General features: G+C 43.4%; 192 protein-coding genes, 2 pseudogenes, 1 riboswitch and 1 other annotated feature (2 of these 196 cut by a window edge). Of the genes and pseudogenes, 148 read left to right on the top strand and 46 right to left on the bottom strand.

The window, feature by feature from the left end:
• From IGI86_RS11425 to IGI86_RS11395, 7 genes are all read left to right on the top strand, one after another.
• A protein-coding gene (locus IGI86_RS11425) for a carbohydrate ABC transporter permease (RefSeq protein ID WP_430617303.1) crosses the window boundary here: on the top strand, window positions 1-185 show its final stretch. Its footprint begins 676 nt before the window's first position; only the last 185 of its 861 coding nucleotides appear in the window; the start codon falls outside the window, past its left edge; its stop codon occupies window positions 183-185.
• Window positions 182-784: a hypothetical protein gene (locus IGI86_RS11420; RefSeq protein ID WP_429967279.1), complete on the top strand. Its 603-nt coding sequence runs from the start codon at window positions 182-184 to the stop codon at window positions 782-784. The genes IGI86_RS11425 and IGI86_RS11420 overlap by 4 nt, the downstream gene beginning before the upstream one ends.
• 141 nt (window positions 785-925) lie before the next feature.
• Window positions 926-1,960 (top strand): LacI family DNA-binding transcriptional regulator, encoded by a 1,035-nt coding sequence (locus IGI86_RS11415; RefSeq protein WP_429967278.1) that lies wholly within the window; start codon window positions 926-928, stop codon window positions 1,958-1,960.
• A gap of 99 nt (window positions 1,961-2,059) precedes the next feature.
• On the top strand, window positions 2,060-3,394 hold the full coding sequence (locus tag IGI86_RS11410) for a PTS sugar transporter subunit IIC (protein WP_015509292.1): 1,335 nt from the start codon (window positions 2,060-2,062) through the stop codon (window positions 3,392-3,394).
• Window positions 3,395-3,447: 53 nt separating this feature from the next.
• Window positions 3,448-3,915 carry a hypothetical protein gene (locus IGI86_RS11405; RefSeq protein WP_086373180.1) on the top strand — a complete coding sequence of 156 codons (468 nt, stop codon included), beginning with the start codon at window positions 3,448-3,450 and terminating at the stop codon, window positions 3,913-3,915.
• A gap of 8 nt (window positions 3,916-3,923) precedes the next feature.
• Entirely contained in the window at window positions 3,924-6,161 is a 2,238-nt protein-coding gene (locus IGI86_RS11400; RefSeq protein WP_430617302.1) for an alpha-galactosidase, read from the top strand.
• Window positions 6,158-8,212 carry a beta-galactosidase gene (locus tag IGI86_RS11395; protein WP_430617301.1) on the top strand — a complete coding sequence of 685 codons (2,055 nt, stop codon included), beginning with the start codon at window positions 6,158-6,160 and terminating at the stop codon, window positions 8,210-8,212. The genes IGI86_RS11400 and IGI86_RS11395 overlap by 4 nt, the downstream gene beginning before the upstream one ends.
• Before the next feature lie 74 nt (window positions 8,213-8,286).
• Here IGI86_RS11395 and IGI86_RS11390 read toward each other — a convergent pair whose 3' ends face one another.
• A complete protein-coding gene (locus IGI86_RS11390; protein WP_008378992.1) occupies window positions 8,287-9,123 on the bottom strand; it encodes an NAD(P)H-hydrate dehydratase in 837 nt (278 codons plus the stop codon).
• 159 nt (window positions 9,124-9,282) lie between these two features.
• On the opposite strand from IGI86_RS11390, the gene pepV reads away from it, so the two are divergent.
• Together pepV and IGI86_RS11380 are read left to right on the top strand one after the other, a co-directional pair.
• Complete coding sequence (pepV, locus tag IGI86_RS11385; protein WP_008378990.1) at window positions 9,283-10,707, top strand: dipeptidase PepV; 1,425 nt, start codon at window positions 9,283-9,285, stop codon at window positions 10,705-10,707.
• Between the two features lie 221 nt (window positions 10,708-10,928).
• Entirely contained in the window at window positions 10,929-11,222 is a 294-nt protein-coding gene (locus IGI86_RS11380) for a hypothetical protein (RefSeq protein ID WP_008378988.1), read from the top strand.
• 143 nt (window positions 11,223-11,365) lie between these two features.
• Here IGI86_RS11380 and IGI86_RS11375 read toward each other — a convergent pair whose 3' ends face one another.
• Window positions 11,366-11,572, bottom strand: a complete 207-nt coding sequence (locus tag IGI86_RS11375; RefSeq protein WP_008378986.1) for a hypothetical protein — start codon at window positions 11,570-11,572, stop codon at window positions 11,366-11,368.
• Window positions 11,573-11,699: 127 nt separating this feature from the next.
• Window positions 11,700-12,008, bottom strand: coding sequence for a DUF5960 family protein (locus IGI86_RS11370; protein WP_008378984.1), 309 nt, complete (start codon window positions 12,006-12,008; stop codon window positions 11,700-11,702).
• A gap of 162 nt (window positions 12,009-12,170) precedes the next feature.
• Here IGI86_RS11370 and IGI86_RS11365 point away from each other — a divergent pair, with 162 nt between their 5' ends.
• Window positions 12,171-12,521: a hypothetical protein gene (locus IGI86_RS11365; RefSeq protein ID WP_086316395.1), complete on the top strand. Its 351-nt coding sequence runs from the start codon at window positions 12,171-12,173 to the stop codon at window positions 12,519-12,521.
• Between the two features lie 120 nt (window positions 12,522-12,641).
• Here IGI86_RS11365 and IGI86_RS11360 read toward each other — a convergent pair whose 3' ends face one another.
• Window positions 12,642-13,385 carry an NADPH-dependent oxidoreductase gene (locus tag IGI86_RS11360; RefSeq protein WP_008378980.1) on the bottom strand — a complete coding sequence of 248 codons (744 nt, stop codon included), beginning with the start codon at window positions 13,383-13,385 and terminating at the stop codon, window positions 12,642-12,644.
• A 349-nt stretch (window positions 13,386-13,734) separates the two neighbouring features.
• Here IGI86_RS11360 and IGI86_RS11355 point away from each other — a divergent pair, with 349 nt between their 5' ends.
• Entirely contained in the window at window positions 13,735-16,386 is a 2,652-nt protein-coding gene (locus IGI86_RS11355) for a cation-translocating P-type ATPase (protein ID WP_430617950.1), read from the top strand.
• A gap of 58 nt (window positions 16,387-16,444) precedes the next feature.
• On the opposite strand, the gene IGI86_RS11350 is transcribed toward IGI86_RS11355, so the two are convergent.
• From IGI86_RS11350 to IGI86_RS11330, 5 genes are all read right to left on the bottom strand, one after another.
• The gene (locus IGI86_RS11350) at window positions 16,445-18,583 is read right to left on the bottom strand and encodes a transglutaminase domain-containing protein (protein ID WP_430617300.1); all 2,139 of its coding nucleotides are present in this window, start codon (window positions 18,581-18,583) and stop codon (window positions 16,445-16,447) included.
• Window positions 18,580-19,623: a DUF58 domain-containing protein gene (locus IGI86_RS11345; protein WP_005234735.1), complete on the bottom strand. Its 1,044-nt coding sequence runs from the start codon at window positions 19,621-19,623 to the stop codon at window positions 18,580-18,582. The genes IGI86_RS11350 and IGI86_RS11345 overlap by 4 nt, the downstream gene beginning before the upstream one ends.
• A gap of 2 nt (window positions 19,624-19,625) precedes the next feature.
• Window positions 19,626-20,564 carry an AAA family ATPase gene (locus tag IGI86_RS11340; RefSeq protein WP_005234736.1) on the bottom strand — a complete coding sequence of 313 codons (939 nt, stop codon included), beginning with the start codon at window positions 20,562-20,564 and terminating at the stop codon, window positions 19,626-19,628.
• Window positions 20,565-20,756: 192 nt separating this feature from the next.
• Window positions 20,757-22,598: an FAD/NAD(P)-binding protein gene (locus tag IGI86_RS11335; protein ID WP_430617299.1), complete on the bottom strand. Its 1,842-nt coding sequence runs from the start codon at window positions 22,596-22,598 to the stop codon at window positions 20,757-20,759.
• Between the two features lie 37 nt (window positions 22,599-22,635).
• Window positions 22,636-23,631: an ROK family protein gene (locus tag IGI86_RS11330; protein WP_016621584.1), complete on the bottom strand. Its 996-nt coding sequence runs from the start codon at window positions 23,629-23,631 to the stop codon at window positions 22,636-22,638.
• 172 nt (window positions 23,632-23,803) lie between these two features.
• On the opposite strand from IGI86_RS11330, the gene IGI86_RS11325 reads away from it, so the two are divergent.
• The gene (locus IGI86_RS11325; RefSeq protein ID WP_042890481.1) at window positions 23,804-24,610 is read left to right on the top strand and encodes a Cof-type HAD-IIB family hydrolase; all 807 of its coding nucleotides are present in this window, start codon (window positions 23,804-23,806) and stop codon (window positions 24,608-24,610) included.
• Window positions 24,611-24,695: 85 nt separating this feature from the next.
• Here IGI86_RS11325 and IGI86_RS11320 read toward each other — a convergent pair whose 3' ends face one another.
• Window positions 24,696-26,846 (bottom strand): GH92 family glycosyl hydrolase, encoded by a 2,151-nt coding sequence (locus tag IGI86_RS11320; protein WP_221692827.1) that lies wholly within the window; start codon window positions 26,844-26,846, stop codon window positions 24,696-24,698.
• 5 nt (window positions 26,847-26,851) lie between these two features.
• On the bottom strand, window positions 26,852-27,904 hold the full coding sequence (locus IGI86_RS11315) for a GntR family transcriptional regulator (protein ID WP_016613583.1): 1,053 nt from the start codon (window positions 27,902-27,904) through the stop codon (window positions 26,852-26,854).
• Window positions 27,905-28,059: 155 nt separating this feature from the next.
• On the opposite strand from IGI86_RS11315, the gene IGI86_RS11310 reads away from it, so the two are divergent.
• The 17 genes from IGI86_RS11310 to IGI86_RS11230 all read left to right on the top strand — a co-directional run bounded on the left by IGI86_RS11310 (window position 28,060) and on the right by IGI86_RS11230 (window position 49,053).
• Window positions 28,060-29,349, top strand: coding sequence for a glycoside hydrolase family 125 protein (locus tag IGI86_RS11310; protein ID WP_016613582.1), 1,290 nt, complete (start codon window positions 28,060-28,062; stop codon window positions 29,347-29,349).
• Window positions 29,350-29,422: 73 nt separating this feature from the next.
• Window positions 29,423-32,101, top strand: a complete 2,679-nt coding sequence (locus IGI86_RS11305) for an alpha-mannosidase (RefSeq protein ID WP_430617298.1) — start codon at window positions 29,423-29,425, stop codon at window positions 32,099-32,101.
• 3 nt (window positions 32,102-32,104) lie between these two features.
• Window positions 32,105-32,980, top strand: coding sequence for an ROK family protein (locus tag IGI86_RS11300; RefSeq protein WP_430617296.1), 876 nt, complete (start codon window positions 32,105-32,107; stop codon window positions 32,978-32,980).
• On the top strand, window positions 32,973-34,364 hold the full coding sequence (locus IGI86_RS11295; protein ID WP_430617295.1) for a glycoside hydrolase family 1 protein: 1,392 nt from the start codon (window positions 32,973-32,975) through the stop codon (window positions 34,362-34,364). The genes IGI86_RS11300 and IGI86_RS11295 overlap by 8 nt, the downstream gene beginning before the upstream one ends.
• Before the next feature lie 240 nt (window positions 34,365-34,604).
• Window positions 34,605-35,486 (top strand): ABC transporter permease, encoded by an 882-nt coding sequence (locus IGI86_RS11290; RefSeq protein WP_139960178.1) that lies wholly within the window; start codon window positions 34,605-34,607, stop codon window positions 35,484-35,486.
• 13 nt (window positions 35,487-35,499) lie between these two features.
• Window positions 35,500-36,420: a carbohydrate ABC transporter permease gene (locus tag IGI86_RS11285; RefSeq protein WP_005225516.1), complete on the top strand. Its 921-nt coding sequence runs from the start codon at window positions 35,500-35,502 to the stop codon at window positions 36,418-36,420.
• 27 nt (window positions 36,421-36,447) lie between these two features.
• Window positions 36,448-37,917, top strand: coding sequence for an ABC transporter substrate-binding protein (locus tag IGI86_RS11280; protein ID WP_016613578.1), 1,470 nt, complete (start codon window positions 36,448-36,450; stop codon window positions 37,915-37,917).
• A 274-nt stretch (window positions 37,918-38,191) separates the two neighbouring features.
• The gene (locus IGI86_RS11275) at window positions 38,192-38,812 is read left to right on the top strand and encodes a DUF624 domain-containing protein (protein ID WP_430617294.1); all 621 of its coding nucleotides are present in this window, start codon (window positions 38,192-38,194) and stop codon (window positions 38,810-38,812) included.
• Window positions 38,805-40,553: a sensor histidine kinase gene (locus IGI86_RS11270; protein WP_430617293.1), complete on the top strand. Its 1,749-nt coding sequence runs from the start codon at window positions 38,805-38,807 to the stop codon at window positions 40,551-40,553. The genes IGI86_RS11275 and IGI86_RS11270 overlap by 8 nt, the downstream gene beginning before the upstream one ends.
• Entirely contained in the window at window positions 40,546-42,030 is a 1,485-nt protein-coding gene (locus tag IGI86_RS11265) for a response regulator transcription factor (RefSeq protein WP_194188399.1), read from the top strand. Before IGI86_RS11270 ends, IGI86_RS11265 begins: the two co-directional genes overlap by 8 nt.
• Before the next feature lie 107 nt (window positions 42,031-42,137).
• Entirely contained in the window at window positions 42,138-42,737 is a 600-nt protein-coding gene (locus tag IGI86_RS11260) for a YczE/YyaS/YitT family protein (RefSeq protein ID WP_430617292.1), read from the top strand.
• A 187-nt stretch (window positions 42,738-42,924) separates the two neighbouring features.
• Entirely contained in the window at window positions 42,925-44,145 is a 1,221-nt protein-coding gene (locus IGI86_RS11255) for an MFS transporter (protein WP_430617291.1), read from the top strand.
• Between the two features lie 123 nt (window positions 44,146-44,268).
• Window positions 44,269-45,600, top strand: a complete 1,332-nt coding sequence (locus tag IGI86_RS11250) for an APC family permease (protein WP_244732180.1) — start codon at window positions 44,269-44,271, stop codon at window positions 45,598-45,600.
• On the top strand, window positions 45,597-46,556 hold the full coding sequence (locus tag IGI86_RS11245) for a D-2-hydroxyacid dehydrogenase (protein WP_061054400.1): 960 nt from the start codon (window positions 45,597-45,599) through the stop codon (window positions 46,554-46,556). The genes IGI86_RS11250 and IGI86_RS11245 overlap by 4 nt, the downstream gene beginning before the upstream one ends.
• 168 nt (window positions 46,557-46,724) lie before the next feature.
• Window positions 46,725-47,756, top strand: coding sequence for a YibE/F family protein (locus IGI86_RS11240; protein ID WP_430617290.1), 1,032 nt, complete (start codon window positions 46,725-46,727; stop codon window positions 47,754-47,756).
• The gene (locus IGI86_RS11235; protein ID WP_218193207.1) at window positions 47,753-48,514 is read left to right on the top strand and encodes a YibE/F family protein; all 762 of its coding nucleotides are present in this window, start codon (window positions 47,753-47,755) and stop codon (window positions 48,512-48,514) included. Before IGI86_RS11240 ends, IGI86_RS11235 begins: the two co-directional genes overlap by 4 nt.
• A gap of 17 nt (window positions 48,515-48,531) precedes the next feature.
• Entirely contained in the window at window positions 48,532-49,053 is a 522-nt protein-coding gene (locus IGI86_RS11230; protein ID WP_074535022.1) for a GNAT family N-acetyltransferase, read from the top strand.
• A gap of 82 nt (window positions 49,054-49,135) precedes the next feature.
• Here IGI86_RS11230 and IGI86_RS11225 read toward each other — a convergent pair whose 3' ends face one another.
• Window positions 49,136-50,134 (bottom strand): LacI family DNA-binding transcriptional regulator, encoded by a 999-nt coding sequence (locus IGI86_RS11225; RefSeq protein WP_218193206.1) that lies wholly within the window; start codon window positions 50,132-50,134, stop codon window positions 49,136-49,138.
• A 255-nt stretch (window positions 50,135-50,389) separates the two neighbouring features.
• Between IGI86_RS11225 and IGI86_RS11220 the strand changes: the two genes are divergently transcribed.
• The 4 genes from IGI86_RS11220 (at window position 50,390) to IGI86_RS11205 (ending at window position 55,959) form a co-directional block, all read left to right on the top strand.
• Entirely contained in the window at window positions 50,390-51,661 is a 1,272-nt protein-coding gene (locus IGI86_RS11220) for an extracellular solute-binding protein (protein ID WP_430617289.1), read from the top strand.
• Between the two features lie 139 nt (window positions 51,662-51,800).
• Window positions 51,801-53,036: a carbohydrate ABC transporter permease gene (locus tag IGI86_RS11215; protein ID WP_218193215.1), complete on the top strand. Its 1,236-nt coding sequence runs from the start codon at window positions 51,801-51,803 to the stop codon at window positions 53,034-53,036.
• Window position 53,037: 1 nt separating this feature from the next.
• The gene (locus tag IGI86_RS11210) at window positions 53,038-53,892 is read left to right on the top strand and encodes a sugar ABC transporter permease (protein WP_008378938.1); all 855 of its coding nucleotides are present in this window, start codon (window positions 53,038-53,040) and stop codon (window positions 53,890-53,892) included.
• Window positions 53,893-53,901: 9 nt separating this feature from the next.
• Window positions 53,902-55,959 carry a beta-galactosidase gene (locus IGI86_RS11205; RefSeq protein ID WP_430617288.1) on the top strand — a complete coding sequence of 686 codons (2,058 nt, stop codon included), beginning with the start codon at window positions 53,902-53,904 and terminating at the stop codon, window positions 55,957-55,959.
• A 91-nt stretch (window positions 55,960-56,050) separates the two neighbouring features.
• Here IGI86_RS11205 and IGI86_RS11200 read toward each other — a convergent pair whose 3' ends face one another.
• Window positions 56,051-57,565 carry a flavocytochrome c gene (locus IGI86_RS11200; protein ID WP_008378933.1) on the bottom strand — a complete coding sequence of 505 codons (1,515 nt, stop codon included), beginning with the start codon at window positions 57,563-57,565 and terminating at the stop codon, window positions 56,051-56,053.
• 572 nt (window positions 57,566-58,137) lie between these two features.
• Here IGI86_RS11200 and IGI86_RS11195 point away from each other — a divergent pair.
• The 3 genes and pseudogenes from IGI86_RS11195 to IGI86_RS11185 all read left to right on the top strand — a co-directional run bounded on the left by IGI86_RS11195 (window position 58,138) and on the right by IGI86_RS11185 (window position 60,619).
• Complete coding sequence (locus tag IGI86_RS11195; RefSeq protein WP_430617287.1) at window positions 58,138-58,860, top strand: metal ABC transporter ATP-binding protein; 723 nt, start codon at window positions 58,138-58,140, stop codon at window positions 58,858-58,860.
• A gap of 1 nt (window position 58,861) precedes the next feature.
• Window positions 58,862-59,614, top strand: a pseudogene (locus tag IGI86_RS11190) (iron chelate uptake ABC transporter family permease subunit); the annotation flags it as partial.
• 129 nt (window positions 59,615-59,743) lie between these two features.
• Window positions 59,744-60,619 (top strand): metal ABC transporter solute-binding protein, Zn/Mn family, encoded by an 876-nt coding sequence (locus IGI86_RS11185; protein WP_050790983.1) that lies wholly within the window; start codon window positions 59,744-59,746, stop codon window positions 60,617-60,619.
• A gap of 29 nt (window positions 60,620-60,648) precedes the next feature.
• On the opposite strand, the gene IGI86_RS11180 is transcribed toward IGI86_RS11185, so the two are convergent.
• The 3 genes from IGI86_RS11180 to IGI86_RS11170 form a co-directional block, all read right to left on the bottom strand.
• A complete protein-coding gene (locus IGI86_RS11180; protein WP_005234804.1) occupies window positions 60,649-60,822 on the bottom strand; it encodes a hypothetical protein in 174 nt (57 codons plus the stop codon).
• A 144-nt stretch (window positions 60,823-60,966) separates the two neighbouring features.
• Complete coding sequence (locus tag IGI86_RS11175; protein ID WP_005234806.1) at window positions 60,967-61,827, bottom strand: metallophosphoesterase; 861 nt, start codon at window positions 61,825-61,827, stop codon at window positions 60,967-60,969.
• 173 nt (window positions 61,828-62,000) lie between these two features.
• Complete coding sequence (locus IGI86_RS11170; RefSeq protein ID WP_086332562.1) at window positions 62,001-62,717, bottom strand: hypothetical protein; 717 nt, start codon at window positions 62,715-62,717, stop codon at window positions 62,001-62,003.
• 185 nt (window positions 62,718-62,902) lie between these two features.
• On the opposite strand from IGI86_RS11170, the gene IGI86_RS11165 reads away from it, so the two are divergent.
• The 15 genes from IGI86_RS11165 to IGI86_RS11095 all read left to right on the top strand — a co-directional run bounded on the left by IGI86_RS11165 (window position 62,903) and on the right by IGI86_RS11095 (window position 77,143).
• Window positions 62,903-63,673 carry a TatD family hydrolase gene (locus IGI86_RS11165; RefSeq protein WP_016613564.1) on the top strand — a complete coding sequence of 257 codons (771 nt, stop codon included), beginning with the start codon at window positions 62,903-62,905 and terminating at the stop codon, window positions 63,671-63,673.
• Window positions 63,666-64,238, top strand: a complete 573-nt coding sequence (gene rnmV, locus IGI86_RS11160) for a ribonuclease M5 (protein ID WP_005234813.1) — start codon at window positions 63,666-63,668, stop codon at window positions 64,236-64,238. Before IGI86_RS11165 ends, rnmV begins: the two co-directional genes overlap by 8 nt.
• Window positions 64,235-65,122, top strand: a complete 888-nt coding sequence (gene rsmA, locus IGI86_RS11155; protein ID WP_008378923.1) for a 16S rRNA (adenine(1518)-N(6)/adenine(1519)-N(6))-dimethyltransferase RsmA — start codon at window positions 64,235-64,237, stop codon at window positions 65,120-65,122. The genes rnmV and rsmA overlap by 4 nt, the downstream gene beginning before the upstream one ends.
• A 118-nt stretch (window positions 65,123-65,240) precedes the next feature.
• The gene (locus IGI86_RS11150; RefSeq protein WP_005225537.1) at window positions 65,241-65,852 is read left to right on the top strand and encodes a hypothetical protein; all 612 of its coding nucleotides are present in this window, start codon (window positions 65,241-65,243) and stop codon (window positions 65,850-65,852) included.
• A 138-nt stretch (window positions 65,853-65,990) separates the two neighbouring features.
• Window positions 65,991-66,761 (top strand): C39 family peptidase, encoded by a 771-nt coding sequence (locus tag IGI86_RS11145; protein WP_016613561.1) that lies wholly within the window; start codon window positions 65,991-65,993, stop codon window positions 66,759-66,761.
• 399 nt (window positions 66,762-67,160) lie between these two features.
• Window positions 67,161-68,129: a homoserine O-succinyltransferase gene (locus IGI86_RS11140; protein WP_016613560.1), complete on the top strand. Its 969-nt coding sequence runs from the start codon at window positions 67,161-67,163 to the stop codon at window positions 68,127-68,129.
• The gene (locus IGI86_RS11135; RefSeq protein WP_430617286.1) at window positions 68,119-69,318 is read left to right on the top strand and encodes a MalY/PatB family protein; all 1,200 of its coding nucleotides are present in this window, start codon (window positions 68,119-68,121) and stop codon (window positions 69,316-69,318) included. Before IGI86_RS11140 ends, IGI86_RS11135 begins: the two co-directional genes overlap by 11 nt.
• Complete coding sequence (locus tag IGI86_RS11130; RefSeq protein WP_016613558.1) at window positions 69,308-70,402, top strand: aminotransferase class I/II-fold pyridoxal phosphate-dependent enzyme; 1,095 nt, start codon at window positions 69,308-69,310, stop codon at window positions 70,400-70,402. The genes IGI86_RS11135 and IGI86_RS11130 overlap by 11 nt, the downstream gene beginning before the upstream one ends.
• Before the next feature lie 255 nt (window positions 70,403-70,657).
• Window positions 70,658-71,488, top strand: coding sequence for a MetQ/NlpA family ABC transporter substrate-binding protein (locus IGI86_RS11125; RefSeq protein ID WP_430617285.1), 831 nt, complete (start codon window positions 70,658-70,660; stop codon window positions 71,486-71,488).
• 51 nt (window positions 71,489-71,539) lie between these two features.
• On the top strand, window positions 71,540-73,120 hold the full coding sequence (locus tag IGI86_RS11120) for an ABC transporter substrate-binding protein (protein ID WP_016613557.1): 1,581 nt from the start codon (window positions 71,540-71,542) through the stop codon (window positions 73,118-73,120).
• 72 nt (window positions 73,121-73,192) lie between these two features.
• The gene (locus tag IGI86_RS11115; RefSeq protein WP_005234830.1) at window positions 73,193-74,152 is read left to right on the top strand and encodes an ABC transporter permease; all 960 of its coding nucleotides are present in this window, start codon (window positions 73,193-73,195) and stop codon (window positions 74,150-74,152) included.
• On the top strand, window positions 74,152-74,982 hold the full coding sequence (locus IGI86_RS11110; protein WP_016613556.1) for an ABC transporter permease: 831 nt from the start codon (window positions 74,152-74,154) through the stop codon (window positions 74,980-74,982). The genes IGI86_RS11115 and IGI86_RS11110 overlap by 1 nt, the downstream gene beginning before the upstream one ends.
• Before the next feature lie 3 nt (window positions 74,983-74,985).
• A complete protein-coding gene (locus tag IGI86_RS11105) occupies window positions 74,986-75,864 on the top strand; it encodes an ABC transporter ATP-binding protein (RefSeq protein ID WP_016613554.1) in 879 nt (292 codons plus the stop codon).
• Window positions 75,864-76,754: an ATP-binding cassette domain-containing protein gene (locus IGI86_RS11100; RefSeq protein ID WP_016613553.1), complete on the top strand. Its 891-nt coding sequence runs from the start codon at window positions 75,864-75,866 to the stop codon at window positions 76,752-76,754. Before IGI86_RS11105 ends, IGI86_RS11100 begins: the two co-directional genes overlap by 1 nt.
• Window positions 76,751-77,143, top strand: a complete 393-nt coding sequence (locus tag IGI86_RS11095) for an OsmC family protein (RefSeq protein WP_016613552.1) — start codon at window positions 76,751-76,753, stop codon at window positions 77,141-77,143. The genes IGI86_RS11100 and IGI86_RS11095 overlap by 4 nt, the downstream gene beginning before the upstream one ends.
• A 54-nt stretch (window positions 77,144-77,197) precedes the next feature.
• On the opposite strand, the gene IGI86_RS11090 is transcribed toward IGI86_RS11095, so the two are convergent.
• Window positions 77,198-77,854 carry a Crp/Fnr family transcriptional regulator gene (locus IGI86_RS11090; protein WP_034872302.1) on the bottom strand — a complete coding sequence of 219 codons (657 nt, stop codon included), beginning with the start codon at window positions 77,852-77,854 and terminating at the stop codon, window positions 77,198-77,200.
• A 222-nt stretch (window positions 77,855-78,076) separates the two neighbouring features.
• On the opposite strand from IGI86_RS11090, the gene IGI86_RS11085 reads away from it, so the two are divergent.
• The 4 genes from IGI86_RS11085 (at window position 78,077) to IGI86_RS11070 (ending at window position 81,802) form a co-directional block, all read left to right on the top strand.
• Window positions 78,077-79,342 carry an MFS transporter gene (locus IGI86_RS11085; protein WP_016613551.1) on the top strand — a complete coding sequence of 422 codons (1,266 nt, stop codon included), beginning with the start codon at window positions 78,077-78,079 and terminating at the stop codon, window positions 79,340-79,342.
• A 31-nt stretch (window positions 79,343-79,373) separates the two neighbouring features.
• On the top strand, window positions 79,374-79,556 hold the full coding sequence (locus IGI86_RS11080) for a hypothetical protein (protein WP_005225550.1): 183 nt from the start codon (window positions 79,374-79,376) through the stop codon (window positions 79,554-79,556).
• A 230-nt stretch (window positions 79,557-79,786) separates the two neighbouring features.
• Window positions 79,787-79,888: riboswitch (THF riboswitch) on the top strand.
• 26 nt (window positions 79,889-79,914) lie between these two features.
• Complete coding sequence (locus IGI86_RS11075) at window positions 79,915-80,445, top strand: folate family ECF transporter S component (protein ID WP_005234846.1); 531 nt, start codon at window positions 79,915-79,917, stop codon at window positions 80,443-80,445.
• A 130-nt stretch (window positions 80,446-80,575) separates the two neighbouring features.
• Window positions 80,576-81,802 (top strand): glycoside hydrolase family 3 protein, encoded by a 1,227-nt coding sequence (locus IGI86_RS11070; RefSeq protein ID WP_430617284.1) that lies wholly within the window; start codon window positions 80,576-80,578, stop codon window positions 81,800-81,802.
• 72 nt (window positions 81,803-81,874) lie between these two features.
• Here IGI86_RS11070 and IGI86_RS11065 read toward each other — a convergent pair whose 3' ends face one another.
• From IGI86_RS11065 to IGI86_RS11030, 8 genes are all read right to left on the bottom strand, one after another.
• Complete coding sequence (locus tag IGI86_RS11065) at window positions 81,875-82,726, bottom strand: Rgg/GadR/MutR family transcriptional regulator (protein WP_008378897.1); 852 nt, start codon at window positions 82,724-82,726, stop codon at window positions 81,875-81,877.
• Window positions 82,727-83,130: 404 nt separating this feature from the next.
• A complete protein-coding gene (locus IGI86_RS11060; RefSeq protein ID WP_005234854.1) occupies window positions 83,131-83,319 on the bottom strand; it encodes a hypothetical protein in 189 nt (62 codons plus the stop codon).
• Window positions 83,320-83,548: 229 nt separating this feature from the next.
• The gene (locus tag IGI86_RS11055; RefSeq protein ID WP_016613548.1) at window positions 83,549-83,971 is read right to left on the bottom strand and encodes a VOC family protein; all 423 of its coding nucleotides are present in this window, start codon (window positions 83,969-83,971) and stop codon (window positions 83,549-83,551) included.
• A 103-nt stretch (window positions 83,972-84,074) separates the two neighbouring features.
• The gene (locus IGI86_RS11050) at window positions 84,075-84,659 is read right to left on the bottom strand and encodes an AAA family ATPase (protein ID WP_016613547.1); all 585 of its coding nucleotides are present in this window, start codon (window positions 84,657-84,659) and stop codon (window positions 84,075-84,077) included.
• A gap of 116 nt (window positions 84,660-84,775) precedes the next feature.
• A complete protein-coding gene (locus IGI86_RS11045) occupies window positions 84,776-85,147 on the bottom strand; it encodes a hypothetical protein (protein ID WP_008378891.1) in 372 nt (123 codons plus the stop codon).
• Between the two features lie 257 nt (window positions 85,148-85,404).
• The gene (locus IGI86_RS11040; RefSeq protein WP_008378889.1) at window positions 85,405-85,890 is read right to left on the bottom strand and encodes a tetratricopeptide repeat protein; all 486 of its coding nucleotides are present in this window, start codon (window positions 85,888-85,890) and stop codon (window positions 85,405-85,407) included.
• A 57-nt stretch (window positions 85,891-85,947) separates the two neighbouring features.
• Window positions 85,948-86,475 (bottom strand): GNAT family N-acetyltransferase, encoded by a 528-nt coding sequence (locus IGI86_RS11035; RefSeq protein WP_016613544.1) that lies wholly within the window; start codon window positions 86,473-86,475, stop codon window positions 85,948-85,950.
• Between the two features lie 24 nt (window positions 86,476-86,499).
• On the bottom strand, window positions 86,500-86,712 hold the full coding sequence (locus IGI86_RS11030; protein ID WP_008378885.1) for a hypothetical protein: 213 nt from the start codon (window positions 86,710-86,712) through the stop codon (window positions 86,500-86,502).
• 720 nt (window positions 86,713-87,432) lie between these two features.
• Window positions 87,433-87,486, top strand: a sequence feature (sodium ion sensor (DUF1646 type); this cis-regulatory element may regulate processes involved in with the transportation of sodium ions).
• Window positions 87,487-87,599: 113 nt separating this feature from the next.
• On the opposite strand from IGI86_RS11030, the gene IGI86_RS11025 reads away from it, so the two are divergent.
• The 10 genes from IGI86_RS11025 to IGI86_RS10980 all read left to right on the top strand — a co-directional run bounded on the left by IGI86_RS11025 (window position 87,600) and on the right by IGI86_RS10980 (window position 97,472).
• On the top strand, window positions 87,600-87,932 hold the full coding sequence (locus IGI86_RS11025; protein WP_008378883.1) for a hypothetical protein: 333 nt from the start codon (window positions 87,600-87,602) through the stop codon (window positions 87,930-87,932).
• Window positions 87,910-89,871, top strand: a complete 1,962-nt coding sequence (locus IGI86_RS11020; RefSeq protein WP_008378881.1) for a V-type ATP synthase subunit I — start codon at window positions 87,910-87,912, stop codon at window positions 89,869-89,871. The genes IGI86_RS11025 and IGI86_RS11020 overlap by 23 nt, the downstream gene beginning before the upstream one ends.
• Entirely contained in the window at window positions 89,868-90,338 is a 471-nt protein-coding gene (locus IGI86_RS11015; RefSeq protein WP_005225567.1) for a V-type ATP synthase subunit K, read from the top strand. Before IGI86_RS11020 ends, IGI86_RS11015 begins: the two co-directional genes overlap by 4 nt.
• A 13-nt stretch (window positions 90,339-90,351) precedes the next feature.
• On the top strand, window positions 90,352-90,936 hold the full coding sequence (locus tag IGI86_RS11010; protein WP_430617283.1) for a hypothetical protein: 585 nt from the start codon (window positions 90,352-90,354) through the stop codon (window positions 90,934-90,936).
• A 3-nt stretch (window positions 90,937-90,939) separates the two neighbouring features.
• Window positions 90,940-91,926: a V-type ATPase subunit gene (locus IGI86_RS11005; RefSeq protein WP_008378876.1), complete on the top strand. Its 987-nt coding sequence runs from the start codon at window positions 90,940-90,942 to the stop codon at window positions 91,924-91,926.
• A complete protein-coding gene (locus IGI86_RS11000) occupies window positions 91,916-92,224 on the top strand; it encodes a V-type ATP synthase subunit F (RefSeq protein WP_005225570.1) in 309 nt (102 codons plus the stop codon). Before IGI86_RS11005 ends, IGI86_RS11000 begins: the two co-directional genes overlap by 11 nt.
• 15 nt (window positions 92,225-92,239) lie before the next feature.
• Window positions 92,240-94,027: a V-type ATP synthase subunit A gene (locus tag IGI86_RS10995; protein ID WP_008378873.1), complete on the top strand. Its 1,788-nt coding sequence runs from the start codon at window positions 92,240-92,242 to the stop codon at window positions 94,025-94,027.
• Complete coding sequence (locus IGI86_RS10990) at window positions 94,011-95,408, top strand: V-type ATP synthase subunit B (RefSeq protein ID WP_008378870.1); 1,398 nt, start codon at window positions 94,011-94,013, stop codon at window positions 95,406-95,408. Before IGI86_RS10995 ends, IGI86_RS10990 begins: the two co-directional genes overlap by 17 nt.
• Window positions 95,389-96,018, top strand: a complete 630-nt coding sequence (locus IGI86_RS10985) for a V-type ATP synthase subunit D (protein WP_008378868.1) — start codon at window positions 95,389-95,391, stop codon at window positions 96,016-96,018. The genes IGI86_RS10990 and IGI86_RS10985 overlap by 20 nt, the downstream gene beginning before the upstream one ends.
• A gap of 77 nt (window positions 96,019-96,095) precedes the next feature.
• On the top strand, window positions 96,096-97,472 hold the full coding sequence (locus IGI86_RS10980; RefSeq protein ID WP_429960638.1) for a TrkH family potassium uptake protein: 1,377 nt from the start codon (window positions 96,096-96,098) through the stop codon (window positions 97,470-97,472).
• Between the two features lie 43 nt (window positions 97,473-97,515).
• Here the strand turns inward: IGI86_RS10980 and IGI86_RS10975 are convergent, their stop codons facing one another.
• On the bottom strand, window positions 97,516-98,175 hold the full coding sequence (locus IGI86_RS10975; protein ID WP_086316370.1) for a hypothetical protein: 660 nt from the start codon (window positions 98,173-98,175) through the stop codon (window positions 97,516-97,518).
• Window positions 98,176-98,496: 321 nt separating this feature from the next.
• Between IGI86_RS10975 and IGI86_RS10970 the strand changes: the two genes are divergently transcribed.
• The 6 genes from IGI86_RS10970 to IGI86_RS10945 all read left to right on the top strand — a co-directional run bounded on the left by IGI86_RS10970 (window position 98,497) and on the right by IGI86_RS10945 (window position 106,041).
• Window positions 98,497-98,868 carry a MarR family winged helix-turn-helix transcriptional regulator gene (locus IGI86_RS10970; protein ID WP_016613534.1) on the top strand — a complete coding sequence of 124 codons (372 nt, stop codon included), beginning with the start codon at window positions 98,497-98,499 and terminating at the stop codon, window positions 98,866-98,868.
• Window positions 98,869-99,039: 171 nt separating this feature from the next.
• The gene (locus IGI86_RS10965) at window positions 99,040-100,149 is read left to right on the top strand and encodes an NADH-dependent flavin oxidoreductase (protein WP_086296968.1); all 1,110 of its coding nucleotides are present in this window, start codon (window positions 99,040-99,042) and stop codon (window positions 100,147-100,149) included.
• Between the two features lie 349 nt (window positions 100,150-100,498).
• Window positions 100,499-101,545, top strand: coding sequence for a hypothetical protein (locus IGI86_RS10960; RefSeq protein ID WP_430617282.1), 1,047 nt, complete (start codon window positions 100,499-100,501; stop codon window positions 101,543-101,545).
• Between the two features lie 227 nt (window positions 101,546-101,772).
• The gene (licT, locus tag IGI86_RS10955) at window positions 101,773-102,609 is read left to right on the top strand and encodes a BglG family transcription antiterminator LicT (RefSeq protein ID WP_010747835.1); all 837 of its coding nucleotides are present in this window, start codon (window positions 101,773-101,775) and stop codon (window positions 102,607-102,609) included.
• Window positions 102,610-102,725: 116 nt separating this feature from the next.
• Window positions 102,726-104,597, top strand: a complete 1,872-nt coding sequence (locus IGI86_RS10950; RefSeq protein WP_034872284.1) for a beta-glucoside-specific PTS transporter subunit IIABC — start codon at window positions 102,726-102,728, stop codon at window positions 104,595-104,597.
• 16 nt (window positions 104,598-104,613) lie between these two features.
• A complete protein-coding gene (locus IGI86_RS10945; protein WP_430617281.1) occupies window positions 104,614-106,041 on the top strand; it encodes a 6-phospho-beta-glucosidase in 1,428 nt (475 codons plus the stop codon).
• A gap of 106 nt (window positions 106,042-106,147) precedes the next feature.
• On the opposite strand, the gene IGI86_RS10940 is transcribed toward IGI86_RS10945, so the two are convergent.
• On the bottom strand, window positions 106,148-107,851 hold the full coding sequence (locus IGI86_RS10940; RefSeq protein WP_430617280.1) for a sensor histidine kinase: 1,704 nt from the start codon (window positions 107,849-107,851) through the stop codon (window positions 106,148-106,150).
• Window positions 107,848-109,371 carry a response regulator transcription factor gene (locus tag IGI86_RS10935; protein WP_430617279.1) on the bottom strand — a complete coding sequence of 508 codons (1,524 nt, stop codon included), beginning with the start codon at window positions 109,369-109,371 and terminating at the stop codon, window positions 107,848-107,850. The genes IGI86_RS10940 and IGI86_RS10935 overlap by 4 nt, the downstream gene beginning before the upstream one ends.
• 168 nt (window positions 109,372-109,539) lie before the next feature.
• Here IGI86_RS10935 and IGI86_RS10930 point away from each other — a divergent pair, with 168 nt between their 5' ends.
• From IGI86_RS10930 to IGI86_RS10905, 6 genes and pseudogenes are all read left to right on the top strand, one after another.
• Window positions 109,540-110,829, top strand: coding sequence for an ABC transporter substrate-binding protein (locus IGI86_RS10930; RefSeq protein ID WP_087664915.1), 1,290 nt, complete (start codon window positions 109,540-109,542; stop codon window positions 110,827-110,829).
• Window positions 110,830-110,890: 61 nt separating this feature from the next.
• Window positions 110,891-111,766, top strand: a complete 876-nt coding sequence (locus tag IGI86_RS10925; RefSeq protein WP_005225588.1) for a carbohydrate ABC transporter permease — start codon at window positions 110,891-110,893, stop codon at window positions 111,764-111,766.
• A 2-nt stretch (window positions 111,767-111,768) separates the two neighbouring features.
• A pseudogene (locus IGI86_RS10920) lies at window positions 111,769-112,584 on the top strand (carbohydrate ABC transporter permease); the annotation flags it as partial.
• Between the two features lie 40 nt (window positions 112,585-112,624).
• On the top strand, window positions 112,625-114,817 hold the full coding sequence (locus IGI86_RS10915; RefSeq protein WP_430617277.1) for an alpha-galactosidase: 2,193 nt from the start codon (window positions 112,625-112,627) through the stop codon (window positions 114,815-114,817).
• A 190-nt stretch (window positions 114,818-115,007) separates the two neighbouring features.
• Window positions 115,008-115,286 (top strand): (4Fe-4S)-binding protein, encoded by a 279-nt coding sequence (locus IGI86_RS10910; RefSeq protein ID WP_430617276.1) that lies wholly within the window; start codon window positions 115,008-115,010, stop codon window positions 115,284-115,286.
• A complete protein-coding gene (locus IGI86_RS10905) occupies window positions 115,274-115,546 on the top strand; it encodes a GNAT family N-acetyltransferase (RefSeq protein WP_005234932.1) in 273 nt (90 codons plus the stop codon). The genes IGI86_RS10910 and IGI86_RS10905 overlap by 13 nt, the downstream gene beginning before the upstream one ends.
• Before the next feature lie 68 nt (window positions 115,547-115,614).
• Here the strand turns inward: IGI86_RS10905 and IGI86_RS10900 are convergent, their stop codons facing one another.
• The 5 genes from IGI86_RS10900 to IGI86_RS10880 all read right to left on the bottom strand — a co-directional run bounded on the left by IGI86_RS10900 (window position 115,615) and on the right by IGI86_RS10880 (window position 121,206).
• The gene (locus tag IGI86_RS10900) at window positions 115,615-117,369 is read right to left on the bottom strand and encodes an ABC transporter ATP-binding protein (protein ID WP_061054371.1); all 1,755 of its coding nucleotides are present in this window, start codon (window positions 117,367-117,369) and stop codon (window positions 115,615-115,617) included.
• Window positions 117,366-119,096: an ABC transporter ATP-binding protein gene (locus tag IGI86_RS10895; protein WP_061054370.1), complete on the bottom strand. Its 1,731-nt coding sequence runs from the start codon at window positions 119,094-119,096 to the stop codon at window positions 117,366-117,368. The genes IGI86_RS10900 and IGI86_RS10895 overlap by 4 nt, the downstream gene beginning before the upstream one ends.
• Window positions 119,097-119,148: 52 nt before the next feature.
• Window positions 119,149-119,691, bottom strand: a complete 543-nt coding sequence (locus IGI86_RS10890; RefSeq protein WP_034878476.1) for a GNAT family N-acetyltransferase — start codon at window positions 119,689-119,691, stop codon at window positions 119,149-119,151.
• A 149-nt stretch (window positions 119,692-119,840) separates the two neighbouring features.
• A complete protein-coding gene (locus IGI86_RS10885) occupies window positions 119,841-120,200 on the bottom strand; it encodes a hypothetical protein (protein ID WP_430617275.1) in 360 nt (119 codons plus the stop codon).
• Window positions 120,201-120,273: 73 nt separating this feature from the next.
• Window positions 120,274-121,206: a WYL domain-containing protein gene (locus tag IGI86_RS10880; RefSeq protein WP_218193188.1), complete on the bottom strand. Its 933-nt coding sequence runs from the start codon at window positions 121,204-121,206 to the stop codon at window positions 120,274-120,276.
• A 77-nt stretch (window positions 121,207-121,283) separates the two neighbouring features.
• Here IGI86_RS10880 and IGI86_RS10875 point away from each other — a divergent pair, with 77 nt between their 5' ends.
• The 8 genes from IGI86_RS10875 (at window position 121,284) to IGI86_RS10840 (ending at window position 129,533) form a co-directional block, all read left to right on the top strand.
• A complete protein-coding gene (locus tag IGI86_RS10875; RefSeq protein ID WP_086373142.1) occupies window positions 121,284-121,748 on the top strand; it encodes a VOC family protein in 465 nt (154 codons plus the stop codon).
• Between the two features lie 193 nt (window positions 121,749-121,941).
• Window positions 121,942-123,069, top strand: a complete 1,128-nt coding sequence (locus tag IGI86_RS10870; RefSeq protein WP_008378814.1) for an LCP family protein — start codon at window positions 121,942-121,944, stop codon at window positions 123,067-123,069.
• A 176-nt stretch (window positions 123,070-123,245) separates the two neighbouring features.
• The gene (locus IGI86_RS10865) at window positions 123,246-124,163 is read left to right on the top strand and encodes a cation diffusion facilitator family transporter (RefSeq protein WP_144330518.1); all 918 of its coding nucleotides are present in this window, start codon (window positions 123,246-123,248) and stop codon (window positions 124,161-124,163) included.
• A gap of 771 nt (window positions 124,164-124,934) precedes the next feature.
• Complete coding sequence (locus tag IGI86_RS10860; protein ID WP_430617274.1) at window positions 124,935-127,601, top strand: cation-translocating P-type ATPase; 2,667 nt, start codon at window positions 124,935-124,937, stop codon at window positions 127,599-127,601.
• A 210-nt stretch (window positions 127,602-127,811) separates the two neighbouring features.
• Window positions 127,812-128,219 (top strand): MarR family winged helix-turn-helix transcriptional regulator, encoded by a 408-nt coding sequence (locus tag IGI86_RS10855; protein ID WP_008378808.1) that lies wholly within the window; start codon window positions 127,812-127,814, stop codon window positions 128,217-128,219.
• A 14-nt stretch (window positions 128,220-128,233) separates the two neighbouring features.
• Window positions 128,234-128,869: a nitroreductase family protein gene (locus tag IGI86_RS10850; RefSeq protein WP_008378805.1), complete on the top strand. Its 636-nt coding sequence runs from the start codon at window positions 128,234-128,236 to the stop codon at window positions 128,867-128,869.
• 14 nt (window positions 128,870-128,883) lie between these two features.
• A complete protein-coding gene (locus IGI86_RS10845) occupies window positions 128,884-129,171 on the top strand; it encodes a putative quinol monooxygenase (RefSeq protein ID WP_301389262.1) in 288 nt (95 codons plus the stop codon).
• Between the two features lie 2 nt (window positions 129,172-129,173).
• Window positions 129,174-129,533: a DUF1304 domain-containing protein gene (locus IGI86_RS10840; RefSeq protein WP_016613516.1), complete on the top strand. Its 360-nt coding sequence runs from the start codon at window positions 129,174-129,176 to the stop codon at window positions 129,531-129,533.
• Between the two features lie 132 nt (window positions 129,534-129,665).
• Here IGI86_RS10840 and IGI86_RS10835 read toward each other — a convergent pair whose 3' ends face one another.
• A complete protein-coding gene (locus tag IGI86_RS10835) occupies window positions 129,666-130,268 on the bottom strand; it encodes an ECF transporter S component (RefSeq protein WP_016613515.1) in 603 nt (200 codons plus the stop codon).
• Window positions 130,269-130,377: 109 nt separating this feature from the next.
• Here IGI86_RS10835 and IGI86_RS10830 point away from each other — a divergent pair, with 109 nt between their 5' ends.
• The 3 genes from IGI86_RS10830 to IGI86_RS10820 all read left to right on the top strand — a co-directional run bounded on the left by IGI86_RS10830 (window position 130,378) and on the right by IGI86_RS10820 (window position 134,756).
• On the top strand, window positions 130,378-130,998 hold the full coding sequence (locus IGI86_RS10830; protein WP_005225615.1) for a TetR/AcrR family transcriptional regulator: 621 nt from the start codon (window positions 130,378-130,380) through the stop codon (window positions 130,996-130,998).
• A 368-nt stretch (window positions 130,999-131,366) separates the two neighbouring features.
• Window positions 131,367-132,857 carry an NlpC/P60 family protein gene (locus tag IGI86_RS10825; protein ID WP_086373135.1) on the top strand — a complete coding sequence of 497 codons (1,491 nt, stop codon included), beginning with the start codon at window positions 131,367-131,369 and terminating at the stop codon, window positions 132,855-132,857.
• 33 nt (window positions 132,858-132,890) lie between these two features.
• The gene (locus IGI86_RS10820; protein WP_430617273.1) at window positions 132,891-134,756 is read left to right on the top strand and encodes a glucosaminidase domain-containing protein; all 1,866 of its coding nucleotides are present in this window, start codon (window positions 132,891-132,893) and stop codon (window positions 134,754-134,756) included.
• 62 nt (window positions 134,757-134,818) lie between these two features.
• Here the strand turns inward: IGI86_RS10820 and IGI86_RS10815 are convergent, their stop codons facing one another.
• Complete coding sequence (locus IGI86_RS10815) at window positions 134,819-135,442, bottom strand: hypothetical protein (RefSeq protein ID WP_005234960.1); 624 nt, start codon at window positions 135,440-135,442, stop codon at window positions 134,819-134,821.
• Between the two features lie 489 nt (window positions 135,443-135,931).
• Here IGI86_RS10815 and IGI86_RS10810 point away from each other — a divergent pair, with 489 nt between their 5' ends.
• The 3 genes from IGI86_RS10810 (at window position 135,932) to IGI86_RS10800 (ending at window position 138,623) form a co-directional block, all read left to right on the top strand.
• On the top strand, window positions 135,932-136,309 hold the full coding sequence (locus tag IGI86_RS10810; protein WP_005234961.1) for a DUF7006 family protein: 378 nt from the start codon (window positions 135,932-135,934) through the stop codon (window positions 136,307-136,309).
• A 138-nt stretch (window positions 136,310-136,447) separates the two neighbouring features.
• Complete coding sequence (locus tag IGI86_RS10805) at window positions 136,448-137,215, top strand: putative ABC transporter permease (RefSeq protein WP_005234965.1); 768 nt, start codon at window positions 136,448-136,450, stop codon at window positions 137,213-137,215.
• A 205-nt stretch (window positions 137,216-137,420) separates the two neighbouring features.
• Complete coding sequence (locus IGI86_RS10800) at window positions 137,421-138,623, top strand: 3D domain-containing protein (RefSeq protein WP_430617272.1); 1,203 nt, start codon at window positions 137,421-137,423, stop codon at window positions 138,621-138,623.
• Between the two features lie 300 nt (window positions 138,624-138,923).
• Here IGI86_RS10800 and IGI86_RS10795 read toward each other — a convergent pair whose 3' ends face one another.
• Window positions 138,924-140,393 (bottom strand): helix-turn-helix domain-containing protein, encoded by a 1,470-nt coding sequence (locus IGI86_RS10795; protein ID WP_430617271.1) that lies wholly within the window; start codon window positions 140,391-140,393, stop codon window positions 138,924-138,926.
• A gap of 859 nt (window positions 140,394-141,252) precedes the next feature.
• Between IGI86_RS10795 and IGI86_RS10790 the strand changes: the two genes are divergently transcribed.
• The 19 genes from IGI86_RS10790 to IGI86_RS10700 are packed head-to-tail and all read left to right on the top strand — an operon-like array spanning window position 141,253 to window position 158,949.
• Window positions 141,253-142,122: a hypothetical protein gene (locus IGI86_RS10790; protein WP_016613512.1), complete on the top strand. Its 870-nt coding sequence runs from the start codon at window positions 141,253-141,255 to the stop codon at window positions 142,120-142,122.
• A gap of 45 nt (window positions 142,123-142,167) precedes the next feature.
• Window positions 142,168-143,100 (top strand): LCP family protein, encoded by a 933-nt coding sequence (locus IGI86_RS10785; protein WP_005234969.1) that lies wholly within the window; start codon window positions 142,168-142,170, stop codon window positions 143,098-143,100.
• Between the two features lie 15 nt (window positions 143,101-143,115).
• The gene (locus IGI86_RS10780) at window positions 143,116-143,895 is read left to right on the top strand and encodes a YveK family protein (protein ID WP_008378786.1); all 780 of its coding nucleotides are present in this window, start codon (window positions 143,116-143,118) and stop codon (window positions 143,893-143,895) included.
• 9 nt (window positions 143,896-143,904) lie between these two features.
• Window positions 143,905-144,612, top strand: a complete 708-nt coding sequence (locus IGI86_RS10775; protein ID WP_005234973.1) for a CpsD/CapB family tyrosine-protein kinase — start codon at window positions 143,905-143,907, stop codon at window positions 144,610-144,612.
• A 23-nt stretch (window positions 144,613-144,635) separates the two neighbouring features.
• On the top strand, window positions 144,636-145,400 hold the full coding sequence (locus IGI86_RS10770; RefSeq protein WP_086292090.1) for a tyrosine-protein phosphatase: 765 nt from the start codon (window positions 144,636-144,638) through the stop codon (window positions 145,398-145,400).
• Between the two features lie 12 nt (window positions 145,401-145,412).
• Window positions 145,413-147,230 carry a polysaccharide biosynthesis protein gene (locus IGI86_RS10765; RefSeq protein WP_430617270.1) on the top strand — a complete coding sequence of 606 codons (1,818 nt, stop codon included), beginning with the start codon at window positions 145,413-145,415 and terminating at the stop codon, window positions 147,228-147,230.
• A gap of 12 nt (window positions 147,231-147,242) precedes the next feature.
• Window positions 147,243-147,857, top strand: coding sequence for a sugar transferase (locus tag IGI86_RS10760; RefSeq protein WP_429969763.1), 615 nt, complete (start codon window positions 147,243-147,245; stop codon window positions 147,855-147,857).
• Complete coding sequence (locus IGI86_RS10755) at window positions 147,854-148,687, top strand: NAD-dependent epimerase/dehydratase family protein (RefSeq protein ID WP_430617269.1); 834 nt, start codon at window positions 147,854-147,856, stop codon at window positions 148,685-148,687. Before IGI86_RS10760 ends, IGI86_RS10755 begins: the two co-directional genes overlap by 4 nt.
• A 1-nt stretch (window position 148,688) precedes the next feature.
• Window positions 148,689-149,435 carry a glycosyltransferase family 2 protein gene (locus tag IGI86_RS10750; RefSeq protein ID WP_429969765.1) on the top strand — a complete coding sequence of 249 codons (747 nt, stop codon included), beginning with the start codon at window positions 148,689-148,691 and terminating at the stop codon, window positions 149,433-149,435.
• Window positions 149,436-150,209, top strand: a complete 774-nt coding sequence (locus IGI86_RS10745) for a glycosyltransferase family A protein (protein ID WP_429969766.1) — start codon at window positions 149,436-149,438, stop codon at window positions 150,207-150,209.
• Window positions 150,210-150,224: 15 nt separating this feature from the next.
• Window positions 150,225-151,373, top strand: coding sequence for an O-antigen ligase family protein (locus tag IGI86_RS10740; RefSeq protein ID WP_429969767.1), 1,149 nt, complete (start codon window positions 150,225-150,227; stop codon window positions 151,371-151,373).
• Window positions 151,342-152,217, top strand: coding sequence for a glycosyltransferase (locus tag IGI86_RS10735; protein ID WP_429969768.1), 876 nt, complete (start codon window positions 151,342-151,344; stop codon window positions 152,215-152,217). Before IGI86_RS10740 ends, IGI86_RS10735 begins: the two co-directional genes overlap by 32 nt.
• 25 nt (window positions 152,218-152,242) lie before the next feature.
• Window positions 152,243-153,097, top strand: a complete 855-nt coding sequence (locus tag IGI86_RS10730) for a glycosyltransferase (protein WP_429969769.1) — start codon at window positions 152,243-152,245, stop codon at window positions 153,095-153,097.
• Window positions 153,087-154,358 carry a flippase gene (locus IGI86_RS10725; protein WP_429969770.1) on the top strand — a complete coding sequence of 424 codons (1,272 nt, stop codon included), beginning with the start codon at window positions 153,087-153,089 and terminating at the stop codon, window positions 154,356-154,358. Before IGI86_RS10730 ends, IGI86_RS10725 begins: the two co-directional genes overlap by 11 nt.
• A complete protein-coding gene (gene rfbA, locus IGI86_RS10720; RefSeq protein WP_016613197.1) occupies window positions 154,355-155,224 on the top strand; it encodes a glucose-1-phosphate thymidylyltransferase RfbA in 870 nt (289 codons plus the stop codon). Before IGI86_RS10725 ends, rfbA begins: the two co-directional genes overlap by 4 nt.
• Before the next feature lie 2 nt (window positions 155,225-155,226).
• Complete coding sequence (rfbC, locus tag IGI86_RS10715; protein WP_081116774.1) at window positions 155,227-155,808, top strand: dTDP-4-dehydrorhamnose 3,5-epimerase; 582 nt, start codon at window positions 155,227-155,229, stop codon at window positions 155,806-155,808.
• A gap of 13 nt (window positions 155,809-155,821) precedes the next feature.
• A complete protein-coding gene (gene rfbB / locus IGI86_RS10710) occupies window positions 155,822-156,850 on the top strand; it encodes a dTDP-glucose 4,6-dehydratase (RefSeq protein WP_034872201.1) in 1,029 nt (342 codons plus the stop codon).
• 50 nt (window positions 156,851-156,900) lie between these two features.
• On the top strand, window positions 156,901-157,740 hold the full coding sequence (gene rfbD, locus IGI86_RS10705) for a dTDP-4-dehydrorhamnose reductase (protein ID WP_430617268.1): 840 nt from the start codon (window positions 156,901-156,903) through the stop codon (window positions 157,738-157,740).
• A gap of 42 nt (window positions 157,741-157,782) precedes the next feature.
• Window positions 157,783-158,949 carry a nucleotide sugar dehydrogenase gene (locus tag IGI86_RS10700; RefSeq protein WP_429969774.1) on the top strand — a complete coding sequence of 389 codons (1,167 nt, stop codon included), beginning with the start codon at window positions 157,783-157,785 and terminating at the stop codon, window positions 158,947-158,949.
• A gap of 112 nt (window positions 158,950-159,061) precedes the next feature.
• Here the strand turns inward: IGI86_RS10700 and IGI86_RS10695 are convergent, their stop codons facing one another.
• Window positions 159,062-159,676: a helix-turn-helix domain-containing protein gene (locus tag IGI86_RS10695; RefSeq protein ID WP_429969775.1), complete on the bottom strand. Its 615-nt coding sequence runs from the start codon at window positions 159,674-159,676 to the stop codon at window positions 159,062-159,064.
• Between the two features lie 636 nt (window positions 159,677-160,312).
• Between IGI86_RS10695 and IGI86_RS10690 the strand changes: the two genes are divergently transcribed.
• Window positions 160,313-162,988: a MucBP domain-containing protein gene (locus tag IGI86_RS10690; RefSeq protein WP_429969776.1), complete on the top strand. Its 2,676-nt coding sequence runs from the start codon at window positions 160,313-160,315 to the stop codon at window positions 162,986-162,988.
• Between the two features lie 82 nt (window positions 162,989-163,070).
• Here the strand turns inward: IGI86_RS10690 and IGI86_RS10685 are convergent, their stop codons facing one another.
• Complete coding sequence (locus IGI86_RS10685) at window positions 163,071-163,742, bottom strand: CPBP family intramembrane glutamic endopeptidase (RefSeq protein WP_061054343.1); 672 nt, start codon at window positions 163,740-163,742, stop codon at window positions 163,071-163,073.
• A 234-nt stretch (window positions 163,743-163,976) separates the two neighbouring features.
• Here IGI86_RS10685 and IGI86_RS10680 point away from each other — a divergent pair, with 234 nt between their 5' ends.
• Window positions 163,977-165,539 (top strand): polysaccharide deacetylase family protein, encoded by a 1,563-nt coding sequence (locus tag IGI86_RS10680; protein WP_430617267.1) that lies wholly within the window; start codon window positions 163,977-163,979, stop codon window positions 165,537-165,539.
• Window positions 165,540-165,610: 71 nt separating this feature from the next.
• On the opposite strand, the gene IGI86_RS10675 is transcribed toward IGI86_RS10680, so the two are convergent.
• Window positions 165,611-166,495, bottom strand: coding sequence for a helix-turn-helix domain-containing protein (locus IGI86_RS10675; protein WP_144330535.1), 885 nt, complete (start codon window positions 166,493-166,495; stop codon window positions 165,611-165,613).
• 1,153 nt (window positions 166,496-167,648) lie between these two features.
• Here IGI86_RS10675 and IGI86_RS10670 point away from each other — a divergent pair.
• The 12 genes from IGI86_RS10670 (at window position 167,649) to IGI86_RS10615 (ending at window position 195,992) form a co-directional block, all read left to right on the top strand.
• Entirely contained in the window at window positions 167,649-177,059 is a 9,411-nt protein-coding gene (locus tag IGI86_RS10670) for an Ig-like domain-containing protein (RefSeq protein WP_430617266.1), read from the top strand.
• A gap of 102 nt (window positions 177,060-177,161) precedes the next feature.
• On the top strand, window positions 177,162-178,631 hold the full coding sequence (locus IGI86_RS10665; RefSeq protein ID WP_016620540.1) for an adhesive domain-containing protein: 1,470 nt from the start codon (window positions 177,162-177,164) through the stop codon (window positions 178,629-178,631).
• 14 nt (window positions 178,632-178,645) lie between these two features.
• The gene (locus IGI86_RS10660; protein ID WP_016620539.1) at window positions 178,646-178,954 is read left to right on the top strand and encodes a hypothetical protein; all 309 of its coding nucleotides are present in this window, start codon (window positions 178,646-178,648) and stop codon (window positions 178,952-178,954) included.
• Entirely contained in the window at window positions 178,951-179,598 is a 648-nt protein-coding gene (locus tag IGI86_RS10655; RefSeq protein ID WP_005235021.1) for a WxL domain-containing protein, read from the top strand. Before IGI86_RS10660 ends, IGI86_RS10655 begins: the two co-directional genes overlap by 4 nt.
• 111 nt (window positions 179,599-179,709) lie before the next feature.
• The gene (locus IGI86_RS10650) at window positions 179,710-180,753 is read left to right on the top strand and encodes a DUF916 and DUF3324 domain-containing protein (RefSeq protein WP_005235023.1); all 1,044 of its coding nucleotides are present in this window, start codon (window positions 179,710-179,712) and stop codon (window positions 180,751-180,753) included.
• 659 nt (window positions 180,754-181,412) lie between these two features.
• A complete protein-coding gene (locus IGI86_RS10645) occupies window positions 181,413-182,141 on the top strand; it encodes a LytTR family DNA-binding domain-containing protein (RefSeq protein ID WP_005235024.1) in 729 nt (242 codons plus the stop codon).
• A 28-nt stretch (window positions 182,142-182,169) separates the two neighbouring features.
• The gene (locus tag IGI86_RS10640) at window positions 182,170-188,100 is read left to right on the top strand and encodes a bacterial Ig-like domain-containing protein (RefSeq protein ID WP_430617265.1); all 5,931 of its coding nucleotides are present in this window, start codon (window positions 182,170-182,172) and stop codon (window positions 188,098-188,100) included.
• A 268-nt stretch (window positions 188,101-188,368) separates the two neighbouring features.
• On the top strand, window positions 188,369-190,045 hold the full coding sequence (gene kdpA / locus IGI86_RS10635) for a potassium-transporting ATPase subunit KdpA (protein WP_086332521.1): 1,677 nt from the start codon (window positions 188,369-188,371) through the stop codon (window positions 190,043-190,045).
• Between the two features lie 12 nt (window positions 190,046-190,057).
• Window positions 190,058-192,088 (top strand): potassium-transporting ATPase subunit KdpB, encoded by a 2,031-nt coding sequence (kdpB, locus tag IGI86_RS10630; RefSeq protein ID WP_430617264.1) that lies wholly within the window; start codon window positions 190,058-190,060, stop codon window positions 192,086-192,088.
• 41 nt (window positions 192,089-192,129) lie between these two features.
• A complete protein-coding gene (locus tag IGI86_RS10625) occupies window positions 192,130-192,666 on the top strand; it encodes a potassium-transporting ATPase subunit C (RefSeq protein ID WP_430617263.1) in 537 nt (178 codons plus the stop codon).
• A 12-nt stretch (window positions 192,667-192,678) separates the two neighbouring features.
• Window positions 192,679-195,279: a DUF4118 domain-containing protein gene (locus tag IGI86_RS10620; RefSeq protein WP_430617262.1), complete on the top strand. Its 2,601-nt coding sequence runs from the start codon at window positions 192,679-192,681 to the stop codon at window positions 195,277-195,279.
• 11 nt (window positions 195,280-195,290) lie between these two features.
• Window positions 195,291-195,992, top strand: coding sequence for a response regulator transcription factor (locus tag IGI86_RS10615; RefSeq protein ID WP_016613477.1), 702 nt, complete (start codon window positions 195,291-195,293; stop codon window positions 195,990-195,992).
• Window positions 195,993-196,288: 296 nt separating this feature from the next.
• Here the strand turns inward: IGI86_RS10615 and IGI86_RS10610 are convergent, their stop codons facing one another.
• Window positions 196,289-196,720: a GNAT family N-acetyltransferase gene (locus tag IGI86_RS10610; RefSeq protein ID WP_016613476.1), complete on the bottom strand. Its 432-nt coding sequence runs from the start codon at window positions 196,718-196,720 to the stop codon at window positions 196,289-196,291.
• A 282-nt stretch (window positions 196,721-197,002) separates the two neighbouring features.
• Here IGI86_RS10610 and IGI86_RS10605 point away from each other — a divergent pair, with 282 nt between their 5' ends.
• Window positions 197,003-198,343 carry a peptidoglycan DD-metalloendopeptidase family protein gene (locus IGI86_RS10605; protein WP_086332518.1) on the top strand — a complete coding sequence of 447 codons (1,341 nt, stop codon included), beginning with the start codon at window positions 197,003-197,005 and terminating at the stop codon, window positions 198,341-198,343.
• Window positions 198,344-198,420: 77 nt separating this feature from the next.
• Here the strand turns inward: IGI86_RS10605 and IGI86_RS10600 are convergent, their stop codons facing one another.
• Window positions 198,421-198,789: an iron chaperone gene (locus tag IGI86_RS10600; protein ID WP_086373108.1), complete on the bottom strand. Its 369-nt coding sequence runs from the start codon at window positions 198,787-198,789 to the stop codon at window positions 198,421-198,423.
• A 418-nt stretch (window positions 198,790-199,207) separates the two neighbouring features.
• On the opposite strand from IGI86_RS10600, the gene IGI86_RS10595 reads away from it, so the two are divergent.
• The 23 genes from IGI86_RS10595 to IGI86_RS10485 all read left to right on the top strand — a co-directional run bounded on the left by IGI86_RS10595 (window position 199,208) and on the right by IGI86_RS10485 (window position 226,269).
• A complete protein-coding gene (locus IGI86_RS10595; RefSeq protein ID WP_034878497.1) occupies window positions 199,208-199,720 on the top strand; it encodes a hypothetical protein in 513 nt (170 codons plus the stop codon).
• Window positions 199,704-201,059 (top strand): PTS cellobiose transporter subunit IIC, encoded by a 1,356-nt coding sequence (celB, locus tag IGI86_RS10590; RefSeq protein ID WP_016613472.1) that lies wholly within the window; start codon window positions 199,704-199,706, stop codon window positions 201,057-201,059. The genes IGI86_RS10595 and celB overlap by 17 nt, the downstream gene beginning before the upstream one ends.
• Window positions 201,060-201,160: 101 nt before the next feature.
• A complete protein-coding gene (locus IGI86_RS10585) occupies window positions 201,161-201,889 on the top strand; it encodes a GntR family transcriptional regulator (RefSeq protein ID WP_008378710.1) in 729 nt (242 codons plus the stop codon).
• A 790-nt stretch (window positions 201,890-202,679) separates the two neighbouring features.
• Entirely contained in the window at window positions 202,680-203,765 is a 1,086-nt protein-coding gene (locus IGI86_RS10580; RefSeq protein ID WP_430617261.1) for a DivIVA domain-containing protein, read from the top strand.
• 137 nt (window positions 203,766-203,902) lie between these two features.
• Window positions 203,903-205,210: a hypothetical protein gene (locus tag IGI86_RS10575; RefSeq protein WP_422705855.1), complete on the top strand. Its 1,308-nt coding sequence runs from the start codon at window positions 203,903-203,905 to the stop codon at window positions 205,208-205,210.
• Complete coding sequence (locus IGI86_RS10570; RefSeq protein WP_005235091.1) at window positions 205,207-205,581, top strand: hypothetical protein; 375 nt, start codon at window positions 205,207-205,209, stop codon at window positions 205,579-205,581. Before IGI86_RS10575 ends, IGI86_RS10570 begins: the two co-directional genes overlap by 4 nt.
• Entirely contained in the window at window positions 205,514-206,893 is a 1,380-nt protein-coding gene (locus IGI86_RS10565; RefSeq protein ID WP_034872257.1) for a glucosaminidase domain-containing protein, read from the top strand. Before IGI86_RS10570 ends, IGI86_RS10565 begins: the two co-directional genes overlap by 68 nt.
• A complete protein-coding gene (locus IGI86_RS10560) occupies window positions 206,886-207,929 on the top strand; it encodes a hypothetical protein (RefSeq protein WP_430617260.1) in 1,044 nt (347 codons plus the stop codon). The genes IGI86_RS10565 and IGI86_RS10560 overlap by 8 nt, the downstream gene beginning before the upstream one ends.
• 13 nt (window positions 207,930-207,942) lie before the next feature.
• Window positions 207,943-209,397 carry a hypothetical protein gene (locus IGI86_RS10555; RefSeq protein WP_430617259.1) on the top strand — a complete coding sequence of 485 codons (1,455 nt, stop codon included), beginning with the start codon at window positions 207,943-207,945 and terminating at the stop codon, window positions 209,395-209,397.
• 38 nt (window positions 209,398-209,435) lie between these two features.
• Window positions 209,436-209,759 (top strand): hypothetical protein, encoded by a 324-nt coding sequence (locus IGI86_RS10550; protein WP_430617949.1) that lies wholly within the window; start codon window positions 209,436-209,438, stop codon window positions 209,757-209,759.
• 21 nt (window positions 209,760-209,780) lie between these two features.
• Complete coding sequence (locus IGI86_RS10545) at window positions 209,781-210,479, top strand: type IV pilus modification PilV family protein (protein WP_244732034.1); 699 nt, start codon at window positions 209,781-209,783, stop codon at window positions 210,477-210,479.
• A 43-nt stretch (window positions 210,480-210,522) separates the two neighbouring features.
• Window positions 210,523-211,209: a type II secretion system protein gene (locus IGI86_RS10540; RefSeq protein WP_430617258.1), complete on the top strand. Its 687-nt coding sequence runs from the start codon at window positions 210,523-210,525 to the stop codon at window positions 211,207-211,209.
• Entirely contained in the window at window positions 211,196-213,244 is a 2,049-nt protein-coding gene (locus tag IGI86_RS10535; RefSeq protein WP_430617256.1) for a type II secretion system protein, read from the top strand. The genes IGI86_RS10540 and IGI86_RS10535 overlap by 14 nt, the downstream gene beginning before the upstream one ends.
• A 14-nt stretch (window positions 213,245-213,258) precedes the next feature.
• Window positions 213,259-214,833 carry a GspE/PulE family protein gene (locus IGI86_RS10530; protein WP_244732023.1) on the top strand — a complete coding sequence of 525 codons (1,575 nt, stop codon included), beginning with the start codon at window positions 213,259-213,261 and terminating at the stop codon, window positions 214,831-214,833.
• 284 nt (window positions 214,834-215,117) lie between these two features.
• Window positions 215,118-216,236, top strand: a complete 1,119-nt coding sequence (locus IGI86_RS10525) for a type IV pilus twitching motility protein PilT (RefSeq protein WP_430617255.1) — start codon at window positions 215,118-215,120, stop codon at window positions 216,234-216,236.
• A 3-nt stretch (window positions 216,237-216,239) separates the two neighbouring features.
• On the top strand, window positions 216,240-217,451 hold the full coding sequence (locus IGI86_RS10520; RefSeq protein WP_016613457.1) for a type II secretion system F family protein: 1,212 nt from the start codon (window positions 216,240-216,242) through the stop codon (window positions 217,449-217,451).
• A gap of 78 nt (window positions 217,452-217,529) precedes the next feature.
• A complete protein-coding gene (locus IGI86_RS10515; protein WP_430617254.1) occupies window positions 217,530-218,021 on the top strand; it encodes a pilus assembly FimT family protein in 492 nt (163 codons plus the stop codon).
• Between the two features lie 67 nt (window positions 218,022-218,088).
• A complete protein-coding gene (locus IGI86_RS10510; protein ID WP_008378680.1) occupies window positions 218,089-218,841 on the top strand; it encodes a prepilin peptidase in 753 nt (250 codons plus the stop codon).
• 108 nt (window positions 218,842-218,949) lie between these two features.
• On the top strand, window positions 218,950-219,996 hold the full coding sequence (gene pilM / locus IGI86_RS10505; RefSeq protein WP_430617253.1) for a type IV pilus biogenesis protein PilM: 1,047 nt from the start codon (window positions 218,950-218,952) through the stop codon (window positions 219,994-219,996).
• A gap of 2 nt (window positions 219,997-219,998) precedes the next feature.
• On the top strand, window positions 219,999-220,622 hold the full coding sequence (locus tag IGI86_RS10500; RefSeq protein ID WP_086316319.1) for a hypothetical protein: 624 nt from the start codon (window positions 219,999-220,001) through the stop codon (window positions 220,620-220,622).
• Window positions 220,615-221,241 carry a hypothetical protein gene (locus tag IGI86_RS10495; RefSeq protein ID WP_086316318.1) on the top strand — a complete coding sequence of 209 codons (627 nt, stop codon included), beginning with the start codon at window positions 220,615-220,617 and terminating at the stop codon, window positions 221,239-221,241. Before IGI86_RS10500 ends, IGI86_RS10495 begins: the two co-directional genes overlap by 8 nt.
• Window positions 221,242-221,262: 21 nt before the next feature.
• Window positions 221,263-225,306 (top strand): pectate lyase-like adhesive domain-containing protein, encoded by a 4,044-nt coding sequence (locus IGI86_RS10490; RefSeq protein ID WP_430617252.1) that lies wholly within the window; start codon window positions 221,263-221,265, stop codon window positions 225,304-225,306.
• Between the two features lie 249 nt (window positions 225,307-225,555).
• Window positions 225,556-226,269 carry a demethylmenaquinone methyltransferase gene (locus IGI86_RS10485; RefSeq protein WP_086299323.1) on the top strand — a complete coding sequence of 238 codons (714 nt, stop codon included), beginning with the start codon at window positions 225,556-225,558 and terminating at the stop codon, window positions 226,267-226,269.
• Between the two features lie 97 nt (window positions 226,270-226,366).
• Here the strand turns inward: IGI86_RS10485 and IGI86_RS10480 are convergent, their stop codons facing one another.
• The 5 genes from IGI86_RS10480 to IGI86_RS10460 all read right to left on the bottom strand — a co-directional run.
• Window positions 226,367-228,172, bottom strand: coding sequence for an ABC transporter permease (locus tag IGI86_RS10480; RefSeq protein ID WP_086299324.1), 1,806 nt, complete (start codon window positions 228,170-228,172; stop codon window positions 226,367-226,369).
• A 13-nt stretch (window positions 228,173-228,185) separates the two neighbouring features.
• Complete coding sequence (locus tag IGI86_RS10475) at window positions 228,186-228,938, bottom strand: ABC transporter ATP-binding protein (protein WP_005235131.1); 753 nt, start codon at window positions 228,936-228,938, stop codon at window positions 228,186-228,188.
• A gap of 7 nt (window positions 228,939-228,945) precedes the next feature.
• On the bottom strand, window positions 228,946-229,308 hold the full coding sequence (locus IGI86_RS10470; RefSeq protein WP_005235132.1) for a YxeA family protein: 363 nt from the start codon (window positions 229,306-229,308) through the stop codon (window positions 228,946-228,948).
• Window positions 229,309-229,476: 168 nt separating this feature from the next.
• A complete protein-coding gene (locus IGI86_RS10465; RefSeq protein WP_008378669.1) occupies window positions 229,477-229,827 on the bottom strand; it encodes a hypothetical protein in 351 nt (116 codons plus the stop codon).
• Window positions 229,824-230,686 carry the 3' portion of a DUF1576 domain-containing protein gene (locus IGI86_RS10460; protein WP_218192944.1) on the bottom strand. It continues 439 nt past the right edge of the window, so only the last 863 of its 1,302 coding nucleotides appear in the window; its start codon lies off the right edge, out of view; its stop codon occupies window positions 229,824-229,826. Before IGI86_RS10460 ends, IGI86_RS10465 begins: the two co-directional genes overlap by 4 nt.

The raw sequence follows: 230,686 nt of genomic DNA, 5'->3' as shown, positions 1-230,686 counted from the left end.
TTCAAAATCAAGAAAAGTACACGCTGCAGATTGGCCTGCAAGTCTTCCAAAACCAATCAACGACCCAATGGAACTACTTGATGGCAGGAGCAACGCTTGTGCTATTGCCGACGATCTTGCTATTCTTCCTCGCACAACGCTCCTTTATTGAGGGAATGGATCTGACGGGAGGTTCCAAAGGATGAGAACAAAAGTTACCCCGCAACGCTTGAACCAAGCGCTGTTGACTGGCATCAACTGGCTTCCGCATTTACTGGTTTTACAAGGCATGTGGCTGTTGTATTCCTTGCCTTTGATCACCAGTACCACCGCTAGTCGAGCATTGATCGAGACGTTGACGGAACTGCGGAACGATGGCTTGGAGGCAAGCAGCAAAGCTCGTTTTCAGCAGGCATTTCATCAACAGTGGACAACAAGAAAAGGGCAAGACCGTTTGCTCAGTCTATTCTTCCTGCTGCTTTTGGCGGACAGCTTTATCTTTAGCCGTTTGCAGCACCCGCTGTTTCAGATCGCTAGTTACGCGTTAGCGTTCACCTTTGGCTTGTTTTGCTTGGTCTTACTTTATCAAACGAGTCTGCTTCACACCTATCCGCAGCAGCCCAGCTCATTGTTTTATAGTTTTTATCAGTTTGCTCGTTCACCCAAACGAGTACTGGCGCATCTTTTAGCAACAGTGACGCTTGTCTTGACCTTTTTGCTGTTTGGTCCAGTCTACTTATTGGTCTTAGGAATCAGCACCTTGTATTTAGTCAATGTCGTGCTCTGTGACCAAGCGCTCAAATAGAAAACAAATGGGTATCCCGAAACTTCCTTAGTGAAAAGCTAAGGAGTTTCGGTTTTTTTGTGAAAAGAAGGTTGACAGGGCCAAAAATTATGCCTATGCTGAATGTAAATTTAGTAAACAGTAAACAGATGAGGTGCAGCTATGGCAAGTATGAGAGATATCGCGAAATTAGCCGGGGTGTCGGTAGCAAGTGTTTCTAGAATCCTTAACAATGATGAAACCTTCAGTATCAATGAACACACGCGGCAACGAGTCATTGAGATCGCTAACCAAATGAACTATTCAAAAGAAAAAAATCAGCCCCATTCCCGTGAAGTCGGCGACCAAAACACGATTGCCATCATTACCCGCCACGATCGAGAGTCGGAAAGAAACGATCCGTACTTTATGATGATCCGCAATGGGATCGAAAAGGAAGCGGCGAAGTGGCGCTTAAAAACGATTCGGGCCTTTTCCATGCGGGAGCCTCAAAAAGATTTGGCACAATTGGCGAAGTATGGCGCAGTCATTATTATTGGAGAGATGACCAGCGATGCTTTGGCAGAGATCAGTCAGCAAAATGCCAATATTATCCTCGTGGATAATTATAGTGAAGCACCCAGCTACGATTGCATCCAAACCGATTTTGCCCAAAAGACCCACCAGATCCTCACGATGTTAAAAGAGAAGGGCCATGAGCATATCGCCTTTGTTGGCGGTGTTGCCAGCCGAGTGACGATTTCTGGCGAAGTCGTTTACGATGAACAAGAGATTCGAGCAGAAAACTACCGCCAATGGATGCTGCTCAACAAATTGGAAAAGTTCACAACCGTGCTGCAGGGGAAATGGTCACCGGAGACTGGGTTGCATTTTGGTCAGCAGATCGCGCAAATGAATCCTCGCCCCACAGCGATCGTCGTTGCCAGCGATCCTATGGCAGTCGGGGTTTACAAGGCACTCGCTGAAGCGGGGCTATTGATTCCTAAAGATGTGTCAGTCGTTAGTTTTGATGATATCGAAATGGCGCAATTTATGACGCCCGCACTGTCCTCCGTCAAGATGAAAGCCGAAGAGATGGGACAGATGAGTGTCGAATTAGCGAAAAATAAAATCCTTGGGGTGCGGACGATGCCGGTTCGCGTCGTTTGTGGCAGTGAATTGATCATTAGAGAATCGATTGCCGAAAAAGATCAGTGACGTCTGATCTTTTTTATTTTAGGGGTTGTGTAAACATTAACTAAACAACTATACTGATTGTAGTAAACGTTTACAGTTAAAAATAAAGGAGAAAACGAAATGAAGTTTATTGATAAATTAGCCGAAAAGATGGTGCCTTTTGCTCAGATCATTGCCAACAACAAATACTTGTTAAGTCTGCGTGATGGGTTTATGGTCGCTTTTCCTGCGACAATGTTTGCGTCAATTATGATTATTATTCAAAATCTGCCTGCTACTTTCGGACTCTCGGAAAAACTTCCAGAGGGATTCATCACGTTTCTAAACGACTTTTTTGGTCCTATCGGAAATGCGACCATGAGTATCACCGCTATTTTCGTTGTTTTTGGGATCGGCTATCAGTTGGCTGGCAAATATGGACAAGCCAAATTATTTGCGGGTGCCATCTCACTGTCTTCGTTTTTGATGCTGCTGCCTTTTGGCTCATCCGAAGAGTTAGGTACAGTGATCCCCTTGTCGAAATTAGGGGCTGAGGGAATGTTTGTCGGAATCATCACGGCCATTATCGCTACGCAGATCTATTGCAAAATCAGTGCGGCTGGGCTGACGATCAAAATGCCAGATTCGGTTCCGCCAATGATCGCAGAATCATTTGTCGCCATCATTCCTGGGGCGGCACCGTTGTTCCTTTTCAATTTGATCCGCTACTTGTTCACCTTTACTTCATGGGGCAATGCCGTTGATTTCGTTTATGAGATTCTGCAAAAACCATTAATGGGCTTGGGCGGTACGTTGCCAGCAGTACTGATTGCCGTCTTGTTCACCCAATTCTTCTGGTGGTTTGGGATTCACGGTACCTTGGTGGTCAATGCGGTGATCGATCCAATCATGAATGCGTTAGCGATCGAAAACTATGAAGCCTACAAAGCGGGAGCTGAACAACTGCCCCATATCATTAACACTACGTTTATGGGCGTGTTCGTCAATCAAGGAATGCAGTTGGGGATCTCGATTACGATGGCCTTCTTTATCGCTCGTTCGATTCGGATGAAAAAATTAATGAAGACCGTGATCGCGCCATCTGTTTTCAACGTATCTGAACCGATGACCTTTGGTTTGCCTATCGTCCTGAACCCGATCGCTTTTGTCCCATGGATCTTAGCGCCATTAGCTAGTACGACGATCTCTTACTTTGCGATTGCCGCAGGCTTGGTGCCACGACCAATCGGAGCAACGGTGGTTTGGACGACCCCGGTCTTCTTATCTGGTTGGTTAGGCACGGGTTCTGTTGCCGGCGCAATCTTACAGTTAGTGACGGTTGCCGTAATGACCTTGATCTGGGTGCCATTCTTGATCGTAATGGATCGCGGCTACTTGAAAGAAGAAAAAGCGGAAGCGGCATTAAATGAACAAGCGACATCTGAGACGATCAATCAAAGGGTAGAAGAAAGATAAGCCCAGAAACGGAAAGGAATGCAATACGCGCACCCTTTAGAAAGGAATTTGTGATGAGAACCGATACATTGTCTTGTAGTTATCAAATGAATACCACATCTACGGATTTTTCCAGTGTGTTATTGGCGGAACAAGAGAAATTCTTTCGAGCCAAACAAGCCCAAGAACCGTTCGGGGAAGGTTGCCGTATTGAAACGATGATTCAAACCAAAACCGCTCCGCGGATGGTACCAGCCGTTATGACGGTCAAAAAAATTGCCGCGGATGCGCTGTGGCTTTGTACGACCCATGAAGAAGGAGTGATCGATCAACGGTATAGTTTTGCTCCAGGACGAAAAGGGAAGCTGCAAGTCACGTATTCGGAACAAAGCCGTTTTGAGCAGCAGAAAACAACCTACAGCTTTATGTTGGCGGCGCTGTTTTACAAATTCTTTTTCAATCGTGGTGTCAAAAAACGCTTGCGTTATCTTGAAGCAGCTTGTCAACGAGCAGGGACAAATGAAAAAAATGGGGAAAATTGAGGATAGCAATGATAGAAATAAAGAACGAACAACTCTTTCACTTATACAATGAAAAAATCAGTTATATCATAAATGTGTTACCAAATCAGCAACTGGGTCATATCTATTTTGGGCCATCTCTAGGCACACTGGCGCCGTTTGATCAAGCGTACCTTGAGAAAAAAGAGAATAAATCGGCAGGAACCGTCAAATTTTTTGAAGCAGACAATCTTTTTACCTTGGCAGACCGTTTTCAAGAATTGCCAACGTATGGGACTTCTGATTTTCGAGAAGGGGTAGTGTCGGTTTTTGAGGAAGAAACCCCACTTTATGTTGATTTTAAACTTGTGGCTTTTCACTGTTTTGAGGGCAAAGAACGAAAGCTGGCGCAACCAGCCAGCTTCGCGGCTGCCGATGAAAGCCAAAGCATCGTCTTTGAATTAGTAGATCAAGAGCGACAGCTGGAAATGGCGATCACCTATACGATCTTCAAAGGATCAGGAACCATCACGAGGCAGCAGACACTGACCAATACGGGAAGCAAGCCTAGAACCATCCAGCGCTTTTTGAGTGGTGTCTTGGAGCTGAAAAATCGCGATTTTGAACTGCTGCATCTTTCAGGCGCATGGCTGAAAGAACGGCATATCAAGACGGTCCCTTTGACCCAAGGGACGATCAGTGTTGGCTCGTTAAAAGGAGCGTCTGGTCATCAGCACAATCCTTTTGTCGCCTTAAAAGAACAGCAAGCCACCAATGACACTGGTCACGTCTACGGTGCCAACCTGATTTATTCTGGTAACTTTTTGGCGCAAGCAGAAATGGATGAATGGGACAACGTTCGATTGATGTTGGGGATACATCCTGAACATTTCAGCTGGCAGCTTTCACAAGGAGAAACCTTTGAAGCGCCGGAATGTCTCTTCACCTTCACCGCTGCTGGCCTGAATGGTTTGAGTCAAGAATCCGCCCAATTTATCGAAAAGCATGTGATTGCCCCTTATTGGCAAAAGCGGCAGCGGCCGATCGTCTTTAATAACTGGGAAGCGACTTATTTTGATTTTAATGAAGAGAAGCTGTTGACCTTAGCCCAAGAAAGCAAGGCGTTAGGGATGGAGTGCTTTGTGCTGGATGATGGTTGGTTTGGAAAACGTAACAACGACCGCAGTTCATTAGGCGATTGGGTGGCGGACCCTGCCAAATTTCCAAAAGGAATCGGCTCTTTTGCTGAGAAAATTCATGCCATGCAGCTGCAGCTGGGGATTTGGTTTGAACCGGAAATGGTTTCGCCAGATAGTCAGTTGTACCAAGAGCATCCTGAGTGGGTAGTCAAGCATCCTTATGAGCGGATCTCTGTGGGGCGCGGGCAATACGTGTTGGATTTTGCCAATCCAGCAGTGGTCGAGGCAATTTTCGAAGCGATGCAAAAAGTGATCCTTGAAACCAAGCTGGATTACATCAAATGGGATATGAACCGCAATATCACGGAAGCTTACTCTCCTTACTTAGCGGAACAGGGAATTTCTCAGACGGAGTTTTATCATCGTTATATTTTAGGCCTTTATCGCTTATATGAAAAAATCTTAGCGGCGTTTCCGACCCTTTTGATTGAAGGCTGTGCTGGCGGCGGGGGCAGATACGATTTGGGGATCTTGTTTTACAGTCCGCAGATTTGGCCTAGTGATGATAGTGATGCAGTGGAACGTTTAGCCATCCAAAGCGGAACGTTGCTAGGGTATCCGTTGTCCTCCTTCAGCAATCACGTGTCGGCGGTACCAAACCACCAAGTCGGCCGGGCAACTTCTTTAGCCTTTCGGCAAACCGTCGCAATGTTTGGGCCATTGGGGTATGAACTCGATCTCTTTCACTTGTCTGAAGCTGAAAAGCAGGCGATCAAATCCCAAATCGTTTTTTATAAAAAGCAGCGGCAATTGCTGACCTTTGGTACTTTTTATCAGCTGCAGCAGTTGGAACATGCCAATGAAAAAACTTGGGCGGTGTATGATCCGCAAAATGAAGAAGCATTGGTTGCTTTCTTTCGCGTGTTGGCACAAGCCAATCCGACGGCGGAAGACTTTTTGCCCGCAGCCTTTCTCGATGGCCAACAGGTGTATCAGGTCAATGGCGAACCCGTCTCTGGTCAGCTGTTAAGGCAATTAGGGTTGCGTAAACCCTATCAGTTTAATGCCGTCAACCATGGAACGGCGCAAGTCACTGGCGATTTTCAATCATTTGTATACCATTTACATGCCAAAAAAGGAGCAGAATGATGAGCAATCAATTGTTTGATCAGCAGTTTATGCATGGCGGGGATTACAACCCCGATCAATGGCTGGCTTATCCAGAAATCTTGCAAAAGGATCTTGCTTATATGCAGCAAGCCCATGTCAACACCGTCACATTAGGGGTGTTTGCTTGGAGTGCCTTAGAGCCGCAAGAAGGCGTTTATCAGTTTGACTGGTTGGATCGTGTGTTTGATAAGATCCATGGCATCGGCGGCAAAGTCATTTTAGCCACTCCTAGCGGTGGGCGTCCGCAATGGTTGAGCCAAAAGTATCCCGAAGTCAATCGGACCAACGCCCAAGGGCAAAAACATACCCATGGGTTTCGCCACAATCATTGTTACTCTTCACCGATCTATCGGGAAAAGGTAACGCAAATCAATCAGCAGTTGGCAAAACGTTACGGCAAGCATCCGGCATTAGCCATGTGGCATATCTCCAATGAGTACTCTGGGGAATGCTTTTGCTCCTATTGTCAAGAAAACTGGCGCAGTTGGCTGCAAAAGAAATATGGTGATTTAGCCACGTTGAATCATGCCTGGTGGACTTCTTTTTGGAGTGGTACGTACTCCGATTGGTCGCAGGTTTTACCGCCTTCGCCTCTAGGAGAACACAAAGTGCATGGCATGGATCTTGATTGGAAACGATTTGTTACAGATAGGACGATCGATTTTTATTTGCATGAATGTACGCCGATTCGCCAACTGACACCGGACATTCCTGTGACGACGAATTTTATGGCGGAAGGACATGCTACCCAAGACTTTATTCCTTTGGAAGGCATTGACTACAGCAAGTTTGCTCGTCATGTGGACATCGTTAGCTGGGATAGTTACCCTGATTGGAACAACAACTTTGAATCTTTGACAGCGACAGCAATGAAATCTGCCTATGTGCATGACCAGTACTGGTCTTTGAAGAAACAGCCCTTTTTAGTGATGGAATGCACGCCGAGTTTTGTTAACTGGCATTCCTTCAATAAAGCGAAAAAGCCTGGTGTCCATCAGTTGAGTGCCATGCAGCAGATCGCTCACGGCTCAGATAGTACCTTGTATTTTCAATGGCGCCAATCCCGCGGCAATTCAGAAAAATTCCATGGGGCAGTCGTGGGACATGATGATTCCACGGAGAATAGGGTCTTCAAAGAAGTTGCGGCTTACGGCAAGCGCTTGGAAAAAATCAAAGAGATTCAAGGAACCACAAGAAAAAAAGCAGTGGCGATCCTTTTTGACTGGGAAAGCAACTGGGCATTGAAGCGAGGCGGCGGGTTTGGTCGACCAACCAGACGGTATCCGCAAACGTTGCAGGAGCATTATCGTTATTTCTGGGAACAAGACATCGCTGTCGATATTTTGACGCCAGAGCAAGATTTTTCTGACTATCGGTTGGTGATCGCTCCGATGCTTTACTTGATGACCTCGGAGACGATGGCAAAACTTTGCCAGTACACGGAAGCTGGTGGTACCTTGATTTCCAGTTACTTTAGCGGCATGGTCAATGAAACCGACCTGTTGTATCTGGGGGGCTTGCCACAGCCGTTGCGAGGGTTATTAGGCATCAACGTGCTGGAGCTGGAAACTCTTTTTGACACTGAACACAATCAAGTGGTTTTTCAAGGACAGCCCTTTGAAACACGGGACTATTCTGCAATCATCGAAGCCGAAACAGCGGAGGTACTAGGGGTGTATCAAGCGGATTTTTACCAAGGAACACCTGCGATCACCAAACATACCTTTGGTGCAGGCACCGCCTACTATCTGGCGGCTCGCACCAACTATGACTTTTTCGAACAGTTTTATGCCTCTTTGGTCCGTGAGCTGTCCTTGGCAGAGGAAAGGATCGCGCATGCCAATCCTGCAGTCTCGATCCAAGGCAGGATCAGTCCAGAACGAACGTACTTTTTCATCATGAATTTTTCTGAGAAAGAGCAGACACTACACTTGATCAAAGAAGTCGTTGATTTAGAGACCAATCAAGCAGTTCCTCCAACAGCAACCTTGGCGCCGTATGAAGTGCGAGTGGTTTATTTTAACAATTAACTGACCATTGGAAAAAACGTCCCTTTCGACAAATACAGAAAGGGACGTTTTTTTGGTGAATGGTTTATAAGAAATCATTCGGGATCAGATGCTTGGTGCTTTTTCATCCATTGAGGCAATGCGGCACTGATTTGTGTCGGCAACACGACATAGTGCTCTTTTGCCAAGTCTTCGCCAATCAGGCTATGGAGATAGACAGCCGCTTGGATCGTTTCCTCTGTTTTTTCAAACTGTGCCAAAAAGCTGGTGATCATGCCTGCCAGCGTATCCCCCATGCCGCCGGTCGCCATTGCGGGTGTTCCTAGGGGATTTTGGGCGATGCTGCTACCGTAAATTTGCGTGCGATGGCTTTTTAAGACCACCAGACTTCCGAGTTTTTGTTGGGCTTGCTGATTGTTTTCTTCGGTCTGGTCGGCAATTGCCAGTCCGCTGAGCCGTTGCCATTCCATCTGATGCGGCGTGAAGACGACTTGTTCAGGAAAGGGGATGATCAGCGGATATTTGGCAGCCAAATTGATCGCCGAACCATCGATCACCAACCATTGGTGTTCTTTTTGGGCAGAAACGATCCGCTGCAGCAGATCAAAATTGCTTTTTCCTTCTCCTAATCCGGGACCAATCAGTAGGACGTCCGCCGATTCGGTGACCGTATCGATCAGTTCTGTTTGCTGCCAATCGACAAACATCGCTTCAGGCAAGCGGGCGTGCAGGGCGGTTCGGTTGACGCCATCGGAGATCACAGTGGTCAAACCAGTTCCCCCATATACACAGGCTTGCGCCGCCATTAAGATCGCCCCACCGAATTGGCGGTTGCCCCCTACTAAAACGGCCCGGCCAAAGGTACCTTTGTGGCTTTTTGTCGGGCGCTGTTGGATCACTTTGGATAAAATCGCAGAATCAAGTTGCTCCATGCAATGACTCCTTTCGTTAATCAAAATCGAGTTATATTTATTATACCTGTTTCCTAGAAATTTCATAGAAAAGACCCATGGAAAAAGGCGCAATTTTTTTTCCTTTTTTGGTTTAAGAGTGTTATCATAAATAGCGAGAACAGAAATGGAGGGAACACTATGACAATCGATTGGAAAAAAGAGGTCGAAGCCCGCAAAGACGATTTGCTGAACGACTTGATTGATCTATTGAAAGTGAAAAGTGAAAGAGAAGATGATAAAGTGACTGCGGACGCGCCATTTGGTCCTGGACCTCGTGATGCGTTGCTACACATGCTAGCTTATGGCGAACGTGATGGCTTCACAGTCAAAAACGTCGATAATTACGCTGGTCACATCGAATTTGGTGAAGGAGACGAAACATTAGGGATCTTCGGTCACATGGATGTTGTTCCTGCAGGTGACGGCTGGTCAACCGATCCTTATGATCCAGTCATCAATGACAACAAAATCTATGCTCGTGGTTCTTCTGATGATAAAGGTCCTTCAATGGCCGCCTATTATGGGATGAAAATCATTAAAGAATTGGGCTTGCCATTATCGAAAAAAATCCGTTTTGTCGTTGGTTCTGATGAAGAAAGCGGCTGGGCAGATATGGATTACTACTTTGAGCATGAAGAAAAGCCTGATTTTGGCTTCTCGCCAGATGCCAATTTCCCAATCATCAATGGAGAAAAAGGAAATGTGACATTAGGGATCCATTTCCAAGGCAACAATGAAGGAGACTTCACGCTACAAAGTTTCACTGCTGGCTTGCGAGAAAATATGGTACCAGGAACGGCAACGGCAAGCTTCATTGCTCCATCAACAGAAGAAGCATTAGCGATCGAAAAAGCCTTTTTCGATTACGTTGAAGCCAATCCAGTGACGGGCACAATTGAAACAGAAAATGAACAAGTGACGATCGAATTAGTCGGTAAAGGTGCCCATGGTGCCAGCCCACAATCAGGAATCAATGCGGGAACCTTCTTAGCTGTCTTCTTAGATAACTATGCCTTTGGCGGCGGCGCAAAACAATTCATCCATGCAGCAGCAGCCTATGTCCATGAAGATTTCTACGGTGAAAAATTAGGTGTGGCGTACGAAGACGAAAAAATGGGTAAATTAACTATGAATGCTGGCTTGTTTGCTTTTAAAGCGAACCAAGCAGGAACGCAAGCAGACAACTTTATCGCCTTGAACTTCCGTTATCCTAAAGGTGTAACTGCGGAAGGACTTGAAATCGGTGTGGAACGCACCGTCGGTATGGAAGGGGCCACCGTTACTCGCAATGACCGCAACATGGAACCTCACTACGTGCCAGCAGATGATCCATTGGTAGAAACTTTATTGGCGGTTTATGAAGAACATACCGGCGAAAAAGGCTTTGAACAAATCATCGGCGGCGGCACATACGGCCGTCTATTGAAACGCGGCGTTGCCTATGGCGCAATGTTCCCAGGCTATGTTGACACCATGCACCAAGCCAATGAATTCATGAGCTTGGATGACCTATTCAACGCAGCGGTGATCTATGCAGATGCTATCTACCGTTTGGCGAAATAAAGAGACATTGATACCGTCTATTCTTTTTTTAGCTGAGTCGATTTATTAATACTTAGATGAATAGAGGTAATAAAGGAATAGCAGTACGACTGATTGTTTCAATCATTGTCATACTGCTATTTTATTACTTTGGGAAATAAATATTTTATTTTCGTTGGGTTATTTTATTATTGACATCAAATCATCCGAATGATTTACTTTTTGTAAGGAGTTGAAAAGTGATGCCTGATTTGGTGAAATTTATTTTGGTCATTCTGGCGATTTGGGTGGTTTATCAAGTATTTACGACGGTTTTATTTACCCTTTCTCAAAAAGCAGTTGCCAAACAAATCAAAAGCGGGAAGATGTCTGATCAGCAGTTGGCGAATTTGTACCACGCTGTAGCACGAGCAAATCAAGGAAGCAATTTCCAAGCGATTTTCTCTTATGGGCTCTTTTACCGCAGTCATGCAAAGCAAAGTGATGCGGTTTATGAACTGTATCGCGCGGAAATGGCGAAAAGAAATCTGCTGTAACCAACTGTGAAGCAACTGTTTTCGAGAAAATTGCTCGAAGTAGCAAAAAAGCCCAGGTCCTGTACAACAAGTGCAGAACCTAGGCTTTTTTTGTATTTACTGGGCAGCAAGCTGTGACAGATAAACACAGCTCTTTGCTTCAGCTATTTCTTGTCTTTGTTGCTTTTTTGATCCATACCGGCACCGATCGCTACACCTAGTGCGATGCCTAAACCCATGCCTAATGCCAGGTTGTCAAAAAACAGCATCCCAAATGCAGCACCTAAGGCCATTCCGACACCGATCCCCAATCCCATATTGTTAGAAGCGGCTTCTTTTTCTTCAGACGTTTGCGGCGGTTTTTTCGTCATTGTGAAAAACCCCTTTCTTTTTAGTATAGAGGGGTTTTGTTTTGATGACAAACATTCGAACTGCTACCCATGATTTTCATCAGGAGAGAGCATCCGCTTATCTAAGCAAACGTATCGAACCATTTGTCTATCTTCCACCGGGTAAATAGTTACGCTCGGGGTTGTAGCGGCGAATGATCTTATTTTCAGCAAGTACGTGCTCATAATAATAAACAGGCGCATCCTTAGTCTCTAGTCGAAAAACAAAGACGAGCGGAACCTTTAAGACGGAATAGCGCGCGGGGATCGCAATATATGATTTTTGATTGCGCTCCATCGTCAATGCGAATTCATCAAACAAAAGCGCCACTGGTGTGGGAAAGTTTACCAATTCATAATAGTGTTTTTCAAATGCATAGGTTTCTTGTTTTGCATAAGCGATTTTTGCAGCTGGCATACGCATTCACCTCACTTGAATTATACGAACGTTTGTTCTGTTTGTAAAGTGGAAAATCGCCAGACGAGGAAAAAGGGGGTGCGTTCTCTATGAAAAAGATGTTTTGCTAACAAGAAATTTGCTACACTAGAGGAAAGAAGGAATCAAAAAGGAGCAGATACCATGGATTATGAACGCTTTGCACGATTACAGGCACGCTTTACCGATGAAAAACTGCTGACCAATGAAGGGTTCTATCGGTTGCGCTTGTCAGGGAAGGCGCAGTTCGAACTAGCCTTTATCAAAACTGGACCTTGTGGCGAGTCTGTCTACCAGCCGCTGATCAAGGGCACTTTTTCTGAAAAAGAAGCAATCCCTACCTATTTGCTGGATCTTGCGGCGCAACCTATGACGCAAATCAGTCAGCGAACCTCCGAAAATGCAGTCGTGTTAGATAAAGCATTCGTAGAATTAATGGAAAAATGTGAGCAGGCAGTTGCCGTCAACGAAACCGCACAAGAAGCCGCACGTTAATTAGCGCGACAAAGATACAAGAGCCGCCTGAACCTGATTTTTTACACCAAGCAAAAAAACGATCCTGACAAGATTCCTTGCCAAAGATCGTTTTTTATTTTCCCGTGGTGATTAGTGTCCTCATTCGCCGAAGTGGTCTGAGAAGCCTTGTTGCTTCATAAAGGCAGCGACATCTGGACGTCGCGGTTCACGGAAAAATTCCGTCATTTTCGTTTGCCAATTGGTTTGCTGTTGATTGCTGCTGCGCTGTGCATAATAGGCTTCCGTCGTTTGGTTGTACTGGGCTGTTTGCTCCTGCGTCAGCGGTTGATACTGATCGACACTTACGATCGCTTCTTGAGGCAAGCGGACTTTCGGCTCATTTCTATGTTGCGGATAACCGATCGTCAAGCCGAATAACGGAAACGTCAATTTTGGTAAGCCGACAAGTTCTGCGATACGAGGCAAATCATTGCGGATGCCGCCGATGTAGCAAATTCCTAAGTCTTGTGCTTCAGCATATGCTACCATATTTTGGGCAGCGATCGTCGTATCAACGACAGACACAATAAACGGTTCCATCGTGGTTAAGTGGGTATCCGGCAACCCTGCTTGGGTCAGCAGCTGCTGATGCTTATGTAAGTCGGCGACAAAAAGATAGAAGACCCCCGTTCGAGTGATGTAATTTGGGGCACCGGCAATTTTTTCGATGGCAGCCAGTTTTTCAGGATCACTGACCTCAATGATAGAATAAGCTTGAACAAAGTTCGAACTGGAACCACTTTGGGCAACCGTCACTAATTTTTGCTTGAGTTCCTTTGATAGTGGCCGGGGTTGAAAATCTCTGACAGAGCTGTGGCGGGTAAAAGTATCAAAAAGATCCATCGTTTTTCCTCCTGTAACGTACAAATTTCTTTCTTCTTTAGTGTAACAGAAAAAAAGGAATGGGAACAAAAAGAATGTTTTCAAAAAATTTTCAAATTGATGTTTTATAGTTGCCAAGAACAACAGTTTCCGTTATGATAATGATACATTCTTATTATTATTCCTTAGGGGAGTAACCGGTGGCGCAAGCTGCGATAATATCAACAGTAAGTAAGCTGGCGACAGCTTTCTGGTATTATTTGAAATGGTGAGACCTAAGACAAGCGTATACTTGTCTTAGGTCTCTTTTTTTCTAGCAGAGTGCCTAAGGAAAATAAAATTAAAAGGGGCAAAAAAATTGGCGAAAGAAATGTATCAAAAAGAAATCTCGGAAATTATGGCAGAGGTCCAGAGCAGTCCAGAGGGGTTGACGCAGCAAGAGGCAGCCAAGCGGTTAGAAAATGGCCTGAACCAGCTGAAGGAAGCACCTAAGAAATCAAGCTTTGCCTTATTCTTAGATACCTTCAAAGATGCGATGGTGATCGTCTTGCTGATCGTGGCAATCATCCAAATGGTTATGGGTGCCCACGTTGAGTCGATCGTTATCTTTGCAGTACTCTTGTTGAATTCCGTCGTCAGTGTGATTCAAACGAAAAAAGCCGAAGGGTCGTTAGACGCTTTGAAAAGCTTGTCGGCACCGGATGCTAACGTCATTCGGGATGGCAAAGAACAAAGTGTGCTGGCGAAAGAATTGGTTGTCGGCGATATCGTTATTTTAGAAGCTGGGGACTATGTACCAGCAGATGGTCGATTGATTGAAGAGGGTTCTTTGAAGGTCGATGAAGGAATGCTGACTGGGGAATCAACGCCAGCGGAAAAAGAATTAGGTGTGATCGATCGTACCGCACCGATCGGCGACCGTGACAACATGGTCTTCAGTGGAACGATCGTCACTTATGGGCGTGGTCGGTTTATCGTAACCGCGACTGGTAATGTGACGGAAATCGGTCAAGTGGCTGGCTTATTGGAAAGTACGGTTGAACACAAAACGCCATTGCAACGAGGATTGGACAGCTTCAGTAAAAAACTGAGCTTGGCGATCTTGGTCCTTTCATTGATTATTTTAGGGGTTCAAGTAGCACGGTTGTTCTTAGGTGACGGAACAGGTGATATGACGGAAGACTTAGTCAACGCCTTTATGTTTGCGGTAGCCGTAGCCGTAGCAGCGATTCCAGAAGCATTGCAATCGATCGTGACGATCGTCCTTTCGATCGGAACAAAACAAATGGCGAAGCGTCATGCCATCATTCGAAAACTACCGGCGGTTGAAACATTGGGTTCAACGAGTATCGTTTGTACAGATAAGACAGGGACCTTGACCCAAAACAAAATGACCGTTGTTGACTACTATTTACCAAATGGACAAACGGGCACGTTCCCCGATGAGCCAACTACCTGGACATTGCCTGAAAAACGCTTGGTAGAAATCAGTGTCTTGGCAAATGATGCTGCCATCAGTGAAGATGGGGCGAAGCTAGGAGACCCTACTGAAATTGCTTTTCTGGATTACAGTGAGAAACTAAATCAGCCATATCGGGCGATTCGTCAACAGTTTCCTCGTTTACAAGAATTGCCTTTCGATTCTGATCGTAAATTGATGTCCACCTTACATGAGATCGATGGCGAACATTTGTTGTTGACCAAAGGTGGTCCAGACATCGTCTTTGGCCGCAGTAACAAAGTCTTGATCGATGATCAAGTCGTGCCTTTAACAGATGAAATCAGAAATAAATTGCAGCATCAAAACGAAGAATTCTCAAAACGGGCATTACGGGTCTTGGCGTTTGCTTACCGTCCATTGACCGATGCCCAATCACGAGAATTGACACTTGAGGATGAAAACGAGCTGATTTTGGTTGGTTTGATGGCAATGATCGATCCTCCTCGTAAAGAAGTCAAACAAGCCGTAGCAGATGCCAAATCTGCCGGTATCAAAACAGTGATGATCACAGGGGACCACAAAACGACAGCCGTGGCGATCGCACAAGAGATCGGTATTTCAGCTGAGGGCGACTTAGCCTTGACTGGTACGGAATTGGATTCTCTTTCTGAAACCGAACTAGCGGATCAATTAGACAAAATCACGGTTTATGCTCGTGTTTCGCCGGAAAACAAAATCCGTATCGTGCGGGCTTGGCAAGACAAAGGCAAGATCTCTGCCATGACCGGAGATGGAGTCAATGATGCACCCGCCTTGAAACAAGCGGATATCGGGATCGCAATGGGAACCGGAACGGACGTTGCCAAAGATGCAGCGGCGATGGTCTTGACGGATGATAACTTTGCCTCGATCATTCGTGCCGTAGAAGTTGGCCGAAACGTCTTTGACAACATCAAAAAAGCCATTTCGTATTTGTTTGCTGGAAACTTAGGTGCGATCATTGCGATCGTCTTTGCCTTAGTGATGGGTTGGGACAATCCATTTACTGCCTTGCAGCTACTCTTTATCAACTTAGTCAACGACTCATTACCAGCAATTGCTCTGGGAATGGAAAAAGCCGAACCAACCATCATGCAACGTCAGCCTAGAGATCCAAATGCAGGTATCTTCACTGGAAAAACTTTGATCTCAGTAACGTATCGCGGTATTTTGATTGCCGCTGTCGTGATTTTGGCACAATGGTTAGGGATGAGCCAATCACCTGAGTTAGGTGTAGCGATGGCCTTCTCAACACTTATCTGGAGCCGGACATTGCAAACATTGCCAGCACGCTCAAATACCGAGACTGCTTGGCAAGCTGGCCTTTTTGCCAATAAAATGGTGTGGTTGGCGATCGTCGTTTGTGGTGGACTATACAGCATTACCTTGATTCCTGGCATCCGTGAAGTCTTTGCGATTCCAGCAACCTTCACTTTAGGACATGTCGGTCTATGTATCGCAATGGCTGCTGTGGCAGTTGTTTTGATGGAAATCACAAAACTGATTATTATTGCCGTTCAAAAACGTCAAGGAAACGCCTAAAGCAAAAAACGTATCGATCCTTTGATCGATACGTTTTTTTGTCGTTTCTCCTCACTGCTTAGTTGATTTTTTTCAGCTGACTGATTTGGGCAGCGACTTGCTTCAAGAAGGCTTCTTGACCAGCCGGCTGTTCTTGGCTGTAAAGGTAGGCTTCGTATTGCTGCGTCAAGCGGATAAAATCACCATGAAACAGTGGATAGAAGGCTTCGAGTCGTTGGGCATAATCAATCAACGGCTCCGCCTCGTTACGGTACAAAACTTTCGTCGTTTGCCTTAAAAACAAAGGATAGGCAGCAACTAGTGGCTGTTTGTTAAAGCGGCAGATCAACCATAAATGAATACGGAAAAACGAATGGCGGAAATAGAAAAGCAGGCCAAGTCCTAGGAGAGCTAAGCCTCCAAAGAAGCCATTACGCAGCGTTTGTTTCAGCTCCTCAGTCAACCAAACATCATCGGTAACCGCGGCTGTTGCAGAACTGCTGGTCGTGGTTTCACTACTTTCTGTTTCCGTGCTGCTCGTTGGTGTTGTCTCGCTGCTAGCGGTCGGCGTTTCTTCGGAGCTAGTAGATTCTTGCGTCAACACGGGACGATCTGGATTTTGGAAACTAGGTGTCGGTTCAAAAGGCACCCAGCCGTATCCGTCAAAGTAGACTTCCACCCATGAGTGGGCATTCAAGTTACGGACAGTATAAGTAGTGATGCCGTTTTCTGTCACGGGGGATCCAGGAGAAAAGCCTTTAGCCCAGCGAGCAGGGATCTCTAAACTCCGTAGTAGAACGACCATTGCCGTGGAAAAATTGTCGCAGTAGCCGACTTGTGATTCAAATAAAAATTGATCAACGTAATCTTGCTCTTCTGCAGGCACGACGGCATCGGTCTTGGAATAGCGAAATACTAGCGGATCTTTCAAATAGCTTTCAATTGCGGTGACTCGGTCAAACAGACTGTTGCTGTCAGTGGTGATCTCAGCGGCGAGATCTCGTACCCGCTGCGGCAAAGAATCGGGTAATTGGATATAATCGATCGGAGAATCCGGATAGATCAAAGGCAGATTTTGAAGATTTTCTGCGGAAAAATCTGGATGGTCCCAATCGAGGGTCAAGGCCGTGTCTGGTAGCGAATCAATCAAATCGACCCGTTGAATAGCGTCGCTGATTTGAAAGCCACGTGCGCCGCTTTCAAGGGATAACCTACTGCGGCCATAGGGCAATGGCACATAGTCTCCATGGTTTTGGAATTGGATCCGCACTTGTTCATTCTCAGGATAGGTTTGTTGATAGCTCTGGTCAGCGATGGTGACATCGTCTGCTTCCAAGCGAACGTCTTCGCGGCTCGTACTGATCCAGCCTTTACCAGAATAAAAGTCTTTGCTTTCCACCCGCCAGTAATGCGGGGTTTCTTGTTGCGCTTCAAATAAAATCGTCGCATCATCAAGTAGTGGTCCGCCTAATTGACGATCATTTTCACTGAAACCCGTGCGAGAACCAGTGGGGGTGCCATGTTCTTCAATAAATTGATAAAAACCCAGCTGATTCAGATTTGTCCGTATAGGCGTGGAACGGGCTGCCAACTGATCCCGCACGCTCGTTTGCGGCAAGTAGACAGCAGTGACGGCTAAGCCACCAATCAATAGCATCACACCAAACCAAGGGGCGATCGTTTGACTGGATCGAAAGGTGCTGCGCTGGATCAGTGAAGAAGCCAGTGCGCAAAGAAAAATACCAATCAAATGCCACGTCAAGTCAAATTGATTAAAAATCACGACTGTCAGCAAGTAGCCGATCATGGTGGCGTAAATCAAGAAAAAGCGCTGATAAGCAATCGGCAAGATCGCTAAAAACAAGACCCAACTAACGATCAATGTCACCGCCGCCAGTTCGGTGATATAGCCGACTTCACCACTGAGGATCTCTTGAAAGGCACGGTGCAGGTCTAGCCAAAAACGCAGTAGCCAATCAAAAGAAAAGGCAGTCCCATAAGGAAAGATCCGATACAAGACGATCAGCCAAGCGGCTGCCAGCAAAGGCAAACTGTAACGGACTTTCGGCACGATGGTCAAAATCAAACAGACACTAAAGGCATAAGTTAAAAGGGTGAACTGATTGCCAAGGTCATAAACTGCGATAAACGGCAAGATCACCAGTGATAGACTGAGAAAGGTCAAAAGACCAATCAGTGCTTTCTTAATAAATCTCATCCTACCACCTCCTCAAGTTCATTCAACTGCCTCATTAAATCAGCGTAGGTAAACACTTGGCAGCTGTTTTTTGCTTCCAACTGACTGAGGTAGTTTTCCAGTTGTGGGGTGAAAACCGGGGTAATGAAGATAAGATGGCTGCCAGTCAAGAGCGGTACTCCTTCAGGAACTTTCTCGAAGGGAAGGATCTGGGCATAGGCAGCGGCATCCGTTTGGTAAGGGGAAGTCAATCCGTCACCAATCAAGAGCGGCTGAAAAAGTCGTTGATTTTGTGAGAAATGGTGGATCGAATAAAACAGTGTCAAGGTCTCTTCAAAAGCAGGATGATCTTCTCCCCAAAAGAGCAGAAAGATGTCTTGTTCTTCTTCGTATTCTCGTTCGCGATAGATCAATTCCTGTTGTTTGCTGGATAATTTCCAATCGATATTTTTTAATGAATCCCCTAACTGGTATTGACGGAACTGTCGAATAGAAAAATTGGGTTCCCCGTGGGTTTGGCTGCGGACTTGCTGTTTAAAAAATGGCAATAGGGCAACGGCTTCTAGCTTCAATTTCGGTAGGATCAAAATCGATTGTTTCGCACCTGCAGCGTAGCTTTTTTCAAAAAAGCCAAAGAGATCATGGCTGTACAATTGAACGGGCAATTCTTCATAGCTGCCGCGCTCCTTTGGGGTCCAAGGCAGATGGAGCCGAATCAGATTGCCTCGATAAAAGGCGCTGTGATGACTATTCTTGAAACGATCGTCAAACTGCAAGGTGAAATCGACCAGCGGCAGCAGCGTCGGGCGATACTTGAAGACTTGCAGCGGTAAGGTGATCGCTGTCTGTGTTTCAGCTTGGATCGATTCTTCTAAAACGATTTGGACCTTCTTGAGGGAGGGCAGCAAGAATACTGCGTCAAGCAACAATAACAGAGTCAGTAAAAACCAGAGGCTCCAACCGGCATTATTATTAAAGATCACACAGTAAGCCAGCAGCAAAAAATAGGCAGCGCTAAACAACAGGAGGCGCAGCACGCGTTCAAGCTTTTTTTTCTTCATCGCTATTTCCTCGTAGGGACAGGCACCCGTTGGATCATCTGTTTCATCAAATCTGAAAGGGTCTCCGCGCTAGCATGAACGCCGCCTTTCAGTAATAAACGATGACCGAAGACTGCTGGTAAAATTCGCTGTAAGTCTTGCGGCGTGACAAAGGTCCGTCCTTCCGTCAACGCTAACGCTTTTGCCCCTTTTAAGAAGGCGATCCCACCACGAGGACTGATACCAAGGTCAATGGCATTATGCTGGCGGCTCGCTTGAACCAGCTGCAATGCGTAACGGGCGACCCGCTCATCGACATACACGTCGTCCACCATCGCTTTCAAAGCGGTCACTTCATCAGCATGTAAAATGGTTTGGATCTGATCCAAGCTTTGCTGTCGTTTTCCAGTCAAGAGGGCGAGCTCATCTTGAAAATCTGGGTAACCGATATGCAGGCGGAACAAAAAACGATCCAATTGGGCTTCAGGCAAAGGATACGTTCCTTCATATTCGATTGGGTTTTGGGTAGCTAACACAAAAAAGTGGGGACTCAATGGGTACGTTTGATTGTCGATGGTGACATGATTTTCTGACATGGCTTCTAAGAGCGAGGCTTGCGTCCTTGGTGTGGTTCGGTTGATCTCATCTGCCAAGAGGACGGAGGTGAAGATCGGGCCGGGACGAAACTCGAACTGGTGGCTTTGGGAATTAAAAATCGACACACCTAACACATCGTTAGGCAAAAGGTCTGGGGTAAACTGTACCCGTTTGTAGTCACTTTGAATGGCTTTGGCTAATGATTTGACCAACATCGTTTTCCCAACACCGGGGATATCTTCGAATAAAACGTGTCCACCAGCAAGCAGCGCAGCCACGGTAAATTGGATCACATCTCGTTTGCCTAAAATCACTTTTTCCACTTCTGCGATCAAGGCATCAATTTTTTGTAATTCAGCGGTCATGAAACAACCTCCTTGCGTTCTTTTCTTCTATTGTAACGGTTTTCTAGGACTGTCGCAATTTTCGTGTAACAATTAAAGAAAATTTCAAGAATATTCAAAAAAAGGAAAATCCTGCCTGCGGGTTTGCGGAAGAAAAGCAAAAAACTTCCGAAGCGGTTCGTCGGAAGTTTGCGTTTGATAGAAAAGAAGCGACTAGAAGATGTGGTGTAAGAGGTCAGCGGCGATCTGGTCCGCCTGCCGTAAATTCCAAGCATCGGTTCCTGGCTGAGCAGTGGCAGCCGTCAGCCAGTGGATGCCTTCTGTGGGAATCCCGAAACAATAGAGGGCAGTGTAGGGGCGTTCATCTGGTCCAAGGACCTGATTGGTCTCAGGATCGATGGCGATAGCACCCGTCTCAAAAGGCACCTCATTGGGTATCGTCAACCGGTGCGGGTGAATGATCCGATCGTTTAGCAGTTGCCGCAACAAGGAATTGTTGGTTCGACGAATCGCTGTCGATGGAATGCGAGCCTCAATTAGTTGCGTCGCGTGATAGCGTGTGTCGGGAAATCGCTTTGAATACGTACAATAAGCCTCCTCGATCTCAACAGTCATGTCAGGACCTAGTAAGGTCACCACTCCGGCTTCCAACAAGGCGACCAGTTCCTGCAGTCGTTGAACCGGCGGACCGATCGATAAAAAGCTGTTAAAGGGAACGAAAGACTGCCAAAAGAGTGTTTTCAGGTCTTTTGCTGGCATTAGCTGATGATCGAGAACAAACCGAATCGGGTCACGCAGATCTTTGAAGACTTCCAAGGCACTGCTGATAGGTCCCGCTAGATTGCCTTTTTCGGCATCTTGGATTTGGGTACGTAATAGCGCAATGAAAAAGTCTTGCAAGGACTGCTGCTCTTTCTGAGCAAAGGGATCGGCTAGTTGGTGCCATGACCACCATTCCCTCTTAGGAAGCTGCCATTTTTTTAGCAAGTCTTCAGATCCTTCCGTGGCAACAAAGGCGGTGGTAAAAGCGTCAAGCTGATCTTTGTCAAGCCGCTGTTTTTCTAAAAGCAGCGTCTGATAATAGACGAGTTCTGCCTCTTTCTTTAAATAGAAGAGCAGTGTCTTGCCAGCAACCGTTTTGGCTGCTTGCCAAGCAGCTAGGCGTTCAGGGGTCAAAAAAACGGGCTTTCGCTGCTGCGTTGGTGTTTTTTGATTGCGGCCACGAGGATGATACGGGACACCCCGACGAGAACCGGCGATGATTTGCGGTTCTTCACCAGAAGGTTGATAGACGAGGGATTCATTGACTTTGATGAAGGTTCCGCCCCGACCACTGGTCAAGCGGGTGACGTAATCGTAAAAGGCAAGTCCTAGTCCCCGTAAAATCACAGGTTCGCCAGCTTTCACAGCCGTTAGATCCGTATCTGCCGCATTGGCTGGCGGTGCATAAAACCAGCCATTATTTTCTGCGGCAGCCGCCAATTGTTGTTCCCCTGATGACAGTTGGGCTTGTGAATGTCCTGTAGCTAAGACGACGGCATCAACAAGGAATGTTTGGTGAGCCGTCGTCAACTGGTAGCGATTTTTGGAAAGAGGGGTCAAAGAGCTGACACTATCTGACAGATGGTTGACGGTAATGGATTCAGGTAGCTCTATTAACAACTGCTGATAAAACCACTGTTGATAGAGTCCATATAACGCCCGCGAGCAATGCCCGTTAGGATCAAGTGAATCAAGTGCTGTGCATTCCGCAACGAGCTCAGGGGCATGGATGGCTGCGAAATGTTTCCCTTCTGTCACTGCCCATTCGTACAAGGTAGGTCCTTTGACCACGGGGCCGCCGGTGCTTAATGTGTCATCCGTGAAAAGGGTGACTTGGCTGGTCACAGAATTCAATAGCAAATCTGCCGATTGGTCCGTGCGCCAAACTGCCCCAGGAAGAAAAGGATCAAACAGCAGCAAGTCGATGGCTTGTTTGTTTTGTTTGCTATGAGCAATCAGCCGTTCTGAAAGTGAAAGTCCACGAGGACCAGCACCAATGATCGCTATTTTCATATCACACCACCTCAATTATTCTATGGTCTTTGTGTCATCAACGGGCTAAGTCAAAAGGTGTCTTGCGGAAAATCAGCCAGTGCATGCCTAGCACCATGGCTTCCTCGATAGCATCGATATAATGGAAAGCGGGCTGATTGGGTTGTTGCTGCAGCAATGGATTTTTTTGGATCGCGTCTAGGAGATCGGTTTTTACTGCATCACTGCTGGCTAAAATGATACAGTGGGGGGCAAAAGCTGCATTGTAAAATGGCAGTATGCTTGTCAGGCGCTGGACCAAAGCCGTGCGGTCTTGCGGTGCACCTTGATCCAAGTAGCCGGGTAAAAATTTTGCCTCTCCCGCTAGGGCATCTTTTCCTTCTAAAAGCGCACCATTGACTAGGAGCGTGATACCGGGCATGCTTTTTTCAGGATTGTACATGCCAACGATGGTTTGCTGCAAGGAGATCTGTTGGGCGATGCAATAGCCGATCGTTAAAATATGGGCATCGTTTTGACAGTAGAAGGGCAGTGCAGTGACCTCTGCCACGAGGGCTGCCAGCTGCCAGCCGTTAAATTTTTCATACCAGCTGGAAGTCACGGTTCCTCCACTGATTTTTCCTGGTAAAAAGAGGGCGATCTGTTCCACAGAAGGAAATAATGCCAGCTCGTTCGTTACACATTCTTGAAAGCGATGAGGGGCAACATCAGGAAAGGGCTGGTCGTGTTTTGCCAAAACCTTCCCCTTGCGGTCGATCAGCATGGACCAAAGAGCCAAGGAGCCATCGTGATCGATAAAGCTAAGCAAAAGAGAATGACCTCGGTCTTGATTTAGCTGATAGGTCACTGCTGGTCGTCCTAGCTCTTTTTGCTCCAGCGGACCTTTCGTGATTTCCCCCTCTGTTAACAATTCTTTTAATAATGAGTTAGTGGTGACCATGCTGATGCCGGTTTTCTTCACTAAATCGGAGGCGAATAATGCCCCGTTTTGAAACAAAGTTTTTAAAACCAGCTGTTTGTTTTGCTGGCGAATGGTATGGGTGGTAGAAGCCATAAATGTTCTCCTTAATGAAGTGATTTAATTAAGTATACCGACGGGATGAAACGATGTAAAGTTTTTAAAAGACTGACTTGACGGAAAACTTGAAAATAAGTATACTTAATTAATAACGTTAATTAAGTGATTTGGAATGAAGAGGACACGAGGTAGAGGGGAAGAGAAACGTATGATCAAATTAGTCATCACAGATTTAGACGGTACATTTTTGAACAGCCAAGGCAGTTTTGATCGGCCTTATTATGAACAAGTCAGCCAACAAATGAAAGAAGCGGGTGTTGCTTTTGCTGCGTGTACCGGCAAACAGTGTGAACGAGTGGAAGAACTGTTTGGTGAAGCAGCAGCGGATGTTTGGATTCTTGGGGATAGCGCGACCCGCATCAAACATCAAGGAGAGTACATCTTTGAATCGCTGCTGCCAAACGAATTAGGGCGGCGGATCATTGCGAAGCTCGCTGCGATTGCGCAAGATCATGTGATCATCGCTTGTACACCGACTGCGGCGTACATTGCTGACACAACCAATGAAGCGGATGCGCAGAAAGTGCGTGGCTCTTATCGGGTGGTCAAAACGGTGGCGGATTATCAAACTATCACAGAAGATTTTGTGAAGCTTACTATTTTTGATCCCAAACTACGTTGTTTTGAGCATGTCCAACAGTTAAGCGAATTTACCAATGAAGCGTACATCGTGGCTTCGGAAGCCGCTTGGATCGATATCACCAATCAAGGCGTCCACAAAGGAACGACTGTGGCACACTTGCAAGAATTGCTGCACGTCACACCCGAGGAGACAATGGTTTTCGGCGATGGCTTGAACGATTTGGAGTTGATGGCAGCTGGCACGTTTAGTTTCGCCATGAGCAATGCCTTTGAGGAAGTCAAGGCAGCGGCAGCGTTTGTGACCAAATCAAACGATGAAAATGGCGTGCTGAAAACTATCGAACGTCTGTTACCGCTACAAATGAAACAATAAAAAAATCGCTCCCTGGCAGGGACAGCGTGCACTTTCAATTGACTGAAAGTAGACTGCTGCCTGTTGCTAAGGAGCGGTTTTTTCGTTATGCATGTGGTTGACTGACGCTATAAGGATAGGCATCGGCTGACCACTCTTTGCTGCGAGGGACGATAGCTAGCTGGAAGTTCAATGTACCACCGGCAGTCAATTCTTGGTGGGTGAAAAATAATCGCTCGAAGGGTTCTTCGTTCAATGTAATTTTATCCACGAAGAGCTGTTGCGGCGCATTGGGCGTGCTCTTGATCACTAAGTCTTTGCCTGAAGCAAGATGCAGTGTTGCTTGATCAAATAAGGGCATGCCAATGACATATTCGCCTGTCCCCGGTGTGACTGGATAAAAGCCCAAGGCATTGAAGATGTACCAACCAGCCATGCTGCCGTTGTCTTCATCGCCAGGAAAGCCTTTTGGTGAGTCATTGAAGCACTGTGTCAGTAGCTGCTTGATCAAGGGCTGTGCCATTTCTGGTTTGCCCAAATAGCTGAATAGATACGGATAGTGGAAGCTTGGCTGATTGGAGATCGCCAGCTGACCAAAATCGAGTGCGGCCATCTCACTCATTTCATGGATCTCGAACCCGTAGCCTTCTGTCGTATAGCGAGGTTCTTGATTGCACAAGTCAATCAGTTTTGCTTCAAAGGCCGCTTTGCCGCCGTGTGCAGTGATCAAGCCAGCGAAATCATGGTAAACAGCAAAACTACTTTGCCACGCACTGCCTTCTGCATAATCCAAGCCCCAGCGTGTGTCACTAAACTCTGGACGAAAAGCGCCATCTGGGTCTTTTGCCCGCATAAAGCCGGTCTCCTGATCGAAAATGTTGCGGTAATTTTGCGATTGCTGCTGATAATAGTCTGCTTGCTCGTCACCCAGCTGTTGCGCGACTTGTGAGATACAAAAATCACTGTAACAATAATCAAGGGTGTGATTGACCGATTCATGATGCGTCAATGGCACATACCCGTAAGTCAAATAGTCCGTCGTGCCGCGCCGACCATAATTGGGATTTTCACTTTGGACGGTGGCACCTTTTTTCATCGCTGCTAAAAATTCGGGCATCAAATCGGGACGGATACCTTTTACTGCGGCATCAGCGATCACGGCATCGATCAGCGTCCCGGGCATCAACCCCCGCTCATCAGGTGATAGCCATTTTGGTAAAAAGCCGCTTTCGCGATAACTGTTCAAAAAGCCTTCCAGCATGTCTTCCAATTGTTCGACAGCCAAGAGTGAAAAGAGCGGGTAGACAGTTTTATACGTATCCCAAAAGCCGTTGTTTGTGTAAAGTGGTCCTGGTTTGATCGCTTTTGCCAAGGTATCCCAGTGCACTTTGCGACCCTCTTGATCGATTTCGAAGAAGGTTTGAGGAAACAAGAATAAGCGATAAAAATTATGATAAAAAGTAGAAACTTGTGCTTGATCGTGATGCTCGATCTCGATTTTTTGCAAAAAATGATTCCATTGCTGTTGGACAGAAGCCAGATAATCGGCAGGAGCCCATTGCTGTTCCCGCTGCAAGTTCAAACAAGCTTGTTCGCGACTGAGAAACGAGGTTGCAAAACGGATCGTCTGTGTTTGGCAATCATCAAAGCGGAGAACGACGAAGGCTTCTTTGCCTGTCAAGGCACCTTCGATCGCCGTGATGGGTGTTTCAAAACGATAGACGAAATGGAAGGTGAAGCTTTCGTCTTCGCATCCTGAAAATACGATCAGTTGACCAGCCACTGTCTGTTCATCCAACTGTTCTAAGACATAGTCACCCGGCAGTGACAAGCCAAGACCCGGCTGATCCCCGCAGTTTTCAATAGACAGCACACCGCCATACATACTGGGAATCAAAGTCGTTGTTGTTAAATACCGCTGCGTCTTGATTTTAAGAAAGGCTGGATTAAAGGTGCTTTCTTCCGGACGATACGAGCTTTGCGCATGGAAAAGGGTATTTTCAGAAAGCGTGCCGTTTATCGGCAGCATCGTCAGATGGCTGAAATCACCCATCCAAGGGCTAGGCTGATGGGTGATGCGAAAGCCCTGAAAGGTTCGATCTTCTGGATGAAACCACCAACTGCCTCGTTGATTGCTGGTTTGCGGGGCAAAGTAGTTCATGCCAAAAGGAACCCCTGTATAAGGCAGGCAGTTGCCATGGGAAAAACTATATTGGTTGTCTGTTCCGTGTCGTGTGTCGATCATTGATACGTTCACTTGGTTCACTCCTTTAATTGGGTTGATTCTCTTTTGATCAAAGAAACAGCCACTAAATGGGTGGTCGTCTCCGTTGGTACTGGGGGTGCTGCCTTCGCAGCGTTGATTTTCTCAATCACTTGGTTTCCTGCCAAGCGCCCCATCTCCGCAAAATTCTGCCCGATGGTCGTTAGTGCTGGATCAACGAGGGCAGCGGCTTGGATATTATCGAAACCAACCAGGGAAATGTTGGCAGGGACGTGCAAATCTGCTTGACGCAGTGCACGCATCAATTCGATGGCGATCAAGTCATTTTCACAGACGGCTGCCGTGACCTGATGTTCTTCCAGGTAGGCAAGCGCATTTGCGATACTGGCAGTAGCGTCGTCTAGCTTGGTGCGAAAGGTTCTTTGGTTTTTTTTCAGCGCATCGATGTAACCTAGATAACGCTGACGGACGGATTGTGGATGGTGGGTATCACCAAAAATATAAGCGATCCGTTGATGCCCCAACGCAAGTAAATGCTCCGTAGCTAGTTGTCCACCTTGAAAGTTATCTGGCATGACCGCTGGAAAATCAAACTCATGCAGCTTTTTATCTAAGGTCACGATAGGAAAGTGTTTTTCAGCACATTCGAACAGCAAGTCATAGTAAGAAAACGTATTGCTGGCGTAATAGATCAGGCCGTCGAATTCTTGCATCAGCTCAGCTGCCGTCGTTTTTTCCAAATAATCCACTGGTGTCATCAAAAGTTCAAAGCCGTGTTCTTGCATCACGGGGTAAATGCCTTCGGTAAAGTTTCCTAAAGAGAGATCATTGGCAAAGGGCAAGACAAACAAAATTCGTCCAGTCGCTTTTTTTTCCTTCAATTCTCGGACAAAGCTGCCGCTGCCTTGCACGCGATAGATCAGCTGATTTTGTTCCAGTTCCGTCAAGGCTCTTTTAGAGGTGATCCGACTGACTTGGTATTGTTCAGATAGTTCTTTTTCAGTAGGGACACGACTGCCCGGAGCTAATCGCCCTTCAACGATGGCTTCGTGAAGCTCCGAGTAAATTTTTTTATATAATGGTTGTTTCATAAGAAAACCCCTTTTGATATATCATATTTGTTAGCATACCATAAACCGATAAAAATGAAAACCCTTTAATTATTTTGAAAAAGCGCTAGACATTCACATGATTCATGATATACTAGGTTCGTAAATTGATATATCAAATCAGGGAAGGTGATGGAATGGTTTATAAAGAAATACCAACTTCAGTAGCAACATTTATGGAAACGATTACGGATCTATGCGGAGAAACGCATGCCGATTGGGCGAAAAATTTTAATGCAGCTTTTGCCAATACACTATTAACGACGGTCAAGCGTCATGAGGATGGCACGACCTTTTTACTGACGGGGGATATTCCAGCCATGTGGCTGCGAGATTCCACTGCACAAGTTCGTCCGTATTTGGTGATCGCCAAAGAAGATGAAGACTTAGCAAGTATGATCAGCGGGTTGGTCAAGAAGCAATTCTACTATATTACGATCGATCCTTACGCAAATGCCTTTAACGAATCAGCCAATGGCGCTGGCCACCAAACAGACGATACAGAAATGAACGATTGGATCTGGGAACGCAAATATGAGATCGATTCTTTGTGTTATCCGATCCAACTGGCCTATCTGCTATATAAAAACACAGGCAGAACAGATCAGTTCAATGATGATTTTGTAACAGGCATCAAAAAAGCCTTGGAGGTGTTTGTAACAGAACAAAACCATGAGGAATCCCCGTATCGCTTTGAACGGGATACCTGGCGAAAAGAAGATACCTTGACTCATGACGGCAAAGGCGCGCCGGTGAAACCCGTTGGCTTGACTTGGTCAGGTTTTCGACCAAGTGATGATGCCTGCAAATACGGCTATTTGATTCCCTCCAATATGTTTGCGGTGGTGGTCTTAGGCTATATCCAAGAAATCTTTACGACGGTTTTAGAAGACACAGCGATCGTGGCACAAGCGAAAAAATTGCAAGCAGAGATCGAAGCAGGGATTAAAGCATACGGGTTGACCAAAAATCAAGCTGGCGAAGAAGTCTACGCGTATGAAGTGGATGGATTCGGCAATGGCACACTGATGGATGACAGCAACGTGCCGAATTTGATCGCCGCCCCTTACTTGGGGTATGGCAGTATGGAAGATCCCCTTTATCTTCAGACCCGTAAAACGTTGTTGAGCAGTGAAAATCCGTATTTCTATGAAGGCAAATACGCTAAAGGCATTGGCAGCTCTCATACGCCAGAAAATTATGTGTGGCCGATCGCCATGGCAATGGAAGGCATGACCACCACTGACAAAGAAGAAAAGAAACGAATTTTGGATCAGTTAGTGGCGACAGATGCGGGTACAAATTTGATGCATGAAGGGTTCGATGTCGATGATCCTTCGCAATACACGAGAGAATGGTTCTCTTGGGCGAACATGATGTTTTGTGAATTGGTCATGGATTATTTCGATATCCGAGTGGAAAAATAAGCAGCACGACCCACGACCGTTCGAGTGACACAAAAAGCAGTCCAACGACGCAAACAGCGAGGAGTAAAAATCAATGAAGAAACAAGTTTATATCATCTCTCACAGCCACTGGGATCGGGAATGGTACATGCCTTACGAACAGCATCACATGCGGCTAGTTGAATTGATGGATGATCTTTTAGAGTTAATTGAAAATGACCCTGAGTTCCACAGCTTCCATCTAGATGGGCAGACGATCATCTTGGATGACTATTTAGAAGTGCGACCTGAAAAACGCGAAGCGGTCAAAGCGGCCATCAAACAAGGAAAATTACAGATCGGTCCGTTTTATATTTTGCAAGATGACTTTTTGATCAGTGCTGAATCAAACACCCGTAATATGCTGATTGGAATGGCAGAAAGCAAAAAGTGGGGCACCCCTGTTATGTTGGGGTATTTCCCAGATACTTTCGGCAATATGGGGCAAACCCCGCAAATGATGCTGCTAGCCAATCTTGAAAGTGCTGCATTTGGACGTGGCGTCAAACCAATCGGCTTTGACAACGAAGTTTTACCCGATGATCAATTTACTTCCCAATATTCTGAAATGCATTGGGAAGGTCCAGATGGCAGTCAAATCTTTGGTCTACTTTTTGCCAACTGGTACTCCAATGGCAATGAGATTCCAGTGGATAAAGCAGAAGCCAAAGCTTTTTGGACACAAAAACTGCAAGATGTAGAGAAATTTGGTGCCACCAATCATTACTTAATGATGAATGGGGTCGATCATCAACCTGTCCAAAAAGACATTTCGGCAGCGATTCGTACAGCTAACGAGCTTTTCCCAGAGTATGAATTCAAACACGCCAGCTTTACCGAATACCTTGAAGCGGTGCAAGCAGATCTGCCAGATGACCTAGGAACTGTCACAGGTGAATTGACCAGTCAAGAAACCGATGGTTGGTATACTCTAGCCAATACCGCCTCTTCCCGAGTCTATCTGAAACAATGGAATACAAAGGTTTCCCGCCAATTAGAAAATGTTGCGGAGCCATTAGCAACTATGGCTTATGAAGCAAGCGGCAGCTATCCACACGATATGTTGGATCATGCGTGGAAAACACTGATGCAAAATCATCCTCACGACAGTATCTGCGGCTGTTCAGTGGACGAAGTACACCGAGAAATGATGCCGCGGTTTGAAAAAGCCAATGAAATTGGTAAGTTCGTGGCAGATGAAGCGTTACGCAATTTAGTAGCCGCCATCGACACGAGCAGGTTTCCTGAGGAGAGTCGTCCCTTTGTGGTCTTCAACACCACTGGCAGCACCCGTTCTGGTTTAGTGGAAGTCGTGATCGAACTTGAGCGTAAAACATTCCGTGAAGGATTGCCAAGCAAGCTTTACCACGAATTATTGGCGAAGCCAAAAGGTTCTTATTCGGTGATCGATGAACAGGGGAAACCTGTTGCTGCGATCATAAGTGAAGAAGAGGTCCTTTTTGACTATGAATTGCCTAAAGATGCCTTTCGGATTCCTTTCATGAAACGCTTTGTCACGGTTCAAGTAGAAGCAAACCAGTTGCCGGAATTTTCATGGCAGACCTTTGCTCTAGTGGAAAAAGCCGCTACGCCAGTAGAGAGCGCACCGATCGTTTCAGAAGGAGGGCGTAAACTTGCCAACGCACATTTGGAAGCCGTCATTACTGAAAACGGCAGCTTGACGATTACAGACAAAGCAACCCAAAAAACGTATCGCAATTTACTGGTTTTCGAGGATGTGGGGGATATCGCCAATGAGTACATCTTCAAACAACCAGAAGGGGATCAAGCAATCTTATCGACGCAATTTCCGCATCAGGTGACGATCGAACAAAACGATCCGCTGGTGGGAATTGTGCGACTGACACAAGAATTACAGATTCCTGTTTCAGCAGATGACCGTTTGTTAGAAGAACAAAAAGCTGTCGTCGATTTCCGTTTCCGTAAAGCACAGCGGAGTCAAGAATTGGTTGCTTTCAAGATCGAGACGGAGATTCGCTTAGAACGAACCAGCAACCGCCTGGCATTTAAAACCACCGTCAACAACCAAAGCAAAGATCACCGACTGCGGGTTTTATTCCCAACAGGGATCATCACGGATTTCCATGAAGCTGACAGCATTTATGAAGTCGTAAAACGGCCGAATCAGGTTTCCAGTCATTGGGAAAACCCAACGAATCCGCAGCATCAACACGCCTTTGTCAACTTGCATGATGAAACAGGCGGCATGACGGTTTCTAATTTTGGTTTGAACGAATATGAAATCGTGAAGGATCAGATCTGCTTGACCTTGTTGCGCTGTACGGGAGAGCTAGGCGATTGGGGATACTTCCCAACACCAGAAGCGCAATGCTTAGGCAGCCACACCTTTGAATATGGCGTAGCCTGTCATGGGGCTCCTGAAGAACGTTATGAAACGTATCGCCAAGCACAAGCTGCCCAAGTTCCTTGGACGGCAAGCCAGACCGACAAGCATCAAGGCAAGCTAGCCAGCAGCAACCAATACATGGAAGCTCATGGAACGACGGTAGCTATCACCGCCTTAAAACGCAATCGCCAAGACCAGCAGATCGTTTTGCGGGGCTATAATTTGGCGGATCAAGCCACTGCCTTTCATGTGCAAAAAGAGCAGGCGACACTCTGTCTGTTGAACCTATTAGAGGAAGAACAAGCATCGTCCGTCAATGAGCAATTACACCCATATGAAATTCGAACCATTGGAGTAAAGGAGTGAGAAATGATGGTTTACGGAGGAATTGAAGCCGGCGGCACAAAAATGATTTGTGCCGTTGCCGATGAACAGCTGACGATCATCGCCCAAGAGTCGATCCCAACGACAACGCCAGAGGAAACGTTAGCGGCGATCTTTGCCTTTTTCGATCCCTACGATCTCGTGTCATTAGGGGTCGGTTCCTTTGGTCCGATCGGGATCGATCCAACCCAAGCGACCTATGGCCACATACTAGCCACGCCGAAACAGGGCTGGCAGCAGTTCGATTTTCTCGGTGCGTTGAAGAAGCGCTACCCAGAGACAGCATTTGCTTGGAGAACAGATGTCAATGCTGCCGCTTATGGAGAATTACGCCAAGGAGCGGCACAAGGCAAAGACAGCTGTGTCTATTTGACGGTCGGGACCGGCATTGGCGCCGGGGTCGTTCGTGAAGGAAAGATTTTCGAAGGGATCGGTCATCCAGAAATCGGTCATACCTATGTCAAACGCCACAGTGAAGATATGTATGCTGGTACATGCCCGTATCACGGCGACTGTTTGGAAGGATTAGCCGCAGGGCCTTCTTTGGAAGGACGTACGGGGATCAAAGGACAAGACTTGCCGCAAGCGCACGAGATTTGGGGGTTGCAGGCCTTTTATCTTGGGCAAGCGCTGGTCAATATCACGTTAACTTTAGCACCTGAGATAATCATTTTAGGCGGTGGGGTCATGAATCAGCCGCATTTACTCGCTCAAATCCAACAAGCCTTCCTGAAACAAATGGCAGGCTATATGGAGACACCACCAGTGGAAGACTACATCGTCACTTGGGGCTTGCCGAACAAAAGTGGCATTATCGGCTGTCTCTTGTTAGGCAAAGAGCAGGTGACTGCCCATGACTAACCTGCATTTTCCTAAAGATTTTTGGTGGGGGGCCGCCGCCAGCGGTCCACAAACTGAAGGACGAATGGCCGATGATGGCAAAGGCGATTCGATTTGGGACTATTGGTACGCAACGGAGCCAGAACGTTTTTATCAAAAACGGGGACCCAAAGATACCGTCCAACTGCTGCAGCGTTACCCAGAAGATGTGGCGTTGATGAAAGAGATCGGCTTTAATTCTTTTCGAACCTCGATCCAGTGGAGTCGCTTGCTGCCAGAAGGAAGAGGGGCGGTCAATCAACAAGCGGTGGCATTTTATCGCGAGTACTTCGCCACTTTGATCGATCATGGCATCGAGCCCTTCATCAACTTGTATCATTTTGATATGCCGATGGCACTGCAAAAAGAAGGCGGCTGGCTCAATCGCGAGACTGTCACAGCATTTGCAGATTATGCCGCTTTGTGTTTTGAATTGTTCGGTGATCAAGTCCGCCATTGGTTCACGCAAAATGAACCGATCGTGCCAGTGGAGATGGGGTATTTGTATCAGCAGCATTACCCAGCAGAAATCAATTTGGCTCACGCGGTGCAAGTTGGCTACCATGAAGCACTCGCCAGCGCCTTAGCGATCCAACGCTTCCGTCAGTCTCAGCAACCAGGCGAAATCGGCATCATCTTGAATTTGACACCGACTTATCCGAAAGATCCGAACGACGAAAAAGATGGCCAAGCGGCGCAACTGGCAGATGCCTTTTTCAACCGTTCCTTCTTAGATCCTGCCGTCAAGGGCACCTTTCCGGAAGAATTGATCGCTGTCTTAAACGAGTTGGCGATCATGCCAGAAACCAGAGCCGAAGATTTACAGATCATTAAAGAAAACACGGTCGATCTCTTGGGGGTCAACTATTATCAGCCAAGGCGGGTGCAGCAAAAGCGTTCTGCCAAAACAGCGGACACACCAATGCCAGAAGATTACTTCGATGTTTATGATTGGCCAGAAAAGAAAATCAATCCCCATCGAGGCTGGGAGATATATGAACGAGGCATCTATGATACCTTGATCAACCTACGAGACAACTATGGCAATATCCCATGTTATATTTCAGAAAACGGTATGGGGGTCGAAGATGAAACACGCTTTATCGATGCCAGCGGTCAGATCCAAGATGAGTACCGCATCACCTTTATCAAAGATCATTTGCGGTATGTTCACCAAGCGATCCAAGAAGGCAGCCAGTGCCGCGGGTATCACATGTGGACCTGTATGGACAATTGGTCTTGGCTGAATGAATTCAAAAATCGTTACGGGTTTATTGCCGTCGATTTGGCTACCCAAAAACGGACCATCAAAAAGTCCGGTGAGTGGTTCCACGAAGTGATTCTACAAAACGGCTTTGTCGACTGAACATTCATAAAAAACAAATCAATGAAGCGTCCTATCTTGCAAAAGGTAGGACGTTTTTCTGGTTTTTAGAGAATAAAAACAAAATATAAACAAAGACCTTTAATTTGTTTCATTTTATCTTTAGTTTGTTCCTTATTTTTTAGGGATGAAAGCGTTATTCTAGTAGCATGAAGGAGATGATGAGATGTGAAGAAAAAGGGGTTTTGGAGGAATGTCTGGCAATACAAAGCGTTGATATTGATGGCTTTGCCAGGTGTTGTCTGGTTTATCTTTTTTTTCTATATACCTGTATTCGCAAATGTGGTGGCGTTCAAAGATTTCCACATTTCACCAGACGGCTTTTTTGCCAGTTTGAAACAAAGCCCATGGGTCGGCTTTGATAACTTTAAATTTTTATTTGCATCCAATGATGCTTGGCTGATCACTAGAAATACGCTACTCTACAATATCGTATTTTTAGCATTCAACCTATTCTTTGCGATTGCCTTTGCCATTATAATGAGTGAGCTACGCAGTAAGCGTTTGGTAAAAGTTTATCACACGATGTCACTGCTGCCGTACTTCCTTTCTTGGGTGGTTATTTCGTACTTTGTCTATGCCTTTTTGAGTCCAGACAAAGGGATCATCAACCAATGGATCACGGGTATGGGCGGTGAAGGAATCAACTGGTATGCTGATCCGAAATGGTGGCCGTTTATTTTCGTCTTTATGAATGTCTGGAAGAGCTTAGGCTACAACAGCATCATCTATTATGCGTCAGTGGTCGGGATCGATCAGACGTATTACGAAGCCGCGATGGTCGATGGCGCCAGCAAATGGCAGCAGATCAAAAATGTGACGTTGCCACAACTGATTCCAATGATTTCCGTCTTGTTGATTTTGAACATCGGTGGGATCTTCCGTGCCGACTTCGGACTTTTCTATCAAGTCCCACGAAACTCTGGGGCATTGTACCAAGTCACCTCCGTTTTAGATACGTACATTTATAATGGACTGACTGCCACAGGCGACTTCGGGATGACCGCAGCTGCCGGCCTTTATCAATCAGTGGTTGGGGCATTATTATTACTAACAGCGAATTTGGTTGTTCGTAAACTAGAACCAGATTCAGCATTATTCTAAGGAGGATGGATAAATGAAGAAAAAAGTAACGAAAGTCGAGATCCGCTCCTTTAACCCAACGGTCAACCTGATTTTTAATATCGTGATTGGTTTGTTCGCGATTTCCTGTGTCTTGCCGTTTCTCTTTGTGATTGCGATCTCATTGACCAGTGAAACCTCTTTGGCAGAAAACGGCTATCGTTTTTGGCCACAAGAATTTTCGTTCGCAGCATATACCTACCTGTTTAGCGGACAAATGAGCAGCAAAATTTTCCAAGCATTTGGCGTATCTATTTTTATCACTGTTTTTGGTACCTTCGTCAATGCAACGATGACTTCGCTATATGCCTATGTCATCTCTCGCTCAAATTTTCCATTCCGTCGGTTCTTTACGATCTTCGCTTTGATCACCATGTTATTTGCGCCAGGGATGGTTGCCAATTACTTAGTGATGGTCAACTTGATCCAATTGAAAGACACGATTTGGGCATTGATCTTACCCCTTGCCTTAGGGCCTTTTAATATCCTTGTTATGCGGACCTTCTTTAAAAAGACGGTACCAGATAGTATTATAGAATCTGCGCGGATCGACGGTGCCAGCGAAATGAAGATTTTTCTATCCATCGTGTTGCCGTTAGCGGTTCCAGGGATCGCGACGATCAGTCTATTTGCCGCTCTTGGCTATTGGAACGACTGGTTCAATGCATTGTTGTATATTCAAAAAGACTCTTTAGTGCCGTTACAAGCACTTTTGATGCGGATTCAAAGCAATTTGGACTATCTAGCCAAAAGCTCCGGCATGGCTGCCCAGATCCAAGGCGGTTTGGCCGCTTTGCCAAGCGAAACTGCTCGCATGGCAATCGTTGTTGTTGCAACCTTACCGATTGCGATCACCTATCCATTCTTCCAACGGTATTTTGTCGGTGGTCTGACAATTGGTGGCGTCAAAGAATAATCAAATAAGTATAGGGAGGAAACAAAAATGAATTTGTGGAAAAAAACAGCTTTTGCTGGGATGGCCGCAGCGGCAACTTTGGGAATGGCTGCCTGTGGGTCGAACGGCGCAACATCCGATTCAGAAAACAATGCAGACGGCGTAACGACTTTATTGATGTATCAAGTCGGGGACAAGCCAGAAAACTTTGATCAATTGATGGAGATCGCCAATAAACGCATTGAAGAAAAAACCAACGCTCGCATCGATCTGCAGTATATCGGCTGGGGTGATTGGGATCAAAAAATGAGTACCATCATTTCATCGGGTGAAAACTACGATATTTCCTTTGCCTCAAATTACGTTGCGAATGCGCAAAAAGGCGCGTATGCAGATTTGACGGAGTTAGCACCAAAATATGCCAAAGAAGCGTATGATCAATTAGACGAATCTTATATCAAAGGCAATACGATCGACGGAAAATTATATGCCTTTCCAGTCAACGGCAATATTTATGCCCAACAAGTCTTGACCTTCAATAAACAATATTTAGACAAATATGATTTGGATATTAGCGGGATCGAATCTTATGCAGATGCCGAAGACGTGTTGAAGAAGTTCAAAGAAGAAGAACCAAACATCGCACCGTTTGCGATCGGACAAACCTTTAATGTTTCTGGAAACTATGATTATGTGATTGGGAAAGATTACCCATTTGCTGTCAAATTGGATGGCGATACAACGAAGATCATCAATCAATACGAAGATGATGAACAAATGGAAAACTTGAAATTGATGCACAAATGGTACAACGAAGGCTTGATCCCAACCGATGCAGCCACCAATACAACTGGTTACCCATTAGAAGGCAACACATGGTTCATGCGTGAAGAAACCCAAGGACCAATGGATTACGGCGATACGATCTTAAGCAATGCCGCAGGTCATGAATTGGTTTCACGTCCAATCACGAAACAATTAAAATCAACCGGACAAGCGCAAATGGCAAACTTTGTCGTAGCGAATGTTTCGAAAAACAAAGAAAAAGCAGTGGAAGTGTTGGGCTTGTTGAACAGCGATCCTGAATTGTTGAATGGATTGGTTTGGGGTGTCGAAGGCGAAGCATGGGAAAAAATCGAAGGCCAAGACAACAAAATCCGTCTCCTTGATGGCTACTTGCCAAATACCCGGATGGCTGCTTGGAACACTGGAAACAACATGATCCTTTACACACAAGAATCCATCACAGACGATATGATCAAAGAGCGTGATGAAAACATCGCTAACGCGGAAGCATCACCAATCTTAGGGTTCAACTTCAAGACTGATAACGTGAAAACAGAAATCACGAATATCGCCAATGTCATGAACCGTTACAAAGCAAGTTTAGCAACCGGAACGATCGATCCAGAAGAAAATGTTCCGAAACTAAACGAAGAATTAAAAACCGCTGGCTGGGAGAAGGTCCGCGATGAAATGCAAAAACAATTTGATGAGTACCGCGCAAGCCAAGAATAAGCAACAGGTGGTTCTCATAAATCAATAGATCAAGCAAGCCGGAGGCTAAACGCATCAGGACCAATGGTTCCCACGTCTAGCTTTTGGCTGCTTTTTCTTTTAAAGTAAATAGCAAAATCTTTGATAAAAAACGTTACTTTTGTTTTTAACGTTCAAACAGCAAGCATGTTGCATCTAAAACGTACATAGCATTAAAAGATTCTCAGGTAGCTTGAGTAGGAAGCTGAAATCATGCTACATTTTCGGTAGGGAACAAATAAGGGAGGAATTTTAAATGGAAGAAACAGCAAATAGCGGGTTGGTCAAGGGCTTTCGCTTGATTTGGGCGATCGTGAAGTTGAATTTGTTTTTTGTCGTATTGACGCTTGCCGGTGGTGGAATCTTAGGAATCGGTCCAGCGTTTCATACCATCAGTGCTTTGATCCACGAAGATGGACTGAACTATGAGAATCAAAGCTTTCGTAGTGCATGGCGCATTTGGCGCAACGTCTTTGTCAAGGCCAACAAGCAGTTTTATCTGTTTTTCCTACTGACAGGGTTCTTAGTGTATAACTTGTATTTAGCTACCCAGATCCAAGGCTTGATTTGGTTGATGATCTCTTTTGTTTTAGTTGTTGTCAGTGGATTGAGTGTTTTACTGTACCTGTTAAGTGTGGTTTTTGACACGTCTTATGAGATTTCCTTTTGGAATAACCTGAAATTGTCCTTTGTGTGTCTGTTTCTTCATATGGCGACCTTTCTAAAATTACTGGTTGGGATCGCTAGTATTCTAGTTTTTACTTGGATGATGAAAGGGCTCTTGCTCTTTGGAACATTCAGCTTACTGATTTTATGGTGCCATGTGGCGATCAGCCAGGAAAAAAACGTCATTGATCGGGATTTGGCACATGACTAAGTGGCGTTTTCGTTTGTTCAAACATGATTTTTTGATCAATCAGTTGATGCAGCTGTACAGTGTACTCTTGGTGATCATCTCCATCATTATTATGTTGGTCCTGACCGCTTATACCGGAGCGGATCGTTTTACTACGAGTGAACGTTTAGTGGAGAGCACAAGCTTGCAGCTGGATGCTTACGTGCAAGATCAAAATACCGTTGTTTCAACGGTACTTGGCGAATTTACTAGTTCAGATACCGCCTTTGAATCATTACGCAACTATTTGCAGCTTTCATTGCCAGATTATTTTTCCTATAGTAATGATATTTTTCGCCAGACGGGACAGAGTGTATACTTGCCCAATATTCTCTATCGTTTGATTCGTAATCATCCTAGTATCGAAGAGATCATCATTCAATTGGATGAAAGCAATGAGACATTAGTGGCAACGCCGGATACACCTTATGGAGAAAAACACAGCGGCAAACAGATTGATTTAAAAAATCGTCTGTTTTTTGTTCGTTCGATCGCCCAACCAAGTAATTATGCCCAGCCCTTAGGACAAGTCTACGTGATCTTTCGTTCAGACGATGTTTTAGCCAATCGACAAGAAGACAACCAAGTTCATGGAATCAACAGTTTTTTGTTTACCTCAAATGGTCAGCGCCTTTACAAGGATGCCACGAACCTCAGCAAGGAAACTTTAGCTAAAATAGATCAGGCGGTTGCTCACGGAACCATTCACGACACTCTTTCGGAAGACTTTTATATCAAAAAACAAACCACTGTCAGCGGAGAAGTGTCCCTGGTTTTGTTGTCAAAAAGGGTGATCTGGCGTGATATTTTTTCTAGTGCCATCTGGATCTTTAGTTTCGGGATCGGGATTCTCTTATTAGTCCTATGGGTGCTTCATCGCACCTTTAAGCGCTATACATCGCAAGTACAGCAGATCGTCTATGCGACGAAAGAAGTCAGCCAAGGGAATTTTGACAAACGGATCGATACCGCCAATGTCCAACAAGAGCTGAAAGAAATCGCAGAAGCCATCAATCAAATGACCTACAGTATCAACGAGTACATCAAAGATATTTACACGCTAGAGATCAAACAACGGGATGCCGACATGCGGGCGCTGCAAGCACAGATCAATCCGCATTTTCTCTATAACACATTAGAATACATTCGAATGTATGCCTTGAGCCGCAACCAAGAAGAGCTGGCGGATGTCGTCTATGCTTTTTCGGCACTATTGCGGAACAACACGACGCAAGAAAAGACGAAGACCTTAAAAGAAGAAATCGATTTTTGTGAAAAATATGTCTACTTGTTTCAGATGCGCTACCCAGATAAGATCGCCTATCATGTAACCATCGATCCGGCATTAGAACAGTTGGAATTGCCGAAGTTCACACTGCAGCCACTTGTCGAAAACTATTTTGTTCACGGTATCGATTATCAGCGCAATGATAACGCCATCAGTATCAAAGCTTATAAAGAAGCCGGTCAAATCGTGATTGAAGTCAAAGACAACGGCAAAGGCGCAGATCCGCAGCAGTTAGGGATGATTCATGAAGAATTGCAAAATCAGGAGATCGGAGCCCAAACCTCAATCGGGATCAAAAATGTTCACGAACGGTTGCGGGGCATGTTCAATGGCGCTTATCAAATGGACGTTACGTCTCAAGCAGCCGCTGGGTTTACGGTCAAGATCCGTCTAGATGAAAACAATTTGCAAAGGGGGCATGAGGCAGATGTATAAAGCAATGTTCGTTGATGATGAATATATGATCTTGCAAGGGCTGCAAATGATCTTGCCTTGGCAAGAGCTGGGCTTTGAGGTGGTGCATACAGCGAAAAGTGCTAGTGAGGCCCTCGAGTATCTACAAGAACATTCCGTTGATTTGCTGATCACGGATATTCGGATGCCAGAAATGAACGGCATCGATATGATCCGCCAAGCGCAAGCGTTTGGGAATCGATTTTTTTCGATCATTCTATCTGGTTATCAAGAGTTTGCCTTTGTCAAACAAGGCATGGCGTTAGGTGTGCGTAATTATCTAGTCAAACCTGTTAACAAAGAAGAACTGCGTAGCAGTGTTCAAGCGATTGCAGCTGAGTTAGAGGAGCAGCAAAAACTGTTGGCAGAAAAAGAACTTTATCAAGAATCAAGCCTGTTGCTTTGGTTGAATGATGAATTGAACGAAAGCGAGTACCTCCATTTGCTGGCGCAACAGCGGGTGCCGCTAGCAGCACCCTTTACCGTTTTGCAGTTCAATGGGACTGCCGAGATCTTACAAAAAATCACGACGTTTTTTCAGCAAAACGATCAGCCATTGATCTTACCAGGGCGATTAGATGAAAACCAAGTGATCATTACCGCAGCCGGACCAAGACAGCAAATCAACGCTGACTTAAAAGCACTAGCCCAGCAGCTTAATAGTAAAGACTGGCAGTTGATCATGAGCGAAACCATCAACGAGTGGGAGAATTTGTATAAAGCCTATGAGAAAATCAAGCAGGTTCAATCGTTGCAAGCCTTCTATCCAGATCTGTTTTTACAAGAACAGACGATCCACGTGGATATATTAGAGCGAAACGAAGAACTACCGTTTCTATCTTTTAACAAAGCGCTGACCATAGGGGATGTTAAAACAATCCAACATGAGCTAGATAAAATGTTCGCTATTTTGGAACAAACCCAAGCAGACCCTGAACATGTTCGCTATGTTTCTTTTTTGTTGTTCAATGATATTTATCGGCAACTGCCGGTGCTTTCCCAAGAAAACCATGAGCAGATTTTGGCACGGATTCGCGAGTCCAATACATTGGCAGATTTGCGGCAACTTTTTGATGATGTGTTGGAGCTGGCCAAATCGCAGCCGCCGCAAAAACGTTATTCAGAGATCGTTCAAAAGACGATCCAGCTGATTGAAGAAGGCTACACCCATGATTTGACGGTCAAATCAGCGGCAGAAGAACTGCACGTTAGCGTTGTTTATTTGGGGCAACTCTTTAAGAAAGAAACGGAAATGAGTTTTAATCAGTATGTCAATCTGGTGCGCATCAAGCAAGCCCAACAGCTGCTGCTTCATTCGAAAGCCACGATCAGTGAGATCGGGGATCGCATTGGTTACAACAATACCAACTATTTTTCCAAAATGTTTAAGAAATTGAATGGTTTGACCCCCAAAGAGTTTCGCGATACCTATGAACAGCATTATGAATCCCTTGATTGAATTTAGATTTCTTCAAAAAAAATCCGGTTTTTGTGATTAAATGATAGTAATTGTGACGCTTTCACGGTAAACTAAGAGAGGAAAAATAAAGAAGAGAGCGTGATGTTGTGAAAGAAACCAAAAAATTTGCACAAGTTTTGATAGGTACCGGGCTGATTGCGTTAGCCATATCCTTATTGATCACTGCCCATCAAGGATATGATACGATCAGTACGTTTTTGTTAGGAATTTTGAATTTTATCGATGTCCCTTTTTGGATAGCCAGTTTGTGTTTTAACATTGTTGTTTTGTTGATCGTTGCAGTCTTTGATCGTGCCGAATTAGGCATTGGCAGTTTTATCAACGGGATCGGCTTAGGCTTGTTGATTGGGATCTTTGAACCAGTGATGGACAAAGTATCAATTCATTTGCCTTTCTACCCATGGATCGCTATTTTCGCTGCACCGATCTTATTTGGCATCGGCGCCGGCATTTACGTTTCTTCCAACAAAGGTTCAGCGGCGTTAGAAGCCTTGACGGCCTTGATCTATAAACGAAGCAAATTGACCCAAAAAACGATCCGTATCGGCTTGGATGCAGCCATGGTCTTGATCGGTTTTGCGCTAGGCGCCAGTGTTGGGTTAGGTACTCTCTTGTGTATCGTCTTTATTGGCCCAATCTTTGAAGCCACCATGAAAACCATCGCTGCTCGGAAGAAAAACGCCTAGCCTTGAAAATAAGTCGGAAAAGCTGTCTGTAAGGACAGCTTTTTTGCTGCTTCCATTTAAGGAAATCATCTGAAGAAAGAGGAATCCTGATTTCCTTAAGATTCTCTGGGTAAAAAAAGTGTTTTCTCCATGGTTCCCGGCTGATTGGACTTGGTATACTGATAAGACGAGTAAAGGAGAAGTGAAAATGAAAAGTTATCGTTCGACGATTGCGGCTTGCTTTGTAGGGTACATCGTTCAAGCCGTGATCAATAATTTTGCCCCCTTATTATTTTTGACCTTTCAAAGTCAATACCAGCTACCAATCAGCCAGATAACTTTGTTGGTCAGTTTTAACTTTTTGACTCAGTTAGCCGTCGATTTTGCAGCAATCTTTTTTGTAGACCGTATCGGCTATCGTATTTCGATCGTAGCGGCGCATTTTTTTGCAGCGATCGGCTTGATTGGTTTAGCCATTTTTCCCTTATGGTTTCCGACCCCGTTTAGCGGATTATTAGCAGCGGTTTTGCTGTATGCCATTGGCGGTGGCTTGCTGGAAGTTTTAGTCAGTCCCATCGTTGAAGCCTGTCCAACGGAACATAAGGAAAAAAAGATGAGCATGCTGCACTCGTTTTATTGCTGGGGGTACGTGGGGGTCGTTTTGTTCTCAACGGCGTTCTTCATGGTGTTCGGTATTCAACAGTGGCCGATTTTAGCGATCGTCTGGGCGCTGATCCCGTTGGTCAATTTGTTTTTCTTTACCAAAGTCCCGTTGGCGCCAATCGTTGCCGAAGGAGAACGAGGGTTGACCACTCGGCAGCTCTTTTCCTTGAAAAGCTTTTGGCTGTTTCTGGTGATGATGGTCTGTGCTGGAGCCAGCGAACAAGCAGTCAGCCAATGGGCATCGACCTTTGCTGAACAGGGCTTAGGTGTTAGTAAGACACTAGGCGATTTAGCAGGACCGATGGTTTTTGCCTTGATGATGGGGATCTCCCGCTTGCTTTACGGCAAATTTGGAGAACGAATCGATTTGAAACGCTTTATGTTTTTGAGTGTTTTGCTTTGCCTACTGGCGTATATGATGATCGGCTTTGCTTCATTGCCATTGATCGGGTTCCTTGGCTGCGGCTTAAGCGGTTTTGCCGTAGGGATCATGTGGCCGGGGGTCTTTAGTCTTTCTGCGCAATACATTCGCAACGGCGGGACGGCGCTATTTGCTTATTTGGCATTAGCGGGAGATCTAGGATGTTCAATCGGACCCGCTGTCGTCGGTAGCATCGTCGAATGGACGGGACAACAGCTGCAGGTTGGGATTTTAGGTGCGATCATTTTCCCGATCATCTTGCTGGCAGGAATTTATTTGGTTCAACAAATGCACAAAAAACGACAGCTTCCGTTGCTGGTTTTTCAAGAATCCACAAAAGAATAAAAAAATTTTGGAGCAAATGCCGTCTTTTCATGGTATTTGCTTTTTGTTTTCTGAAATTCCTCTAGTCAAGATAGTTTCTATCCGCTATACTTTGACTTATTCATTTAAAAAGGAAGTGATGTTGTGAAAAGTCAATTGAAAAAAGAAATCAGTTTTTTTGGGGCATTATCGACAGTAATGGGAACGGTGATTGGCGCCGGCGTGTTTTTCAAAGCAGCGGCTGTGGTCCAGCAGACCCAATCGACTGGATTGACCTTGTTGGTTTGGCTGCTTGCCGGCTTTCTAACGATTTGCGGCGGTTTGACCGTGGCAGAGTTAGCGACGGCGATTCCTGAGACCGGCGGACCTATTCGATATATCGAAAGAATTTATGGGAAATTACCCTCCTTTTTATTAGGCTGGGCACAAAGTATCATTTACTTTCCAGCGAACGTGGCGGCTTTAAGTATTATTTTCGCAACACAATGTTTGAACTTATTTCATCTACCTAGCAATTATTTGCTTCCTTTATCGATTTTGACCGGAACGAGTGTGACCTTGATTAATCTTTTGGGAACAAAAGCTGCAGCTCAAGTCCAGTCCGTCACCTTAGCAGTCAAGCTTATTCCGATTGCGGTGATTATCGTGGCTGGCCTGATGACACCAGGTCAAGTATCGGTCTCATTGGTGGATTTTTCTTCCAATACTCAAGGCTCCCTTGCAGCTGGTATCAGTAGTGCCCTCTTAGCAACCCTTTTTGCTTATGATGGCTGGATGGGGGTCGGCAATGTCGCTGGAGAAATGAAGCGACCCGAAAAAGATTTGCCTAAAGCCATCATCTTTGGGTTGAGTTTTGTTACCTTGGTGTACGTGTTGATCAATGTTGCGTTTTTAAAAACATTGCCGATCAATCAAATCGCTGGTAATTTGAACAGTGCCTCAGAAACTGCGATGGCCTTGTTCGGCAGTTTTGGCGGAAAACTGGTCACGATCGGTATCTTGATCTCTGTTTATGGCGCATTGAACGGCTATACAATGACTGGCTTGCGGGTCCCATATGCGATGGCGTTGGAAGATGAGATTCCTTTCAGTAAGACCTTTGCGACCCTAAGCAAAACCACTAATGCACCCTATGCGGCGGCCTTTTTACAATTAGGGATCGCTTGTATCATGATGCTTTTAGGCACCTTTGATCTTTTGACCGATATGCTGGTTTTTGTTATGTGGTTCTTTAGTGTATTATTGTTTGTAGGAGTTTTTCGTTTGCGAAAAACAGAACCGCAGATGAAGCGTCCGTATAAAGTTCCCTTCTATCCAATCATTCCCTTGGTTGCGATTTTAGGCGGCTGTTTTATCTTGATCATGACCTTGATCACTGACACGTGGTTAGCAGTCGTGGGAATCGGCGTGACGTTACTAGGAATTCCCGTTTTTTATGGAAAAGCAAAAGGAAAAGCGAGAGGGGCGAAAGAATGAAGATCGTTGTACTTGATGGCTATGCGTTGAATCCAGGGGATTTGGCTTGGCAAGGGTTTGAAGAATTAGGAGAGGTGACGGTGTATGATCGTACCTCATATACAGATAAACAAGAAATAATTGATCGAATCGGTGATGCCGAAGCGATTTTGACAAATAAAACACCGATCACCGCTGATGTGCTCAAAGCATGTCCGCAATTGACCTACATTGGGGTACTAGCAACTGGATACAATGTCGTTGATTTGGCAGCAGCGAGGGAACAAGGAATCACCGTGACCAATATTCCTAGCTACAGTACCAATGCAGTGGCACAAGCGACCTTTGCTTTGCTGCTGGAAGTGACGAACCAAGTGGGACACCATAATCGTTCCGTGCATCAGGGTGACTGGCAAACCAGCAAAGATTTTTCTTATTGGCAGACGCCATTGATGGAATTGGCAGGCAAAACGATTGGGCTGATTGGATATGGTGCGATCGCTCAAGCAGTTGCCACGATCGCACATGCGTTTCAATTGAAAGTAATCTACTTTAATCATCGACCAAAACCAGCACAAGCTGCTTGGGCAAAACAAGTGTCGTTGGCGGAACTGTATCAAGAAGCAGATATCATTAGCCTTCATGTTCCACAGTTTCCTGAGACAGAAAAAATGATCGATCGCACAGCTTTGGCACAAATGAAACCTTCTGCGATCCTGATCAATACCTCGCGTGGCGGCTTGATTGATGAAGCAGCAGTTGCTGAAGCGCTGAAAACCGGGCAGATTGCAGCCTTGGCGGCAGATGTCGTCTCGAAAGAACCGATTGCAGCGGACAATCCCTTGTTGCAAGCACCAAATTGCTATTTGACGCCGCATATCGCTTGGGCGCCCGTCGAAACCCGACGTCGTTTGATGGGGATCGCTGTGGCGAACCTAAGCGGCTTTAAAGCAGGTACAGCGCAAAATGTCGTGTAAGCAAAACGAGCAATTAAAAGGACTTTGACAAAGCAGGCGACTAGTAAAGCAGTTAGTCTCGCCAACACAGTAACCATTTCGACCAGTCATCTAGCCTCATAAGGTGGTCGGTCGTAGGACTGGTGGTTTGTCTAAGTCTTTTTTTGCTGAAAAAGAAAGGAGACGGTCTTGAAAAAGTATTATTATCTAGCGGTCTTTATCAGCTTGGTTGTCTTTAGCTGGCTGATCCAAACCCAAAGTAGCCGCTTTTATGCACAGCCGATTATAGAAGTACAGACGGTTCAAGTCACAGCCGATCAGCAGCAGATTCAAGGGATCCTTCGCAACGGAGAAGAAGCTGGGGTACTGCGGACAGTCACTACGCAATACACCCCCAACGGTGCGATTCATCCGTTGTATCAGAACGGACAACAGCTGCTTTTGCAAAAAGAAGGGGATGGCTGGCAGGTACAAGCACAAAAACGGGATGGGTATCTCTTTTTCTTCCTTGCCTTATTCCTGATGGCAGTAGTCGCAATTGGTGGCAAAAAGGGCTTACGGGCTTTGCTTAGTATCTTTGTGAATACTGGCTTGCTGCTCCTTTTTCTTTGGTTTCACAAAGGCAACAGCTCCTTTTCATTGGTCTTTTTGATGATCGTTTTTACGATCGTCTCGTTGGTTTTGACGATGGGGATTTCCTATGGCTTTCGTACGATCGACAGCCGCAAAATCATTGCCTCGTTAGCCAGCGTCCTCTTGGCGTTTTTTCTCTGTCGGTTCGCCATGGATCTTTTGCAAGATCATGGGTTGCGCTATGAAGAAATGTCGTTTCTGACCCGTCCGTATCGCAGTGTCTATCTAGGGAGTCTGCTGATTGGCGCGATTGGTGCCAGCATGGACAATATCGTCATGCTGATTGCCAGTTTAGATGAGATCCAACGCATCAATCCCCAGACGAGCCGCAAGGAACGATTAGCGATCGGTCGGTCCATCGCGCAAGATACGACTTCTTCGATGATCAATGTCTTGTTGTTTGCCTATTTAAGTGGGAGTATGCCAGCGCTATTGTTTTACCTAGCAAATGGCTGGCTGCTGTCGCAAGCATTGCCGATGCATCTTTCTTTAGAAATAGTGCGTACATTATGCGGCGGCTTTGCGCTGGTTTTATCGGTACCGTTGACGCTTCTTTGCTTTGAACTACAAAGGAGGAAAGCAAAATGACTGTTTTGTTTGTGTTGATCTTGCTTTTTCTCTTGCTGACTTTCGCTGTTTTTCGGATCGAAGGGCTGTTTCAAGTCACAGGTCTGTTTATGAATGTGGCCGTCTTTCTAGCGCTACTGGTCCTGATTGACCGAGGGGCACCGATTTTACCAGCGGCTTGTGTTGCCTTTTTAGCCGTGGCGGCGATCACCTTGTTTTTCGTGAACGGCGTCAATCAGAAAACCAAAATTGCCTTTGTCTGTGTGTTGGTCTTTCTAGGGCTTTTTCTACTATTATTTCCTCTTGTGCTCTCTGCAATGAATCTTCATGGGTTTTCGGCAGAGGAACTCGATGAGTTGGCGATGTATTCCTTTGATGTAGCTATCGATTTTAAGACATTGATGACTGCGATCATTTTGATGAGTTTTTCGGGGGCGGTGGCAGATGGGAGTATGGCGATCAGCACTGCGACCTATGAACTTTTTCAAGCAAACCCGCAAGTCTCAATCAAGGCATTAAGTAAAAGTAGTATGACAGTGGTATCAGACGTATTGTCTTCGACGATCAATACCTTATTGTTTGCCTTTATGGGAAGTAATCTGGCGTTGATTGCGTGGTTTCAAGATTTGTCGATCTCCTTTGGTGAAATGATCAATTCAAAGGCGTTCGTCTCAGAATTGATCGTTTGTTTGATCACGGGGCTGGCAGCGGTGATTATTTTACCCATCACCGCATGGTCAGCGAGTTGGTATTTTTTGAAAAGAAACCGAATGGAATAGGAAGGAGCGCAACCACCATGGAACCACTAATTGAAACTAAGCGATTAGTGCTGCGAGAAATGAGTCATGACGATCGACCAGCGATTGAAAAGATTTTGCAAGATCCAGAAGTTATGATTGCCTATGAAGGACCCTTCAGTGAGCAAGAAGTCACTGGTTGGATCGACAAACAGCTGCAACACTATCAAAACGATCACATTGGCTTGTGGCTAGTGATTGAGAAAGCATCCGGGCAAGCGATCGGTCAATGCGGGTTGACATGGCAAGACGTCAAGGGAGAAGCCGTTTTAGAAATTGGGTACTTGTTTCAAAAGAACTTCTGGCATCATGGGTTTGCCACAGAAGCCGCCCAGGCCTGTAAAGACTATGCGTTTGCAACGCTGAATGCCGCCATTGTTTATTCGATCATTCGTGAGACCAATCAAGCCTCCATAAATGTGGCATTGCGCAATGGAATGAAGCTGGTGGATCGCTTTGTTAAACACTATCGACAAGTGGACATGCCGCATCTTGTGTATGCTGTGGCGAAAGAGATGTGAAAAACGAAAGAATGCTTTTTTCGATTTAGACAATGAAATGCCCCTAGGAAGTTAGCTTTTTCTAACTTTCTAGGGGCGTTTTTTATGCTTGCGTAAAGCTTTTTCGTTCGATGAGTTCAGCCCCTAAAAGGACTGTTTTGGTGATTGTTCGAGGATGAACGATCTGATCCACCAATAAATCGATCGCGGTTTTGGCGATTTCCTCCACATCGATGTTAAACGTTGTTAGTGGGGGAGCCACAAATTTTGCGATCTCATTGTCATTGATACTGATTAATTCCAAGCGATCAGGAATGATGATAGATCGTTCATTTAACGCTTGGAGCACACCAACTGCGACGGTGTCAGAAGCCACAAAGAGCGCCTCTGGCAAATTGTCACCAAGGGATTCCACCATTTTTTTCGCCAAACGATAGCCGGTTTCAACGGAAAAATTGCCACCAGTAAACAGGAACGCCTCATCGAACGCATCTCGACGAGCCAGCGTTTGACGGAAGATGATCTCGCGACTATCCATTTCTGCACGTTGAGTATCAGGGTTTAGATAAGCGCCACCAATAAAGCCGATCTTACGGTATCCTTTTGTTAAAAACAGATCGATCGCCAGTTGCGTCATTCGATCAGTATCGGGTTTGACCGTATCGAACAGCTCTGGACAGGGGTTGATTTCCAAAAGGACACCATAGGGGCAAACGGATTTGAACTGCTGCGTTTCTTTCTCAGTGAAAGAGCCAATCCCAATAAACCCGGCGACCTCTTGCAATGTTTCTAAAACATCATCTTCATGGGTGATCAGTTGAATTTCCAAATTGTTGATTTTCGCATATTTTTCTAAAGAGATTCGCAATTGTCGAAAATAGACATCTTGAAGCTCTTCTTGTTCTGTCAGCCAGAAAAGGACGGCGATTTTTTCTAGTGTTGTTTTTATTTTTGAGCGATCATAACCTAGTGATAAAGCGGTATGAATAATTTTTTGACGCGTATCGGCTGCGATCGACAACGATTCGTCGCCTTTCAATAATCGGGAAACAGTCGCTTGTGAAAAGCCTGATTGCTCGGCAATTTTTTTTATTGTAACCAATCTTCTTCACCTCTTTCTTCTAGTATACGCTAACAACTTTACCAAGTAAATGAATTTACTAAATATATTTACTGAATAGTGGAAGTTAATAACATAGAGGTATTTCGAAAAAAATATTTGTGTGATAAACCTTGATTTTATCCGTTTATTTACTCCTTTGAAGAAATTAATTTAGTAAAACTATTTACATATTAAGTAAAATAATTTATTATAAACAAGAAGATAGCGTTTGCAAAATAAAGAAAAGGTGGAGAAATGATGATGAAAAAAATGTCTCGAGTTCTTTTTTTAAGTGTAGCAGCTTTAGGATTAGGTGCTTGCGGTCCACAAAGTGAAGGGACAGATAGTACTGCAGCAAATAGTGGCAGCGATAAGGACTATGATCTATTGGTCTGGGAAGACCAAGCAAAATCAGCTGGGATTGAAGAGGCAGTCAAACAATTTGAAGAAGAACACGATGTGACGATCAAAGTGGTCGAAAAAGCCTATGGTGGACAGATTGAAGATTTACGATTGGATGGACCCGCTGGTACAGGTGCGGATGTCATCACAATTCCTGGTGATCAAATCGGTACAGCAGTTACCGAAGGGTTGTTGAAAGAATTAACAGTCGATCAAACGCTACAAGATCTGTATACGGAATCAGCAATGCAATCGCAAATCTTTGATGGCAAAGTTTACGGCTTACCAAAAGCGGTTGAAACACAAATTTTGTATTATAACAAAGAGCTAATTTCCGAAGAAGACTTGCCACAGACAACGGATGAGTGGCTAGAGTATTCTAAATCTGTTTTAGGTGCTGACAGTTATGGGTTACTGGCATTATGGGATCAAATTTATTACGCACAAGGTGTATTGAGCGGTTATGGCGGTTATGTTTTTGGCGAGAATGCCGATGGATCCTATGACCCTGAAGATATTGGATTAGCTAATGAAGGTGCGATCGAAGGAGCGGACTATATCCAACAGTTTTATGATGCAGGTGTTTTTCCATCCGGATTGGTCGGTGAACAAGGAATCAATGTGTTGGACTCTTTATTTACGGAAGGAAAAGCTGCAGCTGTCGTCTCGGGACCATGGAACTTGTCTCCTTATAAAGAAGCGGGCATCGACTATGGTGTGAAAGAATTGCCATTATTAGGGAATGGTGAACATATGGGCTCCTTTATCGGTGTCAAAAGCTACAACGTAAGTAGCTATTCCCAAAACCCTGAATTAGCTGAAGCGTTCGTGAAATTTATCAGCAATGAGGAGAATTCAAAAGTCCGTTATGAAAAAACACAAGAAGTACCAGCGGTTGCTTCTTTGGCAGATGATCCATCAGTTCAAGAAAGTGAAAGTGCTGCAGCCATCGCCGCTCAGTCCCAACACGCAGAACTAACACCAGGGATCACTGAAATGAATTCAGTATGGGAACCAATGGATGCCGCATTGCAAACCATTGCTACTGGAAAGGCTGAACCGAAAACAGCTCTACCACAGGCAGTCGATCAGATCAAATCAGCCATTGCAGCAATTCAAAACTAAAAAGTCGTTACGAGGACAAACGTTTCGGATGGTGATTCAGCACTAGGAATCAAGTAATGCCGAACGAAACGTTTGTCAGCGGCTTTTTCTTACAGGGGGCGAAAATGTGAAAAACACGCAGTCGTATGCAAAACGAGCAATGCTATTCTCGATAATACCAGGATTCGGTCAATTTTATAATCGGCAAAAAAGCAAAGGCGCTTTATTTTTCTTCTTTTTTGCTATGTATCTTGTCGTCTTTAAAGATTTATTTAATATGGGACTTTGGGGCATCGTGACATTAGGCGTGGAAGTGCCGAGAGACAATTCCATCTTTTTATTAGCAGAAGGATTAGTTGCCTTGATCGTCATCGGTTTTGGTCTGTTGTTCTATTATTTAAACATCCGTGATGCCTATAAAAACGGCGAATTAAGAGACAATGAGCTACCAGTCAACTCTATCCGTGAAAGCTACCAGGCACTATTAAGAGAAGGCTATCCTTATTTAATGAGTAGCCCAGCATTTTTCTTACTCGTGTTTTCTGTTATTTTTCCGATTCTCTTTAGTATCGCGTTAGCTTTTACGAACTATGATCTCTATCATTCTGCACCTGCCAATTTAGCAGATTGGGTGGGATTAGAGACCTTTAAGAAGATTTTTACTGTCGATATTTGGCGTAGTACCTTCTTCAATGTTCTAGGCTGGACAGTTATCTGGACCTTGATCGCCTCAACGTTACAAGTTTCTATCGGAATATTTTTAGCGGTGCTGGTGCATCAAAAAGAACTACGATTCAAAAAGTTCTTTCGAACGATTTTGATCCTCCCATGGGCAGTTCCGGGATTTGTTACGATCTTGGTATTTTCAGGAATGTTCAATGATTCCTTTGGTGCGATCAATAATACGATTTTGAATTTCTTCCAGATTTCACCGATTCCTTGGCTAACGAGTGCGAATTGGACCCGTTTAGCTTTGTTACTGATTCAAGGCTGGCTAGGCTTTCCGTATATTTTTATCGTGACTACAGGGACGCTGCAATCCATTCCTGATGATTTGTATGAGGCGGCGACCATCGATGGTGCTTCAGCTATGCAAAAATTCCGACGAATCACATTGCCATTACTGCTTTATGCAATGGCACCAATTTTGATTACGCAATATACGTTTAACTTCAACAATTTCAATATCATTTATCTGTTTAATTCTGGCGGACCGGCAGTTCCTGGTTCGACCGCTGGTGGTACCGATATTTTGGTTTCATGGATCTATAAGCTCACGATGCAAAATAGTCAATATGCACTAGCAGCAGCATTGACGATTCTCTTATCGATCGTCGTGATCGCGATTGCTTTATGGCAATTCCGCCGAACAAATTCATTCAAGGAGGTTGGATAACATGAAGGCAGCAAGTATGAAAAAACAAAAATTTGTCCGCCTATCCTTGACATATCTTGTACTGATTTTTACGGTAGTGGTGATCGTCTACCCTTTACTATGGACGATCGGTGCTAGTTTTAATCCTGGGAACAGTTTAATAAGTACGAGTCTGATTCCGACGAGTCCGACATTAAGTCACTACACGAAATTGTTTGCTGGTGACAACTCGCTATATTATAGTCAATGGTATTTGAATTCATTGAAAATCAGTGTATGCACTATGTTCCTGTCACTGATCTTTGTCTCCATGACGGCTTATTCCTTTTCACGGTTTCGTTTTACAGGCCGTAAAAATGGATTGATGCTGTTCTTACTACTACAAATGATCCCGCAGTTCTCTGCCTTGATCGCAATTTTTGTACTGGCGCAAATGCTCGGCTTGATCAATAGTCATTGGTTGCTGATCTTGATTTACGTTGGGGGTCAGATTCCCATGAACACGTACTTATTGAAAGGATATTTTGACTCGATTCCGTTAGATTTAGACGAGAGTGCCAAGATAGATGGTGCAAGCAATACGCGAATATTCTGGCAAATTTTGATTCCATTATCTCGACCAATGCTCGCAGTGGTTGCCATGAATGGTTTCACCGGACCACTGGGAGACTTTGCCCTGTCTTCAGTGATTTTACGTAATCCTGAGTACTATACATTACCCATCGGGTTATACAAATTAGTCACGGATAAAATGGGTGCCAGCTATACGACTTTTGCGGCAGGGGCCATTTTGATCAGTATTCCGATCGCGCTCGTCTTTATTGCATTACAAAAACATTTTGTCACCGGTTTGACCGCTGGCGGCACAAAAGGATAGGAAGAGAAGATGACAAGATATAACTTAGAAGAACGCTTTTTACATGGTGGGGATTATAATCCTGACCAGTGGCTAAATTATCCCGAGATCTTAGCCAAAGATTTAGAACTAATGGAAAAAGCTCATGCTAATACATTTTCCCTTGGTATTTTTGCTTGGAGTGCCTTAGAGCCAGCAGAAGGGGTGTTTCAATTTGAATGGTTAGACAAAATCATGGATCAGCTCGCCGAACGAAACAGTAACGTCATTTTAGCGACGCCAAGCGGTGCGCGTCCTGCCTGGTTGTCTAAAGCATACCCTGAAGTTCTCCGGACCAATGAAAAACGGGAAAAAATGTTACACGGTGGGCGACACAATCACTGTTTTTCTTCGCCAATCTATCGTGAGAAAGTGGCGATCATCAATCGGAAATTAGCTGAACGCTACCACGATCACCCAGCACTATTGATGTGGCATATTTCCAATGAGTATTCTGGAGATTGTCATTGTCCTATTTGCCAAGAAAACTTTCGTCAGTGGGTCAAGCAGAAGTATCAAACGCTAGCAGCCTTGAATGAGGCCTGGTGGGGACCGTTCTGGAGCCATACGATCACCGATTGGTCGCAAATCGAATCTCCTTCACCGATCGGCGAAATGCAAGTTCATGGACTAAATCTAGACTGGCATCGTTTTGTAACCGATCAGACTATTGATTTCTATGAACATGAGATCAAAGACATTCGTCGTTTGTCTCCAGATGTGCCGATCACAACGAATTTCATGGCAGATACCCGTGATTTGATTCCCTTTTATAGTCTTGATTATGGAAAATTTGCCCAGCATGTGGATGTCATTAGTTGGGACTGTTATCCTGCTTGGCATAATGATTGGGGAACGACAGCCGATTTGGCAAGTAAGGTTGGGTTTATCAATGATCAATATCGTAGCTTGAAAAAGCAACCATTTTTGATCATGGAATCAACCCCTAGTGGTGTGAATTGGCATCCAGTCAACCGCACGAAACGCCCCGGGATGCATCTGTTGTCTTCTATGCAATTTATTGCTCACGGTTCAGATAGTAATCTTTATTTTCAATGGCGAAAATCTCGAGGCTCATCTGAGAAGTTCCATGGGGCCGTCGTGGACCATGACAACGACGAGCAAAATCGTGTTTTTCAAGATGTAGCAGAAGTGGGGAAAGCCTTAGAAGAAATCAAAGAAATCAAAGGATTGCACAAAAAAGCCAAAGTGGCGATCATCTATGATTGGGATAACAATTGGGCGCTCAATGATGCGCAAGGTTTTGGTTTAGAGAGCAAACGCTACCCACAAACGTTGCAAGAGCATTACCGCTATTTTTGGGATCATGACATCGCGGTTGATGTCATCACGAAAGATCATGACTTTGATGCTTATCAATTGATCATCGCTCCGATGCTTTACCTCTTACCAAAAGAAACTATGAAAAAATTTCAACAGTATACGAAAAATGGCGGGACACTGGTTTCCACTTATTTGACGGGGATCGTGAATGAAACGGACTTGACCTATTTAGGAGGATGGCCCCAAGAGTTAGAAGAACTGTTTGGTGTGTCTGTGAAAGAAATCGATACGTTATATCCGAAGCAAAAAAATCTGCTTTTAATGAAGGAACAGCAGTACCAAATTCATGATTATTGTAGTATTGTCCAAACAAACACCGCCCAAACGTTAGGGGTGTACAGTGCAGATTTTTATCAAGGTCAAGCTGCAGTGACCGTAAATGATTATGGTGAAGGAAGTGCCTACTATCTTGGAGGACGGACGGATCAAGCCTTTTTGGAAGACTTCTATCAAGAAGTAACACAACAGCTTCGCTTACAAAATGAGTGGGTCCGCCAAGGTTCAACGAACGTGTCGATTCAAAGTAGAGAAAGTCAGCAAGAGCAGCTCGCTCCGACTACCTATTATTTTGTGATGAATTTTTCCGAAGAAAATCAAGAAGTAGAGGTAGCAACTTCAGGAATCGACTTGCTTACAGGAAAAACGACAAACCAACTTCTTCAGTTGGCGCCTTATGAGGTGCAGATCATCAAAGTGACAGCATAAGATCAATAAAACTATTGTGTCAATTATATGAGAAAAAAGAAGTACTAACGCTGATGAAAAGCGTTAGTACTTCTTTTTTATAGAGAATGGTTTAATTTTCTTGCGCAAATTCGGCAGCTTTTGTTCCTGCTTGGCGTCCGAAGATGATGATATCGGCAACTGCATTTCCGCCAATTCGGTTTTCACCATGCAACCCACCAGTTACTTCTCCGGCTGCAAAGAGACCTGGAATGATCTCGTTATCCGTAGCGATCACTTCTGTGTTCGTGTTGATCTTCACGCCGCCCATCGTGTGGTGGATACCAGGAGCAATGGCGATGGCATAGTAAGGTCCTGTTGACAAATCGTTGTCCATTGCCGTGCTGCGTCCAAAGGCTTCGTCTTCACCAGCAGCCACACTGCTGTTCCAGGTAGCGATCGTTTCAGCAAGCGCTGCTTCTGGCATGTCCAATTCTTTTGCCAATTCTTCGATCGTGTCAGCGGATTTGACTAACCCTTGTTGCTCGTAAAAATCAATGGCTGTTACGCGTTCTTTGACACCTGCATCAAAAACTAACGTTGCCGATTTTTCAGGTAGGGCAATAATCGCTTCAGAGACTTTGTCTCGTGTTTCCATTTCATTGAAGAACCGTTCGCCTTCTTGATTGACCAAGATCGCGCCTTCTCCACGGACAGCTTCAGTGATCAACAGTGATTTAGACTGATCCACTGTTGGGTGGATTTGGATTTGCTCTAAATCAACCGTTTGTCCGCCTAACGCTTCGATCATTTTGATTCCATCACCAGTCGAACCCTCTTGGTTCGTTGTCACGTAGTCTGCCAATTCTGGTTTGTACTCGGTGATCATGTCGAAATTGGCACCGAAACCGCCTGTTGTAACGACAACTGCTTTGGCATCAATGGTTTGTTCGTTTCCTTCTACTTCAACGGTCACCCCGTTGACTTGACCATCTTCTTCATTGATTTCTTTGACATCGGCATTTACAAAAATTGGGATTTCCAATTCATGGATGTTGCGCATCAAGCCATCAACTAAGTATTCCCCAACCGCGGAACCATCAGATGGACGGTGCGTTCTTTTTTCACTCATCCCGCCAGTCGTTGTTAAGTTGTCTAAAGTGATACCCATGGAATCTAACCAATCGATCGCTTCTGCTGAATGATCCACAAAGTAGCGCAACAATTCTTCATCATTGGTGTTGTGACCGCCAGCTAATGTTTCTTCATAGAATAGATCGTTTGAATCTTCAATGCCTTCTGCTTCTTGGAATTTGGTTTCTGAAGCGTTCATTCCTGCAGAAGATTTCAATGTATTCCCACCAGAAATTGGCATTTTTTCTAAAATAACTGGGTTTGCGCCAGCTTCCTTTGCTTGGATCGCAGCGGCCATTCCAGCGCCACCCGCACCGACAATCACGACATCGTAGCTGTCTGCAAGTTCGCTAGGGTCTGTGTATTCTTGACCAGATGCAGCTGAAGTTGCATCTGTTTCTTCATTAGCAGATGAACCAGTACTTGTGCTGCTGCTTGTTTGTGAATCAGCTCCACAAGCACTCAAAGTTGCTAACGAGGTTAGGACTAATAGTGTTTGGAAAATTTTCTTCATTGTTTTTATTCCTCCTAAAACTTTTTCCAAATCAAAGACTAACATAGTTGTCATGTTATTTTTAGGTTTTGTTCGAAAAATCACATAATAATTAGAAAAGTTTAATTTATAAAGCGTTTTAGTCGAGATGAAAGGGTTTCTTGGTCATCATAAAAAAGAGTAGATTCGTGAATTTGTGGAAATAGAAGAATTACTGATTCTTTGATTTGTTTGGTATTAATCATGAAGGGAGTATGAAATGAGATTTGATTTTTCTCTTTTCTGTTATTGAAAAAAAGTACGTCACTGAGGTGCCGAGGAACGATCTCTTTTATTGAAAATAAATTAAACGCTTTGCGATCAAAAGATAGAAAGAAATTAGTGGAATCAGTATTTGTGGTCGCCAATTTTTATTCAATAAATAGAGATAGAATCTTGGGTTTCAAGAACCATTGCCAAAAAATTGCGGTGTTTCTTAAAAAAATCAAGAGAACTGTCTTGCAAAACCAATCCTTTCTTGTATAATAAAAATAAGTTAGGTCTACCTAAAAAATAAATAAACTATCCTTAACTATGGAAATGGAGTGAAAATAATGATTACTTTTTCAGAAATATCCGCAGCCTATGATGGCAATCATCAAGTGATCTCGGATTTGTCGTTTCAAGTAGAGAAACCAGCGATCGTAGGGATCATCGGACCAAATGGGGCAGGGAAGTCGACGCTGATCAAAGCGGCGTTGAAGTTGATCCCTTCCAGTGGGAACATGAGTGTCAACAAAAAAGCGTTAAAAGACTTTCAAAAGGAAATTGCCTATGTCGAACAAAAGACTGCGGTTGATTACACGTTTCCGATCACAGTCAAAGAAGTCGTATCTTTAGGCTTGTATCCTAAGATGCGCATGTTCCAAAGAATGTCAGCCAACGATTGGCAGAAAGTGACAGCCGCTCTGGCAGCGGTAGAAATGGAATCCTTTGCGGAGCGTCAGATTGGGGAATTGTCCGGTGGGCAGTTTCAGCGGGTCTTGATTGCTCGAACGTTGGTGCAAGATGCTAACTATATCTTCCTCGATGAGCCCTTTGTAGGGATCGATGCCACCAGTGAAGCGATCATCGTCGGCCTGTTGCGTAAATTGCGAGATGCCGGAAAGACGATTTTTATCGTTCATCATGATCTGGGGAAAATCACCGAATACTTTGATTACTTGGTTTTTCTCAATCAAACCCTGATCGCTGCGGGCCCAGTGAGTGAAGTCTTTACCGAAAGCAATTTGAAGCAAACATTTGGCGATGCGATCATCGTGAAAGGAGGCGTTTAACATGTTGACAAGCTTTTTTACCAGTTTAAGTAACTATCATTTCTTGCAAAATGCCTTGATCACGGCAGTCGCGATCGGAATCGTCGCAGGGGTGATCGGTTGTTTTATTATCTTACGAGGGATGTCCTTGATGGGGGATGCAATCTCTCATGCGGTCTTACCAGGGGTAGCCTTGTCTTATATCTTCGGCGTTCATTTTTTTGTCGGGGCAATCTTCTTTGGGATCTTGGCTTCCATGATTATTACCTATATCGCCAATAACAGCCTGATCAAAAGTGATACGGCGATCGGTATCACCTTTAGTTCGTTTCTAGCTTTAGGGGTTATCTTGATTGGGGTAGCAAACAGTTCGACTGATTTGTTTCACATTTTGTTTGGGAATGTGCTAGCGGTACAAGATAGCGACAAATGGCTGACGATCGCTATCGCTATCCTTGTGCTGGCAGTGATCATCCTTTTCTTCCGTCCACTGTTGATCACGTCTTTTGATCCGATGATGGCAAAGTCTTTTGGGATGAAAGTGCAAGCCTATCACTACTTATTGATGTTCTTATTAACTTTGGTTTCAGTGACAGCGATGCAAAGCGTCGGAACGATCTTGATCGTGGCTTTATTAGTCACTCCAGCAGCAACGGCTTATTTATATACAAAACAATTGAAGCATATGATGATCATCGCAGGGGGTTTAGGTGGTCTCGCCTCATTTATCGGCTTGTTTATCGGGTACAGCTTTAATATTGCCGCAGGATCAAGTATCGTTTTGACCGCAGGAGCCTTTTTCGTGATCGGTTTCTTGTTCTCACCCAAACAAAAGACCAGTCCAGTCAAGCGCTGGTCAGCGACAGCGGTTTTAGCAACGGCAGCTGTAGCCGGTGGCTTCTTTTTGGCACAGCAAAACGGACAGATGGACCAAACAGAAGGGAAACTTTCAGTAGTAGCGACCAATTCGATCATTGCTGATATTACGGAAAACATTGCCGGTGATCGAATCGATCTTCACAGTATCGTACCAGTGGGGCGTGATCCCCATGAATATGAACCTTTAGTGGAAGATGTTCGAAAAGCGACCGATGCTGATCTTATCCTTTACAACGGCTTGAATCTAGAAACTGGCGGCAATGGCTGGTTTACCAAATTGATGAACAATGCCAATAAGGTAGAAAATGAAGATTACTTTGCCGTCAGTGATGGCGTGGATGTGCTTTATTTATCTGATGATGAAGACCACAGCAAAGCCGATCCTCATGCCTGGTTAAATCTAGAAAACGGCATGATCTATGCCCGTAACATCGCTCAACGCCTGAGCGAAAAGGACCCTGACAATCGCTCTTTCTATGAAGAAAACCTTGAACGCTACTTGGCTTCATTAGAAGAACTGGATCAGCAAGCGAAGGAAAACTTCCAATCGATTCCTGAAGAGAAGAAATTGATCGTCACCAGTGAGGGAGCCTTCAAATACTTCTCCAAAGCCTATGGTGTACCGTCTGCCTATATTTGGGAAATCAATACCGAAGAAGAAGGTACCCCTGCGCAAATCAAAAACTTAGTGGATCAGCTGCAAAACTCAGCCGTCGCTTCCTTGTTTGTTGAAAGCAGCGTCAATACTCGTCCAATGCAAAGTGTTTCTCGTGATGCGGGCATTCCGATTTTCGGAACCGTCTTTACCGATTCGATTGCAGAACCGGGAGAAGAAGGCGACAGCTACTATAACATGATGAAGTGGAATCTCGAGACGATTTATCAAGGCTTGAATCAATAAAGCAAAAAAACATCCTTAGCTCGTTCTGGCTAAGGATGTTTTTTCGTCGTATTTTTGTGCTGGAGAAAAGCAAAGAGATAAAATCCGCAGCCCATCAAGGCAGCAAGAAATGCGATGACAGGAAAGTACAACCCCTGACCGTAAACATAGGCTGTATAAGCAAAGAAGGCGATTAAAAACCAGAGTGTTCCTGAGATGACCATTTTTTGGTTCCTCCTAATTGTTTAAAAGTATTTATTTGGTATATTTTAACACGATAGGGGCAAAAAGAAAATCAGCGAATCGAACGTTTGCTGAAACGATTTGCTGATTTTTTCCCAATTACAACGATGAACAGTGATGAACAGTTAAGAAACGTTCAATTGCTGTTGCGGTTCTAAATGGTAATAAAGGATCTCTGGCGGGACGCCGAGTCGGGCGGGAATCTTGGTCATACCGACCCCGCTGGAAACACTCAATAAGGTCTCATTTCCTAAAAGGTAGAGCCCATCGGTATATTTCAACGCGCCCTTTGTTTTCGCATAATAAAAAGGCAAGCGAATCTGCCCGCCATGGCTATGGCCAGAAAGAATCAAGTCGTAGTTTGGCAGATTGGTGATCCGAGAAACATAATCGGGTTCATGGAGCAAAAGCAGCTGCCATTCTGCTAAGGTTGCTTCATAGGTAAAACTGACTTTCGGACTTTCTATATCGATACCGACAATATTCATCGACGTCTTGTCATCAGAACCAAAAACCGACTCATTATCAAGTAAGGTAAACCCTGCATGCTGGTATATTTCCTTAACAAAGTAATGACCGTCATTCAAATGGTCATGGTTCCCCATAACTGCGATCTTACCCAGAGGTGCTTGCAATTTTTTCAGCTTTTCGATCAGTCGCTTGGTTGAACGATGCGGCCATTTTTTATAATTATCGATCAGATCCCCCGTGATGATGATCAGATCCGGCTTGTTTTGGATCGTTGATCGAATGATGCGATTCATTCGTCTTGGTTTAAACCAACGAGAAAAATGGAGATCACTGATATGGGCAATCACGATATTGCTTTCTGCTTGGTAAAGGTCATAAGCTTTTGAAATATCTAAGACGGTGCGCTTGTCTTTTTTTATGAGATAATGCCGTTGTTTGAGAAGATGCGGTTCAATAATAAAGGAGTAAACTAGCAAGCCCGTAAGGAGGAATGCAATAAGAATGAGGGTGTACATGGCGTGGCTCCTTTTTTGATTTGCTAGTTTCTAGCATAGTAGATTCTTACAAAAAAAGCAATCATACGGAAGCAAAAATAACAAAAAATATCCATCGTATTTCGCTTGATTTTTCCATTAAAAAAGATACAAAAGAAGCTGCAACAGCCTATCTTTTGTATCCTAGATCGCAATTATTTGATTTTCACCAATCGTTTGAAGCGTGCCTTGTGCTTGACAGGGATCAAAGCCATGACACAATCATAAGGGACAGAGATGATCGCCCATGCGAGACTTTTACTTGAAGCAAAGGGATAGTTTTGCTGTAAGACAAAATGGCCACTGATCAAGGCAAAACCGATACTACCGACCCACAGCCATTGCGGGTCCCAATTCGTGAAGTGCTGGAGGGCTGTGATGACAAACGGATAGCCGTAAAAGTACAATGCAGTCAAAACGAAAGTGACATTTTTGGTTAATTGACGCAAGGTCAGTAAGAAAAACAAGCCAGAAAGAACGATACCCAATGGAGGAAACAGACTAACTAAGAAGGAATAAACGATACCCCATACGATCATGCCTGGGCCTTTGACGAGAGCAGCTATGACAAAGACAAAAAGTAGGAATAAGAGCTGTTGCGAAAAACTTGCTGCCGTCAAAAGTCCGAAGAAACCAACCAATAACCAGTGAGAAAAAGTCGCTGTTTGATTCTTTTGTGGCGTCTGCTGCTGCAGTTTTAGCCATGTAGCAAAATTGGGGAAATCTTGCTGGAAATTTCGCTGAAAATCGCTATTGAATGCTTGATGGGCATTTTGCTGCCGATAGTAGTGATATTGATTTTTTAACGTGCCTTTAGCTGCTGCTTTTTGGCCAGAAAAAAAGCGGCCGGGATCAATTTTTGATCGTTCCATATTTCCACCTCCATACGATTTCGTTACACTCAGTATAGAGAAAATCAGCTTCGGCGTCCTCCAACTTTGGGCGGATTTTTTTTGCTTGCTGAAAGTTTTCTTAAACTGCTGAAAAAAGCGAAGAGGATTCGTTTCTTAAACCGTCAAAATATGCTAGAGTATAGAAGGACTAAGGAGGAGATTTCATGATTTTTGATTCTCATACACATTTGAATGCAGAACAGTTTAACGAAGACATTCCCGAAACCGTCGCCCGTGCGCATGAACTAGGAGTAACGGAGATGGCGGTCGTCGGTTTCGATCAGCCAACGATTGAAAAATCGTTAGCATTAAGCAAAGAATATCCTGGCATTTACAGCATTATCGGTTGGCATCCCACCGAAGCTGGTTCTTATACCCCACACGTAGAAACCTATTTGCAAGAGCGCTTGGAACGACCAAAAGTCGTTGCCCTAGGTGAAATCGGTTTAGACTACCATTGGATGGAAGATCCGAAAGAAGTTCAAGAAAAGGTCTTTCGTCGGCAAATGGCAATCGCTCGTGAACATCAGCTGCCCATAAGTATTCATACCCGTGAAGCCTTAGAAGATACCTATGCGATCTTAAAGGATGAAAAAGTCCAAACAATCGGTGGTATTATGCACAGCTTTAGTGGAGACGGAGAATGGGCGAAAAAGTTCTTGGATCTAGGAATGTACATTTCCTTTAGTGGTGTCGTGACCTTCAAAAAGGCCACGGAGGTACAAGAAGCTGCACTAGTCGTACCACAAGATCGGCTACTCGTTGAGACTGACGCGCCGTATTTAGCCCCTGTTCCTTATCGCGGCAAACGCAATGAACCCGGCTATACCCATTATGTGGTGGATAAAATCGCGGAGCTGCGGCAAGAAGCGGTCGCTGATGTTGCGGCCTACACGACAAAAAATGCCCACCGCTTGTTTAGGATCAATGACTGATAAACCGAAAATCGAAGAAATCATTGTCGTCGAAGGCAAAGACGACACCCGTCGATTGCAAGAAGTGTTCGAAGTAGATACGATCGAAACGATCGGTTCAGCGATCGATGATACGATCCTTGATCAAATCGAGCATGCCCAAGAGACACGAGGGGTCATCGTGTTTACCGATCCCGATTTTTCGGGAGAAAAGATCCGCAAAATCATTATGGAAGTGGTTCCGGATGCCAAGCATGCCTTTTTACCGCGCAGTCAGGCAGCACCGAAAAGCAAAGGCAGTTTGGGCGTGGAACACGCCAGCCATGAAGCATTGAAAGAAGCCTTGCGAAAAGTCGTAACCCCGATTGCTTCAAATGAAGTCAGTGAAGGAACCATTGATCGCCAACAGTTATTAGCGTATGGCTTGATCGCAGGCGCTGGAGCAAAAGAGAAACGAGAGCGGCTAGGAGATCTTTTACGCATCGGCTATACGAACGGCAAACAATTAGAGAAGCGGCTGGCAATGTTTCGTATCACCGATGCAGAGTTGGCAGAAGCTATGAAAACAGTGGAGGAAGAATTGTGAAGGAAGAACGGGATATAGCAACCCCCTCAAGAACCAAAGAGATTTTAGCGAAACATGGCTTTACCTTTAAAAAAAGTTTAGGACAAAACTTCTTAACAGAACCGAATATTTTACGGAAAATCGTAGAAACAGCAGGCATCGACGAAACGACAAACGTCATTGAGGTTGGACCTGGAATCGGTGCGCTGACCGAACAGTTGGCAAAACATGCCAAGCAAGTGTTGGCGTTTGAAATTGATGATCGGTTGATCCCTGTATTAGCTGATACGATGCAGCCTTACGCAAACGTAAAGATCATTCATCAAGATGTCTTGCAAGCAGACCTATCAACGACCATTCGGTCAGAATTCAGCGATACGGCTGCTTCATTAAAAGTTGTCGCAAATCTGCCTTATTATATTACTACGCCTATCATGATGCACTTTTTAGAGTCTCAGGTACCAGTAGATGAAATGGTCGTGATGATGCAAAAAGAAGTGGCTGATCGAATCTCAGCAGTTCCCGGGACCAAAGCCTATGGCTCGTTGTCGATCGCTGTGCAATACTACATGGAAGCAAAACTGGCATTCATCGTCCCGAAAACCGTTTTTGTACCCCAACCGAATGTTGATTCGGCTATTTTGAAATTGACGCGCCGTCCACAACCAGCGGTCGCAGTCACCGATGAAAAAGAGTTCTTTAAATTAACGAAAGCAGCCTTTCAGTTGCGTCGTAAAACCCTTTGGAACAATTTGCAAAATAGCTATGGAAAAGATGAAGAAACCAAACAGTGGTTGGCAGACAGTTTAGAAGCAAGTGGGATCGATCCGAAACGTCGTGGAGAAACGCTGTCGTTAGCGGAATTTGCCAAATTAAGCAATGAAATGCAAGCGCGCAAAGGATAACTTCTATAAAAACGGATGTTGAATAAACATTCGTTTTTTTGTGTCTTGACACCTTGTGGAAATACCAGTAGAATAAGCAAGACAGAACTGTCATGACACATTGAAGGAGAGAGTATAAATGAAAAATCATTCCATCCGCCATTTAACGATCGCTGCATTGTTAATCGGCATGGGGATCGTCATTCCCATGGTAATGCCCAAAATCGTCATCGGACCTGCATCTTTTACCTTAGCTAGCCATGTTCCCGTATTTGTGGCGATGTTCTTTTCACCAGCGATGGCGATCGCTGTAGCTTTAGGAACGACCTTTGGCTTTTTCTTAACACTACCACCAATCATTGCATTACGGGCATTGTCCCATGTTGTTTTTGCAGTCATCGGTGCCTTTTATTTACAGAAGCACCCAGATATTTTACTGAAAAATGGCAAACCCTCTTTATTGAATATCAAATTTCAGAGCTTTAACTTGATTATCGGACTGATTCATTCTGCCGTTGAAATGGCAGTCGTTGCCGCCTTTTACTTCACAGGAAATGTACCAGGGACAGCATTCGATGGCAATTTCTACTATTTCTTGTTCGTTTTGATGGGGATCGGTGGCTTGATCCATAGCTTGATCGATTTCAATTTGGCTTATTTTGTTGCAGGTGCCTTAAGCAAACAATTTGATATTCGTTCGTTTTCAAAAGCAAAAGGACGCTTTATTCAGAAACAGAAGAAAGCGGCATAAGCGCCAGTTTGAATAGACCCGCTGCGTAAACGGGTCTATTTTTTTGTGTTTAGATTAAGAAAATACTCCCTCTTAAAACGTTTATTATAGTGAAATAATAAACAGAAATAAGTTATAATATAAAAGAGGAGGAAGTAGATGAAGAAGAAAAAGTTAAAACGGTTACTTTTAGGTATGTTCGTCTTGATGCTCTTCTTTCTGCTGATTTTTTATGACAGTAAGAATGGGCAGTCCCCCTTTGAAAAGATAGAGGATGAATTGACACTAGCACTTTCGGATGAAGAACAAACACCAGAGCCTGAATACAGTGACGTTATTCAATTGGACGTTCCGTTAGAAAATCAATTCGATGAAGTTACGTTAGGAAATGGTTGTGAAGTAACGGCTTTATCGATGCTCTTGAATTTTTACGGATTTGATACCAATAAAAATCAATTGGCAGAAGAATTAGTGTATGTCCCACTTTATGAGGATTATAATCACCATGGAGATCCGCGAGAAGGCTTTGTTGGAAACATCTATGGCGGCGATAGCGCGATGGGTGTTGACGTAGAACCGATCACTGATGTCGCCGAAAGTATTGTAAAAGAGCAATATGAAGTCGTTAGTGGACGAGACAAAAGTTTTGATGAGATCGTCAAAGTCCTGCAATCTGGGAAACCAGTTTGGATGATCGCGACGTTAGAATTACAAGTACCTACCGATGCTGATTTCTTTCAATGGAATACCCAAAATGGCGAAATCCTTGTGACTGCATTGATCCATTCGGTAGTGATCACTGGCATCGATGGTGATACGATGTATGTCAACGACCCTTATGGGCATAAGGATCGCGAAGTCAGCAAAGAAGACTTAGCAGCGATCTATGAAAAAATGGGTCAGCAATACTTATATTTAGAAGAAATCTAAGAAAAAGTCTCAACTTGCCGTTGACAGTAAATGAAAAAACAATTATAATTTTTTAAAATTAAACAAAGATTTCGATAACGTTGAAGAGAAGAGTAGCAGATCAACAAAGGTACAGAGACTCCGGTTGGTGAAAAAGGAGACATGCGGTGATCAGTGAAGATGAGCTCTGAGTTTTTTTGTTGGTTCACGCCAGCAAAACGGCATGCGCCCGTTACAGCGCCAAGTATCATAGTGTACTGTTGAGGTGTTATTTGTGAGAATAGCACGAATTAGGGTGGTAACGCGCATCAAGTCGTCCCTTTTATCCATAAGGATAAAAGGGCGGCTTTTTTTGTTTTTCACAGCCGAAACTGTTCGCTTTCTCTTCAACAAGAAATTTATCTGTAAGGGGTTGAAGCAATGCCAATCATTATTCCCAAAGAATTACCCGCTGCAGCGGTCCTGCAAAAAGAAAATGTCTTTGCCTTACTGCAGCATAAAGCGGCGAAGCAAGAGATCCGTCCCTTGAAAATCGCGATCGTCAATTTGATGCCGAAAAAGATCGCTACAGAAAATCAGTTGTTGCGTTTACTTTCCCAAAGTCCACTGCAAATTGAGGTGACTTTACTAAAAATGAAATACCACGAAAGCAAAAACACCTCTGTCGATCACATGGAAAAGTTTTATCAAGAATTTTCAGTGATCCAGCCGCAACGATTCGATGGCTTGATCATCACCGGAGCCCCAGTTGAAAAAATGGCATTCGAAGCCATTGACTATTGGCAAGAACTACAAGAAATCATGGATTGGAGTCAGACGAATTGCACTTCAGTCCTACATATTTGCTGGGGGGCACAAGCGGGGCTTTATTACCATTACGGTATCGACAAAGTATTGTACCAAAGCAAATTGTTCGGTGTCTTCGAACAAACAGTCACGCATTTTCATCCACTGGTTCGGGGCTTTGACGACGTCTTTTATACACCGCATTCACGCTATACCGGCATCGATGAAGTCCAGCTCGTCCAAGCACCTTTAGAAATATTGGCAGCAGGTGTTGAAACAGGGCCTTCCATCTTCGTATCAGAAGATCATAAAAATGTTTTCTTGCTAGGACATTTTGAATACCATTCAGCGACCTTGAATGAAGAGTACTTGCGAGACATGGAACGGGGCTTAGATACCGCGTTGCCCAAAAATTACTTTGCTTATGACCGCTTAGGGGGAAAAATCACCAACCGTTGGCGGGGACATGCCTCTTTGTTTTTCAGCAATTGGATAAATGAAACCTATTTGCGAACGCCGTATGACCTGTCCGTCATGCCGACGAAAGAAGGTTACCGAATTGGCAGTGAGCCAGAAGGTCGGGTGAGTATCAATGACGATTGAGCATTTTCTCTCCCACTATGCCAGGCAGCGAAAAGGCACCAATTCTTTAAAATGGGATCTTGTGGATCAACGGTTCCAAGGAGAAAAGCTTTTGCCTTTATGGGTAGCTGATATGGATTTTGCGGCGCCAAAGGCAGTGGAAGAAGCCTTGCAGCAACTGGTTGCTCAAGGAACCTTTGGCTATGCGATTCCCCCCTCAGGCTATTTTTTAGCCTATCAAGCTTGGCAAGATCGCCACTGGGGGACGAAATTCGAAGAAAAATGGCTCTCGTTTTCCACAGGGGTCGTCCAATCTTTGGTTGATTTGCTTCATTGTTTCACAGAACGAGACGATGGCATCTTGATCCAGCCGCCCGTCTATTATCCCTTTTTTGACAGCATCAAAGAGACGAAAAGGCGCTTGATAGAAGCACCCTTGCAAAAGGTGAAGAATTCCTATCAAATCGATTTTGCTGCTTTTGAAGGCAAAATCATTGAAGAAAAAGTGAAACTATTTATTCTTTGCTCCCCCCACAATCCAGTAGGGCGGGTCTGGCAAGAGAAAGAACTGCATCAGTTATTGGCCATTTGCCAAAAACATGAGGTTGTCGTGATCGCCGACGAGATCCATCGTGAACTGATACTCGGTGAGCAGCAATTTGTTTCAGCCGTGACAGTGGCACAGGGGTTCGGCTTTGAGAAGCTGATCGTTCTGGATTCGCCCTCAAAAACCTTCAACTTAGCAGGATTGTTACTCTCTCATGTTTGGATTCCTGATTTAGAGATGCGCAGAGCCTATCAGGCTTGGTGCCGACGATACAAGCAGATGGAAGTCAATCGTTTGGGATTGGTGGCTGCGAAAGCCGCGTATGAATCGGGGGATCAATGGCTAGATGACCTGCTTTTGGTGATTGCTGCCAATGAACAAATGGTCCGCCAGCAACTGCAAGAAGCATTTCCCAAAATTGAGCTCCTGCCATTAGAAGGAACCTATCTTCTCTGGGTCGATCTGCGGCAAGTCATCGCCAAAGAACGAACCAAGCACGTGATCCAAGATACTGCCGGTCTGGCAGTCGACTATGGGGAATGGTTTTCACAAGACGGTCAGGGCATGATTCGTCTGAATCTTGCGACAACACCAACGATCATTCAAAAAGCCCTTGATCGTTTGATTGAGGCAATCAAAAAGGAGGAACGACATGACCATTGATACAGCAACTTTTCTCGCCCAATTAGGCAATCATTCGGATCAGCAAACCGGGGCGATCAGCCCGCCAATTTATCTTTCCACGACCTTTGCACATCCTGAATTGGGGCAAAGTACCGGCTATGATTATACTAGGACCAAAAATCCGACCCGGGATATTTTAGAAGCTGGCCTTGCCGAATTAGAAAAAGGGGCTCGGGCAGTAGTGACCAGCTCTGGCATGAGTGCGATCGCTTTGATTTTTGATTTATTTGCCAGCGGCAGCCGCTTTTTGGTTTCTCGTGACTTGTACGGCGGTAGCTTTCGCTATTTTGCGGAACTGGAAAATAGCCAGCGGGCCTTTTTCGATACCTTCAGTACTTTAGCCGAATTAAGTGAAAAATTAACTGACGAGGTAACGGCTGTCTTCTTAGAGACCCCAACGAATCCTTTGATGACCGTGACGGATATTGCTGAAACCGCCAAGCTTGCTCACGATCATGGGGCACTATTGATCGTGGATAATACCTTTTTGACGCCGTTACGGCAGTTGCCATTAGAAGAAGGCGCGGATCTAGTGATCCATTCAGGCACCAAATTCTTATCTGGCCACAATGATATTTTGGCTGGTGTCGTGATCGCCAAAGATGCGCAAGTAGGGGAGCGTTTGAATTATTTAGCCAATACTTCAGGCCCGACTTTGAGCAGCTTTGATACGTGGTTATTTATCCGAAGTTTAAAGACGCTGCCGTTGCGCTTTGAACGACAGGAAGCCAACGCCAAGGAAGTCGGCCGTTTTTTACGAGCCCATCCGGCGATCAAAGAGGTGCTGTACCCGAATGCCGGCGCGATGATCAGTATTCGGGTGCTTGATGAAACCAAAATCAGCGGCTTCTTAGCGGCATTAAAGGTTTTTACCTTTGCAGAAAGCCTAGGTGGTGTGGAAAGTCTTATCACGTATCCAACGACACAGACTCACGCCGATATTCCTCAAGAGGTACGAGAATCTTATGGATTGACGCCGGATCTTTTACGGATCTCCATTGGGATCGAAAGTAGTAAAGATTTGATCGATGACTTAGAAAATGCACTGAAGATATTCAAATAACCCGACCACAGATCAGCTAGTTAAAAACTTACTTTTGTAGAGTAATTTTATTGACAGTTTTAGTTGTATAGGATAAAGTTACACTACATATGAATAGTGAGTCCGATGTTTTCGGTTGACGGCAACAGGCATTTGCCATTTCTCCTTTGAAAAAACAATTTGTTTTGAGAAACAGAGGTGAAATTGGTCTAGTTGAGCAATACGTCAAGAAAACGGGACGATTGATCTGAGGAGGGAACAAAAGGGGAAAAAGGGATGAAAAGAAACGTAGTAAATGGATTGGCAACAGGGGCTCTTGGATTGCTGGCATTGTTCAGCTTCGCCGCTTGCGGCAGCAGTCAAGCAGATGAGGAAGCCACCGTTGTCAAATTGGGTGTCGTGGGTGAGCAAAACGAAGCCTGGGAACATGTGCAGGAAGAATTGAAGGAAAACGAAAATATCGACTTGCAATTGGTGAAATTCACCGATTATCGTCAGCCAATCGTGGCGCTTGAGGATGGCTCAATTGACCTTCACGCAGCATTGACGGAGATTTTTATGGACAATGTCAACGAAGAAAGTGGTTATTCCAACACGACGATTGCCTATACGACATTAAACCCACTTGGTATTTATTCCGATAAAATCACCGATGTCAACGAATTGGCAGATGGTGCTACGGTGGCTTTACCCAATGATGTCTCAAATGAGAGCCGTGCACTATTACTCTTACAGACCGCCGGTTTGATTACTTTGGATGAATCAAAAGGTTTACTGCCAACAACCAGTGATGTCATTGACAATCCCGAAGCCCTGAAATTTGAGCTACTTGACTCCAATCAAACTGCTCGGGCAATGACCGATGTCGACATTTCTTTGATCAATAATGGCATGGCCGTCGATGCTGGTTTGGTTCCTACAGAAGATGCGATTTTCTTAGAACCTGTGGCTGATTCCTCCAAGCCTTATTATAATGTGATCGCTGCGCGAGCAGACGAAGCAGACAATGACGTTTACCAAACGGTCGTTCGATATTATCAGACCGATGAAGTAAAAGCAATCATCGAGGAAGTAACAAAGAAATCTAGTATACCTGTATGGGAATAAAAATCAAAAAACGACTATTAACTATATAGGAACAGGAAGTAGGATGGAAAAATGATAAATTGGAAAAAAGGTTTAGCAAGTGTTGCCGTCGTTGGACTAGGATTTGTTCTAGCAGCCTGCGGTGGATCAAATACAGAAGAAACGTCAACCAGTAGTGCAGCTGGAGCTGGGGATGATTCAACATTCACTTATGCGATCAGCGGGGACCCATCGTCCACTAACCCGATCAACACCAGTGATCGTTGGGGATTGACAGTGACAAACATGATCTATTCTCCACTAGTTACAGTGGAAGCAGACGGAACAACACAAAATGCGTTGGCAGAATCAGTGGAACCAGCTGAAGACGGCCTTTCATTGACAGTACATTTGAAACAAGATGTGAAATGGTCAGATGGCGAAGACTTTACCGCCGATGACGTTGTTTTCACATATGAACAAAAAGTCAAAAAAGAAAATGGCAATGCCGATTCCCTTTGGGTCGACGACCAACCAATCGCGATCGAAAAAGTGGATGAATACACCGTCAAATTCGTGTTGCCGACACCGAGTGCGGCAGCGATCAGCAATATTGCAACCGAAACATACATCATTCCCGAGCATATCTTTAAAGATGTTACCGACTTCTCTGTCAGTGAACTGCCTGAAAAACCAGTCGGCACTGGTCCGTATCAACTGAAAGAATACAAACGTGGTGAGTACTTTACTTTTGAAGCCAATGAAAACTATTATGGCGGCAAGCCTTCGATTCAAAATGTGACGTTGCGCATCATCGAAAGTACCGATACTGCGAAAGTCGCTTTGCAAAAAGGGGAAGTGGATGCAGCCGTTGTCTTGCCTTCAGATATTGAAGATTTAGATGATGAGCAGATCTCTGTTTATCCTTATACTGAAAACCGTGTCGGTTATCTAGGCTTGAACACTCACTCAGATGCTTTGCAAGATGTGAAAGTTCGACAAGCAGTTCTCTATGCGTTGAACAAAGATGAATTAAATCAAGCGGCGTATTTAGATGAAGAGTATTACGCAACACCATATTCATTCTTGCCACCAAACAATCCATACGTTACTGATGATGTTGAAAAATATGAGACGAATGCTGAAAAAGCAAAAGAACTTTTACAAGAAGCTGGGGTGACTGATTTGTCATTGAATTTGGCTTTCAACTCAACCGATCCAGCCCAAACGATCCAAGCTACGTTGATCCAACAACAATTGCAACAAGCAGGCATAACGGTTACACTTGAAGGTGGCGATGGTACAGCGATCTTTACCGAGTTGAAGAAACCTGATTCAACGAAGTACAACTTATTCCTTGGTGGGTATATCATGGGAAATGACCCTGACTTATACGGCAGTCTATTTGAAACTGGCGGTAGTGCCAACTACTTCCAAAGCAATAGCGAAACCATTGACAATTTGTTTGCCCAAGCAGCAGTTGAATTAGACACGGACAAACGTGAAGCATTGTATGATGATTTGCAAAAGGCCATTGCTGACGAAGCGATCATTTACCCAATCGTTGACAACAAGAAAATCCTAGCGGTCAATAACCGAATTGGTAATGTAGAAGATGCAGGTTTGATCCCAATCTATACATTCGAAGATATGTCTAAATTGACAATCAAGTAAATCCATTGGCTGTGATAAAGAGGAATCTTTTTTATCACAGCTTTTTTCTATGAAAAAGAAAGTAGGTCAGTTATGTTTCGATACATTGCAAAACGAGTATTGCAAGCAATCCCTTTGCTGTTTGTGATCTCTTTTATCGTTTTTTCACTTATACATATCGCACCGTATGATGTGATCGACTCCATCACGACACCCAATATGTCGCAAGAGCAAATCGATCTTTTGCGGCAGCGCTATGGCTTGGATCAACCCTTTCTGGTTCAATATTTTCTTTGGATCAGAAATATTCTTACCGGTAATCTTGGCTTTTCTTTGGTGTCTCAAAGTAGTATTTCGCAAGAACTTGCGACTCGGATTCCCAATACCATGCGCTTAGTCATCCCCGCTTATTTGACTGCCTTGTTGTTGGCCATCATTTTGGGCCTGTTGGCTGCTGCCAACAAAGGAAAAATTTGGGATCGAATCATTGACGCTGTGGCATCTCTAGGGATCGCTGTGCCGACCTTCTGGTTTGCGATGATCTTGATTTATGTATTTGGTTACTTATTAAATATGTTTCCAATCATTGGCATGTATACGGTCGGTAAAGAAGGGGATTTTGGCGATTTTCTGCAGCATTTTATTTTGCCTTATACCACATTGACAGTCGCCTTCTTTCCAGATTTGACGCGGTATATCCGCGCATCAGCGACACAACAAGTTTCAGAAGACTACGTGATGGTGCAACGGGCATTTCATGCCAGCAAATGGCAGATTTTCAGCCGTCATATTAGTCGAAATATTTTGATTCCTGTTGTCACCCAAATCGGCTTGGCGTTGCCGATGTTAGTTACCGGTGCGATCATTACAGAAACGATCTACGGCTGGCCGGGCGTCGGCCCTTACTTGATGAGTGCGACGAAAAGCCTCGATTATCCTGTGATCATGGCCATCATGCTGTTGTCAGCAACACTGGTCATCTTAGGGAATTTGTTAGCGGATGTATTATACTCCGTGGTTGATCCACGTATCCGTAAAGGAGGGAGTAAGTAATGAAACGTTTCAAAAAAATCAGTGAAGTCATGCTTGCTTCGCCCATCTATACCTTTTCTGTCGTTTTCCTGACGTTATTGATTATTTTGTCGCTTGTTGCACCTTTGATCCCCATCGATCCTAATACAACGGATGTCAGCAACATGTCACAGCCGCCGAGTTGGTCTCATTTATTTGGAACCGATGAAGTGGGGCGAGATTACTTTATTCGGGTCGTCTACGGCGGTCGGGTATCATTGTTTGTAGGTGTTTTGGCAATGATCACAGCGACGTTTATTGGGACTCTTGTCGGTCTTGTTTCTGGCTACTTTGGCGGTTGGATCGACAACCTGCTGATGCGGCTCGTCGATGTATTGTCATCGATTCCTTGGTTGGTGTTAGTGATCGTTTTGAGCGTCTTTTTACGTCCCGGACTAACCACGATTATTATTGTGATCGGCGGCTTCTCCTGGATGAACATCGCTCGTTTGATTCGTGGTGAAACGTTAGCGGCGAAAGAACGGGAATATGTCGCTTACGGGAAATTTATCGGACGTTCTTCATTTAGTATTATCGTGAAGCATGTTTTCCCAGCAGTGCTTCCTACCTTGATCGTTGCGGCATCTGCAAGTATTTCAGGAGCGATCATGACCGAATCGGCTTTGAGTTTTCTAGGCTTAGGAATACAGCAACCGATGGCTTCGTGGGGCAGTCTGTTGCAAAACGCGCAAAACAGCTTGCAGCGGGCACCATACATGGCGATTCTTCCAGGGCTCTTTGTTATTTTCACCATCTATTCCTTTAACAATATCGGCGACATGATCAAACATGTCTTGCAGAGAGAGGTGTGACCGATGAAGACAGAGTTATTAGCGATCGAAGCGTTGAATGTGACATTTCAAAGCAAAACCGGTCCGAAACCGTTAGTAAAAAATCTTGATCTGGTAATTCCTAAGGGCAAAGTCGTTGGGATCGTTGGCGAATCTGGCAGCGGCAAAAGTATGACCATGAAAAGCGTCATGGATCTTTTGCCTGATAAAGTGACCGATCACTATACCAGTTATACATTTGAAGGAGCAGCAGTGACCGATCGTCGAACATTACCGATCGCCATGATTTTTCAAGACCCGATGACTTCGTTAAATCCTTTGCGCACGATTGGCTATCATTTGATCGAAGTGATTCGCCGCTCACAAAAAGTATCGAAAAAAGCAGCACAAGAAATCGCCGTCAAAGAGTTAGAAAAAGTCGGCATACCTTTTCCAGTACAACGCATGAAACAATATCCTCATGAGCTATCTGGGGGGATGCGTCAGCGGGTGATGATTGCCATGGCTTTGTTGGCGCAACCGAAATTGCTGATCGCAGATGAACCGACAACGGCTTTAGATGTGACGATCCAAGCACAGATTTTGGCATTGATCAAAAACCTGCAAAGAGAGAACCAGCTTTCCGTCGTCCTTGTGACCCATGACTTTGGGGTCGTTGCAGGAATGTGCGACTTTATTAAAGTGATGTATCAAGGCCGAGTCGTGGAAGAAGGAACCACGGAAGAAATTTTTTATCAGCCGGAACATCCTTATACGAAACAATTATTGCAGGCGGCCCATTTAGGCGACAAGCATGCCGAATTAAAAGTCTTTGACTATCATGAGACATTGGCAGATGAACTGCAAGAAACGCAACTATCTAAGACACATCGCGTCTGGCGCAATCAGGAGGTGACAGAATAATGGAAGAACTGATTCGCGTAGAACATGCGACGAAAATCTTTCGCAGTAAAAACTGGCGCGGCACTGTCAGTGAAGTCCGAGCGGTCGAAGATGTCAGCCTAACGATCCATCGGGGCGAGACATTGGGGCTAGTGGGGGAATCTGGGAGTGGGAAAACCACTTTAGGACGCAGTATTTTAAATTTAGAGACCTTAACAAGCGGGGAGATTTTCTTTGAAGGCAAAGAGATAACAGCATTGACGGCAGAAGATCGCAAAGCAGCGTATCAGCAAATGCAGATCATTTTCCAAGATCCGTATTCATCATTGAATCCCCGTATGACAGCACTTGAACTGGTGATGGAGCCGTTGTATCATGAAACGAAAGATGCTGCTCGAGCGAAAGCCAAAGAAATCTTAGCGATCGTCGGGATCATCGGTGATGACGTCCATAAACTGCCTCGCAGTTTCAGCGGCGGACAACGGCAACGGATCGGTATCGCTCGTGCGGTGGTCAATCGCCCGGCGTTCGTCTTGTGTGACGAACCGACTTCGGCATTAGATGTCTCCATTCAGGCTCAGATTATCCAATTGCTACTGCGTCTACAAAAAGAGTTTTCATTGTCTTATTTATTCATTTCCCATGACTTGTCCGTGATTCGTCATATCAGTGATCGAACAGCCGTCATGTATCAAGGGAAATTAGTTGAATTGGCACCTACCGACCGTTTGTTTGAAAATCCGCTGCATCCTTACACGAAGAAATTATTAGCAGCAGCGCCGATCGCTGATCCTGTGTTAGCAAGAGGTGCGATGGAACAAACGGAAATTCAAAGCACGATTACTTTGACACCATTGTATGAATGGGTCGAAGTTGAACCAGATCATTTTGTGAGGAGAGAAAAACGATGACAGTAGAAACATTGACGATCCATCAAGGAAGCGACAAATTTGAAATGACGACCCCAACTGGCAATTGGGTGTTAGCACGGGAAAAAGGCTATTCGCCAGTCCAAATGCTTGTGAGTGCGGTAGCTGCTTGCGGCGGCTATGTATACGCATCTGTCTTAGAGAATTCAAAGGTTGAAGCAGAAATCGAAAAGATCGAAGTCAGCTATGACCGGGACGACAACAAAAAAGCCCAACCAGTCAGTGCTATCCACATTCAGTTTTATGCGAAAATCGCTGAAGCCGACCATGACAAAGCGACGCGTTGCCTAAAACTCGTTTCACCAAATTGCCCCGTGATCCAATCATTAGATCCAGCGATCGAAGTGACGGAAACAGTGACGTTTATTTAATCGAAAAAAGACTTTGTGTGCCTGAAACCAAAAGGCGTACAAAGTCTTTTTTGATCAATAAATAATATTCTCCCGAATAAAATCGATATCTGTCACTAATAGTTTGCGATCGACACTCTTTAGGGCGCCAGATTCTCGTAATTTTTGCATCATTCGATTGACACTGCTGGCAGAGGTAATGCCGCAAAAGCGAGCGATCTCTTCATTGGTGACTTCAAAGTCGATCAAGACGCCCTCTGTTGTTTGAACCCCAAAAGTTTCATAGAGCTCATTGATTTGGGTACAGACAGCACCGAATTTGCCGTTCATCAGCATTTGCTGCATCTTTTTCATCGTATCCATCAAGTTTCTCCGATAATACTCTTTGACATAATCCTGTAGCAGACGGTCACGATTGACATCAGCCCAAAATTGATCCCGCACGATTTTGTATAATTCGGCTTCTTCTGATTCAACCCGCACATTAAAAGGGGCTTCGACTTCTTGAGAGGATTCGTCTTTAAACAAAGAGACGATCTCGAAATCCGTCAAATAGCGCAAGTTGAATTCGCGCCCTTCATGGGTCACTACGCTAGTTTTGATGATGCCTTTTTTTAAAATATAGACGTACCGATCCGGGATCCCCTCATACGTCAAGTAACTCTTTTTCTTACGGATAACGATCGGTATTGCTTGTTTTTCTAAATAATCACGTAATATCTGTTTTTCCACCCGCGTTACTCCTTCACTTGATGCCAACCCAACATTTTCTGAAAAAAAGATGAAATATCCTCTATTCAAGCTTCATTAAAAGACATTTCTAGTGAAAAAGCAATAACAAATGTTAATGTTTCTTGTTAATGCTCTTTTTTAACAGCAAAAGCGCATTTCGAGTAGAGGAAGTTTCGGTATAGTAAAACGCATCACAGCACAAACAGGAGGAATGGAAGAAACATGTCAGACAGGGAAACCAATCAAGAAGGAATCGTCAGCTCGACGCCGTCAACCAAAAATGAAAAACTATGGAACAAAGGGTTTATCACGATTACCTTGATCAATTTTATCGTCTTTCTCGTGTATTATTGTTTTGTCGTCATCACTGCGAAATTTGCCACTCAGGAGTTAGGGGCATCCACCGCACAAGCTGGCTTGGCAGCGGGGATCTACATCATCGGGACCTTGATCGCTCGCTTGTATGTCGGAAAAATTTTAGAATTAGTCGGTCGCAAAGCCGTTTTGCGCTGGGGGATTTTGTTTTATGTTATTACCACCGCTGCCTATTTAATCTCGGTCAACATCTACATTTTAGATACCGTGCGCTTTTTCAATGGCTTTGCTTATGGTGCTGTCTCAACTGCGGCTAATGCGATCGTCACAGCATATATCCCAGCTTCCAAACATGGCGAAGGGATCAATTACTATGGATTAAGTACCAGTTTAGCAGCGGCAGTCGGGCCTTTTATTGGCATGCTATTATTACCGACCGTCGGCTTTGATTTCATTATTTGGTTAGCAACCATCTTATCAATCGCAACAGCCATCGCGTGTTTCTGGTTCCCAGTCAAAAACATCCCATTAACAGAAGAACACAGAGCACAACTAAAAAAATGGTCCATCAAAAGTTTTGTCGAACCAAAAGTCTTTTTCATTTCCGGGATTGCCTTTTTGATCGGGTTGGCTTATTCCAGTGTTCTCGGCTTCTTGTCAATCTACGCCAGTGACCTTGGGTTAGAAACGGCCGGTGCTTTTTTCTTCATCGTCTATGCACTTTCCGTGACCTTCACACGACCAATGACTGGCAAACTATTTGACCGCCATGGCGCAGATGCGGTCATGTATCCTAGCTTTCTTTTCTTGACCCTTGGTCTTTTCCTATTGAGTATTACCGGCAACAGCTGGATGTTGTTGCTTGCGGGTTGCTTTGTCGGCTTGGGCTATGGCACCTTCATGTCGAATGGCCAAGCCGTTTGTCTAAAAGAGGTCGATCCTCACCGTGTCGGCGTAGCGCTCTCCACCTATTTCATCGGGCTGGACCTCGGCTTAGGCGTAGGTCCCTATGCATTAGGAAGCTTGCACGGTCTGTTTGATTACTCGCAGATCTACATCTTATGCGGACTGATCCCAGTCGTCGTTCTTGTTTTATACAAATTGTTTTATAAAACGAAACGCGCAGTTGCCGCCGTTGGTACTTTGAAGCAGCCAATCAACGAAGAAGAATGACCTCAACCATTACAAAAAGGAGTGTTTCACCATGGATAACAATCAATTGATTATTGAAGCATTGAACAAATTAGTGACGAACATCAACGAATTAAATGAAGAAATGCACGCTATGAAAGAGGTCACCGCAACGATGACCCATGAACAACTTGCTATCGATCATCAATTACGCGACATCAAATCGGTATTGATCAATGACAATTTAATTGGATAAATTGTCATAAGGCATAAAATGAAACAAGAAACAGGAATGAACGCTTTTTTTGAGAATGTTTGTTGCTCACTTACTAGTGGCAGAAAAATTCACATAAGAAAAGCGTTTTTTTGATGCGCAAAAAAGAAAAGCGAACATTGGCAGAGTTTGTACAAGAAAATAAGCAAGAAAAATTGTGGCAGTCCGCGCTTGTATGCTATAGTGTGTCTGGGTAGTAATACCTAATAAAAATCAGAGTAGGAAATAAAGCGTTAAGTGCTGAAAGGATGGGATGTTGCCTTTCGGACGAAGAACGGTCATTCGTTCGCGGTTTTATTTTCGCATTCGCTGCATGAATTTGTAGCAACTCTAAAAGGAGATGCTCGCTATGAAAAGAAAAGTCGATGCACACATGATTGCGGTCATGGGACTTTTGATTGCCTTAATGGTGGTCTTGTCGCAAATCTTGGGGTTTGAAACCTCCTATATCAAAATCACATTTTCCTTTGTACCACAGCTGATCATGGGTATGCTGTTTGGTCCGTTTTGGACCGCAGTTGGATCGTCATTAGCCGATATCGCAGGAATGGTGATTTTTCCAAAATCAGCCTACTTTTTCGGATTTACCATCAATGCCTTTGTTGGTGGACTGATTTATGGCTACTTCTTCTATCGGAAAGAAGTCACATTAAAACGAGCGGCAACGGTCGTCTTGTTAAATACTATTTTGATAACCTTGATCTTAACTCCGATCTGGTTAGCTATGATGCTGAATATTCCTTTGACAAGCTGGGCCATCTGGTCGGTCCGCTTGCTAAAAGCAGTCATCATGTTCCCGATACAAACTGCGTTGATTTACATCGTAGGGCGTGCGGTACCATACAAACGGCTGATCCGACGGTTCGTTTAACGAGTAAAAAAGAACGATAACATCCATTGAAGTGAATCATCTGCGAATATTTCGTCAGTGGTTCACTTTTTTCTTTCTAAGGATGGGCTTAGTCATTCTCAATAACTTGTTTAGAGGGGAAGGTGAACCTATGAATAAAAAAGGACTCGCTATGGGACTGTTTCTTTTCTTGGTCTTAGCAGCAATGGGAGGGATGAAGTGGGTGATAGAACAGCAAAAACAGCAAACGGAGGAGTCATCCGTGATCCAGCAAAGCAGCTCGAGAGACGAAACAAAGGAAGAAAGCAGTGCAAGCCAAGAAACCACCTCAATTTCCACGTCACCTTCTGTTTCAACTTCCACGCAAGAACAGTCAGAAGAGGCAATAGAAGAAAAAATCGCCACGATGAGTTTGGAGGAGAAGGTCGGGCAATTGTTTTTTGTCCGTGTACCTGAAAGCAATCAAATCGAAGAACTTCAAAACTATCACTTTGGCGGCTATCTGTTATTCGGCCGTGATACCGAAAATGAGACGGCGGAGAGCTTGAAACAGAAAATTTCAGATTACCAAGCAGCCAGCGCCATTCCGCTGTTGATCGGTATGGATGAAGAAGGGGGCACGGTGACTCGCATCAGCCGCAATCCGAACCTTACGGATCAGCGTTTTCTCTCACCACAACAGCTATATGCCCAAGGTGGATGGTCGGCGATCGAAGAAGATACAGCAAAGAAAGCGGAAATTTTAAAAGCGTATGGCATCAATGCCGGGCTGTTTCCCGTTACCGATGTTTCCACTGATCCGCAGTCCTTTATCTACGACCGAACCATTGGCATGGATGCGCAGGGCACGAGTGCGTTTGTAGAACGTGTGGTTCATGTTTTGCAGAAACACCAAGTGGGGTCAACCTTGAAGCATTTTCCCGGCTATGGCAACAATCGTGACTCGCATGTCGCCATCGTCACCGATGACCGCCCGCTATCTGCACTGCGGGAAACGGATTTTCTGCCTTTTGCCGCAGGGATCAAGGCTGGTGCCGATAGTATTTTGGTGGCCCATACGATTGTCAATAGTATCGATAACACTGTACCCGCCTCTATTTCAAAACCCGTGCATGAGTTGCTCCGAAATGAATTGCATTTTGAAGGGGTCATCATGACGGATGACTTGGATATGGCAGGACTTTCTGAGTTCATTCCGCAAAATGAAGCCGCATTACAGGCGTTGCAGGCGGGAAATGATCTAGTGATCTCATCTACCTACCAAGAACAGATCCCCTTTGTCGTACAAGCGGTTGAAGATGGCCGCTATTTGGAAGCTGATTTGAATGCTTCCGTCAAACGAGTTTTGCTCTGGAAAGAAGCATTGCATTTACTTTAAGAAAAAATAAACCTGCTGTTTCCTCCGTGTAAGAGAGTCGTTCTCTTACTGAGAGGAAGCAGCAGGTTTTTTTTAGATACTATGAGCCAGTACCTCTAATTCTTTGGCAAAGGCTTCTTGTCCAATAAATCGCAGATAGTCCAAGGCTTTTTCAATCGTGGCCATTCCCAGCGTACGATCTCCTTGGAACAAGGCGTAAATGCCTTCGAAATAACGAATCATCAGGCGGATACGATCATTGTCCGGCGGCAGGTGATCGGCTAGATACGTCAGCACATGCGCCAACTCGGCAGGTTTTTTGCGATCGATAAACAAGAAAGCCGCATTCGTCAGCAATTTTGTGTAGATTTGATAATTGATACTTAGCGTATTGCTGTAAAAAATTTTTTTATTCAGGTGTTTCATTTGATACAAGATGTACTCGTCAGAAAAAAGGAAAAGCAGATTGGTAAATAAGGAGATTTCAAACTTTCCCCACGTGTCGATTCGTTCCAAGTATTTCTTGATGGTCGCTTCGATGATGCAACGTTCTTCCTCGTCGGTAACTACGCCTTTTTTCTCTAAAATCAAAAAGAATTGACTATACAATACATAATAGAAAAAATCCTTCGTGGTTTTATACAGTGCTTGGGCTTTGTTGATCAAAGAGAGTACTTCAGAATAATTGCTTTCATAGTAAGCGGTGGTCAACTGTTTGGATAGCTGTTTTTTCTCGCTGACTTGATTGTCATCCAAGCGATACTCAAATTCCTCTAAGGTGACATTTAAGCGGTCCAAATATTGGTGCAAAATATCAAAGGCGATGCGATGCCCTTTTTGTTCAAAGGTTGCCAGTGTACTGCGTTCTGAAATGTTCTCAACCAATTTTCGCTGTGAGATATTTCGTTCCGTTCGTAACTCTTTTAACAAGTCATTGGCCTTCAAAAAATCCCTCCTAAAAAAAGTGGACGGAAAAATAGTCCAAATATGTTACAGCTTTATTTTGCGGGTAAACTTGAAGAAAGTCAATTAAAGGAGGAGAAATGGATGTTTGATTTTTTTAGTTTTCCCTGGGAAGTTGTAGAACTAATGGCTAACGTTTTTTCTTTCTTCAAATAATCGATCCTTTGTGATTGGTTAGCAATTGATTTTTTAACAGGAAAAAAGTATAAGTGGTTTCACGTAATAAGTTACTGTTCATTCGCGCATTCAAACGCCCTCTCCCCAAACAGCTTACCCTGTCAAGGTGCGTAGGTTTGCCGAATCCCTTTTAAAAAAGGAGCAAACACAACAGCGAGTGATTGCTCTTTTTTTGTTGGTCAAAAAACCTGCATACGGCATCGCAACAGTCAGTTTTGCTTTTTCTTAAACATTGGTTCATTCGGATCAGAATAGTAATCAGGATTGAATTCATCATCGATCGATACCCCGAAAAGAGAAACGAGACTGGGAAGAAACCCAATCACGCCGAGGACGACGGCAACTGGAAGGTAGAATTTTTTACGCTTGTACCACGGAAGCTGCGATTTCTTTTCCATAGGAAATCCCCCTTTTCGCTTAGTGTAACATGTTCTGAGTTGGGTGTGTTAATAATTACCTTCAATACTTAAAAATATACTAAAGCGGTGTATTGGTACATCTGATGGGGCAAAAAGTTTCGCTAGGTAAATCTAGGAAAGGGTCGTTTTTTTTGTCATTGCTGCCAGAATCAAGTTTTAAATAAAAAAGGAACCGAGTAAGAAAGCAATTCTTCTTACTCGGTTCCTTTTATTGAAAATAATCCTTGGCTTGGTCCATCAAGGTTTGAAAGTCTGATTCGTTTTTTCTTATTGCCTCTGTTAGGGTAAACAAATAACCGTTGGGGTCTTTGATGGTCATTTCAAGGGCATTCCAAGGCTTTTCCATCAAAGGTTCCACGATCCACTTTGCGGGAATTTTCTGAGCGATATTCTGAAGATCATTCATCGCTACATTCAAAATTGCCCCATCGCCAACAGTGAACGCTTCTGCTGCAATCAGCATCAAATCTTGGTAGTCAGCAAGACGCAGGTGGTCCATCATCACTTGATTTTCTTGATTGCGAAACTGATACAATGACTGGAAACCCAAGATTTCTGTGAACCATTTCGATGATTGCACAATATCTTTTGTCTTCATTTGGTAAAACATTGTCATAACATAAACTTTCATTTTGACACCTCCTCTTGATTAGAGGATACCGCTTGACGCAGCGTCAAAGTCAATAGACATTTTCGTATTGAAGCAAAGCTTGATAATGGCGTTTCTTTGGCACTTAAGTCAAGGAAAAATGGGCAATAATTTTTTGACTCACTTCATTAGGTGACAAGTGGGTATTGTTGATTTTCAGCGAAGGAATCGTTGGGAAAAGGGTAGTTAATTCCTGTGGCAGGCTTTCTAAGCGATAGTTTTCAAACGAAGACAAAAGCTCATTTCTAGAAAAAGCCAGCGCTCTTTTTGACGGCTTTGCGGCTAAACGGTCCTCATGGCAATTGCGCTTTAAACGTTCCTCAATATCAGCCACTAATTCGATAAAATAGACCTCTTGTCGGGCATCGGTAAATAGCTGGGCGATCTCTTGTAAAAAAGCTAAATCTCCCGCTTGATCGAAATCAATCAAGACCGTAAAGATGATTGATTTTGTCGTATTATTGGCTTCATTATGAACAAAGGCTTTGAAGAGTTCGATCCGCGTTTGATTAGACAAAGCAAATGCTGCTGGGCTATAGCCAAGAAAATTCGCAAAAAGATCAATGGTCTGGTGATTGAATAATAGTTTTGCATCCAATCGTTTTTCCAGTTCTTTCCCCACAGTCATTTTTCCTACCGCTTGCGCGCCAATCAAGACGATCAATGACATCACAACACATCCTTTTTATCAATCGTAACAAAGGTGGGCTATCGTGTAAATCCGTTCTTAGAAAGAAACGATTGAGAAGCTGGATTTTTTTATGTGGAAACCAAGGATGCTCTTTTTTAGGTAAAAAGGAATGAGCGAAATTTCTCTGAGACAGGAAAAAAGATCATACAGCATAGTAGCACGGTTTGGAACAACAAAATGACTAGTAGATTGATCGTTTCAAATCGTGAATAAAGATAGAAGTGGATCAGCCATTCGAAGACATTGACAAAAACTAAATAAAGGTAGTGCGCTTTTTTGACCTTGCAGTTTTTCAACCAATAATAGCTTAAGTAATAATCCAGCAAGATCATCAATAATAGAAAAAGTTTGCTAAAAGCCGTCAGATTGTCATGCTGCGAGGCAAGTTTTTGAAAAAATAGCAAAAGTGTGGGTGTCGGAATATAAATAATCAATAAGGATAGAAAAAAATAGACAATAAAGGGCATAGTCATTCCTCCAAAATATTGATAAAAAAAGCATAGATAAATTAGCAAATTTGACAGTACTCGTCAATTGGTTTTGTTATCGAAATTTTCGATAATGGATGTTTGGTATTGATTGAAGGAAAAAGGACCATAGGAAAGTCGATGGCTATTGATTCAGCAAAGCGCTGATAGCGAAGGAGTAATTAAGGGACAGGAAAAAAGAAATACTCCCTTTCTTTAATCGAGAAGGGAGTGCTTGATTGATCCGACGGAAACATCTAACCCCATGTCTCATTGAGTTTATCCGCATAAAACAAAAGTGCCTGTCGGTAAGACTGGATGTCTGGATCGCTAGAGGTTTCGGCAAGCAGGGTCAATAATCGTTCAGCGGCTTGCTCATACTCGGCTAGATTAAACAGTGTCATGGCATAGAAGGTTTGCAAAGCATGATTTTTTGGAAACAGCTGTATCGCGTGTAAAAACACTTCTTCGGCTTTTTGATACTTGCCGAGGGCACGATAGGTGCTGCCTAGACCTAGGTAGGCATCTGGCAAGTCGTTTTCTGATAAACCTAACGCGATTGCTTGTTCATAATAAGGAATTGCCTGTTGTTCTTCCCCTAAAAGATCATAACTCCAAGCCGTTTGGTAGTGGACAAAGGCATCTTGGGGATTTTCGGCAGCTAATTGAATCAATTGTTCATTTGATTGTTGCAGCTTTTTTTCAGCCCGCAGTTGGATCGCAGCAGCTAGTCGTTCATTCATTGGTTCGAAGCTCCTTTTCAAATAGTAGAAAATGACACGGATAACTTGCGAGCCTAGCTAAGGGGAAAGATCAGCCCAGCTTTCACCTGCAAAGGAAAAACCGCATGCTTCATACAGCTTGTAGGCTGGCTGATTTTCAACCGTCACTACCAGATAAAGGTGAGTGAGTCCCATGGCTTTTGCTCGTTGGATCACTTCATTCATCATTAGCTTGGATAAGCCTTTGCCTTTAAAGGCTGCGCTCATAACAACAAATAATAGCAGGGGAAGCTCTTGAAACGTGCTGGTTACTACGGCACCGATAGGATAATTATCCATTTGCAACCGAAAAGAAAGCTCTGGACTCAAGGGACCGTATTTTCCGTCAGCAGTCTCTCTCAGCTCTCTTTGCCAGTCAGCAATCGATTCCCCTTCGTCATCCGTCGTTTCATGATAGGCCGAATAAAAAAGTTCTGCGACACTTCGAGAATCCGGGATAAAGGGGTCAAAAGAAAGGGCGGATTCTTGTAAAGCTTTGGGGGTATGTTGTAAGTCACAAGCCATAATGATTCGTTTCATAGAAGCACTCCTCTCTGCTCGTTTCATTTATTATAGCAGAGCAAAGCTTTCTCAAGATCGTTTTTTTCTAATGAAAGCCCAGATACAACGAATTCCTTCGTAGATTGCAGTAAAGACAGCAACCAGAAACAAAAACGACATGTAATGGATCAAAAAAGCCAGTTGAAACCACAAGCCATAGACCATCGGCAGGACGACGAGCAAACAAATTCCTAATTCGATGTTTCGCTTTCTTCTTATTTGAAACCAACGTTCATCTGACATCCTTTTTTCCTCCTGTTCATTCTTTACACACGCTCTCGGATAAATATCCATCTTTTTATAAAATATTCAATATAGTTGCGATATTTTGATTAAAAACTAGAAAATTAGTTTATTTTTTGGTAATCTTGAAGATAAGATTAGAAATAGCTGTTGTTTTTTATTTTGACTTATTATCCCACGAAAGACAAGGTGAGCTCAATGGAAAGAAAACCGATGTATTTAAAAAATGGGCTTCCCCTAACAATGGAGCCCGGTAAGATTTATACATGCCTTTACCGAGGCGGTTATTTCATTTGTGAAGAAAAGGGCCAACCGCTGCCATCGATAAAAAGAGAAGCGAAATAAGCGAACTTCTCACTTAAGATTTGTCAGGGATCGAACGGGTTGTTGGAATTGTTATCTCCTTTTTGGTACCAATCAAATGATGTCTAGCATTTTCAAAAAATCTCAACGTTCTTCATTCAGACCATTCTAAGGCTTAAATTGATTTTGACCGATTTCAATTTAGTAAGAACAATCCGATCACTGACAAATGTTAGGTGAAAAGTCCCCAAGAGACTGAACGAATAGTAATGGTTATTCGGACAGCCAAGAGCAGTGGAATTACGAGCGAACATACAATAGTAGAAATCGTCTTTTTCTCATAAAAAACGATTCTACTTGAAGGAAACATTTTTTTTTGCTATAATAGTTCAGGAATTGAAAAATAAAATAGACAAAGGTTGAGCATTTTTTATGCTTCAAGGATCAGGTTTGCCAAGGGGTGAGGCAAACATTCTTGGAGGAATGCTGGCCTTTTTTTTTGTTATCAGCATACTTCTTCGTGAGGTATGCTTTTTTTGTTTATTTTTCAGTTGAGAATATAAATCACTATGGGAGGGAAATCGATGAGAGAAGCTTTGACTCGTTTACGAGAAGCAGAAGAAGCCAATGAACAGCAATTGCTCGCTTTGAAAAAAGAACTGCAGTCGGAAGAAGCGCAGCAGCAACAAGCATTGCAAGAGCGGGCTTCCGCTTTGGAAGAAGCCCTTGCTCAGGAACAAGCAACAGTCGAAGACCAGTTGCAACAGTCACTAGAAGCACAAAAGCAGCAGCTGGCAAAAGAGACCCAGCAAGTGTTAGATCGTTACCAAAAAAATATGCAAAGCTTCCAAGAGCAAGCGGTTCAACAGATCGTTGAAGGAGTGATCGGAACTTATGGCAGTAACCAAACTAAATAAACTAACGTTGATCACCCCGAAGCACTACCAAGAAAGGGTATTGACGAAGCTGCAAACGATGCAGTTTGTTGAAATCGAGAACGTATTTGAGCAGGAAGCGAACGAAACTTGGCTACGGGAATTTTTTGCAGGAGCCACCCCAGAAGGTGCTTCTCACCAACCAATGATTCGTCGACTGCAAGAAGCAATCCGCTTTATTCGCCAAAATGGTGATGCGAAAAAAGGCATAGAATGGCAACGAGATGCCTTGCGGCTGTCGGACTTTGAAACAAGCTTCGATGAAGCAGCAGCATTGACGGAGCTGGTTGAAGTCGAGAATTTGCAAGAGCGCTGGGTAGAGACGATCGAAGCGATCGAAGCAGCGACGCAGACGGAAGAATGGGCGACACAGTGGCAAAATCTTGACGTGCCGTTGGAGATCGAAGCACCTGCTCATACAAGTTTTTTTGCTGGGCGTGTCGAAGGCCCACGCTGGGAAGATCTAGCTGAAGCCTTGCGACAATTGGAAGAGGTTCATATCGAAGTGATCTATTCTGAGCCAAAAAAAGTCAATTTCAGCTGCCTATTTTTAGCAGCGATCGAAGAGCAAGTGTTCCAATTGTTTCACCGATATGGGGTGAAGAAAGAAACCGGTCTAACATCCGAATCACCAAAAGTGGTTTTGCAAAACGCGAAACAAGCGTTGACTTCCTTGACCCAGCAGCGCAAAGAACTGATTACAGAAATCAGTCAGCACAAACAACGGCTGATCCTGTTACAGCAAGCGGAAGAACTGTTTTTGACTCGTGAGAATCGGGCAATGATGCAACAGCGCTTAGCAGCTGGTCAGACCTTTGCCCTCTTGCGCGGCTGGATCGCAGAAAAGGATCAACCGTTAGTGGCGGAAATGGTCCAAGAATCCTTTGCCAACGAGATTTACTATTCGTTTGAAGAACCCACTGCAGAGGAGATTGCTGCCAATCAAGTGCCAACGAAGCTAAAAAACGCCTCGTTTATTCAACCCTTTGAAATGTTGACGGAGATGTATAGCCTGCCAAAATACGATGAGATCGATCCAACCCCATGGATGACGCCCTTTTACTATGTTTTCTTTGGTATGATGGTGGCTGACTTAGGTTATGGTGCATTAATGGCTGTAGCGACCACGATCGGGCTGCACGCCATGCGTTTGCCCAAAGGGACCAAACGGTTTCTGAAATTGTTCCAGATTTTGTCCGTGCCAACTATGATTTGGGGCGCAGTCTACGGCTCTTTCTTTGGCGCTACATTGCCCTTCCAACTTTTATCACCTTCCGAAGATTTTATGGCGATCTTTGGTCTATCCATGATTTTTGGTGGGATCCAACTGTTTACAGGCCTTTATTTAGCAGCCAAAGAACATATCCGCAAAAAGGATCTTTTAGGTGCAGTCAACGATGGCTTTGCGTGGCTAGGACTTTTGAGTGGTCTTTTAGTGGCAGCCGCAGGCAATCTTTTGATCGATGTCCCAGCACTAACAACCGTCGGCTTGATTTTAGCAGGCTTTAGTGCCTTATTGATCATCGTGGTACCGATTCTGAAAGGGAAAACCAAAGTGGGCGGCTTCTTTTTTGGGTTGTATGACTTGTACGGTGTGACCAGTTACATCGGCGACTTTGTCAGCTACAGCCGCTTGATGGCATTAGGGATCTCCGGTGGGAGTATCGCAGCAGCTTTCAACTTATTGGTGGGCTACTTGACGCCAGCCGCTCGTTTTTCTGTAGGCATTCTCTTATTGGTTGTTCTACAAGCTTTAAACATCTTTTTATCGTTACTGAGTGCATATGTGCATGCCGCACGTTTACAATATGTAGAGTTTTTCGGAAAATTTTTCACTGGTGGGGGGCGCCAATTTGAAACCTTCAAGCCAAGTGAGAAATACGTTGATTTTGATAAAGAAAATGGAGGAGACAATAAATGATTGATTACTTAATTAATAATAATGGTGGTATGGTGTTTGCAATTATCGGAATGGGGATCGCTACGATCTTTTCTGGGATCGGTTCAGCCAAAGGGGTGGGCCAAACTGGTGAAGCAGCGGCAGCCTTAACGACGAATCAGCCGGAGAAGTTTGGACAAGCCTTGATTTTACAATTACTTCCCGGAACGCAAGGGCTATACGGATTCGTTATTGCGTTTATGATCTATGGTAGCTTAAGTGGTGAAATGTCGACAGTGACTGGTATGGCGTATTTGATGGCCTCGCTGCCAGTTGCCTTTACTGGCTTATTCTCAGGAATGGCCCAAGGGAAGGTCGCTGCAGCTGGGATTCAAATTTTAGCGAAGAAACCAGAGCATTTCTTTAAAGGGGTCATGTTCTCAGTAATGGTTGAGATGTATGCCATCTTAGGCTTTGTTATTTCTTTCTTACTTTTAGGAACGATTTAAAGGGGGCGAAGGTATGGACGCAATCGACAAAATGATTGCTGAACTAGACCAAGAAGCGCAGACAAAACGGGAACGTTTGGCTGCCGCTGAACGTGCTAGGATCAGTGAAACGATGGCACGTCACTGGGCGAAAAAAGAGTCGGACTTGCAGCTTCGTGCCCAGCAAGCAAAAAAGCAAGCCGAAAAACATTATCAGCAAGCCCTGAATCGCCAAGCAAGTGCCGCTAAGCAGCAGCAAATGGTGAAACAAAACGAATACCTGACACAACTTTTTGAGCAAGCGTATCAAAAAATGGTTGCCTGGACGCCAGAAGAGCTGCAGTCATTTGCTGAAAATGTGCTGCAGCAGTTGCCGATCAGTGGGACGGTGACCTTCCACGCTGGTCCTGAGCAAGCAGCCCATCTAGATGCCGCTTGGCTTACGTCTTGTCAATCAAAACTACCGTATCAAATCAAAGCAGGCGCACCATTGACAGAAGCGGGCTTTTTGGTAGATGACAACGGCATTCAATACAATTTTACCTATCAGGTACTGCTTGATGAATACAAGAAAGAAACCCGAGAACGGTGGTTGCAGATCATACAACAAGGAGGTTGATCCATGAGGAACTATCATCAATTGAATCCAATCATTCGGCTTAAAGAGATGACGTTGTTAAAGTCGCAAGAAGTCGAGCAAATGATTGCGGCAAAAGGGTTTGCTGAAGTCGAAGCTGTCTTGCAGCAGACCCATTATCAACGCTATTTGAAGCCGGATTTTCATGAACGATTCGAAACCTATCTCGATGAAGAATTGTTAAAGACGATCAAAGAATTGGCCGAGCTGGTTCCTGATCAAGAGATCCTCCGACTGTATATGATGCCTTTTACTTTCCATAATCTAAAAGTCTTGACCAAAGAGTCAGTCACTAAAAAAGATTATAATCATCTACTGATCGAAGATGGTTTTTACACGATCGATGAGTGTCGGACCGCCATCAAAACGGGAACCTCAGAGGTATTGCCTGAGAAAATCGTGACTACGATCCAAGAGGTGCGGGAGTACTTAGAAGGCGGCGCCGTGCTGCAAGGCATCGATATCATTTACGATCGCCGGTATTTACATGAACAACGGCGACTGGCAGATGAAATCAAGATCCCTGAGCTACAAGAAGCTGTAATCAAGATGATCGATCTGACCAATCTAACGATCGCCGCTCGTTGTGTACTTCAAAAACGATCGCGCAGTTTTATGGAGGCAGTCCTAGTGAGTGTCGGCAGTATCCCGAAAGAAGAATTTTTAGCGTTTGCGGATGCGTCCTATAGCGACTTTTTAGCCTTCTTATTAGAAAGTGATTATCAGGAAGTGTTGCGACCTTTGATTCATGAACAGGTGATCGACTTTGCTGGCTTGGCACTTTTACAAGACAATTTGATCACAGAAAGCTATGGTCAAGCTCAAACGGATGCTTTAGGACCACTGCCTTTACTCGCATTTTTGAATGCTAAGGTTTTGGAACTGCAAAATCTGCGTATCTTGCTGGTAGGCAAACGCAGCGGCTTTACGGAAGAACAAATCAGAGAAAGGATGCGGCACTATGACTCATAAAATCGGCGTGATCGGCGAGAAAGAATCCGTCATTCCTTTTCAACTATTTGGCTTTCAGGTCTGCTATGCCTCGGAAGAAAAAGAAGTGAAGCAGGCGCTGGCAAAATTAATGAAGAACAGTACGATCATCTACCTGACTGAAAAATGTGCAGAGCTGATTCCCGATGAATTAGCAAAAGTCCAACAAAAAATGACACCTGCAGTCATCTTGATCCCTGATTACGATGGTTCCCGAGGAATCGGCAAACGAATGATTCAAGAAAATGTCGAAAAAGCAGTTGGGCAAAACATACTATAGAGAGGAGCCGATGTTGTGGAAAAAGGAACAATTATTAAAGTATCCGGTCCATTGGTGTTAGCCAAAAATATGGGCCATGCAAGTTTAGAAGATATCTGTTATGTAGGAGATTTAGGCGTGGTCGGTGAGATCATCGAAATGCGCGGCGACGTCGCTTCGATCCAAGTCTATGAAGAAACGTCCGGGATCGGACCTGGTGAACCAGTCGAAACCACCGGTGAACCGCTATCCGTAGAATTGGCGCCTGGGATCATGTCACAAATGTTTGATGGCATCCAACGTCCCTTAGAAACCTTCATGTCTGTCACCCAAAGCAACTTCTTGACGCGTGGGGTGCAATTGCCTGCGTTGGATCATGAGAAAAAGTGGCCTTTTGTACCGACTGTGGAAGTCGGCGCGGCAGTCAGTACCGGGATGGTCATCGGCACCGTGCAAGAAACACCATTGATCAATCACAAGATCATGGTTCCTCATGGCGTTTCAGGAACAGTCAAGGCTGTTTATGCGGGGGAATTTACGATCGATGAAACGATTTATGTTTTAGATACACCCAAAGGAGAACGGTCTTTCACGATGCTGCAAAAATGGCCCGTTCGTCATAGTCGTCCTGTAAAGCAAAAACTGAATCCAGTCGAACCAATGATTACTGGCCAGCGAGTGATCGACACCTTCTTTCCAATCGCTAAAGGCGGGGCGTCAGCCGTTCCAGGACCTTTTGGTGCAGGGAAGACTGTCGTTCAGCACCAAATCGCCAAATGGGCGGATGTCGACCTAGTCGTCTATGTCGGCTGCGGCGAACGCGGCAATGAAATGACCGATGTAATGAACGAGTTCCCAGAGTTGATCGACCCTCGCAGTGGTGAATCTTTAATGGCGAGAACCGTGTTGATCGCTAACACCTCCAATATGCCGGTAGCCGCTCGGGAAGCGTCGATTTATACTGGGATCACGATTGCGGAATACTTCCGAGACATGGGGTATTCCGTGGCGATCATGGCGGATTCCACCTCACGTTGGGCAGAAGCACTGCGGGAAATGTCTGGTCGTCTGGAAGAAATGCCCGGGGATGAAGGGTATCCGGCTTACTTAGGCAGCCGCTTGGCAGAGTATTATGAGCGTTCTGGAAAAGCGATTTGCTTAGGTTCTGATCAAGAAGGCAGCATCACTGCCATCAGCGCTGTTTCACCATCAGGCGGTGATATTTCAGAACCAGTTACCCAAAATACGTTGCGGGTCGTTAAAGTCTTTTGGGGCTTAGATGCCACCTTAGCGCAAAAGCGTCATTTTCCATCGATCAATTGGTTGAAGAGCTATTCTTTATACGAAAACGAATTGGGTGCCTTTTTGGACCAACAAATGCAAGTAGATTGGTCCAAACAAGTAACAGAAGCCATGCGGATGCTGCAAAAAGAATCTGAGTTGTCAGAGATCGTTCGACTTGTCGGCATCGACGCTTTATCCGAAAAAGATCAGTTATTGCTAGAAACCACCAAGTCTTTGCGAGAAGATTTCTTGCAGCAAAACGCTTTTGACGACGTTGATACGTTTACCTCTCGTGAAAAGCAGTTCAAAATGCTGGAAACGATCTTGCTGCTCCACAAAGAAGCGGAAGATGCGTTGACACTAGGTGCGTATCTTTCAGAAATCTATGCAGGGACCGAAGAATTGCGAGACAAAGTGGCACGTATGAAGTACCTGCCTGAAGCAGAATTAGCAAAAATTCCTGCTTTGCATCAAGAGATCAAAGCAACGATGAAAGAAATTTTACAGAAAGGAGACCGCACTGATGATCAAGGAATATAAAACGATTGGAGAAGTCGTCGGACCATTGATGGCCGTCGATCGCGTCTCCGGTGTCAAATACGAAGAGTTGATCGAAGTCCGCATGCAAAACGGAGAAACGCGGCAAGGACAAGTACTTGAGATCCAAGAAGACAAAGCGTTGGTCCAAATTTTTGAAGGAACCGGCGGGATCAATTTGCGGGAATCTGCGGTCCGCTTTTTAGGACATCCTTTGGAATTAGGCGTTTCCGAGCAAATGATCGGGCGAGTCTTTGACGGCTTAGGTCGGGGCAAAGATGGCGGAGTAGAGATCGTCCCAGAAAAATTTATGGACATCAACGGCGAAGTGATCAATCCAGCAGCGCGGGATTATCCTGATGAGTTTATTCAAACGGGGATCTCATCGATCGACCACTTGAATACGCTCGTTCGGGGACAAAAGCTACCGATTTTTTCTGGATCTGGTCTGCCTCATAAAGAATTGGCTTCGCAAATTGCGCGTCAAGCACAAGTGTTGAATTCAGAAGATGATTTCGCTGTTGTGTTTGCTGGCATCGGGATCACCTTTGAAGAAGCTGAATATTTCATGGAAGATTTTCGTCAAACGGGTGCCATCGACCATTCTGTCGTCTTTATGAATCTAGCCAATGACCCAGCGATCGAGCGGATCGCTACTCCCCGAATGGCACTGACGGCGGCCGAATACTTGGCTTATGAAAAGGGCATGCATGTCTTGGTGATCATGACGGATATGACCAACTACTGTGAAGCTTTGCGGGAGATCTCCTCTGCTCGTCGTGAAGTGCCAGGACGTCGCGGCTATCCTGGGTATCTATATACCAATCTATCCACGTTATATGAACGTGCTGGACGGATTCGCGGCTTGAAAGGTTCAGTGACCCAGCTGCCGATTTTGACCATGCCAGAAGATGACAAAACCCATCCGATTCCCGATTTGACCGGCTATATCACCGAAGGACAAATCATCTTGTCTCGTGATTTGTATAAAAACGGCATCCAGCCGCCCATCGATGTCTTGCCGTCATTGTCACGGTTAAAAGATAAAGGGACCGGTGAAGGCAAGACACGTAAAGACCATGCCGCAACGATGAACCAGTTGTTTTCTGCGTATGCTCAAGGAAAGCAAGCCAAGGAATTGGCAGTCGTTTTAGGAGAATCGGCATTGTCGGAAGTAGATAAAACCTATGCCAAATTTGCGGAACGCTTCGAAAATGAATACTTGAACCAAGGGTACCGCACTAACCGTTCGATTATCGAAACCTTGGAATTAGGGTGGGACTTGTTGGCGATGCTGCCAAAAGTCGAACTGAAGCGGATCAGCGATGCCTTACTGGCGGAATACTTACCGGGAGAGGAGAACAATGGCGCAAAAAACCGTTAATCCAACCCGCATGGAGCTGTCGCGCCTCAGCAAACAATTGGCGACAGCCAAACGCGGACATAAATTATTAAAAGACAAACAAGACGAACTCATGCGTCAATTTATTGAATTGATCAAAAAGAATGACCACTTGCGTAAAGAAGTAGAAGAACAATTGCAGCGTGCCATGAAGGCATTTCGCTTAGCCAATGCCACGATCAATGAAAAATACATTGAAGAAATGTTTATTTTACCAGCAACTGAGGTCTCCCTTGAGTTATCCACGAAAAATATCATGAGTGTGGAAGTGCCAGTGATGCATTTTGATTATGACGATACGGTGATGCAAGCGCCGATCGAATATGGCTTTTTGAATTCCAATGTTCCGTTAGATAATGCGGTCGCCCGTTTTACCGACGCCATGCCGAAGCTGTTGGAGCTAACGGAAATCGAAAAGACCTGTCAATTGATGGCAGGGGAAATCGAACGTACTCGCCGACGCGTCAATGCCCTAGAATATTTGACGATTCCCGAGCTGGAAGAAGCCATTTATGGAATCAAAATGCGGCTGGAAGAAAATGAACGAGCAAACGTAACAAGAATGATCAAAGTGAAGAATAAATCAAAATAAAATGGTATGATAAGTGAAAAACAACTGCAATAAACTAGGATTACCAAGCCATTGGTTTTTGCAAAAGGTCAAAGGAAATGAAAATGAAAAAAAGAAATCGTTTGAAAAAAAAGCTGGCATCGCAACGCTTTTTGATTCCGCAGATCGTCACACTGGTCTTCGTTTTGCTGATATTGGCAGGAACTGGCTTACTGATGCTGCCGGCTGTCACCAAAAGTGGTGAAGGTACCAACTTTTTAGATGCACTGTTTACTGCCACATCGGCTGTTTGCGTGACGGGTCTTTCGACCTTGACAGTAGCCGACCATTACAATCTCTGGGGCCAAGGGATTTTGCTGATGTTGATTGAGATCGGTGGGATCGGCTTCATGTCGATTCCCGTCTTCTTTTACATCTTGGCGAGAAAAAGAGTCCATCTTAGTACCCGGATGATTTTGCGGGAATCATTGAACCTGGATCGGATGTCTGGAGAGATCCATTTGGCATGGTACCTGATTCGGATCGCCTTTTTGATCCAAGTCAGCGGGATTATCTTGCTGGCTTTTGCATTCGTGCCCCGTTTTGGTTGGGAGCAAGGCCTTTGGTACAGCGTTTTTCATGCGATCTCGGCCTTTTGTAATGCTGGGTTTGATTTGTTCGGCAACAGCATGGTAGGGTTTCAAAATGACCCATTTGTGCTGGGGATTATCAGTTTCTTGATCATTGCCGGCGGTCTTGGGTTTCTCGTTTGGTTCGATCTCCTGCATACGGCGTCCAAAAAACGGTCCCTGCATAGTCGCTTGGCATGGATCGCTATGATCGTTTTGGTGGTTTTTGGAACGGCAGGGTTCTTTTTGACCGAAGCCAATTCACAGTTGATCACGGGTGACTCGGTCATCGAACGTTTTTTCCAATACCTCTTCTTAGCGGTCACCCCAAGAACCGCGGGATTTTTCAGTATTGATTACGGACAAATGAGTCAAGCAGGCTTGATGCTGACGATGATTTTAATGTATATCGGCGGGACCTCTGGATCAACGGCTGGGGGATTGAAGACAACGACGTTTGCAGTCTTGATCATCAAGATCCGCAGTTTATTGAAAGGGCGCAGTCGAGCGGAAGTGTTCGGTCGCACGATCAAAGAATCTGCTGTATCGCGTGCCTTTACGTTGTTCTTTCTTACCTTGACGTTATGCTTCGTAGCGATTTTCTTATTGTCGATCACTGAGCGTATGCCGCAAACCCCAAACTTTGGGTTGCCAACCATTGCTTTTGAAGTTTTTTCCGCTTTTGGAACCGTGGGGTTGACCATGGGGTTGACGCCTTACTTGTCGGTTTTTGGCAAACTACTGATCATTTTTTTGATGTTCATTGGTCGAGTCGGCATCATGACCGTTGCTTTTTCATTGATGAAAAACGCCAACAAACAAGAAGCTGGCTACAAATATCCTGATGAAACCGTGATGATCGGGTAACGAAACAGGGAAACGAAGCACGCTTCGTTTCCCTGTTTTTCGTTTATTGAAGTACTTCTAACATCACATCTCGTTGGTCATCGCTGACATTCCCCGCATAATTTGGTGTGATTAAAGATAGACCACCCTCTTTATTTGTAAATAGGTACAGGTTTTGGTTAAAATCAGGATTTCCATTGGAAGTGATCCCTTTCGAAAAGGTCAACTGAGTGTTCACTTTTACTGTGCGAATCTCATTGTTTTTCGCAGAAAACACGCGAATCTCTTTTGTTGCGATCGTATCGACTTGTGCTTCATAGCTTGCGCTGTCGCCGATCGAAATGATCAATGGGCTCGTATTTTGAATCGTGACAGCATCTGGTACATTGACGCCATGGAAATAAAAAGTCAGTGAAGGGCCATATTGGGAAAGATCAACGGCATATGGAAACTCATTGGTGGATACTGAGCTTGCTGTTGTTTGCGTTGCGTCAGAGTGATCCGTCGATTGCTGGCTTGTGGTTGAAGTTTTTGAAGTGGAGCTTGACGCTAAGGAGCTGCTTTCAGTCGTTTGCGCCGTCGTGCTTTGTTTGCTTTCAGTAGACACACGACTCTGACTTAGCTCGCTTGTTGATTGCGCGGTATCTTTTTCGTTGTTACAGCCTGTCAAAAGCCCCAAACTGACGAGCGTCAGTGTGCCAATCAAAGAAAATGTTTTTTTCATTGTTTACTTCATCCTTTCCTTAGAATACTAAAGCATCTAAAACAAACAAACTATTGTGTCGGAATGCACAATTTTGCTGACATAGCGTTTAAATATTCTTTAATGTTAAAGATATTGTAATCCAGAACACTGAAAAAGAATAGGAAGTTTTTGCTGAATTTTTCGTCAATTCTATCATAAAATATTCATTAACGTCCGCAGCAGCTGGCTAGTTTTGTATAATAAAGTTTCAGCCATAGTGGCGAATCTTTCTGGCGGCTTGCGTAACGCAGGGATCTAGATTAAAATACCTTGGTATAGGAGAATGGGGTGGTGAAGAGGATGGAAAAAGAACGGATGGGCCAATGGTTAGCCTTCACGAATCAGCATCAAGCGATCGAAGCTCGCTTGGAACAAGCCCTCAAAGCAGAAAGCAATCTGTCTTTGAATGAGTATTACGTGCTTTATTACTTAGAAAAGACCCCCAATCATAGCATGCGCCTCAACGATTTGATCGCCCATTTTGATTTGAGTCAAAGTGCGATGTCACGCATGATCATGCGCATGGAAGACAATTTGTGTGGTGTGATCGAACGGCATTCTTGTCAAGAGGATAAGCGGGGGATCTATATTGATTTGACCCAATCAGGGGAAAAGAAACTGCAGCGTTCTAAAGTCGTTTTTGAAAAAGTCTTGGAGGAAATGCTAGACTAAAGAAGGTTTCACTTGTTTTCTCCTTGATTCTTTTGTAATATAGATGCATGTGCATGTATATTTTGGCAAAAGAGAAAAAAATGCACCGATTTGCTTTAAGGATCTCCTTAGGTAACCAAGCCAGTCAGATTTACAAAGCGAAATGAATCCAATGGAAAAGGTGGGAAACCCATGCGAAATGTAACAGACAAAGCAACATTTAAGCGCGGATTACAGTTGAAAAATCGAATCATTATGGCACCAATGACGACCAAGATGTCCTTCTTTGATGGGGTGATTACGAAAGATGAGTTGGCTTACTATGGCTTACGCTCTGGGGAAGTCGGAGCAGTCATCACAGCGGCAGCCAATGTCCAAGAAGATGGCAAGGGCTGGGAAGGGGAATTAGGCGCTTATGACGATGCCTTTTTACCTGGATTAAGCAAATTAGCCAGCACCATCAAAACAAATGGGACCAAAGCCATTTTACAGATTTTTCATGCCGGTCGGATGACGGATGACTCAGTTCTACGAGGCACACAACCCATATCCGCCAGCGCGGTTGCAGCTGAACGACCAAATGCCCAAGTTCCCCGAGAAGTTACGGTGGATGAGATATTAGCGATTATTGAAAACTTTAAAAAAGCTACCGAACGGGCGATCAAGGCGGGGTTTGATGGCGTAGAACTCCACGGAGCCAATACGTATTTGATTCAACAATTCTTTTCTCCTCACTCAAATCGTCGATCCGATGAATGGGGTGGCTCACTAGAGAACCGTTATCGTTTTATTGAGAAGCTCGTCGATGAAGTATTGGAAACAGTAGACCAATCAGGTGTGAAGGAGTTTATCGTCGGTTATCGGTTTTCACCGGAAGAATTCGAAGAACCAGGGATTCGCTTTGAAGATACGTTGTTCTTAGTGGACCAACTGGCAGAAAAAGGATTAGACTATCTGCACATTTCTCTTGCGGATTATACCCGTAAATCGATTTCAAAAGCGTATCAAGAAAAATCGATGTTGGCGTATGTCTATGAAAAAATCGCTCAGCGGGTTCCTTTGATTGGTGTAGGGGATGTCCGAACGTCGAAAGATGCCGCGGGCTTGCTAGAACATGCAGATTTTGTTGCAGTGGGGCGGGCATTGTTGATCGATCCTCATTGGGGACAAAAAGTCTTAGACGGTCAAGATGAGTTGATCCGCACCACGGTTTCTACTTACGAACGTGAGGAACTCGTATTACAAAATGGCGTTTGGGGTTTTATGGAAAACATGATGCCAGATCGACTAAATGAAGAATAATAAGCAGACAACCACCTTTGCCTCGGGCGAAGGTGGTTTTTTGTGATCGCTACTCATTTGTGACACATTGAGAAGAGCTGTTTTTTCTCTAGTGAAACCCTGCTAGCTTCAAAATGACGAATCAGCAGAAGACTGTGAGAAACAAGCCTGTGATCGGAAGAAAGAGCGTGGAAAGATTTTTTTAGTTAAAATACATGAATGAATTTTTGTTTTATTTTAATAAATAGTCAAACAATTCAGAATCATTCATTTTTCTTACAAAAAGATAGCGCAAGTCGAGTTGATTGATAAAAAAACAATCAGTTGTTAGACTGAATACAGGTTAAAAAAACAAAAAGGGGATGTAATGATGAAAAAAGGATTCAGAAATTATTTAGGTTCAGATGAGCGGGAGGCAGGCTATAATTTGTCTTGGGGTTCTATCTTTGCAGGGGTCGTAACATTTATCGCATTGTTCATGACACTGTCAATGATCGGCTCAGCAATCGGTTTTGGTTTGGTGGAACCAACATCAAATAATCCATTAGATGGTGTGGGTACAGGATTATTGATTTGGACAGTCATTACCTTTGTCTTGGCATTATTCGGTGCAGGTTTTGTTTCAGGTGTGGCGGCTCGACGTGTTGGATTGGTTCATGGTTTCTTAACATGGGCAACTAGTATGATCGTGATGATGGTTATGCTCTCTTACTTAACGATCGGTGCATTTTCTGTAGTCGGTTCACTTTTAGGAAACGTTGCTTCTGCTGTTGGCAGTGGCGTTGAAACAGTTGCCTCAGGTGCTGGCGATGTCGCTTCAAAAGCCTTCGATGAAATAACAGGAAACATGGAAGACGTCAATACAGATGAATTACAAGCGAATGTCAATGATGTTTTACAAGATACCGATGTTCCTGAATTGCAACCAGACTACTTGCAAAATCAATTGTCTGATGCGACGAATGACATCAAATATGCCGGCAAAGACATTGCAACCAATCCAAATGATGCTGATAAAATCATTGATGATTTAGCAAGCAAATTACAAGATCGTGCTACAACGATCGGTGATTCAGTCGATAAAGAAGCAATCTCAAATGCAGTGGCTCAAAACACAGATCTAAGCCAACAAGAAGCGGAAGAAGCAACGAACAATATCGTGAACGGCTTACAAGATGCTTCTGATGAAGCGCAAAAACAAATCGAAAATGCACAACAAAATCTTGAACAAGCCAAACAAGACATTGACCAAGCAGTGGAAGACGCTCGTCAAAAAGCGGAAGAAGCAAGTGATGCAACAGCCAAAGCATCCATTTGGGGCTTTGTGGCAATGGTCTTAGGACTCGTTCTTACGTCAATCGGTGGTATGGTGGGTGCAAACTTAGTCAAAACTGCTGACCACGAAAATCGTATCTAATTCATCTCTCACAAAGAGAGTTAGTGATCCATAAACCATTGAACAGCGTTCTGCCAAAGACTCAAATGGCAGCAGCGCTGTTTTCTGCTTTTAAACAAGCGGTTAAAAATCCCCATTGACGAGTGATTTTTCTCATGCTACACTGGCTCTGAGGATTGTTACCGCTTTAGGCGGGCTATACCTATTTTTTTGTGTGAAGAAATCTAAAGAAGAATAGGGTCGTTAAAATGAACGTAACAAAAGTGATCAATAACAACATTGTGATTTCTGAGAATGAGGAAAAACAAGAATTGGTCGTCATGGGCAAAGGCTTAGGCTTTAAGAAAAAGCCAGGCGATGTGATCGACGATACCAAGATTGAAAAAGTCTATCTCAGTACACAAGAGTGGAATGTCACAAAACTAACCCAATTACTTTCTTCTATCCCTATCGAACATATTCAAGCAGCGAATGAGATCATCAGTTTTGCAAAAGTTTCCCTTGGGAAAAAGTTGAGCGAAAAATTGTTTCTGACGCTGACCGATCATATCAATTATGCTATCGAGCGCTATCAAAACGGCATGGAAATCAAAAATGCCTTGCTATGGGAAATTAAGCGTTTTTATAACCATGAATACCTCATTGGCAAAGAAGCGTTATCGATCATCAAAAATCGCTTGGCGATCGAGCTGCCAGAAGATGAAGCCGGCTTCATTGCATTGCACATCGTCAATGCTGAGTTGGATATGGCGCAGGTCAGTCAAGTATCGGAAATGGCGAAGATCATTCAGCATATCCTAAACATCGTTAAATATCATTTTTCAATGGAGCTTGATGAGTATTCATTGAACTACGAACGCTTTGTGACCCATTTGAAATTTTTTGTCCAGCGCTTATTCAGCGGTACAAAGCTCGATGATGCAGGAACCGGCAGTTTTATTTTTATGTTGAAAGACCGCTACATGAAGGAATATGCGTGTGCGTTGAAAATCAGTGACTACATCAACAAAGAATTCGGTAGACCGTTAGAAGAAGACGAATTGATCTATTTAACTATACACATCAAACGAATAACAAGTGCTTAGGATTGTTACTGGATTGGCAGGCTATACCTAAATGAACTCCCAAGGGGTTTGTTTAGGTATTTTTTTATGGTTTGACACACAAAAAACAAGCGAAAGACCAAAATAGGAGGAACGACATGAATTACAAAGAGTTAGCAAAAACGATCATCACCAATGTTGGTGGGGAAGAAAATATCCAAAGCTTGACCCATTGTGCGACACGCTTGCGCTTCAACTTGAAAGATGATAGCAAACCCCAAGAAAGTACTTTAAAACATACACCAGGGATCATGGGTGTGGTCAATAAAGGTGGGCAATACCAAGTAATCATCGGCAGTGATGTTGGCAATGTCTACAACGAAATCACTGCCCAAACCAATTTGACTAGTGACCAAGAAACAGTAGAAGACGATCGCGGACGTGTTGCGAAAGTCATCGATACGATCACCGGGATCTTCACTCCAATATTACCAGCCATCACGGCAGCTGGGATGCTAAAAGCGGTTCTTTCATTGCTAGTGGTCTTCAATGTCTTGACGGCAGAGAGTCAAAGTTACCAAATATTAAACTTTATGGCGGATGCGGCGTTCTACTTCTTGCCAATTTTACTGGCTGCTTCTTCTGCACAAAAATTCAAAGCCAATATGTACTTAGCTATGATGGTGGGGGGCATTTTACTCCATCCGAACTTTATCGCGATGGTGACAGCAGTCAATGAGGCAGGCGGCGGCATCCATTTATTCGGCTTGCCGATTTCACCAGTGAGTTATTCATCATCGGTTATCCCAATCATCTTGAGTGTTTGGTTCATGTCTTACGTTGAACCGATCGCCGATAAAGTCTCGCCAAAAGCAATCAAATTCTTCAGCAAACCGTTGCTAACGATCTTCGTCGTAGGGACAGTCGCATTAGTTGCTTTAGGCCCTCTAGGCTACATGATCAGTGAAGCGATCTCTACAGGGATCCAAGCCTTAGAAACGGTTAGCCCATGGATCGTTCCATTACTGATTGGTGCCTTCACACCATTGTTCGTGGCAACTGGTACCCACTATGGATTGGTTCCTATCGGTATCAACAACCGGATGACCACAGGTTATGACACAGTGATCTACCCTGGCATGCTGGCTTCAAACGTCAGTCAGGGAGCTGCAGCTATCGGCGTTGGTTTTAAATCAAAAGATTCTACGATCAAACAACTGGCATTTTCTGCTGGTCTGACTGGGCTATTCGGCATTACTGAACCGGCGTTGTATGGGGTCAATTTGCGGTTTAAAACACCCTTGTATGCAGCAATGATCGGTGGCGGATTTGGTGGTCTATTTATGGGGATCATGCGTGTCCGCAATTTCTCAGGCGGATCACCAGGCCTGTTGACTTTGCCAAGTTATATCGGCGATGACACCTTACGTCATTTGACCAATGCTTGTATCGGTGCGGCAATCAGTATCGTGATCACATTTATTGCGACATTATTCTTATACAAAGACCCTGTCACAGAAGAAGCACCTGAAGCAACACCGGCAGACAAAGCGCAAGAACCCGCACATCAAATCAGCGGCGCAGAGATCAAAGCACCTTTAAAAGGGGAACTAAAAAGCTTGCAAGCAGTCAATGACGGCATGTTTTCGGAAGAGATTCTTGGCCAAGGGGTAGCGATTGAGCCAACCGTCGGAGAAGTGCTAGCTCCAGTAAACGGGACTGTCACAGCAGTCTTTGATTCCAAACATGCCATTGGCTTGACTAGTGAGGAAGGCATTGAGCTGTTGATCCACGTGGGGATCGATACGGTGCAATTGAATGGCGAAGGCTATGCCTATCAAGCAGAAAAAGGGCAAAAAGTATCAGTCGGGGATCCATTGATTACGTTTGATATTGAATTTATCAAAGAAAAAGGCTACCCAGTAATCACGCCGATCGTTATCACCAACAGTACTGAAGTGGGGGACATTTTGACGGCTAACAGTGGCCCGATTACGTTTGGCGATCAAATCATCAAAGTGATCGGCTAAAAAAGGAGAATAAGACATGGGATTTCCAAAAAACTTTTTATGGGGCGGTGCAACAGCCGCCAATCAATGTGAAGGCGGGTTTGATCAAGGCGGGCGTGGGCTTGCCAATGTCGATGTAATTCCGACTGGCAAGGACCGCCGAGCAGTTATTACCGGAAAGCGTGAGATGCTTGCCTTTGAAGAAGGGTATTTCTATCCAGCCAAAGAAGCGATCGATATGTACCATCATTTCAGAGAAGATATCGCCTTGTTTGCGGAGATGGGCTTTAAAACCTATCGTTTATCGATTGCTTGGTCAAGAATTTTTCCGAAGGGGGATGAAGAAACCCCTAATGAAGAAGGCTTGCGCTTTTATGAAGAACTTTTTTTAGAGTGCCGTAAATACCAAATCGAGCCCTTGGTGACGATCACGCATTTTGACTGTCCGATCCATTTGATCAAAGAATATGGCGGTTGGCGCAACCGTAAGATGATCACCTTTTATGAAAACCTTTGTCGAGCGATCTTCACTCGATACAAAGGATTGGTGAAGTACTGGCTGACCTTTAACGAAATCAATATGATCTTGCATGCCCCGTTTCTCGGTGCAGGGCTGACCTTTGCTGAAGGCGAAAATGAAGAACAAGTCAAATACCAAGCTGCTCATCATGAGTTAGTCGCAAGTGCGTTGGCAACAAAAATCGCCCACGAGATCGATCCAGAAAATAAAGTTGGCTGTATGCTGGCTGCGGCTAGTTATTATCCTTACAGCTGCAATCCGAAAGATGTCTGGGAAAGCAAAAAAAGCGATCGCGGCAACTATTTCTTTATCGATGTGCAATCGCGAGGAGAATATCCAAATTATGGTTTGAAGATGCTAGCTGATAAAGGAATCACTTTGGAACGAACCGCCGAAGATGCGGCTTTATTAAAAGCCCATACCGTCGATTTTATTTCCTTTTCATACTATGCCTCTCGGGTTGCTGCTTCAGAAGATTCCGGTGTTGAGAAAACGGAAGGCAACTTGTTCCCGACCATTAAAAATCCGTATTTAGAAGCGTCAGAATGGGGCTGGCAGATTGATCCGCTTGGTTTGCGAATCACGATGAATGATCTCTATGATCGTTACCAAAAGCCGCTTTTCATCGTCGAAAACGGTCTAGGAGCGGTGGATACGCCAAACGAAGATGGAAAAATCAATGATGTGTATCGCATCGACTATCTACGTGCGCATATCGCTGCGATGAAAGAAGCGATTGACCAAGACGGTGTGGAACTGTTGGGCTATACTTCATGGGGCTGTATCGATTTGGTCTCTGCAGGAACCGGAGAAATGAAGAAACGCTATGGCTATATCTATGTCGATCGCGACAATGAAGGCAATGGTACATTAGTCCGCAGCAAGAAGCAATCTTTTTATTGGTACAAAAAAGTGATTGCCACAAATGGGGAAGATTTGGCTTAAGCCAGTTAATTAACGATTATCATTAAGGAAAGAAACGCCAGCGGAACAGAACTGCTCATGGAAGCAGCCTGGTTCAGTTGGCGTTTTTCTTATTTAATGAAAGAAATTATTCTGCTTCCTCCCGCTGGATCGGCAGCAGCAAGCGAACGGTGGTTCCTTCGTTGATGCGTGATTCTACAGTCAATCCGTATTTTTCCCCATAGAGCAGCTTGATACGCTGATCAATATTGTCCAAGCCAATACCCGAATAGTGTTCAAAATGGTTGGCGGAGCTGGTTGGGTGGTCTTCATTGAACCCGATGCCCGTATCGATGATCTCAATTTTCAGGCCTTCCTTACTGACACGAGAAAAAATCTGGATCAATCCTGAATCCTCTTCGGGAAAGGCATGCAAGTAGGCATTTTCAATAATCGGTTGCAAAATCATTTTCGGTACGAGAATATTTTCACAGCCATCTTCTGAAAAAATCGTCGATTGGATGCGATTGCCATAACGCACGTTCATTAAAACGAGGTATTCTTCCACGATCGCTAGTTCATCTTTTAAAGGGACGATCTCTTTGCGGTTAAAGGTATGCCGCAACAATTGGACAAAACTTTCAATCGCTTGGGTGGCGGCCTCTTGCTCGTTTTGCCAGATCAAAAACTTGATAGCAGTCAAGGTGTTGTAGACAAAATGCGGTTGGATCTGCATTTGCAGTGAACGAATCTCGAACTTGCGTTTTTCAGCTTCTGTAACCATTAAATGATCGACATAAGATTCCAAGTCCTCCAGCATCAAGTTATAGGCACGCCCCAATTCTCGCGTTTCATACGTCCCGTTGATGGTGACTTTATCGCTGAAATCGCCTTGCGTGACCGCCGGCAGCTTGGCGATCAGCTGATAAATCGGTTGGGTGATGTTGCGGATGATCCAAAATGCCAGCAGACTAAAGAGTAAAATACTAACGACAGAAATCAAAAGGGCCGGTTTAATCAGATTCATATTGCGTACCAGATGCGATTCATCCAAGACATCGTAAAAAGTAAAGTGATACGAATAAAGGGGCAGCTGATTGATGCTGGTATCTTTTTTGACCGTGATGAGACGATCCTCAAATGGCTTGCCTAAAAGGCTCGGATCAGAAGTGGAGAGAATTTGATTTTGTTCATTGACGATATAGATCGAGTGAAGACTGGTATCTAAGAGTTGACGATAAATTGAAGAAAAATCGGATTCCTTTAAGAAAATCAGGGCATAGCCGAAAATCGTTTCTTCTTTCATCAATTTGCGCACGTACATCAAGCCAGGGGAGTCGCTGGTGGAGGTACTTAAGCCTTGGTCCAAGAAATAATACTGACTGATGGCGACATTGTCATTGATTTGCTGGATAAAGGTACTGGCGAGAAAATCATCCACCGATTGATTGCGAACCGCATCGTTTTGAAAAAAAGTACCCCCGTTGACCCCAATCAACACTAAATTTGAGGGGATGTCTTGAAACAAAGAGCGGGTGTCTTTTAATTGCTCGTTTAATTCTAAAATCGTACGGCCTTGATTCATGTCGCCTTCTAAGTATGTTTCAACGGCTTTGCTTTCATCGACGATGTCAAAAATCCGATGGATATTCTCGTTCAGACGCTCATAATCTTCTTGGATTTTTTCCAGAAGTAGCTGATTGGAGCTTTGGTACGAAGCAACATAGGCATCTTTCGAGCGACCATAGATCACGACGACGGTTAGCAGACAAACACTAATGACCCCGACGACAACAAAGAGGAAGATCCGACTGAATAATTCATTTTTCTGAATCCATTGGTTGATTTTCATAATTGATTCAACCGCCGATACTTCGATGGGGTGACCTGACATTCTTTCTTAAAGATGCGAGAAAAATAGCTGATATCCGAATACCCGACCGCTTCACTGATTTCAGATAGATTCAGATCAGATTGTGTCAGTAGTTCTTTGGCTTTATCCAAGCGGGTTTTCTTTACGTACTCAGAAAAGCTCATTTTCAGTTTTGCAGAAAGAAAAGCCGAAAGATAGGTGTAACTAAAATGAAAGGTTTCAGCCAGTTCAGACAAAGACAGACTTTTGGTGTAGTTGTCTTGAATAAAGCGCTGGATCGCAACGAGTAGATCATCTTCATCCAGCGGTGATAAGGTCGTCAGCTGTTGACGAATATCATCGATGGTCGCTAACAATAAATCAGAAAAATCTTCCAAATACTGTACGTGACCGATAGCGTGCAAAAATTCAGCTTTTAAGCGGCTAAAGCGTGGAGCAGTGGGAAATTCTTCTTCCAAGCGGGAGAGTAACGTGTAAAAAATACTGCTGGCCTGCTGTTTTAAAAATGTCGGATCGACATTGGATAAAATCATGTCATTAAAATATTCCTCGATTCTGGTGATTCCTAGCAAAAAGTTGTTGTCTAACAAAGCCCGTAAGAATTTCTTAGTATCAAAGCGATCACTTTCGATGTACAAAAAGAGTTCGTGTTCTTGCACCAACCGTTGGCGTTTATAAAAAAACGATTGTCCTTGGCTTTTGGCTTTAAGGGTCACAAAATGATCCCGTAACTGTTCAATCTTTCGAAAGGGCACACTGAGAGTAAAGAAGGCATCCGGCTCGGTAAAACGCAATTGTTCCAACGTTTCTTTCAAAGCGGAATAAACATCCGTTCCTTCTGGATAACTGATCACTAAGCCGGCATCTTTATTACTGGTTTGAAAAAAGAGCGTCTTTACCTGCGGTTGTGATTGAGTAAATTCTGTCAACGCATGTAGCAGCTGATTATTGGCACGAAAGCCGCTAAAATTGGTGGTCAAAATTTGGGCTTGCTGTTGCGGCTGACCCAATGCAAGGTAGTCCGCCAAAGGAGCCAACGGTTCTTCATACCCTGCTAAATAGCGATTCAACGATTCTTGCAGCTGCGTCTCCTCAGTCACGGAGCCTTTTGTATGTGACAGCTTTTGTGTGATGTTGTGTAGCGTCTTCAACAAGAGTGTCGGTGTCAGTGTCGGTTTTAAAAGATAATCTACGGCACCATTTCTAAAAGATTGACTGACATATTGGAAATCATCGTAGCTGCTCAAGACCAAAAAATGGACTTCTGGATATTGTTGTTGAATGATCGTTGTGAGTTGAAGGCCGTCCATTTGTGGCATTTTCAAATCCGTAATCACGATGTCGGGATTTAGCTCATGGATCAGCGCCAATGCTTCTTGCCCGTTCGCTGCATCGCCTAAGAGACGGAACCCTTCTTGCTCCCAACGTATCATATGTTTCAATCCATCTCGGATCGTTGCCTCATCATCAACGACTAAGACCGTGCGTAAAATAGTCATGGTATCCCCCCTATATCTCTTCTTTATTATAAACGCTTTCAAAAAAGAAAGGTATTGTAACTTTTTTCTATTTTTGGACAAATTTAGTAAGCTCTTTCATAATCATTGAATACGGTTACAAAATCAGTGTATAGTTAGCCTTGTAAATAAAAGGAAAGAGGGATAAAAATGAAAAAACTACTTGCATCGATGGTAACGGCGGCTGCAGTGCTGACTTTGGCGGCTTGCGGAAACAGCAACACAAGCTCTGGGGATTCCGGCGAGTCCTCAAACAAAGTCACGGTCTGGGCATGGGATGAGACCTTCAACATCAAGGCAGTCAATGAAGCCAAAAAAGTGTATGAAAATCAAGATGTCGATGTGGAAGTTGTGACGATGTCGCAAGATGATATCGTCCAAAAATTAAATACTAGTCTGGCATCAGGAAATACGGACGGACTGCCAAATATCGTCTTGATCGAAGACTACCGCATCCAAGGGTACCTTTCTTCTTATCCAGATGCGTTTAGTGATCTAACGGATATCGTGAATGAGGAGGATTTCTCCAGCTATAAATTTGCGGTCAATAAAGTCGACGATGTCATTTATGGGGTGCCATTTGACAGTGGCGTCGCAGGACTATTTTACCGCACAGATTATTTGACCGATGCAGGCTATGAGCAAGCGAATCTCCAAGATATTACCTGGGATGATTTTATCAGCATTGCCAAAGATGTCAAAGAAAAAACGGGTCACGCTATGATGTCGTTAGACCCAAGCGATCTTGGCTTGGCACGAATCATTATGCAATCGGCAGGCGAATGGTATACCGGTGAAGATGGCTCCACCGTGACCATCAAAGACAATGAATCCTTCAAAGCCGGTCTAACTGTCTTGGCAACATTGTTGAATGAAGGCTTAGTTGAACAAGTTTCCGATTGGGATGGCGGGGTCAATGCTGTTCAATCGGGGAATGTTGCGTCTGCGCCAACCGGTGCGTGGTATTCTAGCACAATTCAAGGCGCTGAAGATCAAAGCGGCAAATGGGCGATCGCTCCGATCCCATCCATCGCTGGCGATAGCAATTCAGTCAATGCTTCCAGCATCGGCGGAGCAGGCTGGTACGTGATCAAAGGGGTTGACGGCGAAGAAAATGCCAAAGACTTTTTAGCCAATACCTTTGCTTCAAACAAAGAATTGATGGGTACATTAGCTACCGAGATCGGTTTGGTTTCAACCATGAATGCTGCAGAAGAAACGGAAGAATATACGTCGGGTCTTGATTTCTATGGCGGTCAAAAAGTCTTCCAAGATTTCTCACAATGGTCACAAGAAATTCCAGCCGTGAACTACGGCAATCACACCTATGCCATTGAATCCGTCTTGACTGAAAGCTTGCAACGAGTGATCAACGGTGAAGACATCGATAAAGTATTAGAAGAAGCACAATCACAAGTGGAAGCACAAATTGCAAACTAATCGAACAACTTTGCAGAAACTCGTGAGCGATCGCGAGTTTCTGTGTTAAGGGGGAATTACAATGAAAAACAAAACAAAAAATTGGTTTGCAAACGGCAACGCCTTTATTACCTTACCCGTCATTTTGATCACGATGCTGGTCTTTATCCCGATGGTCTCGGCATTGTTCACGTCATTCCAATCAGGACCACCGACAGCGATGACCTTTAACGGTCTTGGCAACTATCAGCGGATGTTGAGCGACTCAACCTTTAAAAAAGCCTTTGGCAATACGTTTTTATACTTATTAGTCCAAGTTCCGATCATGCTCTTTTTGGCGTTGATCGTATCGAACATATTGAATGACAAAAAATTGAAATTTAAAGGGCTGTTCCGCACCGCCTTGTTTTTACCATGTATCACATCCTTGGTTTCTTATTCCTTGATCATGAAAAGTCTCTTTTCGGCAAACGGGTTAGTCAATAACTTTTTGACGCAGCTACATCTGATCGATGCGCCGATCCAATGGTTGACAGATCCTTTTTGGGCAAAAGTACTGATTATTTTTGCCATCACGTGGCGTTGGACCGGCTACAATATGATCTTTTTCATCTCAGGCATGCAGAATATCGATCCAAGTATTTATGAAGCGGCAGAGATCGATGGCGCTTCAAAATGGGATCAATTCTTCAAAATCACGATTCCCAACTTGCGTCCAATCATCCTATTTACCACGATCACTTCAACGATCGGTACGCTGCAATTATTCGATGAAGTTCAAAATATCACTGGCGGTGGACCAGCCAATGCCACGACGACCTTGTCACAATATATCTACAATTTGAGTTACAAATTCACGCCAAACTTTGGGTATGCCGCTGCGGTCTCCTTTGTCATTGTGATCGCGATCGTGATTTTATCGATCATCCAAACGAAAATAGGAGGAAAAGAAAATTGAAAACAATCTCACTCACTTTAAAATACGTCTTTCTGGCGATTTTGGCTTTCATCTCTATTTTTCCATTTGTTTGGATGATTCTAGGGATGACCAATCAAACCTTTGATATCGTTGCCGGGAAAATCATGATTGGGGATCAATTGGTGATCAACTTCCAAAATCTTTTTTCTTCCGATTTGAATTTTACTCGGGCATTAGGCAATTCCGCAGTGATTGCCGTGATTACGACCGTCTTTGCGCTGTTGTTCTCCTCCATGGCAGGGTATGGCTTTGAGATTTATCGAACGAAAACCAAAGACCGCATCTTTAATATTCTACTGCTGTCGATGATGGTGCCTTTTGCCGCGCTAATGATCCCGCTCTATCGGATGTTCAGCAAGCTTAGCGGCACACCGATCGGGATCAATACCTTCGCTGTCGTGATTTTGCCCTCGGTCTGTACCGCCTTTTTGATTTTCTTTTTCCGCCAAAACATCAAGGCATTCCCTAGAGAATTAGTCGAAGCTGCTCGGATCGATGGCTTGAATGAACTGAGTATTTTCTTTAGAGTCTACATGCCTACGGCTAAAAATACTTACGCAGCTGCCGCGATCATTACGTTTATGGGCAGCTGGAACAATTATTTGTGGCCATTAGTTGCCTTGCAATCACCAGACAAACGGACCGTTCCACTGGTTCTTTCGGCTATGGGTGCTTCTTATACACCTGATTATGGCATGATGATGTGCGGCATTGTGATCGCCACACTGCCAACGGCCATCATTTTCTTCGTTTTACAAAAACAATTTGTCCAAGGTATGCTGGGATCCGTGAAATAAGCGGGGCATCAGCGAACAATTATAAAGTAGAGGGTACGATATGATTCTTTTTGACAAACAATTAAACGTCTTTCATTTAAGCAACGACCAGATCAGCTATCTCATACAAATAGAAGAAGGGGGCAATGTGGCACACCTTTATTTTGGAAAAAAAATCGCTCATTATTCTGGCGGCTATCGTTATCCACGTCTTGATCGGTCCTTTTCGCCCAATCCCCCAGACAGCAGCGACCGACTTTTCTCATTAGACACCTTGATGATGGAATTTCCTGGCAACGGCTTCGGAGATTTTCGAGAAGCAGCTTATAGGATTCGCCAGTCTAACGGTAGCCGAGTCAGCCATTTTGTCTTTAGTGATTACCAGATTCAACAAGGCAAACCCGCCCTAGCAGGATTGCCTCAGACCCATGGTGCCGTCGACGGGATCGAAACACTGATTCTGTCCTTAAAAGATGATGTGACGGGACTCGAACTGCAGCTGTTTTACACGATTTTCGAGGATGCGGCAGTGATCGTCCGCTCAAGTAAAGTAATCAACCACGGAAACCAGCCTGTTACGATCGAGCAGCTGGCGAGTCAAGCGCTCGATTTTCCTAACCGTCCCTTTGATTTGATCCACTTGCCGGGGGCATGGGCGAAAGAACGCCAAGTCACCCGAGAACCAATCAATCGCGGCATCAAGCGTTTGGACAGCAAGCGTGGTTCCAGTAGCCATCAGCAAAATCCCTTTGCCGTCATACTGGAACCTAATGCTACGGAGTTTGCTGGGGAGTGTTTTGGTTTTAGTTTGCTGTATAGTGGCAACCATGAAATTATCATCGAAAAAGATCCTTACCATCAGACTCGTGTGATAATGGGGATCAACAGCCATCAATTTGCCTGGCAATTGCCGCCAACTGAAAGCTTTCAAGCCCCAGAAGCCGTGATTGCTTATAGTGAGGCTGGCTTGAACCAGCTGTCAGCCACCTATCATGACTTTTATGATGAGCATTTGATTCGGGGCAAATACAAAAAGCAAGAACGGCCGATCCTGATCAATAACTGGGAAGCAACGTACTTTGATTTCAATGAAGAAAAACTGGATGCCCTCGTTGATGAAGCGAAGGAGCTGGGAATCGAACTGTTTGTTTTGGATGACGGCTGGTTTGGTCAGCGAGAAGATGACCAAACCTCATTAGGCGATTGGTTTGAAAACGAAGGCAAGCTAGCTTCTGGCTTGGCAGGATTTGCCCAAAAAGTCCATGACAAAGGGCTGCAATTCGGGCTTTGGCTGGAACCAGAAATGATTTCTGGTGACAGTGAACTAAACCGACAGCACCCTGATTGGCTGTTACAAGTACCCAATCGCAAGCCAGCGCTTAGCCGCAGTCAGTATGTGTTGGACTTTTCTCGACAAGATGTCAGAGACCATCTCTATCAGCAATTATCCCAACTGTTTGATACGGTTGCCATCGACTATATCAAATGGGACATGAACCGCAGTCTGTCGGATGTCTATTCCTTGCTCCTCGATCCTGCCCAGCAAGGGGAGGTCGCGCATCGCTATCTGCTGGGCTTGTACGAGTTCCTCGAGAAACTGACCACTGCCTATCCGACGATCCTGTTTGAAGGCTGTTCTGGCGGTGGCGGGCGCTTTGATGCCGGTTTCTTGTATTATATGCCGCAGATTTGGACCAGCGACAACACCGACGCCATCGCCCGCTTGAAGATCCAGTACGGAACCAGTCTGGCCTATCCGCCATCCACCATGGGGGCACATGTCTCAGCGATCCCGAACCATCAGACCCAACGGGCAACGGATCTAGCGATTCGCGGCAATGCTGCGATGTCTGGCTTGCTGGGCTATGAGCTTGACTTAACACAGCTGACAGAAGAAGAAAAAGCGCAAATCAAAGAACAAATCACTTTTTATAAAAAACATCGGCGCCTGCTGCAGTTGGGCCGCTTTGTTCGACTGCTCAGCCCTTATGAAGGCAATGACGCCGCCTGGCTGTATGTTTCTCAGGATAAAAAAGAAGCGATCGTCTTTTACTTCCGAGTTTTAGCTGAAGCCTCTGCACCATTGGTTACTTTAAAGCTGGCTGGTCTTGATCCTGACCTCACCTATCAAAGTGGGGGAGAGAACTTCGGTGGCGATGAATTGATGCAACTCGGGTTATATATCGATCCTCATTTAGCCGGGGATTACGCCACGCAGCGGTTTCATTTTGTTGCAAAAGTGCCCCACGAATGAAAAAAGCGTCCCGTCAAAGCAGCATGTTTTGACGGGACGCTTTATTGTGCTGCCGTAAGCTTTTGGCTAATGATCGGCAACTGAGAGGCTATTTTAGAACAAATGATTTATTTTTTTCTCGAGAAGTCGTATGATGAAGGAGGAGGCAGGCAGTTTGCTTCTGACAATCAGTAAGAGGAGGGTGTTCAACATGGACGAACAGCCACTAGCGAATGAAACAGAAGAAGGGTTGATTGCTGCAGGATATCGGAAGTATCGTGGTGAAGCGATCGATATTTATTACAGCAAAGAGATCTGCACCCACAGCGGTAATTGTGTGCGGGGCAATCCCGCCATTTTTGAAGTTGGACGGCGTCCCTGGGTGATTCCTGATAATGGGGAAGCAGCCCAAGCGGCACAAGTGATCCATACCTGTCCAAGCGGTGCATTAAAGTATGTGTTAAAGGAGGAACAATCATGGAAATCTTAGAAGAAAATGCTCGATTTGTGTTAAAAGACGGTGATAAAGAAATTGGTGAAATGACGTGGTCAAAAGCCGGTGAAACGCGTATGATCATTGATCATACCTTTGTCGATCCTGCTTATCGGGGACAAGGACTCGCCGAAAAATTAGTGGCAAAAGGGGTGGAAAAAGCCCGCAAAGAACAAAAGAAAATCATTCCTTTGTGTCCCTTTGCCAAAAAAGAATTTGAACGCAAACCAGAATATGCCGATGTTTGGAACCAATAAATCAACCAAAACAACCCCACCAACTCAAGAGTCTCTCTTTGAGGTGGTGGGGGTTGTTGTATGACTGATCAATGTTGGAATTGAGCATGGTACAGGCGATAGTAATAGCCTTGTTCTGCCAGTAATTCTTCATGGGTTCCTTGCTCCACGATTTGACCGGCATCCATTACAAGGATCTTGTCTGCTGCTCGAATCGTTGATAACCGATGGGCGATCACAAAGCTGGTTTTGCCTTCCATCATTTTCAAAAAGGCATCTTGAATTTTTTTCTCAGTCAGAGTATCAACCGAACTGGTTGCTTCATCCAAAATCAGCATGGGTGGGTTACTGATCATCGTGCGGGCAATCGTCAATAGCTGTCGTTGTCCGTCAGAGATCTTGATGCCTTGATGACCGATCGGTGTATCTAGTGTTTCTGGTAAGCGCATCACATATTCATACATATAGGCATGCTTTAGGGCATCATAGATTTCTTCATCTGTGGCAGTGTCATTTCCGTATTGCAAGTTTTCTCGTAAAGAGGCATCAAAGAGCCATGTATCTTGCAAGACCATTCCGAAGCTTTGCCGTAATTCTTCTCGTTTCAACTGACGAATATCGGTGCCATCGATCTTGATCGCGCCTTTATCAACATCATAGAAACGCATCAACAAATTGACCAACGTCGATTTACCGGCACCGGTTTTTCCGACGATCGCGACGGTTTCTCCAGGTTTTGCAGTAAAAGTGAAATCTTCGATCAATTTTTGACCAGGATCATAAGCAAAAGACACCTCCTCAAAGGCAATCTCGCCTTTGATCTCACCCAGTGATTGAGATTCTTGGTCATCGGCTGTTTCTGGTTCTTGATCCAACAGCTCAAAGGTTCTTGAAAGTCCAGCCAATGCCGTTTGGATCTGGGTCGTAATTCCTGACAATTCAATGAATGGTTTCGAAAACTGACTGGAGTAGATCGTAAAGCTGGAAATCATCCCAACCGTGACAGCACCTGAACCAGAAAAGTAAAGCAGACCGCCGACAAAGCCGACTGACAGATACGCCAAATGATCGACGAATCGTGAAAGGGGATTGGTCAAAGAAGAAGAAAACTGTGCCTTTTGCCCCCGGACATTCAATTCTTGGTTGATCGTTTCAAAACGGTTTTGGTTGATGGTTTCTCGATCAAAGGCTTTGACGATTTTTTGATTGCCGATCATTTCCGTAACAAAGCCAGAAATTTCGCCGACGATTTCTTGTTGCCGAGCAAAATGCGATTGTGACGTTCGTGCCACGATCCAGTTGACCAAAAAGATGATCGGGGTCGAAACCAATACGACCAACGTTAAGGGCACACTCATTTGCAGCATGACGACTAAGGCGATCAAGACGACCGAAATACCAGAAAACAGCTGGTTGAAGACTGCAGCGACGGCAATGGAAATATTATCCATGTCATTGGTAAAACGACTGACGATGTTGCCGTGGGAGTTTTGGTCATAATAGCGCAAAGGCAATGTATTGAGATGCGCAAAACCTTTTTTGCGCAAATCGGCGACAGATAAATACGCCACGCGGTTACCCAGTCGCTGGATCAACCATTGACTGACCACAGTCACTAAAACCACTCCGGCAAACAGAAGCAAAATACGATAGAGAGTGCTAAATTGCACTTGATCAGCACCTATCAGCTGATCGACGGCTTGACCAATCTGATACGTCATATAAACCGAGGAGACGCCAGCAGCAATCCCGAGGACAACTGCTGCCCAAGTTTCCTTCGCATAGGCAGTCAAATAAGGGAGGTAGCGACGAAAGGCCGACCAATCGAATGATTTCTTTTTCATGCTTCTTCCTCCTCTGCCTGTGATGCGACGATTTCTTGGTATTCTTTTGAAGATGCCAACAGCTCTTCATGGGTCCCTTTGCCTACCAAATTCCCTTGGTCTAAGACTAAGATCTGCTGCGCATCTTGAATGGAGCGAACCCGTTGAGAGATAATGATGACCGTGCCACGAATGCTTTCTTTTAAAGCCATCCGCAAATCAAGATCGGTTTGATAGTCAAGGGCACTTAGAGAATCATCCAAAATCAAGATATCTGGTTTAGCGATCAATGCTCTGGCAATCGTTAACCGTTGTTTTTGTCCCCCAGAAAAGTTCTTGCCCCCTTCAAAAATCGGGGTATCCAGTTGCTGCGGCAAGGCTTCAACGAAGTCGCGGCTTTGAGCGATTTCGAGTGCTCGCCAACACTCTTCATCGGTGGCCTCTTTTTTGCCCCATTGCAAGTTTTCTCGAATCGTTCCCGTAAACAGCACGGCGGTTTGAGGCACCATGGCGATTTTTTGGCGTAATTGCTGTAAAGGCCATTTCCGCACATCGTGTCCGTCAACGATCACTTTGCCATCTGCCACATCGTAGAAGCGGGGGATCAATTGGGTCAAGGCAGATTTCCCACTCCCGGTTGGTCCAGTGATACCTAAAATAGACCCCGGCGCGACTTGGAAATCAATGTTTTTCAAGGCTAATCCGTATTCTTTTGAAAAGCGGAAATCAACGTGCTCAAAGCGAATCGCTCCGACGTTGTTTTTCGGCTGATCCATAAAGACTTCTGAAAGCTCGTCGCCGATCGACGGCTCAGTGGCTAACACTTCGTTAATCCGTGAACCAGATGCTGCCGCACGGGTAAAGATGATCACTAAGTTGGAAACCACGATCAACGCTAAGAGCATTTGATTCATGTAATTGACAAGTGCCAATACTTGTCCTTGCTGCAAATTGCCAATATTGACCTTGAATCCACCGATATAAAACAACGCGATAATGCCGACATTCATGATCAAGGTGGTGGCAGGCGTCAATAAGGCAGAGAGATTTGTGACCCGTAAATAGACCTCACTTAAATCATCAGTTGCCTTATCAAAGCGTTTCGTTTCCGTTTTTGTGCGGGCAAAGGCACGAATCACCCGAATCCCGCTTAAATTTTGACTAACTAGCTCATTCAACTCATCTAAATGGACTTGAACTTTCTTATACAATGGCACGGTTTTGGCGATGATCCAGAATAAGACGATACAAAAGAGCGGTAAAACGAGTAGGAAAATCAAGCCAGCTTGCCAATCAATGACAAAGGCCATAATCACAGAACCGATACTTAAGAAGGGCGCCCGGACAACCAGCCGAATCAGCATCGCCAAAGCAATCTGCATCTGATTGATGTCGTTGGTCATTCGAGTAATCAACGTATCAGTACCGAATAAGTTCAGTTCGCTATGGGAAAGGGTGTTGATTTTTTTCATCAAGCGATTGCGTAATTCTGTCCCGAATCCTTGAGAAGCGACGGAAGCATAATACTGACAGATGACGGCACAGATCATGCCTACCACGGACATCACGATCATCCAGATCGTCATTTCAACGACTTTCGACCAATTGTTTTGCCGTAGCCCCTCATCGACTAAAGCGGCCATCTGTAAAGGCAGGACCAATTCAAACACCGCTTCTAAAAATTTGAAAAACGGACCAAGAATAATCTGTTTGCGATAATCCTTGGCGTAGCGTAACAAGCTTATCATAAAAAACCTCCTAAATTATTGCGGATGAGCGGACTTGTTCATCCTCATGAGCTTATGAGTGAACTTCAGCAAGATGTTCACTGACTAAACAGGCAAAAACCAAACTATCGGTCCATTCCCCCTTGTTCCACCAGTCTTGGATAAAATGTGCTTCTTGGCGCAATCCAATCCGTTGGCAAAGCTTGGCTGAGGCCTGATTGCGGGCATCTAGCGTCGCTTGGACCCGATGGATCTTCTGACTGGCAAACAACCAGTCCAACAACTCTTTCAAGGCTTCTTGAGCAAACCCTTGTCCGCCAAATGACGGATGGAAGGCATAGCCGATTTCAACGGAAGACGGCTGACCAGTAGACCACACCGACAAATCGCCGATGACCGTTTGATCGTGTAGTACCGCCAAAGAAAGACCTGCTTGGTCCGTCAAGGTGTGCTGTTGACATTTTTTGGCAAAAGACGCCGCTGCCGTTTCTGTCTGCCAAGGCTCATGAAGTAAGAAACGGCAAACTTCCGCTTGCTGATAAATAGCAAAGGTATCGGCAAAATCACTTTCTTGAAACGGACGGATCGTTAACCGTTCACTTTCCATACATACCATAGACAGCCTCCATTTCTTTAGGGACATCTTACCATAGAACGAAATAGCCGAAAACATTATCAGAAAAATACAACAACTTTCTTGTAAAAGAGTGTAAATTTCATGAAAATTCTTTCTTTTACAATCAGAACTTGCCAGTTGCTGCCTACTTACCACGCCTGCCAGCGGGCAAGAAAGGTTTTTTGCCAATCGCCCAAGGGCAAAATCACTCGCTGCATTTGAAAACGGTAGGTTTCCCCTTTATAAGTAAAGCGAATCGGGACGAGCATCCCTACAACAGGATCTTTGTGCTGTTTTTTTAGCTCAGCAAGCGGCAAGATTTTGTGCTGCAGGACTTTTGTCGAGAAAAGATTCAATGCCAAAATCGTCAATTGCTGATCATCTAAGACGAGCAGGGTACGGCTGGTGATGGCATTGAAGGACTGCCATTTTGCATAGCCGATCACAGCTTCTTCCGTCAAATAGGGGGCTGCCAACGCTTGGAAGGTTTTTTTATTTAAAAGAAACATGGGTAGAAAACTCCTTATAAGTAAGAATCGTTTTAGGCAGAGTGTCAACCATCATCGAACAGCGTGAAGACGCTTAGTCAGTTGTAAATGGCTGCAGCATCCGCCGAACTTTTTCAGTATACGCCTGTTTGAGGGCTAACGGTTCGATTTCTTTGATGGTTGGCCCAAATTGCAAGAGAAAGTCAGCTAGAAAATCAAGCTCATTTTCGCTGATATAGCCATCCAAACAAAGCTCACTAGAGCGTTCGGTCACTCTCATGTCAGGATATCGTTCTTGCATAACTCGTTCTTTCACTTGCGGTATCAAGCGGATCTGATAGGCCAATGTTTGAGTTATTACTCGCTGTTGCGTCTGTTTTCTGGCTAACTGATCTAAGGGATAGCCCTTTGTTGTCGTTACAACAAGTCCCTGCATTGTATCACAGCGATAGCGGCGAAAGGCCTGCTTTTGACAATCAAAGGCCAAACAATACCAGTAACCAGCACGAAAATCCAGCTGAAAGGGTTGTACGGTCTTGTTCGTTTTTTGATAACGCTGATAGGTAAATTGGATGACCTGTTCTTGTACGATCGCTGAAAAAAGCGCTGAGAGGATCGGTGCACTCGTCAATTGAGGCACCCCTTGAAATGAAACCGCCGTCTCCATTTTTTCTAACCAGTCGGTATCTCCTTGATAAAAAGACTGCAAAAGTTTTCGCCGCAGCCCTTGATAGCTCCGATCAAAAGGAGAATCGGATAATTTTTGTAAGAGCTGTAAAGCAAAGAAAAGGGTATAACGTTCATTTTTGTCAAAGTACAAGGGGGTCAGTTGATTTTTTAAGATCTGATAGCCGCCATAACGACCGGTTTCTACCACGAGAGGCAATCCCAGCTCTTCCAACGATTGGACATCGCGGACGGCTGTGCGTTTTGAAATCGCAAAGGTTTTCATCAAATCAGCTAGATGAAAAGTGGTTTTTCCTTGTAAATACAATAGCTCCTGAGTTAAACGTTCTGATTTTTTCATTTCTTTCTCCAATGGTGCCAAGTTTTGGCAATATTCACAGTTACACTTATGGTAACAAGAAAAGGAGGAACCAACAAATGATCGAACCAAAAATCGCTTTATTTTTAACCTTAGACGGCAAAGCCCAAGAAGCCATCCACTTTTATCAGGAAACATTAGACGCGACCCTCTTATTCGCCATCACCAACCAAGAATATCAAGAAAAACTTGATCCAACACTGGAGATTCTTGCAGGTCAAGAACAGTATCTTTCTCATTCCATCCTACAAATCGGAGATTTCCAGTTGCAGCTGGCTGACAATCCATTGATCGAAGGGGAGCCCATTCAAGCAGGGAATCACTTATCCTTGAGTTTGACGATAGACGACACCAAAACAGCTCAAAAGCTTTATCAACGACTAGTGGAAAAGGGCAGTCAGGTGATCCAGGCACCTAGTGAAAATCCGTTTGCGTTTTTTTATGCAAGTGTTCGCGATCCATTTGGTGTAATTATTCAGCTTACTGTCGAAAAAGAAGTTGATCCATCAAAAAAGGGTGAATGAAAAAAATCGTTTTTTAATAAAATATCCATAGAAGTTGACTAATTATCCAGCTTTCTTTCATCATCAGAATTATTTTTAAGGAATGTTTAAAGGACTTCACAGAAAAAGAATAAAACTTCTTAAAAAAATAGGCGGATCGCAAAAATTCTGGTACAATCGGGGAGAGCAATTCAGGAGAAATGAAGGAGGCACTATGGATAGAAAGACGAGATATAAACAGCAAAGAGCCCACAAAGCGCGCAACAAACGCGTGATTATTGGAGGAATCTTTCTTTTCGCCATTGCAGGCATCGTTTTATTTGCCGGCTATACGTATTATGCAGCAAAAAATTCAGTGGATAAAATGTTTAAAGAATCCGCTGTAATCAGTTCCAATAAAAGTAAAGAAGACAACTCATTGAAAGCTTCTGATGTTAATTCAAAGTTTGGGATCTTGCTGATGGGTGTCGATAATGACGCGGAACGTGAAAAGACAGAACATTTGGACAGTGCCCGTACCGACAGTTTGATTTACATGGTATATGATGGCGAAAACAAGAAAATCGATATGGTTAGTCTCCCTAGAGATATTTGGACCAATATTTATGATGGAACAGGAACTGGGACAATTGCTACTACAGCCAAGATCAATAGTGCATTCACGATTGGTGAGGAAGACGCAACGATTGAAACAGTCCAAAACTACCTGCAATTGCCAATTGACTATTACGTAAACATCAATTTTACAAGTTTTGAAAAAATAATCGATGCGATTGGCGGAATCACTGTTGATGTGCCTTACGACATCAACAAGAAATATACTTCAGACAACACGGGAGAAACGTTGATTCCAGAAGGACGTCAATTGTTGAACGGTGAACAAGCCTTGATTTTTGCCCGTATCCGGAAAATGGATACTGATGTGGATCGAGGAAACCGTCAGCAAGAAGTTATTGAAGCAGCGATCCACCAAGCTTTGAAAATCAATAATGTCACCAAGTACCAAGAAATTTTAGATTCTGTCAGCGAAGATGTGAATACAAACTTTAAGTTTGAAGACTTAGTATCTTTAGCGGGCAATATGTTGTCTGGGTTCGATATTCAAAAACATACCTTTGAATGGTACGATGGGGAATCTTATGATGGACAATCGATCGTATATATTCAAGACTATTCTTACAATGAAATCCGTAATGATATGCTGAAAGCCTTAGGTCAAGCACCAGCAGATTCGCAAGCAGATGCCAATACAGAAACACAAACCGGTGTTGGAAACGAGACAGGTGCAGGAACTGGTGACGGATACGGCTCGGATGTCGTTGATGACGGAACCGGCTACTAATCAAGAGAAAAAAGTCAGGAACATTCCTGACTTTTTTTATACCCTCAGACCTTTAAAAATCGATTGAAAACAAGTTCAGTCTCTCAAGCCGCTTTCGTTTGCATCTCAGAAGTGCAGTGCTATTCTTAAGAAAAGAGACAACTTGTTGCAGCAAGTCATACACTGGGGGAGGAACCATGATGGAAAAACAGCAAGAACAAAAAGCCCGTAGAATCGTTTTGCTGACCCACGTCTTAGGGTTGATCATGAAAGCCATCGGCTACTTCTTTAGCGGCAGTGCTGTCTTGATGAACGAAAGTATCCATAGTCTGATCGATTGCATCAATCAAGGACTTCTAGCCATCGGTGAAAACCGAGCACAGCGAGGACGCAGTGAACTGCATCAGTTTGGTGAAGGACGAGCGACCTATTTTTTTAGTACCGTAGTTGCCATGACAGTTTTTTTAGGCGGTGGGATTTTAGCGGTTGTTGAAGCCAGCCGCGATTTGCTGGACCCAACCCACGAAGTGGAACAGCTCCAGCTGGTGGCAGCGATCTTATTTGTCAGTTTGTTCATTGAAGTGACGGCTGTACAAGAGGGATGGCAAGAAGTCAAAGAACAAAACAAGCAAAACCAGCCCCTCGTCCGTTTCTTAAAAGAAAGCCGCGATTCCGATCTGCTTTTAGGCTTCACGGAAAATTTGTTTGCCTTAGGCAGTGTGACGATCGCCATCGCAGGAATCTCATTGACTGCTTTGACAGGCAATCCGGTATTTGATTCCCTCGGGGGCATTTTAGGTGGATTGTTGTTGATAGCTGCTGCTGTCTTTTTAGCCAAAGAATTTTATAGCCTTTTGATTGGCGAAGGGGCATCTGCATCAGATTTAATGGCGATCAAACAAATTTTAGCCAACCCTGCCATCATTCAAATCAAAGATTTACGAACCCTCCATCTAAGCCCAGAGGAACTTTTGATCGTCGCCGACCTTAGCTTGAAACTAGCGCCGGATGAAGAACCAAGCACGTTTATTGATACCATTGAGCAGCAAATAAAGCAGGCTTTGCCTGAACTGAGGGTCTATTGCTATATCGAGAGTGAGGAAATTACCTCTTAAAGTAGAATAAATACGAAGCATTCTTCGGTTGGTGATTCACAATTCAACCCAGGAATGCTTGTTTTGGGTAGTGGTGAGCTCGTGTTGAATGAACACAAAGGATCAGTGGCTTGTTTTAACTTTAGGCTTTTCTGACGATCAGGAATTAGATTGTAAGCGGAAAGATCCAGTGATTTATCTATTTTTTTAGCAGTAAACAGTTTTTTTGTTCAAAAGTTTGTGTTTTTTTGTTAAAATAAAGTAAGGACAGCGAGTGTTCTCTTTTTAAAGTTATTTTTTTGCTAGAGTTGTAACATTGTAAATCACAACATAGCGAAAGCTCAGGTTATTAAGAAAACGCCGAAACGAGTGCCTGTTTGCCATTACTGGCATGCTGTCAAATCGTCACCAAAAGCGGTGGTGCTAATTTTGTTACGACTGTTTTTTTACACCACTTGTGAAGCAAAATCCTTTGCGAACATCTTCATCCATGATAGGTTAGAAATAGGCCGAATGGTTTTTTCACAAAGTACGTACATAGAAAGATCACTTGCGACTACCAAAAAAAGTTACTTCACTGCTCGCAAAATGATCGATGCTCATCACACATACCTTTTCCCTCAGCCAGTCAATCTGCGCTTGCTTTTCTTATTGGTTATATTCCCTTCAATCAGCAATTGCCTGAACCGATTCAAAATCAAAAAATGACTGTGCAAGGTATCTGTACCGCTTTATCCCTTCAGAAACGTGGAAACCCTCGGCAAGAAGTTTACAATTAAAAGGAGGAATTTGATGGAAAAATTTTACCAGCAAAAGACTGAAGAGACCTTGAAACATTTTGAAAGTGACCGCAAGCAAGGCCTAAGCGGGAAAGAAGCCGACAAACGCTTAGATAAATACGGAGAAAACACGATCCAGCAACAAGAATCCCTTTCTGTATGGGAATTGCTGTGGCATAACTTGAACAACTTGATTGTTTATCTCTTGCTAGCAGCTGCGTTACTCTCTTTTGCGATGGGGGAAACGATTGAAGGAATTGCAGTATTGATTGCCGTGGTGATTGCTGTAATGACCGGTTTCATTACAGAATTACGAGCACAAAAATCAATTGATTCACTTCAAAGCATGATTTACACTACCGCAAAAGTGATTCGTGATGGAGAAGTAATGGAGATCGAGTCGGCAAAGATCGTTCCAGGCGATATTCTCGTTTTGGAAGAAGGGGATGCTATTGCGGCAGATGCCCGCTTACTTGAAACGAGCAACTTTGCCTGCATCGAATCAGCGCTGACCGGTGAGTCAGAAGCTGTTGAAAAAGATGCACGAGAAACTTATGAAGAAGATGTTCCATTAGGCGATCGCCGCAATGTCGTTTTCGCAGGAACTGCGGCAACTCGGGGAAATGCCTATGCAGTAGTGACAGAAACCGGCATGAAGACCGAGGTTGGAAAAATCAGTGATATGCTGACGGGGGACAAAAAGCGTCAAACGCCGTTAGATATCGAATTGGACAAGCTAGGAAAAGCAATCATTATTGCAGCACTCTTTGCTGCGGTGGCAGTTTTGATCGCTGGGGTCTTGACGAATCAACCATTTGTCGAAATGATCCATATCTCGATTATTTTAGCGGTCGCAGCGATACCTGAAGCAATGCCAGCCGTTTCGACAATCACATTGTCTCGAGGCATGCGGACGATGGCCGAGCACAAAGCACTCGTCAAATCGTTATCAGCCGTAGAGACTCTTGGCGCCACCAGTATCATTGCCAGTGATAAAACGGGGACGCTGACAGAAAACCAAATGACGGTTGCCGAGATCATTTTAGGTTCAGGAGAAATGTTCAAAGTGACAGGAAATGGGTATGAACCCAACGGAAAATTCTATAAGGCAGACTCGGATGATAATTCCGAGATCGACGCAACCAATCATGATGCACTGCAAGGGATGGTTGCGAATGGCGCTTTATGTACCACCGCCACTTTACGTGAAAACGAAGGGCAATACGAGATCCTCGGTGATCCAACGGATGGGGCGTTTGTTGTTTTAGGTCAAAAGATCGGCATCGATCGGCAAAAAGAGCAGGACAGCGGGCTGAAGAAAATCGCAGAAATGCCCTTTGATTCCGACAACAAATACATGGTGACCGTGTATGAAGGAGAGCAACGGACATTGATCATCAAAGGGGCACCAGATGTCTTAATTGATTTAGCTGATGCTGATGCCACTGAAAAAGAACAACTTCATGAATACAATGACACGTTAGCCAGTCATGGGCAGCGGGTGATCGCTGTCGGTTGCATCAAGGATTATCAAGGTGGGACGGACGAAGCAGAACTGAAAGCAGCATTACAGGAAATCAAGATCCAAGGCTTTGCGGGCATCGTCGATCCGCCACGAACAGATGTCAAAGAGGCAGTGAAGGTCGCCCAAGAAGCGGGGATCCGAGTGAAGATGATCACGGGGGACCATCCGAAGACCGCATCAATGATCGCCAAAGAAATTGGCTTAAAAGATCATGAAAAAACCATGACAGGTCGCGAGATCGATGAATTGGCAGGGCAGGAAGGCTTTAACGAAAAAATAGAAGAAGTCGCTGTCTTTGCTCGAGTCTCTCCAAAAAATAAATTACAACTTGTGGAAGCCTTGCGTGAAGAAGGCGATATCGTTTCTATGACTGGCGATGGCGTTAACGATGCGCCGGCACTCAACGGCGCCGATATCGGGATCGCCATGGGGATTCGTGGGACAGAAGTAGCCAAAGAATCTTCCGATATGATTTTAACTGATGACCGTTTTGGAACAATCGTCGATGCCATCAAAGAAGGACGCATCATTTTTGACAACATAAAAAAATATGTTTCCTTCCTGTTCTCTTGTAATATGGTTGAGATCGTGACGATCTTTTTAAGTGTCATCTTCTTGATGCCAATGCCGATCCAACCGCTGCATATCCTTTTCTTAAATCTAGTCATCGATATTGCGCCAGCAATGGCGTTAGCCTTTGAACCAGCAGAAGACGATATCATGAAACGTCAGCCACGGTCGAAAGCTGATGGCCTCGTCAACAAACGCTTCTTAGGACGCATCATTTTAAGTGGTGTTGTGATTGGTTTGGTGGCGTTTGGCTTCTTCAATTTCTTGATGTTGACGGATCACGAGTTGCTTTATGCACAAACAGCGACCTTTACCTTTATGGCAGTAGCACAATTGATGCATATTTTCAACGTTCGTAAGAGCAGCGGTTTTGGCTTAGACAAAACTCTCTTGAAAAACAAACCGTTGATGGGGGCATTGCTCCTTTCCGTAGGTTTGCAGCTTTCAGCAGTCTATGTACCGTTTATGAATGAGCTATTAGACACGATGCCAATTCAAGCCGGCACGTGGGGGATCATCTTCGCTGCTGCAGCGATCTCCACATTGATCGTCATGGGCTTGAAGAAACTCTTCCAATTAAAATAAAATAAATTCTCCAGTATTTTCTCAATACCGGAGTAACGAAGACCCGCAGCCTAATGGCGCAACTTCGCCAAAGGATTCTTGACTCGATCCTTGATGAAGTTCGCCTAGCTGCGGGTCTTTTTTTGCTTACTCTTTACAAGCAAAAGAAAATAATTTATACTTGACTAGTCAACAGTTGACAAGTCAATGATGAAAGGAGCGGTTTATGCAATGAATTTACGTGAGCTAAGCGGATTGCTCTATCGGATGAAAATCGTGAATCAAGAATTAACAGCGATCTTTGAAAAAGAGACTGGCTTTAGTCTGACCCGTTATCAGTTGCTGCAGTTTCTGAATGAGCAAGGACGCTGTACCCAAAATCAAGTACAGAATGAATTGAAGATCGATAGTGCAGCGGTCACTCGGCATTTGAAGATTCTCGAAGAAAAACAATTTGTGACACGGGAACGAAACAAAGACAATAACCGCGAGATTTTTGTTTCTTTGACACCGAAAGCACAAGCCGATTTGGCTAGTTGTGCTTCAAAGCATGCCAGCTCTGAGGAGTCGTTAGGCATCAATTTGACCGAAGAAGAAGAAGCACAGCTTCTAACATTACTTATGAAATTAGTTCCATGAAAGAAGGCAAACCCATGACAGAATACAGCAATAACAATTTTTCAGAGATTACCTTTGGCCGAAAATCGGTCCGTGTCTATGATGAAACCTACAAAATCCCCCATGAAGAAATGTTGACCATGATCCAAGAGTCAACGACAGCACCTTCCTCAGTCAATATGCAGCCTTGGCGCTTTGTCGTTGTGGAAAGCGATGAGCAAAAAGCAAAATTGAAACCGTTGATTCGTTTCAACGTCCGACAAAATGATACATCTTCTGCAATGGTCTTGATTTTTGGCGATATGCTTTGTCATGAACTAGGAGAAGAAATTTATAACAAAGCAGTAGCAGAAGGCAAAATGCCAGCGGAAGTACGTGACCAACAATTAGCAGCGATCATTCCTCATTACGAAAATCTTACAAAAGAACAAATGAATGATGTGGTGAAGATCGACGCTAGTTTAGCAGCGATGCAATTTATGTTAGTTGCGCGGGCGCATGGCTATGAAACCAACCCAATCGGCGGCTTTGAAGCAGATCAATTAGCAGAAGCTTTTGGCTTAGACAAAGAACGTTATGTTCCTGTCATGATCCTTTCAGTCGGAAAAGCCAAAGAATTAGGCTATGAATCCGTTCGGTTAGACGCAGAACAAATTACGACATTTCTATAAGAGGAGGGAAAACGATGGAAATCATTAATGCAACGTTTTACATCAAAGAAGAAAAGCGGGCAGATTTTTTAGCCGCTGTTACGCCATTATTAGCATCGGCGAGAGCTGAGGAAGGCTGCCACGGCTATCATCTCTATGAATCATTGGAAGAGAACAATCGGTTTGTCATGGTCGAAAAATGGGCGAATCAAGAATCGATCACCGCTCACAATCAAAACCCGCTGCTGCAACAATTATTCCAACAAATGCCTGACTTTGCAGCCAAACCGAGCGAGATCGTTGTCGCTCATCAAGGAGAATAAAGATGACGATTTTATCGACGATTTTGATTGTACTGGTTGCCTTAGAGTTTTTCTATATTCTCTATTTAGAAACATTTGCCACTACGTCCAAAGCAACGGCGCGGGTCTTCAACGTGACGAAAGCAGAACTTGAACGACCGATCGTTGTGACCTTGTTCAAAAACCAAGGGGTTTACAATGGACTCATTGGTTTGGGGTTACTGTATAGTATTACCTTTGCTTCAGCACCATTGGAAATCAGTCGCTTGTTGCTGATCTACATTATCTTAGTAGCTGCATATGGCAGTGTGACTAGCGACAAGAAAATTATTTTGACCCAAGGCGGTCTAGCGATCCTTGCCTTGCTGTCCACCTTTTTTTAACCAATAAAAGAAGAAGCCCCCTAATCTAAGAAAGCCTTTCTATACAATAGAAGCTTTCTTAAATCGGGGGCTTTTAATGTTTGGGCAAAGAGTACTCAGAACGTGAAAAAAATGATAGGATAAGAGAAGGGACTAACGATTTTCTGGACGTAAACTGGTTGCCGCAAATAAGGCTTTTACTAGAATGGGTGTTAAGATCGCAGCTGTGATCACCTCAGAGATTCCATTCGTTATAGCAATTCCACCGAGGGTCACGAATAAAGCCGAAGCATCGACACCATAGGTATTGGCAACTAAGCCAGTATATAAGGTTCCCATTAGGGTTAAGACCAAAACTGTATTGGTGATGGTCCCAAAGATTGCTGCAACAATCGAAGCAGCGACAACTTTTTTGGTCTTTTTGTAAATGATCGTAAACAAGAGACCAGCCACTAAGCCAACCAACACACGGGGAACCACCGAGATGATTGGGTTGGTGAAAACGGCAATGTCCAAGGGCGTTGTCGGAGAAGTAAACGCACGGATCATGGTAAAAACACCCCAGACTAAGCCGATGAACATCCCGTCTTTTGTCCCTAAAACGATGGCAGCGACGATCACCGTGATATGGATGATCGTTAAACTAGTGATACCGATCGGAATAAATCCAAGGAAAGGTACCATCGTCTGTAAAATAATAATAGCAGTCAAAATGGCACGAATGACAAGGCGATAGGTTTTGCTTTTTGTATTCATTGTAAAAACTCCTTTTTTATAATGACACTCGTGTCATTTTTAAGTTAGGTTGATTATACAACAAAATGACACGAGTGTCATTAATAATGTGATGAAAGGAGCCAAAAAAATGGCGAAGAAGCAGCAGAGCGAATTGACTACAGCTGAAAAGAAAAAACAACAAAAGCGTGATTTGATTCTTGAAAGTGCCAAAGTCGTCTTTAGTAAGAAAGGCTTGATTGATGCGACAATGAAGGACATTATCGAAGAGTGCGGCATTAGTCGCGGCGGCATTTATTTGTACTTTCGTTCGGTGGATGAGATTTTTTTGGCAGTGTTAGAGCAGCGTTCCAAACGAAAATTTGATGATGTACGAGAGATGATCATGGAGCAAGTACCCTTTGAAACGATTTTAAACAAATATTTTTCCGACCATCGCAAGCGTCTACTCCACAGCATTTCTGACGGTATGCTGCGAGCCGTCTATGAGTATTACTATACGCATAAAACCGAAGCCTCCAGTTCACTGCAGCAAGCTCAACTCGCTGAGACGAAACGGACGATCCATGAGATTTTTCAAGTGGGCGTTCAGCAAGGTGTATTAAAAGATGAAAACTTGGCAGTGATTGCAGAAAACTATATGTTCGTGATTGAAGGATTAGGGATTTTGGCTCTGACCGGTCACATCACAGAACAGACCATTGATGACCAAATCGCCGTAATGAGACAACTACTCCCTTATCGTGAATAACACAGACAAAAAAACCTCGCTCTTTTCTAGAAAACACTAGGAAGGAGCTTTTTTCGTCTGTTTATAACTTTGTGAATCAAGCATATTTTGCAGAAAATTAATGTAATAAAAGTGAAATCTACAACATTATTTATTTTTTCTTAAGAAAAAGGACTTTTTCTATGAAGTTTTCTTGAACAGTTGATACATAGGGATTCACTCGGCGTGTCGGTGGGATAGGAGTGGGGAACATGTAATAAAAAAACAGAGCTTATTTATGTAACTAAAATGTAAATCGCTTACGGATTGGGTTTGTTGCTGAACTATGGTAAAATGAAAATGGTCAAATAAATGAAAAAAAAGTTTTAAAATTGAATTTGGAGGATCAGATGAAGAAGAAAATCTTTGCAACAGTGTGTATGTGCGGCATTGTATTGTCATCATTCGGCGGACCTGTGACCGTTTTTGCTACGAATCACGATCAATTGATTGAACAAAAAAATAACGAAATTGATCAGTTGAGACAGCAACGTCAAAGCGTACAAGGGGAAATTGACGGATTGTCTGCAGAAATTGATTCGTTAAATCAAGAAGCAGCAATCATTTTAGCGCAGCAAAGTGATTTGTTGCAAGCGATCGAAGGATTGGATCAGGAAATCAGTCAGTTAGAAGAGCGCATTGCCAAACGCTCAGAAAACATTGAAAAGCAAGCCAGAGAAACACAAGTTAATGGAAAAGGCGACCATTTTCTAACAGCGGTACTAGAGGCGGACTCTGTCAGTGATCTAGTCGGTCGTTTGCATGCGATGACGACGATCATTCGAGCGAATAATGAAGTGATCGAACAGCAAAAAGCCGACCAACAAGCTGTTGAACAAAAGCGTGCGGAATCACAAGAAAAAGTGGCAGAATTGCAAGCAGCACAGAGCCATCTGGAAGCACAAAAAGGTGTTTTGGAAGCAAGCCAAGCAGAATTAAATGTCTTAGTTAGTAATTTAGCCTACGAAGAAGCAACGAAAGAAGAAGAAAAAGAACAGCTGCGTGCGGAAAAAGAAGCCTATGAAGCGGAGCAAGCAAGAATTCGTGAAGAAGCTGCCCGAGTAGCTGCTTTACAAGCCCAAGCGGAACAAGCGGCGCAACAGCAGGCAGAACAAGCTGCAGCGGAAGAAGCAGCCTTGAATGAAGCAGCTGTTCAAGTAGAGAGCACAGAACCTGACGCAGAAACAGAGAGCCCAGCGCCAGTGGAAGAGCCAGAAGCACCAGCAGAAACGCAACCAGAGGAAACGCAAGAATCTGAACCGGTTGAAACACCAGAGGTTCCAGAGGAAACACCAGTAGATACACCAGAAATTCAAGAGCCAGAAACACCAGTGACACCTGCAGCACCGGAGACGCCAGCGGACAGTGCACCTGCAGTTCCTGCACCAACGCCAGCACCGACGCCAGTTACACCAACACCGGCGCCAACGCCTGCTCCGTCACCTGCACCGATCGTGACGCCGCCAGCACCTTCTGCACCAGCATCAACAAATGGTGCTGCAATCGTGGCAGAAGCTTATAAGCATATCGGAAAACCCTATGTGTGGGGTGCCAAAGGACCGGACAGCTTTGACTGTTCTGGGTTTACTCGCTATGTCTTTTTACAAGTAACAGGGAGAGATATTGGTGGATGGACGGTGCCACAAGAAACAGCCGGTACAGTGATTTCCGTTAGCCAAGCACAACCAGGAGATCTTTTATTCTGGGGTTCATCAGGTAGCACCTATCATGTAGCCATTGCTTTAGGTGGCGGACAATACATTCATGCACCACGCCCAGGACAAAATGTTTCTGTTGGCAGCACCGCTCATTTTACACCTAGCTTTGCAGTAAGAATGTAAGAAGTAGCTAGCTGTAGTTTTAAGGAGAGACAAATGGAAGAAAGAAAACAACTTCGTTATCGTGCGAAGAAACAAAAAAGAGGGCTTCTTTACCGTAAAAGTGCGGCGGCAACCGCTGCACTTGTTAGTACGGTGAATATTTTGCCGATGAATGTTTTAGCAGATACACTCGAGTCAGCAGAAGCCCAAAATGGTGTTCAAGTAGTTGAAACAGCAGAGTCAACCCAAGACACATCGACGCATGATTCAGTGAGCATTGTAGAAGATCAAGAAGTGAACGAGGGATCACCAGCAACTCAAGATAGTACCGATCCATCAGAAGCTGAAAGTGCGGATGGAGTAGAAATCCAAGAGGTACCCGAAAATGCACCAGCAGATGATGCTTCTGAACAGAATGAAGCAGAAACCGATAGTGATATTCCTGTTCTGTCAGAAGAAGAGCGGATCGCCATTGAAACGAAGGTCATGCCCAACTACAACAATCCAATGGCACGTTCCAACAATCAGCAAGCATTTATTCAGCAAGTAGGACCAATGGCACAAGAAGTTGCCGGGGCAAATGACCTCTACGCTTCGGTCATGATTGCCCAAGCGATCTTAGAATCAGGTTGGGGGCAATCCACGCTGACCACTCTTGCAAATAATATGTTTGGTATCAAGGGATCTTACAATGGACAATTTGTAGAGATGCAAACCATGGAAGATGACGGGAATGGCAATCTCTATCCGATTATTGCTAGGTTTCGTAAATACCCCTCATTAAAAGAATCTTTTCAAGACAATGCGCACGTTTTGAGAACTACCTCATTTTCGCCGGGTGTTTTCTTCTACCATGGGGCATGGAAGTCTAATACAAATTCTTATCGTGACGCGACTCAATGGCTGCAAGGACGTTATGCCACCGATACTTCTTATGCAAGTAAGCTAAACAACTTGATTGAAACGCACAATTTGACCCAGTACGATACATCAAGTGGTGGCGGTTCAAATGATAACAACAATAACAATTCTGAGCAGGCGATCAATAAGCAATTCAGAACAAATGCAGCACTCAATATCCGTTCGGATGCTTCCACTAGCGCCTCGATCGTTGGTTCATTGGCTGCCAATGCAACATTTGAAGCAGTAGCGCAAAAAACTGGTACCAGTGTGAACGGCAATACGACGTGGTATCGAATTCAAGGACGTGGCTGGGTAAGTGCTGCTCACGTGACGGAGATCTCATCGAATACGGGTGGGAATGATAACAACAATAATAATGGTAACAACAACAATAACAACAATAACAACAATGCCGAACAAAGCATCAACAAAGAGTTCCGCACAACTGCTGCCTTGAACATCCGTTCAGATGCATCGACTAGCGCTTCTGTTGCTGGCTCCTTGGCAAGTAATGCGACATTTCGAGCAGTCGCTCAAAAGACGGGAACGAGTGTCAACGGAAACAATGTGTGGTATCAAATTCAAGGACGCGGCTGGGTGAGTGCTACGTACGTGACAGAAGTGAACGCTGGAAGTAATAGCTCTGAGCAAAGCATCAACAAAGAGTTTCGTACAACCGCAACATTGAATATTCGCTCTGATGCGTCTACCAGTGCCAGAATAGTTGGTTCTTTGTTAAACAACTCCTCTTTTCGCGCGGTTGCGCAAAAGACCGGAACCAGTGTGAATGGCAACAACGTCTGGTATCGAATTGAAGGGCGTGGCTGGGTAAGTGCAGCGTATGTTCAAGAAACGAACACTTCCTCATCAAACAGCACCACCTATACCGTACGTTCGGGAGACACTCTATGGGGCATTTCGCAACGCTACAGTGTGACTGTGAATCAGTTGATGCAGTGGAATAATCTTTCTGGCTCATTGATTCTTGTAGGACAGCGTCTTGTAGTCCGTAGATAAAATGAAAAAACATCTGGAACCATTTTTGCGGCTATTTGCCAAAATGGTTCCAGATGTTTTGTTTATTCTTCTTTGAAGCTGTTCATGATCGCTGTTAGCTCGTCTTTTGAAGAGTCGTATAAGCTTTCTAACGTCCAACCATACAACTGAACATAATTATTGTCGGTTTCAAGTACATAATAAATATAGTGGATATTTAGCCCCTCAACTGTCGCTGGGAAATCAACGAAATAGGCCTTCGTGTCAGGAATTGGTAAAAAGGTGGCGGTCGTATCGAAGCTTGTTGCCAAATTTTCTTGAACCAATCCGAGATAAGTTTCTAAATCGGCAAAATCTTGTTTCGATTCAACGACTGCAGCTAAGTATTTCGTTTCTAACGCATCTGACAACATGAAATCATTGTCAGGATTCAATGAAGTGAAATCGGGTACCTCTTGCCAATTACTAGGCAAATCGATGGTATAGTTTGTTCCACTCACGCCTGTGATGGTTTGTTCCGAACTCGGTAAAGCCGCTTCGCTGGAAGAGCCCGTCGATTCTTGCGCGACTTCTGTTGACGAAGTCATAGATAAGCTTGTAGCGCTTGCATTTTCCGTGCTTTCTGAAGCTGGTTTCTCCTCTTTTGGCGTACAGCCAGCAAAAAGAAGTGTGAACCCCAATAAACTAAAAACAACACTTTTTCTCATTATTCTCACGTTCCCCTTTGTTTTCTATTTTCAAATAACCAACATTATTTAGTTAATCGTATAATAGGAAAGGAAATAACGCAATAAAATATTCTCAGTTACTGCATGAAAAGAAAAAAATAAAGGATTGTTAAATAATAAATTTAAAAAAATGAAGCCGAAATAACTGACTGTTACCGCTTATTTTCACTTTTTTCTTAGATTGATGCAAAAGTTGATTATAAATACGGGGCGACTTTTGCTATGCTTTAGAAAAGAAAGGAAGCATTAAAAGAATAGTGAAGTTAAAAATTGTGTCGGTTATATCTATAAAATAATAGTGTGTTTTTTATTTATCTATTTGTTTTGAATAATTGTCAGAATTTTGTTGCGAAATACTATGGCTTCTTTCGATACAAAAAGTAGGGCGACATCAGCGACAGCCGGATAGAGAAAGATAGCTCAAAGCGGCGAGGAATAGAAGAAACATAAGATCTACGTTTAAAAATAATGGAACTAGGGGGAAGGAAATTGTTTTATCAATCAGTAAATGAGTATCTAGTAAAAATGAGAGAAGGATTATCTGCTGAAACCATTAAAGGTGAAATGCCATCAGTCTATGCGTACTGGTTAGCACAGGAAGCAGAATTGAAAAAAATATTGAAAAACAAAGACATGGCTTTTTGGATGGATATCCAAAGAGTTCTCTTGATCGATGCAAAATTAGTATTACTTCGCAGTTATATCAATGACTACGATTTTCACGGATTTTCCGAAGATGAGATCATTGCAAATGTGGAACAAGATCATTTTACCTTTAACAAAGAACTGTGTGGCTATAGTTTGAAAGAACAAGTGCACCCATCAATTATTTTTGGTGATCAATAAGCAACGAAAAAAGAACGTTCAAACAGGGAATAAGCTACTGCACTGATTCAAAATAAGACTGATTGATTTGTGGTATGATTGTGATGACAAGTACGATTGCACAAATCATTGTGACAGTTTGAAAAGGAGCGGATAGGTATGGTTCAATTTGAACGGATCATTTTATTATTTTTCTTGTACTCATTTATCGGTTGGCTTTGGGAAACCATTTATTGCTCACTAAAAGCCAAGCACTTTGTTTATCGGGGCTTCCTTGTTGGTCCCATCACACCCATCTACGGCTTTGGGATTCTTGGCGTTGTCTATTTATTGCGGCCATTGCATGAGCAAGTGATTCCACTGTTCTTTGCGGCAGCGTTGTTGGTTACCGTGCTTGAATATGTGACAAGTTATTTACTTGAGCGTTTTTTTCATGCCTCATGGTGGGATTATAAAGAAGTCCCATTAAATATCAATGGACGGGTGGCATTGCCGATTTCTCTTTTTTGGGGCGTGTGCTGTGTGCTCATTGTTCGATTTGTTCATCCGCAAATGCTGGAGATTGTTCAAACATTGAGTGCTCGCGTAGGATTCTTATTGCCAGTTTTCTTATTGATGGTTCTCTCTTTTGATATGGGCTATACCCTAGCTAACTTGGTTGCCTTTCAGAAAGCGGTGCAACAGGTCAATCAAGCCTTTGAACAGCACAAAAAAGAATTGGCTGAAAATATTGAGCAATATAAAAACGATTGGCAAGGGCGCTTCGCAGCGTTTCCAGAAGAATGGCGCGTATTAAAACAGAATCTACCGAGATTGAATTTCCATCAAAGAAGACTCTTAAAAAACTTTCAAAAGTTAGAAATCAATCAGATAAAAAGCAGTCAGGAATTGTCTCGATTTATTGAAGCGATCCGTAAGAAAAAATAGGTTTGTTACGGTAAGGTTACAAAAAATAAACCCTTATCAATGCTGATTCTTCCCACTTCTGACTGATTTCAGTTGAAAAAGACGATTAAAACACCCACTTTTACGATAATTTGTAACAAATTGTAAAGGTCCTGCAATAAAATTCTTCTTAAGAATTTGTATAATAGGATATGTTGGAAAACATAGTGAGAAGTGAGGGAATTTTTTGAAGGCAAAGAAACTACGAACAATCGTTGTCGCTGTCTTTGCGGCAGGAATCGTTTCTCCAATCTTTGCGCAGGCTGAGTCACTTGAATCATTGCAAGAGCAAGAAAGTGCCGTCATGCAGCAAAGTCAGGAAATCAGTACGGAAGTACAGATTGCATTGACTGATGTGAATGCGAAATACAGTGAGGTAGAAGAGCTAAAAGCTCAGATCGCTGAAAATGAAGAATCATTAGCAACAACCAAAGCAGAAATCAAAACTGCACAAGAAACAATTGAAAAGCGTGAAGCAGTCGTTGCGGAACGTATGAAAGACATCCAAGTCAATGGCGGGGCTACCAGAGACTGGACGGTACTGTTAGAATCATCAAACATCCAAGATTTTATCAATCGTGCCTATGCGATGACGATGTTACAAAACTTGGAAAAAGAAAAGATCGATTCATTAACAGCTGAAAAAGAAAAGCTAGAAGCTTTAGAAGAAAAAGCACAGTCAACACAGCAATCATTGAAAGAAAATCAAACCGCATTAGAATCAGAAGCCAAAACACTGGATTCAAAAATTGCGAATCTACAAGCCCAATTGAAAGAAAACGAATCAACTTTGGCACAAATCGCTTCAAGCAAAGAAGCTGAAACAGCTCGCTTAGCTGCTGAAAAAGCAGCAGAAGAACGAGCAGCCAAAGAAGCGGCAGAACAAGCAGCGAAAGAAAAAGCAGAAAAAGAAGCAGCCCAAGCTGCCGAACGTTCAAGCGCTTCTGAATCACAATCGTCTGCTTCATCGAGCAGCAATACGACTGAAAGTAGCACCTCATCATCGAGCAGCTCTTCAAGCAGTAACAATAGCTCAAATAGCAGCTCAAGCAATAACAACAACAATAACAATAGCAACAATAGCAACAACAGCAATACAAGCAGTGGTCGGACATTGATGATGGAATCAACTGCCTACTCTTATAAAGAAGCTGGCTCCAGTTTCTTTACAGCAAGCGGTACAGACTTACGTAAAAATCCAATGGCAGTTGCCGTGGATCCAAGCGTGATTCCGTTAGGCACCTTAGTCAATGTTGAAGGTTATGGCGTAGCACTAGCGCTTGATACTGGTGGCGCGATCAAAGGAAATATCATTGATGTTCACTTTGATAACGTAGCACAATGTATCCAATGGGGACGTCGTCAAGTAAAAGTAACGATTCTCGATTAATCAATCAACTAGCAAGAAGCAGCTCACAGAATGAAGTGGCTGCTTCTTTTTTTTGCTTTTAATAGAATAAGCCATAAGTAGAGAGCGTATCGCTGTGTCAGTGCCGACCCGAACGGATACGCTCTGTTTTTATTTAAATTGCCTATAAGTCCTTACAATCGTTCTCTCAGTTATTTATTTTGTGGTGATCTAATCATACTAGAGAACGATATGTTTTTTAATACCTAAAATGAAAATGGGGCTGAAGAATCAGTTATGATTCCTCAGTCCCATAAATTAAAGGGCCAAGATTTTCATTTATCAAGGATTGAAGTTGGCATTCAGTTTTTCTTCTAAAGCTTCCCAGTCGTGCTCATCGGGAAAAGTTTTGAATAGCAAATAATCAATGTCTTGGGCATATTCGGTAATGTATTCCGTATAGTTGGTGACGATCAAGTCAATTTGATTTTTTTCCAAATAGCCTGCCGACAATTCATTGGAGTCTGGAAAATAAAATGTCCGAGAGCTGCGCAAATAACGAACAGATTTGCATTTTAATAATTGGCATAAATAAAAGGGGCCTTCAAACAAAAAAGCGATATTTTTCTTTGCTTGCCAGTACAAAGATTTAATAGAGGTAACGTACATCGTAAGACTCGTTCCTAAGTGTTCCAGTGTGATACTGTCCCAAATTTCTCTGGCTAATGGTTGCGTCAACAGATAGTTTTTAAATAGATGGTAATCATCCATATACGCCTCTTCGACAAAATGAACGGTATCCGAAATCATATGGTTTAATAAGGGGGATAATAATTGCTTGATTTTTGCTACCGTAAAAAAGGATTCTACTAAGAGCCGGTCACGAGCGCTATCTTGAGTATCTGGCAAACAATCCTTGACAAAGGCTGCAGCAAGCTGCTTAATTTCAAGCCAATGATTATACTCTTTACAAAAGGTTTGTTCGATCGCCAAATTGCTGATCGAGCGACGGGTTTTCACCAATAAGAACAAATAAAGGACTTCCTCATAGGGAAGGTCTTTTTGGTATTGTTCACTCATTGCCTCGTTGATTTCAGAAAATAGCCGAAAATCATTATATTGCTCAAATATTTTTTTTATTTGCTTAGGCAACTCGATACCTTGACCCGCACAATGGCGCTCAAAGGTGATATACAAGTAATAATTGAATTCACCAAACGAACAAGCATGCTGGTCAAGTTGATAACATCTAGAAAAAGCGCTAGCAGTGATATTTTGGATGGCGATCGGCGGGAAAATCGTATGGGCAGTAATTTCCGATTCGTAATAGAAATCATGGAAAAACTTGCGAATATTGATCTCCTCACCAATAAAGCAAATAGGATTGGTTTGGATCTCCAAACGATAGAAAGAAAAAATCGGTTGCACTTTCCGCAAATAGCGAAGAACAGTGCTTTCTGATATATGGTACTTCTCTGCCCATTCAGATGAGCTATAAAGATCATTGTGGAAAATACTTTCGATGATATGGAACAGAATCTCATTGGCAATCAGCGCACGTTTTTTCGTTAAATAAACAGTGGAATGTTTGATCGAAAAAATATACCCCTTGTGAGAAGAGTCGATTGATAAACAATCGCCAAAGTACTCTTTTAGATCCGTCACATCCGTAACGATCGTTCGCGTGGTACTTCCTGAAATTTTTGCCAAACCTTGAGTCGAACATTGATAATTTTTCTCGAATGCCCTCAAAATTTTCAGCCATCGAATCGTTGCAGTGTTAGTAATAAAATTTATTTGAAAATTTCTCAAGACGTGGCTCCTTTCATGAACAAAATCGCAAATCTTACTTATTCATCTTAAAGAAGATAGGGAAGAAAAAACAAATCACGTATTTCATCGATTGGTGAAATCTATACCTGAGTCTATGCGAGATTTTTTGCATTTTCTATAAATCAACTGACGATCGGCATATATATAGGTAGAAACACGTTTTTTCCAGCATGTCGAAGAAGATTGATGGAAATTGAATAGCCAGAGAGGGGCGAGACGATAAGTTTTTAGTGGTGGAATAAAAATTAAATGATTATTGTTTTTCGGGGGGCGATTGAATATTAAGGGGAATAGAATTGAAGAAAAAAGTCACTTTGCGAAAGACAACTTATAATTTTAACAGGAACGATTGACGTAAAAAAATAGCAGCCGCAATGGAAACCCTAAGTGCGCCAAGAAAAGAATTCAGCTTTGCCAAATTAATTTATAATAACAAGAAAAGTGTATAAAAATACTTTCTGAATTTCTTATCTTTTCTATTTATAATGAAAAGATGTTGAGAAAGTGAACGAATATAATCTCTTAAGGTTATTTTTCTATAATGTGACAACCTTCAAAGGTGATGAGAACAACGATTATAACTGAATTAATCATTATTTAAAATGAGGGTTTAAAAAAACTGTCAAGTAAAGTAGACGTTATTTATGGTTTTTTAAAATAACTGATGTTTGGCATTATATAAGTCTTTTATTGACGAAAAATATACCTTAATAAATAAAAAACGGGAATTTCCTTTATTTAATGATACATTTCTCTTATAATAAACTAGAATTGCCTTTATTATGTGAGAGGAAGGCAGAATGCTTAAACAAGCACAATTGAAGTAGGGAGTGTGTTCATGGGAAAGCCGTTAATAAAGACTTTGACTGTTTTAGCCGTTGGTATTGGCGCCGTTGCAATTTGTTTTATTGGTTACCGACAAAATAACCAAAGGCAATATCAGCAGCGAGTCGAATATGCACAGACAGCGATTGCCAGCGAAAAAGATCGCATCAATGAGTTGTCAAATGAAATTGCTGAATTTTACAGCAACGAAGATCAAACGTTTTTGCGAAAAGATCTTAAAGAAGAAGACGTTCTTAAAACAGTCGCAAAACTTTCTGCAGTGAAAGTATCTGCAGACGATTATGGGATCGATGATGATGCACTGCCAAGTGAGTCAGTGGAGATCCAACAAGAAAAAACCGCCCTTGATGATCAGCTAAAAGACATCGAGGCAAAATTAAAAGTACAAGCGGATACGGAAGCCTTATTTACTGAAGGTGTTTCAAATTGGCAAAGTGCTGAAAATGATGTCACCATTAGAGCTGATCTAAAAGAAACGGATGTCGGGAATGTCCGTGAAAATCTGAGCTTTTTTGAGGATAGTAAATGGAAAGAGTTAGTTGTTTCCTATTTAGAATATGCGGATACTCAATTGGACCGCATTGCAAAATTACAAGAAACTTTTGATGAAATGCTTGATGGGGATGAGGTGACAAGTGAAGTCACCTTAGAAAAATACCTGAGTGCAGTCGACAGTATCAGCAAAGTTCGCAACGAAGAATTGAAAGAGAAATTCACCGAATTAGCAGATAAAGTCGCTACCCAAATGGGGTACACAGGATACAGCACGTATACACCCCCCGCTTCAACGGAAAGTTATTCAGAGGATACATCCGCAGGAGATGGCACCTGGACAGACCAAAGTTCAGACACTGTTTACTAATTTAAAGATGTATCGAAGAAAATAGAGATAACTGGAGGAAAGCAAATGTCAAAAGGAAAAAAAATCTTTTTAATCATCTTTTCAATCGTTGCAGTGTTAGTCATCGGAATGATCGGTGTCGCTGCAAAATTATATTTTGATGTATCAAACTCAATTCAAGAAACCTATCAATCAGTCGAACGTGATCGAGAAGATCGTCTACGTGAAAATGATGTCGACCTATCCCAAAAAGATTCCTTCTCGGTTTTACTGATGGGGATCGATACCGGTGATTTAGGAAGAGTCGAACAAGGACGTTCTGATACCATGATGGTTGCGACCATCAGCCCACAAGACAATCAGACGACGGTGGTGAGTATTGGAAGAGATTCCTATGTTGATATCGTTGGACATGGGACGACAGATAAAATTAATCATGCCTATGCTTTTGGTGGACCAGCGATGGCAATGAATACCGTAGAAAAATTCTTGGATATTCCGATCGATCATTATGTATCAATCAATATGGCTGGTTTGAAAGAATTAGTCGATGCGGTTGGCGGCATTGAAGTTGATAATGAAATCACCTTTTCGCAAGACGGCTTTGATTTTGCTATCGGACGTACATCACTAAATGGCGAACAAGCCCTTGCCTATTCAAGAATGCGTTATGAAGATCCAAACGGCGATTATGGGCGTCAAGAACGCCAACGTAAAATCGTTGAAGGGATCGTTAAGAAAGTCTTGAGTCTTGATGGAATCACCCAATATCAAACGATCTTAAATGCCGTTGAGCAAAACATGAAGACAGATATGAGTTTCGATGACATGCGAACCTTAGCATTTAACTATCGCAGTGCCTTTCAAACGATCAAACAAGATCAGTTGCAAGGGGAAGGATTCATGCAAGATGGCATCTCATATCAGCGTGTGAGTGACGAAGAACTAGCAAGAGTTCAAAAAGAGTTGAAAGCTCAACTAAATCTAGAGAATGAATAGGAAAGTGGAGAAAAGATGGAAGAAACAATTAGCTTAAAAGAAATATTCGCAATTCTACGGAAACACTTAGCTGCTATTTTTATTTCAATGTTTGCTGGTTTAGCTTTAGCAGGGATATTCACCTTCTTTGTCATTACACCGAAATACAGTTCACAAGCTCAGTTGATTGTGACATTGCCTCAATCCGAAACTACCAATGCCAACGATGTGAATACAAACTTGCAAATGATCAATACGTATAAAGATATGATTGTCAGTGACTTGGTTATGACACAAGTAAAGGATCGTTTGGAGTCTGAAAATAACCTTGACTTGACTGTCGGACAATTGAAAGAATCCATTTCGATCAACCAGTCACAGAACTCACAAATGTTTTCCATTCAGGCAACTAGTACAAATGCAGTGTCAGCGCAAAATATTGCCAATACGACAGCATTGGTCTTTCAAGAAAATGCTCAAGATGTTATGAATGTTGATAAAATCTCAATCATTTCAAGTGCGGTAGCTAGTACTACACCCGTTTCACCTAACAACAAACTAAATCTAGCTATTGGTCTGGTATTAGGGATCATGGTCGGTGTCGGTTTAGCCTTCTTATTGGAGCTACTAGATCGAACTGTCAAAGATGATAAATTTGTAACCGAAACATTAGGCTTTACCGTATTGGGTACTGTACCCCAAATGTCACCAAAAGAATTGGCTGCGACCATTCAGAAAAAGCCAAGCGCACCATTTATTAAGAAACCGCAAGGCGACAAAACGGCAGAATCACGCCGTAGTCGTAGCCGGGTCTAGGAGGGAACAATGATGGCAAAAAAACAAGAACGTACTGGGACACAGACACATGCAGTAAGTTTGATCACGCTAATTGATCCTTCTTCACCAATCTCAGAGCAATATCGTACGATCCGTACAAATATTCAATTTGCGTCTTCAGCAGATAAACAAATCAAGACCATTGTTGTTACTTCTTCTGGTCCAGGTGAAGGAAAATCGACAACTTCAGCTAATTTAGCGGTTGTTTTTGCAAAATCAGGACAACGAGTATTGTTAGTTGATGCCGATATGCGAAAGCCTACTGTATACAAAACATTCAGCTTAAACAATGCGAGTGGATTGAGTACCGTATTAAGTACCTCAACGAGCGTACTTGAAGCAGCTCAAAAAACGGTGATTGATAATTTATCTGTCTTAACTAGCGGACCAAAACCACCAAATCCATCTGAGCTACTTGGGTCAGCACGAATGAACCAAGTGATGGAAGAAGCGAAAAACCTTTACGATGTGGTTATCTTTGATATGCCACCAGTTGTAGCAGTCACCGATGCACAAATCATGGCATCTAAAGCAGATGGGACGATCTTAGTGGTTCGAGAAAATGTTGCACGTAAAGAATCCTTAACAAAAGCGAGAGATCTTTTGAATATGGTTCAAGCAAGAATCATTGGGGTGGTCTATAACGGTGCCGAACACTCGAAAGATTCAGGTTACTACTATTATTATGGAAATTAATTAATTTGAAGGAGACGAGAGAAATGATTGATTTACATTGCCACATTTTACCAGGAATTGATGATGGTGCAGAAGACATCACTGCGAGCATTGCTATGGCTGAAAAAGCGATTAGCCAAGGAATTACGCATATCCTTTGTACCCCACATCATAACAATGGAAAATACCGCAATCCGAAGTCAGAGGTCATTTCTCTCGTTACCTCTTTACAAGAAGAATTAGACGCACGGAACCTGCCCTTGACAGTTCTTGAGGGGCAAGAGGTTAGGATAACAGGAGATTTAATTGAGGATATACAGAAAAATGACATCCTTTTTACAGATCTTGATGATACGTATATCTTGATAGAATTTCCTACCATTGAAGTGCCTACGTATACAGAACAAATATTCTTCGATTTACTACAGCTGGGAAAGATTCCAGTCATTGTCCACCCCGAGCGGAATGCTCATTTTAGAAAAGACCCTAACAATCTCATCCCTTTTTTGGATATGGGCTGTTTGGCACAGTTAACTGCGCCAAGTTATGTCGGCGTATTTGGAAAAGAAATCCAAAAAACAGCAAAAACAATGGTTGAACATAATCTTGTTCAGATGGTCGCTTCGGATGCCCATGGCGTTACAAAACGCACCTTTAATTTAAAAGAAGCTTATGAGCAAATTGAGCAAGATTTTGGCATGCTCAAAGTAACCTTGATGAAACAAGTAGCAAAAGATTTGATAAACGGGGATCAAATCAGTTTTCCAGCTTTTACAGAAGTGAAAAAAAAGAAATTCGGGTTATTTTAGGGGGCAACTGGGTTGTTTGAATTAACGAGAAGAAGAAAAATTGTAACTTTGATAGTTGTAGATAGTTTATTGATCATAGCAGCAAATATTGCAGCAGTTTATTTTATGAAACCCTTTGTGGCGATTCCAAAAGAATTTACATTGATGTCGGTGAGTCTGTCTGTAGGTTTCTACCTTTTTTATGGTTCCGTATTTCGTGTTTTTTCTCGGATCAATCGTTACACGAACTTGAAAGAAATGATCGCTATCTTCTTGGCTGTATCATGCAGCGCTTTTACTTGTAACGTGATCTTGTTTTTCGGTGATGAAACCTATAGCGTGCGCTTAGTGATCTTTACGTACTTTCTTTCGCTCTTTCTGATTATTGCTAGTCGATTGATTTGGCGGATCTATATTGAAAGAAAAAACATGAGGGGTACGTCCAATGAGGTTGTCAAAAATACCCTGATCGTCGGTGCAGGAGAAGGCGGCCGTATTCTTTACAATAGCTTCGTAGGTTCGAAAACGGCAAGTGACATTAATATTATCGGATTTGTCGATGATGATCCGAATAAACGAAACACTTATCTTTCTGGGAAAAAAGTCTTGGGTTGTATCAGTGATTTACCTGATTTGATTCAAAAGTATGAGATCAATATGGTTACGATCGCTATTCCATCCTTGTCACGGAAAAAATTGCGGAGTATTTTTAGCTTAATTGAACCTTTGCATGTCAAAGTCAACACGATGCCATCAATGGAAGAAATCGCCTCTGGAAAAATCAGCACCTCACGTTTGAAGAAAATCGATGTCGTTGATTTGCTAGGCAGAGACGAAGTCAAATTGGATATCGACTCCATCAAAGATCAAATTACTGGAAAGACGATATTAGTGACTGGTGCTGGTGGATCGATCGGTTCCGAAATCTGTCGCCAAGTGATTCAATTCAATCCTAAAAAACTAGTTTTGTTAGGACATGGAGAAAACTCGATTTACTTAATTGACCGTGAGTTGAACATCAATTTTAAAGATAATATTACCAAAATCGTTCCTGTTATAGCCGATATACAAGATCGAGAAAAGATGTTTGAAATCATGAAGGAAGTCAAACCGGATATCGTTTATCATGCGGCAGCCCATAAACACGTACCGTTGATGGAATACAATCCTAAAGAAGCAGTGAAAAACAATATTTACGGAACGAAAAATACCGCTGAAGCTGCCAAAGCTGCGAAAGTGAAGAACTTCGTAATGGTCTCTACAGATAAGGCCAATAACCCTCCTAACGTCATGGGAGCGACAAAACGCATCTCTGAGATGATTGTTACCGGCTTAAATGAAAAAGGTTGCACGAAATTTTCTGCTGTGCGTTTTGGCAATGTATTAGGTTCAAGAGGCAGTGTGATTCCAGTATTCCGTGAGCAAATAGCAAAAGGTGGACCAATCACAGTAACTGATTTTCGTATGACCCGCTATTTCATGACGATCCCAGAAGCTAGTCGCTTGGTTATTCAGTCAGGGGCACTTGCTAAAGGTGGCGAAATCTTCATTTTAGATATGGGCGAACCGGTGAAAATCGTTGATCTTGCGAAGAATATGATTCGTCTAAGTGGTTATAGTGAAGAAGAGATTGAGATTATTGAAACCGGGATTCGACCTGGGGAAAAATTATATGAAGAGCTTTTGCTGGATAAAGAACGAAATGATGAAGCAGTCTTTGAGAAAATTTTTGTTGGGAATATCAAAGGATATTCATTGGAAGAGGTACTTTGTTTTGTAGATGCACTTCCTAAAGATAGTGCTACATTGGCTAATGAAATTGTGAAATTTGCAAATGCTTCAAACAAATAGGAGTGGGTTTTATTGTATAAGGATGGAATGAAAAGAATTATTGATTTTCTGTTATCGCTAATAGGGATAATTGTTTTATCACCAGTACTATTACTATTATGTCTAGCGATAAAAATCGATTCAAAGGGTCCCATTATTTTTAAACAAAAACGGGTTGGAAAGAATAAAACCCATTTTAACATTTATAAATTTCGGACAATGAAGATCGATACACCGAAAGAAATGCCGACACATCTTTTAGCAGACCCTGATTTTTATATCACCAAGGTCGGAAAATTTTTAAGAAAAACCAGTTTGGATGAACTGCCTCAGTTGTTCAATATTATCAAAGGTGATATGGCTGTCATTGGGCCTCGTCCTGCTCTCTGGAATCAATATGATTTGATTGAAGAGCGTGATAAGTATGGAGCAAATGATATTCGACCAGGATTGACTGGCTTGGCTCAAATTAGTGGTCGAGACGAGCTTGAGATTCCAATTAAGGCCAAGTTAGATGGCAAATATACGGATAATATTAGTTTAAGGATGGATATAAAATGCTTCTTTGGTACGATTACTTCTGTTTTCAAAAGTGACGGTGTCGTTGAAGGTGGGACTGGAACGATGAAGAAGGAGGAAATCGAATGAAAAGAATTCTAATTACAGGAGCGAATAGTTATATCGGCACATCCTTTGAGAAATGGATGCAGCAATTTGGCGATAACTATCAAATTGATACAATTGATATGCATGGAGATCAATGGAAAGAAAAAGATTTCTCTCAGTATGATTCTGTTTTTCATGTCGCAGGAATTGCTCATGCAGATGTATCAAAAGTCAGTGAAGAAACGAAACAACTTTATTATAAAGTGAATTGCGATCTTGCAGTTGAGACAGCAGAAAAGTACAAAAATGATTTGAATGGTAAAAACGGACAATTTATTTTTATGAGTTCGATTATTATTTATGGTGAGGAAACAAACATAAATAAGAAGCGTGTTATTACTTCAGAAACTCTACCTAATCCATCTAATTTTTACGGGGATAGTAAGTGGAAAGCTGAACAAAAATTGACACCTCTCAAAAGTGAAACATTTAAAATAGTATTCATCCGTCCTCCAATGATATATGGTGAGGGAAGTAAAGGAAATTATCAACTGCTTGTGAAGATAGCAAATTGGACACCAGTTTTTCCGAATATAAAAAATGAAAGATCAATGTTAAATATTTATCGCCTATGTGATTTTATTAAATTAAGAGTGGATTTTTCCGATTCCGGTGTATTTTTACCACAAGATCCAGTATTTCAGAGAACTAGTTTTATGGTCAAAGAAATAGCTGCATCAAAGGGGAAGAAGGTATATCTTTTTTCTGGATTAAATTTGATTATTTATTTACTGGGGTATTTTCCTGGTAGAATTGGAAGATTAATAAATAAAGCATTTGGAAGTTTAATTATTGAGCAAGGTGTGGATTAAATTGGATAAAGTATCGATAATAATGCCGTGTTATAATTGCGAAATGTACTTAGAAGAAGCAATAAATAGTGTTCTTAATCAATCTTACGAGAACTGGGAGCTTATATTAATTGACGATAATTCTAAAGATGATACAAAAAGAATTATTAGTAAGTACGAGAAGATGGATAAAAGAATAGTGACCTTATACCAATCTGTTAATTCAGGTGCAGCACAATCTCGTAATATTGGTGTAAATAGAGCAAGTGGTAGATACATTGCCTTTTTAGATAGTGATGATTTATGGTTTCCGAAAAAACTAGAAGAGCAAATAGCATTCATGATACAAGAAAAACTAAGTTTTTCTTGTACTTATTATAATAAAATCGATGAGAAATCAATTGATTTGGATCGAATAATAAAATATCCCGAGGTTGCAGATTATAAAATGCTATTGAAGTATTGTCCTGGAAACTCAACGGTAATATATGATTCACATAAATTAGGTAAATTTGAGGTTCCAAATATAAGGAAAAGAAACGACTATCTTATGTGGATTGAAGTGATAAAAAAAGCAAAAAAATTAGGATGCTTAAATAAAGTACTAGGTTCGCATAGAGTTGTAGTAAATAGTCTTTCGTATGATAAGAAATCTCTCATTAAATACCATTGGGAAATATATAGAGTGTATGAGAACTTGAGTTTTTTTTCATCTATGTTTCTCGTACTATTTTGGATCAAAAAATCTATCTTAGGAAGTGAATATTAATTGCAAGTATTATTATCATCATTAAACAAAGATATAATGCACTATAAAAGTATGAATATAAAGACTAACGTCATAAACGTTAACCAGTGTGATGAGAATAAATATATTAAACTAGAAGAGAAAGAATTCAATGTTGAAGTATTTAACTCAAATCAAAGAGGTGTTGGAAAATCGCGTAATTTAGCATTAATAAATGCTTGGGACGATATTTTGATAATGGCAGATGATGATGAAGTTTTTGTAGATAACTATGAATCTATAATTTTGAATGAATTTAAAAACAATCCGGATGCTGATATGATAATATTTAACGTTCGGGTGCACAATAAATCGAAAATCAAAAATACTACAACTAAAAATGGACGTGTCAGATTTTACAATGCTTTGAGATATGGAACAGTAACATTTGCGTTTAAGCGAGACAAGATTCACAAGAATGCAATATTTTTTTCTTTGTTATTTGGTGGTGGAGCTAAATATGGATCAGGAGAAGATTCTTTGTTTTTAATGAATGTCCTGAATAAAAAATTGAAAGTATATTCAGTGACTCAAACAATTGCAGATGTTTATAATGAAGATTCAACATGGTTTAAGGGATATAATGAAAAGTTTTATTTTGACAAGGGAGCATTATTTGCAGCTATAAGTAGAAAGTATTTCTTTTTCTATATAATTCAGTTTTGGTTAAGAAGGTATAACAATCAAAGTTCAATCTCGAGAATTAAGGCCTTGAAATCCTTGTTCAAGGGTGCCGCAGATTATAAAAAATCATAGATATGAGGATAATTCATGATTAAGATTTTATTTTTATTTTTAACCTTTGGAAACTTTTTAACTATAAGTTACAGTTCGGAAAATTATAATATAAACTACGCAGAAGTTTTCTTGTTATTTTTTATTGTTTTGATTACACTTAAAATATTATACAAAAAAAGTGATTTCCGTATTTATTCTTTTTCAAGAAAATATATAATTACATCGTTTATTATGATAATTTACAGTATGTTAACATTTTTTTGGTCTCCTTTTGGTATGTCTTCAATATTACCAGTAATTGTGTATACATATATTATCTTAATATTTATTTTCTTTTCTAACGTCAATTTTAATCTAGAAGATTATATATATGCTAATCGAATTTTGCTTATAAGTTTGATTGTTCAGCTTTCTATATCATTCTATTTAAATGGTGCAATTAACTCTACAAATTATTATACAATAAAAGAAATTGCGTCAACATTTATGGGGAATTCTAACTATTTATCGATATATATATCTTTCATATTGGTATTTGAATATGTTGGTAAGAAAAAGCATTGGTTGATTTACACTTTAATTGCCTCCTTAGGTTTGTTATTAACTATGTCTAAATCAGCAATAATTTCAGTTATATTTGTTTTACTTTTTTATACATTATACCAAATATGGTTTTCGAGAAAAAAAGGGAAATTGTGGTTAATTTCGTCTTTAATAATACTCTTTGGAATTATCTATTTGGGGTTAAGCAAAACATCAATTGGCAATGTATTTTTGAATGCAACAATTTCATCTCTTTCTGATGGATATATTTCAGGAAGAGATATACTCATCATTAATTCTTTACAAGATATCTCTCAAAATATATTTGGCATGGGATACTCTCTTAAAAACGATCCACATAATTTTATTCTGATTTCTCTGAGAAGCTTTGGTATTTTTGCAGGTATTATTTCAATCATGCTATATTTGTTTCCTGTATTGAAATTATTAAATTCAAAAGGATACAAAGGGTCAAAAACCATTCAAGCTTTCTTTTTTGCTTATTGTGTATTAATGATTCACACATTATTTGAAATATTTTTTTATTTAAATGTTTCGACTATATGGTGGGGAATAACCGTATTTTTTCTCGAAAAGGAGTTACATGATGAACATAGTGGTAATATTAAATTACAATGATGCATTTAATACATTAAAGATAGTCAACTCGCTAGTTGAATTTAATCGGATCGATAGAATTATCGTTGTTGATAATAATTCTTCAGACGATTCAGAAAAGCACCTTCAATCTTTAAATAAAAAGCCCAAAATTGATCTAATCTTTAATAAGACGAACAATGGATATTCAGCTGGAAATAATTTAGGACTTCGTTATGCTGCAAAGAAATACAAAGTTAAAAACTATATTATTAGCAATCCTGATATTATTATAAGTGAAGAAGATTTTAACTTACTTGTTGATGATATCAAAACTGATGGAGCAAAAGCAATCAGTGGATTGGTTGCAGATAATAAAAATAAAATCGTAAGGAATTTTGCTTGGAAGTTTCCTACATATTATCATTTATTCAGTGAAACAACTTTTTTTACAACCAAAGTTTCTGAGGTTATAAATAAAAGTAGATTTTATAATTTTGAAAACTATGATAATAAAATTATGAAAGTTGATGTTTTATCCGGATGTTTTTTCATTATTGACGGGGCGCTGTTTGAATCAGTAGGCTTTTTTGATGAAACAACTTTTCTTTATGGTGAAGAAAATCTATTGTTTAAAAAAATATCTTTAGTCACAGAGAAGGTATTTGTTGATACTAGAGTTAAGATTACTCATATTGGTGGAACTTCAACAAAGAAAAGTATTGGGAGTTTTATAAACAGACAAAAAATTTTATTGGAGTCTCAGAAAGTTTATATTTTAAAATGGCTTAAAGCTTCAAAATTAATAATGCCATGGTATATATGTTGTTTTAAAATTGGAACATTCGAAAAATATATTATTTCAAAAATTAGGAATAAGTTTTAAATGGACTTAGAAAGAGGAATCTTATATGAATCCAAGTCAAATTTTGGTTGTTATAATAGCATATTATCCAGATGAAAATATTGTTAAATTGACAGATTATTTTTTAAATAGAGATTTAAGAATCTTAGTTGTTAATAATTCTGAAGGTAAAAATGAGTTTTTAAAGAAAATTGAACCTAGGGTCACTTTACTATCTGACAATCGTAACAAAGGCATTGCAGAGCCGTTAAATATTGCATTAAAATTTGCTTCAGATAGTAACTATAAATTTATTTTAACTCTAGATCAAGACAGTTTTCCAAGTGAAAACTATTTGATTGAAATGGAAAAAACTATGTTAAAATTTTTAGAAGATAAAAAGACATATCCGGCAATAATAGGCCCAAAGTATGTTTATGATGATGAAAATATCGTTTCCAAAGATAGATCTACTCATTACTCTATAGTAGAGACCATTATGACATCAGGAAATATATTGAATGTTAACTTGTTTATGCAAAATAATATATGGTTTAATGAGAATTATTTTATTGATCATGTGGATCATGAGATTTGTTTTCAATTGCAATCCAAAGATTTAGTAGTTATTGAATCAGCACATGCGGTGCTTCATCATGAATTGGGATATATTTCAACAAGAAAAGTTTTTGGTAAGAATATTTCAGTTTATAATCATTCTCCATTTCGCCAGTATTATATTTATAGAAATTATATTTGGTTGTATAAAATGTATAATAAAAAATATAAAAACTGGTTTCATGATTCTAATAGAAGATTATTAAAACGTTTCATAAAAATTATTTTTTTCGAAGAAAAAAAAGTTTTAAAAATAAAGGCGATTGCCAAGGGCTTGAAAGATGGGATGTTAAATGAAGGTTAAATCAAATAAATTAGTTGAGAATTTTTTTTCTTTAGCTAGTGTACAAATCATGAACTATATTTTACCTCTTATAACTTTACCGTTTCTTACAAGAACTTTAGGCGTTGAAACTTATGGATTAATTAGTTTTTCACAAGCAATTATTCAATATTTTATACTTATAACTGAATTTGGATTTAATTTAACCGGTGCACGTGATGTTTCTCAGAGTAGAGGGAATAGAATCAAACAGTCGGAGATCCTATGGTCTATAATGATATTAAAATCTATATTATTAATTGCTTGCTTTGGAATTCTGATGGTACTCGTCAACATTTTACCTAAACTACAGGGATATACAAATTTGTATTTATACACATTTGGCATGGTGTTAGGCAATGTTTTATTTCCATCATTTTATTTTCAAGGTATTGAAGAAATGAAATTTACAGCGATTTTGAATTTTGTATCCAAATTAGTATTTACTATTGGTATATTTATCTTAGTAAAAACACCGAATGATTATTTATTAGTTCCAATCTTAAACACATTAGGTTCAATATTGTCTGGTATTTTAAGTCTAACGATAATTATTATTTCAAAAAAAGCTACCATCATAATTCCAAAACGACAATTACTAGTTAAACAACTAAAAGAAGCATTTCCACTATTTTTGTCTAATGTTTTTACCAGTTTTTATACAACTAGTAGCGTAGTTATTTTAGGTTTTTTTGCTGGTAATGTTTCTGTTGGCTACTATTCTGCAGCAGATAAAATTATTAAAGCCGTAACAAATATAACATCACCATTAGTTCAAGCCGTTTATCCTAATGTAAGTTTACTACTAAAACAAAATAAAAATAATGCAGTATTATTTGTTAGGAAAATAACTAAGTATTCGACTATCATAGTGGGTATGATTTGTTTTTTACTCTGTGTAGCATCTCCATTCGCTTTTCCTTATTTTTTTGGAAATTCTTACAATCGTTCAATAAGTTTAATAATGATTATGTCTTTTATTCCTTTGATAATTTTGTGGGCTAAAATATTTGGAACTTTAGTTCTGGTAAACATGGGGTGGCAGAATAAATTATCAAAAGTCTACTTTCTGACAGGAATACTGAGTCTGATATCTACTTTTATTTTGGTTCCTCTATTCAATGAAATTGGTACTGCAGTTAATACAGTATTTATTGAATCTGTGGCTTCTCTGCTTATTATCAGATGTGTATATAAAGATGAAGAAACACGATACTTTTTAGGAGGTAGTGTAGGTAAATGAAAGGAATCATACTAGCAGGAGGATCAGGCACACGCTTGTATCCACTCACAAAAGCAACATCGAAACAATTGATGCCAATTTATGATAAGCCAATGATCTATTACCCTATGTCTACGCTGATGCTGGCTGGCATTAAAGAGATCTTGATTATCTCTACACCGCAGGACACCCCACGATTCGAAGAGCTCTTTGGCGATGGACGAGAATTAGGACTTCAGATAGAATATGCTGTTCAGCCAACACCTGATGGACTTGCACAAGCTTTCATCATTGGGGAAGAATTTATTGGAAATGAGAGTGTCTGCCTGATTTTAGGAGACAATATCTACTATGGCGGTGGCTTATCTAAGATGTTACAAAAAGCTGCTCAAAAAGAAGAAGGTGCCACGGTATTTGGCTATCATGTCAACGATCCAGAACGTTTTGGTGTGGTAGAATTTGATGAGTCGATGCAAGCTGTTTCGATTGAAGAAAAACCTGCTATGCCAAAGTCTAGCTATGCCGTGACAGGTTTATACTTCTATGATAATCAAGTTGTTGAGATTGCTAAAAAAATTGTCCCTTCTGAACGAGGAGAATTGGAAATCACCGATATCAATCAAAAGTATCTTGAAGAAGGAAAACTCTCAGTAGAAGTGATGGGACGGGGATTTGCTTGGTTAGATACAGGTACACATGAGTCCTTACTAGAAGCATCCACGTTCATTGAAACCATTGAAAAGCGACAAAATCTTAAAGTTGCTTGTTTAGAAGAAATTGCTTATCGAATGGGTTATATCAATCAGGAGCAATTGATCGCATTAGCACAACCATTGAAAAAAAATCAATATGGTCAATATTTATTGAACCTGGCAAGTGAGGCATAAACATGGGAAAATTAACCGTAACAAAAACAAAATTGACAGATGTCTTGATTTTAGAGCCTGCTGTCTTTGGTGATCATCGTGGTTTCTTCACCGAAAGCTATTCTCAAGCTGATTTTCAAGAAGCAGGAATCACACAAACCTTTGTACAGGACAATCATTCCTTGTCCGTTGAAGCAGGTGTTTTGCGAGGACTTCATTTTCAAAAAGGAACTGCCGCGCAAACCAAATTGATTCGTGTGGTGACGGGTGTCGTTTTAGATGTAATCGTTGATATCAGAAAAGGAAGTCCTACCTATGGAGAATGGGAAGGCTATATTTTATCTGAAAGTAATCAGCGACAATTGTTGGTCCCTAAAGGATTTGCTCATGGGTTCATGACATTGACTTCAAACGTAAACTTTTTGTACAAGTGTGATAATTATTATGATGCTCAGGCTGATGCAGGTATTGCATTTGATGATCCTGATTTGGCGATCGATTGGCCCATTGCAAAAGAAAAAGCGATTCTTTCGGAAAAAGACCAACATCACCCAACTTTAAAAGCGTTTGAAGAACAAAACCCGTTTATTTATGGCGAGATATAAGGAGCGAGTGGACATGAAAAAAATCATTGTAACCGGAGGGGCAGGCTTCATTGGGTCAAATTTCGTCCATTATGTCGTTAATCATCACCCAGAGATCCATGTCACTGTTTTAGATAAACTAACTTATGCTGGAAACAAAGAAAATCTAGCGGGTCTTCCAAAAGATCGTGTAGAGTTAGTGGTTGGCGATATTGCTGACAGCGCATTAGTCGATCAGTTGGTCCAGCAAACCGATGCAGTGGTTCATTATGCTGCAGAATCACACAATGATAACTCATTGAAAGATCCATTTCCTTTTGTTCAGACAAATCTGATTGGTACCTATACATTGATTGAAGCTTGTCGAAAATACGATGTGCGTTATCACCACGTATCAACCGATGAAGTGTACGGCGATCTACCGTTACGAAAAGATCTTCCAGGGCATGGGGAAGGACCAGGGGAGAAGTTTACCGACCAAACACCCTATAACCCATCTAGTCCCTATTCTTCCACAAAGGCTGGCTCTGATTTATTAGTCAAAGCTTGGGTTCGTTCGTTCGGTTTGCGGGCAACCCTTTCTAACTGTTCCAATAATTATGGTCCCTACCAACATATCGAAAAATTTATTCCACGCCAAATTACGAATATTCTGAGTGGCATTCGACCAAAATTATATGGTGAAGGAAAAAATGTTCGCGATTGGATCCATACAAATGATCATTCTTCAGCAGTATGGACAATCTTAACAAAAGGTCGAATTGGCGAGACTTACTTGATTGGTGCTGATGGAGAAGCAGACAACAAATCAGTCATTGAAACGATTTTAACATTGATGGGAGAGCCAAAAGATGCCTATGATCATGTGACTGATCGCCCCGGTCATGACTTGCGGTATGCCATCGATGCCTCAAAATTAAAAGAAGAATTGGGTTGGCAGCCGATGTTCACGGATTTTGAAGAAGGTCTAGCTGATACGATCGACTGGTATCGAAACAATCCTTCTTGGTGGCAAGATGAAAAAGATCAAGTTGAGAAAAGTTACGCAGAACAGGGACAATAAGGAATCAAAAGCAGGAGAGATCCTGCTTTTTTGAAAGGAAGCGATCATCTATGTACTTAATAACAGGAGGAAATGGCCAATTAGGCAGTGAATTACGTCATCTATTTGATGAAAAAGGTATTGACTACGTGTCTACCGATGCGAAAGAGATGGATATCACAGATGAAACGGTCACGATGGAGAAAGTAAAAGAAATCCACCCATCGGTTATCTTTCATTGTGCTGCGTATACCGCAGTTGATAAAGCAGAAGAAGAAGGCAAAGAATTAGATGAGTTAATCAATGTCACCGGCACAAGAAATGTGGCCCTGGCTGCAAAAGCTGTAGGTGCAAAACTTGTTTATATCAGTACTGACTATGTTTTTGATGGAGAAAAGCAAGTTGGCGAATACCAAGTCGATGATCAAGTAAATCCCCAAAATGAATACGGAAGAACCAAATTATTAGGGGAACAAGCAGTACAAGAAATATTGGAGGATTACTATATTATTCGTACTTCTTGGGTCTTTGGACAGTACGGACACAATTTTGTCTATACCATGAAGCGATTAGCTAAGGAACATAAGACTTTAACAGTAGTCAATGATCAATATGGGCGCCCAACTTGGACACGAACATTAGCAAAATTTATGCTTTATGTTATCGAAAAGCAAGCACCGACTGGAATTTATCATCTTTCCAATGATAACAGCTGCTCATGGCATGAATTTGCGTGCGAGATACTAAAAGATTCAGATGTAGTTGTCAAGCCGATTCCTTCTTCCGAGTTCCCACAAAAGGCGAAGCGACCACAATATTCGGTGATGAATCTTTCAAAAGCAAAAGAGTTGGGATTTGAAATTCCTACATGGCAAGAAGCTTTAAGAATGATGGTGCAATCTAGTAAGTAATTAGAGATGTATTATAAAAATTTTGTATTGGTGGAATAAAAAATGAACATTTCTGTTTTTGGATTAGGCTATGTTGGCTTAGCAAACGCGTTATTATTATCTCAAACTGAACATGTTAAAGCGTATGATATTGTAAATGAAAAAGTTAATCTTTTGTGTCAAAGGAAATCACCTTTAGAAGACAAAGAAATACACGAATTTTTGAAACGTGACGACTTGAATATTGAGTTCACGCAGGATTTTGAAGACGCTGTAAAATTTGCAGATTATCTAATTATTGCTACACCAACTGATTATGATGAAGTGAAGAACTATTTTAATACATCTACAGTTGAAGACGTTATAGAAAAAGCATTGGCGATACGCCCAGATGCAACCTTCATAATTAAATCAACTGTACCAGTTGGATATACGTTAGATATAAAGGCAAGATTTAATACTGAGAATATTATCTTTTCTCCTGAGTTTTTAAGAGAGGGCAAAGCTTTATATGACAATTTATATCCTTCCAGAATTGTTGTAGGCGAGGTTTCTGATCGGGGCAAAGAAATTGCTGCTATGTTCAAAGATAGTTGTATTAAAGAAGAAGTGCCAGTTTTACTCACTCATTCTACTGAAGCAGAGGCAATAAAACTTTTTTCAAATACGTATCTTGCCCTGAGAGTAGCGTATTTCAATGAGTTAGACACTTATGCAGAGTCACGTGGTTTAGATAGTAGACAAATAATTGAGGGTGTAGGATTAGATCCACGTATAGGTTCACATTATAATAATCCTTCCTTTGGTTATGGTGGTTATTGCTTACCGAAGGATACAAAGCAGTTAAGAGCAAATTATGAAGATGTCCCTAGTAACATTATTGGTGCTATTGTAGAAGCGAATACTACCCGTAAGGATTTTATTGCTGATCAAATTATTGCAAAAAAACCTAAAATGGTTGGTATCTATCGTCTGACTATGAAGGCAAACTCAGATAATTTCAGATATTCTTCCATCCAGGGGATTATGAAACGTATTAAAGCAAAAGGTATAGAAGTTGTTGTCTATGAACCAACTTTAGATGCAACTGAATTTTATCATTCAAGAGTAATAAAAGATTTAGATGAATTTAAAGATTTGTCTGATGTAATTGTTACCAATCGTTTTGAAGAAATTTTGAAGGATGTTGAGAATAAGGTATATACAAGAGATATCTTTGGAGACAACTAACTTCGTTTTGTTGAATAAAATTATTCTTCTTAAATCTTAATGTAGTTGAGAGCAATCAAATCAATTATTGTTCTCAACTGCATTCTTGATTTTAAATTTGAAATTGGAGTCCTTACATCTCAAACTTCCGCCAATCAAACAAATAAATCACCCCAATTGCTTTAAACATCAAATAGACAAAATGACCATAATTATGGCCGATCAGATGTAACGCATCAGCGGAAGCTCCTTTATTCGACCAAAGAGTAAAACCTAATATAATGGCTAAGATCAGCAGGCCTTTTCCTAATGCAAAGACAATTGTTTTTGCAGGAAGGGGTCTTTTTTTTGTGAGGAAAAAACCGAATAAAAGGACAAAGTTAACTAGTAACAAAAAATGTGCAGCAGCTGTCCATAGGGTCATTGTTCCTGTAGGTGTTAAGAAGTCGGTGAAAACGCAAGCGAAGACTGCAGTCAAATTGAGCAAGTATAGAGGAAGGCGGAAGGTTGGTTTCTTCTCCTCACTCATTCTTTCTGGTTCGTCTGCTAATTGTTCTGGTTTTAGCAGTGATTCTAAATCGATTTTATAGAGATCACTTAATTTAATCAATGTATCAATGTCTGGGGTACTTCGATTGTTTTCCCAATTTGAGATCGTTTGTCTGGTAACAAATAATTTTTCGGAAACTTCTTGTTGGGTGAGTCCTAATTTCAAGCGACTCTCTTTTATTTTTTCAGCTATAGTCATTTTAATGCTCCTTCTGACATATCCTATCATAAAGCGGTTCAAAGAAACAATTGTAAAGCTCGATTTAACGAAGAAATGCACAAGTGTATTTCTTCGTTTTCAAAAAATGAAAATAAAATGAGTTTAGCTTAGAATTTCGCATTGGATATTCACGGCAACTCGATTATTTTTAGTGTTTTTTTCTTTTAAATAATACCTAATTCTATTGTTCTGAGTTGGAAACTTGAAAAAAATATCTCTTTTGAAAATTAGGAGGTATTTTTATATGAGTCATTCAAAAAAGAAAGGAAATCTTAGGTGAAAATAGTGTCCTGTTTTCGGGAAACGGAAATCGTTGATAAAACAAGGATGCAAAGAAGCTTTGCGCTGATTTGCACTGGATTTGCTTGAAGGGAAGGGTACTTGAATTATAAAATTCTGAAGAGGTGATGTAGTGCAATGATAAATGAATCAGGTATACACAAGATAAAGGGCATTTCATGAGTCCGCATAAAAACTTCAGCTAGGAGTGGAGCATACGATAAATAAAAAAATGTTTGTAAATTAAAATTTAATAAATTATAATGATATTCAGGCGTGAAAAAAGCTTGAATAAAAAAGTATAAATTTTGAAAAAGAAGGTTAAGGTGAAAGTTTGTGAAAAAGAAATTTAAACATATTATGTCTTTAATAATCCTATTAAGTGCTGCGGTGGTAACGCCAGCATTTCAGGTAATGGCGGAAAGCGAAGGTTTTTCAGATTCCCAACAGTTGGAGCAAGACGAAAAGATAGCTACACCATCTAATGATACAAATGATTCAACGGAAGCAGATAATGCTGCGATGACATCAATGACCTCATCGAGTGTGGATGCTAAAAACGAGCAAACGCAAGTCAACAGTGATAATGAAAAAAATATTTGTGAATCAGATATTAAAGAAGATTCTGCTGTAAGCACTGTAGATAAGGTTCCCTCATCTGTTAATGCTTCAGCTGCAAGAGCTGTCAATGGGCAACTGACGGTTCAAGTGTTAGATGGTAATTCAAACCAACCGATCCAAGGAGCTTATTTCACATTGACCTCCTCGACATCTGGTGAAGTGACATTGTTAGTCACGGACAGTTCAGGAAAGGTTACATTTCAACTTCCTTCAGGTGGCTATTTTATTAAGCAAGTTGGTACCACGAATCAAAGACAAAACTATGCATTCACGTCGGTTGGAAATTCCATCACCTTGCAGCCTGGGGAAACGAAAACACTTGAACTCTACGAGCGTTTAATTACGGGTGAGTATGCTTTTGGAAACAGTCCCGATACGATTCATATTCCTGTAAACAGTACGTTTGATTTCTCAACCAAAGCATTAGGCATTGAGGCGTTTAAACTAAATTTTAGCGGCAATATAGAAAAAAGCATTTCTGACTCGCAAATCTATCCTTACTACACCAATGTTGACCCAAGCAACCCAGGTTCCTATGTAGCAATTTTTATGGCTCGACAAACCTCCTATAGCGTGAATACCACACATGTGGTCAATGTCATTGTCGATCCGGAGCAAATTGGAGAGGTAAATGTCCGATACCTTGATGGTCAAGGGCAAGAAATCCATGAGATGCAGACCTTGACCGGTAAGATTGGTGAACCATATGATGTCAGCAACGAAGAATATAAGTTAACAATTGATGGCTACACGTTAGATGAAACTAAGTTACCAGAAAACAGTAAAGGTATCTTGGGAGAAACAGCACAGACGGTCACCTATGTGTATACAAAAAATCCCGTACCAGCAGCAGATGTAACAGTCGAGTACGTAGATACAGAAGGCAAAGAAGTTCATCCTTCTCAAACGATCAGTGGAAATGTAGGGGACCCATACGATGCTAGCACAGAACAATATCAATTAAAAATCGAAGGCTACACTTTAGACGAAACTAAACTACCAGAAAATGGTATCGGTGTATTTGGCGAAACGGTGCAAACAGTCACTTATGTGTATACAAAAAATCCCGTACCAGCAGCAGATGTAACGATTGAGTATGTGGATAAAGAAGGCAATGAAATACACGCTAGCCAAACGATTAGCGGTAATGTAGGTGAATCATACGATGCCAGCGTAGAAAAATATCAATTAAAAATCGAAGGCTACACTTTAGACGAAACTAAGCTACCAGAAAATGGTATCGGTGTATTCAGCGAAACGGCCCAAACTGTTACCTACATTTACATAAAAAATCCGATGGCAGCAGCGGATATAACAGTAAAATACGTTGATACAGAGGGCAATGAAATTCATGACTCCCAAACCATTAGCGGAAGTATAGGTGATTCATACGATGCCAGCACACATCAATATAAAGTAACGATCGAAGGCTATACTCTAGATGAAACCCAGTTGCCAGAAAATAGTAAAGGTATTTTTAGCGAAACAGCGGAAACAGTTGCGTACATCTACATAAAAAATCCGGTACCAGCAGCTGATGTAACAGTGGAGTACGTGGATACAGAAGGTAAAGAAATTCACTCCTCTCAAACGATCAGTGGAAATGTAGGCGACCCATACGATGCTAGTACAGAAAAATATCAACTAATAATCGACGGATACACCTTAGATCAAAGTCAATTACCAGAAAACAATAAGGGTGTGTTTGGAGAAACGGCACAAACAGTCACCTATATCTACACGAAAAATCCGGTACCAGCAACTGATGTAACAGTGGAGTACGTGGATACAGAAGGCAAAGAAATTCATCCTTCACAAACGATCAGTGGAAATGTAGGCGAATCTTACGATGCTAGCACAGAAAAATACCAAGTAACAATTGAAGGCTACACCTTAGATCAAAGCCAATTACCAGAAAATAGTAAAGGTTTGTTTAGCGAAACAGCACAAACAGTCACCTACATCTACAAAAAAAATCCGATACCAGCAGCGGATATAACAGTGGAGTATGTGGACACAGAAGGCAAAGAAATTCACCCTCCTCAAATTATAACTGGAAACGTAGGCGACTCTTATGATGCCAGCACAGAAAAATATCAACTAACAATCGACGGCTACATATTAGACGGAAGTCAGCTGCCGCAAAATGCCAAAGGCACATTCGGTAAGCAGGAGGCAACTGTGACGTATGTTTATACAAAAGAAAACGTAGCAACAGTGGATAGTTCTGATAAAAAAGAAAAAGACCCAACAGCGACTGTTACTTCGAAAAAAAGCACTTCTGCGCAAGGATTGCCGCAAACCGATGAGCAGGGGACGTTGTTCCCATTTGTAGTTGGTTTGTGCTTCGTCGCCACAGCAAGCTGGCTTTATTTCAGAAAGCAAAAATAGCGATCAAGTAAGTCATTGGGGAAAGGCGTTACTGACTATCAAAAAAGGACAGCTACGATTCAGCTGTCCTTTTTTTGATTATTTAACGAAAGAATGAAATAAAACCGAGTCCATCATAAAGAAAATGGCAGATCCAGCTGACCCAAACACTATTGGATTTTTTCCAGACGTAGTTGAGTGCCAATCTTGCGGGCATCAAGGTGATCAATAATTGTGCTGGATGAAAACCGTACGCTGGGATATGCCACAAAGCGAACAGCACACTGCAAATGATGGAAGACCAGAGGAAAGAGAATCCTTTTTTCTGTAAAGCTAACAAGAGATTGGTACTAAGCAACTCTTCTCCCATCAACATGAAGGGTACTTGTAAAAAGACCATTTGGACAGTGATGGTTTCGCCGATCGAGTTAGTTGTTGGTTGTCCAAAAATAGCGGCATAAATAAAGGAAAAGAACACGCCAGTCAAAATGACGAAAGGCACACCCCATAATAAAACGATGAAACGAAAATGCTTGAATTGTTCCAAAAAGGTCCTTCGTAAGAGAAAGTACCCTGCACCAAATGCCAAAATCACATTCCATACAGTACCAATGATGGATAAAACGGAATCGCTTAGGGGTGTATAGGGAAGCATTTGATAGGTTAAACCGATGACTAATGTAAGAATAAATAAATACGTTGTTGACTTGTGTTTCATTTTGAACACATCCTTTAAAGTAATTGCCACACGCTGAATTATAAACAGAAAAAACATCAAAGTACAAAAAGATCTCTCTCATTATTTTTAAACGAAAATAAAACGGAGTGAATACGATATCATGGCTGATAGGCTTGCTTTTATTAGTATCAGAATAAAAGATTTCTTAGAATAATTCTCAAAAATGGTGAACAAAAAGAGAAGTTTATAAGAATCTCTGTAACACTGTTGAAATATTATTACGCTTATGTTACATTTTGTTTACGTTATTATGTTTTAGGGAGAATGTTTATGAAGAAATCAAGCAATTATTCAAATAATTCACAACATAAAGAAGCGACGTCTGAAAAACAAGCACCTTTTTCAAGGGTCGAATCACATCAAGAGCAAACAACGGGAACGGCAAGACGCACGCAAACCACCAATCGTCAAGTTTCTAAAAAGAAGCCAACCCATCGCAAGTATCTCTTTTCATTGATGACGCTTCTGACAATTGTCATTATCGCCACTGGCGGCTATATCGCCTTTACGTTGAAGCAGCAAGAAGCCTTGGCACGGGAAAAATATGAGGCTGCTGCTGAAAAGTTATTGGCATCGATCCAAGAAGAACAAGTTAAAGAGGGAATCCCAGCAAAACTCGAAACATTGTCTAATGGGGACAAGAAAGAATTGATTTTCCGACCAAAAGAAGAAAGTACGATTCCTGTCAAAGATGCAAGCAAGAAATTGTCGACCATGGCGAACAAATTATGCAAAAAACACACCGACAAAGAGACAGTCACTGTTGCTCGGATTGAAGCACAAGCTGTCGCATCGAAAGTGTCAACCTATTCTTTAAAAGCGGACAGCTATGTTTGGAACCGGGAAACTGGTCGCTTTGAAGATGCGGATAGCGTGGTTGCCGATCCAATTTTTATTTCCGAGAAAACCGGCAATGAATTATCCTTGAAAGACTTGGTTCCAGATGAAGGCAGCTTGTTAGGGATCCAGCAAGTCATTCAGCAAAAGATTTTAGACCAAGCCAAGGAACCTGATAAAGTCATTGATGCGGTCTTGGCGATGGATCGAATCACCTATGAGTCGAAATTTACGTATGATCCTGAAAAATTAACGATCCAGTTGCCCCAAAATCAAACTGGCGTATCTGAGATCACGTTGGCGTACAAAGAGATTGCACCGTTTATTGATCCGGAACTTGTTAATGCGGATCAATTGAAAGAGCAACAATCGACATTGGACCAAAACAAAAAATATGTTGCACTGACTTTCGATGATGGCCCTAACGACACAACCACATTAGATCTTTTGAAGATTTTAAAGGACAACGATGTCAAAGCAACGTTTTTTGAATTAGGACAAATGGTGGATCGATATCCTGAAGTATCGAAAAAAGTCCATGAGGAAGGGCATGAAATTGCCAGTCACTCCTATTCACATCCGCAATTAAATACGTTGTCGCCGGAGGATGTCAAAGCTGAAATAACTAAGACCGACAAAGCAATCTATCAGGCAACAGGAGTCTTACCTAAGAATTTGCGCCCGCCGTATGGGGCGATCGATCAACAGAGCGCCCAAGCGGCAGGAAAATCGATCATTCAATGGAGTGTTGATACCGAGGATTGGAAGCTAAAAGATCCGAACAAAATTTTGAAGGTCGTACAAAATAATGTCTACGATGGTTCAATAATTCTGCTCCATGATATTCATCCGAAATCCGTTCAAGCCGTACCTGGTATTATTCAAACGCTGAAAGCGCAAGGCTATGAATTTGTGACGGTGGATCAATTGCTCAATGGCAACCAAAAACCAATGTATCAATACTTTGGAGCGACAGACGAACGTAGTGTTAGCTAATAGCTGAAAAAGGAAGTGATGGCAATCATCACTTCCTTTTTTTATTAACGAACGCTGCAGTTGCCGCTTTATCACTCGGAGGAGGCAAATGCTCGGAGATAATCTTCATCCAATAGCAAAGCAAAATCATCGGCAAGGGCTTCTTGATCCAGTTCTCGCATAATAGCCAACATCTTTTGCGTGATCGTTTCACCAGCTTTTTGATCGCCGGTTCTTATGAGCAACACGCCTTGGAAAAACTTGCAGACGGTTTGGTGGAAAAATTCTTTGTAGTCTGTCGCTAAAAGTTTCAATTGGACAACGAGAACTTCCGTCGCATCGTACTGCTGGTGTTTTAGCGTATATTCAATCAAATTGATCAGCAAGGCGCAGTAGATTTCACGACCTTTTTCCATATCGATGTAGTACTCGAGCATCTTGGATACTTTTTTGAAAAAGAGGAAATTATGGTCGTTGTCCAGAAGATCGATGGTGTTGCCAAATAGTTGGATTTCTTGTAACGTCCAGCTCTCAACATCAATGAGGTAAGAAGTGATCGTTTGGCGATCGCATTCTAAAACAGCACTTTGTCGATAGACCCCATGTTTTGCCAAGCATTGTAGCATGCGAATTCGCGAGCGAACCTCTGCAATACGGATATTGTTCAGTCTACTAGTGGTTTGTTGTAGTTCCTGTAACAGCTTTTGTAAATTTGGCAGATCGTGTTTGTTTGAATATTGATTATACCGATGATTATAGCTGTTTTGCTCATCCAGGCGATAGCCATTCGCGATATAGAGAAATTCATCGATATCCATTGAGAGATTTTCTAAAATTTGCAACAGCAGGTTGGCAGCAATTTGATGCTTGCCTTTTTCGAACTCGATGGCATAAGACTTTGAAATAATCGTGCCATAGACTTCTTTTTGGGTGAAGCCTTTTTTCAATCGGATTTGTCTGATCGTTTCGCCATACATAAGAAAGCCTCCGCTCTCGTTGAATTAATGAGATCTTGTATCCCCATTATAGTAAAGTAAAGCCAATAGAGGAATCTAAAAGGTCTTTTATTTCAGACTTTCCTTGATTTGGTGGAAGAAATCGTTCAGTAATCTTTGTGATAGAGGATCCTCAGAGGGGGATCGTAGAAAAGCGTGAGAACATTCGGTTCTCACGCTTTTTTTAGACAAAACTAAGGCAGATCAATAGAAAAATCATTACTAGCCAATGCATCGTTTGTTGCTCCTTAAGTCGTATTAGAAGAAGCCAATTTGGCAGCGGTGTTTCCTTCTTACCAACAAGTATAACCGCTTCGAGTAGAATGAACGTTTACGTCCGAAATGTAGGACCAAATAACTAGGTGAGGATGAAAAGCAGCGAAGAGCAACTGAAGAAATAATCGTTCATAATAGTGCAACGTTGATTTTGATAGAATAGTTTCATTCTTTTTTCACAGAACTTTCTGCGAGCGTTTCGATTCCTTTTTTTTGTTAGCAAGAGTTATTTTAGGTGATATCGTGAAAAAACGTCTAAATTATTTTTGTTTTTTTATTTGCGGAGGTAAAAAACGAGGTTAAAATCATGAAAAAACACAATCATCATTTTTCTCTATCCAGATGTATAAACATGCAATTGAAATCGTATTCATTATATTGATTAAACATAAAAAAAAGAAAGGTTAACTGACGAAAAAAGGCAATATTTTATCATTATACATTTGTTTATAAGATAAATATAAATAATTTCTGCTTGTTTATAAAATAAACCTTTTGTGTTTTGAAAGGTGAAATTCAGTGTTTTTTTAATTATTTATCGTGTTTATAATTTGTTGGAAAGAAATAAATTTGCTAGAATTTTGGTACACAGTGTGTTCGTTTAGTTATTTTATTTTTTAGTTTCACAAGAGTGAGCTAATGTGCTTCTAAACTATTTGAACAAAAATCACTGGGTTTTTCAGAAAGCATGCGAAAAAATCTTCGCTTTGCGATCGGTTACTTTTTGTTTTCTCTCTATGCCTTTAGGTGTTGGGTTGAAATAGATTTTCATCTGGTTTTAAAGGGGGAAAGAAGGATTCCAGAGATCATCAGTTTTATCTTTTGTCGGTTAAATTTTTTTCGAACAGGAGGAGAATGAATGAAAGGCATTAATTATAAAAAGCTCATGGATTCAAAGAAAAACACACGCGTTCGAACAAAGAAAAATATTATTGCGAATTTAACTGTCAGTGGAATGTTGTTGACAAGTACGGTGGTCGTGCCAGCAAGTTTGTTATGGGCACCAACGACGGTTGAAGCTGCTTTGGTTTCAGCTGAACTTTTCTCAGATATCACAGCGTCTAATAACTCAGGCACGAGTGCGTCTGCACCTTATGCAACTCCTGGTGCAACGAACCAAGTCAATTTCTCGATTTCTGGATCGAATGCAGTAACGGTTGATGTCTTGAATGGGGATAAAGTCGCGGTTGTTGGGGTTCCTCAAGGCCTTACTGGTTTGGTTCAACCGGCAGGGAATGCATCGATTTCCACCAATGTGATACTCCAACTGGGGAATTTCCCAGCCTTGCAAACACTGATCGGTACAGTCACACCAGCAGTCAATACCTTGATCAGCACGGTGGATGGAATCGTCAATCAAAATTTAGCTGATGCACTTGATATTCCGCCAACAATCGTTGGCGGCTTGCCAAATCCGTTGTATACGGCGGCTTCAATCGTGGATGTTAGCCAAGTGATATCCGTCAACTTAGATGAAATCACTACCCAGTTAGACTTATTAAATCAACTTGGACAATTTGGCCAAGCGAATTTTGAAGTTCCAGCTGGACTAACCGATAACGAACGTGCCCTGATTGCCAATGTGGATGATGGTTTATTTATCGTTATCAATCAACGCATCAATCAAATTCTCGATAATTTACAAGCAGCCCAGATTCAAGTCAGTATTTTGGATGGTGCAAGTGGGATTCCAGGCATCGGTACCTTGATCGGTCAAATCAATACGTTGGTACAAAGTACCGTTAATACAGCTAAAGCCACTTTAAACGCAACGGTTGAAACAGCACAAACAGTCTTCAATGCAACGACAGATTTAGCAGATCAAATCGCTTCTGCATCTGTTTTAGGTCAAACCAATGTGGTCATTCCAACGAATGTCACCAGTCCGACCTATGCACAATTGGTTGAAAACGGCGTGGCGAATCCATCTAATCCTTACGAAGCCCGCTTCGAAGGAACGATGTCTCAACTTGATTTGATCACCATTGATTTATTTACGGATGCTGACGGCAATAACTCGATTTGGTTTGCGCCAGATACACCAGAAGATCAAACCGATACACCAACAATCAATCCATTGACAGCAGGGGAAACGACGATCAGCGGAACAGCTGAGCCAGGCGCAGCCATCACATTGGCGATCAACGGCGGTGCACCTATTACAACAACCGCAGATGGTGACGGCAATTGGACGGCAGATGTCCCTGAATTGGTGGAAGGCGATACAGTCACAGCAGTAGCGGAAGCTGATGGGGAATCGGCGAGTGAGCCTGCAACGGCAACGGTAGCAGCACCAGTGGTTAATGCACCAACGGCTTCGATTACAGGAAATAGTACCGATGGGTACCCTGTGACGGGGACAGCCGCAGCAAATGCAGCCATTGAAATCACCAATGCCGAAGGTGAAGTCGTTGGCTCTGGGACGGCAAATGAGAACGGCAACTACAGTATCACGTTGAACCCAGCAGATGTAGCGGAAAATGAAAACTTGAATGTTGCTGCAATCGTCACTGCCGGTGGGCAAACTTACCGTAGTGGCAATACGCCAATCGTCGTTCCAGCAGACGATGCGGAGCAACAAACGGGAACACCAACGATTCATCCGGTGACTGCCGGGGATACAAGCGTCAGCGGAACTGCTGAGCCTAGTGCCTCGATTACTGTGACCGTCAACGGTGCAGATCCGATCGTGACGGAAGCCGATGAAGAGGGCAATTGGCGTGTTGATGTGGACGAAGTGTCAGAGGGCGATACGGTTTCAGCTATCGCCGAACTAGCAGGACAAACGCCAAGCCAACCGGCTAGCACCACCGTGTCCGCCTTAACAGTCAACGCACCAACGGCTTCGATCACAGGAAATAGTCAAGAGGGCTATCCAGTGACTGGAACAGCAGCACCAAATGCGGCCATTGAGATCACCAATGCGGATGGCGAAATTGTCGGAACAGGTACCGCCAATGAGAATGGTGTTTATACAGTCACGTTAGATCCAGCGGATGTTGACGCGGAAGAAACCCTGAATGTGACAGCGGTTGTGACCGCTGGCGGCGAAACCTATCGAAGCAACCCAACACCTGTTGTGGTGCCTGCAGATATCCTGCAGACGGAAACACCAACGATCGATCCAGTCAGTGCTGGAGATACGACCGTTAGTGGGACAGCGGAACCGGGGGCAACGGTAACGATCACGCTTCCTGAAGGCGATCCAATCACGGCTGAAGCCGATGATGAAGGCAACTGGGAAGCAACGGTTCCTGAATTATCAGAAGGCGATTCCGTGACCGTCGTAGCTGAGTCTGAAGGCAAAGATCCGAGTGCACCAATCACCGTGAGTGTAAACGGTTTAACCGTGGCGGCGCCAACGGCTACGATCACCGGAAATAGTACAGATGGGTATCCAGTAACGGGAACAGCGACTGCCAATGCAGCAATTGAAATTTTGAATGAAGCAGGAGAGGTCGTTGGTAGCGGAACAGCTGATGAGGATGGCAACTTCACGATCACCCTTGATCCTCAAGAGGTGACAGCTGGTGACAACTTACGAGTGGAAGCGATCGTGACGGCTGGTGGTGAAGACTATCGCAGTACAGGCACACCGCTTGTAGTTCCTGCAGATGATGTCGAAAATTTAACTGAAACACCAACGATCGACCCAGTAACAGCTGGGGATACGACCGTCAGCGGAACGGCTGAACCAGGGGCAACTGTGACGATTACGCTGCCTGAAGGCGATCCGATCACGGCAGAAGCCGATGACGAAGGCAATTGGGAAGCGACGGTACCAGAATTAACGGAAGGTGATACGGTAACAGTCGTTGCCGAAGTAGAAGGCAAAGAGCCAAGTGCACCGATTACCGTGACCGTTGATGGTGTGACTGTCAGTGCACCGAGCGCTTCCATCACAGGCAATAGTACGGATGGCTATCCGGTCAGTGGAACAACCACGCCGAATGCGGCCATTGAGATTTTGAATGAAGCAGGAGAGGTCGTTGGTAGCACGACGGCGGATGACACGGGTGTTTATACCGTCATCTTAGATCCAGCTGATGTGGCGCCAGAAGAAGCCTTGCAGGTGGTGGCAGTTGTGACAGCGGGCGGTCAAGACTACCGCAGTAATGCCACGCCAATCACGGTACCAGCAGACATTGAACAAACAGGGACACCAACGATCGATCCGGTCACAGCAGGTGATACCACGATTAGCGGAACGGCAGAACCAGGTTCGACGGTTACTGTTACGATCACCGGTCAAGAACCAGTAACGGCTGAAACGGATGACGAAGGAAACTGGCTTGCGGAAGTGCCAGCAGTCTCTGGTGGCGATACAGTCACAGTCGTTGCGGAAGCCGAAGGCAAAGAGCCAAGCGCGCCAGTCAGCGTTGGAGTCAATGGAGTCACCGTTGCAGCACCAACAGCGATCATCAGCGGCAATAGTACCGATGGCTATCCAATCACGGGGACTGCTCCAGTGAACGCAGCGATCGAAGTGTTGAATGAGTCAGGCGATGTGATCGGGACTGGGACAGCCGATGGGGATGGAAACTATACGGTAACCATCGCACCATCCGATGCAGCACCAGAAGAAACCTTGTCTGTCGTTGCGATCGTAACAGCTGGCGGAGATCAGTACCGCAGTCCTGCCACACCGGTGACGGTCCCAGCAGATGAGCTTGAACAAACAGCATCACCAACCATCGACCCAATCAATGCCGGGGATACGACGATCAGTGGGACCGCAGAACCAGGCGCTACGGTGACGGTAACGATCCCAGGTGAAGAACCTGTTACTGGTGAAGCCGATGACGAGGGGAACTGGACAGTTGAAGTTCCTGAAGTTTCTGAAGGAGAAACCGTCACAGTGGTCGCACAAGCACCAGACAAAGACCCAAGTGCACCGATCAGTGTTGGAGTCAATGGGTTGACGATCGCTACACCAACCGCGACGATCAGCGGCAATAGTACCGCAGGTTATCCAGTAACGGGAACGGCACCAGCCAATGCAGCCATCGAAATCTTGAATGCCGATGACGAGGTCATAGGTACTGGCACCGCCAATGACGAAGGCCAATATACGATCACGTTAACGAGTAATGACGCGTCTCCAGCTGAAGCCTTACGGGTGGTGGCGGTAGTCACAGCCGGTGGTCAAGAGTACCGCAGTGCGGCTGCACCAATCACAGTACCTTTGGATCAAACTGCAGTCCCAACGATTGAATCGGTGACAGCCGGCGACACGACCATCAGTGGTACGGCTGAACCTGGCGCGACAGTCTCAGTCACGATTGGTGACGCAGAGCCAGTCACTGCCGAAGCGGATGACGAAGGCAATTGGACGGCAACTGTGCCCGAGGTTTCTCAAGGAGAAATTGTTTCTGTGGTAGCGACCCTTGATGGGGAAACACCAAGTGATGCAGCTACGGTCGTCGTAAATCCACTCACTGTGGCGACACCGACAGCAGCGATCAGCGGCAATAGTTCGGATGGGTATCCAGTAACCGGAACGGCCACGCCAAATGCAGCGATTGAGATCTTAAATGCAGCCGGTGAGGTTGTTGGTAGCGGTGAAGCAAATGAGGAAGGTGCTTACAGCATCACATTGAGCAGCGACGATGTTGATCCTTCAGAAGCACTTCAGGTGGTGGCAGTGGTAACAGCTGGCGGCGATGAGTACCGTAGTGCGCCGCTCTCCATCGTGGTACCAGCAGACCAAACGACCACCCCAACGATCGATCAAGTGCAAGCAGGTGATACATCCGTCGGAGGGACTGCCGAACCTGGTTCAACGGTGACGGTAACGATTCCTGGAGAAGATCCAGTGACTGCCGAAACGGATGAGGAAGGCAATTGGACAGTCACCGTACCAGAACTTTCAGAAGGCGACACGGTCACAGTGGTTGCTGAAGCTGAAGGCAAAGACCCAAGTGCACCAATCAGTGTTGGTGTCGGTGCCTTGAACGTGGCTGCACCAACCGCAACGATCACGGGCAACAGTACTGACGGCTATCCAGTCACAGGAACAGCACCAGCCAACGCAACCATTGAAATCTTAAATGCTGCCAATGAAGTGGTAGGCAGTGGTACTGCCAATGGAGACGGTGAGTATACAATCACCTTGACAGAAGGTGTTTCACCAGCAGAAACCTTGCGCGTGGTGGCTATCGTATCAGCCGGCGGTCAAGACTATCGCAGTCCGGCAACTACTATCGTGGTGCCAGAAGATAACGCAGAAGACCAAACAGCGGCACCGACTGTCGCACCAGTGATTGCTGGGGCTACAACCGTTAGCGGAACGGCTGAACCTGGGGCCGATGTAACGGTTGAACTACCAAACGGCGATACTGTTACAGTGGCAGCGAATGACGAAGGTGAGTGGACGGCAACTGTGCCGACGGTTTCTCTGGATGATGTCTTGACAGTTACTGCCTTGGCAGACGGCAAAACAGAAAGTTTACCAGTAACAGTGACGGTGCAAGGGCTGATCGTGGCAGCACCAACGGCAACGATTTCTGGCAATAGTGCAGATGGCTATCCAGTAACTGGTACAGCACCAGCTAATGCGTCAATCGAAATCTTTAATGCTGATGATCAAGTGATTGGCACAGGGACGGCCAATGAGAATGGTGTTTACACCGTTACCTTGACCAGTGAAGAGGCATCAGCAGGAGAAACGGTCCGTGTCATTGCCATCGTTTCAGCAGGTGGGGATGACTTCCGTAGTCAACCAACGGCTGTCGTGGTACCTGCGGATCAAACGGCGACACCAACGATCAATCCAGCAGTTGCCGGCGCAACAGAAATCAGCGGGACAGCCGAACCAGGAGCAATAGTCAACGTGACGGTCGGTGAGCAAGACCCAATCTCAGCCGAAGTTGACGAAGAGGGCAATTGGCAAGTTGATGTGCCAGAGCTTTCCGAAGGGACGACTGTTACGGCAGTAGCAGAAGTAGAAAATGAAACACCAAGTACACCAGCAACGATCACAGTCGGTGCATTAACGGTGGCGGCTCCTAGTGCGTCCATCAGTGGCAATGCAGCCGAAGGTTATCCAGTGACCGGAACAGGACCAGCGAATGCGACCATCGAAATCTTGAACGAAGCTGGCGAGACAGTTGGAACGGGTACGACCAATGATGCAGGGCTTTACACGATCGATTTGACCAGTGAAAATGTCTCTCCTGAAGAAAACTTGACGGTAGTTGCGGTGGTAACAGCTGGTGGTACAGATTATCGTAGTCCAGCGACACCAATCATGGTGCCAGCTGAACCGGGTGAAAATCAAACAACGGCACCAACGGTTGATCCAATCAAAGCAGGCGATGAAACAGTTAGCGGAACGGCAGAACCAGGCTCAACTGTGACTGTGACACTACCTGACGGCACAGAAGAAACCGCCAAAACAGATGATGAGGGCAACTGGAGTGTCGATGTGCCTGAATTGTCTGAAGGGGATACCATCACAGTCGTCGCAGACAGTGACGGCAAAGACCCAAGTGATCCAATCACTGTCATCGTTGAAGGAGTGACTGTCGCAGCACCAACAGCTTCCATCAGCGGCAACAGCACGGATGGCTACCCAGTGACTGGTACAGCACCAGCCAATGCAGCGATCGAGATCTTGAACGCAGACAATGAAGTCGTTGGAACAGGCACTGCTGATGGAGACGGCAACTATACAGTGGACTTAACTGCTGAAACTGTCGATCCAGAAGAAACCTTAAACGTCGTTGCCATCGTTACAGCTGGTGGGAAAGAGTACCGCAGTAATCCAACAGCGGTCATCGTACCAGCAGAAACGGTAGTGGATCAGACAGCAGCACCAACGATCGATCCAATCACGGCGGGGGATACCAGCATCAGCGGAACGGCTGAACCAGGTTCAACCGTGACGATCACCGTACCAGATGCGGAACCAATCACGGCTGAAACGGATGACGAAGGCAATTGGACGGCAGAAGTACCAGAAGTTTCTGAAGGCGATGCAGTCACTGTTGTGGCACAATCACCTGACAAAGACCCAAGCGCTCCAGTCACAGTTGGTGTGGGTGCGTTGACGGTCACTGCTCCTAGTGCAACTATCACAGGCAATAGCACCGACGGCTATCCAGTAAGTGGAACGGCACCAGCCAATGCCACCATACAAATCTTGAATAGCGATGGACAAATCGTCGGTTCAGGAACCGTAGACGCGGAAGGAAACTACAGTATCACTCTTGAACCAACAGCTGTTGCACCAGCGGAAAGCCTAACAGTCGTCGCAGTTCTGACAGCTGGCGGCAAAGAATACCGCAGTAATGCGACACCAATCGTGGTACCTTTGGATCAAGAAGAGCAACAAACTGCAACACCAACGATCGATCCAGTCAAAGCTGGCGATACGACGATCAGCGGGACTGCCGAACCAGGTTCGACGGTGACGGTAACGATTGGTGAAAATGAACCGATCACAACTGAAACGAACGAAGAGGGCAATTGGACAGTCGAGGTACCTGAAGTTGCGGAGGGTGATACCGTCACTGTTGTGGCACAATCCCCTGAAAAAGACCCTAGTGCACCAATCACAGTGAGTGTGGATGGCATCACGGTTTCAGCACCGACCGCTTCCATCACTGGCAATCCAGAGGATGGTTATCCAGTGACGGGGATGGCAGCACCAAATGCGGCGATTGAAATCGTGAATGAAGCGGGGGATGTCGTTGGATCAGGCAATACTGATGAAAATGGCAACTACACGATCACGCTCTCTGGTGAAGATGTTTCTCCTGAAGAATCATTGAACGTCGTTGCGATCATTACAGCCGGCGGCAAAGACTATCGGAGTAATGCCACACCAATCGTAGTGCCCGTTGAGAATACGATCGATCAAACCGCCACACCAATCATCGAACCAGTCACAGCTGGTGACACGACCATCACTGGTACTGCTGTACCGGGATCGATGGTCACCGTGACGGTAACGGGAGAAGAAGCGGTTGAAACCGAAGCAGATGAAGCAGGAAATTGGTCAGTGGAAGTTGCAGAAGTTTCTCGAGATGAAATCGTAACAGCAGTGGCGCAAAGTGAAGGAGAAACCACCAGTGAACCAGCAACGACCGTTGTTAATGGCATCACGGTCAACGCACCTTCAGCGTCCATTACGGGTAATTCCCAAGAAGGCTATCCAGTAACCGGGAACGGGCCTGCCAATGCAGCGATTGAAATTTTGAATGAAGCGGGGGATGTCGTTGGAACAGGCACGACCGATGAAAATGGTGACTATACGATCACATTGACTAGTGAGGATGTCGCACCAGAAGAAAACTTAACGGTTGTGGCGATCGTCACTGCTGGTGGGGATGACTACCGCAGTAATCCGACACCAATCGTCGTACCTGTCGATGATGAAAGCATCAAGACAGATACACCAACCATTGACCCAGTTACGGCTGGTGATACAACGATCAGCGGAACGAGTGAGCCAGGTGCTACGATCACCGTTACCATCAGCGATCCGTTAACAAGTAGATTCCTGACCATCTTCGCGGCTGAAGGACCAATCACAACGATCGCCGATCAAAATGGTGACTGGGATGTTGAGTTATCCGCGGAAGCGACGGAAGGCGAAACTGTTACGGTTCTTGCTTTAGCCGAAGGCGAAACCTTAAGTGATCCGACGACGACCGTAGTCGGTGCCTTGACGGTTGACGCACCGGTTGCCACGATCACTGGCAATCCTACCGATGGCTATCCAGTCTTCGGGAATGGGCCAGCCAATGCGACGATCGAAATCTTGAATGAAGCGGGTGACGTTGTCGGAACTGGAACGACCAATGGGAATGGTGCCTTCAGCATCACATTAGACCCAGAGGATGTTTCACCAGAAGAAACCCTTAACGTTGTGGCTATCGTTACAGCAGGTGGCAGAGAATACCGCAGTGCAGCAACACCAATCGTGGTACCAACGGGTGACAATGGTACGGATGGTACCGACGGCACGGACGGTAGCAATGGCACGGACGGTAGCAATGGCACGGACGGTAGCAATGGCACGGACGGTACCAATGGAACGAATGGTACCGACGGAAGCAACGGCGCTTGGGGTAACTGGGGCAGTTGGGGGAACAACAACGGCAACGGTAGCAATAACAACCAAAGCTGGTGGGGAAGTAAGTACCTACCGAAAACGGGATCTGAAGGAACTTGGTATGCTTCACTGATTGGGGCAGCAGTCTTCGTTGTAGGAGGAATTGGTTTGTTCTTCAAAGCAAGAAAGAAAAAAGACCAACAAAAATAGCATGACTTTACCAGCGGAGTGGACATCCTCCGCTGGTATCTCTAGTGAACAATAGTTTTGAAGCAATGATCATCGTTTCGTAAAGAAAGGGTTAGAAATGGTATGAAAAGCAGAAGGAGGGAAAAACGTCTTTACAAATGGACGATCGGCCAATTAATTCTCTTTTTGACCAGCATCAGTTTCGTCAATTTGTATCTTTTAACAACGACAATAAAAGCCGAAGCAGCAGTGAATGTTTTAGATGTGGAGATTTTAAGCAATTTAACGAGTGCCAATACAAGTGGCACCTCAGTAAGCGTTCCATGGCCAGGCAGCGTGACAAATCGACCAGTGACTTTTTCTATTAAAGGCAACGGCGGGTTGAACGCTTCTGTCAATGTCAGTGGGGAAGATAAATTTGCTTTATTAGCGATCCCAGCAGAATTGAGAACTAGCATTAGTGCCAATGGATCCGCATCGATCAAGACGTCGACCACAGTCAATATTGCCAATGTCCCACTTTTGAATGCGATCTTAACAGCGCTTGATTCCTTGACCAGTTCACTAAATCTCAACCTTGGGATTGTTCAAATCGATTTGACAGCGATCAATCAGCAGATTTCTTTACTAAAGACTGTCGGAAATATTGGGAATGTTGAATTTACCAGTCCGTTGCAGTTTACGACCCAGAAAGAAGCTTTATATGCCAATATGAGTTCGAACCTTGGTGTCGTCTTAGGAACCAATGTCCCGCAAATTCTACGGAATTTAAGTACCGCGATTCAAAATACCCAGATCCGAGTGATCGGCATCGATATTGGCGGCGTCGTGCGCGCATTGCTGCAAGGGTTGCTCAATACTCTGCTTAGCACCGTGAACTCAGCGTTGAATGATTTGACAACTGTCCAAGAACAGCTGGCGGATGCAGCTGTTTTAGGAGCAACGGATGTTCAAATTCCGACGTTACTTTCAGGTCCGGGTCAGTTGACTGCAAATTGGACCGCTAATTTTTCCGCTTCTGTTTTGAAAGCAAAGCCGACGGACATCAATCTCTTGAACTTTAGTGCGCTAAATATCAGCAGTCGCCAAACCATGATTTATTTCATGGTCGAAGCATTGACGATGGATCGGGCGAATCTACCGACTCAGCTGAATTTTGGCCGACATGCCATTCAAACGAAAAAGAGTGAGACGTGGCGGGCAACCGCCAACGGCGATCAAAGCGCAGCTGCTACAACTGGGATTTTACGGATCAATGATACCCGCAATCGGCAGAAAAAATGGCAAGTAAAGGTCAGACAATCCACCAATTGGGTCAATGGTACACGCACATTGCCAGCCGCCGAATTAAGGGTTCAGCTTGGCACTGTCAATTCAACCTTTACGGATGGTCGAGTGGTTTTACCTGATAATGCAACGATTGCCCTGCAGCAAAATGTCGAAAAAAATGTGGTGGCGTTGGAAAATGCGGCATCGACTGGTGGACTGACCGTTAATTTTTCCCAGTTCAATTTATTTGTACCTGAGAAAACACCTAAATTTCAAGGTCAGTATCGCGCCACAGTCGTGTGGACCGTTTCCGATACACCTTGAAAAGGAAGAGCAGAATGAAAAAGAATTCCCTTGTGCTGCTTCTGATTTTGATGATCGGCAGTTTCTGCAGTTTCGTTCCATCAGCAGTAGCCAATACGACGACCGGCAACATTGAGTTTTATGAAGGACCAACGGAAACAGCTAGCAGTGATTCAATTGATGAAGAAATTGAACCACCGCCCAGTCAAGAAACGGTCACTAACGTAGAAGAACCACTGCCGCAGCTTGCTGAAACCAATCACTTTTGGCTGCCCTTAATAGGTGGATTCTTCATTAGTCTGACATTGATCATTTGCATCAAAAAAAGGAGGATGGCAAAATGATTTCAAAGAAATCGGTAATAGGCGCATTGGGGGTATTGACCGCCCTTAGTATTGTGACCACGGTGCAAGCGGACGATACGACCGGTGTCGTAGAATATACCTCTGGTGGCATCGTGTTTGACCCGGATAAAGGCGGGAGTGATCCCAATACGCAGCTACCAACGAATTTAGATTTTGGTGCCCATGAGATCCAAACAGAAAATGCCGAAACGTGGGTGGCTACTACGGATGGGACTGGACTACCTGGCGATGGGTCCACGCTGCAAAGAGGGGCAGTTGCAGTCAGTGATAACCGAGGACAGGCGAACTCTTCTTGGGCAATTAAAGTACGGCAAGCAACCCAATTTACGGCAGGAGACAGTACGTTGGACGGTGCGGTATTAACGGTAGATACGGGTACATTGACCAACAACTTAAGTTCGCCGCCAACCGGAACCAGTGATATTGCCAATGGCGAGCTTGATTTTGCGGCGATCAACAATGAATATGCTTTCTTGACCGCCAATGCTGGTGAAGGGATCGGTGAAACGTCGATGCCTCTAGAACAATTTACCCTTTCGATCCCAGCCAATACGGAAAAACAATCGGCAACCTATCAAACGACCCTCGTTTGGACGATCAGCAGTGCTCCGACGACCCCATAGGTTAGTAGTCATTGCTTAACAGTTAGCAGAAAAAAAGCAGCTTGCCTAAGCGGCTGCTTTTTATGCTAGCTGATTTTTCTTTCCTATTTTGTGTAGAAAGGATCTGACAGGATGCATCAGAACAAACTTCGAGGCAAAGGATTTCAGTATTGGGTAGTAAGTATTCTAACGGTCTTATTTTTCATTGGTACTAGTAGTACGGGGGCAGCAGATTCACTTGATACCTTCGATGTTCAAATCAAATTGCCGGAGTCACAGCGGGACAAAGAGTTGATGTACTATGATTTGTTGCTGGAGCCCAAGGCAGAAGAAAAGCTAGCAGTCATGGTTTCCAATAAAAGCGAGCAACCAATCAATCTACAGCTATCGTTTAATCGAGCGGTCACGAACATGACTGGCGTCGTTGAGTACTCTGGGGCAAATGAGGAAGCAACGCCTTCTGCTCCGTACGCGATCGAAGAACTCGTTACTTTGAGTGATGAAACACTTTCATTAGCCCCTAATGAACAAAAAGAAATCACCTTGACAGTCCGGATGCCATCTAAATCATTTGATGGGATTTTGGCAGGGGGACTATACGTACAGCAAACCGGCAGTGAAGAATTTCAAGGGAATGTTCAAAACCTATTAGCAAGAGAAGTGGCGGTATTGCTCCGAAATAAAGAGTCAGACATCCCGCCAGCGGTCCGAATTGAAGAAGCCCATTTGGAAGAGATCAACCGCCGCAATGTCATCATCGTAGCGGTGGAAAATGCAGCAGCCGATTATCTCAGTAAAGCCACGCTTGCTTATGAAGTGTTCCATGAAGGAAAAGCAACAGCCATCAAAGGGGAAAAAGAAATCCAATTAGCGCCCAATGCATTAATGAATTACGCACTTCCGCTGGATGGAAAGGAACTGCTATCAGGAGAGTATGAAATAAAAGCGACCCTTAAAGCAGCCGATCAAGAATGGCAGGGAGAGCCGACCTTCCAAGTTGCAAGGCAAGAAGCGCAAGAAAGAAACGAGCAAGATGTCAGTATTGAAGAAACCGCTTCGCCGATCCTTCTCTATCTATCGATTGGTGGTGTTTTATGTTTGATCATCGCTTATCTGATTTGGCATAATCGAAAACTAAAACGAGCATTAAAAAAAACAGATGATAAAACCCCATGAGCACTTGTAAGAAATTCCTTATTAATATAGAAGGAAAAAAAGAAAACAATCAAAATTCACGGGATGCATGTAAATCAAAAGCATAATAAAAGCAGCAAACAGGCCATTTATTGTTCGAAATAAATGGTTTTTTGTCGTGTCCATGAAGATTCGATATGGTAAATTAAGTAGAAAATTTTTTTTGATTGCATCTTGCAGCAGCGAACGATCTCTTTTATTTTGATGGAAAATCTTCAGAGGAAACAGTTGATTACCCTTAACCGGACTGCCCAAAGAGAAGGGTAGCTTTTTTTTGCGAAAAAACGAAGAATAAATAACGATTAATATTTAATTTGAACGAAGGTTTTTTTTTTTGAAAATCATTAGAAAGGTTGGGCAGTAGTCGGTAAGTTTTGGAATTGTTAATTAGTTAAACTACTTAAAAAAACATAAGTTTTTATTGTTGTTTGCGCTTTCTGTCTTATAAATGTGTTAAGAAAGCAGTACGACGGGAACTCCTTTACTATAATAGGTTTAGACCAATTATAAAGTCTTTTCTTACTTTGTTTTTAATTTAAACTACCTTTTTTGCATAAACGTTTCGCTAATTCGTTTGAAAGTGCAAGCAGGCATTTTTAATTAAGAATACAATTAGAAATGATGTGAAAAGGAGAATTAAGATGTCTGCAAATTTGAGCAATTTCGCTGTTTATATAGTAGATGACAACTTTTTTAATGGAAATTTGATGAAAAAAATGATCACTGAAAGTCATGTTCCTTATTCTATGGTGGAGATCATTTCACCGGAAGAACTAGATTCTTTTCTTGAAGGGTATCTAACAGATGTGAACGATTTATTTTTATTTTCCATTGAAATGATGGGCTTTGATCGAAGTTTTCAATTAGCAGGGCGATTGAGGGAGCAGTGCAAAAAGTGTCAAATTGCTTTTTATGGTGCCTATGCGTCCAAAATCGAAATCAAGAAACTGAATCTTATCTGTCCTTTAGGAATCATCGATACAGAAGAAAAGGATGTGGCAATGCAGTTAAGAAATTTGTTAACAGAAGCAATTGAAGTGAAACGATCATTGCTGGGAAAAAAACACTTATTAAAAATTGTTAGTAAACGAGAGTTGATGATCGTTGATGCAGAAGCAATCAACTACATAACAACGATCAAAGGTGAGCGAAACCGAATCGTATTCCATCAAAAGAAATCAGTTGAGTGCATTGAAACTTCGTTAAAGGTCATCAAACAGCTAGATTTGCCTGAGTATTATAAAGTATTCAAATCGTACATTATTAATGCGCGACAAATCAAAATGATTGATCGAACAAACAATGTTCTTTGCTTTTTTAATGGGGAAGAATTAGAAGTTGGAAAAAAAATCCGTAAAGCAATCAGTTAAAACTACATATATTTAATGGAGGAAAAAAATGAAAAAGAGAAATAAACGAATTCGTCATGGCATTGTTGTTACCGCTTTAGGTCTGTCCCAAGTGATCACTCCGGTCATGGCGCTTGCGGAAACCACGGAACAGGAACAGACCATTCGTACTTTAGATAACTCAAATCATCTGCTGGAATCAACCAGCGGCGTTGCCAATGAAACAAACACAAGCGACGCGCAAACAACTGAGACTACTCAAACGGATCGTTCTTCAGAAGAAAGCGGCGAAGCAACCTCCAAGACGGATGCAGCAACAACGAGTCAAAGTGAAACGCCTGCTATAACTTCATCAACGCATACAGCAGATACTACAGATTCGACGCAAACAAGTTCTTCAGAAACTGAATCGAAAGAGGCAAAAGGAGCCGAAAAGAGTTCCCGTGTCAGCACCCGCATCAATGGACAAGAGCTTTTAGAAAAAGGCACATTACTGACGATTGCTGGTGAGGAGTTCAGTCAAACGGAAGAAACGCGGATTTTAAACAATAGTCCGGTGAAACTGAAATTAGACTTTGAAATCAATGACGAAGACTACTTAGCCGGCACCACTGCTGTTTTTGACCTGCCGGAAGGCCTTGGTTTTAGTGATATGCAAGGTACAAATGAAGCAATCAATGCTTCGTGGGCAGTAGATAGCGCCGCCCATCAATTAACGATCACCTTTAACCAATCCATTCATGATGCATCGTTTTCGATCGAGTTGACCAGTTATCTTTATTCAGAAGACAAGCCTCAGCTAACCATTGAGATGGGCGATCAAAACCAGACAAGCTACGCCATTGATTTGTATGAAGAAGTTGACCCGATTCAATATGTGTCAGAAAAAAATGTCTTTGGGATGCAAGGAATGGTTTACTACAATACTGATCGGACATTATCTGGAACGGAAACTCTTTCACTGCATTTGGTTGATACGCCGGGTGCGTCCTTCAAAAAGATTGAGACCCAACCGTTAAAAGTCTTCAGCTATGAAGTGGATATCAAAGGAAAGATCAAGCCAGAAACACAGACAGCATTAGTCGAAGGGATAGGCTATACGATCACCTCAAATAGTCTTTACAATACTGCTGTTGAAATCAAACAGATGGACAAACAAAAGGCTTATGGGGTTTCTTATCAATTCACCATGAGTTTGACCGAGCTGACGGATTATACGCCTTCTTTTTCAAAAGGGTATCCAACGACCGGATTTGGTTCGGTACAGCTAAAACAAACAACTGCCCAAAACAGAGGGTTTTCCTTTACCGCAGCAACCAGTAAAGATGAAAAAGAAGTCGATTCTAGGTATTATATGGGGGTTGCTTCTGCCAGTTTTATGAATGGCCTCTCTAAAGGAAACTACTATGTATCAATTCATCAAATGCCGACGGAGATGAAAGCAGGTCAACAAATCATTCTTTCGAGTCAAAACGGACAGCCGATCACGGCGAAACAGTTAACAGCAAGAGACGCCTTCTATCAAAATGTGACTTTTACGGATTATTTTTCTGTCGAAAATAATGGGGACAAACTGATTGTGACGGCCACAAAAGACAGCAATCTCACTCTTGGTTCCACGAACATAACCGTACCCTTTGATCAGAAAGATATCATCCTCAATGTCTCGACACCGTTAATTGCTAATAAAGAATTCAAAATCGTTGAAGACAACTACGTCGAACCAATCAGTGTTCTTAATCCCAATAACGCTGAAACTGCTTGGGGAAATTATGATCAAAATGGTGCCTATGCCAGTGACACTTCAGTCAATATCGAAGGCAGCACCTCACAACCGATCGAAAATTTACAAATGTTTATTGAACATCCCGAGTATCTTTCTTTAAGAAAGGTACCAAAAGTCGGCTTCTATTATACTTTAGGAACTGATTATACGATTGAAGAAGTAGCAGGCGGAACGATGGTCACCTTTACGTCGCCCATTACCTATTCTGTTCAATTTGATATTGGCTTCAATTATGTGCCAGACAGTTTAGCACCGACAAAATCAATTCCTAACGATACAATTCCAATCACGATTTCCGCGACAGGACTTGACACGGTTCATACCTCCGTCTATACCGGAAGAAAACTGTATTCTGAACGTACGCTTCAAAGTAGTAAAAACCAATTTTTAGTCAACGCTCGTCAAGATACCATCAGTGACTTGACTGTTGAGACCCATGTTCCGAAAAATACGGATGTTGTGTTTTCGATCATCGATGTTTCCAATGATCAAGTCAATGGCATTTATCCACAGTATTGGGATCGTGGCTATTATGATAATCAAGCCATGAAAGAAAGCGATCCGAATTATCCGACGATCACCCATGATGAGGCAACCAACTATTACACCTTTGACTTTGGGACGACGAATCGACGCTACATTATTTCCTATCAATACGCCAATGGTTGGCAGGAAATGAGTACGATTTCTATACCTGGTTATGCAAAAGAGCCGCTATCAAATAATCAGCAAGGCTCAACTACCGTTTCCGTTTCCAATACAGCGACGGATATTATTGGGATTACTCAAAATACCGTGAATAATACAAAAAACATGACGCAGGTCAAGGTCACAACAAAAAATATCGATGATGGCTCGAAAAAGGTAGCAAATCCAACGATCCTCCTTAAATCATTGGGAAATACCAATGGTGAAATCGATCTAGGATCAATCAATGTTTCGAATGTGCCAGATGACAGCTACGAGGTCAAAGAAGTTGACGGAGACGTACAGCTTGTCTTTTCAAACTATGTTTTAACGAAAAATATCGAAATCAGTTACAACGTACTTTCACAAAACGCCGGCCAAATCTCAGCTTCAGCAACGATCGTTTCTGATACGATCGATACCTTGTCGGAAGCCAAACGGACGGCTACTTCGACGGTGACTAACCTGCAATTTTCGGCAGGTGATTCAAACGGGATCATTTACAAAACTAATGCGTCACTTGATGTTTATAATACCGAAGAACCAACTCAAAAAATTGCAGGGGTTACATTGATGCTTTGGAATCAGTTGACTGGAGATGTTATTTCTGTCGTAACGGATGAGAAGGGAGAGTATCAATTAGCTGATATTTATACGGGGACCTATACGCTTTATGTTTCCTACGTCCCAGAAGGCTACGTTGTGCCCCAGGAGCTTCAGCTTGGTAAAGAAATCCAAGTGAATCGGACAGGCAACCAGTTCTCAGTAGGCATCACGCCAGAAGAAGATTTATCAACGATCGTCACGAAAGATAGTACAATCTATGTGGGAGACGAGTGGCATGCTGAAGACAACTTTGTTTCAGCGACAGACAAGCATGGCAATGCGTTGACCTTCTCGGAAATTACCGTCAACGGTGAGGTCGACACATCTAAAGTCGGCACTTATGAAGTCAAATACATGAATGGCAACGTGAGCGAGACAGCGACGATCACTGTGGTGGCCAACCAAGAAACGGTGGCAGCCAAAGACAGCACGTTATATGTGGGCGATGCATGGACAGCAGCTGATAATTTTCTAGCGGCAACGGATAAAGACGGTAACACAGTGGCAATCACAGAAGTGACCATCACCGGTGAAGTTGACACGGATACACCTGGAGAATACCAAGTAATCTATCGTAACGGCAAAGCCGAAGCAACAGCTACGATCACGGTCTTAGCAGACCAAACTTCGGTTAAAGCCAAAGACAGCACCTTATACATCGGGGACGACTGGCTTGCGGTTGATAACTTTGTTTCGGCAACGGACAAAACAGGAGCGAACGTTCCATTTTCAAATGTGACAGTTAGTGGAGCCGTGGATACTTCCAAAGAAGGCCAATATTTAGTGGTTTATCAAAATGGCAATCAAAAAGCAGTCGCCACGATCACCGTGGTTGCCAATCAAGAAACAGTCGTTGCCAAGGATAGTACACTTTATGTTGGAGATGCGTGGGAGCTTGCGGATAATTTTGTTTCAGCAACGGATAAGAAGGGACAACCGTTAAGCTTGGCAGAAGTCACCACCAGTGGTGACGTGGATACGAAAGTACCAGGAGAATACCAAGTAATCTATCGCAATGGCAAAGCCGAAGCAACTGCCACGATTACCGTGTTAGCGGATCAAACGAGCGTTCAAGCTAAAGACAGTACTTTATATGTCGGTGATGACTGGGAAGCCGCCGACAACTTTGTTTCGGCAACGGATAAAGCAGGAGCAAACCTACCATTTTCAGCAGTGACCGTTAGTGGATTAGTTGATACGAGCAAAGAAGGTCAGTACAAAGTTACTTATAGCAATGGTAAAACAGAAGCTATTGCTACGATCACGGTTGTTGCGAACCAAGAAACGGTGGCAGCTAAAGATAGTACGTTGTATGTAGGTGACTCATGGGAAGCCGCGGATAATTTTCTTTCCGCAACAGACAAAGACGGCAAGGCATTGCCGCTAACAGAAGTAACCGTTGATGGCACAGTTGACACCTCTAAAGCAGGCAGATATGAAGTGGTTTATCGCAATGGCAAAGCCGAAGCGACTGCCACGATCACCGTGTTAGCTGATCAAACGAGTGTCAAAGCCAAAGGCAGTACCCTATACGTCGGCGATGACTGGCAAGCTGCCGACAACTTTGTCTCAGCCACAGACAAAACGGGAGCAAACCTACCATTTTCAGGAGTAACCGTTAGTGGCTCAGTCGATACCTCCAAAGCAGGCGAGTACCCAGTGGTTTACCAAAATGGTCATGTCAAAGCAACGGCGACGATTACAGTCGTTGCGAACCAAGAAACCGTAGTCGCTAAGGACAGTACGATTTATGTGGATGATAACTGGCAAGCTGCCGACAACTTCGTGTCAGCCAAAGACAAGGACGGTAATGAGCTAAAACTTGCAGATATCACAACAGTAGGTACAGTCGATAGCGCCACACCAGGGAAATATGAAGTGATTTATCGCAACGGCAAAGCCGAAGCGACTGCCACGATTACCGTGTTGGCAGATCAAACGAGTGTCAAAGCCAAAGACAGTACCCTGTATGTCGGCGATGACTGGCAAGCTGCCGACAACTTTGTCTCAGCCACAGACAAAACGGGAGTAACGGTTGAACTATCAGGAGTAATGGTTACTGGTACCGTCGATACCAATCAAGAAGGCACATACGAAGTCACTTATACGAATGGAAAAGTCAGCGACATAGCGACAATCACTGTGGTTGCTCACGAAGAAACGGTCGTAGCAAAAGATAGTACAATCTATGAAGGAGAGAAGTGGCAAGCCGTCGATAATTTTGTCTCGGCAACAGATAAAAGCGGACAAGCAGTCGATTATGATCAAGTATTGATTAGCGGTACAGTCAATACTGATGTGCCTGGAAAATACCAAGTCATCTATCGCAATGGCAAAGCCGAAGCCACTGCCACAATTACCGTGTTGGCAGACCAGACCTCTGTGACTGTGAAAGATAGCATGATTTATGTTGGTGACAACTGGACAGCTGCCGACAATTTTGTCTCCGCTACAGATCGTGATGGTAAGACACTTACGTTGGAGCAACTGTTGGTGGACGGTTCGGTTGATACCAAAAAAACCGGAACCTATCAAGTCACCTATTCAATCGTAACCGATGAAGCAGCAACCCCTAACTTTTTCGCACGCTTATTTGGTACTGACTCACAAGAAGCAGTCACCGCCACAGCGACGATCAAAGTCATTGAAAAAGCAGAAGAACCAGAGGAAAATGATAAGCAGCCAGAGAAAGATGATTCTAATAAAGGGCAAGAAAAACCAACGGATGCAGGACAGCCTGGTAAACAAAGCAAAGCGACCGCAAAGGACAAACGGGTGTTACCAAAGACTGGTACAGCCATCACTCAAGGCTATTCCATTGTAGGAGCGAGCCTTGTGGCACTAGCGGGGATCGTCTTCTTTCGTAAGAAACACACGAACAAAAGCAGAAAAACGAAATAAGTCTCAATGACTCTAGCAGCGGATATCGTGAAGGATATCCGCTGTTTTTGTTTTTTTTTTAAAAACCTGCTGTATTGCGGTTTTCTTGTCCGATAAGCAGCCGTATAAAGAAGATATAAAGATGCTAGCAGAAGATTTACACTATTTTTATTTCTTTTTGCGTATGCTTACGTCATGAAGGAGTGAAGAATATGAATCTTGTTTTAGGAATAATCGGAGTGATCGTAATGATCTATCTCTTTTGGTACTTGTTTGAGGGGGGAGAACGATGAGTAGCTATTTTGTGCAAGGCTTTTTATTTTTACTGATCTTACTAGCAGCAGCGGTTCCTTTGGGCTGGTATATCAAAGAAATCATGCAAGGAAAAACACCGCGGTTTGTCCGCTTTATTCAACCCATTGAACGGTTGACCTATCGAGTGATTGGTTCGGTCAGCAAAAAAGAAATGACCGCCAAAACCTATCTATTTTCCGTCTTGGCCGTCAGCGTCTTTTCCATCATCGGATTGACCGGATTATTGATGGTCCAGCACTGGTTACCGCAAGGGGCGGCCGTTGAGAATTTGTCCTTTGACTTAGCATTGAACACAGCCGTCAGTTTTGTAACGAACACGAACTGGCAAGCTTACGCTGGGGAAGAAGCACTGACCAATCTTTCCCAAGCATTAGGATTAACGGTGCAAAATTTCTTATCTGCGGCAGTAGGACTAGCCGTACTTTGTGCCTTGATTCGTGGGCTGCAGCAAAAACAAAAACGAACGGTAGGAAATTTTTGGCAAGACATCACCCGTTCCTTGCTCTATATCCTTTTACCACTCTCATTGATTTTAGCGATCTTGCTCCTGTCTCAAGGCGTCGTTCAAACGTTGAGCAGCGGCGTGGAAGTCAATGGATTTGAAGGGAAATCCTTTTGGATGGCGCTCGGGCCGGTAGCGAGTCAAATCGCCATCAAGCAATTAGGGACCAACGGCGGCGGTTTTTTTGGCGCCAACGCCGCCCATCCATTTGAAAACCCAACGATGTTCAGTAATTTTTTAGAAAACTTAGCGATCTTGTTGCTGCCAGCTGCTGTGATTTTTGCCTTTGGCTTTTGGATCAAAGAGTGGAAACAAGGACGTACGATCTTGATCACCGCAACCGTCTTTTTGATCCTGGCCTTTATTGGCGTAGTGATCAGTGAAGCTTATGGGCCGCAATTCAGTCAAGTGCTTGGGAATGCCAACCTAGAAGGCAAAGAAGTACGTTTCGGTATCGGTTGGTCGAGTCTCTGGGCAGTGAGTACCACCGCCGCTTCCAGTGGATCAGTCAATGCCATGCTGGATAGTTTCACACCACTCGGGGGTGCGATCCCAATGTTCTTGATGCAGCTGGGGGAAATCATCTTTGGCGGTGTCGGTAGCGGACTTTATGGCATGATCGCTTTTCTATTATTGACGGTCTTTATCGCTGGTTTACTCGTGGGACGAACACCAGAATATATCGGCAAAAAAATCGAAGCCTTTGACATTAAAATGACGAGTATCGTTATTTTGACGCCATTGCTACTGACGCTTTTCGGGGCTATGTTGATGACCTTGCATCCTGACATCATGAGCTGGCTAACCAACCAAGGCGCCCATGGCTTTAGCGAACTGTTGTATGCAGCAACTTCCTTCAGCAACAACAACGGGAGTGCCTTTGGCGGCTTGACCGCAGATACTGTTTTCCTGAATAGTTTGGGTAGTATCTTGATGTTCGTTTCACGTTTCGTTCCCATCGCAGCCATCTTGTATCTGGCAGAAAACATGGGTGCCAAAAAGAAAACCGTTCGTAATGAAGGAACCTTGTCAACCACGAGTCCAGTCTTTGTCACGATGCTAATCATTGTGATCATCGTGATCGGTGCACTGAGCTTTTTACCAGCGATGGCTTTAGGACCAATCGCAGACTTTTTTACAACGAAATAGGAGAGAGAAAAAATGAAAAAAATCTATCAATGGGCGATCGGCGAATCCTTTAAGAAATTGGACCCTCGCCAACAAATCAAAAACCCCGTGATGTTTGTGGTTTACCTAGGGGCGATCTTGACAACGATTTTATGTTTTCAAGAACAAACGGTCCCGTTGTGGTTTAGCATCAGTGTGACCGTCTTCTTATGGTTGACTATATTGTTTGCCAATTTTGCCGAAGCAGTAGCAGAAGGGCGCGGCAAAGCACAAGCGGATAGTTTGAAGCAAGCCAAAAAAGACATCATGACCTACAAAGTCATGTCCTTGGAAGATGTCGCCAAAGAGGCTTTTATCGAAGTCCGTTCCTCCGATTTGAAAAAAGGCGACTTGGTTTATGTTCCTTCTGGCGAACAAATTCCTGCCGATGGGGATGTCGTGGAAGGTGCTGCTTCGGTGGACGAAAGTGCCATCACAGGAGAATCAGCACCTGTCATTCGTGAATCTGGTGGCGACCGTAGTGCAGTCACGGGAGGAACCTTAGTCGTTTCCGATTACTTGGTCATTAAAGTGACCGCTGAAAATGGTCATTCTTTTTTGGATAAGATGATTGCGATGGTGGAAGGGACACAGCGGAAAAAAACACCCAATGAGATTGGCTTGCAGCTGTTCTTAGTGACACTGACCATCATCTTCTTGGCTGTTTCCATCACATTGATTCCCTTTACTGATTTTAGCAGTCAGTTATCTGGTCGGGGAACGGCGATTTCCAGTGTGATCGTGATCGCTTTACTGATTTGTCTCACACCAACCACGATCGGCGCCTTGATTTCCTCGATTGGGATCGCTGGAATGAGCCGTTTGACCAAAGAAAACGTCATCGCCATGAGTGGACGCGCGATTGAAGCTGCAGGAGATGTGGATGTTTTGCTGCTGGATAAAACAGGAACCATTACTCTGGGAAACCGCCGCGCCAGCGAGTTCTTACCGGTACCGGGGGTCACCGCCAAAGAGTTAGCAGATGCAGCGCAGTTGGCATCTTTTGCCGATGAAACGGCAGAAGGACGCAGTATCGTAATTTTAGCCAAAGAAGCCTTCAATATTCGTGAACGGGTATTTCAGCAAGCCGATGTCCATTGGATCGATTTTAGTGCCAAAACCCGGATGTCTGGAATCGACTATCGTGGTGATGAGATCCGTAAAGGAGCTGCTGATACGATCAAGCAATACGTGACGGCAAAAGGGCAGACCTATCCCACTGCATGTGACGAGATCGTAGAAAAAGTCGCTAAAGCTGGTGGGACCCCATTGGTCGTAGTGAAAAATGGCCAGGTACTCGGGGTCGTTTATTTAAAAGACATCGTGAAAAACGGCGTCAAAGAAAAATTTGCCGACATGCGAAAAATGGGCATCAAGACGATCATGATCACCGGAGACAACCCTTTGACGGCAGCTGCTATTGCTGCGGAAGCGGGCGTCGATGATTTCTTAGCTGAAGCAACACCAGAAAACAAAATGAACCTGATTCGCGAATATCAGGAAAAAGGGCATTTGGTGGCGATGACGGGGGATGGAACCAACGATGCACCCGCACTCGCCCAAGCCGATGTGGCAATGGCGATGAACACCGGTACGCAAGCAGCCAAAGAAGCGGGCAATATGATCGACCTTGATTCCAGCCCAACCAAATTACTGCAAGTAGTCCAAATTGGTAAACAGCTGCTGATGACCCGTGGGGCATTGACGACCTTTAGTATCGCGAATGATATCGCCAAATATTTCGCAGTGATCCCTGTTCTGTTTTATGCGATTTATCCAGAACTCGCAGCGCTGAACATCATGAATCTTGGTAGTCCCTTAACGGCGATTTTGTCCGCAGTCATCTACAATGCAGTCGTGATCATCGCCTTGATCCCTCTGGCATTAAAAGGGGTCAAGTACCAAGAAAAACCAGCCAGCCAAATGTTGCGGCACAATCTTGTCGTCTACGGACTAGGCGGCATCATCGCACCATTCATTTGCATCAAGCTAGTAGATTTGCTTTTATCAGCGGTTCTATTATAAGAGAAATCCATCAGAGTCAAGGAGTCATTTAGGAGGAAAACATGATGAAGAATACCCTCTTTGCCAGTATCAAATTTTTACTTTTTAGTACCGTGCTATTTGGCGGTCTCTATACATTGTTGGTCACCGGTGTCGGACAAGTCTTTTTTGCCCATCAAGCCAATGGCAGTCAAATCGTGGAAGGTGGAGAGGTCAAAGGGTCTGAGCTGCTTGCGCAACCCTTTGACCAAGCAGGTTACTTCCAAGGCCGTGATCAAACTGTTTCACAATTGTCGCCCTATGATCCGACCCAAAAAAAGACTGTAGCTGAGCGGACAGCGGCGTTGATGGCAGAAAACCCAACCCAAACCAGTGTGCCGATCGATCTCGTGACCGCTTCGGGTAGTGGCGTTGATCCTGACATCAGTGTCGAAGCGGCACTTTTTCAACTGCCGCGGATCGCTGACACAAGAGGCATCGATGAACAAACAATTCATGATATAATAAACAGAAATAAAGTAGCTGATCTGTTCTCCACGAGAGAATATGTCAATATCATGACCTTGAATCAGCAGCTCGATCAATTACCCGAAGAATAGGGGGAAGCATCTATGAGTGAAAACAACCAGCAGACGATCCCAGAAGAGATGCTGCTGCAAGCCGGCTTTGGACCTAAACGTGGCAAACTACGGGTGTTTTTCGGTTTTGCTGCCGGTGTCGGAAAAACCTATACGATGTTAACCGAAGCCCATGAGTGTTTGCTCATGGGCAAAAATGTGGTGATCGGCTATATCGAACCCCACAAACGTCCTGATACCAATCGATTGCTTGAAGGGTTACCACAAGTACCATTAAAGCAATACCAGCACAAGCAATTGACCCTATATGAGCCGGATATCGATCGACTGATCCAACTAAAACCAGATATCGTCTTGATCGATGAGTTAGCACATACCAATCCCATTGGTGCGCGAAACAAAAAACGTTACCAAGATGTTGATGAACTATTGCATGCAGGAATCACCGTCTACACGACCATCAATGTCCAGCATATCGAAAGTCTGAATGACATCGTGGAAAAGGTCACGGAAGTGGAAGTCAGAGAAACTGTACCCGACACCTTTTTCCAGCACGCCAGCTTACGAGTGGTGGACGTTGAACCAGACGAACTGATTGATCGGTTGGAACAAGGCAAAATCTATGCCGATGAGAATGCCAAGCGGGCACTAAAAAACTTTTTTACGCCAGAAAAACTTGATCATTTACGTGGATTAGCGATCCAAAAAGCTTCCAATCATATCAATCAAATGAACGGCGGTCGAAAACGAGTCCAAAGCAAGCTTTTGACGATTATTGATGATCGCTTGCCGAAAATGGCAGAGAAATGCATTCGTTGGACCGCCCGCTTAGCCCAAGGAGTGGGGGCGGAATGGACGGTGATTCAAGTTCGATCGTTAGATGATACACCTACCGAGGTGCCATTGGCAGAGCGTTTGGGAGCAGAAGTCATCAACATCGAAGCGGATGACAGTTTTGAGACCATCGTAGAGTATGCCAAAATGACGGGTGCCAGTGACATTATCATGGGGAAACAGGTTTCTCAGAAGTGGTTCCAAAAATTGTTTGTCGAGGATTTGGAAGACCGCTTGATTCGGCGCCTTGATGATATTGAGATCCATTTGATTCCTTTTAAAGAAAAAATGCAGCGACCACGGCTGACGTTTTCGCAATTATTTGAAGGCGGTGGTCGAGATTTCACCTTGACCTTTGGGCTGATCATGCTCGCTACCATAGTGACAGAAGGCATGCAGTACTTACATTTCGGCGATCAGAATTTGATGCTGGTTTATATCTTTTTTGTTCTCTTAGTGGCACGTTACACGAGTGGCTATCTTTGGAGTGCCATGGCATCGATCATTAGTGTCCTTTCTTACAATTGGTTCTTTGTCGAACCCTTGTATTCCTTGACGGTCTATAAAGCAGGCTATCCAATCACATTAGTGATCATGCTGATCGTTGCCTTAATGATCAGTAATTTGATGGTTCGATTGAAGACCCAGGCAGAAAATGCCAAGGAAAAAGAGCATCAAATGGAGATATTGTATGAGTTGAACAAACAATACATGGAAACGCGGAATGAGCAAGACATTTATGAAAGTACGACCACCTATTTGGCACGCTTACTCCAACGAGAAGTGGCATTATATGACAGGGAAGGGCACTTGAGAAGTCTGCATTCTTCAAGAGAAACATTGTCTCAACTGACTGGCAAGGATGAGAAAGCCGTCGCTTTTTGGGTCGTGAAAAATCAAAAAGAAGCCGGTCGCGGCACAGATACTCTGATTGGTGCCAATGGATTTTACTTGCCGATCGTTTTAAACGGCAAACCACTAGGCGCCCTTGGGGTAGAACGCAACGAGGAGCATCAGTTGGCCAATAGTCAATTGAATTACTTACGTTTAGTGATCACCCAAATCGCTACCGTGTTGGAGCAAGTCTCTCTGGCGAGTGAGAAAGAACAGATCCAATTGGAAAACGAACGGGAAAAAGTCCGTAGCAATCTACTGCGTGCGGTTTCTCATGACTTGCGGACGCCACTGACGACGATTTCTGGCATTGCCGAAACATTGAGCGAAACCGAAGGCGCGATCAAAAAGGAAACGAAACAAAAGCTGCTAGGAGATATCCAAAGTGAATCCCAGTGGTTGATCCGCATGGTCGAAAACTTACTGTCGGTGACCCGCATCAATTTGACTAACATGGCGGTCAAGCGCAGTGAAGAACCAATCGAAGAAATTATCGAAGCGGTTTTAACGCACCTAAAAAAAGTCTATCCGCACCAAAAAATCATCGTGAAGATGCCCGATCAGCTGATTTTTGTCCAAGTCGATCCAATCTTGATCGAACAAGCCTTGTTTAATTTGATTGAAAATGGCGTACGCCATGGAACCGCCGATACACCGATTTTCTTGCGAGTTTTTCAGGAGCAAGAAGTGGTCATTGAAATCGAGAACCAAGGGGAGATCCCCCTAGGGCAATACCAAAAGATCCAAGCGAATTTGACTAATGACACCGAAGTGCCGGTGGATTCCAAAAATGGACTAGGCATCGGACTGAGTATCGTTAAAACCATCATCCATGCCCATGAAGGCAAATTGGCGATCGAAACGAAAGCCGGCAGTACCATCTTTCGTATTTATTTAAAGCAGTAAGGAGGAAGAACATGCAGCGACATTTTTTATTGATTGAAGATGATTCGAATATCGTTGATTTTATGGAGGTCGTCTTGCAAAGAGAACACTACAACTTTACGTCAGTTGGTACGGGCATGGAGGCATTGATGCTCTTGCAGGAAGAAACTATCGACTTCATCTTACTGGATCTGGGCTTACCGGACATTGATGGCATGGAGCTGTTAAAAATCATTCGTAAGCGCATGAACACACCGATCATCGTGATCTCTGCCCGCAAAGATGAACAAGACAAAGTGCAAGCGTTAGACCTCGGTGCCGATGATTATGTAACAAAGCCCTTCAGTACCAATGAATTATTTGCCCGTATCCGCACGGCATTGCGGCACAAGGAGTCAGCTGCCTTTAGCAGCAGCCCGATTCTCGTAAACAAGGAGTTAACGATCGATTTTGAGAAGAAAATCCTGTACAAGAATCAAAATGAGATCCATTTGACCAAAAACGAATACCGTATCATGGCAGTAATGTTCAAGAATTTAGGCAAAGTCGTCACTTACGATACGCTGACCAGTGAAGTCTGGGGACCTTTTGCAGCGGATGCACAAACCTTACGAGTCAATATCTCAAACATTCGCAAAAAAATCGAAACCAATACGCTGCAGCCAGAGTATTTGATCACTGAAATCGGCGTCGGGTATCGCTTGCGGGAGTATCCAGCAGAATCTTCTGTATAAGTTCGATTCAATCCTAAACAGCCTCCTCCTAAAATTTAGGAGGAGGCTGTTTACTTTCATTGCATCAATGACCATAGTATCCACTGCTTTATACCATTTGACAGTGCCAATCCAAGGGAAGATGGGACTGCACGAAGGGGAAAATAATCAATCATGTTGCTCATTCAAATTTTGTATATTTGTCCTATATGTATTGCTGGGAAATATGTTGTTTGATCAGTTATACTTTTTTTATTAAACAGTTTCCAAAGGGTTCGTTAACTAACAGGTAGAAAAAAATAGGAAAAAGAGCAGCATCAACGATGCCACTCCATGGTGTTTTCGATTTCATTGGTATCAGAATCCAGTTGTTCAGAAACGATGGTAAAGCCGTTTTTGAGATAAAACGCAATAGCAGCTGTATTTTTTTGGTAGACATTCAGAGTCAGCTTCTCGTGTTCTGCTTGTGCTTTTTGTAAAAGCTGCTTGCCAATGCCGTGGGCACGATAGTCTTTCAAAACGAAAATACCAGCGATATAATCACCCAACATCCCGATGAAGCCGACGGGCTGATCATCCACCGAATAGGTGTAAATAAGGGCATCAGAGAAGGCTTTTTTCACAAAATCATAGTTATCTTGCCAATGGGCAGCCGAAATAAAGTCATGGGCATCCAAATTACTTTGCAGCCAAATCTGGGCGATGGTTTCTAATTCAGAATCAGTAAATTGGGTCACTTGTTGTATCATGAGAACCTCCGTTTTTATTCAGTATAGCATAGGTCCAGTACTGATTGCTGCGAATCGCGGCACTTTCGTAGACAATCGGTCAGGAGACGAACCGCTTGATAAGTAACGAAGGTTAAATGACGAAGAAAAGCAATCTTTTTCGTTGAAATATTCTAACAATTTTGTTTCAGCTAGATGTCAATTTCTTGCAGCCAGATGTTATTTGTGTGAAAACAGCCCCAAGAATGAAATCTTTCGGTATGCTAGAGAAAGCGATAAGACACATCTAGTTAAGGAGAAAAAATGAAAAAGACACTTTTGGTTGCAAGTTCACTTGTTTTGCTGACGCTGCCTGTCGTGACGGTATCCGCAGACAGCTTTGATCAGAAGATCCAGCAGCAAAATGAAAAAATCAGTGACATAAAAAATGAATCTACCTCATTAGAATCACTGAAACGATCCACAGAGGCAGAGATTCAATCGATTGAAGGAGAAATCCAAGCAATCCTACAAAAGAAAACGACGACGGAAGAAGAAGTCAATGCCTTGGCACAAGAGATCCAAGTCCTTGAAGAAAAAATCATCAAGCGCACAGAGGTACTGGCGAATCAAGCGCGTGACATTCAAACGTCGGAACCTTCCAATCGGTTGTTCCAAAAAATCGTTGATGCTGAATCCATCGGAGAAGCCATTCAACGGGCGATTGCTTCAGTAACGATCATGAATGCCAGCAATAGCATCGTCGAACAACAGCAAGAAGATATCGCAATGAGCCAGAAATTGGAAAAAGAGTTGCAGGAACAATTGGTTGCGATCGAAGAGCAGTCAAGCGCATTGCAAGGAAAACAAGCGGAATTAGCTGATGTCAAATTGAATCAAGAAGTTGAACTAGCGGACCTTGCCTTGGCATTGAACACCGAAGAAGAGAAAAAAGACCGATTGGAAGCGGATCAAGCAGAAGCAAAACGGCAACGAGAAGCAGCGTTGAAGCAACTGGCTGAGCAAGAAGCACAAGAAGCAAAAGCGCGCAAAGAAGCAGAAGAAGCAGCAAAACGCCAGCAAGCAGCAGAAGCCGAGTCAGCTAAAACTGCTGAAAATCCTGCCGTTCAACAAGCAGCAGTGGCAGCAGCACAGCCGAAGACGGAAGCAGCAGTGGCGCCAGAAACATCGGTGGCTCCAGAAAAAACTGCAGCTACTCCTGCACCTGTGCAGCAAGCAACTGAGCCAAAAGAACAAGCAAGCACAGGTGGATGGCAAATGCCAGTCGATTCGGTTCATATTTCGAGTCGTTTTGGGTATCGAACAGATCCAACAGGGGCATCAGGAAATCAACATAATGGCATCGACTTTACCGGGGGGACAGGAACACCGATCTATGCGATTCAAGCAGGCGAAGTTGTCGAAGCGGGCTATGGTCCGTCAACTGGTAACTATGTGATCATCAAACATGCCAATGGCATTTACAGCTACTACATGCACTTTAGTACACTGCCAGCTGTCTCGGTCGGACAAAGCGTCTCAGCTAGACAATATGTAGGCGGTATGGGAACGACTGGAAATTCAACTGGCGTCCATCTACATTTAGGGATGTCAACAAGCTTATGGTCAGGATTCTTTGATCCGGCACCAGAATTGGGCTTATAATAGTCAGAAAATCCGCAGAAGCGAACAGGCTTCTGCGGATTTTTTGGTTGCTATTCTTTTACGAAGTCTCAATTGGCTCAGCGCCAAAAGCGGGTCATCTCCGCTTTGTCTTTCAGGTTGAAAGCGATCATGTCTTCAATCAATGCTTGATCGATCGGCTCAGTCCACTTGATGCGAAAAATGTTATCCGTATGGCTGTAGCCAGCTTTTTCAATGGCATCGGTAAACTGTTCAAGACACTTGGTTTCTGGAGAGACAGAAAAGTGCGGTTTTGAAACGCTGAAACCGATAATAAAGGTTTCATGGGCGGTGAACATCGGCTGATTCCATTTAATGACTGGAACGAGGTCAGGAAATTTCTTGGTAATAGCGGCAAATAAGGCACGGAGTTTTTCTTGTTTTACTGGATCTTCAATGCTGGTTAAGTAAGTTTCTAATACATCCATTGGGAGATCTCCTTTCGTTTTAAGGAACGAGTACAGGCAATGTCGATTAATAAAAATAACGCATGTTTGAAATCAACTATTTTGTTACTTGGAGTGTACTGTAAAGTTAGTAAGTTGACAAACCTGTTGCCTTGCATGGGGGATAAAGCCTTCAGAAACAAACATTTTTTGCAAAAAGTAACGCTAAAAACAACTTTTTTTCTGCTCGAACAAAAGCCAAACATCAGGAACATTCCAGTATTATCCTGCACGGTTCCTTGAGATCAGCTTAACTTTTCAGAAATAACAAATGAAAAAGCAGATTATTTTCAGAGGAAACTTTCAAAAAGAAATCGGTTGCATTCAACAAGAATTCTGCTAGAATATAACTTGTTCGAACAAGTTGTTGAGCGAAAGCAAAAAGAAAGGAGGAGGACTTGTGACCAAAAGGAAACCGGTAACCCAAGCAGCCAAGAAAGAATATGCAAACAAAAGTATGCGGTTTAATCGTTTTTTACTTTTTCGTTATATGACTGCGATCTTTTTCTTTGTCAATCTTTATTGGACCCTATTGAGTCTGTCTCAATGGACATGGGCTGGTTTGATTCCCATTGCCTTATTGATCGTTGATGGACTTATACTTATTGAACAAACTCAAAAATATTGGCAGCAATCGAATCGTTTACTGGTGACAAAAATCGGATATTGGCTCCAATTCGGTGTCAATCTGATTGCAATTCTATTTATTTTGATCGGACAGCAAGCAACATTGATTCCTTTTATGAATCAATCGGGTAGAGGCATCTTACTTGCCTTGTTTACTGTCGGCATGATCGCGTGCCTGTTCATCCAGCGTAAAGCGTGGTTGATCGAGCATGACCGCGACAAATATTTCACGTATTTGACTACATTTGAAACTCAAGGAGGAACAGTCAATGGATTCAGAAAATAACAAAATGTTTGCCTTCTTGGACCGCTACTTAATGGGTCCAATGGGGAAAATCTCACAATTACGGATCGTTCGTGGGGTCATGGCAGCCGGGATGGCGTCGATTCCTTTCACTATTGTAGGATCTATGTTCTTGATCATCAGCGTTTTACCCCAAAGTTTTCCTGTATTAGAGGGCATTTGGAGCACATCATTTGATAAAGTAGTTAATCTATATATGCTGGGTAATACTGCAACAATGGGGATTTTAGCACTATATTTTTGTATTGTCTTTGGATATGAGTATACTAAGATTCAAGCACAAGAAGAAAAACTTGTTTTAAGTCCAGTCAATGGGGCATTGCTTTCAATGATGGCGTTCTTTATGTGCTTACCGCAACTAGTGTTTGAAGGCGGAGTAGCCACGCTAGTAGAAGTGATTTCTGACGATCAAAAAATCATTAATGGTTGGGAAATCGGAGGAGGCGTTACTCGTTTAGGAACAACTGGGATCTTTACAGCGATCATCATGGCGATCATTGCGGTAAAAATCTACGCGTTTTGTGTGAAGCGCAATATTGTCATCAAAATGCCTGATACAGTGCCTACAGGTGTTTCTTCCTCATTTACTGCTTTGATTCCTACAGCGCTAATCGCACTTACTGTAATCGTCATCAATGGTGTATTAGTCGCAATGGGCACAGATATTTTCAAAGTCATTGCGATTCCTTTTAGTTTCGTGACGCAATTGACCAGTACTTGGGTCGGACTACTTGTTATCTACTTCTTCATGCATGCGCTCTGGATCGTGGGTATTCATGGGGCAACGATCGTGACCTCATTCTTGACGCCAATCGTATTGTCGAATATGGTGGAAAACCAAAATGGTGCCAACATTGCCTTTGCGGGTGAGTTTAACAATAGTTTCGTAACGATCGGTGGTTCAGGAGCGACGTTAGGAATGGTGATTTTCATCGCCTTCTTTGCAAAATCAGCGCAGTTAAGTGCTTTAGGAAAAGCAGCGATCGTGCCATCCTTCTTCAATATCAATGAACCGATTTTGTTCGGGATGCCAGTGGTATACAACCCGTACACAGCGATCCCATTCTTCTTAGCACCGATGGTTTCAATGTCCGTTGCTTATTTTGGCATCAACTTAGGCTTTGTTAACCCACCGATTGCCCAAGTAGCGTGGCCGACCCCAATTGGCTTATCCGGCTTTATTGGTTCAGGTGGTGACTGGCGTGCCTTTGTCTTAGCAATCATCTGTGCAGTCGTTGCTTTCTTGATTTGGTTCCCATTCATCAAAATGTATGATGGCAAATTATACAAGGACGAACAAGCAAACGCAACGAAGGCATAATCAATCCGTTTTTTTGATAAGCCGGCTATGAAAAATAGCTGGCTTTTTTTACGCCAAAGATCATAATAGTAGTAGAGAATCCGAAGGAAAGGAGTAGGCAGATGACGAAACTCAGTATTGAAGACTTAGCAGCAGAATTGATCAGAAAGATCGAAGCCGGTGATATTGGAAATGAGCAGGGGAAGATGCCTAGTGAACGAGAGCTTTTGGCAATTTATCCAGTTTCTCGTTATACGTTACGCCAAGCCCTCAATAAGTTGAGCAAGATGGGCTGGATCTACCAGATGCAAGGCCGCGGCTCTTATATTCGTTTTCATAACAACCAAAAACCGACCATTGAACAAGGTGATCTTGGCTTCAATGAAGACTTGACACGGGGCGAGAAAAACATTCGAACGGTCAAAGCCTCAAAGCGACTGGTCAAAGTATCAGAGGCGTTGTTTCTCCCAAGTCAAAAACAATTTGCGAAAGATCAGCACTTTATCGAAGTCCAACGGTTTCGCACGCTAGATGACAAACCGTATTTGATTGAGCGTTCCTATTATATACCTGAAATCGTAGGGGAGATCTCCGAAACAATGATGGAGGGGTCAATGTTCCAAGCTTTGGCAGAAGAAAAACAACTGACAGTTGCCTTCATCGACAAGTTCATCCAAAGCAAACCGCTATCACAGGAACAAGCTGCGTTTTTTCATCTAGAAGAAGGCATGCCCGCACTGATCGTACGAGACGACAGCTATCTGAGAAATGGGGAGCTATTAGCCTTTTCGATGATCCATTATGATTATCGGATGGCGACATTATACATGCATAAAAAGTTATTCGTTTAAAGCAAACTGATTTTCAAGAAACGGTTCTTTCTTTTTTTGAAGGCAAGAGAAAAGCAGCCCATCAGGGAGAAAAAAGACTTACAGTTGCTGAGCAGCGGACTGGAACCGGCTTTCAAACTGAGAGAAAAAGGATCGCTTCCAATGGATGAAAGATGACTGAGCAGTAAAACTATATAATAGGTAAAGAATCGATCAGCGACCTTGGCTTATAAGGTCGCTGTTTTTTTTTGAGGGGATTGATCGGCGGTTAGGAAGGCGTGATTGTTGATTTAAGATAAAGATCGTTTAAAGAAGACTATTCGTTTCCTTAATACGAGGATATTTTGCTCATTTTTTAACAATATCATGTGGATAACCGACTTGCTCTGACAAATATTTCATCAAGTAAAGAAATATCTGATTTTTCAATCTGTTTTTGCTTTGATACTATCAAATAGACAACAGATGTTTTGCGAACGGAAGCCGTCTTTTCGTTTAATGGCTATTTTATTGAGAAACAGGCCGATTCACTGACTTGATTTCTATCCTCCAAAATAAATGGAGGTCGTGGAAATCATGGGGTGTGGTGGTTTTGCTTTCTTTTTTTGAACGAATGATGGCAAGAAGGAAACGGACATCACTGCTCAAAAGGTCACAGCAGAAACGTCAGCTCGTTTGAAAGAACGACCGCGGATAGAACAGCAAAAGTGCAACTTTTCACGAAAGCAGACGAACAAGCAGACCAATTTGTAGACACACTAAATTGTTAACGAATCAAATCATCGATGAGTGAGGAATCAGGAGGGGTAACATGGCATTATTTCGCAAAAAGAAAGATGAAGAAACTTACGAAGGCGTTCATGTCTACGACGAGGAATATGATGAAGAAGAGTACGACGAAGACGAGTACGATGATGAAGAATATGATGACGATGAGTATGACGATGAAGAATATGAGGACGACGAGTACGAGGACGATGAGTACGAGGATGAAGAATACGAGGAAGACGAGTATGACGATGATGCCCAAGAAGAGCTGCTGGCATTAGAAAATACCGTTTCACAACTGACCAAGACCGTCGAACATTTGACCAAGCAATTGGAAAACAAACAAGAATCCATCAATCGGATGGCTTCGCAAGCGACGCAACAAGAAAGTATCATTTATGAAAATAAGCAGCTGCAAATGCGTTACAACGAGTTACAGCAGCAGTTAAAAGAAGCAGAACGTCAACAAGAAGCCCTCAAAACCAATTATGAGCAGGAAATTGAGCAGTTGACGAGTCAAGAAGACGAATTGATCGAAGTGGAAGAAGAGCTCGAACAATTGCGTCAAAGAGAAGATGAATTACTAAAAGAATTAGAAGAGAAAAGCAAACAAGTCCAAGCTTTTGAAGAAAAAGCGATTCATTTAGAAGAAAAAGCGGCGATAATCGAAAACTACAAATTAAAAGAAGTCGAAAGCATGCGGCGGATCACTTCGCTTGAAAATGAGAATCAACAGTTGAACATGCGCTTGCAAGAAGCCGAAGCGAAATATCGGGATCTCGAACGTTCAAGAGTCGAACAATTGGCAGATAAGAATGTCTTACAGCGTGACTTGGAACGTGAGCTGGCAAAGGTCGAACAAATGAAGGACGAGCTGGCGACGATTTTGATCGAAGCAAAAGAAAAAGCACGGGAAACCGCTGCTGAAGCAGAACTGGAAGCCGACAGAAGACGTCAGATGGCGGAAAATGAAGCCCACAAGATCATTTCAGAAGCATCGATGGAAGTGATGAAAATCCGTCAAGAGATCAAGCAATACCAAGAACGACTTACGACGTTTCATCATGAATCGAAAGGGTTGTTTGAGCAGTTGATCCAGCATAGCAAAGTGTTGAATCTTCCAGACTAAAAAGAAGGTTATGAGTCGGAATAGACGAAAAGGTCTGCTAAATAATTTCCGAGAGCGACACGACAAAGGAGGGAAACCCACTAGGACCATATGTGCTGTATAAGAAATCACAAGCAACAACTACGACTTGATTTCTTATGAGCATGTTGGTCATTGGGACGAATGTGACGAATGATATTTTAAAAATTGCCATCTATCCAACCTTGAGTCCAAATCTTGAGGAATTATTTTACAAACAAGAGGCACTTCCATCAGTAATCACTGCCTGCGACAACCTCTATCAAAAAAAGTGGCCGCTCAAATCGTCGATTCGCAAACAAGTGACGCATTACTTTGAGCAATTTTATTCCATCGAAGCCTTCACCCATCATATCGAGATGGAGATCTTACGGAAAAAAATCGATTACTCAAAATTACGCATTCCCTTGGAACAGCAATTTCCTCAGTTTGTGTGGACGCAAATCGGCATCAATCATGTGTCCGATGAGAAAAGCAATTTGTTTTTGGAGTTTGTACCAATCGCATACACAGAAGAAGAGTTTCCCTTTACGATGCAGTTGCATGCTAGCTTGCAGCAGCAAGCCCCCGCTGGTGTAAGTGATGCGAACGACTTTAAAGAGCAACTGGTAAAAATCGTACAAAGCGTGATCGACGAACAAAATGTCACGTTTGTGAGTCGCCCGAAAGCGCAAGTCCATGAAGAAAAACGTCAGGGCAAAACCAATGCAGTGAAAAAAGAACTGGAAGACACGCTCGAGTTCCAAAAGGTCAGTGCGGATGAGCCACCAAAGTTCAAAAAGAAAGTTCGAAAAAAAAGCAGCAAAAAAAAACAGTCAAAAAAAGCCAAGCAATTGTCCAAAGTCAACGCCAATGAATTAGCGTTGGAGGAAGAGGCGAAACGAGAACGAGCAAGCAAAGAGCGCTTGCGCTTGGCCAATCAAAAGCTTGAGATCTACATCGAAAACTTAGAAGCCTCTTTGATCAAAAATAGTATCCACTATTTAAACAGTTTGACCGATGAAGAAGACGAGAACTGGCATACGCAATTGAAAATCAGCTTACGAGAATATACCTATCTTTTTCAAAAAGCCAAATACCTCGAACAGGTTTGGCGCATCAATGACAATCTCGTACAAAAGATCGAAAAAATGACCTTGAACGAAAAAGAATTGACCTATGAGAGAGGGCAAGTGCAGCAAGTGGTCGACAACAACCTATCTGCTAAAGATATCAGTTTGGTTTTTTATGAATGCAGCGTGATTGAGTCACGAGTCAAATTGTATGAGCGACCATGGTTTAGAAAACCTTACGCACGCATTATGAAGATGGACTATGACAATCTTTTACGAAAAGCCGCTTACTTTGATCTTCTCCAAAGCGAAAGCTATCTATTAGAAAAAAAAGCATTGATCGAAGGCAATACAGACGTTAGGAGCAGTCTATGAGAACCCAAAAGCAAAAACAACGATTCTTATTCTTATACCGCATCTACTTTATTGCTTCTTTGATCCCATTAGCGGTATTTTTGCAGCTGACCGCCTATTTTTATCTCTCTGCCTTTCGAGAATATGTCACTATCAGTCACTTGTTTTTACTCGCTCTTTTGCTAGGTTTTACGATGTATTTGCGGAACAATGCCTTTCATTATCAATTGCTGCTTGTGCAGCTTGAGAAAAATGAAAGCAAAGACCATGAACGACCAAAAAAAGGCACCAGCAAGAACAGCCCCAAGGAGGAGGATCAAGAAGATGAAAAAGCCCAGAAGAAACGTAAAAAGTCTGTTAGCGATCGGAGCATTTATCGGAATCATCAATAATCAAACGATTTCTGAAGCCATGGTTCGATCGATCTTAGGTGTAGAACCATCTACTTATATGGAAACCATCGATGCACAACGAGAAAGTCGTGGGCAATCGATAACGGATGCCCTCCGACCGGTCTCTTACGAAGGAGCTGACAGGATAACGGAGCAACTTGATACTCCTCCAGAACAAACAAAAGAAACCCTTCCAGAAGAAGCGGAGCAGGGCGAAAAAGGAACGGAAGTCCAAGTCGTAAATGATGTGGAACGACCGGCAGACGAGGGACAGACAGACGAGGAAGAAATGGAGAGCGGCACGGATGAAACAGAAAATCAAGAGGCCGAAGACGTTCCGTCGACGCCAGATCCTTCAGAAGGCGATCAACAGCCGAATCAGCCTGCTGGACCTGAAACGAATGAGCAAGAAACCAACGATACCAACAGCAGCAACAATAGCGGAAACAACCAATCAAATGGGAATCAAACCAATCAGGACAAAGAAAAAGAGCCCGATCCAATCACTGAAGAACCCGAATCGCCGATCGATGAAGAAGAGCGGGAAAGCAACTTTCAATTTTCGGTTTCTCGTAATCTAACGACACAACAATTCATCAATGAGATTGGTTCTGACGCGCAGGATGTTGCCTATAACAATGATCTTTATGCTTCAGTGATGATCGCACAAGCCATCTTGGAGACTGGCTCAGGAAATAGTGCCTTATCCAGTCCGCCAAACCACAATCTCTTTGGCATCAAGGGCAGCTTTCGTGGGCAAAAAGTGACCTTCAATACGCAAGAAGATGATGGAAGTGGTGCGTGGTATACGATCTCTTCCAATTTCCGTAAATACCCAAGTTACCGTGAATCCATCGAAGATTACGCTCGCTTACTAAGAGGAGGCATCACAGGCAACCCGCGCTTTTATGCCCCCGTTTGGAAAGAAAATGCCCCAACTTATCGGGAAGCAACTGCGTGGTTGACAGGGCGCTATGCTACGGACATCCATTATGACCAAAAGCTGAATGCGTTGATTGAGGCCTATGATCTAACCATTTATGATAATGAGCCGACCGAAGAGATTTTGGAAGAGATTGAACGCACACGTGCACAAGCAATCGAAGCAGCCCGCAAGGAAGAAGCGGAGACGACCCGTTCGTTGTTTGAAGACTTGCAAAGAAGCGCGGCAAATCGTCGAGGCTCAGGGAATTTGCCAGCGTCCATTCGGACCGTCAAGGATCGCTTGCAGGAAAATGCCAATGCCAATACTTATGCAAACCAATTAAGAGGGATGGAACGAGCGGGCAGCGAGGTAGATGCCAATGAGTAATCAGTCGCAAGCACCTAGAAGAAAAAAACGTCCGCCACAGCCTGCCAAACGTGAAAAAAAACGAGACCAATCAGAGGATACACCGAGAAATCCCCGAATCGAAAAGTTTCAGGCGCAAGGAAAGCAAGCCAGCCCTTCTAGTGGCAAGAAACGACCAAAAAAGCCGACCCAAAAAGAACCGACAGGACAGGCGCCTGTGAAAAAGAAACGAAAAAAAGCGGCTAGTACAGCGAATCGCCCCAAATTACCGATCGAAAAGCAGCATCCTAGCAAGCAAAAAGAAAGAGCAGCTGTCAGTACGACCAGTGAAGCACCACGCAAAAAGAAAAAGCGTCCACCGCAGCAAGCACGTCCAAGTCAGCACAACGAGCAGGGGAAAATCAAAAAATCAAGTCATCCTAATGCCAAATCAAAAGGGACCCACAAGCACGGCAAAAAACCAGCGGAAGTTTCCCAGAAACGACGTCCCCCGCAAAAAGGCAAAGCCGCGACGAAGAAACCAATAGCCAAAAAGAAATCTGGCAATCTCGTACTGAAAATCATCTATCTGATTTTCTTGGTTTGTAGCATGACTGTCCTATTTACGTTTATCGGCTTATATGTGACTGATCAAAACGAAATGACAGTTTTTAATCATCGGGTGGTGCGTTTATCAGATAATGGGATGGCGAATCTTGACAGCTCCGCATTACGCACACAAGATTTGATCATTTTAAGAGAACAAGCCTTCACTCAAGTACAGCCAAACGGGCTCGCGGTCTTTACAAATGGCTCAGGAACCGGCTATATTGCTCGCCGAGTACTATCGATCGAGGCTGACGAAGAGCAGGGCTATCATTTATCCGTCATTGGTGATGGACAGGCATTTGGGGAAGAAGCCATCGAAGCAGACCGTTTCGTTGGAGAAGTCTCAATGAGTATCAACCATGTAGCAGATGTGTTTCGTTTTATTGATCAAAACTTGATATTATCCATCATCTTCTGTGTATCATTGATCGCCTTATTCATTCTATTAGGCATTTATCTCTTTACTTGAGAGCCGTCATTACTTGAGAAAAGAGGAAACAAGGGTGCAAAAAAAAATTGTGTTAAGAAATAGTATCGCGGGTCTGCTTTTCTTTCTTTTGTTGCTTAGCATCTTGATTTGGCAGAATAATCAGTCTATTCATATTCGTCGATTAGCGGATGAAAATGAAGTGTTCGAAAAAATCGAGATTTTGGAAGAATGGCAGGAACGAATGACCCTTACAGGGACGACGATCCAACGATCCGTTCGGGTAATGAACGCTAGTGAAGTGCCAGTCTTTGTCCGAGCAAGTTTTGAAGAAGTGCTGCGCTATATCGCGCCAGACAGTGAGGAAGCAGCTTTTGAGCAGGCGGCAGATGCGAGTGATGCGCCAGACTTATTACCAGTACTGTCTCGCTTTGATGAAAACGAAATTTTAGCAAGGGGGTATCAGAACGTGACCCAGCAGATCCCAGAACTCATTGGAAATGCTCTTGATGGTCAAGTGATGGTTTGGATCAGCGATGAGACGATCGAAGAGTTGGCACCCACGCCTCCCTTGGATGCCTTCGATAGTGAAGAGATGCAGGAGTTATTGGGGGAACTAGACGCTGAAGAACAGGAAAATCCTGAGAACTTCTACGATCGCACCGAAGGCAATGAAGAAATGGAGGAGCCACCGTCATCAGACTTGATCGATGGTCCACCAGATCTCTGGCAAGAACCGGTCCTTGTCGAAGCTCACTTCAGCTATTCCTTTCGACGAAACCAACAACCGGTCATGCAGAAAATGAGTGGGGAACTGCTGCTACTCAATCCTGCTGATCCGGTTGCTGAGTGGACCTTTGAAGCAGCCAACTTGACCTATAGTTATTATCTTGAAGGGTATCGTTATTTTGTTCGAAACTGGGCGGAGTCGCAGCTAGCCAGCCCCTTTTCCACCAGTGAGGAACCTACGGGATTCACGTATCTCGGAGAACAGGGAACGATTGACCAGTCGTCATTTGATTACACGACGACAGAATCTGGGTTAGGCAGTGCCTTTCACTTGCCAGAGATGATCAGTGCGTTTCCCGATGCTGCTGGCTTGTATCCGACCCAATCGGTGAAAACGCTAAGCAGCTTTGTCTCTGAAAGTCCCGCCCAGATCGACTCAGAAGCCATCATGATCGAATTCGGTTCTTTGAGCGATTACCGTCAGATCGATCGAAATACTTGGATCTATAATCCCGATGATGGCTGGTTTTATTATAGTTTCCCTTTGGACCGATCCTATCAAAGTGAAGACGGTTATGGCGTCACCCGTTCACTGATCGAACAAGTGATGATCGATACAAGTGTCGCAGACGATAGCCATCTTGCCTACGAGCTTTTACCGAAAGTCGAAGTCATTCAGGCTTCTGATCGACAATCATTAAAGGAGGTCTTTCAGTTAGACAATGATCGGCCAGAGAGTGCCACTGCGATCATCTATCGGCATTTGCACTCACTTCAATAAGTTGCTAGAAAATAAGTCAAGGAGAGATTCACGTGAAAATGGTCATTGAAGAAATTGAATACCGATATTTTCTTCAATACGGGAAGTATTTGGATTATTTCTACCAACAATACATGCAAGCGAATGTCGAAGATCCTGATGTTGAAAAAGGGATCGCCGAGATTCAGCGACTGGTTGAAGAAGAAAGGTATCATCATATCAGGGAACGAATCCGCATTACACGCAAAGCCAAAAAAAGTATCCCATTAGCTGACTACCCTGATTTCAATAAACTGATTCACTGGGGATTCACCCTTAGCAAATTATCTTTTCTTGACCCAGATACAAGTATCAACCACCTAGAAGAAAAGGATTCTCTTTGATCGGGACTAGGCAAAAAGCAGGTGATAAAACTGAAAAACGGCAGACATGCACATAGTGTACTTGATGAATCGGGGTTCAGCCTGGTTGAGATCCTTGGAGCGATCGTCATTCTCGGGATCGCAATGGTCATGATCGCCATGCTGATCATCCAAAACAACCTGATCCTTAGTTACAATACTCGAATGGAAGAGGCCATCGCAGCACGAGATGATGTCAAGGAATGGCTAATATACCGGGCACAGACTCAAGACTTGGCGGATTTGAATATCGGGATCTTTACGGCTAGACCTTCTTGGATGATGGTCGATCCAGATGATCCCTCAGAAGTTCGCCGACACCATTTGGTCCTCGATAATTCAGGGATTCAATACAATGCGCAAGGGCAACCGATGTATGAAGAAATCCCGATTGCTGTAGATGATCTCAATCGGGGCCGATTTATTCGCAAGGTGGTATACGATCATTCTGGCGCTCATTTGCCGCAGCCCTTGGTAAATTCGGAAGAAAATCGCCTCTATATGGGAACGTACTTGTCGGAGAATGAAGAAACCACCAACTATTTGGTCAAGGTCTCCATTCGCGAAGACCCCAGACATGGACTGCGAGAAGACAGTTACGACCGTCGTCAGCTCGGGCTCGGACTTATTATTCAGGTCTTCGATAAACAAACGGGCGCATTTTTGACAGAAACGTATCTGCATTGGGTAGTAGACTATTGAAAGGGCTGGCTGTTCTTGCGGAAGTTGCAAAGGAGGGGCGCAGATGAAGCATCGATTACAGGATGAGCAAGGAATCACGCTTGTCGAATTGTTAGGGGCGATGGTCATATTCGGCATCATCATTGCACTCTTTTCTGGGACACTCTTTTTGATCGTCCAAGCCTCTGTTCGTCAAGGTCGAATTGCTTCCTTTCAAGGGATAGCGAATGAAATCTTGGCGCAAGCAGACCGAATCGCCAAAATTGATGGTATCTATGAACATGCGGGGTATTTAGGAAAATATGATAGTCTTCTTTTCCACGAGGAACATATTGTCAAAACAATGCCCGAAGGAACCTTAGGGGCAACGATTACGGAAGAGGGCAGTCCGCGAATGGTTGTGACGGATATCACAGATACCAACAATATTCGTGCCAGAGTCTATGATACGAAAGATCCTACGATTAAGTTAAAGATCATTCAACAAAAAAATGAGAATGAAGCGACGTTGACCCATCACTATACGCCAAATTATCGCGATACGTTCAGTATCCAGACCAAGTTTTTCGTTTTATTTTACACGGAAACGATCAACTTTGCGGATTATTATGATGATTTGACTGGCTGGTGGCAGATGGAGGATCTGGTCACTGATTACCACAAGCAGATTATCTATAAACGAGAATTTACGATCAATTATCGGGACAATGAGAAAGCAAGAGGGGGGGTACCGGGGAATGGACGATGGTAGACAAAATGAAGCGGGTTTTGCGCTGATTTATGCCCTCGCGGCGATCATTCTTTCCTCTTTGATGATTGGCTTGGTTTTCCTAGTTGCTCGAAATGTCAATTCACAAATTCGAACGGTAGATAGCTTCCGTCGCGTGGAAGATGTACACGAATATTCCTTTCAACTCGCTTCTCAGGACCTAAAACTGAGAATAGATGATTTCATCACTCGAACCATGCAGAATGGCGGCTTCTATTCTAATAATAATGAATGGCAAGACCATCTAGATAACGAATTGAGATTTGTGCTGGACGAAGTCGATGTGAATGAGACCATCGATGATAAATTTTCTTTTACCTCCTCTGTCGTTGACTATGAATATAATGAGATCGCCCCTTATGTAATGACCAAATCTGGTGGGGAGCAAGGATGGATCCAATCCGCTTCGATGCTGCCAGATAAAACCAATCTTCAAATCATTATTCAAATTCAATCGCAAGTCACGGATCAGACGCAATTGGCTGAAGGGCAACCGCGAGTACATACAGCTTCTGCCGAATATATCTATGAAATGCAGCTTGAAGAAGAAGACCTCGAACAAAGACAAACACAGCTGGATATTTGGCGAAACATTTTTTATCCCTATTACTTACCCTCTACAGCAGGGCAAGCTGTATCCGCCGATACTTGGGTTCGAAAATTGTTTGAAGTCGCCGATTTTCAACGTGTACGTCCATCGTTTGATTATCTCGCTTTTGAATCGGATGACTTCTTGCAATTCGGGTTTGCCAACAATGTCCTGCAAGATTTTCAAGACGGCAGATTTTTAGATTTTCGAACAAAGCCGATTCTTAATTGGCTGCATTTCGATGGTTCCTTTTTCTTTAATCATGGGGTCCAGATGGAAGGACAGGGAAGCGGGCAATTTTCGGCAAAAAGTCTGCTTGCGATCCAGAATGATGGCGGACAGCCTAGTAACGGGTTGAACGTGATCAAAGACATCTTCTTGCAAGCCGGTTTAGGAATGTATATCGATTTGGGCAGTCGAGCTGGCAGTCGCTTGGTCCTATCACAAGCATATACGGATATCCTTGCTGGAAACGTATGGATCAACAACACCAATAGTTCGGCTTCGAGAGTTGAGCAAGAAGGGGTTCTCTTTGCTGAAGGCCATCTGAATGTTTCCGTAAATTCACCGGATGCGGGCACTGGGTTAGGCGAATTAAATACCAATTATTTTAATTTTTATCATCGAGAAGCTACGAAACAGAACCCTGCGGCAGATGGTAGTTTGACGTTTATGAAGCCGTCGATGGTTCTGACGAGCAGCAATTTTTATGCGGGACCAGTCACGGAAGGCTCGATCGTGCATAGTACCGAAGATACGGAACGAAGGATTACTGTTTATGGTGATTTTATGCTGACGAATACGATGATGCCTAGTGGTGGAACGATCGATGATTTCTCGTATTTTCAGAATCAAAATCAATTCACAGTGCCCCATGACCCGTCAAGAATCACATTGGATGGCAGCAATACCATAATGGAGGTTCACGGGCTTTCATTTATCGATGCGCCGAAAACTGCTCGTAGATTGGCATTAGCAGAAGCCGGCAGTTCCGCGGTTTTTGATTCTTATTATGAAGATCCAGCGTATTGGAATCAAATCACCTTAAAAAATGGTGCCCAGCTGATCTTGGGTCATACAGGCGTGGAACCCTTTCATTTAGCTGTGGATAGAGAGTCGACCTTTGTCATGGAAATACTGCCAGATTTGGCATTATTTGACCCGACTTTTTTAGCAACAGGGGCTCATAACCGTCGTCTTGAAGGAACGGTCGTTCTCGTACCTTACTATATGGATGACCAGGTGGAACTAGAAAATCAACTGCAACAATTAGGCGTCAATTATCGCGTCCGCGACTTTGAAAGTCAGGCGCAATCGGGGGAGGTAACGATCCTCAGAAGTTTTTTGGATCGAAACATGTGGTCTGATGATGAAGCATATTTAACCGTTACACGAATGTTTGACTATATCAACAAACTCGATTATTGAAAGGAGGGCGCCAGTTGCCGCAATCAAGTGAAAGAACGCCACGTAGAAAACCTAGAAGGTCTCTCAAAAAGTCAGAGAACACCACAAGTTCAACCACTGCTGAGAAAACACAAACAGGCAACCTGTTTGACTTAGAGATCAGCTCAGAGGTTTTGTCCTTGATCCCCCGCTCGTTTGCCAAACAGCACAGCGTCTTTCCATTAGAAAAAAAAGGCAACCGCTTGACCGTTGCGATGGCAAACCCTGGGGATTATGCGGCGATCAATGAAATGCGTTTGATCACTGGGTTATTGATTCGTCCGCAAAAAGCCCACAATGCCGATATCCAACAACTGATCGTTCGCGATTACCCTTCTGAAATCAGTTTGGATGGCTTGAGCGACTCTCTCGTTGAAACCATCGACCCAGAAGGCGACTCAAAATTAGATGATTCGCCGATTGTCAAATTGGTCAATACCCTGCTGCAAGATGCGGTGGATCGGGGCGCCAGTGATATCCATTTCGATCCCCAAGAAAAAGGATTAGTCGTCCGCTTACGGGTCGATGGGGAGCTTCGTACCCATGAAAACTTGCCTAAGAGTATTCAGACTGGTGTTACTTCACGACTGAAAATCATTTCCTCCTTGGATATCACCGAAACACGTGTGCCACAAGATGGTCGAGCAATGATTCGTAACGGGGGCAACGTGGTTGATTTGCGGGTCTCGGTTTTGCCTGTCATTCATGGGGAGAAAGTCGTGATTCGGGTGTTGGATCGCTCCAGTGGCATTCGGCGCCTAGATGAGTTTCGCTTTGAACCGAAGGTATTGGCGACCTTTAAAGCGATTTTGCATAAACCCCATGGAATCATTCTTGTCACAGGACCGACAGGATCAGGGAAATCATCTTCCTTGTATGCGGCGCTGCAAGAGTTGAACACGCCGGAGATCAATATTATCACCGTCGAAGACCCAGTAGAGTTTCAGCTGCAAGGTATCAACCAAGTGGCAGTCAACAGCAATGTCGGTTTGACCTTTTCCGCTGGGTTACGGTCGATCTTGCGACAAGACCCCAATGTCGTGATGGTGGGAGAGATTCGAGATGGCGAAACGGCGGAGATTGCGATTCGGGCTTCCATGACCGGGCACTTGGTATTATCCACCCTGCATACCAATGATTCCGTCAGCACCATCAATCGCTTAGTCGACATGGGGGTAGAACCGTTTCTGGTCGCTAATGCGTTAGAAGGCATCTTAGCTCAACGGCTCGTCCGAACCCTTTGTTCTTCTTGTAAGACAGTAGGACCAGCCAGCGACAAGGACAAGCAGTTATTTGAATCCTATGGCATCACGGTTACGGAACTGGCACAGCCTGTGGGCTGTCCAAAGTGTGGCAATACGGGATTCAAAGGGCGAATGGCCGTCCAAGAGCTGTTGACGATCGATGCCAAGCTGCGTCGTATGATCACGAACAAAGCGACTAACGACCAGCTGATGGATTATGTTCAGGAACGAAAGATGCGCTTTTTGTTGGATGATGGGTTAGACAAAGTGCAACAAGGCTTTTCCACCATCGAAGAAGTCTTGAAGGTGGTCGCCGCAGAAGAGTGAGGCACGGATTGATTTATCGGTGATCTAGGGATCACCGAAGAACTACATACATTGTTTTAAAAGGAAATGCACATAGAAAGGGGCTGGTTTAATGGATCAAACGAGAGTGGCAACACAAGAGCGAGCAACCAAAAAGGGCGACGAGAGAAAAAACAGCTCCGACCCGTACCCGCATTCGGGAAAATCGTGAACTGAGAGAAAAAAAACGTGCCCACAGTCGCCAGAGCGATCAAGACCGATCTGTCTCGACGCGGGAGATCATTCAAAAAGCAGAACGGCAAGCAGTGACAAAAACGACGACTGCCAGCAGTACACAGGGCGTCAATCGCAACGAAGCGGCGCAATTTGCTGCCATGTCACCTAAAGAGCGGATCGATCATTGGTTGATGATCGCCGTCGAACAAAAAGCATCGGATATCCATTTAGTCGAAGGCGTACCGCCGATTTTTCGTCGCCACGGCGACTTGCTACCGATCGAAGGGGTTCCGACCATCGACACCAAGGACATCGAAGCCATTGCCGAAATCCTTTGCAACCAACGGCAATGGGAGGAATTCAAGGGAAAAGGCGAGACCGACTTGGCCTACGAACTAGGCGACATCTGTCGCTTTCGGGTCAATATTTTCCGCCAAAAAGATACCGTTTCGATCGCCTTGCGGCAGATCCCCATCGAGATCCCGAAGCTAAGCAAACTCGGTATGCCGACCGTCTTGCGGACTCTGATCCATAAAAGCCAAGGCTTGTTCTTAGTTACAGGGCCGACCGGTTCAGGGAAATCAACGACACTGGCTGCGATGCTGGACTATTTGAATGATACCAAAAAGACGCATATTTTGACGTTGGAAGACCCGATTGAGTACATCCATAACCACAAAAAAAGCATCGTTGCCCAGCGCGAAGTCGGCAGCGACACCATGTCCTTTGGCAATGGCTTACGAGCTGCCCTGCGTCAAGATCCAGACGTCATCTTAGTAGGGGAGCTACGAGATTTTGAAACAATCTCGATTGCTTTGACGGCAGCGGAAACGGGACACTTGGTATTAGGAACCTTGCATACGTCAAGTGCCCCAGCGACTATTGAACGGATCGTCGATGTCTTTCCTGCCGATCAGCAGACTCAGATTCGTACACAGCTTGCTGGCGCATTACTAGGGATCTTGTCCCAGCGCTTGCTGCCAACGATCGATGGCAACGGACGGGTAGCAGCAACCGAAATGATGCTCAATACCCGAGGGATCGCCAGCTTGATCCGTCAAGGGAAAACCCACCAGATCCATAATATGCTGCAGATGGGAAAAAACGAAGGCATGCATACCATGAGCGCTTCTTTAGAAGAACTCGTTGCTGCGGAACGGGTCGATGCCGATGTGGCAGATAACTTGATGGAGGAAGGGGGCGAATAGCCGATGGCACTCTTTGCCTATCAAGGCACCAATGTCCGAGGCGAAACGTTTTCTGGCAGCTTACGTGCCAATTCCTCCGTTGAAGCCCGCCAAAAGCTGCGCCAAAAGCATATCAAAGTCAACAGTTTGATCGAACAGCCAGAAACCTTGGCGAATAAAGAGATTCAATTGTTCAACAAAGTATCTCTAAAATTATTAGTTGCATACTTACGCCAGTTTTCGACATTGATCGCTTCGGGGATTACGATTGTTGATGCTTCACGAATGCTGGAAGAACAGCAAAAAAATCCGAATTTCAAGAAAATTCTTGGCGAAGTTCGGGATGAGATTGATGGCGGACGACCACTTTCAGAAGCCTATAAAGCCCACCCAAATGCTTTTCCAGTTTTGTTGACAAGCGTTATCGCCGTTTCGGAAATGTCAGGATCTTTGGAAAAAAACTTAACGGATATGGCGGATTACTATGAGAAAAGTGCTGAAAATCGGAGTGGTCTCGTAACAGCGATGGTTTACCCAATCATTTTGATCTTGATGACGTTTGTTGTAGGTATCATTTTACTAGTTATGATCGTCCCGATGTTTGTCGAAGTATTTGAAAGTTTTGATACAGACTTACCAAGAATTACTGTGATTACCATGGCTATCAGTGACTTTCTTCAAACTAGAGGATGGGTTTTAGCAATCTTTATTGTAGGCATTATGATCGGCTTTTGGCTCATCCGTCGAAATGAAAAAATCGATTTTGCCGTTCATCGTTTCATTTTAAAAATACCATTATTCGGTGAATTAGCGATTAAAAATAATTATTCACTGTTTATGACAACTTTGTCGACTTTACTGGGTAGTTCGGTTGGTATGGTCACAGCGTTGAATATGAGTCGGGATGTCGTGTCCAATAAATCAATCAAGCGAATCATTGATAATTGTGCCTTTCAAATAGAAGAAGGGGGCAAAATGAGTGATATTTTTCGTGGAAACATTAACGTTCCTTTATTAGTCACTCAGATGGTAGAAATCGGGGAAAGTACTGGTTCCCTTGAAGATATGCTGAAAAGACTAAGTATTATCTTTCAAAAAGAAGTGGACGAGTCCAGTAAACGAATCAAAACAGTTCTTGAACCGACAGTGATATTAGTTATTTGTGTCATTGTTGGATTGATCGTCGCTGCGATCATGGTACCGATGTTTGATCTTTTTGGTGCTATTCAAGGATAACAATTTGGATATTAACAGAGTTCCTAGACATTCTGTTTGATATATATTTTTAGGAAAAGTAGGAGGAGTAAATAAAGTATGCTTAGTGCAATTTTAGTAGAAGAAAAAACAGAAAATCGTTTTAACAAATTAATGAAAGATGAGACAGGTTTGTCGCTGGTTGAGTTACTTGCTGTTGTTGTGATCATTGCGATTCTATCAGGGATTGGTGTGATTGCAATCGGAAATATTATTCAGAACGCCCGTGAAGATGCAGCGATTTCAGATGTTCAGACTGCTTATTCGGCAGCGGTATTGCACCAGTCAACATCTGAAGGTCTTGCTAGTGGAGGAAATAATAATACCTTCACACTTGCTGATGTAAATACTGCTGGTCTTTATAATGGAGGGGGCTTCACTTCATTATCAACTGTGCAATTCACTATTACATCAGAAGGGACATTAACAATGGATCTCCCAGCTGCTGCCCTATCTGCGGGAACAAAACCATCTGTTGCTATAACAGGTATGGATCAAGATGCAGTAAGCAGTTTAACACGTGCTCAGTTATTCGGTTCCGGAACACCATAAAACATTTAACATAAACATGAACCAAATTACTTAAGCACTACCACCCCCAGGAAAAAAGGAGTTTTTTATGAACGAAATTTTGCAACAGATCCCAATGGGCCTAATCATTGGTTATCTTTTCATCATAGGAATGTGTCTAGGTTCTTTTTTCCTAGTGGTTGGTTGGCGGGTTCCCAAAAAGGAATCCCTGCTGACTCGCTCGCACTGTGATGACTGCCAACAGACATTAGGTGCAAGGGACCTCATTCCAGTTTTATCATACCTTATTTTAAAAGGCAAGTGCCGTAAGTGTCAAAAAAAGATCCCGCTGATTGCTTTTCTTTATGAAGTGTTGATCGGCATGCTATTTACGGGTACGACCTTGCTGTTTTGGGGCACTGCTGAAGTGATTGCCGCTTGGTGTTTATTAGCCTTATTAGCCATTATTTCTGCCAGCGACATCTTCTATCAGCTGATCCCCAATAAAGTGTTAGCCCCTTTTTTCGCCGGAGGGATCGGTTTACGGTTGATCCAACCGCAAAATGAATTTTGGTGGTATTGGCTCGTCGGCTTCTTTGCTGGCTTCTTGCCATTGTATCTCTTAGCGGAGCTCAGTAAAAAAGGCATGGGTGGCGGCGATATCAAATTATTTGCCGTCTTAGGCGTGTATATCGGCCCAGTGCAAGTCTTGACGGTTTTATTTGTCGCTTCTTGCTTGGCAGTGATCTTTTACGTGATCCAAATGCTACGGGGCAAAGTCAAAAGCCGCTACATTGCTTTTGGTCCCTTTATCGCCATTGCTACCGGCATGGTTTATCTTGGCAGCGGCTGGTTCCTTTGAATTGGGTTGCTGACCTTGGCGTTTGCTTGATTTGCTAAGCAAGCGTTGTACATAGAAATAACGTTGGTTCCTTCATATAAAACCAACAAGAAGAAAGCAGGTCCTCGTATGTTTGGCAAAAAAACAATTCCCCGCTTAGTAGGGATCGACATCCAAAAAAACTGCATCCGTTACTGTACCAAAAAAGGTGACCGTCTCAAATACGGCGAGCTGGTTGTGAATGGTACGATTTTTAAAGATGATAAGCTGCGCAATCCTGATAGTCTTGAAGCCGCCTTCAATGAGATTGCCAAACGCTTGGGATTACGCACGATGAGTGTGGTGATCACGGCACTAAATTCTCGTCTGCTGATCAAACAGATCCCAATCGGTAAGATGAACTCGGAAAAAGAGATTCGCGAGTACTTGTATTTTGAATTGGGGGAGTCCATCTCTTTGCCTTTTGAAAACCCGATTTTTGATCTACTGATCCTTAGTAAAGGTAACAAGGAAAAAGCACCAAAAGCACAAAAGAAAAAAGCCAGCAAGAAGGAAGAGAAAGCAGAACCGCAAGCTGTGGTCATCCAGCGGAATCGGTTTACCATCAATGGCAATGTGCCAGTCGTGGTCACATCAGAGCCGATTTTGATTCAACTCGGCGACACATTGAAAAAAGGCGGCCATCAGCTGATGGGCGTCGATTGCAGTTTTCTGGCGTATAGTCGTATGTTTCAGCGACAGATCAACTGGAGTGAAAATTTTGTGCTGGTCGAGTTAGATGCTGGCATCGCTAATATCACCTTTTTTGAAGAATTGGTGCCGACTTACGTGCAGTATGAAGATTATAATCAAGCCAACTGGAAATATATTGAAAAAGCCCAATCTGTGCAAGTGAACTTTAGGGAAAGTGCGGAGATCCAAGCACTGGAAGGGTTAGCAGAAACCTTGAATTCGGTGATTGCTTACTATTATCAGGAAATCTCGCCTGATTGTGAATTGAAAAAAATCTACTTAGTCGGCGGTCATCCAATGCTGCGGAAAGAAGTCCAAGAAATATTTCATGAGTTGTCTTCTTTGCCGGTCAAAACGATTTCCGCAAAAGTAAGTGAAACCAGCAAGAAAAAAATTCCCGACCGCTATATCTTGGCTGCGGGATTAGCGACGAAAGAGGTGTAACCATGAACATCAATCTATTGCCTAATAAATTTATCCGTAATCGGGCGTTTGAAGTCATTCTTTCGGTTTCGCTTCTCCTTTCGTTAGTAGTCGTTGGGGTTTGTGGGTTAGGCTTTTGGTATTATCAAAGGCTGGTGACCAATAATCAAAGCAATATCATGTCTAGTCAAACAGAGCGCATCGTTTTCCAGCGCCAGTTAGAAGAGATGCTAGCGTCAAAATCTCAAGACCTGCAAGAATTCATTGCCTTGCAAAAGCAAGAGAAATATTTCACAGCGCCTATTATGGAAACCTTTGAGGAAGTGGCATCAGGAATCGATGTGACCATCAATTCGTATAATTTGCTGCTAAATGGCGAGGGGACAATGTCCGAAACAGCCCAAGACGGTACACCATTGTTTCCTTTGGTGAGCATGGCAGTCCAAGGGGATGTTTATGAAAGTCTGATTCGCCTTAAATCGGCTTTTGAAGCAATCGATTGGGTACATCATGTGACTTATCAATCTTTTTCTCATAGTTCAACGCCGCAAGATGGGCGCATCACTGTCTACCTCTCACGAATCGCTGCACCACAAGTGATCAGTGAAGAGAGCGAAGAGGAAAGCGAGGTGGAAGCGGATGACTAAAGTCTTTTTCTCCAAAAAACACATCATCATCTCCGCGGTAATTGCGCTAGTTCTCGCTACCTCCGTACTTATTTTCTGGCTATTTTTACTGAATCCCAAACGTGCCGAAGGGATCGAATTGGCTCAGGAATTAGCTGGGATCGAAGCAGAGATCCGCGACATTCAGGAACAGCTGGTTTACCTACAAGGGGAACCAGACCTTCTTTCCTCAGAGACGGTCAATGAGGTGCCGATCATTCCCAATGGCATGGCGATCGAGTCTTATTTTACCGATCTCGCTGCCCTTGAAACGGAATTGCCGATCACGATTTTGCAATCGACCTTTAATGAGGAGATGCTTTACCCTACACCAGAACAAATGGCAGATCAGACTGGTGACAATCCTTTGGCTACGCAATTTCGGGTCACAAGGATCGGCTTTGACCTCCTGAGTGAGACGAATGAAGGAATCGTGCGTTTTATTGATCGGATGGAAAACCTGAATCGCTTTTTAAAAGTTGAATCAGTCGAATATCGGCAAGGAAGCAATACGTCAGGAGCAGATGCGTTTTCGGCAAGTGTCGTTATCAAGCTGTATTATCTATCAAGCTTTGAAACGGGACAAGAACTGTTGGAGTAATCAAAGGAAAGGGGTGCCTAGATGAAATCATTTACTGTTCTAGCGACTGTCTCGAAAATCAAACTGGCTGCCGCTGCATTAGGGGTCTTTATCGTTATTTCTGTCTTGTATGCGGTCTTTGCTATCCATGGTGGCAATTCTTATGAAGTGTCCGGTCACTTTGACCCAGAAACAGGACAATATGTATTGACGATCGAATCGGAACAAGCCGCTGGCGAGACGCTTTTCTTGATGGCAAATCATGAAGCGCTGGTGTCATTAGAAATGTTTGAAATGCTTGAGCTTGAGGAAGCGACCTTGCATCCAGCTGAACAAGAGGGTGTTTATGGTGTGGCGATCGAAGTGGCGCCTACGGAAGAAACGTTGTCCTTGGCATTACCAGTTTCTTTAGGAGAAGAAGAAGCCATCGAATTTGTCCTTAAGCGGGGAAATCGGACGCTGCAAAAAATCGCTCCGCCTTCTCTCGAGGAACGACAAGCCTTGCGATTGGAAGCTGACAAGGCTGTAGAAGAAGTAGCCTTGCTTGACATTCAGCAGCAGGAAACCAATGAGTCAGCGGCAGTCGAACTGCTTTCAGAACGGGCGACGCAAGGAGAGCGTGCCGAAGTTTCGGACTATCAAGCGCTGCGGGCTGCTTTTAGTGATTCATCGATCTCTGAAATCGTGTTTCTCGCTGACATTACCGCTGATTATACGGATGAGGCCAACAATCGTTTAACAGCGTTGGATCGGTCGGTGTCCATCGATGGGAATGGCTTTACCTTAACCACACCGAAGCGTTTCAACACGAACGGGACACCAAACTATAGCACGAATCCTACTGGACGTTTCTTTGAACTGACGACTACCCATGATCATCAGCCAGCGGTCTTTGAGTTGAAAAATATGACGATCGATTTTCAGGGAAACAATCTAGGATTAAACGCGTTGATCTATCAACAATCGTTGGCAGCCTCAGCTTTTTGGACGGTCAAAATAGAAAATATCGAGGCAAAAAGTGGTGTGCTAGAGGGAAGTACAGGCAATAATTTCCTTTATTTTCAACAAGGAAATCTCGAGATTCGCGGAACATTCCATTGGGTGGCTCACAGGAACCCAGCCGCGGGCAACAGTTCAGATACTGGCAGCTTTAATGTCAAAAGTGTCTTGATCACAGATGAGGCGGATGTCAAGATCTCAAATACGCAGCCGATTTTTCGGCTCCGACCAGACAACAATAATATCTCAACCTCGTTTCGGGTCAATAAGGGTTCCAAAGTAGATCTCTATAGTGTCCAGTGGCAAGCAATTTGGGCAAATCTCGAAGGACGTACTAACGAGGTGATTTTTGAAGTCGATGGAGAAGGCACGGTCTTAAATGCCTCATCACAAATGAATTTAGCGGGAGCGAACGGCGCAATCATTTCCTTGATTGGACAACGGGATGAAACGCAAAATAAGTTTTCTCGTACGATTATTTCTGGTGGTGCGGTCGTAAACTCCTATTCTAGAGCGCCTGCTCCCACGAGTGGTGTACCGAGAGGAACCACTGCTTTTGTCAATCAAATTTCAAAAGCGGGATCGACCACCAAACTCGGCGGCAATGTGACGGTAACTGGGGAAGGGTCGCAGTTTAATATGTTTGGTGATGGGCAACATCATGAGTATGGTTCAGTTATGCGGTTTCGCTTAGTCGGGGAACAGACCTTTGTGCTTGCCGACCAAGGGAAAATGAATATCGTCAAATACCACGGAAATGCGGCTGCAGTGCGGATGTACGGGCGGAACAACGAGTTCTATGTGGAGTCAGCCGGTCAGTTGAATATCTTTAACCATGCAGGCACCAGAACTGCGGCAGATGATGGCATCTATATTGATGAAACAGGTTTTGCCGTATTTGATCAGTACAATGATGAAGAACGAGAATTTGACCCATCTGCTGATTCCACCATTACTGCCAGTAATGGCTCAGATACGGCTGGTCGACAAGGCATTCAATTTCCTCTTGATGGCAGTGGAACTTCGGTTTTTCATGCACAAGGTGAAAACAGTCGAATCCATATCTATGCACATCGTGGACCTGCTGTTTGGATGCAAGGCGGAGAAGCCGAGTTCTTAGCTGGAAAAGACGCGACTTTTCGAATGGAAGGTCGGACCCTAGGTGCAAATAATGGAATAATCAGTTCGGTTGCCAGAAGCAATTTTGTGATTGATGAACCACTGTTTTATGACTTCCGAAATAATCGTCCGAATGGCGGACAAGCTTTTTCTAATTCGAACCGTAACAGTACCTTTATGTCTAATCGTGTTGGACTAGCGGTTTGGGAAAAGCGCAACGACGTGAATCTAGATGGTGATCCGGACAATTTCTGGAATCCACTGAGCTATCAACTAGGCAATGTCAATTTTGCACAAATCGTTAGTCCGCAGCCGGGAGAGCCTTTTTCAAATGAATTTAACAGTACGACTTTTAGGGGCGGGAATGCCTACACGCGATTTTCTGCCAATAATTATCCGCCAATGATCCAGCACTTAGTGACCCCGACCAATGCCGACAAAACCTTTTATGCCAAAGCGGTCGTTCCGTATGAATACACGGGGGCGATTCGCGATGCTTGGGATGATGAGGTCTGGGTGGAAGTTGCTTTGAAGGACGAAGCGGGCAACCAGCTTGAAACGCAATGGCTTTCCTCCAAATCAACTGTCGATGTTTTTGGTGAGGTGCATAATGGTGTGATCGCATGGACGCGGGACGACTTTTTCAAGACAGGTCAACGTTTTGAAGTGCTGCGTGCCCACCGAGGATTAGACCCAACGATGGAGGATGTTGATGATTCGATTTTCATTCATGCAACAGAAGAGAGTATTGCCGCTTTGCCTGATGCGGTCGTCGTGGATGTACGACCACCGACTGGTCTGCAAGTGGCAGAGGATCAGGTCTTTAATGAACGGACGACAACAGTTTCGGGGATCATGGATTTTCATTCTCCGCAAGACGACCAGCCAAAAGAGCGAGTCGCCATTTATGCGAGTACCGCGCAAGGATTGATCCGTGATGCTTCAGGTGACCCATATGTCATTACGCTTGATGCCGAACAAGGCAACTCCGTGCCATGGCAGTATCAATTACCTCGTCGCCTTGATCCTGAAGAGGATGTGTATATCGAATTTTACGCAAAAGATTTCGCAAATGATCGTTACGACGATTTCGTAGGAACCTTACCAGATACGACCACGACGGAACCCAATGGTCAGTTGGGGAGCACGAATCCGTCCGCCAGCGATTACGAGGACTATTTAGGGTATCGTGATGCCATTGGCGATGATCGTTTCCCACCAGCGCTCTCCTTTGAAGTCACCAGTATTCGACCTTCTGACCCATCGATTACGTTGCGAGTACCGCAAAGCTTTGATCGTGATGAAGAAGGCAATCCGATTATCACCGTCGGCAATCAATTGATCTTGCGGACGATCGTAGAAAGCAACGATGCGCGAAATTCTGGGAAAGACGATATTGAAAATGCTGTCGTGACGCTAGATATCTCGCCGAATTTATTGATGTTCTTAAATGTCGATGCGCTCGTGTATCAAGACAATATCGCCTCGGCAACTCTTTCTGGCGATCGTATCACGATCCACTTAGAACGCCCAATCGCACCTGGAGATCGCATAGAATGGAACTTGACTGCTCGGGTGGATGAACAGGCAGCTGCTGGTAATGTTCTGACCCCGGTAACGATCAACGGTAGAGTTTCGGGGAATCAACCAGAGACGGAAAACATTTTGATAGGGGAAGACAGTCTCACGCTTCAGACCGGTACACGCGCTGTCACTGGTGAGTTGATCAACCTTGCTGTTCATAACAATCAGCTGCAGATTTTTTATTCCAATCTTAGTACCTTTGACGTCTATATGGATGGCACCTTTTATCGAACATACAACGTGCAGCAAAGACCCGTAACGGATTCTGTCACCCTTGATATTCCTGTTCATGACATCCGTAATTTGATTTCTGTGCGCTACAAAGATGAAAATGGCGCAGACCGTGTTTCTTATTGGAACAATATCTGGGACTTCATCGATTAAACGTGAATAACCTTTTTTAAAACAAACAGAAGAAGAACAGTCTTTCACTGCTGGATCCGCTTGTTGACCAAATTGCCTTGGTCAACAAGCGGGGAGCTATGTAGGAAAGGCTGTTTTTTTGTGGGGAAATTACTGGAGGAAAAGCCGAAAGCAGGGTTTTTGTTCCGCAGGTTTTTTCGTGCTAGACTAAAAAGCAGAAGCACGTGAAGCAACAGCAAAACGAAGGGAACAAAGAAAGGACGTGCCGCAATGGCAACAACAGCCAAAGAAACCAAAGTACATGATGTATTTGAATCGATCGCTTCCCGTTATGATCGAATGAACGGTATTATCTCCTTTCAGCTGCACAAACGGTGGCGCAAGGACACCATGAAACGGATGGCAGTACCAATGGGTGCTGAGATATTAGATTTATGCTGCGGGACCGGGGATTGGGCGTTTGCTTTAAATAAAGCGGTCGGTCCGACGGGGCAAGTGACCGGCGTTGATTTTAGCGAAGAAATGTTAACGGTTGCCAAAGCAAAGGCACAGAAAAAGCAACAAACGCAGATCCAATGGCAGACCGGCAATGCGATGGCATTAAGCTTTCCAGACGAGCACTTTGATTATGTGACGATCGGATTCGGGTTGAGAAATGTCGCGGATCGCCAACAAGTCTTGGCGGAAATCCATCGGGTGCTGTGCCCAGGCGGGAAAATCGTTTGTCTCGAAACATCACAGCCCACACTGATCGGCTGGCGGCAACTGTTTACTTTTTATTTTCACCATGTCATGCCGTTATTTGGCAAACTGTTCGCCAAAAGCTATCAAGAATATTCCTGGCTCCAGGAGTCTGCGCGGGATTTTCCTGACAAGGAGGCATTGAAACGGGAGTTTCAGGCAGCTGGCTTTGATGTGCTGCAAGTCAAAAGCTATGCAGGAGGTGCGGCCGCGATGCATATGGGTGTCAAACCTCAAAGCTAACGGCGTTTTTTTTCGATAGAAGAGCGACGAAATGAAAGAGACCATCAAGCGGATTGATGGTCTCTTTGCGTTGAGCAATTCAGAAAGTCTGTACTAGTTATTTTTTGTTTGGTCGTAAAACGATGTTGGTGTATAACCAGATGGTAACCACGTAATAAATGGCATAGAGAGCAATAAAGATGCCAAAGGGCAGCCATAGATCGTGGTACGGATCGATCATCAATGTTGTGAACATTTGTAATCCGAATAAGACATGGATCATCCCTAAGATACCAGGAACTAGGAAGAGCACACCAATCTCTTTGCGGATCGATCCTTTCAATAAGCTAGTCCGGGTTCCGATTTTTTTCAACATCGTATAGCGTTGAATGTCGCTGTTGGCCCCAGAAAGAATTTTAAACATCAAGCAGCTTGCTAACATCGTCAAGAAGGCGATCCCCAAGAAAAAGCCCATAAATTCAAAACCGGAGAAGAGACCATTATACGTGTCATAGACGAAGACCCGTTGCGAAAAATTCGTATCGGCAGTTTCAGTAGTATTGGTTTCTTGGTTTGTTTGCGCCAATTCATGTAATGCATCGTAACTTGCTTGAAAGTCTTTGACTTGCACCATTCGCAAGCTGGATTCAGGGGCATTGATTGTGTCAAAAGCGGTTTGATCGACAACTTGGATCTCTTTGCCTCGTTGTTCTGGCAAGAGGTAGCTACGCAATTGGTCCTGCGCGGTGATGTCTTTGGCTAATTGGTCTCCCGACAGCTTGTTGTAGGTAACGTCGATACTCAACTGATTCGTACTGGTGCTGAACAAGTTGTTCTTGTTGAATTGATCTTTATTGTAATAAAGGGTGTCATCTGTTTCCTTCAGACTATAAGTGACATCAAGAGTCGGCTTTAAGGCTGCAACTTTTTCGTCAGAAGCATTTTGGGCATTATTCAAATACAAGTCATAAGGGGCAACGGATTTTGCCATAATTGGGATCTCGTTTTTGAAGCCCAGACCAACAGTCAAAGCACCTAATGCTAGAGCAAAGAGCATGGCTACCATCGATAGCATCTGCGTATAATCACGAATCCGAAAGCTTAGCTGAGACAAGGTGAAATTGTTTAACCTTTTCAAAGCAATGGCATCGGTCCTCTTCAGCAAAGATAAAATCGTGATGATCACGGAACGAAAGACGAGGTAGGTCCCTAAAATAATAGTAACTAGGGCAACACCGATCCCCACCAATTGGAATTTCATCAAGTCGCTCATCATATAATAACCCACTGCTAAAGAACAAATCCCTAAGACAGTTTGCAAAAAGAGCATGAAAGGACGTTGCTTGACTTGCGCCGGTGTGCTAGTTTCTCGTAACAAGGCTAAAATTGATTTTTTGGCAATTGCCCGTGCATTAAAGATAGCAGCGATCAAAAAGAGAATCGAGAAGAATGCAAGTGTCACGACTAATGCTTGTAGATTAAAGGCCGCATAATGGCTGATCTGTAAATTTAATTGGTTCACTAGTAAGGTATTGACACCACTGGCTAATCCAATACCTAGTAAAGAACCAACAGCAGTGGCGGCGATCCCGACCAAGAATGTTTCAATGAAAATCATTTGGGCGATCTTACGTCCTTTGGCTCCTAGCATCATAAACATGGCATAGTCTTTTTGCCGCATCGCCATTAAGAAAGAATTGGCGTATAAAATGTAGGCAAAGGTGATGATCCCCAATAAGACAGAACCAAAGCGAAAGATAAAGACCACCATACTGATGATCGAGTTGCTTTTTAAAAAGGCTTCATTGCTGGCCATTGATTCGAACATATAGAAGATGGCTGAGGCCATGACTAAACCAGAAAAGAGGACGATATAATCCTTCAACCGGCCTTTGATTCCGGTAAGTGATAATTTCCAAAGCATGTGTTCTTCCTCCTTATTGTTCCAAGTTTCCTAGAATGACAAGGATCTTGCGGTAAAATTCTTCCCGGCTTTGATCCTCACGTTTCACTTCTTGATGGATCTTCCCGTCCTTGATAAATAAAATACGTTGGCAATAGCTGGCAGAAAGGGGATCATGAGTGACCAATAAAATCGATACTTGGTCATTGGTATTCAAGTCGTCCATCATATTTAATAAGTCTTTGGCACTTTTTGAATCCAAGGCACCTGTCGGTTCATCTGCAAAAAGAATCGTTGGTTCCGTAATCAAGGCTCGAGCGGCTGCCACCCGTTGTTTTTGTCCACCTGAGATTGCTGCCGGATAGTTGTCGAGGATATGCGTGATAGACAAACGTTCTGCGACTCGTTTGATCCGTTGTTGGATGATCTTTGGTTTGACCCCTTGTAAAGAAAGGGGCACCGCAATGTTTTCAGAAGCTGTTAAGTTTTCTAGGAGATTGAAATCTTGGAAGATGAAGCCAATTTCACGGCTGCGAAAATCTGCCAAGGCATCGCCTTTTAGTTTGGTGATGTCGCTGTTGTTGATGCGGATCGTACCTTTGGTTGGATGATCCAAGGTTGAAAGAATGTTCAACAAGGTAGACTTACCGGAGCCTGAAGCTCCCATGATTCCGATAAATTCACCTTTTTCAATATCAAAGCTGATGCCTTTCAAGGCTTCGGTTTGTTTTTCGTTAGCTTTTCCGTAAACTTTAGTAAGTTCACTTGCTTGAATAATTTTTTCCATGATTAAGTTACGCTCCTTTTAATTGAGTTAGTGCTTTTGCGGGAATGTCTTTTTCTTTGACCTCTTCATAGCTGGTCACGCCTTTTTTCTCATTCCAAGTAAGTTTCAAATAGGCTTCTTTACGCAAAGGCCGCTCTTGGAAACCATTGAAATCCAGGGTTTTGCTTTTGCCATTTTCGTCATAAGCCGGTAGTTCATAGTGGTATTGAGTATAGACATTGCCACTGTCATCTTTAGAAGTCGTCTTTTCGCCATCTGTCGTGATTTGGACATAATAGCTGTCGCCCCCCATGATGACTGATTCAGCAATTTGCAATGCACCAAATCCCACAAGCACGACAACTGCTAGTCCAATCAAAAATTTTTTCATAAATAGGTCACCTCGTTTTTTATTATGATGAAAGTATAACGCTAGTTTTCTGAAAAGGAGTGTGAAAAATCTATCAATAAACTTTCAATTTTGTCACGAGGAACGAACAAAAAAACGTTTCTGAATTGTGTGATCCACAAATCAGAAACGTCGTTTGCTTGTTACTCTTCAGTCATATTTTTTGCGAAACAGTTCAACGACTAGTTGTCCCTCATCATACATAATGGCGGCTTCATCGATCATTAATCCCAATAAATAGTAATCTTTTTCTTCATGGATCGTTTGATGACCGCCCAACAGTTCAACGTAATAGTTTTCCAAGGTACTGTCTCTTGGTGTATTGAGCATGTTGATAAAATGTTCTAGATCAGAGGGCTGTTCAGGGAAAGGGCCCTGCACGACTGCTTTGAAACCTTCTGCTTCAAAGGCCATCTCGCTCGTTATCTTTTGACAGTCATGGGACAAAAAGTAGGTGACTACTTCATCGACGATTCGTCGTGCCCGTTCTTTTTCAATCATTTTTTTCGCCGCCTTCTGATTTGTTGGTATTCATCTAACAATGGTACCATTGCCGCCGCGACAAATCCACTGGAAAAACCGTTATTGTATAAGTTCAATCCTCCATGTAAATAAGTGATATTTGTGACCAGTGCTGCATGGACGATGCCTGCTAAGATACCAGCTACAGGACCATAATACCCACTGATCGGAGCTAAACTTGTTCCAAAGATCGCTGTTAGTAATAAGCTGAAGGTGGATACATCAGAAGTCAAACCGACTTTGGTGGCTAAAACCACCCCAATCATCACGGGCAAACTATTTTTCCAATGGTTTCCAAAGGCACTGAAACCAATCACGGTCAATACAGCCCCTAAAAGTGGACCGGAAAGCTCGCCTTGCAGCAGGAAAATAAAGACTAACATCAAGAGCCCCATCATTGCCATGTTCATCATGGTGATTCCTAGTGAAAAAATTGTGACATAATCGGTCATCAGTTTCCCAGAAGTTTTAAAAAGATCCGTTAAACCTTTTACCGATCGTTTATTTAAAAAATAACCAATAAAAAACAAGAAAAAACAAAGGATGAGCAAGAAAGCCGTCAGATAATAGTGATAGTCAGTCGTCAATTGCTTGTTCGAATAGACTTCCATGTCGAATAATCGTAAAAAGCTAGTGAAAAACATAGTGATAATACCGGTGGCAAAGCCAATATTGTACAAAGAAAATCCTTGATGGAATTGTAAAAATTGTGCTGCCAGTGGAGGGAGTGTTAAGCCAATCAAAATGCCGATTCCATAACCTAACGCGATTCCTAGGGGCAAAGGTAAGCCTAAGCCAAATGCTAAGTAACTAATGACGGGTGAGGCAGCACTACCAA

The organism is Enterococcus sp. AZ188 (genome assembly GCF_050544075.1).
Lineage (GTDB): Bacteria > Bacillota > Bacilli > Lactobacillales > Enterococcaceae > Enterococcus_D > Enterococcus_D entomosocium.
Note: the sequence above shows the minus strand (reverse complement) of the source record. Positions and strands in the feature narration are given on the sequence as shown.

Bases quoted from the DNA above. Each gene is read 5' to 3' on its own strand.
- IGI86_RS10600 (WP_086373108.1), bottom strand. From the start codon at position 198,789: ATGGATGTATTAGAAACTTACTTAACCAGCATTGAAGATCCAGTAAAA.
- IGI86_RS10785 (WP_005234969.1), top strand. From the start codon at position 142,168: ATGTCAAAAGGAAAAAAAATCTTTTTAATCATCTTTTCAATCGTTGCA.
- IGI86_RS10570 (WP_005235091.1), top strand. From the start codon at position 205,207: ATGAGAACCCAAAAGCAAAAACAACGATTCTTATTCTTATACCGCATC.
- rfbA (WP_016613197.1), top strand. From the start codon at position 154,355: ATGAAAGGAATCATACTAGCAGGAGGATCAGGCACACGCTTGTATCCA.
- IGI86_RS11165 (WP_016613564.1), top strand. From the start codon at position 62,903: ATGATTTTTGATTCTCATACACATTTGAATGCAGAACAGTTTAACGAA.
- IGI86_RS10725 (WP_429969770.1), top strand. From the start codon at position 153,087: ATGAAGGTTAAATCAAATAAATTAGTTGAGAATTTTTTTTCTTTAGCT.
- IGI86_RS11110 (WP_016613556.1), top strand. From the start codon at position 74,152: ATGAAACGTTTCAAAAAAATCAGTGAAGTCATGCTTGCTTCGCCCATC.
- IGI86_RS11415 (WP_429967278.1), top strand. From the start codon at position 926: ATGGCAAGTATGAGAGATATCGCGAAATTAGCCGGGGTGTCGGTAGCA.
- IGI86_RS11070 (WP_430617284.1), top strand. From the start codon at position 80,576: ATGAATAAAAAAGGACTCGCTATGGGACTGTTTCTTTTCTTGGTCTTA.
- IGI86_RS10540 (WP_430617258.1), top strand. From the start codon at position 210,523: ATGAAGCATCGATTACAGGATGAGCAAGGAATCACGCTTGTCGAATTG.
- IGI86_RS11420 (WP_429967279.1), top strand. From the start codon at position 182: ATGAGAACAAAAGTTACCCCGCAACGCTTGAACCAAGCGCTGTTGACT.
- IGI86_RS10935 (WP_430617279.1), bottom strand. From the start codon at position 109,371: ATGACTATTTTACGCACGGTCTTAGTCGTTGATGATGAGGCAACGATC.
- IGI86_RS10860 (WP_430617274.1), top strand. From the start codon at position 124,935: ATGGAAAAATTTTACCAGCAAAAGACTGAAGAGACCTTGAAACATTTT.
- IGI86_RS11150 (WP_005225537.1), top strand. From the start codon at position 65,241: ATGAAAAATCATTCCATCCGCCATTTAACGATCGCTGCATTGTTAATC.
- IGI86_RS10605 (WP_086332518.1), top strand. From the start codon at position 197,003: ATGAAAAAGACACTTTTGGTTGCAAGTTCACTTGTTTTGCTGACGCTG.
- IGI86_RS10755 (WP_430617269.1), top strand. From the start codon at position 147,854: ATGAAAAGAATTCTAATTACAGGAGCGAATAGTTATATCGGCACATCC.
- IGI86_RS10880 (WP_218193188.1), bottom strand. From the start codon at position 121,206: ATGAAAAAATCAGAACGTTTAACTCAGGAGCTATTGTATTTACAAGGA.
- IGI86_RS10985 (WP_008378868.1), top strand. From the start codon at position 95,389: ATGGCGCAAAAAACCGTTAATCCAACCCGCATGGAGCTGTCGCGCCTC.
- IGI86_RS11130 (WP_016613558.1), top strand. From the start codon at position 69,308: ATGACCATTGATACAGCAACTTTTCTCGCCCAATTAGGCAATCATTCG.
- IGI86_RS10875 (WP_086373142.1), top strand. From the start codon at position 121,284: ATGATCGAACCAAAAATCGCTTTATTTTTAACCTTAGACGGCAAAGCC.
- IGI86_RS10700 (WP_429969774.1), top strand. From the start codon at position 157,783: ATGAACATTTCTGTTTTTGGATTAGGCTATGTTGGCTTAGCAAACGCG.
- rfbB (WP_034872201.1), top strand. From the start codon at position 155,822: ATGAAAAAAATCATTGTAACCGGAGGGGCAGGCTTCATTGGGTCAAAT.
- IGI86_RS11390 (WP_008378992.1), bottom strand. From the start codon at position 9,123: ATGGAGCAACTTGATTCTGCGATTTTATCCAAAGTGATCCAACAGCGC.
- IGI86_RS10980 (WP_429960638.1), top strand. From the start codon at position 96,096: ATGAAAATGAAAAAAAGAAATCGTTTGAAAAAAAAGCTGGCATCGCAA.
- IGI86_RS11340 (WP_005234736.1), bottom strand. From the start codon at position 20,564: ATGACCGCTGAATTACAAAAAATTGATGCCTTGATCGCAGAAGTGGAA.
- IGI86_RS10915 (WP_430617277.1), top strand. From the start codon at position 112,625: ATGATTCTTTTTGACAAACAATTAAACGTCTTTCATTTAAGCAACGAC.
- IGI86_RS11055 (WP_016613548.1), bottom strand. From the start codon at position 83,971: ATGAAAGTTTATGTTATGACAATGTTTTACCAAATGAAGACAAAAGAT.
- IGI86_RS11330 (WP_016621584.1), bottom strand. From the start codon at position 23,631: ATGGCTTCTACCACCCATACCATTCGCCAGCAAAACAAACAGCTGGTT.
- IGI86_RS11145 (WP_016613561.1), top strand. From the start codon at position 65,991: ATGAAGAAGAAAAAGTTAAAACGGTTACTTTTAGGTATGTTCGTCTTG.
- IGI86_RS11210 (WP_008378938.1), top strand. From the start codon at position 53,038: ATGAAGGCAGCAAGTATGAAAAAACAAAAATTTGTCCGCCTATCCTTG.
- IGI86_RS11175 (WP_005234806.1), bottom strand. From the start codon at position 61,827: ATGTACACCCTCATTCTTATTGCATTCCTCCTTACGGGCTTGCTAGTT.
- rfbC (WP_081116774.1), top strand. From the start codon at position 155,227: ATGGGAAAATTAACCGTAACAAAAACAAAATTGACAGATGTCTTGATT.
- IGI86_RS11285 (WP_005225516.1), top strand. From the start codon at position 35,500: ATGAAGAAAAAAGTAACGAAAGTCGAGATCCGCTCCTTTAACCCAACG.
- IGI86_RS11010 (WP_430617283.1), top strand. From the start codon at position 90,352: ATGGACGCAATCGACAAAATGATTGCTGAACTAGACCAAGAAGCGCAG.
- IGI86_RS11040 (WP_008378889.1), bottom strand. From the start codon at position 85,890: ATGAATGAACGACTAGCTGCTGCGATCCAACTGCGGGCTGAAAAAAAG.
- IGI86_RS10655 (WP_005235021.1), top strand. From the start codon at position 178,951: ATGATTTCAAAGAAATCGGTAATAGGCGCATTGGGGGTATTGACCGCC.
- IGI86_RS10890 (WP_034878476.1), bottom strand. From the start codon at position 119,691: ATGGTATGTATGGAAAGTGAACGGTTAACGATCCGTCCGTTTCAAGAA.
- rfbD (WP_430617268.1), top strand. From the start codon at position 156,901: ATGTACTTAATAACAGGAGGAAATGGCCAATTAGGCAGTGAATTACGT.
- IGI86_RS11005 (WP_008378876.1), top strand. From the start codon at position 90,940: ATGAGGAACTATCATCAATTGAATCCAATCATTCGGCTTAAAGAGATG.
- IGI86_RS10930 (WP_087664915.1), top strand. From the start codon at position 109,540: ATGAAAAAACTACTTGCATCGATGGTAACGGCGGCTGCAGTGCTGACT.
- IGI86_RS11370 (WP_008378984.1), bottom strand. From the start codon at position 12,008: ATGCCAGCTGCAAAAATCGCTTATGCAAAACAAGAAACCTATGCATTT.
- IGI86_RS10790 (WP_016613512.1), top strand. From the start codon at position 141,253: ATGGGAAAGCCGTTAATAAAGACTTTGACTGTTTTAGCCGTTGGTATT.
- IGI86_RS11300 (WP_430617296.1), top strand. From the start codon at position 32,105: ATGATGGTTTACGGAGGAATTGAAGCCGGCGGCACAAAAATGATTTGT.
- IGI86_RS10575 (WP_422705855.1), top strand. From the start codon at position 203,903: ATGAGCATGTTGGTCATTGGGACGAATGTGACGAATGATATTTTAAAA.
- IGI86_RS10485 (WP_086299323.1), top strand. From the start codon at position 225,556: ATGGCAACAACAGCCAAAGAAACCAAAGTACATGATGTATTTGAATCG.
- IGI86_RS10680 (WP_430617267.1), top strand. From the start codon at position 163,977: ATGAAGAAATCAAGCAATTATTCAAATAATTCACAACATAAAGAAGCG.
- IGI86_RS10610 (WP_016613476.1), bottom strand. From the start codon at position 196,720: ATGATACAACAAGTGACCCAATTTACTGATTCTGAATTAGAAACCATC.
- IGI86_RS11400 (WP_430617302.1), top strand. From the start codon at position 3,924: ATGATAGAAATAAAGAACGAACAACTCTTTCACTTATACAATGAAAAA.
- IGI86_RS11410 (WP_015509292.1), top strand. From the start codon at position 2,060: ATGAAGTTTATTGATAAATTAGCCGAAAAGATGGTGCCTTTTGCTCAG.
- IGI86_RS10975 (WP_086316370.1), bottom strand. From the start codon at position 98,175: ATGAAAAAAACATTTTCTTTGATTGGCACACTGACGCTCGTCAGTTTG.
- IGI86_RS10500 (WP_086316319.1), top strand. From the start codon at position 219,999: ATGAACATCAATCTATTGCCTAATAAATTTATCCGTAATCGGGCGTTT.
- IGI86_RS10945 (WP_430617281.1), top strand. From the start codon at position 104,614: ATGGGATTTCCAAAAAACTTTTTATGGGGCGGTGCAACAGCCGCCAAT.
- IGI86_RS11230 (WP_074535022.1), top strand. From the start codon at position 48,532: ATGGAACCACTAATTGAAACTAAGCGATTAGTGCTGCGAGAAATGAGT.
- rnmV (WP_005234813.1), top strand. From the start codon at position 63,666: ATGACTGATAAACCGAAAATCGAAGAAATCATTGTCGTCGAAGGCAAA.
- IGI86_RS10490 (WP_430617252.1), top strand. From the start codon at position 221,263: ATGAAATCATTTACTGTTCTAGCGACTGTCTCGAAAATCAAACTGGCT.
- IGI86_RS10895 (WP_061054370.1), bottom strand. From the start codon at position 119,096: ATGATAAGCTTGTTACGCTACGCCAAGGATTATCGCAAACAGATTATT.
- IGI86_RS11295 (WP_430617295.1), top strand. From the start codon at position 32,973: ATGACTAACCTGCATTTTCCTAAAGATTTTTGGTGGGGGGCCGCCGCC.
- celB (WP_016613472.1), top strand. From the start codon at position 199,704: ATGGATTCAGAAAATAACAAAATGTTTGCCTTCTTGGACCGCTACTTA.
- IGI86_RS11115 (WP_005234830.1), top strand. From the start codon at position 73,193: ATGTTTCGATACATTGCAAAACGAGTATTGCAAGCAATCCCTTTGCTG.
- IGI86_RS10580 (WP_430617261.1), top strand. From the start codon at position 202,680: ATGGCATTATTTCGCAAAAAGAAAGATGAAGAAACTTACGAAGGCGTT.
- IGI86_RS10645 (WP_005235024.1), top strand. From the start codon at position 181,413: ATGTCTGCAAATTTGAGCAATTTCGCTGTTTATATAGTAGATGACAAC.
- IGI86_RS11025 (WP_008378883.1), top strand. From the start codon at position 87,600: ATGAGAGAAGCTTTGACTCGTTTACGAGAAGCAGAAGAAGCCAATGAA.
- kdpB (WP_430617264.1), top strand. From the start codon at position 190,058: ATGAAAAAAATCTATCAATGGGCGATCGGCGAATCCTTTAAGAAATTG.
- IGI86_RS10775 (WP_005234973.1), top strand. From the start codon at position 143,905: ATGATGGCAAAAAAACAAGAACGTACTGGGACACAGACACATGCAGTA.
- IGI86_RS11245 (WP_061054400.1), top strand. From the start codon at position 45,597: ATGAAGATCGTTGTACTTGATGGCTATGCGTTGAATCCAGGGGATTTG.
- IGI86_RS10675 (WP_144330535.1), bottom strand. From the start codon at position 166,495: ATGTATGGCGAAACGATCAGACAAATCCGATTGAAAAAAGGCTTCACC.
- IGI86_RS10840 (WP_016613516.1), top strand. From the start codon at position 129,174: ATGACGATTTTATCGACGATTTTGATTGTACTGGTTGCCTTAGAGTTT.
- IGI86_RS10805 (WP_005234965.1), top strand. From the start codon at position 136,448: ATGGTTCAATTTGAACGGATCATTTTATTATTTTTCTTGTACTCATTT.
- IGI86_RS10970 (WP_016613534.1), top strand. From the start codon at position 98,497: ATGGAAAAAGAACGGATGGGCCAATGGTTAGCCTTCACGAATCAGCAT.
- IGI86_RS10810 (WP_005234961.1), top strand. From the start codon at position 135,932: ATGGAACTAGGGGGAAGGAAATTGTTTTATCAATCAGTAAATGAGTAT.
- IGI86_RS10730 (WP_429969769.1), top strand. From the start codon at position 152,243: ATGAATCCAAGTCAAATTTTGGTTGTTATAATAGCATATTATCCAGAT.
- IGI86_RS10620 (WP_430617262.1), top strand. From the start codon at position 192,679: ATGAGTGAAAACAACCAGCAGACGATCCCAGAAGAGATGCTGCTGCAA.
- licT (WP_010747835.1), top strand. From the start codon at position 101,773: ATGAACGTAACAAAAGTGATCAATAACAACATTGTGATTTCTGAGAAT.
- IGI86_RS11365 (WP_086316395.1), top strand. From the start codon at position 12,171: ATGGATTATGAACGCTTTGCACGATTACAGGCACGCTTTACCGATGAA.
- IGI86_RS11305 (WP_430617298.1), top strand. From the start codon at position 29,423: ATGAAGAAACAAGTTTATATCATCTCTCACAGCCACTGGGATCGGGAA.
- IGI86_RS11275 (WP_430617294.1), top strand. From the start codon at position 38,192: ATGGAAGAAACAGCAAATAGCGGGTTGGTCAAGGGCTTTCGCTTGATT.
- IGI86_RS10770 (WP_086292090.1), top strand. From the start codon at position 144,636: ATGATTGATTTACATTGCCACATTTTACCAGGAATTGATGATGGTGCA.
- IGI86_RS10735 (WP_429969768.1), top strand. From the start codon at position 151,342: ATGAACATAGTGGTAATATTAAATTACAATGATGCATTTAATACATTA.
- pepV (WP_008378990.1), top strand. From the start codon at position 9,283: ATGACAATCGATTGGAAAAAAGAGGTCGAAGCCCGCAAAGACGATTTG.
- IGI86_RS10480 (WP_086299324.1), bottom strand. From the start codon at position 228,172: ATGCTTTGGAAATTATCACTTACCGGAATCAAAGGCCGGTTGAAGGAT.
- IGI86_RS10855 (WP_008378808.1), top strand. From the start codon at position 127,812: ATGAATTTACGTGAGCTAAGCGGATTGCTCTATCGGATGAAAATCGTG.
- IGI86_RS10695 (WP_429969775.1), bottom strand. From the start codon at position 159,676: ATGACTATAGCTGAAAAAATAAAAGAGAGTCGCTTGAAATTAGGACTC.
- IGI86_RS11060 (WP_005234854.1), bottom strand. From the start codon at position 83,319: ATGGAAAAGAAATCGCAGCTTCCGTGGTACAAGCGTAAAAAATTCTAC.
- IGI86_RS10870 (WP_008378814.1), top strand. From the start codon at position 121,942: ATGGATAGAAAGACGAGATATAAACAGCAAAGAGCCCACAAAGCGCGC.
- IGI86_RS10960 (WP_430617282.1), top strand. From the start codon at position 100,499: ATGAAAAAAGGATTCAGAAATTATTTAGGTTCAGATGAGCGGGAGGCA.
- IGI86_RS11215 (WP_218193215.1), top strand. From the start codon at position 51,801: ATGCTATTCTCGATAATACCAGGATTCGGTCAATTTTATAATCGGCAA.
- IGI86_RS11350 (WP_430617300.1), bottom strand. From the start codon at position 18,583: ATGAGATTTATTAAGAAAGCACTGATTGGTCTTTTGACCTTTCTCAGT.
- IGI86_RS10665 (WP_016620540.1), top strand. From the start codon at position 177,162: ATGAAAAGCAGAAGGAGGGAAAAACGTCTTTACAAATGGACGATCGGC.
- IGI86_RS11080 (WP_005225550.1), top strand. From the start codon at position 79,374: ATGGATAACAATCAATTGATTATTGAAGCATTGAACAAATTAGTGACG.
- IGI86_RS11220 (WP_430617289.1), top strand. From the start codon at position 50,390: ATGATGATGAAAAAAATGTCTCGAGTTCTTTTTTTAAGTGTAGCAGCT.
- IGI86_RS11205 (WP_430617288.1), top strand. From the start codon at position 53,902: ATGACAAGATATAACTTAGAAGAACGCTTTTTACATGGTGGGGATTAT.
- IGI86_RS11120 (WP_016613557.1), top strand. From the start codon at position 71,540: ATGATAAATTGGAAAAAAGGTTTAGCAAGTGTTGCCGTCGTTGGACTA.
- IGI86_RS10940 (WP_430617280.1), bottom strand. From the start codon at position 107,851: ATGAAAATCAACCAATGGATTCAGAAAAATGAATTATTCAGTCGGATC.
- IGI86_RS11235 (WP_218193207.1), top strand. From the start codon at position 47,753: ATGACTGTTTTGTTTGTGTTGATCTTGCTTTTTCTCTTGCTGACTTTC.
- IGI86_RS10535 (WP_430617256.1), top strand. From the start codon at position 211,196: ATGGACGATGGTAGACAAAATGAAGCGGGTTTTGCGCTGATTTATGCC.
- IGI86_RS11375 (WP_008378986.1), bottom strand. From the start codon at position 11,572: ATGACGAAAAAACCGCCGCAAACGTCTGAAGAAAAAGAAGCCGCTTCT.
- IGI86_RS10990 (WP_008378870.1), top strand. From the start codon at position 94,011: ATGATCAAGGAATATAAAACGATTGGAGAAGTCGTCGGACCATTGATG.
- IGI86_RS10475 (WP_005235131.1), bottom strand. From the start codon at position 228,938: ATGGAAAAAATTATTCAAGCAAGTGAACTTACTAAAGTTTACGGAAAA.
- IGI86_RS11050 (WP_016613547.1), bottom strand. From the start codon at position 84,659: ATGTCATTGATCGTCTTGATTGGCGCGCAAGCGGTAGGAAAAATGACT.
- IGI86_RS10510 (WP_008378680.1), top strand. From the start codon at position 218,089: ATGAACGAAATTTTGCAACAGATCCCAATGGGCCTAATCATTGGTTAT.
- IGI86_RS11335 (WP_430617299.1), bottom strand. From the start codon at position 22,598: ATGAAAATAGCGATCATTGGTGCTGGTCCTCGTGGACTTTCACTTTCA.
- IGI86_RS11360 (WP_008378980.1), bottom strand. From the start codon at position 13,385: ATGGATCTTTTTGATACTTTTACCCGCCACAGCTCTGTCAGAGATTTT.
- IGI86_RS11085 (WP_016613551.1), top strand. From the start codon at position 78,077: ATGTCAGACAGGGAAACCAATCAAGAAGGAATCGTCAGCTCGACGCCG.
- IGI86_RS10835 (WP_016613515.1), bottom strand. From the start codon at position 130,268: ATGAATACAAAAAGCAAAACCTATCGCCTTGTCATTCGTGCCATTTTG.
- IGI86_RS11325 (WP_042890481.1), top strand. From the start codon at position 23,804: ATGATCAAATTAGTCATCACAGATTTAGACGGTACATTTTTGAACAGC.
- IGI86_RS11045 (WP_008378891.1), bottom strand. From the start codon at position 85,147: ATGCCCTTTATTGTCTATTTTTTTCTATCCTTATTGATTATTTATATT.
- IGI86_RS10565 (WP_034872257.1), top strand. From the start codon at position 205,514: ATGAAAAAGCCCAGAAGAAACGTAAAAAGTCTGTTAGCGATCGGAGCA.
- IGI86_RS11100 (WP_016613553.1), top strand. From the start codon at position 75,864: ATGGAAGAACTGATTCGCGTAGAACATGCGACGAAAATCTTTCGCAGT.
- IGI86_RS10825 (WP_086373135.1), top strand. From the start codon at position 131,367: ATGAAGAAGAAAATCTTTGCAACAGTGTGTATGTGCGGCATTGTATTG.
- IGI86_RS10900 (WP_061054371.1), bottom strand. From the start codon at position 117,369: ATGAAAAAGAAATCATTCGATTGGTCGGCCTTTCGTCGCTACCTCCCT.
- IGI86_RS10615 (WP_016613477.1), top strand. From the start codon at position 195,291: ATGCAGCGACATTTTTTATTGATTGAAGATGATTCGAATATCGTTGAT.
- IGI86_RS10815 (WP_005234960.1), bottom strand. From the start codon at position 135,442: ATGAGAAAAAGTGTTGTTTTTAGTTTATTGGGGTTCACACTTCTTTTT.
- IGI86_RS11000 (WP_005225570.1), top strand. From the start codon at position 91,916: ATGACTCATAAAATCGGCGTGATCGGCGAGAAAGAATCCGTCATTCCT.
- IGI86_RS10865 (WP_144330518.1), top strand. From the start codon at position 123,246: ATGATGGAAAAACAGCAAGAACAAAAAGCCCGTAGAATCGTTTTGCTG.
- IGI86_RS10495 (WP_086316318.1), top strand. From the start codon at position 220,615: ATGACTAAAGTCTTTTTCTCCAAAAAACACATCATCATCTCCGCGGTA.
- IGI86_RS10910 (WP_430617276.1), top strand. From the start codon at position 115,008: ATGGACGAACAGCCACTAGCGAATGAAACAGAAGAAGGGTTGATTGCT.
- IGI86_RS10585 (WP_008378710.1), top strand. From the start codon at position 201,161: ATGACGAAACTCAGTATTGAAGACTTAGCAGCAGAATTGATCAGAAAG.
- IGI86_RS11380 (WP_008378988.1), top strand. From the start codon at position 10,929: ATGCCTGATTTGGTGAAATTTATTTTGGTCATTCTGGCGATTTGGGTG.
- IGI86_RS11030 (WP_008378885.1), bottom strand. From the start codon at position 86,712: ATGTCAGATGAACGTTGGTTTCAAATAAGAAGAAAGCGAAACATCGAA.
- IGI86_RS10685 (WP_061054343.1), bottom strand. From the start codon at position 163,742: ATGTTTTTTCTGTTTATAATTCAGCGTGTGGCAATTACTTTAAAGGAT.
- IGI86_RS10465 (WP_008378669.1), bottom strand. From the start codon at position 229,827: ATGATTGAAAAAGAACGGGCACGACGAATCGTCGATGAAGTAGTCACC.
- IGI86_RS11180 (WP_005234804.1), bottom strand. From the start codon at position 60,822: ATGGTCATCTCAGGAACACTCTGGTTTTTAATCGCCTTCTTTGCTTAT.
- IGI86_RS10670 (WP_430617266.1), top strand. From the start codon at position 167,649: ATGAAAGGCATTAATTATAAAAAGCTCATGGATTCAAAGAAAAACACA.
- IGI86_RS10830 (WP_005225615.1), top strand. From the start codon at position 130,378: ATGGCGAAGAAGCAGCAGAGCGAATTGACTACAGCTGAAAAGAAAAAA.
- IGI86_RS10625 (WP_430617263.1), top strand. From the start codon at position 192,130: ATGATGAAGAATACCCTCTTTGCCAGTATCAAATTTTTACTTTTTAGT.
- IGI86_RS10550 (WP_430617949.1), top strand. From the start codon at position 209,436: ATGGTCATTGAAGAAATTGAATACCGATATTTTCTTCAATACGGGAAG.
- IGI86_RS11140 (WP_016613560.1), top strand. From the start codon at position 67,161: ATGCCAATCATTATTCCCAAAGAATTACCCGCTGCAGCGGTCCTGCAA.
- IGI86_RS11020 (WP_008378881.1), top strand. From the start codon at position 87,910: ATGGCAGTAACCAAACTAAATAAACTAACGTTGATCACCCCGAAGCAC.
- IGI86_RS10905 (WP_005234932.1), top strand. From the start codon at position 115,274: ATGGAAATCTTAGAAGAAAATGCTCGATTTGTGTTAAAAGACGGTGAT.
- IGI86_RS11265 (WP_194188399.1), top strand. From the start codon at position 40,546: ATGTATAAAGCAATGTTCGTTGATGATGAATATATGATCTTGCAAGGG.
- IGI86_RS10820 (WP_430617273.1), top strand. From the start codon at position 132,891: ATGGAAGAAAGAAAACAACTTCGTTATCGTGCGAAGAAACAAAAAAGA.
- IGI86_RS11105 (WP_016613554.1), top strand. From the start codon at position 74,986: ATGAAGACAGAGTTATTAGCGATCGAAGCGTTGAATGTGACATTTCAA.
- pilM (WP_430617253.1), top strand. From the start codon at position 218,950: ATGTTTGGCAAAAAAACAATTCCCCGCTTAGTAGGGATCGACATCCAA.
- IGI86_RS11315 (WP_016613583.1), bottom strand. From the start codon at position 27,904: ATGAAACAACCATTATATAAAAAAATTTACTCGGAGCTTCACGAAGCC.
- IGI86_RS11170 (WP_086332562.1), bottom strand. From the start codon at position 62,717: ATGGAACGATCAAAAATTGATCCCGGCCGCTTTTTTTCTGGCCAAAAA.
- IGI86_RS10560 (WP_430617260.1), top strand. From the start codon at position 206,886: ATGAGTAATCAGTCGCAAGCACCTAGAAGAAAAAAACGTCCGCCACAG.
- IGI86_RS10520 (WP_016613457.1), top strand. From the start codon at position 216,240: ATGGCACTCTTTGCCTATCAAGGCACCAATGTCCGAGGCGAAACGTTT.
- IGI86_RS10885 (WP_430617275.1), bottom strand. From the start codon at position 120,200: ATGTTTCTTTTAAATAAAAAAACCTTCCAAGCGTTGGCAGCCCCCTAT.
- IGI86_RS10640 (WP_430617265.1), top strand. From the start codon at position 182,170: ATGAAAAAGAGAAATAAACGAATTCGTCATGGCATTGTTGTTACCGCT.
- IGI86_RS11125 (WP_430617285.1), top strand. From the start codon at position 70,658: ATGAAAAGAAACGTAGTAAATGGATTGGCAACAGGGGCTCTTGGATTG.
- IGI86_RS11395 (WP_430617301.1), top strand. From the start codon at position 6,158: ATGATGAGCAATCAATTGTTTGATCAGCAGTTTATGCATGGCGGGGAT.
- IGI86_RS11035 (WP_016613544.1), bottom strand. From the start codon at position 86,475: ATGAAACGAGCAGAGAGGAGTGCTTCTATGAAACGAATCATTATGGCT.
- IGI86_RS11135 (WP_430617286.1), top strand. From the start codon at position 68,119: ATGACGATTGAGCATTTTCTCTCCCACTATGCCAGGCAGCGAAAAGGC.
- IGI86_RS11195 (WP_430617287.1), top strand. From the start codon at position 58,138: ATGATTACTTTTTCAGAAATATCCGCAGCCTATGATGGCAATCATCAA.
- IGI86_RS10950 (WP_034872284.1), top strand. From the start codon at position 102,726: ATGAATTACAAAGAGTTAGCAAAAACGATCATCACCAATGTTGGTGGG.
- IGI86_RS10845 (WP_301389262.1), top strand. From the start codon at position 128,884: ATGGAAATCATTAATGCAACGTTTTACATCAAAGAAGAAAAGCGGGCA.
- IGI86_RS10740 (WP_429969767.1), top strand. From the start codon at position 150,225: ATGATTAAGATTTTATTTTTATTTTTAACCTTTGGAAACTTTTTAACT.
- IGI86_RS11345 (WP_005234735.1), bottom strand. From the start codon at position 19,623: ATGAAGAAAAAAAAGCTTGAACGCGTGCTGCGCCTCCTGTTGTTTAGC.
- IGI86_RS10850 (WP_008378805.1), top strand. From the start codon at position 128,234: ATGACAGAATACAGCAATAACAATTTTTCAGAGATTACCTTTGGCCGA.
- IGI86_RS11095 (WP_016613552.1), top strand. From the start codon at position 76,751: ATGACAGTAGAAACATTGACGATCCATCAAGGAAGCGACAAATTTGAA.
- IGI86_RS11355 (WP_430617950.1), top strand. From the start codon at position 13,735: ATGTATCAAAAAGAAATCTCGGAAATTATGGCAGAGGTCCAGAGCAGT.
- kdpA (WP_086332521.1), top strand. From the start codon at position 188,369: ATGAGTAGCTATTTTGTGCAAGGCTTTTTATTTTTACTGATCTTACTA.
- IGI86_RS11270 (WP_430617293.1), top strand. From the start codon at position 38,805: ATGACTAAGTGGCGTTTTCGTTTGTTCAAACATGATTTTTTGATCAAT.
- IGI86_RS11290 (WP_139960178.1), top strand. From the start codon at position 34,605: ATGGCTTTGCCAGGTGTTGTCTGGTTTATCTTTTTTTTCTATATACCT.
- IGI86_RS11280 (WP_016613578.1), top strand. From the start codon at position 36,448: ATGAATTTGTGGAAAAAAACAGCTTTTGCTGGGATGGCCGCAGCGGCA.
- IGI86_RS10965 (WP_086296968.1), top strand. From the start codon at position 99,040: ATGCGAAATGTAACAGACAAAGCAACATTTAAGCGCGGATTACAGTTG.
- IGI86_RS10470 (WP_005235132.1), bottom strand. From the start codon at position 229,308: ATGAAAAAATTTTTGATTGGACTAGCAGTTGTCGTGCTTGTGGGATTT.
- IGI86_RS10650 (WP_005235023.1), top strand. From the start codon at position 179,710: ATGCATCAGAACAAACTTCGAGGCAAAGGATTTCAGTATTGGGTAGTA.
- IGI86_RS11255 (WP_430617291.1), top strand. From the start codon at position 42,925: ATGAAAAGTTATCGTTCGACGATTGCGGCTTGCTTTGTAGGGTACATC.
- IGI86_RS11015 (WP_005225567.1), top strand. From the start codon at position 89,868: ATGATTGATTACTTAATTAATAATAATGGTGGTATGGTGTTTGCAATT.
- IGI86_RS11310 (WP_016613582.1), top strand. From the start codon at position 28,060: ATGGTTTATAAAGAAATACCAACTTCAGTAGCAACATTTATGGAAACG.
- IGI86_RS11200 (WP_008378933.1), bottom strand. From the start codon at position 57,565: ATGAAGAAAATTTTCCAAACACTATTAGTCCTAACCTCGTTAGCAACT.
- IGI86_RS11405 (WP_086373180.1), top strand. From the start codon at position 3,448: ATGAGAACCGATACATTGTCTTGTAGTTATCAAATGAATACCACATCT.
- IGI86_RS10660 (WP_016620539.1), top strand. From the start codon at position 178,646: ATGAAAAAGAATTCCCTTGTGCTGCTTCTGATTTTGATGATCGGCAGT.
- IGI86_RS10780 (WP_008378786.1), top strand. From the start codon at position 143,116: ATGGAAGAAACAATTAGCTTAAAAGAAATATTCGCAATTCTACGGAAA.
- IGI86_RS11075 (WP_005234846.1), top strand. From the start codon at position 79,915: ATGCTCGCTATGAAAAGAAAAGTCGATGCACACATGATTGCGGTCATG.
- IGI86_RS10925 (WP_005225588.1), top strand. From the start codon at position 110,891: ATGAAAAACAAAACAAAAAATTGGTTTGCAAACGGCAACGCCTTTATT.
- IGI86_RS10515 (WP_430617254.1), top strand. From the start codon at position 217,530: ATGCTTAGTGCAATTTTAGTAGAAGAAAAAACAGAAAATCGTTTTAAC.